Origin of the sequence: Pantoea sp. MBD-2R, assembly GCF_039134845.1 — a bacterium.
Taxonomy (GTDB): Bacteria; Pseudomonadota; Gammaproteobacteria; order Enterobacterales; family Enterobacteriaceae; genus Erwinia.
On sequence record NZ_CP152417.1, the window covers coordinates 4,424,851 to 4,655,536 of the forward strand.

The window sequence follows — 230,686 nt, forward strand, 5'->3', positions numbered from 1 at the left end:
AAGCATTTTTCTCACCGGGGGCGTCTGCTTCACGGCATCAGCACCATAACGATCGGCAAAGTATTCGCCCTGAAAAGCCATCCGGTGCTGCACGGCAATACCGCCGCCAAGCCGCTTCACCCGTTCAATATTGGCTTCGGTGATGGTCTCAGCGTGATCGAAGAACCAGTGCAAACCGTTGAAAGGAATGTCGCGGTTGACCTTCTCGAAGACGTCGAGCATGCGGCCGATCGATTCGTTGTAAGTGGCATGCAGGCGGAACGGCCAGCGATGCTCAACCAAATGGCGTACCACGCGTTCCAGTTCGTCTTCCATTCCCGGTGCCAGATCCGGACGCGGCTCCAGAAAATCTTCAAAGTCCGCCGCTGAAAACACCAGCATTTCACCCGCGCCGTTATGACGATAGAAATCGGTGCCCTGGCCAGGTTTAAGCATATCGGTCCATTTTTCAAAATCTTCCACTTCCTGGCCGGGGCGCTGGGTGAAGAGGTTATAAGCGATACGCACCGTGAGCTGCTTTTTAGCGTGCAGTTCGGCGATCACCTCATAATCGTCCGGGTAGTTCTGAAAACCGCCGCCCGCATCAATAGCGCTGGTCAGACCGAGCCGGTTCAGCTCGCGCATAAACTGACGCGTTGAATTTACCTGCTGCTCAAGCGGAAGCTTTGGCCCTTTTGCTAACGTGGCATACAGCAGCATGGCATTTGGTCGCGCAATCAGCATGCCGGTTGGATTGCCGTTGCTGTCGCGCTGGATTTCGCCACCTGGCGGATTTGGCGTATCACGCGTATAACCCACCACTCTTAATGCTGCCCGGTTTAGCAGTGCACGATCGTAGAGATGCAGAATGAATACGGGCGTATCCGGCGCGGCCTCATTGATTTCATCCAGCGTCGGCATGCGTTTTTCTGCGAACTGAAATTCAGTCCAGCCGCCAACCACGCGTACCCATTGCGGATTAGGCGTACGCAGCGCCTGCTCTTTCAGCATTCTTAATGCATCGGCCAGCGAAGGCACGCCTTCCCAGCGCAGTTCAAGATTGTAATTCAGGCCACCCCGGATCAGATGCAGGTGAGAATCGTTGAGGCCGGGAATTCCTGTCGAGCCTTGTAGATCGACGACCTGAGTCGCCTCGCCGGCGTAGTGCATCACCTCGGCTTCGCTGCCAACAGCCAGGAATTTACCGTCTTTTATTGCCACCGCCGTTGCCAGCGGTTTATCACCATCAACCGTATGAAAATTGCCATTCGTCAGAATCAATGAGGCTGTATTCATTTTTCTTCTCCGGGTGGGGTCTGAGGGCTAAGCCAGTTTTTTAGCAAACGCGTGATCGCAGGCATCCATAGCCAGACCACCAGCGCAACGACGCTGACATCATTTAAAAAATGTCCTGGCAGCGTACCTTTCAGATTGGGAAACAGCTCGCTCCAGAACCAGGGAACCAGATTGGTGGAAGGAAAAATAACCGCCAGCGTAACCAGAAACTGTTTCCAGCGCGCCGGAGAACGTTGACCGGGCGCGGGGGGCGTAAACCAGAATGCCGCACCAGGCCGCATTTCGATATGTTCTTTCCCGCTAAGTAACGTGGCTAATTCTGCTACGCGTGCTTTACGCTGATCTGACTGTAACCAGTGATAAAGATTATCGACATTATCAAATCTGATTAGCACGGTATAAGTCAGCTCGCCATGTACCGGGCGCAGCACGTTCACGCCAAGATGTCCGCTAAACAGCGCCGCTTCCGGCATGATCACCGCCAGCCAGCGTTCGTAGTCAGCCTGCTTTCCCGCCTGCACGCTGTGGGTTATCACTAAAGTGATATGTTCGGGTTGATGAGGCCAGTCCACATTATTCTCCTTCCGGTTTCCCCGGTCTTCACCGGGGGGAGCGATCAAGCTTTGCGGGCTGGCGCTTTGTGCACCATGGTGTAGGCATAATCTACGCCCATGCCGTATGCACCGCTGTGTTCACGAACCAGATCCATTACCGCGTCGTAGGTTTCCTTACGGGCCCAGTCGCGCTGGTACTCCAGCAGCACCTGCTGCCAGGTTACCGGTACTGCACCTGCCTGCACGATGCGGTCGATTGAACGCTCATGGGCATCCACGCTGGTGCCGCCTGACGTATCGGTCACCGCATAGACTTCGTAACCCGCTTTCAGCGCCATCAGCGCCGGGAAAGTCAGACACACTTCTGTCCACAGCGCAGAGATAATTAGCTTTTTACGGCCGGTCGCCTCCACCGCTTTAACAAATGCCGCATCTTCCCAGGAGTTCATTGAAGTACGCTCAATCGGCTGCACGTCAGGGTGTACCGCCAGCAGTTCCGGCCAGATATAGCCGCTAAAACTTTCCGTTTCCACCGAGGTATAAATCACCGGCACGTCAAAAATCTTGCCCGCTTTGGCTAATGCCACGGTGTTATTTTTAAGCTGCTGGCGATCGATGTTGGCAACGCCAAAGGACATCTGAGGCTGGTGGTCAATGAAAATCAGAGCAGAATTCTGTGGGTCGAGCAGGTCGAGTTTAGACATGATGATTTCCTCTTTACGTTAATTAATTGTTGCGTTGTGTGGTGAAACAATACGAAATAAGAACCGTTCTTGATAACGGAAAGATTTTGGGTTGTTGTTCAACAATTTTTGGGTTGGGGAAAACAATGCGATTAAACCTTGAAGCGCTGCTGATCCTGGATGCGCTGGAGCGTCACGGCACCTTTGCTGCGGCTGCGGCCAGACTTTTTAAAACAGCTTCGGCACTCAGCTACACGGTGCAGAAGATGGAAAGCGACCTGAATATCAAGCTGCTCGACCGGTCAGGGCATCGGGCAACCTTTACCCCGACAGGCCGTCTGATGCTGGAAAAAGGCCGGGTATTATTACGGGCGGTGGGCGAACTGGAGCAGCAGGCGCAATATGTCGAAAGTGGCTGGGAGAGTAAGCTGACTATCAGCGTGGACGCGGCGGTGCCTTTTGCGCTGCTAACGCCGCTCATTGACCGCTTCTACCAGCAGCATCAGCATACGCAACTGCTGTTTCGTCAGGATGTGCTGGCAGGATGCTGGGAAGCGTTGAGTTATGGTGATGCTGATATTGTATTTGGCGCTATACAGGAACCGGTAACACGCAGCGGGATCGGCTGGGTTCCCATCGGCTGGCTGGAATATGTCTTTGCTATCGCGCCGCATCATCCGCTGGCTTCGCTTCCTCAACCCTTATTGCGCGAACAGGTTCGGCAGTATCGTGCAATAGTGGTTCACGACTCTTCCCACCGCGGCGTCGGCGCTGATTTACGCGTGCTGGATGAGCAAAAAACGTTAAGCGTGCATGATTTTAATGCGAAATTGCAGGCGCATCTTGCCGGGCTGGGCTGCGGCTTTTTACCGCGTTATCTGGCGGCGCCCTGGCTGGAAACCGGTGAGCTGGTTGAACGCAGGCTGGATAGCGATGCCCGACGCGATCAGGCTTTTCTGGCATGGAATGAAAACGCGACGGGCAATGCAGCAAAATGGTGGCGAGATAACCTGCAATCTTTTGAAGGTCTGAAATCCCTCTATAACACGGCATAAAGTGTCTGGCGGCGCGCTTTTCTGACAGCGCCAGTGGTGCTGGCGAAAGGAACACGGGCCTGCCGGCCCAACCTGCGCTTTTAGTTTGTTATTTCTCCGACGGCTTTCTTAAGGCAGGTATTTTTATCGTACTGACAGAGAGTGATTCATCAGGATTTACCCGGCTGGCGCTTCACGCGCCGGTGAATGTTGAGCTGCTGGAAGTGACAATAAGAGAAGGAAAGGTTTACGGATAGCGGAAAGAATTTGGCGGGTCGTTCAGAAATTTTTGTTTTGTCAGTGGGATAGCTTACAGAGAATCTTTCAACAACTTGTTAAGAATTCTGATTTATCATTCTGCAGAAAGGAGCGCTATGTTTATTGTACCGAAAACAACCACGACCCAAGGAAATAAACATGAGCACATTCAACACACAAGATGGCACGCAAATTTATTTTAAAGATTGGGGTAAAGGAAAACCGGTATTGTTCAGTCACGGCTGGCCGTTAGACGCCGATATGTGGGACAGTCAACTAAATTTTCTCGCTGAGCGCGGCTACCGCGTGATTGCTTTTGACCGACGTGGCTTTGGCCGCTCGGATCAGCCCTGGGAAGGCTATAACTACGATACCTTCGCTTCAGATATCAACGATCTGATCCAGCATCTGGATTTGCATGACGTGACGCTGGTGGGCTTTTCAATGGGCGGCGGCGATGTGGCCCGTTACATCGGCCGTTATGGCAGCGATCGTGTCCGCGCGCTGGCTTTATTAGGTGCGGTAACGCCTTTCTTCATTAAAACCGATGACCATCCGGAAGGCGTGGAGAAATCAGTCTTTGATGGGATCAAAGAGGGATTACTGAAAGATCGTGCCCAGTTTATTAGCGATTTCGCTACGCCATTCTATGGCCTGAATAAAGGAATGACCGTTTCCGATGGGGTGCTGGCCCAGACGCTGAATATTGCCCTGCTGGCTTCGCTGAAAGGGACGCTGGACTGCGTTACTGCTTTCTCAGAGACGGATTTCCGTCCTGACATCGCTAAAGTCACAGTGCCAACGCTGGTTATTCATGGAGATGCCGACCAGGTGGTGCCTTTCGAAGCCACAGGTAAGCTGGCAGCGGCTTCTATTAAAGGTTCACAGCTCAAAGTCTATGAAGGTGCACCGCATGGCTTTGCCGTAACGCATCAGCAACAGCTGAATGAAGACCTGCTGACTTTTCTTGAATCACTCTGAGAGCGTTGAGGGGCCTGGCCCCTCTTATTAAGCGTGCTGGGGACGCAGCGAAATTTCGCCGCCGACCCAGGATTTACGAACGCCATCCTGTTCCAGAATCAATCCACCTTGCTGATCGATACCGCGTGCAATACCCAAAATTTCGCGGTCGCCAATCAGCAGTTTTACCGGCCGATTAATAAAATTATCCAGCTCGCTCCAGCGATCGATAAAAGGTGCCAGCCCTTCGCGTTCAAACAGCTGCAAAGATTCACGCATCTTGTTTACCAGGCTTGCGGCAAGCTTGTTGCGATCGATAGTCACTCCCGCTTCCTGCAAATTAATCCATCCCTGATTAACCACGGTAGTGTCGGGCGAATTCATTGCCAGATTGATCCCGGTTCCAATTACAATCTGTGCGGCATCGCCGGTTTTACCTGTTAATTCAACCAGGATACCGGCAAGTTTGCGATCTTTCAGATAAAGGTCATTTGGCCATTTAACCCTGACATCGCTTGCGCCAAGCGCCTGTAAAACTTCTGCTGTGACGATGCCAATTACCAGACTCAGCCCCATTGCAGCAAGCGGCCCCTGCTCCAGACGCCAGTACATGGAAAGATAAAGGTTAGATCCAAAAGGTGAAAACCACTGCCTGCCGCGACGCCCTCTTCCCGCCTGCTGATATTCCGCGACGCAGGCATCGCCAGACTGGAGTTCGTTCATTCTTTCCAGTAAATACTGGTTCGTCGAGTCGATCACTGGGATCACCGCGAGCCGGCCATGATCCAGATGAGAAGCAATGGTTTGCTCATTGAGCAGCTGGATGGGTAACGGCAGACTGTAGCCTTTGCCGGTAACGGTAAAAACGTCAATACCCCAGTCCTTCAGAGTTTGAATATGCTTATTGATGGCGGCACGGCTCATTCCTAACTGCTCGCCAAGCTGCTCACCAGAATGAAATTCACCATCAGCAAGGATGCCGATCAGGGTTAGCGGAACGGTATTGTCTTTCATGCGATAACTCCGACAGCCTCTTTTTCGCCCTGTGCACCGATAAAACGCACCTCGGGTTCAAGCCACACGTTAAATTTATTCCCTACACGCTGACGCACTTCATGCGCCAGCGCCACAATATCACTGCCGTTTGCACGATCTTTATTGATCAAAACCAGGGCCTGCTGGCGATGTACCGCCGCGCCACCTATGCTGTGTCCTTTGAGATCGCAGCGATCGATTAGCCATCCGGCCGCCAGTTTGACCCGGCCATCGGCTTGCGGATATACGGGGGCGGCAGGATATTCAGCAAGAATAGATTGAGCCTGTTCAGCAGATACAACCGGGTTCTTGAAAAAACTACCGGCATTACCGACGTCTGCGGGGTTGGGTAATTTACTGCTGCGCATGTGGCAAACCGCATCGTAAATCTGGCGTGGCGTGACGTTTTCAGGTGATAACTTAATCAAATCGCCATAAGTGACCACCGGATGCCATTGCTTTCTAAGCTGTAAGCCGACGGCAACAATCGCGTATCCAGTCTGATATTGATGTTTGAAGATGCTATCCCGATAGCCAAACCGGCATTCCTCTGCTGAAAGCCGCTGTGTGTCTCCTGAAGACAGATGCAGGATGTCGACATACTCGCAAACGTTCTTCAGTTCAACGCCATAAGCACCAATGTTCTGAATCGGTGCCGAACCCACACATCCCGGGATCATCGCCAGGTTTTCTAATCCTGGAAAATGATGTTCCAGAGTGTACTGGACCAACTGATGCCAGTTTTCGCCAGCCCCTACATGCAGATGCCATGCATTTTCGCTTTCCTGAGCGCTAATGCCTTTGAGACGATTGACGATAACCGTTCCCTGAAAGTCTTCTAAAAACAGGATATTACTACCTTCACCTAAGAGTAAAACAGGCTGTTGCTGTTGCTGACTTTTCTGCCAGGCAGCCCTTAATTCCTCCGCCGTTTCTGCGATGACAATACAGTGAGCAGTGGCATCAAGATTGAAGGTGTTGAAGGGTTTCAGGGAATGGATCGGGCTGGACATGAGGCGACCTTTACAATTTTAACTGCCCGTAGTTTACCCGATTCAGGGCTGTATCGCTGAATGATTTATTACCGGGTTTAATCAGCTGGCTGTCCCGCAGTAGTGAAAAACCGTGTTGAAACAGACGGCCAGCCCGATCGGCTGGTGCCGCTGAACGTACTGGTAGTACGAGCCGCAGCCGACCATAAGACTACTTATTTGCGGGAAGCGGGCATTTTTTCTGCCTTAACCTTTTCTGGCCCCAAACGCAAAAAACCCTGACCGTGAGGTCAGGGTTATCGCAATTTGATGCCTGGCAGTTCCCTACTCTCGCATGGGGAGACCCCACACTACCATCGGCGCTACGGCGTTTCACTTCTGAGTTCGGCATGGGGTCAGGTGGGACCACCGCGCTAAAGCCGCCAGGCAAATTCTGTTATTCACGCCGCCATAAAGGCCGCGCAAATTTATCCGGTTAACAAGCTGAAAATCTTTGCGTCTCTCAACGCTACCAGAACGCTTCTGGCGTTGTAAGGTTAAGCCTCACGGGTCATTAGTACCGGTTAGCTCAACGCATCGCTGCGCTTACACACCCGGCCTATCAACGTCGTAGTCTTCAACGTCCCTTCAGGTGGCTTAAAGCCACAGGGAGAACTCATCTCGAGGCAAGTTTCGCGCTTAGATGCTTTCAGCGCTTATCTTTTCCGCACTTAGCTACCGGGCAGTGCCATTGGCATGACAACCCGAACACCAGTGGTGCGTTCACTCCGGTCCTCTCGTACTAGGAGCAACCCCTCTCAATTCTCCAGCGCCCACGGCAGATAGGGACCGAACTGTCTCACGACGTTCTAAACCCAGCTCGCGTACCACTTTAAACGGCGAACAGCCGTACCCTTGGGACCTACTTCAGCCCCAGGATGTGATGAGCCGACATCGAGGTGCCAAACACCGCCGTCGATATGAACTCTTGGGCGGTATCAGCCTGTTATCCCCGGAGTACCTTTTATCCGTTGAGCGATGGCCCTTCCATTCAGAACCACCGGATCACTATGACCTGCTTTCGCACCTGCTCGAGCCGTCACTCTCGCAGTCAAGCCAGCTTATGCCATTGCACTAACCTCACGATGTCCGACCGTGATTAGCTGACCTTCGTGCTCCTCCGTTACTCTTTGGGAGGAGACCGCCCCAGTCAAACTACCCACCAGACACTGTCCCCACGCCGGATTACGGCGCCAGGTTAGAACATCAAACGTTAAAGGGTGGTATTTCAAGGTTGGCTCCACGCAGACTGGCGTCCACGCTTCAAAGCCTCCCACCTATCCTACACATCAAGGCTCAATGTTCAGTGTCAAGCTGTAGTAAAGGTTCACGGGGTCTTTCCGTCTTGCCGCGGGTACACTGCATCTTCACAGCGAGTTCAATTTCACTGAGTCTCGGGTGGAGACAGCCTGGCCATCATTACGCCATTCGTGCAGGTCGGAACTTACCCGACAAGGAATTTCGCTACCTTAGGACCGTTATAGTTACGGCCGCCGTTTACCGGGGCTTCGATCAAGAGCTTCTCCTTACGGATAACCCCATCAATTAACCTTCCGGCACCGGGCAGGCGTCACACCGTATACGTCCACTTTCGTGTTTGCACAGTGCTGTGTTTTTAATAAACAGTTGCAGCCAGCTGGTATCTTCGACTGGCTTCAGCTCCGGGAGCAAGTCCCTTCACCTACGCGCCAGCGTGCCTTCTCCCGAAGTTACGGCACCATTTTGCCTAGTTCCTTCACCCGAGTTCTCTCAAGCGCCTTGGTATTCTCTACCTGACCACCTGTGTCGGTTTGGGGTACGATTCTGTGTTACCTGATGCTTAGAGGCTTTTCCTGGAAGCAGGGCATTTGTTACTTCAGCACCGTAGTGCCTCGTCATCACGCCTCAGCCTTAAAGAGTTCCGGATTTGCCTGGAACTCAAGCCTACACGCTTAAACCGGGACAACCGTCGCCCGGCCAACATAGCCTTCTCCGTCCCCCCTTCGCAGTAACACCGAGTACAGGAATATTAACCTGTTTCCCATCGACTACGCCTTTCGGCCTCGCCTTAGGGGTCGACTCACCCTGCCCCGATTAACGTTGGACAGGAACCCTTGGTCTTCCGGCGAGCGGGCTTTTCACCCGCTTTATCGTTACTTATGTCAGCATTCGCACTTCTGATACCTCCAGCAGACCTCACAGTCCACCTTCAACGGCTTACAGAACGCTCCCCTACCCAACAACACATAGTGTCGCTGCCGCAGCTTCGGTGCATGGTTTAGCCCCGTTACATCTTCCGCGCAGGCCGACTCGACCAGTGAGCTATTACGCTTTCTTTAAATGATGGCTGCTTCTAAGCCAACATCCTGGCTGTCTGTGCCTTCCCACATCGTTTCCCACTTAACCATGACTTTGGGACCTTAGCTGGCGGTCTGGGTTGTTTCCCTCTTCACGACGGACGTTAGCACCCGCCGTGTGTCTCCCGTGATAACATTCTTCGGTATTCGCAGTTTGCATCGGGTTGGTAAGCCGGGATGGCCCCCTAGCCGAAACAGTGCTCTACCCCCGAAGATGAGTTCACGAGGCGCTACCTAAATAGCTTTCGGGGAGAACCAGCTATCTCCCGGTTTGATTGGCCTTTCACCCCCAGCCACAAGTCATCCGCTAATTTTTCAACATTAGTCGGTTCGGTCCTCCAGTTAGTGTTACCCAACCTTCAACCTGCCCATGGCTAGATCACCGGGTTTCGGGTCTATACCCTGCAACTTAACGCCCAGTTAAGACTCGGTTTCCCTGCGGCTCCCCTATACGGTTAACCTTGCTACAGAATATAAGTCGCTGACCCATTATACAAAAGGTACGCAGTCACCCTGATAAATCAAGGCTCCCACTGCTTGTACGTACACGGTTTCAGGTTCTGTTTCACTCCCCTCGCCGGGGTTCTTTTCGCCTTTCCCTCACGGTACTGGTTCACTATCGGTCAGTCAGGAGTATTTAGCCTTGGAGGATGGTCCCCCCATATTCAGACAGGATATCACGTGTCCCGCCCTACTCATCGAACTCACAGCAAGTGCATTTTTGTGTACGGGAGTATCACCCTGTACCCTGCGACTTTCCAGACGCTTCCACTAATGCACAAACTGATTCAGGTTCTGGGCTGTTCCCCGTTCGCTCGCCGCTACTGGGGGAATCTCGGTTGATTTCTTTTCCTCTGGGTACTTAGATGTTTCAGTTCCCCAGGTTCGCCTCGCAACACTATGTATTCATGTTGCGATGATGCACCGTAGTGCACCGGGTTTCCCCATTCGGGTATCGTCGGTTGTTGCGGTTCATATCACCTTACCGACGCTTATCGCAGATTAGCACGCCCTTCATCGCCTCTGACTGCCAGGGCATCCACCGTGTACGCTTAGTCACTTAACCTCACAACCCACAAGCGTCCCGAAAGACACTGCTGTTGTAAGCATTTGAGAGACTCGAACACATCGTTTTGTTTATCCTTATTACGGAGGATAAACACGACGTGTCGTTTCAATTTTCAGCTTGTTCCGGATTGTTAAAGAGCAAATATCTCAAACGTAGCTCGTAAGCCAGTTTTGAGATACTTTGTGGAGACACCTTTCACCTGTCACCAAGCAAGTGGCGTCCCCTAGGGGATTCGAACCCCTGTTGCCGCCGTGAAAGGGCGGAGTCCTAACCGCTAGACGAAGGGGACACGGATAGTGTCACGACTTCGCAGCCGTCTTGCTCTAACGTTTCTATCAGACAATCTGTGTGAGCACTGCGCGGGAAGGTATCTTCAGGTAAGGAGGTGATCCAACCGCAGGTTCCCCTACGGTTACCTTGTTACGACTTCACCCCAGTCATGAATCACAAAGTGGTAAGCGCCCTCCCGAAGGTTAAGCTACCTACTTCTTTTGCAACCCACTCCCATGGTGTGACGGGCGGTGTGTACAAGGCCCGGGAACGTATTCACCGTGGCATTCTGATCCACGATTACTAGCGATTCCGACTTCACGGAGTCGAGTTGCAGACTCCGATCCGGACTACGACGCACTTTATGAGGTCCGCTTGCTCTCGCGAGGTCGCTTCTCTTTGTATGCGCCATTGTAGCACGTGTGTAGCCCTACTCGTAAGGGCCATGATGACTTGACGTCATCCCCACCTTCCTCCGGTTTATCACCGGCAGTCTCCTTTGAGTTCCCACCATTACGTGCTGGCAACAAAGGATAAGGGTTGCGCTCGTTGCGGGACTTAACCCAACATTTCACAACACGAGCTGACGACAGCCATGCAGCACCTGTCTCAGAGTTCCCGAAGGCACCAATCCATCTCTGGAAAGTTCTCTGGATGTCAAGAGTAGGTAAGGTTCTTCGCGTTGCATCGAATTAAACCACATGCTCCACCGCTTGTGCGGGCCCCCGTCAATTCATTTGAGTTTTAACCTTGCGGCCGTACTCCCCAGGCGGTCGACTTAACGCGTTAGCTCCGGAAGCCACTCCTCAAGGGAACAACCTCCAAGTCGACATCGTTTACGGCGTGGACTACCAGGGTATCTAATCCTGTTTGCTCCCCACGCTTTCGCACCTGAGCGTCAGTCTTTGTCCAGGGGGCCGCCTTCGCCACCGGTATTCCTCCAGATCTCTACGCATTTCACCGCTACACCTGGAATTCTACCCCCCTCTACAAGACTCTAGCCTGCCAGTTTCAAATGCAGTTCCCAGGTTAAGCCCGGGGATTTCACATCTGACTTGACAGACCGCCTGCGTGCGCTTTACGCCCAGTAATTCCGATTAACGCTTGCACCCTCCGTATTACCGCGGCTGCTGGCACGGAGTTAGCCGGTGCTTCTTCTGCGGGTAACGTCAATTGCTGAGGTTATTAACCTCAACACCTTCCTCCCCGCTGAAAGTACTTTACAACCCGAAGGCCTTCTTCATACACGCGGCATGGCTGCATCAGGCTTGCGCCCATTGTGCAATATTCCCCACTGCTGCCTCCCGTAGGAGTCTGGACCGTGTCTCAGTTCCAGTGTGGCTGGTCATCCTCTCAGACCAGCTAGGGATCGTCGCCTAGGTGAGCCATTACCCCACCTACTAGCTAATCCCATCTGGGTTCATCTGACAGCGAGAGGCCCGAAGGTCCCCCTCTTTGCTCTTGCGAGGTTATGCGGTATTAGCTACCGTTTCCAGTAGTTATCCCCCTCTGTCAGGCAGATCCCCAGACATTACTCACCCGTCCGCCACTCGTCACCCAAGAGCAAGCTCTCTGTGCTACCGTTCGACTTGCATGTGTTAGGCCTGCCGCCAGCGTTCAATCTGAGCCATGATCAAACTCTTCAATTAAAAGTTCGATTTGCTGCAACAAGTGCAGCGATGCTCAAGTGTAAAACGTCATAATGAATTTTCATTATGTGTTCACTCTTAAGACTTGATATTTTTTTGACACCCGAAGGTGTCTGATATCAATCCTGCGAGTGCCCACACAGATTGTCTGATAAATTGTTAAAGAGCGTTGCGAACAGTGCCTTAGCTTCCTGTCGCGAGGTGGCGTATATTACGCTTTCCTCCTTCAGAGTCAACTTCTTTTTGAGAAGTTTTTCTCCGGCGATTCAGCTTCCTGAACCTCCTGAACCGGCGGGCTGTAAGCCGTTGTGCCGTCTCAGTGGTTGCGCATTATAGGGAGTTCTCGCCGGCTGACAAGCGTTTATTACAAATAAATGACTGACAGCCTCTTTTTTCAACAAAGCGGCTCTTTTGCCTACACTTTGCCTGATAATGCAGCAAATTCATGGGTAAAACGACCCACCTGTTCCCAATCCGTATACTCAACTTCTTTACTGGCATCGGTCTCGCCGCCGGTCATACGCATAATAAGCTGAATCATAATGCGATCGAAGAAGCCGTAACGTGGATAACGCAGCGCTCCGGCAAAGACAGCGCAGCATTCTGGCTGCCATGGCGAAGCCAGCAGGAACTTACGTGTATAGGCATTGGTCTGCGGCGTGCGTTTTTCTGGTTTTCGGGCAGTAAGGTTAACCGAGAAGAATCCCGAAGGTCGCTTACTGAGTTCATTAAGATGCTGTTTTACAAATTTCTCCACCTTTGGATGGAAGTGACCATAGCGAATTGAGGCGCCTATCAACACGCGATCGTACTTAGTCCAGTCAACAGCATCAGCATGCAGGATGTTCATTACATCGCACTCCTGCTGCTCTTTCAGCTTGTTCGCTATATAAGAGGCGATTTCGCGAGTTTGCCCATCGCGGCTGGAATAAAGGATTAACGCTTTCATATAACATTCAACCTAAGTTATTCGCGCCAGAAAGTTGGCGTAAACAGGACTAACAGCGTAAAGACCTCAAGGCGACCAAACAACATGGTCAGGATCAAAATCCATTTCGCCGTATCATTCATAGTAGTGAAGTTGTCCGCTACTACGCCCAGCCCTGGGCCCAAATTATTTAATGTCGCCGCCACTGCGGCAAAGGCAGAAAAGTCATCCACGCCCGTTGCAATGATTGCCAGCATGCTTAGCAGGAATACCAACGCATAAGCGGAGAAGAATCCCCATACGGCTTCGAGGATACGTTCCGGTAACGCTCGCTGCCCCAGCTTTATGGTATAGACGGCATTAGGATGCACCAGACGCTTCAATTCGCGCGAGCCCTGTTTGAACAGCAGCAAGATACGGATTACCTTCAGTCCGCCACCGGTCGATCCTGCACAACCCCCAATAAAAGCCGAACAAAGGAGCAGTACCGGCAGGAAGAGTGGCCAACGCGCAATGCTGTCCGTGGTAAAACCTGCGGTGGTCGCCATTGATACTACCTGGAAGAACGCCTGGTTAAGCGTCTGCATCCCACTTTGATAAACGTTGTGAAACCAAAGTACCAGCGTACAGATGACGACCAGCGTAAGCTGTACGCCGATAAACATCCTGAATTCCGGATCGCGCCAGTAAACGCGTAAATTACGGCCGCTTAGCAGCGTGAAATGCAGACCATAGTTACAACCGGAGATCAGCAGGAAGACAGCAATAATAGTATTGATTGTCGAGCTATGGAAAAAGCCGATGCTGGCATCGTGCGTAGAGAATCCGCCAATAGCGATAGTAGAAAAGCTATGACCAATGGCATCGAACAGTGGCATACCCGCCAGCCAGAGCGATATGGCGCATATGACCGTCAGCAGCACGTAGATGAGCCATAAGGTTTTCGCCGTTTCGGCGATACGTGGCCGCATCTTATTGTCTTTTAATGGACCCGGCATTTCCGCACGATAAAGCTGCATACCCCCAACGCCCAAAATCGGCAGGATAGCCACCGCCAGCACGATGATCCCCATCCCGCCCAACCATTGCAGCATTTGCCGGTAGAAAAGAATGGCTTTTGGTAAAGAGTCCAGCCCCACCAGCGTCGTGGCGCCCGTGGTCGTCAGGCCGGAGAAAGATTCAAAAAACGCGTCTGTCACCGAAAGATTGGGATGTTCAGCAAAGATAAACGGCATGGCCCCTACGCTGCCCAGAACGGTCCAGAACAGTACGACAATCAGAAAGCCTTCCCGGGGTTTCAGCTCGCTTTTTTGTTTGCGGTTAGGCCACCACAGCAATGAGCCAATCAGCAGCGCCATAAAGAAGGTCTGGGTAAAGGCACGCCCGGCGCCGTCACGGTAGATCAACGCCACCAGCCCCGGAACGATCATCGTTCCCGAGAACAAAATGACCAGTAAACCCACAATGCGGGTAATGGCACGAAAATGCATGCAGCCGTTCCTTTCCTGACAGTATGTATGTTTGACGGGGATCCTGATGCGTTCTCCCCGACGGGATAAATGTTGCCTGCGGCGAGTCACGCCTGGATTAACGCTGTTTAATCAGTAGCTACCTGACTGAGGTCAGATGCAGCGTCCCTCTGCTGAAATCCGTAAGATTTTGCGTAAAGCCAGCAACCTGGGCATGCGGTAAGGCCAGCGTCAGCGAAACGCACTGTAAGAACTCGCTGTTCAACATAACTCCCTGAAAACGCGCAACCATTCTTTCTATTTCAGCCAGCTGCGCATAGTCCACGGAGAGCGTAAACGTCAGCATTGGCACCTTCTGCTGGCGAGGCAAGCCTTTCAATGCCTGCTGCACGCCGCCGCCATAGGCTTTAACCAGCCCACCGGTCCCCAGCTGAATGCCGCCATAATAGCGTACGACTACGGCTGTAATTTCGCCGATGTTGTTTCCCATTAGCTGAGCAAGCATCGGTTTCCCTGCGGTCCCGGAAGGTTCGCCGTCATCCGAAAATCCAAGCTGTTGCGAATCCGCAGGTGCGCCTGCCACCCAGGCCCAGCAATGATGCCGGGCAGAAGGATGCTCACTTTTGATCTGCTGAACGAAAGCGCGTGCCGCCTCAACGCCATCAGTATGCGCTAACAGCGTAATAAAGCGGCTTTTTTTAATTTCCTCGCTGAAGCTGAAAAGCCCGGCGGGGATGTCGTAAGCGTCCATTAGTCCAGCTTCAGATCCCGGGTCATATTTTCCACGCCCTGCTCACGGATGATCACGTTGTCTTCAATACGAATCCCGCCATAAGGCTTCAACGCATCAATTCGTGCCCAGTCGAAATGCGGGCTGAACTTCCCTTCGCGCCATGGTGCAAGCAGGGATTCAATAAAGTAGATGCCCGGCTCGATAGTCACCACCATACGAGGTTCCAGGATCCGCGTGCAGCGCAGGTAAGGATATTGCTGTGGCGCAGCCAGATGTGTACCGCTGTCGTCCTGCATAAAGCCAGCGACATCATGTACCTGTAATCCCAGAGGATGGCCCACGCCATGCGGCATAAACGGCCCGGTCAGATTCTCCGCGACCATGGCCTCTTCACTGAGACCTTTCACCAGCTGATGTTTTAACAGCAGCTTCGCAATACGCTGATGCATTTGCTGATGATATTCGGTGTAACGTACGCCCGCCTTCAGCGTAGCTATCAGCGCCAGCTCCTCGTCATTCATATCGCGAATGAGCTGAGCATACTCACTGTCGCCATGCGCCGCATACGTTCGCGTTAAGTCTGCCGCGTAACCGTTATATTCGGTACCCGCATCAATCAGGAAGCTGCGTGACTGTTCAGGAGGCAAATGGTCGAGTTTAGTGTAGTGCAGGACAGCAGCATGCTCGTTCAGGGCAATGATATTGCCGTAAGGCACATCAATATCGCGGTGTCCGGTCGCGCTGAGATACGCAACGTTGATATCAAATTCGCTCATGCCAGAAAGGAAGGCTTCTTTCGCCGCCCGATGACCGATCACCGCCGTTTTTTGCGCTTCACGCATGCAGTACAGTTCGTAATCCGTCTTATATGAGCGATGATAATGCAGGAAATCAATGGCCCCTTTCGGGTTGATCTGGTCAGCTTTGATGCCAAGCTGCAAGGCACGTTCAGGCGTGGGCCCGATATAAGCAACATTCTGCCGTTGAGCAGGAAGCAGGTGTCCAATCTCGGCGGCGTTTTTCAACGCCACAATCTCGATCTCATCCGTCCAGAAACTTTGCGGCAGCGGTTCTACGTTATGCCAGTAATCGACAGGTGAATAAAACCAGAGTTTAGGCTTGTTGACGCCATCCACCCACAGCCAGCAGTTCGGCACGCTGGTCACCGGCACCCAGGCTTTAAACTGCGGGTTAACCTTAAACGGATAGTCATGGTCGTCCAGGAAAACCGTCAAGAGTTCCCCGGAGTGGATCAGCATCGCATCCAGTTCAAAGCGTGCCAGTACCTGTTGTGTCCGCGCCTGTAATGTCTTGATATGGTCCTGATAAAGGGCGCCCAACGATTCCATAATTCTGCCTCCACGTTATCACCAAAGTGAGCGCATCTTATCACGGCCTGCGGTTTTGCGACGCCTGTGATCTTGCCTGCAAATAAGCAAAGTCTGGTTTGCAAATAATTAACATAAATTCCACACTCTCGATCATCTGGTATGACCAGATTCCCTTAGCATGGCTTCAGGAGATGATTATGCTCTACCAAGGTGAGACCCTGACCTTGAACTGGCTGGACGATGGCATTGCGGAACTCGTTTTCGACGCGCCCGGCTCGGTCAACAAGCTGGATACCCGAACCGTCGCCAGTCTCGGTGAGGCGATTGCAGTGCTGGAGCAGCAACCATCGCTGAAAGCGCTGCTGCTGAGCTCCCGCAAACCTGCATTTATTGTCGGTGCTGATATCACAGAGTTTTTGTCACTGTTCGCGGCCCCTGCCGAAAAACTGACGCACTGGCTGGGCTTTGCAAACAGTATTTTTAACCGTCTTGAGGATTTACCGGTCCCCACGCTTTCCGCCATTCAGGGCTACGCACTGGGCGGCGGCTGCGAATGCGTGCTTGCTACGGATTTCCGCATTGCCACGCCGGATGCCCGCATTGGCCTGCCTGAAACCAAACTTGGCATTATGCCCGGTTTTGGCGGCTCTGTTCGCCTGCCGCGTCTGTTGGGTGCCGATAGCGCATTGGAAATCATCGCGGCGGGTAAAGATTTGGATGCGCAAAAAGCGCTGGCCGTAGGTCTGATCGATGCGGTCGTATCAGCCGATAAATTGCATAATGCGGCCATCGCCATTTTGCGTGAGGCAATTGCCGGTAAGCAGGCGTGGCGCGAACGTCGCCAGCCAAAGCTTGAACCGCTAAAACTGAGCAAAACAGAAGCCGCGATGTGTTTCACTATCGCCAAAGGCGTGGTGCTGCAAACGGCTGGAAAACATTATCCGGCACCGCTCAAGGCGGTAAATACGATCGCAGCCGCGGCGACAATGCATCGCGATGATGCACTGAAGCTGGAAACCGCGGCATTCGTGCCGCTGGCTCGTTCTGATGAAGCCCGTGCGCTGGTCGGCATTTTCCTTAACGATCAGGCAATTAAAGCCAAAGCCAAAAAACTGACGCGTGATGTGGAAACGCCAAAACAGGCTGCCGTTCTCGGCGCGGGTATTATGGGTGGCGGTATCGCCTATCAGTCAGCAAGTACAGGCGTGCCGGTGATCATGAAAGATATCAGCCCCGCCTCGCTGGAGCAGGGAATGAAAGAGGCCGCCAGGCTGCTGAACAAACAGCTTGAACGCGGAAAAATTGATGGAATAAAGCTGGCTGCCACTCTTGGCGCCATCCAGCCCACGCTGAGCTACGAGAGTTTTGACCGGGCCGATATCGTTATAGAAGCCGTGGTGGAAAATGCCAACGTGAAAGCCTCAGTGCTGGCTGAGACCGAACATCATCTGCAACCGGGCGCGATTCTGGCTTCCAATACGTCAACCATCCCAATTAGCCAGCTCGCTAAATCGCTGACGCATCCTGAAAACTTTTGTGGCATGCACTTCTTCAATCCGGTGCATCGGATGCCGCTGGTTGAAGTGGTTCGCGGCGAACAAACCTCAGACACGACGCTGGCAAAAGTGGTCGCCTGGGCCAGCAAAATGGGCAAAACGCCAATTATCGTCAACGACTGTCCGGGCTTCTTTGTTAACCGTGTGCTGTTCCCCTATTTTTCTGGCTTCAGCCTGCTGCTGAGGGATGGCGCGGATTTTCGACAAATCGATAACGTCATGGAAAAACGCTTTGGCTGGCCGATGGGTCCGGCCCGGCTGCTGGACGTGGTGGGTATGGATACTGCTCATCATGCTCAGAGCGTAATGGCCGAAGGCTTTCCGCAGCGCATGAAAAAAGAATACCGCGACGCCGTGGATGTGCTGTTCGACGCAAAACGCTTTGGGCAAAAAAACCAGCTCGGCTTTTACCGCTGGGAAACTGACAGCAAAGGCAAATCTTTGCCAAAAGCCGATCCGGTGGTCGATGAACTCTTGAAAAGCGTCTGCCAGCCGCAGCGCGAATTCCGTGATGAAGAGATCATTGCGCGCATGATGATCCCGATGATCAATGAAGTCGTGCGCTGCCTTGCAGAAAACATTATTGCATCACCCGCAGAAGCGGATATGGCACTGGTTTATGGATTAGGTTTTCCTCCTTTCCACGGTGGAGTATTCCGTTACCTGGACACGCTCGGTAACAGCCAGTTTGTGCATATGACAGAACCTTTCCAGTCGCTGGGCGCACTCTACCAGGTTCCTGCGTTGCTGGCTGCAAAAGCGCAGCATGATGAAAGCTGGTATCCACAGGCAGAACCGATCGGTGCTGCCATCCTGAAAACGGCGTGAGGGAAAGAAAATGGAAAGAGTTGTCATTGTTGATGCCGTTCGCACGCCAATGGGTCGCTCCAAAGGCGGCGCTTTTCGCCACGTTCGTGCGGAAGATCTTTCTGCGCATCTGATGCGTGCATTATTAAGCCGTAATCCGGCACTGCCGGAAGAAAGCCTTGACGATATTTACTGGGGCTGCGTCCAGCAAACGCTTGAGCAGGGATTCAACATTGCCCGTAATGCCGCTTTGTTGGCGGAAATTCCTCACCACGTTCCGGCCACCACCGTTAACCGTCTTTGCGGTTCGTCAATGCAGGCGCTGCACGACGCCGCACGTACCATTATGGTTGGCGATGCCGGCGCGTGTTTGATCGGCGGCGTTGAACACATGGGGCATGTACCCATGAATCACGGCGTGGATTTTCATCCTGGCTTAGGGAAAACCGTCGCCAGAGCAGCCGGCATGATGGGACTGACCGCAGAAATGCTGGCGCGCAAGTATCAGATTAGTCGGGAGATGCAGGACGAGTTTGCCGCTCGTTCGCACCAGCGAGCCTGGGCTGCAACTCTGGCCGGTCAGTTCACCAGCGAAATCGTACCGACCAGCGGCCATGATGCCGATGGCATACTTAAACGCTATGAGATAGATGAAGTAATCCGCGCGGAAACGTCAGTTTCTACACTTGCCGCCCTGCGGCCCGCTTTTGACCCGGTGAACGGTACGGTAACAGCGGGCAGTTCTTCGGCGCTGTCAGACGGCGCTGCGGCCATGTTGCTGATGAGCGAAACCCGCGCGCGTGAGCTGGGATTAAAGCCTCGAGCCTGGATTAAAGCCATGGCGGTGGTGGGCTGCGATCCTTCAACGATGGGGTTCGGCCCTGTTCCGGCGTCAAAACTGGCATTAAAGAAAGCCGGACTGGAGGTCAGTGATATTGACGTATTTGAATTTAACGAAGCTTTTGCTGCACAGGTTCTGCCCTGTATTCAGGAACTGGGCCTGATGGACGAGCTGGATAATAAAGTAAACCTGAACGGCGGCGCGATAGCGCTCGGCCACCCGCTGGGCTGCTCTGGCGCAAGGATCGCCACGACTTTATTAAATCTGATGGAGCGACGCGACAGCCAGTTTGGCCTGGCAACGATGTGCATTGGCCTGGGGCAGGGGATAGCGACAATATTGGAACGAGCCTGAGAGAAGTGTCCGAACACAAAGCGATAACTGGGGCAGCACTCTGCCCCAGTGATTGTCAGATGAAGGCAAAAGCATCGCCAAACATGTGATCTTCTTTCGCGCCACGCTCGGCACAGAAACGCTCGCGGGCGATTTTTGCCATCTCAAAGCGTCCGGCAATATAGATGTCGTGGTCACCCAGGCTGGCGTAATCATTCATGACGGCCGTCAATACCGTACCGTTGCGCCCTTCCCAACCCGGCTCCGGCTGCTCAACAACAGGAATAATTTTCAGGTTAGGATGCTTCACCGCCAGCGCTTCCAGCTCATCCATATCATAAAGGTGCTTCAGCTCGCGGCCGCCCCAATAGAGCGCAATATCGCGATCGGGCTGCTGTGACAGCGCGGTAAGCAGAATAGAGCGGGCATAGGAGAAGCCTGTTCCGCCCGCGATCAGTACCAGAGGACGATCGCTCTCTTCACGCAGCCACGCATCACCATGAGGAATATCCACGGTGATGGTACGCTGTTCCTGAATACGTTCCATTACCGCCATCGCATAGAGGTTCAGCTCCGAAGCCCCAATATGCAATTCGATAATGTCTTTTTCCATCGGCGTTGAGGCCAGCGAAAACGGGCGCTTGTCGCGCTCATCCATCACTACCATCAAATACTGACCGGCCCGGAAGCTGAAATCAGCTTCAGGCACCATGCGGACTCGGTAAACGGTATCGGTTATTGCCTCTACCGAGATCACTTTACAGCTTAACGTTGTCATGCGTTCCCTCTGTCGGGTCGGTTATTTGCCGGGCGCAGTTTTGCGCGTGGGCGTCTCACTGAAGATGCCTAGTTCATCCCAGATCGCATCGATCCGGGCCGTAACGGCAGGATCTTTACGAATCGGGCGGCCCCATTCACGGTGGGTTTCCCCCGGCCACTTATTGGTCGCATCCAGCCCCATTTTTGAACCCAGGCCAGAAACTGGCGACGCGAAGTCCAGATAATCGATCGGCGTGTTTTCCACCAGAACCGTGTCCCGGGCCGGATCCATTCGGGTGGTAATGGCCCAGATCACATCATTCCAGTCGCGCGCGTTAACGTCATCATCACAGACGATAACAAATTTGGTGTACATAAACTGCCGCAGAAAAGACCAGACGCCCATCATTACGCGTTTCGCGTGCCCGGCGTACTGTTTTTTTATGGTGACAACCGCAAGGCGATATGAACACCCTTCCGGCGGCAGATAAAAATCAACGATTTCCGGGAACTGTTTTTGCAGAATCGGGACAAAAACTTCGTTCAGCGCCACACCCAATACGGCAGGTTCGTCCGGCGGACGGCCCGTATAAGTTGAATGATAAATGGCATCGCGACGTTGCGTAATATGCGTCACGGTGAATACCGGGAAATTGTCTATTTCATTATAGTAACCGGTGTGGTCGCCATAGGGCCCTTCGGGCGCCATCTCGCCTGCCTCAATATAACCTTCAAGCACGATTTCGGCGCTGGCGGGAACTTCCAGATCGTTAGAAATACACTTTACGACTTCCGATTTCGTGCCGCGCAGCAGGCCAGCAAACGCGTATTCGGAAAGCGTATCAGGAACCGGCGTAACGGCACCAAGAATAGTCGCCGGGTCGGCACCAAGCGCAACAGAGACCGGGAAGCGTTCACCGGGATGCTGCTGTGTCCATTCCTGAAAATCCAGCGCGCCGCCGCGATGGGAAAGCCAGCGCATAATCAGCTTGTTCTTACCAATCACCTGCTGGCGATAGATACCCAGATTCTGCCGCTCTTTATGCGGGCCACGGGTGACGGTCAGGCCCCATGTGATGAGCGGCGCGGCATCTTCCGGCCAGCATTTCATCACCGGAATACGGGTCAGGTCGACCTCTTCCCCCTGCCAAACTTGTTGCTGACAGGGTGCATCCCGCAGGCGCTTCGTCGGCATATTTAATACCTGCTTCCACTGCGGCATCTTGTCGAAGAAGTCCCGGAATCCACGCGGCGGTTCGGGTTCTTTCAGGAAAGCAAGCAGCCGGCCTACGTCACGTAACGCGGTGACATCTTCCTGTCCCATGCCCAGTGCAACGCGGTCCGGCGTACCGAACAGATTGCACAGAACCGGCATGCTGTATCCCTTAGGATTTTCGAATAACAACGCCGGCCCGCCAGCCCGCAGGGTGCGGTCAGCGATTTCAGTCATTTCCAGATCGGGATCGATCTCTTGCGTAATGCGTTTTAATTCCCCGCGCTGCTCCAGCAGAGAAAGGAAGTCGCGTAAGTCGTGGTATTTCATGACTTCTCATCAATACGGTCAGTGAATCGGCCATTATAGGGAGGATTAAGGCATGTTGCTTAGTTTTTCGCGGCAGGATGCGGGACGCATCAGGAAAACAAAACAGATTCAGAAACGCATTCGGGAAGAAAGGCGCGATATCGATCCGATCATTACTACAGTAAATAAGCGCATCATCTTAATACTTCCTGTTACGGAAATGCATCATTAGCCCCTGACTGGCCCGCTTGTCGCTATAACTCTCCCGGCAATTTTGTTATTCTTAGCGCCCCTGTAATTGCAAAGTGACGTTATGGAATCCTGGTATTTACTTTATTGCAAACGTGGTCAGATGCTTCGCGCGAAAGAACACCTTGAGCGTCAGGCGGTGCATTGCCTCAGCCCCATGATTGCCTTAGAGAAATTGGTGCGCGGCAAGCGAACCCAGGTGAACGAACCGCTGTTTCCGAATTATCTGTTTATTGAATTCGATCCGGAAGCGATTCACACCACAACGATTAGCGCAACGCGCGGCGTCAGCCATTTCGTTCGCTTTGGCAGCCTGCCTGCTACTGTGCCGCAGGATGTGATCGTAGCGTTACAGACCCAACCCATTGAAACGCTGCCCGATCCCGAGCTTCCTCAGCCAGGCGACAGAGTATTGATCACCGCAGGCGCGTTTGAAGGGTTGAAAGCGATCTTTACCGAGCCGGATGGCGAAGCGCGCTCAATGCTGCTGCTGAATCTGCTGAATAAACAAATCGTTCGCAGTATGGACAACAAGCAATTTCAGAAGCTCTGACAGTTCCGCTTCGTCTGCTGGCATTGACCTTATCCAGCCTGATTAGCCAGGCGGAACAGCTCACGGGCGTTGCGGTCGCACTGCTGCCCTAATGCCGTCATCTCTTCACCGCGTAACACGGCTACCTGTTCAACAATGTGCGGTAAAAAGCATGGCTCGTTACGGCGCGTGGCCGGTCTGGGCCGCATATCACGCGGCAGCAGATAAGGCGCATCCGTTTCCAACAGCAAGCGGTTTTGTGGTATCAACGGCATCAGCTCACGCAGTTCTGTTCCGCGACGCTCATCGCATACCCAGCCTGTTATTCCAACGTAAAGCCCGGCCGCCAGGCAAGCTTCCAGTTCTGACCTGGTGCCGGTAAAGCAGTGTACGACCGCGCCGGGCAGTTTTGGCAGCCATGGCGTCAGGATGGCCATAAACCGTTCATGGGCATCGCGGCAATGAAGAAAGACCGGCAAATTCAGCTCAGCAGCCAGTTCAAGCTGTGCATTAAAGGCATAAGCCTGCTGCTCCGGTTCGCTGATGTTACGATTAAAGTCCAGGCCACACTCACCAATCGCCACCACTTCCGGGCTTGCAGCCAGTCGTTTCAGCGTTGATGCCGTTTCCCGGGACCATTCGCTGGCATGATGAGGATGGACGCCCGCGGTCGACCAGCAATAGCCGGGGCGACGCGCGGCCAGGCTGCGTGCCTGCTGGCTTTCCAGCGCGTTAGTGCCGGTAATCAGCAAGCCGGTCACGCCTGAGTCAATCGCACGTTTAACGACCTGGTCGCGATCTTTTGCGAACTGCGTGCTGGTCAGGTTAACCCCAATATCAAACATAGTGTTTTCCAAACAGTAACCGCCCTTTCGGGCGGTTATTTAAAAATCCAGGCAGAGCACAGATATCGCTATTCTGAGCCAGCATCTTCCGGTTCGTTGTCCTCACGACGTTTGCCGACGTAAAAGCGAGAGAAGTACATCCCCACTTCAAACAGGCAGTACATCGGGATTGCCAGAAGCGTCTGAGATAAGACGTCGGGTGGCGTCAGGAGCATGCCCACCACAAAAGCGCCTACCAACACATAGGGACGTTTCTTCTTCAGCTCTTCGGGTGTTGTCACACCGGTCCAGCACAGCAACACAATGGCAATCGGCACTTCAAAACAGACACCAAACGCCATAAACAACGCCATCACGAAATCAAGATAGTTGTTGATGTCAGTAGCGATCTGTACGCCCTGCGGTGCCGTCTTGGCAAAAAAGCCAAAGGCCAACGGAAAGACAACAAAGTAGGCGAAAGCCATCCCTACATAGAATAGGAATGAACTGGAAAAGAGCAGCGGCACCACCAGTCTGCGTTCATGACGGTACAGCGCAGGCGCAATAAAAGCCCACACCTGGTGAAGGATCACCGGCACGGCAAGGAACACCGAGACAATCATCGTCAGCTTAATGGGCGCGAAAAAGGGCGAGGCCACATCGGTCGCAATCATGCTGGCACCCGCAGGCATCTGTTTGATTAGCGGCGCTGAGACCAGCTGGTAGATGTCATTAGAGAAGTAAGCCAAACACAAAAAAATGGCGACGACAGCAATAATACAGTTCAGCAAACGCTTACGCAGTTCAATCAGATGACTGATAAGCGGTTGGGTATCTTCAACAGCCATGTTTAACGTTCATCGCTCGGTTGAGTAGTAGAAACAGGCGCTCGGCTGGACAGAACTGCCGCTTCGCCTCTCGTTGCCTCGTTCGCTTTAACCACAGCCGACGCCGCAGGTTTCTGAGCCGGCGCGCTGGCTGCCTCAGAGACATGTACCACCGGCTTGCTTGTAGCCTGCGGGCTCTGGTCTGACGCAGGAGTCGCTGCCTCAGGGGTCTGGGCCTGCTCAGAAGTTGTCGGCGCCTGCACAGGAGCACTGGCCTGATGGTCGGCCTCAGATGGCGTTACGCCTTCATGAGAGTCTTCAGGGTTTTTTACTATCGGATTATGAATGGTATTCGCTTCGTCATCGGCTTTCTCATGATCGCCCAGATAGGAGCGTTTCATCGATTCTGCCGACTGCCTGAGCTCTTCCATAGACGCTTTCAGCTCGGGAGAAAGGCTATTTTTGCTCGCCTCTTCCACTTTCTTCAGGCTGTCCTGCAGCTCCTGTAGCTTAAGTTCCTGAGCCAGTTCGTTTTGCACGTTACTGGCAAGCGCACGCAAAGCGCGGATCCAGCCGACTACGGTTCTTACCGCCACAGGTAAACGCTGAGGGCCCAGCACGACCAGTCCGATAACGAACACCAATATCAGTTCACTAAAGCCTATGTCGAACACGGTTTATACCTTGTCGTTCTTAACGTCTTCTTTTTTCGCTTCTGTCTGCTGTTTGTCCGCCACTCTGGCATTGAAATCAGCATCATTAGCATGATTTTTTTCTTTCTCGTCGTCATCGCTCATGGCCTTTTTAAAGCCTTTGATTGATGAGCCGAGGTCGGAACCCAGACCACGTAACTTATTGGTACCGAAGAGGAGAACAACGATTACGGCAATAATTAACAATTGCCAGATACTGATACCGCCCATGTTTTTGCCTCTGAATGTTAGTTGTAAGAGCACCGCAGTATATAACAGCTTAAACCACGCTGACGATGCTCAAGCCCTCGCCAGCGCCTGTTTACCTTTTATGACAATCAGCCCGTTTTTCGCCACCCGATCAGCCAGCCTACAATACCGCCAGCAATCATCGCCGCAGACAACAAATCCCATTCAGGTCTGGTCAACAAGATTGCCGTGCCGCTCAACAGCAGCGTGGCGCCAATACCAAACAGGTAACGCGACTGATGCTGCCGGACACGTTCGCCTTTCAGATCGTTAGCCAGCCTGTCGACACTGTGTTGCAGATGCTTGTGCTGCTTGAGACTGTCATAAAACAGCTCGGGCAGTTCCGGCAATTTCTCCGCCCAGTACGGCGCTTTTTCTTTCAGTGCACGCACGATAGCCGGAATACCAATCTGATCCTTAATCCAGTCTTCCAGGAACGGCTTAGCGGTTTTCCACAAATCCAGCTGCGGATAAAGCTGTCGTCCGACCCCTTCAACATACAGCAAGGTTTTCTGTAGCAAAACCAGCTGCGGCTGCACTTCCATATTGAAGCGACGAGCCGTATTGAAGAGATTCAGCAGCACATGACCAAAAGAGATCTCCGCCAGCGGTTTTTCGAAGATCGGTTCGCAAACGGTGCGAATCGCAAATTCAAAATCTTCGACGTTAGTATCCAGCGGCACCCAGCCTGAATCCACGTGCAGCTCGGCAACCTTACGATAGTCGCGGTTGAAGAAAGCAATAAAGTTTTCAGCAAGATAGCGCTTATCTTCTTTGTTCAGCGATCCCACAATACCGCAGTCGATACCGATATATTGCGGATCTTCCGGGTGGTCATAGCTGACGAAGATATTGCCGGGATGCATATCGGCATGGAAAAAGCTGTCGCGGAAGACCTGAGTGAAGAACACCTGCACGCCACGTTCAGCCAGCAGCTTCATGTTTACGCCATGCTGTTCCAGCTGAACAACGTCTGAAATGGGTATGCCGTAGATACGTTCCATGACCAGCATTGTTTCACTGCAATAGTCCGAGTAGATTTCCGGTACGTAAAGCATTTTGCTGCTGTCGAAATTGCGGCGCAGCTGAATGGCGTTCGCCGCTTCACGCAGCAGGTTCAGTTCATCAATCAGCGTTTTTTCATAATCGGCAACCACTTCCTGTGGACGCAGACGCCGCCCGTCAGGCAGCAAGCGAGGCACCCACCGCGCCATGCGATTAATCAGTTTCATATCCGCTTTGATGACCGGCAGGATATCCGGGCGGATAACCTTAATGACCACTTTTTTGCCCGTTTCTCTTAGCGTCGCGGTATGTACCTGCGCAATTGAGGCGGACGCCAACGGCGTGATCATAAAGTCGTCAAAGTGAGTTTCAACCGGGCAACCCAGCGACAGCTCAATTTGCTGTTTGGCCAGGACGCCATCAAACGGCGCGACTTTGTCCTGCAACATAGCCAGCTGATCGGCAATATGCGGCGGAAACAGATCGCGACGTGTGGACATCATCTGGCCAAATTTGATCCACACCGGGCCGAGCTGCTCCAGCGCCAGACGCAGACGTTCGCCCAGTGCCTGCGAAGTGTGCAGGTTTGGCATCCAGAACAGGCTCTTACGCCACAACCGCAACGGCAATGCCAGCCGGGTTTTAGGGATCAGTTCATCGAGACCGTAATTGAGGAAAATGCGGATAATAAAATAGAGACGACGTATTTCTCCGAGGGTCATTTGCCCTCCAGCTTGTTGAGGCGGGTTTCAAGTTCAGACAGCTCACGACAGGTCGCGTCCACTTCTTCAGCAAACCAGGCCAGTTCAAGGTTGCCGGGTGCCAGGCGCCACTCTTCCGTGAGCGCCTGGCTCAGATAGCTCTGCTTACGTTCAACATCACCGCGCACAAGCTGCAATCCCCGGCGGGCGAACTGGCTGATACCCTGAGCGGCAATATCGCCGATCCAGGGCGCGAGGTATTCAGCAGGATCGAGTTCAGCCAGATCGATCAGCGCAGAAAACTGCTGGACTACCTGCAAATCGCCTTCCACCTCCAGTTCACCGCTACGGATCAAGCTGGTCAGTTGCTGACGATCGCGTAGCTTGCGCAGCGTAGCTAAACGGGTTTTCACCGTACAATCCGGGGTATCGCTCCAGGTGCCCAACACGTCGACCTGTTTTTCGCTGAAGATAAACACCAGCGGCTGCTTTAGTTCAGACAGCTCAATCGCCAGGGTTTTACCATTCAGGCGCTGACGCGCCGCTTTCAGCCCGCGATCGCGATATAGAACCTGGTTGAGTGCTGTTTCCAGCCCCGCGGTTAACAGCGGCGTTAAAGTCATTCGCTATCCTGTTTAAAACTTGAATCCGCGGTGCAATGCGACGATGCCACCGGTAAGATTGTGATAGGTGGTGTTCTCGAAACCGACGTCATCCATCATCTGCTTAAGCGTATCCTGATCGGGATGCATGCGAATGGATTCAGCCAGGTAGCGATAACTTTCGGAATCTTTAGCAACCAGCTCGCCAATACGCGGCAGGATATGGAACGAGTAAGCGTCATAAGCTTTATTTAGCGGTTCCAGAAGCGGCCTGGAAAACTCCAGCACCAGCAGGCGTCCGCCTGGCTTCAGAACGCGGAACATTGAGGCCAGCGCCTTCTCTTTTTCGGTCACGTTACGCAGACCAAAAGCGATGGTGATACAGTCAAAATGATTGTCCGGGAACGGCAGCGCTTCAGCATTGGCCTGAACGTAGCTCACATTGCCAATAATGCCGTTATTGCGCAGCTTTTCGCGTCCGACTTTCAGCATAGAGCTGTTGATATCGGCCAGCACGACTTCACCGGTTTCACCAACGAGCCGGGAGAATTTAGCGGTGAGATCGCCGGTTCCGCCAGCCAGGTCCAGCACACGTTGTCCGCGACGTACGCCGCTGCAATCGATAGTAAAACGCTTCCAGATACGGTGGATGCCGAACGACATTAAATCGTTCATCAGGTCATACTTGGCCGCAACGGAATGGAAAACATCAGCGACCATCTCAGCCTTGTCGCTTTTCGCTACCGTACGAAAGCCGAAGTGGGTGGTGTCCTTTGATTCATCTGCCATTTGTTTTGCCTGCTCTGCAATCAATTATCTGCCAAGTGTATCAGAGTCCCGCAGGCCAGGCACTGCCTTGCGGGTTATTCGTTAACGCGCGCTGCGCTGTCATCTCTGTCTGAGCCAAAGAACGGCAAATCCTCGTTATCCTCAGAATCGGATGCTTCCGCTTCTTCCGGCATCGCCTGTTCAACCAGCCGGGGGTTAATCGGCCGCTTCACTTCCACCCCGAGCTGCCGGAAGCTTTCGGTCTGCGCAATCAGATTACCCCGCCCTTCCGCCAGCTTTTTCATTGCCTGGCGGTAGCTGTCCTGCGCTTTATCCAGGCTTTGCCCCATCGCCGACATATCATCGACAAACAGCCGCATTTTGTCGTACAGCTTTGCGGCTCGATCGGCAATGCGCTGAGCATGGCGGCTTTGATGCTCATAGCGCCAGAGATTGTTAATGGTTCGCAGTGCCACCAGCAGTGTGGTTGGGCTGACTAACATAATATTCTGGTTTAGCGCCTCGTTGATCAGCTCTGGCTGACGATCAATGGCGACCAAAAATGCGGGTTCGACGGGAATAAACATCAACACATAATCCAGCGAGCGTAAACCGGGCAATTGTTGATAATCTTTTCGGCTTAGCAGACGAAGATGGCCTCGCACTGCGGCAATGTGTTCGCTAACGGCGGCTTCCCGCGTCGCTTCATCTTCCGCATTGAAGTAGCGCTCGTAGGCTACCAACGTCATCTTGGCATCGATCACCACGTCTTTGCCCTGAGGCAGACGCACGATGACATCGGGCTGCATACGACCCTGTTGTTCCAGCTGAATATTGACCTGCGTTTCATATTCATGCCCTTCACGCAGGCCGGATGCTTCCAGTACGCGACTGAGAACAACTTCGCCCCAGTTACCCTGCATCTTGTTATCGCCCTTCAGCGCTTTGGTGAGGTTAATGGCCTCCTGCGCCATCTGCGCATTAAGCTGTTGCAGATTGCGGATTTCATGGGAAAGCGTATGCCGTTCACGTGCTTCCTGGCCGAAACCGTCCTGCACCTGCCGACGAAAACCGTCCAGCTGTTCACGCAGCGGTGCGATAAGTCCATGCAGGCTTTGACGATTTTGCTCATCAACGCGTCGGTTGCTGTTTTCAAAAATGCGGTTAGCAAGGTTTTCGAACTGCGTATTGAGCCGCTGCTCGCTGTTCACCAACAGACGCTGCTTCTCCTCCGCAGCCATCCGGGTCTCTTCAAGGCGGATAGTGACTTCTCGCAGCTCAGCTTCCTGGGCGCTGTTGATCTCCAGCTGATTACGGAGTTCACGCGTCAGCTGTTCCGTTTCGCTGCGCCAGTGGTCGAGGTGGTGAAGCTTTTCCTGCGCGGCTGAAAGCGCCCCATGCAGCTGTCGCAGCTCAAGCTCATTTTGCTTTTGTGACTGCTGCTCCGTGGCCAGCTGGTGGAGTAAGCGGTCTCGCTCCTGCTGGAGCTGTTCGGCCGACTGCATCAGCAGCTGGCGTGCCGTTTCCTGTCTGGCCAACTGCTGTTGGTTCATGAACCAGGCAATGATCCAGCCGGCCAGTAAACCCGCCAGACCAAGACAAACGCTGTAAGTGAGGGTCGCATCCACGCGGTTTCTCCTGCGCAATCTTAACTACGGCAAAAGGTAGAGGCGCACTGTATGAATGTCCAGACAAAAAGCAGGATGCAACGATGCGGAAAAGGATTTCATTGAAAACAGGAAGGCGTCTCGTAGAACTTAGACGACGGAGGCCGTGACACTTATCAGGCCTCCTTTGAGCGCAACCTGCAACAGACTGCGCTCGCTAAAACGTTTATATCAGACGGCGTGCGGCATCAACCACGATACGTACCGCATCGCTTTCGGTTTTCTTCATCGTCTCTGCATCCGGGATCTCTTTCTGAGTACGGTTAACGATGACGCCGGCCACCATACCGGCACGTAACCCCTGGCTGGCGCACATGGTCAGTAAGGTGGCAGATTCCATCTCATAATTCAGCACGCCCATTTGTTGCCACTCTTTCATGGAGTTTTGGAAACGACTGACTACACGTCCGGAGAAAGTGTCGTATCGCTCCTGTCCAGGATAAAAAGTGTCAGAAGAAGCGGTAATGCCGATATGCGTTGTCGCGCCAGCCTCTTTTGCGGCGGCAACCAGTGCGGTTGTGCAGGCAAAGTCAGCTACGGCGGGGAATTCCAGCGGCGCAAAGTGCAGGCTGGCACCATCAAGGCGGACGGAACCTGTCGTAATCAGCACATCACCGACACTAATTTCAGGCTGGATCGCCCCAGTCGTCCCCACGCGCAGGAATGTACGGATGCCAAGCTGCGCCAGTTCTTCAACAGCGATTGAGGTTGATGGGCCACCAATGCCGGTGGAGCAAACGATCACCGGTTTGCCTTCAATTTCAGCACGCCAGGTGGTGAATTCACGATGCGAGGCCAGATGAACGGCGTTGTCCATCAGCGCGGCAATTTTTTTCACCCTTTCCGGGTCGCCCGGCACAATGGCCAGTGTAGCGCCCTGTAAATCTGCTCGTGTTAAACCCAGGTGAAAAACGTCTGACTCTGCCATAGCAAGCTCCTGTACGGGAAAGGCGGCATATTAGAAACCGCTACATTAACGTAACGCAGCGCCAAATAGTGTGAGTAACTTCACCACAGATAATGAAAGTTACATTTTCTTAAAACGAATTAGTGACATACATCACATAAAAAGGCTTTTTTTGACTATTGTGCTTCAACCTGCCCTGTCAGAAAAGGCTGCCAATGGTAAAGATGAAGGGGGTAGCCAAAACGTAATCCTGGCTATAGTTAGCTGATTGCGCTAATGCATGCATGGAGAGGACAATGAAAACCGAAGAACATCCGACCCAAAAAACGCCTCACGACGGGTTTGCTCCCGCCGTATCGCCTGTCGCATCCACCACGCTTATTACCGACAGTGCCGATATTATTTCCGGAGAAACGTCTGTACCTACACAGGGCGAGAATATGCCCGCTTTCCACGCCAAACCTCGTCATGCCAGCGGCCCGTTACCGGTCATTTTGGTGGTACAGGAGATTTTTGGCGTACATGAACATATCCGTGATATTTGCCGCCGTCTGGCAGTAGAAGGATACCTGGCCGTTGCGCCAGAACTCTATTTCCGCCAGGGCGATCCGACTGACTACCATGATATTCCCACGCTGTTCAGCGAGCTGGTGAGTAAAGTGCCCGATACTCAGGTGCTTGCCGATTTGGATCATGTGGCAAACTGGGCATCACGTCACGGCGGTGACATGCGTAACATGGGCATTACCGGCTTCTGCTGGGGCGGACGCATCACCTGGCTTTATGCTGCACATAATCCGCAACTGAAAGCGGGTGTTGCCTGGTATGGCAAGCTGCTAGGGGATAAAACCATGCAGCAGCAGAAACATCCGGTCGATATCGCCGTCGATCTCAATGCGCCCGTGCTGGGATTATATGGCGGACTGGATGACAGCATTCCTCAGGAAAGCGTGGAAACCATGCGTCAGGCTCTGCGAGCGGCTAATTCAAATTCCGAAATCGTGGTCTATCCCAATGCCGGACACGCTTTTAATGCTGACTATCGTCCCAGCTACCATGAAGAGTCCGCCAAAGATGGCTGGCAACGCATGCTGATGTGGTTCAGGCAGTACGGTGTGAAGTAAGGAAAAAGGGGCGCCAGGCGCCCCAAAATCAGGCTTCGGTTTTACGCAGGTTCTGCGCGGCTTTTACCATGTTTGCCAGCGCCTGACGCGTTTCCGTCCAGCCACGCGTTTTCAGGCCGCAATCCGGATTAACCCAAAGACGCTCACGAGGAATGCGCTGCGCGGCTTTCAGCAGAAGTTCCTCAATATATTCCACGCTCGGCACATTCGGGGAATGAATGTCATACACGCCTGGCCCCATTTCGTTTGGATATTCGAACGCTTTAAACGACTCCAGCAGTTCCATATCAGAACGCGAGGTTTCAATGGTGATCACGTCGGCATCCAGCGCGGCGATTGAATCCATAATGTCGTTAAATTCGCAGTAACACATGTGAGTGTGGATCTGGGTTTCGTCACGAGCGACGGCAGCATTCAGGCGGAAGGCTTCTACACCCCATTTCAGGTAAGCAGCCCAGTCGGACTGACGCAGCGGCAGGCCTTCACGCAGCGCCGGTTCATCAATCTGGATGATGCCAATACCGGCTTTTTCCAGATCTTCGACTTCGTCACGCAGCGCCAGCGCGATTTGCTTAGCGATGGTTTCACGAGAAACGTCTTCGCGTGGGAAGGACCAGCACAGAATCGTTACCGGACCGGTTAGCATGCCTTTTACCGGCTTGTCCGTCAGTGACTGCGCATATTTAGCCCATTCAACGGTAATGGCTTCAGGACGGCTGACATCACCGATGATAACCGGCGGCTTCACGCAGCGTGAACCGTAGCTCTGTACCCAGCCGTTTTGAGTAAAGACAAAACCGTCCAGGTTTTCGCCGAAGTACTCCACCATGTCGTTACGCTCTGCTTCGCCATGAACCAGCACGTCCAGACCCAGACGCTCCTGCTCAACGATGGCCTGCTTGATATGTTCAGCAATGCCGGTCCGGTAATGGCTACCATCCAGACGCCCCTGTTTGAAGTCCAGACGCAGGCCGCGAATTTCAGTGGTTTGCGGGAATGAGCCGATAGTGGTGGTCGGCCATGCGGGCAGTTGGAAACGCTGACGCTGAACTTCAGCACGGACTTTATAGCTGCTGTCACGCTGGCTGTCTTGCGCGGTAATCGCAGCCAGACGTTTGCCGACGGCCGCGTTATGTACGCGGGTAGATGCGCGACGAGCACGGATTGGCGCACTCCAGGCTACAAGAGAGTGGGGATCGTTGTTGTTTAGCGCACGACTGAGCAGCGACAGCTCGGCACATTTTTGCAGGGCGAAGGCGAACCAGCTTTTAACTTCTTCATCCAGACGCGTTTCAGTGCTCAGATCAATCGGGCTATGTAGCAGCGAACAGGATGAACCAATCCACAGCTGTTGCCGCTTGCCGATCAGAGGTTGCAGGCGTTCGAACCAGCTGCTCAGATCGGCACGCCACACGTTACGGCCATTAATAACGCCCAGGGAGAGCAGCCAGTCAGCAGGAATGTTGCTGTTCAGTTCAGCGATATCATCTTTACCATGAACCAGATCGACGTGCAGTCCCTGCACCGGCAGCGCACGGATGGTATCCAGGTGCGTTCCCGCGCTTTCGAAATAGGTGGTTAGCAGCAGTTTGGTTTGTCCTTGCAGGGCGTCATAAGCCGGTTTGAAGGCGTTCAGCCATTCCTGCGGTAATTCCAGCACCAGCGCGGGCTCGTCGATTTGCACCCACTCGATATCGCGTTTCGCCAGCTCGGCCAACACCTGCTGATACACCGGCAGGATATCTTTCAACAGGCTCAGCCGGTCAAACTGTTCGCCTTTCACTTTGCCCAGCCACAGATAAGTGACCGGGCCAAGCAGGACAGGTTTCACTTTGTGGCCCAGCGCCAGCGCTTCGTCCACTTCTTCCAGAATCTGCGTCCAGCTCAGCCTGAACTGTCGGCCTTTGGTGAATTCCGGCACCATGTAGTGATAATTGGTGTTAAACCATTTGGTCATTTCAGCCGCAGCGGCTGGCTCACCGGTTGGCGCGCGGCCACGACCCAGACGAAATAAAGTATCCAGATCGACAGAACCGTCTTTGTTTTGATGGCGAGCCGGAACGTTACCCAGCAGCAGGCTGGTGGTCAGTACGTGATCGTACCAGGCGAAATCGCCAACCGGCAGCAAATCCACACCGGCCTGTTTCTGTTGTTCCCAGTGACGGGCGCGCAGTTCGCGGCCTACAGCCAGCAGCTCTTCCTGAGTGCTGTTACCTGCCCAGTAACTTTCCTGCGCTTTTTTCAATTCGCGACGCAGGCCGACACGTGGGAAGCCGAGCGTATGGTTAAGAATGGTCATCAGTTCTTTCCTCAGTTACCGCCCAATGTCGCTGCAATCGGGCTTTTAGACGTCCAGATGTTTACACATCTATATTCCGCAGGTACTGTAGTCACCACAAGCGCAATTTGTTCATTGTCGATGTGAAGGACTCTCATGATCGAACTCAAACACCTGCGGACGCTGCAAGCGCTGCGTCATACCGGTTCGCTGGCCGCCGCCGCCGCACAGCTTCACCAGACGCAATCGGCGTTATCTCACCAGTTCAGCGATTTGGAACAGCGTCTGGGCTTTCGTTTATTCGTGCGTAAAAGCCAGCCTCTGCGTTTTACCCCACAGGGCGAAATTCTGTTGCAGCTTGCCGAACAGATTTTGCCGCAAATTCAACATGCGCTGCAGGCCTGCCACGAACCGCATCAGACCACGCTGCGCATTGCTATTGAGTGCCACAGCTGCATTCAGTGGCTGACGCCAGCGCTGAATAATTTTCGCCAGAGCTGGCCTCAGGTGGTCATGGATTTCAAGTCTGGTGTAACCTTCGATCCTCAGCCCGCTTTGCAGCAGGGAGAGCTGGATGTCGTGCTTACCTCAGATATTTTGCCGCGCAGCGGGCTGTTCTATTCGCCCATGTTCGATTTTGAAGTGCGGCTGGTGCTGGCACCGGACCATCCGCTGGCAAACGTTGCCCATATTTCACCGGAAGATTTGGCTGGCGAAGTATTGATGATTTATCCGGTGCAGCGGCAGAGGCTGGATATCTGGCGCCATTTCCTTCAGCCTGCTGGCGTCAGCCCGGCCCTGAAAAGCGTGGACAATACGCTGCTGCTGATCCAGATGGTTTCTGCCGGGATGGGCATTGCCGCACTGCCGCACTGGGTGGTGGAAAGTTTTGAACATCAGGGACTGGTGGTCACTAAAACGCTGGGCGAAGGACTGTGGAGCCGCCTGTATGCGGCGGTGCGCGATGGCGAGCAGCGTCAGCCCGTCATTGAGGCTTTCATTCGTTCTGCCCGTCAGCACGCCTGTGAACATTTGCCTTTGGTCAGAGACGCTTCTGCGCCTGGCACACCGCTGCCCGCTTCGCTAACCCAAATCTGACCCTACCGCCAGCGTTTTGCTGGCGGTATTCCTGTATCCGAAGTCATTTGTCTCTATAATGCGCCATAATTCCCGTATTTCCTGATGAGATTTTTATGACTAATAACGACGTTTTGCGCAGCGTGCGCTACATGCTGAACCTGAGCGATGCTCAAATGGTTTCCGTTCTGGCGCTGGCAGAAACTATCGTCAGCGAAGCAGAAATGCAGCGCTTTTTGAAGAAGGATGACGAAGCCGGTTTCCAGGCCTGCCCGGATGTTATTATGGGTTACTTCCTGAACGGCCTGATTTATCAACGTCGTGGTAAGAGTGAAGACGCACCTGCACCGTCCATCGAACGCAAAATGACCAACAATATCATCATGAAAAAATTGCGTGTGGCGTTCGATTTGAAAACTACCGATATTCTCGACATTCTGAAACTTGCCGACTTTGCGGTAGGCCAGTCGGAAATCGGTGCTATTTTCCGCAAGCCTGGTCATAAAAATTACCGCGAGTGCGGCGATCAAATTCTACGAAATTTCCTGAAAGGCCTGACGTTAAAAATTCGTCCGTCCGCTGCTAAGCCAGCGTAATATAAAGGGCAGCTTTATGGCTGCCCTTTATTCATTGCGGGCCAGCGTAACAATTAACAGCATACTGACTTTCTAAATTATTCCCGATCATTCAAAATCCTTCCTTTTAATAGCATTGACATAATAAAACCACGACTTTACTCTCCTCCACGAAGTTACACTTCAACTTAATAAAAACTACCATGAAAAAGGAGATATCATGAGAGAGCTTAATACTATTGAGATTGCTGAAGTCAGTGGCGCAGGAAAAATTCAGGACAACGTAACGGATTTTTTCGGAACGGCATTCACTCATTTATATAACATTCTTACGCCGCTTGCTGGCCTGGGTTATACCGAAGAGCAAGCGACTACCGCCGGTAAAAACCTTGGTGAACGTATTGGCGGCGTGATTGAAACACAGCTTAATAAATTTATTACCGCACTCAGCTCATTAGTTAACTAAGTGTTCCAACCCTCAGGGCGCAATATGCTCCCTGAGGGAAAAGGCAATCTCTGTTTAACTCTTTTTTATTACCCAGTGGCGATGAACCCATAGCGAAGCAAATATCACCGCAGCACCAATAATAAAACTTGGCCAGTGTGGCTGCTGCTGCCAGATTGCCAGGTTAACCAACAGCCCCGCAGGCACGTGCATATTGTTCATAATACCCAGCGTACCCGCATCGACCTGCGTTGCGCCGTAGTTCCACATGAAATAGCCCAGTCCTGAAGCCACTACGCCAAGCCAGATGAGGATGCCCCACTGGAAGGTGGTCGTCGGCAGCTTGTTCGGATTCCCCCACAAAAACCAGGCAACAATCGCCACGCTGACCGCGCCAACGTAGAACCATGAAAATGCCGTGTGCTGCGGCATCGGGCGAGTCTCCTGTAGACGTTTGTACCCCACCATGCCAAGCGCAAAACAGAGGTTAGCCAACTGAACCAGCAGCAAACCAAACCAGAAATGATCGCTGACTTTGTCGTAACGGATAATTGCCGCGCCCGCGACCGCCAGTAGCGCACTGAGGACATAGCCAGGGCGAATGCCACGACCACTAATCAGATCGTAAATCAGCGTGACATACAGAGGCGTCATCACGGTAAACAGTAGCAGTTCCGACACGCTCAGATACAGATAAGCCTGGAAGCTGATCAGGTACATGATGCCCAGCTGCAATGCACCTACGCCCATGTACAACAGTAACGTAGAAGGCAGGTAGCCACGCCAGCGCAGGAAAGGAAGGAACGCCACGGCGGCCAGCGCTAAGCGAATTAACACCGAAAACCAACTGTCTACCTGTCCCGCCAGGTATTCGCCTATCAGGCTGAAGGAAAAAGCCCACAAGATTGTGGTGACAATCAATAACGTCACGATAAGAACTCTGCATTGAAATGGGAACCTAGTGTAGCGAACAAAAGCGAATAGCAGGGAAATATCTGGTTTACATTCGTACAAAAATAAATCAGATGAAGCGAGCCAGCACGCATAACTCGCTTATATTCAATAAAAATTTAACCTTTGCGCGGATCTTCACACTTCCCTGGCCTTATTTTCTCTACGCTTTTCGCTTTCATAAATCATACGGCATGGAAGCTGCGTTTTATTTCCCGCCACAGCGTCAACTAATAATATATTCTGCGCCATTGGAGGCACGCATGTTAAGTATTTTCAAACCTGTCGCGCATAAAAAACCTGTCGATGCGCTATACATCGATCCTCTTTATCGTCGATTACGCTGGCAAATATTTCTGGGAATATTTTTTGGCTATGCAGCCTATTATCTGGTGCGTAAAAATTTTGCTCTTGCTATTCCCTCTCTGGTTGAACAAGGTTTTTCGCGAGGCGACCTGGGGTTTGCCCTGTCGGGCATTTCAATTGCCTACGGCTTTTCAAAATTCATTATGGGGTCAGTTTCCGATCGCTCCAATCCACGCGTGTTTCTTCCTGCCGGACTGATTCTTGCCGCGGCGGTCATGCTGTTTATGGGATTTGTACCCTGGGCGACCTCCAGCATTATGGTGATGTTCGTCCTGCTATTTCTTTGCGGCTGGTTTCAGGGCATGGGCTGGCCACCCTGCGGCCGGACAATGGTTCACTGGTGGTCACAGAAAGAGCGCGGTAGCGTCGTATCTGTCTGGAACTGCGCGCACAACGTGGGCGGTGGTATTCCTCCGCTGCTGTTTCTGTTAGGTATGTACTGGTTTAACGACTGGAAAGCATCCTTTTATATGCCCGCTTTTGGCGCAATTATCGTGGCCGTCTTCGCGTTTGTCATGATGCGAGATACGCCTCAATCCTGCGGTCTGCCGCCCATCGAAGAGTATAAAAACGATTATCCGCCGGACTATGATGAAAAACAGGAAGAAGAGCTGACCGCAAAACAGATTTTCATGCAGTACGTGCTGCCAAACAAGCTGTTGTGGTACATCGCGCTGGCTAACGTTTTTGTTTACCTGCTGCGTTATGGCATTCTCGACTGGTCTCCCACCTATCTGAAAGAGGTGAAGCACTTTACGCTCGATAAATCGTCCTGGGCCTATTTTCTGTACGAATATGCCGGTATCCCTGGTACGCTACTTTGCGGCTGGATGTCTGATAAGGTGTTTAACGGCAACCGTGGCGCAACCGGCGTGTTCTTTATGACGCTGGTCACCATCGCCACCGTTGTTTACTGGCTGAATCCCGTGGGCAACCCGCAGGTCGATATCATTTGCATGATCGCCATTGGCTTTCTGATTTATGGGCCTGTGATGTTGATCGGCTTACATGCGCTGGAGCTTGCGCCGAAAAAGGCAGCGGGAACGGCGGCAGGCTTCACCGGTTTATTTGGTTATCTCGGTGGCTCGGTTGCCGCCAGCGCCATTGTTGGGTATACCGTGGATTTTTTTGGCTGGAACGGCGGCTTTATCATTATGGTCGGTGGCTGCGTGCTGGCAATCCTTCTGCTAATGATGACCATGCTGAGTGAAAACAAGCATAAACAACAGCTTGAAAAACTTCATAGTGGAGAATCGCAACGATGAAAACGCTGCTGGCGCTTCTGATAATGGCCTGCTCACTGTCCGTGCTGGCAGTCACCTCACCAAAAATCGTTATTGCCCATCGTGGCGCAAGCGGTTATTTACCCGAACATACGCTCCCCGCTAAAGCGATGGCTTATGCTCAGGGCGCCGATTACCTTGAGCAGGATTTGGTGATGACGAAGGATGATGAGCTGGTGGTTTTGCACGATCATTATCTCGATCGGGTGACGGATGTTGCCGAACGTTATCCCAACCGGGCCAGAAAAGATGGTCGCTTTTACGCGATCGATTTCACGCTGGCAGAGATAAAAGGCCTGAAATTTACCGAAGGTTTTACGCTGAAAGACGGTAAAAAAGAGCAGACTTTCCCGCAGCGCTTCCCAATGGGAAAATCTGATTTTCACGTGCACACGTTCAGCGAAGAGATCGAATTTATCCAGGGACTGAACCATTCGACCGGGAAAAACGTCGGTATTTATACGGAGATCAAAGCGCCGTGGTTTCACCGCCAGGAAGGAAAAGATATCTCGGCTAACGTGCTGGATGTGCTTAAACAGTACGGTTATACGAAAAAAAGCGACAACGTTTATCTGCAATGCTTTGACTACAACGAAGTGAAACGGATCAAAACGGAACTGGAACCGCAGCGTGGCATGGATGTGAAGCTGGTGCAGCTTATCACCACCAGCGATTCGAAAGAGACGCAGGAACAGCAAAACGGTAAGTGGGTAAATTACCGCTACGACTGGATGTTCAAACCCGGCGCGATGAAAACCATTGCACAGTATGCCGATGGCATCGGCCCGGATTATCATATGCTGATTGCCGAAGGCTCATTACGAGGTCATATCCAGCTGACCAATCTGGTGAATGAAGCGCATCAAAGCCATCTGCTTGTTCATCCGTATACCGTGCGGGCGGATCAGCTGCCAGACTGGGCAGGCAGTGTGGACGAACTCTATGACGTGCTCTACAACCAGGCGCAGGTCGACGGGTTATTTACTGATTTCCCCGACAAAGCCGTCCACTTTCTTCAACACTAATGCGGACAGCTTTCCCCCTGCCTGAACAGGGGGAAAGCCGGTCAGACGTTGTACAATTTGCGCAGGTAATTTGGCACTGCGTTATCGGCATTGGTGCCAATCACTTCCAGCTCGGGCAGAAAATCTTTCAGCCGCTGGTGTGAGTTGCTCATGATGCAGCCTTTTCCCGCCATGTTCAGCATCTCTTTATCATTCATCCCGTCACCGAAGGCGATACACTCTTTCAGCGAATAGCCCAACGATTTCGCCACGGCATCCAGCGCATGGCCTTTTGATACGCCACCGGCCATCACTTCCAGACAGGTTGGCAGCGAGAAGCTGACGTTCACGCGATCGCCCCAGCGGGCAATCAACGCTTCTTCCAGCGGGATCAACAGATCCGGATTGCCGCAGGTGAAGAACACCTTGCTGATGCCATCTGTCGGTAACGAACCCGGCTCATAGATCTGATAGTTAAAATCTGACTCGCGGAAAAAATCCATCTCTTCCGGGCGATGACGGTTCAGAAACCACTCTTCATCACGGTAAATATTGGTGTAGATATCCGGGTTGCTGTGATGCATGGCGAACAGCTCCAGCGCGATATCCTCTTCCAGATTATGACTGAAAACCAATTCTCCGGCAGTGTTATGCACGCGGGCACCGTTTGAGGTGATCATAAAGGCGTCAATGCCAAGGCTGTCTCGCATCTGCGCCACATCGATATAGTGACGGCCAGTGGCAAAGATAAAATGAACGCCTTTACGCGTTAACAGCTGTAGCGTTTCGCGAGCGAAAGGCGATAAACGGTGATCGGGAGATAACAGGGTGCCATCAAGATCGGAAGCAACAATAGGGTACATAAAACCTCTGGTTAATGGTTGTCGGGAGCCTTTGCTTCCCGCTGATGAGCCACATCTGAGTAAAATTACGGATGCCGGGCAAAAAAAGTCACGATGGCATCCAGCGCTTCGGCGCGCATACTGTCTTTTTCAAACAAGATCTCATGACGCGCGCCAGCAATAACATACGGCTTGCCGCCTTCGCAGTGATGGCCTGCGGCGGACATCGCCTGACAAAACAGATCGTGGGCGCGGTTATCCACGACTTTGTCTGCGCCAGCCTGCAACAGCAGCAGCGGCGTGACGATCTCTTTTGCTTTAGACAGAATATCTTGACCGGCCAGAATACCTTCCCGCACCCAATGATAAGTTGGGCCGCCGACGCGTAAACCCGGATCGTCGGCGTAAAAACGCAGATTGCGCCGGTAGCGTTCACGACTGTGGGTCAACTGATTGATACCAAACGACCGGGGTTGCCATCGCCCGGTGCCAATCGCATACCCATCGCGCAGCGTTGGCCGTTTTTCCGCCCAGTTAAGAATGCAGTTTGTCATCCACATTGGCATCGGCAGAAAGATACCGAACATGGGAGCAGCCAGCGCCACGGCGTCGAATGCTTTTGGCTGTCTTGCCAGCATCAGCGTCAGGATCGCCCCGCCCATCGAGTGGGCCAGCGCATAGCGATGACGATAGTGACGGCTGAGGATCTCTTTCAGATACAGCGTTTCTAAATCGTCGACATAATGCTCAAAAAGCTCAACGTGCCCACGGTGAGAGTCCTGCAACAGACGCTCCGAACGCCCCTGCCCGCGATGGTCGATAATGATGACGTCATAGCCACAGTGAAACAAATCGTAAGCGAGTTCAGGGTATTTCACATAGCTTTCTATCCGTCCTGGACAAAGCAAAATAACCCGATCGTGTTGCGCAGAGATGAAGCGGACATAGCGGATAGTCACGTTTTCAACGCCAGCAAATTCACCTTCTTCCCGACGTTGCCAGAAATCCAGCAGCGGGCCTGTAGCGAAAGCGGCAAACGCTTTTTCACGCGTTAGCCAGCTGGCGGCAAGGTTGTTCATCGGCCTCCCCTTTTCTGTCATCTGTTACGCCCCGATCGTACCGTAGCCTGAGCCTTAACAATGGCGTATTGTGTCATACTTCTGCGCTATCAGGGAGTATTACCCATGACCATCGAATGGTGGCTGGCCTATTTGTTGACGACCAGTATATTGAGTCTTTCACCCGGTTCCGGTGCGATTAACACCATGAGTACCGGCATCAGTCACGGCTATCGCGGCGCGGTGGCATCCATTGCAGGCCTGCAAGTCGGGCTGGCATCGCATATTGTACTGGTTGGCATCGGTCTTGGCGCACTGTTCTCACAGTCCGTGTTGGCGTTCGAAGTCTTGAAATGGGCAGGTGCGGCGTATCTGGTGTGGCTGGGTATTCAGCAATGGCGGTCGGCGGGCGCTATCGATCTGCAAGCCGTCGCGAAAGCGATGCCACGCCGTAAGCTGTTCAAACGTGCCGTACTGGTCAATCTGACCAACCCAAAAAGCATTGTCTTTCTGGCGGCGCTGTTCCCGCAGTTTATTATTCCGCATCAGCCGCAGGCGATGCAGTACCTGGTGCTGGGCGTAACAACGGTGGTAGTAGATATCATCGTAATGATTGGTTACGCCACGCTGGCAAAGCACATCGCCGCCTGGATTAAAGGGCCAAAACAGATGAAGCTGCTCAATCGCCTCTTTGGCGGGATGTTTATGGCAGTTGGTGCGTTGCTGGCCTGCGCCAGGCGGATTGCCTGAGAGAACAAAACGCGCTGAACGCGCCTTCAGATAACCTCAGGCGCCGCCTGAGGTTTAGTCACAGAACTACTCTTCGCCGTCGACGTGCTCTCTGATCATCACCATGAATGGCTTACCGAAACGCTCCAGCTTGCGCTGGCCAATGCCGTTTACGCTCAGCATTTCTGAAGCGGTCAAGGGCATCTGCTCCGCCATTTCAATCAATGTCGCATCGTTAAACACGACATACGGCGGAATATTTTCTTCGTCGGCAATCGCCTTACGCAATTTACGCAGCTTGGCGAACAGCTTGCGGTCGTAGTTGCCGCCAAACGCCTTCTGAGTACTGCTTTTCGGCTTGCTCACGATACGCGGTACGGCCAGCATTAGCGGTGCTTCACCGCGCAAAACAGGCCTGGCCGCTTCGGTCAGCTGTAGCGCCGAATGCATGGCAATATTTTGCGTCACCAGCCCAAGATGGATCAGCTGGCGCAGAACGCTAATCCAGTGCTCATGGCTCTGATCGCGGCCGATACCGTAGACCGGTAATTTGTCGTGCTGCATATCACGAATACGCTGATTGTTGGCACCACGCAGCACTTCGACAATATAACCCATGCCAAAGCGTTGACCGACGCGATAAATACCCGACAGGGCTTTCTGCGCCTCGACCAAACCGTCATAGCGGCGCGGCGGATCGAGACAAATATCACAGTTGTCGCACGGCTGCTGTCGACCTTCACCAAAGTAGTTCAGCAGCACCAGGCGGCGGCAGGTTTGCGCTTCCGCAAAGGCACCCATCGCGTTCAGCTTGTGGCGTTCAATATCCTGCAACGGACCCGGCGCTTTCTCTTCAAGGCAGCGACGCAGCCAGGCCATATCAGCCGGATCGTAAAGCATCAGCGCTTCGGCGGGGAGTCCGTCACGACCGGCGCGGCCGGTTTCCTGATAGTAGGATTCGATGTTACGCGGGATATCGAAATGCACCACAAAGCGCACGTTCGGTTTATTGATGCCCATGCCGAATGCCACGGTAGCGACCACAATTTGCAGATCGTCACGCTGGAACGCTTCCTGCACGTGAGCACGATGAGCATTGTCCATGCCCGCATGATAAGCGCCCACGCTCAAGCCACGGCTTTGCAGGCGGGCAGCGGTGTCTTCCACTTTTGCCCGGCTGTTACAGTAGATGATGCCGCATTTACCGCGCTGATCCTGCACGTAGCGAATCAGCTGGTCGGTAGGTTTGAATTTTTCGACCAGCGTGTAGCGGATATTCGGGCGATCGAAACTGCTGACCTGGATCAGCGGATCGTCAAGCTGGAGCAAGCGCGCAATATCGTTACGCGTGGTTTCATCAGCGGTCGCGGTCAGGGCCATGACCGGCACATCGGGAAGGCGCTGTCGCAGCTGGCCGAGCGCACCATATTCAGGTCGGAAATCGTGGCCCCACTGCGAAATACAGTGTGCTTCATCGACCGCCAGCATTGCCGGATGCCAGTGCAGCAGGTTGTCGAGGAAGTTGTCCATCATCAGGCGTTCTGGCGCGATGTACAGCAACCGCACGCGGCCGGTACGACAGCCCGCCATCACGTCCTGCTGCTCTTCACGGGTCTGCGTGGAGTTCAGACAGGCGGCAGCCACGCCGTTCGCCAGCAGCTGATCGACCTGATCTTTCATCAGTGAAATCAGCGGCGACACTACCAGCGTCAGCCCTTCGCGCACCAGCGCCGGAATTTGATAGCAAAGCGATTTGCCGCCGCCGGTCGGCATCACAACCAGACAGTCACGCCCTTTCAGCGAGGCCTGAATAATAGTTTGCTGTCCCGGACGAAATTGCTGGTAGCCAAAGGTTTCTTGTAAAACCTGTTCCGCCAGCGCTTCCTGATCGATCACTGCAGCCGTAGACACGTATTCCCCAAATCTGATGGCGGGCAGCCCCGATCGGACTGCCCGGAATGCATTAAAACAGGTCGTTCAGCATCACACCGACGCCGACTCGGGTCTGGCGATGGTTATAGTCAATCAGGGATTCACCATAGCCACTAAAGACTTGCGTATAGAAGCGAACGTGTTCGCTAATTGGATAGCTCCAGCCAACCTGTGCGCCGCCGTAGCCGCTGTTCCAGTTGTAGTTGCTCTGGACGCTGAAGATGCTCTCGCCCAGCTGATAACCTACCGTCAGGCGATAATACCCCATGTACTTAGTGATATCCGGGTTATCGTCATTATTTTCACTTTCTGGAAGACGGTACCAGGGTTTTGCCTCTACCATCCAGTTACCGTTCTGCGCCATCAGACGTGCATAAACACGGTTCCAGCTGCGAGAAGTCGGCTCCGAACGGCCATTTGACTGATGGTTCAGGCCCATTTCCACGTCACGCAGCGTCCAGCCAGCGAAACTGTAGTCGGTTGCCCAGCCCAGAAAGATCTGTGGCTGATAGTCGGTCTCACGAAACGGTGAAGAAGCGCCGCGGTTTGACAGCTGCCACCAGGACCCCTGAGTATACGAAGCGGCCAGTACCGAGTTATCACCTAAAATGCCACGCCAGAGCGGGAAGGCCAGGCTCAGCTGGAATTTTACTTCATCATGCTTAGCTTTATCCGCCCAGTTATAGGACTGGATGGCCTCTTTATTGATATTGCTGGTATCGGTGTACAGCACATAATTGCTTTCATAAGGGAAAAGCACAAAAGGGTTATCGTGTTTTTCCAATAAGTTAGCAATGATACTGCCACGTACGGCAGGCTGATCGTGCACTTCCGTTACCGTGGCCTCTTGTGCCATCGCTAACGTGGGGATCAGAAGCGCTGCGGCCAGCAGGCCCTTCAGCATAGACATAGTGTTCTCCAGAACAAAAAACAGGGGATGAGTAAAAAGCACGCCATTCTACACAGAAAAAGTGGAGGGCATTAGTGCTGTTTTTGTAAAGTGGAAAGCCATTTTTGCGCGGCATAAAATAGTCAGTAAGATGAAGCGCTTCCACCTGTTTTCCCTAAAGGAATCACCCGATGATGTCTGCTACGCCATTAGATCAGGACGCCGCTCGCCGGCTGATCGGTGAAATTTTTGTTTACGATATGCCTTTTAATCGAGCGCTCGGTTTAACACTGGACAGGCTTGAACCGGACTATGCCGAGCTTAGTTTTGTAAACCAGCTTCAACTGGTCGGTAACGTTGCGCAAAAAATTTTGCACGGTGGGGTGATTGCCTCAGTGCTGGATGTTGCCGCAGGTTTAGTGTGCGTCGGTAGCGCATTAACGCGTCAGCCGACAATTACCGAAGAAGAGCTGCGCCAGCGCCTGTCACGCATGGGGACAATCGATTTACGTGTCGATTACCTGCGCCCGGGACGCGGTGAGCGCTTTATCGCCACCAGCAGCCTGTTACGCGGAGGTAATAAAGTCGCGGTTGCCAGAGTGGAGCTGCACAATGACACCGGCCTTTATATCGCCAGCGCGACGGCAACCTATCTCGTTGGCTAGTCCCCGTTGGCCGATCGGTATTTCATACCGCCTGCGGCCGTTAACTATTGCAATATCGCTGTTACTGACAAGGAGCCAATCTGGATGGACGCACAGCAAACCCGACAGGGTATTTTTTATGCGTTGGGTGCCTATTTTATCTGGGGCATCGCCCCCGCTTATTTCAAACTGCTACAGCAGGTTGCGCCGGGCGAAATCATGACTCACCGCGTGATCTGGTCATTCTTTTTTATGCTGATTTTACTGAGCCTGAGCCGTAACTGGCATAAAGTGAAGGCCATCCTTAAACAGCCTAAAAAGGTGCTGCTGCTGGCTGTTTCTGCCATCCTGGTGTGCAGCAACTGGCTGATTTTTATCTGGGCGGTCAATAACCAACATCTGCTGGAAGCCAGCCTGGGCTATTTTATTAATCCCTTGCTAAATGTGCTGGTCGGCATGGTCTTTCTGGGCGAGCGGTTTCGCCGTTTGCAGTGGCTTGCCGTCGCGCTGGCCGCCTGCGGCGTGCTGGTGCAGCTCTGGAAATTTGGCTCGGTCCCGGTCATTGCGCTCGGCCTGGCAGTCACCTTCTCTTTATATGGTCTGCTGCGTAAAAAAATTGCCGTTGATGCCCAAACCGGCATGCTGCTGGAAACCAGCTGGCTGTTGCCCTTTGCTGCGCTTTATCTGTTTGGCTTTGCCGACAGCAGTACCAGTCATTTGAGCCACAATGCCTTATCGCTCAATCTGCTGTTAATTGCCGCCGGGATTGTCACCACTATTCCACTGATGTTGTTCACCGCAGCCTGTACCCGTTTACGGCTATCAACGGTAGGTTTCTTTCAATATCTTGGGCCAACGCTGATGTTCCTGCTGGCAGTGATCTTTTATGGCGAACACATGACGCCGGACAAGGCCGTCACCTTCAGCTTTATCTGGGCGGCGCTGGCGTTATTTATATTTGATGCGCTGTGGGCGTTGAAACGAGGGAAGAAGGAAGCCGTGTGATAACTGAACGAGTGACGCTCGGATAATCAAAGGAGCACGGCTGCGCGAAGGGCAGACACTCAGAAAAAAGAGCCTGTCTTACAACAGGCTCGATCAACGGAGCGTTTATCACTGACGCCCGTAATCCATCCGCGTTAAAGCCAGTTTTTTCGCTTAAAGTAAGCGTAAGGTGCCAGCCCAGCCAGGATCATCAGGCAAATCGCGCCAGGGTAGCCGAAGCTCCATTTCAATTCAGGCATAAATTCAAAGTTCATACCGTAGCTTGAAGCGACCAGCGTTGGCGGCAGGAACACCACAGAAACTACCGAGAAGATTTTGATGATGCGGTTCTGCTCGATGTTGATAAAGCCCATGGCCGCCTGCATCAGAAAGTTAACCTTCTGGAACAGCGATTCATTATGCGGCAGCAGCGATTCGATATCCCGCAGGATTTCACGCGCCTGCTCTAACTGGTTTGCCGGCAGACGCGCTTTGCGCACCAGGAAATTCAGCGCTCGCTGAGTATCCATCAGGCACAGGCGCACTTTCCAGCCAATATCTTCCAGTTCTGCCAGGGTAGAAAGCGCTGCATCAAACTCATCACCCTGCTGCCCTTCCATAATGACCCGGCTGAGCTTTTCCAGATCGCTGTAGATGTTTTCGATTTCGTCGGCCAGCTGTTCGATTTTGGTTTCGAACAGATCCAGCAGCAGCTCGTAAGCATTGCCATCGATCAATACCTGGTTACGCGCACGCATACGGTAAAGGCGGAAAGCAGGCAGCTCGCGCTCACGCAGGGTATAAAGGCGTCCTTCACGGATGGTAAAAGCAACGGTTGAGTTACCGGCATGGTCTTCCGCATCTTCATAGAAGAAAAAGGAGTGGATATGCAGGCCGTCTTCATCTTCAAAAAAACGTGCTGAAGCTTCAATATCTTCCAGTTCAGGACGCGTGGCCAGACTCTGACCTAATTCGCTCTGCACGCGATCGCGCTCGTTTTCCTCTGGCTCGATCAGATCAACCCAGACCGAACTGACCAGTTCATCATTGGCTTCATCCAACTCAAGACGAGACAGGCGGCTTTGATCCAGTTTAAATGCGCTCAGCATAGCTGTACTCCCAATTCGAAATAACAGGGACTGGCGCTTGAACACGGGAAACGTCGACGTTTCGGTCGATCTGACTCAGAGCGACTTAAATGCGGGTCGCCAACAACCACGAAGGCTATCGGCGGAAGAGGATAGCCTTAGGAGTTGTACCTGGTGTGCAGGTCAATGAGCCAGTATCTACTGGGTGTGTCCAAGGCGAATGTCCTCTCAGGATGATGGTGCGCGCATGTTACGCTGTGCTGAAAATGGCGTCAACATCAACCCCGGATAATAAAGATTCAGAATGAAACAGGGGGCCTCAGACGGTTTCCAGCTTCGCGTAGGCGGCAACCAGCCATTTGATCCCCTGGCCCTGAAAAGCCACCTGAAGACGACTGTGGTCGCCACTGCCTTCCAGATTCACAATGGTGCCTTCACCGAATTTCGCATGACGCACGCGCTGACCCAAAGCAAAGCCGCTGTCGTTCTGCGCCACTGGCGTACCCATACGCTGATGGCTGACCGGTCGGCTGATGCTGGCGCGCAGGCGCACCTCTTCCACACACTCTTCCGGCAGCTCCCCGACAAAACGCGACGGGCGGTGATAGACTTCTTTACCGTACAGACGACGCGTTTCCGCATAGGTTAGCGTCAGTTTCTGCATGGCGCGCGTGACGCCCACATAGGCCAGACGGCGCTCCTCCTCCAGCCTGCCGCCCTCTTCCAGCGACATCTGGCTTGGGAACATGCCCTCTTCCATCCCGACGATAAACACCTGGGTAAACTCCAGGCCTTTCGCTGCGTGCATGGTCATCAGCTGCACCGCATCCTGCCACTTATCGGCCTGACCTTCGCCCGCTTCCAGCGCCGCGTGGGACAAAAATGCCTGGAGCGGCATCAGGTCTTCATCTTCATCCTGATAGCTGTACTGCCGCGTGGCGTTGACCAGTTCCTCAAGGTTTTCAATACGCGCCTGGCCTTTTTCGCCTTTTTCCTGCTCGTACATCAGCCACAGGCCGGAATCTTTAATCACCCGGTCGGTCTGCACGTGCAGCGGCAGTTCGCTGGTTTCCTGCGCCAGAGAATCCACCAGCTCGGTGAAGCGTTGCAGTGCAGAAGCGGCGCGGCCAGCCAGCGCTTTTTCCTGCAATAGCGTGCGGGCCGTCTGCCAGAGCGTCAGCTGGCGCTCGCGGGCCGTCTGACGCACCACATCAAGTGTGCGATCGCCAATGCCACGGGTCGGCGTGTTCACCACGCGTTCGAAAGCAGCATCATCATTACGATTGGCAATAAGCCGCAGATAGGCCAGAGAATCTTTGATTTCCTGGCGCTCGAAGAAGCGCATGCCGCCATAGATGCGGTAAGGCATGCTGGTCTGCAACAGCGCTTCTTCCAGCACGCGCGACTGGGCGTTGCTGCGATAAAGAATGGCGCAGTCGTTCAGCGCGCCGCCGTTTTCCATCCACACCTTGATGCGGTTGACCACAAAGCGGGCTTCATCCAGCTCGTTGAAGGCGCAGTAGAGCGAGATAGGCTCGCCATCGCTACCGTCGGTCCACAGCTCTTTACCCAGACGCCCGGTATTATTGGCAATCAGGGCGTTCGCCGCTTTCAGAATATTGTTGGTTGAACGGTAGTTTTGCTCCAGACGAATCGTCTGCGCACCGTTAAAATCATTCAGGAAGCGCTGGATATTTTCAACCTGCGCACCACGCCAGCCGTAAATCGACTGATCGTCATCCCCAACGATAATCACTTTGCCACTGTCGCCAGCCAGCATGCGAATCCAGGCGTACTGGATGTTGTTAGTATCCTGGAACTCATCCACCAAAATATTGGTAAAACGCTCGCGATAATGATTCAGAATATGCGGCTTGTTGAGCCACAGCTCGTGGGCGCGCAGCAGCAGTTCGGCAAAATCGACCAGCCCGGCGCGATCGCAGGCTTCCTGATAGGCCTGATAAACCCGCAGCCAGGTTTGCTCTATCGGATTGCCGTAGCTTTCGATATGTTTTGGGCGCAGCCCTTCATCTTTCTTGCCGTTGATGTACCACATCGCCTGACGGGCAGGCCACTGTTTCTCATCCAGATTCATGGCTTTAATCAGGCGCTTAAGCAATCGCATCTGATCGTCGCTGTCCAGAATCTGGAAATCCTGCGGCAGATTCGCATCCAGATGGTGCGCGCGAAGCAGGCGGTGCGCCAGGCCATGGAAGGTACCAATCCACATACCGCCCTGACTGGTGCCAATCAGCTGCTCAATACGATGACGCATCTCAGCCGCAGCCTTGTTGGTAAAGGTCACGGCCATGATGGAGTAAGGCGAACAGTTTTCTACCGCCAGCAGCCAGGCAATCCGGTGAACCAGAACGCGAGTTTTACCACTGCCCGCACCCGCCAGCACCAGCAAATTGCTGCGCGGCGCGGCGACGGCCTCACGTTGTTTGTCATTCAAGCTGTCGAGCAGGTCAGAAACGTCCATAGGCACCGTCAGGTAAAGGGGAGCGTCATGCGCTCCACTGGATATTTAACCAGCGTATTATATCAGCGCGGTCAGCGATGCCAACTGCGAAATTTCCAGCGTCGGCAGCAGACGCCCGTCGTCGATGTGCATCAGGTTGCCGCCGCGCAGGTTAATCCAGCATGCCTGCATCCCGCAGCGCACCGCACCCGCTACGTCCGTGGTGAGATCGTCACCAACGTGCAGGATGTTTTCCAGCGGAAGATTGAGCTTTTCCGCCGCCAGGTGATACATATCGTGGTAAGGCTTAGCGCGACCATGCGGCCCGGCTCGCAGAATAAACTTGAAGTATTTATCCAGGCCGAAAAGATGAGGCTCCGCATTGCCGTTAGTGATCGCAACCAGCGGTATACGCTGGGCCAGCGCAGCCAGCGTGATATGCGTCTCTTCCGGCACTTCAATCTGGCTGCGCCAGTGGGCGAAGTGCGCCATCACCTCGCGCGAACCTTTATCCGCTTCTGTGGCGGTCAGGCCCACATTCAGCATTGCCAACTCTACCGCACGACGTCGCCACTCGCTGACATCGTGGTAAATTTCCGGCTCCTGCTCGCGCAGGCTGTCACGCAATTGCTGATATTGCTGGACGCTAAACTGGTTCAGCTGCGGGTGATAAGCCTGTAAAAAAGCGTGAGATTCTTTTGTGGTGCGGCTGATAACAGGATGGTTATCGTACAGCGTATCATCCAGATCAAAAGTCATGGCCGCAATCGGCCGGAGCGGGCGGTAAAAGTGCATCAGGATTTTCCTCGTTTAGCACGGGGATGGGCGGCATCGTAAACCGAAGCCAGATGTTGGAAGTCGAGATGGGTATAAATTTGCGTCGTAGTGAGATTAGCGTGGCCCAAGAGTTCCTGGACGGCTCGCAGATCGCCACTGGATTCCAACATATGAGTGGCAAATGAATGCCGCAGCTTATGCGGATGGATATGGCTGGAGACGCCTTGCTTAACGCCCCACTCAGCGAAACGCTTCTGCACGTTGCGAGCGGAAATTCTTTTTCCCTGCTTTGACAGAAATACCGCGTTATCTTCCGGCGCAAAAAGTTCGCGCAATGCCAGCCAGTTTTCCAGCCAGATCACCGCCGTCCGACCCACAGGTAAACGGCGCTCTTTGCTGCCTTTACCCACCACCCAGACCTCGCCGGAGGCCAAATCGAGATGGCCAATATCAATCCCAACCAGTTCCGACAGGCGCAGCCCGGCACCGTACATGACTTCAAGCATGGCACGGTCGCGAACCGCCAGCGGATCGTTCAGATCGATTTCCAGCAGCTGGTTAACGTCATCGACGTCGATATTTTTTGGCAGATGCCGTGACGCACGTGGAGTTGCAACGCCCTTTGCCGGATTTGCCTTTAACATGCCCTGACTGATTTGCCAGTCAAGGAAACTGCGCAGCGCAGAAAGGCGCAACGCCAGGCTGGCGGGTTTGAGGCCCGCGCGCCGGCTGCGTGCCGCCAGCGAACGCACCTGAGCCGCGTCCAGTTTATCCCAGCCGGTCAGTTTCATTTCATCAAGCAGCGTGATGCAGGCCGTAAGCTGGCGCTGATAGTTGCTTTGCGTCAGCGGGCTGAGCTGGCGCTCCACTTTCATATAGCGCAGAAAACCCTCTACCGCCGGCAGCAGAGGAGAGTCGTCACTCATGCGCGTTCCACCCAGCGCTGCAACAGTTCAGGCAGCATTTCCGCAAGATGCTGTAACAATACCGTTCCCATGCCCGACTGATAGTGTTGGGTATCGCGGCTGCTGAAAATCAACACGCCCAGATCGCCTTTCTCTCCCATCAACGACATTGCAACCGATCCAATCGCTTTCGCCTGCGGCAACAGCAGCAGCAGTTCAGGCCCGTTCAGGTTGCCCAAATAGTGATTTTGCTTACCTAAACGCTGAATACGGATCGCTTCAAAAGCCTGCCGGGAAAGCGACAGTTGGGTAAAGTCGGAGGGCGCGCCAATACGCCATTTTTCACTGAACAAACGCACGTTCGCGCCCGCCAGGCCGAGTTCCCGCGCCCAACGGTGCAGCCGGTTAAGCATATCGTGCAGGCTGGGCGCCGAGGCCAGCCGGGCCTGAAGCGCCAGCAGGCGATCGAACAGCTGATGGTTAGCATTGGCCTGTTCCATCAGCAGGGTAATTTCCTCTTCCAGCTGGCCAATCTGATTACGCTGGCGCGCCAGCTGCCATTCAACCAGAGAAACCGTCCCCCGCACCGGGTGAGGAACATGCATCTGTTCAACCTGACGCGCATTGCGGATAAAGAAATCTGGATTTTGTATCAGATAATCGCTGACCGCTCGATCGTCCAGCAAAAACTCGCTGGCGGTCTGGTGTTCACCGACGTTTTTCATAAGCTGGCGGCTGCTCCGTTGGGTTTCATAGATGAATAAATCCGTCATAGACATGAGTGGCAGGTCCGGTCATATACAGCGGATGACCCGGCCCTTTCCAGGCAATATTTAAGCTGCCGCCAGGCAGATCGACTCTGACTTTTTCTGCCAGTAGCCCCTGCTGAATGCCTACTGCTACTGCCGCACAGGCTCCGCTGCCGCAGGCCTGGGTTTCACCCGCGCCACGTTCATAGACGCGCAGCCGAATATGTTCGCGGCTGGCGACTTCCATAAAGCCGACGTTTACGCGTTCCGGGAAGCGTTCATGGCTTTCCAGCACCGGTCCCAGCGTTTCTACCAGCGCGGTTTTCACGCTATCAACCTGCAATACGCAGTGAGGATTGCCCATTGAAACCACGCCACACATGATGGTTTGTTCGGCTGCGCGCATCAGATAGAGGTTTTCGGCTTTATTGGCGCGGAAAGGAACCTGCTGCGGTTCAAAATTAGGCTCACCCATGTTGACGCAAACCAGCTCGTCCGGCGTGACGCTAAGCACCATACGGCCCGTCTGCGTACTGACGCGGATATCGCTTTTATTGGTTAAGCCTTTCAGCCGCACAAAACGGGCGAAACAGCGTGCGCCGTTACCACACTGAGCCACTTCGCTGCCGTCAGCGTTAAAAATGCGATAATGAAAATCCAGGTCAGGATCGTACGGCGGTTCAACGATCAGTAGCTGATCGAAGCCGATCCCCAGATGACGATCCGCCAGGCGACGGATCAGTTCCGGGGAGAAATAGACGTTTTGCGTCACGGCATCGACCACCATAAAGTCGTTGCCCAGACCGTGCATTTTGGAGAACTGCATTTTTGGCTCCAACGAGTGCGTCATATTTACTGAGCCGATTGCGAGTCCGAATCGGAGGTGGCTGACTGCTGCTGCGTCTTGCTGCCAGCGGGTTTACTCAGGGGAGCGACGGGCTTATGCGGCTGCTCCTGTGGCGGGAAATACAAAGGGCCTTTCAGTCCGCATCCCGCCAGGCTGACTACGGCCAGCGCCAGCGCCATCCGGCAAATCATTTTGTTCATGCTTCTTCTGCTCGTTATTGATGCCTGTTGGTTGTCTATCATCGCAGGTGAAGTGCTAAAAGCAACAGGAAAAGGTGAATGAATGTCGCAGAAAGGGAAGCGGTTGTCCGCGCCGGGACAACGCCAACTCAGTGGTCACCAGACGTCGGTTAATGCATCTGATAGCGCGGCGTATGCTCGCCATTAGGATCATTATCCGACGCGTTTGCGCACAGCTGTGCCAGCGTCTGGCTGCGGAAAGGGATCACCTGGAAGCGCTCGTCTACCTGCACAATTTGATAAAACTGCGGCAGATTGAAATTGATAAAGCTGGAGCCATAGGTAAAACGATCGTGCGAGGAGGAGTAGAAACGGCTGACATCACGCACCAGCTCTTCTTTGCTGCCTTCACAATGGTGATAGATTTCTACCCTGTTAGTCTCATCCAGAATGTAGATATTAAAGCCGTGATCGTCCCGGGTATCTTCAAAGAAGAACTGGATGATGCCTTCACTGGCGTAGCCGTTAACCACCGCAGGTAAACGGGACTGGTCAGTTTCTACCTTAATCGACAGGCCATGCAGTTTGTTATTGGAAATTGCACCATAAAACTCTACGGCATTTTCCAGTTTCTGCACCGAAACGCTCAGCCGTTCAAAGAACAACCCCCAGGTCTGGCCCGCTACGCGCACGGCTTTGAAGCGGCCCGGCTCCTGACGCGTACTGGAGAGGCGCAGCTCAATGCACTCAGAAACCAGCTGCTGCACGCGGGTACGAATCAAACCGCGTAAATGCTGGCTGTAGCAAAATACTTCCACGGCATCTGGCGGCGCGGCATCCTGGTGCATTTTGCCCAAAATGGTTTTCAGCCCTTCAATGACCGCCTGCTCGCCGTTGAAATGCAGCGTGCGCACCTCATTCCACGAGTTGCGATACAGCAGATCGATGCTGCCAATCAGACATTGCTGCTGCTGGCCAAAGCTGAAGACGTCCAGCTTACGGAAATCAAAGTGCACCACCTGGTTACGGAAAGCCGCAGTCGGATCGTGCTCAAGATTGACGATAATCGCCAGATGGCGAATTTCGCACGGGCTGTAAAGCGCCTTAGGCGTTGGCGCGGGCAACCGCAAAGGAAAATGGTGCGATACGTCCGCGACCAGCTCCTGCAAACGCGCCAGGTCGCAAATTTCATTGCCTTTAATATGCAGGCGGGTTTTGCTGGTTAACAGGCCATTAAACCAGGCCCATGCCACCAGCTTGTTCAGATAGCGGTTATATTCCAGCGGCTGATGGCTGATGATCGATTGCATATCCGGCGACTGATTGTACAGATACCAGCCGGCCCGATTGGCACGCCCATGCGGTACGTGAATAAAAGTCAGGTGAGGCTCGGAGAGATCGGGCGAAATCTGTGGGTTCAACAGCGTCACTTTACCCGGCAGCGCTTCAAACGCCGCGTACAGCTTACGCGTTAACACGCCGATATCCTGCGGGCTGGCGCTGACGCTCAGATTGTTGCGACGGGCGAAGCGGATCAGATTGCGATAGCTTTGCATCATCGCATCCAGCAGTTCGTTATGCGCTTCACGAACGCGGCCAATTTTCCAGTCCGCGCGGCTGTCGAGCATGGCTAAACGCTCTTCGTCCCAGCCCCATTCGCCGATCAGCTGGCTGAGGATCTCGCGTCGCCAGCCTGGCGTGTCATTGCCTTGCGACAGCTTTTCGCGGACTTTCAGATAGAAGCAGCGGCGCACCAGGTCGAGGCGGGCATGATCCTCAATGCTGGTAAGATAGTGCGTTACGCGCTCAAGCATCATGCAATAGGGATCGAGACCGTAGGATACGATTTCGCCATCATGCAGGCGCTGTTTAATATCCATCGCCAGCAGCCGCGTACTGGGATATTCCCAGGAATAGGCTTCAAGCAATAGGGTTTTCAGCACGGCCTTGTAGGGGGAGTCGATACTTTTATAGAGCTGCCACAGGCTGGCACCAAAGTATTCTTCCGCCGAAAGCGTGCCGAGCCCGCCCAGATCCAGCCACTCATTCGGCGTCAGTACGCCCTGCTGATATAACGACATCACGTAATCGTCGTAATGTTCTTCTTCTTCGCCCGGCACCATGTTCCACAAAATGCGCTTACCGGCCATGCGCACCGCCGTACGATAGAACTCGTCCAGCAGCAAAATATGTTGAGTTGAACCGCAGTCTTCACCACCGAGGCTCCCGCTTTCATTATGACGGAAGCGGTTTTCATCAATCAGGAAGAAGCTAACTTCCAGCCCCATTCCCGCGCACCATTTCTGGAGCTGCGTACATTTCTTTTGCAGCGCGAGGCGCTCTTCGTTATCCAGCCACGACTGATGACAAACCCAGATATCGAGGTCTGAGTTTGCGTTTTGACCCACCGAGGAGGTGCTACCCATGGAATAGACGCCGGTAATCGGCATTTCGCCACGCGGCGTCAGGGCAGCGCTGGCGCCAGATTCACCTTCTAAATCATTAAGATAGCTTATTTGACTTTCATCAGGCGTGTAGAAACTGATGCCATGGGGAACGTTACCCGCAAGGTAACCCGGCATCAATGGATGATGATAATGTAATAAGGTCGGCAGCAGACTGTATACCTGTTGAAAAGCAGGTCCCATGGCCGCCAGGGCGCGATCGACGCGCAGCTGGTTGATGGCATCCAGTCTCTGTTTCAGTGTCTCTATGTAGAGGTACAAGACGTCTCGCCTGATTATCCCAGTGCTTATAAAAAACCCGGTTTCCAAGCTCCGCCGCTTGCTTTAAAAATAGTCGTGCGAATTATTGCTGGAAACGTGATCAATCTAACACCTGGTCGGTTGACCGTAAAGAAAGTTGCGCTACTTAACAGTTTAGCACGTTTTACCATCGCCCGGACCGTAGCCCCAGGAATCCGCCCCTTCCGTGCCGTTTCAAAGCGCAGAAACTGACAGCCTTCCCGTATCAATGATAGGATAATCAATGAACGATAAAAACGGTAACAAGCATGTTAGACAAAATTTTAAGAATAGCCACCAGGCAAAGTCCGCTTGCGCTGTGGCAGGCACATTATGTTCAACAGCGTCTGATGGCCGCTCATCCGGGCCTGCGCGTTGAACTGGTCCCTATGGTCACTAAAGGTGACATCATCCTTGATACGCCACTGGCAAAGGTCGGCGGAAAAGGCCTGTTCGTCAAAGAGCTTGAGCAGGCCTTACTGGATGGACGTGCCGATCTTGCCGTGCACTCCATGAAAGATGTGCCCGTTGCCTTCCCGCAGGGGCTGGGGCTGGTCACGATCTGCGAGCGCGAAGATCCGCTTGATGCCTTTGTTTCTCATCGCTTCAATTGTGTGGACGATCTGCCTCAGGGTGCGGTTGTCGGCACTTCCAGCCTGCGTCGTCAGTGTCAGCTCAGCGCCCGTCGTCCCGATCTGATTATCCGCTCTTTGCGCGGTAACGTCGGCACGCGTCTGAGCAAGCTGGATGCCGGCGATTATGACGCCATTATTCTTGCTGTCGCGGGACTGAAGCGTTTGGGGCTGTCGGATCGGATCCGCCATGCTATGCCCGCTGAGGAGTCTCTGCCTGCGGTAGGCCAGGGCGCAGTGGGAATTGAGTGTCGGCTTGATGACGCACAGACTATCACTTTGCTATCCGTGTTAAATAATGACGACACTGCCATTCGTGTTAAAGCGGAACGCGCGATGAACACGCGTCTTGAAGGCGGTTGCCAGGTTCCAATCGGCAGTTTTGCGCTGCTCGAGGACGATGAACTGTGGCTGCGCGGGCTGGTGGGTTCTCCAGACGGAAAAACGATGATCCGTGGGGAGCGCCGTGGTCCGCGCGAAGATGCAGAAAAAATGGGGATTTCACTGGCCGAAGAGCTGCTGAACAACGGCGCTCGTGAAATCCTGGCCGAGGTCTACCAGGGAAACCCACCTGAATGACTATCCTGGTGACCCGCCCAGCGCCAGCGGCTGAAGAGCTGGTCAGCCGTTTACGCAAGGCTGGCAGGGTCGCCTGGTCAATGCCGTTAATTGAATTTACGCCAGGCACAGGGCTGGACGGACTTCCTGCCCAGCTTGCCTTGCAACAGGAAGGCGACCTGGTTTTCCTCCTCTCACAGCACGCCATTCATTATGCCCAGCCGGTTTTAACGCGAGCGGGCGTAACATGGCCCGCCAACCTGCACTATTATGCAATAGGTCGCACTACCGCGCTGGCGCTGCATACCGTCAGCGGGCTGGATGTCGTCTGGCCGCACGAGCGGGAAACCAGTGAAATACTGATACAGCTGCCTGCTTTACAGCAGGTCGCCGGAAAGCGCGCGCTCATCCTGCGCGGCAATGGCGGTCGTGAACTGCTTGCAGAAACCTTGCAACAGCGCGGTGCTGATGTACAGTTTGTTGAATGCTATCAACGCTGTGCAAAAATATATCAAGGTGCCGTCGAGGGTCGCCGCTGGCGAGATCGCGGCATCGATACGCTGGTTGTGACCAGCGGCGAAATGCTTCAGCAGCTTTTTTCGCTGTTCCCGGAGATTGATCGAGAGGAATGGCTTATGCATTGCCAGCTGCTGGTGGTCAGTGAACGTTTGGCTATCCGCGCCAGGGAACTGGGTTGGCGCAAAATCAGGGTAGCCGATGGTGCCGATAACGACGCCCTGTTACGCGCGTTACAATAAACTTAAATATGGGATGTGCCAAAATGACGGAACAAAAAGATTCCTCTGCCCTGGTTGAAGAGACACCCCCAGCGGTAGAGACTTCAACGCCAGAGAAAAAACCCGGCCGTAAGCCGCGCAATACCGCCACGGCACTGGCTGTGCTGGCTATTGCTATCGCAGTGGCCTCGGGCGTGGGACTTTATATTAATGCTCAGCATCAGGCTCGCCAGCAAACTGCGGCGAACCAGGCGCTGGCCGGTCAACTTGCCGAGCTACAACAATACTCCGCAGGCGAAAAGCAGAAACTGACCCGTCAGCTGGATGAGCAAACCAGTGCACTGGCCACCGCACGCGATCGCCAAACGGCCATGAGCCAGCAGCTGGACGAGCTGAAAGAAAAGGTTGCCACTATTTCCGGTAACGATGCTCACACCTGGCTTCTGGCGCAGGCTGATTACCTGGTAAAACTGGCGGGACGCAAGTTGTGGAGCGATCAGGATGTCACCACTGCCGCTGCGCTGTTAAAAAGTGCAGATGCCAGTCTGGCAGACATGAACGATCCCAGCCTGATCGATGCACGGCGTGCGCTGACCCAGGATATCAGTTCCCTTTCCGCGGTCAGCCAGGTCGACTATGACGGCATTATCCTCAAGCTGAATCAGCTTTCCAACGGGGTCGATAACCTTCGTCTTGCCGACAACGACAGCGACGATGCGCCGATGGATGCCGACAGCGGGGAACTTTCGTCTTCCCTGCGTGAATGGCGTCAGAACCTGGTAAAAAGCTGGCATAACTTTATGGATGATTTCATCACCATCCGTCGTCGCGATACCACCGCTGAACCGTTGTTAGCACCCAATCAGGATGTTTACCTGCGTGAAAATATCCGCTCGCGTCTGCTGATTGCCGCTCAGGCCGTGCCACGCCATCAGGATGAAATTTTCAAACAGTCTATCGACACGGTTTCTACCTGGGTGCGTGCCTGGTTTGATACCAACGATCCGGCGACCAAAGCCTTTCTCAGCCAGTTGGACGAACTGAGCCAGCAGAACGTCTCCATGGACGTACCGGATGCTCTGCAAAGCCAGCCGCTACTGGATAAGCTGATGCAAACACGCGTACGCAACCTGCTCGCCCAGCCCGGTGCCGGGCAACAGCAGCAGGGAGAATAAGCATGCTTAAAGTCCTGATACTGTTTCTGTTACTGATGGCCGGGATCGTGCTTGGCCCAATGATTGCGGGTCATCAAGGCTATGTCCTGATCCAGACCGACAGCTGGAATATCGAAACCAGCGTGACGGGCCTGGCGATCATCCTGATCCTGTCATTACTGGTGATCCTGTTTGTGGAATGGGTCCTGCGTCGCGTGTTCCGTACCGGTGTAAAAACCCGCGGCTGGTTCAGAGGACGCAAACGCAGCCGCGCGCGTAAGCAGACTAACGCTGCGCTAATCAAGCTGGCGGAAGGCGATTACCAGGAAGTGGAAAAACTGCTGTCGCGCAATGCCGATCATGCGGAGCAGCCGGTGGTTAACTATCTGCTGGCGGCAGAGGCGGCTCAGCAGCGCGGCGATGAAATCCGCGCTAATCAGCATCTTGAGCGTGCCGCTGAACTGGCTGGCAGCGATCAGTTGCCGGTAGAGATTACCCGTGTTCGTCTACAGCTGGCGCGTAACGAAGATCATGCTGCCCGTCACGGTATTGATCATCTGCTTGAGGTCGCACCTCGCCATCCTGAAGTTTTGCGCCTTGCTGAACAGGCCTACGTTCGCACGGGTGCCTGGAGCGCGCTGCTCGACATTCTGCCAGCGATGGAAAAAGCGAAAGTGGCGGATGATACGCATCGTCTGGCACGCCAGCAGGAAGCCTGGCTGGGATTAATGAGCCAGGCAATGGCCGATCAGGGCAGCGATGGGCTGAAACGCTGGTGGCACAATCAGAGCCGTAAAACGCGGCATGAGACAGCCTTGCAGGTTGCCATGGCCGACCATCTGATTGTCTGCGACGATCATCAAACCGCGCAGGAAATTGTGTTGGATGGTCTGAAGCGCGGCTACGATGAGCGTCTGGTGCTGCTGATGCCGCGACTAAAAACCGGTAATCCTGAGCAGCTTGAGAAAGCGCTCCGTCAGCAAATCAAACAGCATGGCGCAACGCCACTGCTGCACAGTACGCTGGGGCAGCTGCTGATGAAGCACGGTGAATGGGAACGGGCCAGTGAGGCCTTCCGGGCAGCATTACAACAGCGTCCTGATGCCTTTGACTATGCCTGGCTGGCCGACACGCTGGATAAACAGCACAAGCCCGAAGAAGCCGCGCAAATGCGACGTGACGGGCTGTTACTGACGCTAAAAAACAATCCGTAGCGTCTGCATTCCTCTCCACAAGCCGGGCATCCGCCCGGTTTTTTTTTAGCTATAACCGGCAAAAAAAAACACCTGCCGTAATGACAGGTGTAAAAAAACAGGTCGTAAGACAATTTGGCTGGTACCTGACTCAACGCAGTGCCCGGGTCGCCGTTAAGGTCAAATGACGATAGCGGCAGGTGGACAACAGGTACCGTAAAGGGCTCTGCATCATTCCCGGGTTTATGAAGCTTGCGCAAACATAAGAGGTGGAATGAGCATCTACGCTGCTTATGATGCACTAAGCGTGCCAGGTTGCCAATAAGTACCGTAATCGTTTTAATGTCATGATTAACAGCTGCATTCACTGCATCTTTGGTCGCAGATCCCTTTTCAGACAGCATTCCCTTACGCAATTTGATGCAGATTGTCGCTTACTGGCGACAGCCTAAGCATGGTTATGTAAAACCTTTACTTTACAATAATTTAATCGTCTCTGAACGGAGACAGCCTCAGGATAATAAACGACAAAAACAAAAAAACCCGCCGAAGCGGGTTTCTTGAAAGATGGTCGGCGAGAGAGGATTATTCCCCTGCGGGCCGTTGCTAAAGCAACGTTGTCTCGCTGCGCTCGGCTCAAACCTCCTTCGGAGGTTCTCATCCTCTGTGGGCTACAGAGACAAAAAAACCCGCCGAAGCGGGTTTCTTGAAAGATGGTCGGCGAGAGAGGATTCGAACCTCCGACCCACTGGTCCCAAACCAGTTGCGCTACCAAGCTGCGCTACTCGCCGAAAACTTTTTTAACTGCTGCTGCTCAAATCCACAGACTTGAAGCAAAAAACCCCGCCTTAGCGAGATTTCGAAAGATGGTCGGCGAGAGAGGATTCGAACCTCCGACCCACTGGTCCCAAACCAGTTGCGCTACCAAGCTGCGCTACTCGCCGAACGATACTGCTTTCTTTACTGCTTTCGATTTTGTGGTGCGAAGAGAGGGACTTGAACCCTCACGTCCGTTAAGACACTAACACCTGAAGCTAGCGCGTCTACCAATTCCGCCACCTTCGCATACCTGACAAAATCTGGGGTGGCTAATGGGACTCGAACCCACGACAACTGGAATCACAATCCAGGGCTCTACCAACTGAGCTATAGCCACCACCCCTACTGCTGTACTGCTTACTTCCTAACGCGGTAATACTACCACCGCAGCTCTTGCGCACAAACTTAATGGCGCGCCCGACAGGATTCGAACCTGAGACCTCTGCCTCCGGAGGGCAGCGCTCTATCCAGCTGAGCTACGGGCGCGTTGCGCCGTTGCGGATGGGCATATTACGGACTAGAGCCGATCCTGTCCAGGGCTTTTTTCACAAAAACCACTGTTTGCTTACGCTTTGTGCATTCTGTCTAAACTACGTACGTTTTAGGCTATTTTTGGCCGTTAATCCGTTGCTTTTGAATCACTGACGAGGTGGAAAAGGCAAAAATTAAAGATCGCCACGCCAGTGATAGCGCAGATATTTCAGCAGTTTTAGCTGACGACGTATCCGCGAAGGTTGCACAATCAGGCGGTAGAGCCATTCCAGCCCCATTTTTTGCCAGATGAGCGGCGCACGCCTGACATGGCCGGTAAAAACATCGTAGGTACCGCCTACGCCCATATAGAGCGCCTGCGGATACACCGCCTTACAATCACGCATCAATATCTCCTGACGCGGCGATCCCATCGCTACGGTGACAATCTTCGCGCCGCTGGCGGCGATGCGGGCAAACAGAGCGTCGCGATCGGCAGGCGCAAAATAACCATCCTGCGAACCAACAATGTTTACATTCCACTGCCGCCGCAGCTTATCTTCCGTTTGCGTGAGAATACCGGGCTTGCCGCCCACCAGGAAAACCGGCGTTCCTTCCCGCCCGGCGCGTTCCATCAGACCTTCCCACAGATCGGCTCCGGCAATACGCGAAACGTCGGCTTGCGGATACTTCTTGCGGATTGAGCGAACAATACTGATGCCGTCGGCATATTTGTATTCCGCCGCGTTAATCAGCTGGTGTATCTCCTGCTGGCTTTCAGCGGTCAGGACTTTCTCAGCATTGATTGCCACCAGAGTGCCTGTTTTCAGGCTATTTTCCTGCCACAGATAGTCAATAAAAGCCGACATATCGCGGAAACCCCACAGCGTAAAGCCACGGATTGCGTACTGAGGCACAGACGAAGGTGCGTCCATTATATAATCCTTAATCAGAGCAGCGGGCATTCAGTTCTGCGCCGGAAGAGAAACGGAGTTAGGGCGTGGACGAATCAGTCCAGCGCTATCCAGCAGCCAGTACAGCAATTTGGCGGCAATCACGGCCACCGCATAAACCAGGCAGAAGAACACCACGCGGGACACAAACGCATCCAGCCCTTCGCGGGCAAGCACGATCATATTGAACACCGCACCGAAGCAAAAACCTTGTAAAATCGCTGCTTTAAAGCGATTGGTCTCATTACGACCTTTCGCATAGAGCCAGTCGAACCATTTGATGATCATCCCCACCGCCACGGCACCCAACGGAATAAACCAGGCACCGCCCATTACCACCAGCGAACCTAACAGCGTCGGCGAGATAGCCAGCCCGGAATGGTTCTTCAGCACTTCCCAGGTAAAGTAGTTAGCGCTATTCAGCACGATGGAGGGGCGATCCGGCCACAACCAGCTGGGGATAAAGACGTAGAAATCACGCACGATGGGTGCCAGCCCCTGGAAATCAATTTTGTCGTAATTTTGCAGCAGCAGGCCAAGGTTTTCCCATGGCGAGAAGGTGTCGCGAGTCAGATAAAGGAAGGTGTAAAACGCTTCCGATCCGCTGACGTCAAGGTTATAGCGACGCAGCGCCAGCCAGAACATCCCGACCACACCCGCCACGCCTGCGGCTGCCAGCATCCACAGCGTTATCCAACCCCGAATAATGCCGATAAACAGGAACAGCGCAAAAGCGATAATGATATTGGCTCGGGTTCCGCCCACAATCGCGTAGGTCAGCAGGCCAAATGCTACGGTAGCGACCAAAAACAGCAGCCAGTTACGGAAAGTAGGCTGGAGAAAATAAACCACCAGCATCGCCGGGATGAAGAAGTAAAAGAAGCGCTTGAGCGCTACGCCCGAGACCTCCGCCGAGAAGATCTGGCTGTAGCTATGCAGCTTAAACAGCAGAAAACCGTTATGCAGGAAAAAGACCAGAACCGTGCCCAGCGCAATCAGCGCCAGAATGCCCCAGGTAAGATGTGCCTCCACCCGGTTAATGGTAAAAGCCTGACGATCCGGTCTGTTATCCACCGCCCGCAAACGGGTTTTATAGCTGACATAGTAAATGCCATAAAACCCGGTAGCGGCGAGCATTCCCTGTAACAAATACTCCGCAGGCACCACGGTTACGTTGAAACCGAACACCAGCAGGCTGGTCAGCGGGAAACCGAAATAGAAGGTCAGGAAAAACAGCAGCGAGAAAAAGACGTTAAAATTAAAACGTACGCGGCGAAACTCACGCCAGGTCAGCGTCAGGATCAATCCCAGCGAAAGCAGCCACACGACCAGCAGGCCAGCAAATTGCGAGAGCATCATGCCGCTTCTCCTTCTGCCAGAGCGAGCGCCTGTTTCCAGCCCGCCAGGTAAGCCGGCTCGAAGAACGCGATGGTCGATTTATCCAGCCCCATCATCTGTCGCCGGGCTTCTTCTATCACCTGGCGGTCAAGCGCATCACCCGCAAACAACACCGGTACCTGCTGTTCGGTTAAATCCTGCCAGAAAGGATTTTTTCGGTTAATAACAAAGGGGATATTGGCCTGAATCAACAGGCACAGCGTGCCAATCCCCTGCTGGCGTTCAAAAATGAAATAGCCCAGGTCGCATTCTGCCAGCAGTTGCAAATAGTCAGGGAAAGCGAGTTTTTCGCTCAGGATCGCCAGGCTTTCGGCAGGAAAGAGTGCTTCTCCCGCTTCGCGCACACGTTGAATATAAGCGCCGTTATTTTCCGGATAGCCCAGCGGCACGATCACTTTTACCTGCTGACCAAATTGCTGATGGATTTCCTGCAACGCCTGAATATGGCGGTTGCTGGCATCGCCAGAGTTGCCGACCAGGATCGTCAGGGTCTCGCTTTTAGCCGTCTGCGGCAGTTCGACCTGCGCCATACGCGTGGGGAAATAGAGCAGTGAGGCGGGTACCGAAGGGTGCCGCTGATGAAAATGCGCGATATCACCGCGCGTGGCAAACACGTGCCCCACCCTTTTTTGCGCCAGCCGACGCATGCTGTAAAACAGCCGGAATTTCAGCCCACCCGCCTGCTCATACAGATCGGCGCCCCAGATATGCCAGCAAAGCTGTGATGGCCGAATTTTGCCCAGCAGAATCGACAGCCACAGGCGAGGATTGAACTGACCATGCAGAAAGAATTTCGTCTGTCGGTCAGCCTGAGCGCGTTCCGTTACCGCCCGCGCAATCGCCTTCTTATTTGCAAACCAGCGAATCGCCAGCCGGTCAAATTCTGCCGAGGCAGGCGCTTCCCCGACAATCCAAAACTGCCGGGGGGCGGACGTGGGCAGCGTCCGGGCAATAACATCATTAAAAAATCGCAGCACGGTTTGGTTATGGTGTGCAATGGCCGAGCCGAGAACGTGAATCAGTGTTGTCATACTTGTCTACGATAAAGAAAGAATACGCCAGCGCAGAGCGCGAAATAGACGATATAGGTAGCCATATAGGCCTGTGCCGCGCCTGTCGCACCGTGCAAAGGGATCAGCCAGCGGGCAAATAGCGTCAGCAATATAAACTGCCCCAGCTCGGTCAACAGATAAAAACGCAGCGACGCTTTAGCAATCACCAGATAGCCAAAGACGTAGGAGCCAACTTTAAAGACATCGCCGGTGAGCTGCCAGATAAACAGGTCGCGCATGCCGGTAAACTTGCTGGAAAACAGCAGCCAGATAGCGACATCGCGCAGCAGCCAGACGGTTAAACTGACCGCCATTACTGCGGGCAGCACAAAGCGCAGCGAGCGAAATATTTCGCGCGAGATAGCCTGCCTGTCGGTCAGTTTCGACAGCGTGGGCAGCAAATAAACGCTAAACGATGCGGTGATGAACTGTAGATATGCATCTGAAATGCTGGTGACACCCTGCCATAATCCCACCTGCTCCCAGCCGTTGTGCTCCGCCAGCAGATTACGCATCATTATCCAGGCGACCGGTAGCGTGACGGACGTCATCAACGCCATCAGGGTAAATTTCCCCAGGTTGCGGGCGATATCGCTATGCCAGGCGGGCCTGAGGAAATGCAGCGGCAGATGCTCGCGTTTCGCCACTATTATTGCTGCCGGTATCACGACCAGTGCAGGCACCATCGCCATGCCAACCAGTGCGCCGCTGTAGCCGCCCAGCCAGAAACAAACAAACCACGCCGCCACGCCAGTCAGACTGCCGATAATCAGCGCCAGCGCATTGCCTCGCGCATCACGAAAGCCTTTGACGATCGCCAGCGCCAGGTTGGCCCAGGCAATACCCATCTGCAAAAAGGCAACTATGCGCACCACGTTTTGATAGTTGTCGTGGCCGAACAGGCCGATGCTGATGGGCTGCGCAAACAGCAGAAAAACGACGGCTAACAGGGTGGAAAACGCCAGCACCATCGCTGAAGCCGTCGCGGTAACAGCCTGTAGCCGCTCTGGTTGCTGCTGATATTCCGCCACATACTTGGTGACACCGTTAAAGATACCGGCACCGGCCAGTACGCCAAGGACGGTAATCAGCTGACGAAAATTGCCCGCCTGCCCCACGCCGCTCGGCCCAAACGAAACCGCCAGCATTTTGACCACCAGTAAACCGGCAGCGATTTTTACCAGTGTGGACGCTGCCGTCCACACCGAAGCTTTAGCCAGTGACATATCAGGAAAAGTAGCTCAGCAGAGAGTTAATGACCGTCTTCTGATTATTGTCAGAGAGGTTATAAAAAAGAGGCAGGCGCAGCAGACGCTCGCTTTCAAAACGGGTATAGCGGTCAGCGCCATGGAAGCGGCCAAAACGCTGCCCGGCTGGCGAAGAATGCAGAGGGATATAGTGGAAAACCGCCAGGATTTCCGCTTCCTTCAGCCAGTCGATCAGCGCCGAACGATCGTCGTTATCCCGCAGCTTGATGTAGAACATATGTGCATTGTGCTGGCAGGACGGCGGAATAGAAGGCAGCGTGATTCTGCCGCTGGCGGCAACCGGCTGCAATGCATCGTAGTAGTTTTGCCACAGCCGCAGGCGCTGCTCATTAATCCGGTTAGCCTCTTCCAGCTGCGCCCACAGGTACGCGGCCTGGAGATCCGCCATCAGATAGCTGGAGCCAATATCCCGCCAGGTGTATTTATCCACCTGCCCACGGAAAAACTGGCTGCGGTTGGTGCCTTTTTCACGAATGATTTCAGCGCGTTCAACCAGCGATGGATCGTTAATCAGCGTCGCGCCGCCTTCCCCGCCAGCGGTGTAGTTTTTGGTTTCGTGGAAGCTGAAACAGCCGATATGGCCGATGGTGCCCAGCGCTTTACCTTTATAAGTAGACATGACGCCCTGCGCCGCATCTTCAATGACAAACAGCTTATGCTTGTCTGCCAGCGCCATGATCGCGTCCATCTCACAGGCGACGCCCGCATAGTGAACCGGCACAATCGCCTTGGTTTTTTCGGTAATAGCGGCTTCGATCAGTGTTTCGTCCATATTCAGCGTATCGGGACGAATATCCACAAACACAATCGTCGCGCCGCGCAGCACAAAAGCATTGGCGGTCGACACGAAGGTGTAGCTTGGCATGATCACTTCATCGCCAGGCTGGATATCGATCAAAATGGCGGCCATTTCCAGCGAGGCGGTGCAGGATGGCGTTAGCAGGACTTTTTTACTGCCGAACTTATTTTCCATCCACTGCTGACAACGACGGGTAAACCCACCATCGCCGCACAGCTTGCCGCTTCCCATGGCCGACTGCATATATTCAAGCTCGGTTCCTACCACCGGCGGGGCATTAAACGGGATCATAGCGTTACCTGTAGAGCCAGTAAGCGGTGCGTTCGATTACGCCACCGCAACGAAGATAGAGCCGGAGCGCAGGCAGATTGCCCAGTTGTGTGGCAACGTGCAGGCGGCTCAGGCGGCGAGCGCGACACCAGTCAGAAGCCGCTTCAATCATGCGCTGTCCCACACCCAGGCCCTGGGCTTCCGGCAGCGTAGCCAGCAGGCCGATCCTGCCACTGCCGTCTGCCAGTTCACGCAGCGAGATAAACCCCTGAAGATCGCCCGTGTCGCTGACGGCGATCAGACACTGATGATCAAACGTCCCCAGCACGGCATTTTCAATCCACTGCGCGTAAAAGCGCGCGCTGTCGCCTGGCTGATACCAGGGTTCACGAAAACGGCTGTAAGCAAAAGCGCCGCTGGCAGCTTCACGCAGAGCGGGAATATGCTCTTTGCGGGCGATACGGATCCCTTCGGGCCTTCCGCCAGCGCCTGTTCCCAGCACAAAATCCGCTTCGCCTTCCACCAGTCGGAAGCCCAGCGAACTTAGCGCATCCAGCTCGGCCGTCTGCTGCGACAGCACTTTCACCTGCACAAGGTCATAGTCTTGTAACTGAGTCGTTTCAAGCGACACGCCGTTAGCAAGCGTCAGTAGCCCGCTGTTAAGGCCAAAGAAACTGTTTTCCCAGCTCAGCGGAGCGATTTGACCTTCAACGCCCAGCGGCGCTTTTTCCGCACTCACCGCCAGACACCTTTAGTATCCACCAGCCAGCGCGATTTCAAACGGGCAGTATCGACAGTTTTAAACTGCTGGTGATCCACCAGCATCACCAGCACATCAGCCTGCTCCAGTGCGGTCTCCAGTTCGACCAGCGTAGCGCGACCCGACAGTGCTTTTGGCAGTTGATGAATATTCGGTTCAACCAGCAGCGTTTCGCCCTGGTGCCAGTCGGCAATCATGCCAGCAACTTCCATCGCCGGGCTTTCGCGCAAATCGTCGATATTGGGCTTGAAGGCCAGCCCAAAACAGGCAATTTTCAGCTCACTGGCGCGTTTATCACTGGCGACCAGGCATTCGGCGAGTTTGTTTTTCACCTGTTCCAGCACCCAGTGTGGTTTGCCATCGTTAACTTCACGCGCGGTGCGGATCAGGCGAGCCTGAACCGGATTCTGCGCCACGATAAACCAGGGATCGACGGCGATGCAGTGACCGCCCACGCCCGGGCCCGGCTGCAAAATATTGACGCGAGGATGACGGTTCGCCAGGCTGATAAGCTCCCAGACGCTAATGCCCTGATCAGCACAAATCAGCGAAAGCTCGTTGGCAAAGGCAATGTTAACGTCGCGGAAACTGTTTTCCGTTAGCTTACACATCTCCGCAGTACGCGAGTTAGTGATTACACACTCTCCTTCAAGGAAGATGTTGTACAGCTCGCGGGCCATACGCGAGCAAAGCGGCGTCATGCCGCCGATCACCCGATCGTTTTTAATCAGCTCCACCATCACCTGCCCCGGCAAAACGCGTTCCGGGCAATAGGCGATGTGAATATCGGCTTCCTCACCGGCGTGCTGTGGGAAAGTCAGATCGGTACGCGCTATGGCCAGCCATTCGGCCATTTGCTCCGTTGCGCCAACTGGCGAGGTCGACTCCAGAATGACCAGGTCGCCCTTCTTTAATACGGGAGCAATAGATTCAGCCGCCGCTTTAACCCATGACAGATCGGGCTGGTGGTCATCTTTGAACGGCGTTGGCACCGCAATCAGAAAGGCATCTGCCGGTTCGGGCTGCGTGGTGGCACGCAGATAACCCTGCTCAACCGCCTTCTTTACCACAAGATCAAGATCCGGCTCGACAATGTGGATTTCGCCGCGGTTAATGGTGTCGACCGCCTGCGGGTTAATATCCACGCCAATCACAGATTTTTGCCGGGAGGCAAAAGCCGCAGCGGTAGGCAGGCCAATATAGCCCAGCCCGATAACAGAAATGGTATTGAAAATCATAGCGAAACCCGATTATTTTTAAGTGCCTGCACAATGCGTTCGCAGGCCAGGCCGTCCCCATAGGGGTTGTGGGCACGGCTCATGGATTGATAAGCGTCTTCATCGGTCAGCAGGCGAGTCACCTCACTGACGATTTTTTGGATGTCTGTGCCAACGAGTTTGACCGTTCCCGCTTCCACCGCTTCCGGGCGCTCAGTTGTTTCACGCATCACCAGCACCGGTTTGCCCAGTGAAGGCGCTTCTTCCTGAATGCCGCCAGAATCGGTGAGGATTAGCCAGGAGCGATCCATCAGCCAGACAAACGGCAGATATTCCTGAGGTTCAATCAGCACGACATTATCGATATCGCTGAGGATACGGTTTACCGGCTCGCTGACGTTAGGATTGAGATGAACCGGGTAAACAATCTGCGCTTCAGGATGCGTACGGGCGATTTCCGCCAGCGCGCTGCAAATGCGTTCAAACCCGTCACCAAAACTTTCCCGCCGATGCCCCGTCACCAGGATCAGTTTTTTCTGCGGATCGAGGAACGGGTAACGCGACGCAAGACCGTTGCGTAACGCATCATCACTCAACACGCGATCTCGTACCCAAAACAGCGCATCGATAACAGTATTGCCGGTGACGAACATGCGAACATCACGCAAATTCTCACGCAGCAGGTTTTGCCGCGCCGTCTCCGTCGGAGTGAAGTGCCACGAAGCCAGATGTCCCGTTAACGTGCGGTTAGCTTCTTCCGGCCATGGGGAATAGAGATCGCCGGTGCGCAGACCCGCCTCCACATGCCCGACAGGAATACGGTGATAAAAGGCCGCAAGACTGGCGGCGAAAGTGGTTGTCGTATCACCATGGACCAGCACGACATCCGGGGTGAACTCCGCAAAAACGGCTTTCAGCCCTTCAAGGATACGGCTGGTGATTTCGGTCAGTCCCTGGCCTGGGCGCATGATATTGAGATCGTAATCCGGAACAATAGCGAACAGTTGCAGTACCTGATCCAGCATCTCGCGATGCTGCGCGGTAACGCACAGGCGCGCTTCTATCTCGCTATCCTGAGCGAGTGCATGAACCAGCGGCGCCATCTTTATTGCTTCCGGGCGCGTGCCAAAAACAGTTAGTACTTTCACTGTTACTTTCTTTCCTTCGTCTGTTTGGTTACGGCCTGTGCGCTTACTGACGCGGTCGGCGTACCAGTGCAATCCCTGCGCCAGCTAATGCCCCCACAGCGCCCCACATGATCATTAAAAACAGGCGACGAGGACTGTCGCGCTTAACGGGTTCTTCTGGCGTGCGCAAATAGCGCCATGTCTGAAACGTTTTGCTCAGCTGCGGCCCAACGTTAAGGGTGTTGAGCATTGCTTTATTTTGATCATAGTCCAGATCAAAATTCGGCCCGGAAGCCTGCAAGTTCTCCAAACGCGCCTGGAGTAAAGCACGGCCAAGTAAGAACAGTTCTGAATCTGGCAGCTGTTCAGAAGGCGTGCTGGTTTTCGCCTGCTCAAACCCCTGCTGCTGAGCAATCTTCAGCGCCTGCTGCACGCTGTGAACCTGGCGGCCGTAAATCGCGCTGGCAACCGCCTCCTGACGTTTCACCTGTGCTTTAAGCTGCACGGTACGGGCCATCCATGCACCGCTTAACTCTGCGTTCAGATGGGAAGCTGCACGCTGGTTGGCAAACGCAACATACTGACGCAGCAGCGTGTTCGCTTCCGGCGCGGTTTCAGCAATCAGTTTTACGCTGTCGTTAAGATTTTTTGCCGCCTCGGCAGGTTGAAATTGAATATTGTTAATCAGCTCATCCAGCAACGCGGCGTCATCACGGGCACTGCCAGTCTGACGCGTTTTGTAATACCCCGTCCGTAGCCAGAATTCACGGCGGGTATCGTAGGAAGCAAGCTGCATAATAAATTCCTGATACGCCTCGTCCGCGACGGATGGCGGCGTCACCGCGACATTGCTGGCGCGTACGTCCAGGTTGTCCAGGAACTGCTGTTGAGAATAGTAACTTCCCAGCATATTCACTGCCGGGCGGTCAGTTACCGCTGTCGTACTCCATTTTGGCGTTATCAGCAGCGAACCGAGCCATGCCAGCACGGCAAAAAGCAGCGCGCTACCCACAATCCAGCCTTTCCCCCGCCATAAAGTGCAGCAAAGTCCGCGAATATCCAGTTCGTTATCTGCAACGTCAGGATGCGTCATACGTCATATTCCTTGTCATCAGGGTAAAATCAGAGAAAACGTCACGTTACTGTGCTTTACGCAGCCTTCTTTTTAATCGTTTTAACAACCGCGCCACGCGCCACGCGCGCTTAATGCAGTAGCCGTAAAGCATAAAGGCCAGCAGAAACAACACCAGCATCATCCAGTCCGGGACAAAGCTTAATGATTCGCCCAGTACGCCCACGCCAGCCAGCAGTGCGGCGGCCAGCGTAATCAGAAAACAGGCCTGCCGGGAGGTGAAGCCAGCCCGCATAATCAGATGATGGATATGCTGTCGGTCGGCAGAAAAAGGGCTCATTCCTTTACTGAGACGGCGATACATGATGGCGACCATGTCCATCAGCGGAATCGCGATCAGCCAAAGCGCGGTCACAGGCGTGATGGGATGAGAGGGCCCCTGCGTGGCTTCAAGCAGGATCCAGATAATGGTAAAACCTATCAGCGTACTACCAGCATCACCCATAAAGACTTTATAGCGACGGCCAAATACGCCAAGGTTCAGCAAAATATACGGCACGATAGCGGCGATCATCGCAAAACACCACATCGCCAGACTTTGCTGCCCGTCAATCAGCAGGATAATGCCCATTGCCATAAAGGTAACGCAGGAGAGACCGCCCAACAGGCCATCAATACCGTCTACCATGTTAAATGCGTTAATTGCAGCCCAGACGGCAAACAGCGTCAGCACATAACCAAACGGTCCAACAATCAGCTCCCATGGCCCAAAAATGTAACCAAGGCTGAGCAGATAGAGTTTGCCCATCGTCATCATAACGACAGCAATGCCGGCCTGAACGCAGGCGCGAATTTTGACACTGATATCAAAACGGTCGTCCAGCGCGCCCACCAGCACCAGTAAGCCGGCGCAGCTCAGGTAGAGCAGACTGTGAGGAATATAGTAATCGGTATAGGTAAAACCAAAGCAGATGCCAGCAAAAACGGAGATGCCGCCCACCAGGGGGATAACGCCCTGATGACGCTTACGGTAGTTAGGTTTATCCACTAAACCTACTCGTTTGGCTGCTTTACGGGCGAAAAAAAGAAAACCCAGTGAAAACACAAATATTAAAGCAAGCTCAGTACTCATATTGAGTAAATTCACATTAACCAGCTCTCTGCTAAGAATCACGGATTACTAGCAATTTCTATGCCATTAAGTACCGTCGATTCTGATGTCCATTGTGCTTCAGCGCAAAAATTGAGCGTTGTTACTGAATTTTAGCCTGAATTACACCTTTATTTAATTCTCCAGTGACCTCATCGTATAACCCATAAATAAAAAACGCCACGTCTGAGCGTGGCGTTCCCCGAGTTTTCTTACTTTTCCCGCCTCTGGCCCCTTTTTTGTTCAAAAGAAGCCAAAAGAAAAGGTTGATACGCTCAACCCTTCTCTTCTCAGCAGAAGAAACGACTTACGATCGTTTCATCATATCGAAGAACTCATCGTTCGTTTTGGTCATTGCCAGCTTATTGATGAGGAATTCCATGGCGTCGATTTCACCCATTGGATGGATAATTTTACGCAGGATCCACATCTTCTGTAGCTCTTCAGAGCTGGTAAGCAGCTCTTCTTTACGCGTACCAGAACGGTTGTAGTCGATAGCCGGGAACACACGCTTCTCGGCGATTTTACGCGCCAGATGCAGTTCCATGTTACCTGTACCTTTAAATTCTTCGTAGATCACTTCGTCCATCTTCGAACCGGTATCAACCAGCGCGGTCGCGATGATGGTCAGGCTTCCGCCCTCTTCCACGTTACGTGCAGCACCAAAGAAACGCTTTGGACGATGCAGGGCGTTGGCATCCACACCACCGGTCAACACTTTACCGGAAGCCGGAACGACGGTGTTATAAGCACGCGCCAGACGGGTAATGGAGTCCAGCAGGATGATAACGTCTTTTTTATGCTCAACCAGGCGCTTGGCTTTCTCGATCACCATTTCAGCAACCTGCACGTGGCGGGAAGCAGGCTCATCGAAGGTAGAAGCGATAACTTCGCCTTTCACCAGACGCTGCATCTCGGTCACTTCTTCCGGACGTTCGTCGATCAGCAGAACCATCAGGACGCAGTCAGGATGGTTGTAAGCGATGCTCTGCGCAATATTTTGCAGCAGCATGGTTTTACCGGCTTTTGGCGGCGCCACGATCAGTCCACGCTGGCCACGACCAATTGGGGAAGCCAGGTCCAAAACGCGCGCGGTCAAGTCTTCGGTAGAACCGTTACCACGTTCCATACGCAGACGAGAGTTTGCGTGCAGCGGGGTTAAGTTTTCGAACAGGATTTTGCTACGGGCGTTTTCCGGCTTGTCATAGTTAACTTCGTTAACTTTCAGCAGGGCGAAATAACGCTCACCTTCTTTCGGCGGACGGATCTTGCCGGAAATGGTGTCACCAGTGCGGAGGTTAAAACGGCGGATTTGGCTGGGAGAAACGTAGATATCATCGGGACCGGCGAGGTAGGAGCTGTCTCCAGAACGGAGGAAACCAAATCCGTCCTGCAATATCTCCAGCACGCCATCGCCGAAGATATCTTCGCCGCTTTTCGCATGTTGCTTGAGGATGGCGAAAATGATGTCCTGTTTGCGCATGCGCGCCAGGTTTTCCAGCCCCATATTTTCGCCGAGACTAATCAGGTCAGAAACCGGCGTATTTTTTAATTCGGTAAGATTCATAGTGGTGGGTTCTTAAACTCGGGGTAAATCTCGAAATGTTTGTCGTCAATGGTATGGCGAAAAATCCATGCCTGTTAATGGCTCTCTTGTCAGTGTCCGCTCGGTGATCACGTGCAGGAAAACGCAAATCTGAAACGGGGGGACGGTAAGGACAAGCGCCGGAAATTCTGGTGATACTAACCGTCAGATTGCTGAATGTCTGTAAAACTGAGAATGATACAGTGTTCAACAAGGAGTAAATCTTAGATTCAAACTACAGGTAAGTGCGTAGTGCAGTAAAAGTAAGTTAGCATGCTTAATGGCGGACGTCTAGCGGCGGGCTAAAAATTCGCCCACCGCCAGACGGGCTGTCAGCCCAGGTTCGCGTTCAGGAACTCTTTCAGCTGGCCTTTGGACAGGGCGCCCACTTTCGTTGCTGCCACTTCGCCGTCTTTGAACAGCAGCAAAGTAGGAATACCACGGATACCGTATTTCGGCGCAGTGCCTGGGTTATCGTCGATATTCAGTTTTGCGATTGTCAGCTTGCCGTCGTATTCTTCGGCGACTTCATCGAGGATCGGGGCGATCATTTTGCATGGACCACACCACTCTGCCCAGAAGTCGACCAGCGTCAAACCTTCTGCTTTCAGTACGTCGGTTTCGAAGCTGTCATCGGTCAGGTGAACAATTTTATCGCTGCTCATGTCTTACTCCAAAAGATTATGCCTGGCTGGTTGGCGTAAAATCTGCCAACTTAGGTTGACTTTATTTCACCGGATACGCTTTCGTAAAGCAATAGTAAGCTGATATTCTACCACACTATGAGCAAAACACACTTAACCGAACAGAAGTTTTCCGACTTCGCCCTGCACCCTCAGGTTATCGAAGCCCTTGAAACAAAAGGCTTTCATAACTGCACGCCTATTCAGGCGCTGGCATTGCCTTTCACGCTGACAGGGCGTGATGTTGCGGGACAGGCGCAAACCGGTACCGGGAAAACGATGGCGTTCTTAACGTCAACGTTCCATCATCTTCTTTCTCACCCTGCGCCGGAAGGCCGTCAGGTTAATCAGCCACGTGCGCTGATTCTGGCACCTACCCGCGAATTAGCCGTGCAAATTCATGCAGATGCAGAACCACTGGCAGCGGTGACCGGCCTTAAGCTCGGGCTGGCTTACGGGGGTGACGGCTACGACAAACAGCTTAAGGTGCTGGAGAGCGGCGTCGATATTCTGATCGGCACCACCGGCAGGCTGATTGATTATGCTAAACAGAATCACGTCAATTTAGGCGCAATCCAGGTTGTCGTGCTCGACGAAGCCGACCGGATGTTCGACCTCGGCTTTATCAAAGATATTCGCTGGCTGTTCCGCCGCATGCCTGCGGCAAACCAGCGTCTGAACATGCTGTTTTCCGCCACCCTCTCCTTCCGCGTTCGTGAACTAGCCTTTGAAAACATGAACAACGCTGAGTATGTGGAAGTTGAGCCAGAGCAAAAAACCGGCCACCGTATTAAGGAAGAGCTTTTTTATCCTTCTAATGAAGAAAAAATGCGTCTTCTGCAAACGCTGCTGGAAGAAGAGTGGCCCGATCGCGCCATCATCTTCGCCAATACCAAGCACCGCTGTGAAGATATCTGGGGCCACCTGGCCGCTGACGGACACCGCGTGGGTCTGCTGACCGGCGACGTGGCGCAGAAGAAGCGTCTGCGTATCCTTGATGACTTTACTAAAGGCGATGTGGATATCCTGGTTGCGACCGATGTCGCCGCTCGTGGTTTGCACATTCCAGCAGTAACCCACGTCTTCAACTACGATCTGCCTGACGATCGTGAAGATTACGTCCACCGTATTGGTCGTACCGGACGTGCTGGCGCTAACGGTCACTCAATCAGCCTGGCCTGTGAAGAATATGCGCTGAACCTGCCGGCGATCGAAGAGTATATCGGCCACAGCATCACCGTAAGCCGTTACAACAGTGACGCGCTAATGACCGATCTGCCGCCGCCGAAGCGCTTAACGCGTAATCGCGCCGGCAACGGTCCGCGTCGTGGCGGCACCAACAATCGCCGCAGCGGCGCACCGCGCAACAATAACCGCAAACGTTCAGGTTAAACGGCCTATGCTAAGCGCATCATCGCTCTATGCCGCGATAGATCTGGGATCTAACAGTTTTCATATGTTGGTGGTGCGCGAGGTAGCTGGCAACATCCAGACCGTTGCGCGCATCAAGCGTAAAGTGCGTCTGGCTGCTGGCCTCGACCATGACAGCCATCTTTCGGTGGATGCCATGGAGCGTGGCTGGCAATGCCTGCGTCTGTTCTCCGAACAGTTACAGGATATTCCGCCTGAGCAAATCCGCGTTGTCGCTACGGCCACATTGCGGATCGCTGCAAACGCTGGCGCTTTTCTTGAAAAAGCGCAGCAGATCCTCGGCTGTGCTATCAATGTTATCAGTGGTGAGGAAGAAGCGCGCCTGATTTACCAGGGCGTGGCGCATACGACTGGCGGTTCGGATAAACGTCTTGTGGTGGATATCGGCGGCGGCAGTACGGAACTGGTTACCGGCAGCGGTTCTGAAACCACCGCGTTATTGAGTCTTTCAATGGGCTGCGTGACCTGGCTGGAGCGCTTTTTTGGCGAACGACATTTAGGCAAGACCAATTTCGAGCAGGCTGAACAGGCCGCCAGCAATATTATTCGTCCGGTTGCAAAACAATTGCGCGAACAGGGCTGGCAAATTTGCGTAGGTGCTTCCGGCACCGTGCAGGCGTTGCAGGAAATTATGGTGGCGCAGGGAATGGATGAACGCATCACCCTGAGCAAGCTGCAGCAATTGAAACAGCGCGCTATTCAGTGCGGCAAGCTGGAAGAGCTGGAAATCGAAGGGTTAACCCTGGAACGTGCGCTGGTTTTCCCCAGCGGGCTGTCGATTCTGATCGCTATCTTTACTGAACTGAATATCAGCAGCATGACGCTTGCTGGCGGAGCGCTGCGTGAAGGCCTGGTCTATGGCATGCTGCAACTGCCGGTCGATCGGGATATCCGTGGTCGCACGCTGCACAACATCCAGCGCCGTTTCACGATTGATATCGATCAGGCTGAGCGGGTGCGCTTATTGGCAGAGAGCTTTGTGCGTCAGGTTAGTCACAGCTGGAAGCTGGACGACCGATGTCGGGAGCTTCTCGACAGCGCCTGTATGATCCACGAAATCGGCCTCAGCGTAGATTTCAAACAGGCTCCACAACACGCCGCCTATCTTGTCCGCAATCTCGATCTTCCTGGCTTTACTCCCGCACAGAAAAAACTGCTGGCAACCCTGCTACAGAATCAGGTTAACAGCATCGATCTGGCGCTGCTCAGCCAGCAAAATGCCGTACCGCCGCGCATGGCGGAAAGACTGTGTCGACTGCTGCGCCTGGCGATCATTTTTGCCAGCCGCCGTCGCGATGATACCTTGCCTGCTGTCCGGCTGCATGCTGAAGACGATAATTTGAGTCTTACCTTGCCACCCGGCTGGATGGACACGCATCCGCTTCGGGCCGAGCTGCTTGAGCAGGAATGTCACTGGCAGAGCTACGTACACTGGTCGCTGGTAATTAGCTAAGCCGTTCGCTCTGTCCCTTATAAAAAATGGCGGCCGCAAGGACGCCATTTTTTCTGCAAGGTCCCTCAGCTTTTGGATTTATCCAGCATCGCCCGCAAACTGGCAACCCGACTTTGCCCCGTTTGCATACGCTGTTCGGCACTGACAACTTTGCGTTCGGTTTCCCAGTTCAGATCGTCCTGTGGCAGCTCCAGTAAAAAGCGGCTGGGTTCGGGACGGATCAATTCACCATACTGGCGGCGCTCACGGCAAAGCGTAAACGTCAGCTCTCTCTGCGCACGGGTAATCCCCACGTAGGCCAGTCGCCGCTCTTCTTCAACATTGTTTTCATCAATGCTGCTTTGATGCGGCAGTAGTCCTTCTTCCATGCCAACCAGATAGACGTAGGGGAACTCGAGTCCTTTTGAAGCGTGCAGCGTCATCAGCTGGACCTGATCCGTTTCCTCATCGCTTTCACCGCGTTCCATCATGTCGCGCAGCGTAAAGCGCGTGACGACCTGAGTCAGCGTCATTGGCTCATCAATATCACTGCCTTCCAGCATTTCCGTCATCCACTGGAACAGCATATTGACGTTTTTCATGCGCATTTCGGCCGCTTTCGGACTGGCGGATGTTTCAAACAGCCAGCTTTCATAATCGATTCCACGAATCAAATCACGCACCGCCGCAACAGGTTCGCGTTCGGCCAGCACCGCAACTTCCTGTAACCAGAAAGTGAAACGCTGTAAGGATTCCAGCCCTCGCCCCGTTAACGTCTGACCCAGGCCCATATCGAAGCTGGCGGTAAACAGGCTTTTATTACGCTGATTCGCCCACTCACCCAGCTTTTGCAATGTTGCCGGGCCAATCTCTCGCTTCGGTGTGTTAACAATGCGCATAAAAGCGCTGTCATCGTTGGGGTTGGTCAGAATGCGTAAATATGCGAGCAAATCTTTGATTTCTGGCCGCGAGAAGAACGAGGTGCCGCCGGAAATACGATAGGGAATGCGGTTCTGCATCAGCATTTTTTCAAACACGCGTGACTGATGGTTGCCGCGATACAGGATTGCGTAGTCCTTGTATTGCGTTTTATTGATAAAATGGTGGGCGATCAGTTCACCGGTCACGCGCTCGGCCTCATGATCTTCATGGTTGGCCATCACCACCTTCAGCTCTGCGCCATAACCCAGTTCAGAAAAAAGACGCTTTTCAAAAACGTGTGGGTTATTGGCAATCAGGATATTGGCGGCTTTCAGAATACGTTCCGATGAGCGGTAGTTTTGTTCCAGTTTGATAACCTGTAAGGCCGGAAAATCTTCTTTTAGCAGCACAAGGTTTTGCGGCCGCGCGCCACGCCAGGAGTAGATTGACTGATCATCGTCACCCACCACCGTGAAACGTGCGCGTGCACCCACCAGCAACTTTACCAGCTCATACTGGCTGGTATTGGTGTCCTGATACTCGTCCACCAGCAGATAGCGGATACGCTGCTGCCAGCGTTCCCGGACGTCAAGGTTGCGCTGGAAAAGCAGCGTCGGCAGCAGGATCAGGTCATCGAAATCCAGCACGTTGCAGGATTTCAGGTGCTGGTCATAGAGCCCGTAGCAGTGTGCAAAAATCTTATCGCGTTCCGAGCTCACTGAAGCCGCTGCCCGGGAAGGATCCATCAGATCGTTTTTCCAGTTTGAGATCGTCGAGACCAGTTGCTGAAGCAGATTTTTGTCATTCTCCAGCCACTGCTCGGTCAGCTCTTTCAGCAGTGCCATCTGATCCTGATCGTCAAACAGCGAGAAGTTCGACTTCATTCCCAGCGCAGCGTATTCACGTTTAATAATTTCCAGACCCAGCGTATGGAAAGTGGAAATCATCAAGCCTCGCGCTTCTTTGCGTCCCAGCGTTTGCGCCACGCGCTCTTTCATTTCGCGCGAGGCTTTATTGGTAAAGGTCACGGCAGCGATGTGGCGAGCCTGGTAGCCGCATTCGCGGATAAGATGGGCAATTTTATTGGTAATGACTCGCGTTTTGCCCGAGCCTGCACCGGCCAGTACCAGACAAGGCCCGGTAACGAATTCGACAGCGTGTTGCTGCCCAGGATTAAGACGCATAAGGAAGTCGCTCGATGAAATGACAGAGGGAAAGAAATCACAGCGTGGTAGTATAGCCAGCAGCATCCATACGACTCAAGGTACGATCATGGCAAAAACCGCAGCAGCACTCCATATCCTTGTAAAGGAAGAAAAACAGGCGCAGGACATTCTGGCTCAGCTGGAACAGGGCGCTGATTTTGAAAAACTGGCCAAAAAGCATTCCATTTGTCCATCAGGGAAAAAAGGCGGCCATTTAGGTGAATTCAAACAGGGTGCAATGGTGCCAGCGTTTGATAAAGTGGTGTTTTCCTGCCCGCTTATCACCCCTTACGGACCCCTGCATACTCAGTTCGGTTACCACATCATTAAAGTGTTGTACCGCAACTGATTTACCGTTTTACCGGTAAAAAAAAAGCCCTCCGGGCTACGCGCCTGAGGGCCTGTTAAAGAGCGGGTCACCGCTCTTTTTTATTGAGGCTGAACGGCATCATCCGCCCCGGTCATTAACCGGCTACGGCAATGCGTTTCATATCGGTCATGTAGCCACGCAGTTTGCGGCCCACGGATTCGATAGGATGATGGCGAATGGCTTCATTCACGTCACGCAGCTGCGCATTATCAATGGTCGTGGAAGCCGACGCTGTTTTACCTAAGTCACCTGCCTGCAACGTCGTCATAAACTCTTTCAGCAGCGGAACCGCCGCGTAAGAGAACAGATAGTTGCCGTATTCAGCGGTATCAGAGATGACCACGTTCATTTCATACAGACGCTTACGGGCAATGGTGTTGGCGATCAGCGGCAGTTCGTGCAGCGACTCGTAGTAAGCAGACTCTTCGATAATGCCTGCATCGACCATGGTTTCGAACGCCAGCTCCACGCCCGCTTTGACCATCGCGATCATCACTACGCCTTCATCAAAGTAATCCTGCTCGGCAATTTTGCCTTCGAACTGCGGTGCCGTTTCAAACGCGGTTTTACCGGTTTCTTCACGCCAGCCCAGCAGTTTCTTATCATCGTTCGCCCAGTCAGCCATCATGCCGGAAGAGAATTCGCCAGAGATGATGTCGTCCATATGCTTCTGGAACAGCGGTGCCATAATGGTTTTCAGCTGTTCGGACAGTTCAAACGCACGTACCTTAGCGGGATTAGACAAACGATCCATCATCAGCGTGATGCCGCCCTGCTTCAGCGCTTCGGTCACGGTTTCCCAGCCGAACTGGATCAGTTTTTCTGCGTAAGCCGGATCGGTGCCTTCGGCCACCAGCTTGTCGAAGCACAGCAGAGAACCCGCCTGCAACATGCCGCACAGGATGGTCTGCTCACCCATCAGGTCAGATTTCACTTCGGCGACAAAGGAAGATTCCAGCACGCCTGCACGGTGGCCGCCCGTCGCGGCTGCCCAGGCTTTGGCAATCGCCATACCTTCGCCTTTCGGATCGTTTTCCGGGTGAACCGCAATCAGCGTCGGCACGCCGAAACCGCGTTTGTATTCTTCACGAACTTCAGTGCCAGGACATTTTGGCGCAACCATCACTACGGTGATGTCCTTACGAACCTGCTCGCCGACTTCAACAATATTGAAGCCATGTGAGTAACCCAGCGCCGCGCCATCTTTCATCAGCGGCTGAACGGCCTGCACCACAGAAGTATGCTGCTTGTCTGGCGTCAGGTTTACCACCAGATCCGCCTGCGGGATCAGTTCTTCATAAGTGCCGACTTTAAAACCGTTTTCGGTGGCTTTACGCCATGACGCACGTTTTTCCGCAATCGCTTCGGCACGCAGCGCATAAGCGATGTCCAGACCGGAATCGCGCATGTTAAGACCCTGATTCAGGCCCTGAGCACCACAACCAACGATGACGACTTTTTTGCCTTTCAGGTAGCTTGCTTCATCAGCAAATTCATCACGCGACATGAAGCGACATTTACCTAATTGCGCTAACTGGTTGCGCAGGTTCAAAGTATTGAAATAGTTAGCCATGGAGACTCCGTATAGGGTTGTGTTTGTCTTTTATTTGTTGGCGAGGCCTGAGGCTCACCCTGATTTATCCCCATCATATGACAGGAAATGCATTGCTTAAATTGATATATTAACAACGTGATATTGCAATAACTGCAACGCTAAAATGAGGCCTTAAGCGCATGGATTTACGCGATCTGAAACTGTTTTTGCATCTGGCGGAAAGCCGCCATTTTGGCCGCAGTGCCCGGGCGATGCACGTCAGCCCGTCGACCCTTTCCCGTCAGATCCAGCGGCTGGAAGAAGATCTCGGCCAGACGCTGTTCCTGCGTGATAATCGCACCGTCACGCTCACCGACGCGGGCGATCGGCTCCGGCAGTTTGCCCAGCAGACTCTTCTGCAATATCAGCAGCTTCGCCATGCTATCGGCCAGAGTGGCCCTTCGCTTAGCGGCGAACTACGGCTGTTCTGTTCGGTAACGGCCGCCTACAGTCATCTGCCGTCCATTCTCGATCGCTTCCGCGCCGAGCACCCGCTGGTTGAAATTAAACTGACGACCGGCGATCCCGCTGATGCGGTGGAAAAAGTGCAGAGCGCTGAAGCAGATATCGCGATTGCCGGGCGGCCTGAAACACTGCCAGCCAGTATTGATTTTATGCCGCTGTGCGAGATCCCACTGGTACTGATTGCCCCAGCGTTGCCCTGTCCAGTGCGAAGCCAGGCCACCCAGCCAGAACCGGACTGGTCGCAAATCCCTTTTATCCTTCCGGATCAAGGGCCGACAAGACAGCGTATCGATCTGTGGTTCCGCCGTCGTCGTATTCCAAACCCGCTGATTTATGCCACCGTTGCCGGTCATGAAGCGATTGTATCGATGGTCGCGCTGGGCTGCGGTATTGCTTTGCTGCCCGACGTGGTGTTGGAGAACAGCCCGGAACCGATACGTAATCGCATTCTCGAACTGGAAAATATTGAAATCGTCGCGCCGTTAGAGCTGGGCGTCTGCGTGCAGCGTAAGCGGCTGAACGAGCCGCTTATCAGTGCGTTCTGGAGCCTGTTGTAATCCGGTTTGCCGCTAACCCGCGAGGAAGAAACTGAATGCCGGGTTGTTGGTTTCATCATGGAAATCATAACCCAGCGCGGCAAGGTGCTCCTCGAACTGCGGCTCGTTTTCCGTCAGTTCAAATCCTGCTAACACGCGACCGTAATCGGTGCCGTGGCTACGGTAGTGGAACAGCGAGATATTCCAGTGCGTACCCAACGTTTGCAGGAAGCGCAGCAGCGCGCCAGGCGCTTCAGGGAATTCAAAGCTGAACAGCCGCTCACGCAGCGGTTTTGACGGCCTGCCACCCACCATGTAGCGAACGTGCAGCTTCGCCATTTCATCATCGGATAAGTCGACCACTTTATAGCCGCCCTGATCCAACAATTGCAGAATCTCACTGCGCTCTTCCAGACCCCTCGTCAGACGTACGCCGACAAAAATGCAGGCGTCGTCAGACTTGGCATAGCGGTAATTGAACTCGGTAACGGAACGTCCGCCCAGCAGCTGGCAAAACTTCAAAAAACTGCCCTTCTGCTCGGGAATGGTCACGGCCAGCAACGCTTCTCGCTGTTCACCCAGCTCACAGCGCTCGGAAACATAACGCAAGCCGTGGAAATTGACGTTGGCACCAGATAGTACATGCGCCAGACGTTCGCCTTTGATCTGATGCTGCTGGATATATTTTTTCATCCCAGCCAGCGCCAGTGCGCCAGAAGGTTCAGCGACCGCACGCACGTCTTCGAAGAGATCCTTCATCGCCGCACAGATCGCGTCACTGTCGACGGTGATAATGTCATCCAAATATTCCTGACACAGTCGGAAGGTCTCGCTACCGATTCGTTTTACCGCCACGCCTTCGGCAAATAAACCAACACGAGGCAGATCGACCGGATGACCCGCTTCTAACGCGGCTTTCAGGCAGGCAGAGTCTTCCGCCTCCACGGCGATCACTTTGATCTGTGGCATCAGCTGCTTGATCAGCACTGCAACGCCAGCCGCCAGGCCGCCGCCGCCAACCGGCACAAATACGCGATCGATATGCGCATCCTGCTGTAACAGTTCCATTGCCAGCGTACCCTGTCCGGCAATCACCATCGGATGATCGAACGGCGGAACAAAGGTGTAGCCTTTTTGCTCTGCCAGTTCAATAGCCTTCGCTTTTGCTTCATCAAAGTTAGCGCCAAACAGGTAGGCCTCACCGCCAAACGCCCGCACGGCATCCACTTTAATATCGGCCGTTGCTACTGGCATCACGATCAGGGATGTGATCCCCAGCCGTGTCGCTGACATCGCCACGCCCTGAGCATGATTGCCGGCCGAAGCAGTGATGACGCCGCGCGCTTTCTGTTCCTCATTCAGCGTGGCGATCATTGCGTAAGCCCCGCGCAGCTTAAAGCTGTGCACCGGCTGCCGATCTTCACGTTTGACCAGGATCGTATTGCCCAGACGGGAAGAGATTTTCTCCATCTTTTGCAACGGCGTTACCTGCGCCACTTCGTAAACCGGCGAGCGAAGTACCGCTCGCAGATACTCCGCGCCGCAAGGCTCGGCGGGTAACGGTTGGAACTCTGCCATGTCAGTTAGCCTCCCAGCTTACTCTTGTCACGCACGGCGCCTTTATCCGCGCTGGTTGCCAGTAATGCATAGGCACGCAGTGCGAAGGAGACCTGACGCTCGCGACCGTGAGGCGTATAAGCCGCAGCACCACGCGCCTCTTCTTCTTCACGACGCGCATGGAGTTCGTTATCCGGCACGTCCAGCTTGATGCCGCGATTAGGAATATCGATATCAATCATATCGCCATCTTTCACCAGCGCGATGGTGCCGCCGCTGGCCGCTTCTGGTGATGCGTGGCCGATAGACAGCCCAGAAGTCCCGCCCGAGAAACGACCATCGGTGATCAGCGCGCAGCTCTTGCCCAGTCCCATTGATTTCAGATAGGTGGTTGGATAGAGCATTTCCTGCATGCCCGGGCCGCCTTTTGGCCCTTCATAGCGAATAACCACCACGTCGCCAGCGACGACTTTGCCGCCCAGGATTGCCGCTACCGCATCATCCTGGCTCTCGTAGACTTTCGCCGGGCCACGGAAGGTGTGACTTTCTTTCTCTACGCCCGCCGTTTTAACGATACAGCCATCTTCAGCGATGTTGCCGTACAGCACGGCAAGGCCGCCATCCTGACTGAAGGCAAATTCACGGGAACGGATGCAGCCATTCTGGCGGTCGTCATCCAGCGTATCCCAACGGGTATCCTGCGAAAATGCCTGGGTAGTACGAATCCCGGCCGGACCGGCGCGGAACATTTTTTTCACCGCTTCGTCTTTGGTCAGCATGATATCGTATTGATCCAGCGTCTCTTGCAGACTCAGGCCCAGCACGTTGCGGACATCGTTATTCATCAGGCCTGCCCGGCTCAGCTCGCCAAGGATGCCTAATACGCCACCAGCACGGTGCACGTCTTCCATATGGTATTTCGGGGTGCTTGGTGCCACTTTGCACAAGTGCGGTACTTTGCGTGACAGGCGATCAATGTCAGACATATTAAAATCTATTTCGCCTTCCAGCGCCGCCGCCAACAAATGCAGAACGGTATTGGTAGAGCCGCCCATGGCGATATCCAGCGTCATTGCGTTCTCAAACGCTGCTTTGCTGGCAATGCTGCGTGGTAGCGCGCTTTCGTCGTCCTGCTCATAGTAGCGTTTGGCCAGGCTAACGATACGTTTACCGGCGTTCAGGAACAGCTCTTTACGATCGGCGTGCGTTGCCAGCAGCGAGCCGTTACCCGGCTGAGACAGACCCAGCGCTTCGGTCAGGCAGTTCATTGAGTTGGCGGTAAACATACCGGAACAGGAGCCACAGGTCGGGCAGGCAGAACGCTCGATTTGTTCGCTGTCAGCATCGCTAACGTTCGGGTTAGCCCCCTGGATCATCGCATCGACCAAATCCAGCTTGATAATTTTGTCGGAAAGCTTGGTTTTACCGGCTTCCATCGGGCCGCCGGAAACAAAGATCACCGGAATATTCAGCCGCAGAGATGCCATCAGCATGCCCGGGGTGATTTTGTCGCAGTTAGAGATACAGACCATGGCATCGGCGCAGTGGGCGTTCACCATGTACTCTACGGAATCGGCAATCAGTTCACGAGAAGGCAGGGAGTACAGCATGCCGCCATGTCCCATCGCAATACCATCATCAACGGCAATGGTGTTGAACTCTTTAGCGACGCCGCCAGAGGCTTCAATCTGCTCGGCAACCAGTTTCCCTAAATCACGCAGATGGACGTGACCCGGCACGAACTGCGTAAAGGAGTTAACTACGGCAATAATCGGCTTACCGAAATCATCATCGGTCATGCCGGTGGCGCGCCACAAGGCACGGGCACCGGCCATATTACGGCCATGAGTGGTGGTAGCGGAACGTAACTTAGGCATGCTCATACTCCAGAATCAGATAGTGCACGGGCGTCAAACGACGCCCGTGTAATGTCATTATTATGCGTTTACCGGATCTAACCAGCCCCACTTGTCTTCGGTCTCGCCAGTGAACAGGCCAAAGAATGCGGACTGGATGCGGGCGGTTACAGGACCGCGCTTACCTTCGCCGACCTGAATGCCGTCGACGCTACGCACCGGGGTGATTTCAGCGGCGGTGCCGGACATGAAGATCTCATCGGCCAGGTACAGGGATTCACGGGACAGTACCTGCTCGCGAACTTCAATACCCATATCTTTTGCCAGCTTGATGATGGCGTCACGCGTAATGCCAGGCAGTGCAGAAGAGGTAAACGGCGGCGTGAACAGAATGCCGTCTTTCACTTCGAACAGGTTTTCACCCGCGCCTTCAGAGATGTAGCCCTGAGTATCCAGCGCAATGCCTTCCTGATAGCCGTGACGGCGAGCTTCGCTGCCCACCAGCAGGGAAGAAAGGTAGTTACCACCGGCCTTCGCCGCAGTTGGCAGAGTGTTTGGCGCAACGCGGTTCCATGAAGAAACCATCGCGTCAATACCCTGCTCCAGCGCTTCAGCACCCAGATAAGCGCCCCATGGGAAGGCAGCAATAATCACGTCAGTGCTGTAGCCATCCGGTGGGTTCACGCCCAGACCGACATCGCCCACGAAGACCAGGGGACGAATGTAAGCGCTTTGCAGTTTGTTCACGCGCAGCACTTCACGGCAGGCTTCCATCAGTTCATCCACGCTCTGGCTGACCGGGAAACGATAGATTTTTGCGGAGTCGTGCAGACGCTGCATATGTTCACGATGGCGGAAGACTACCGGGCCTTTGTGCGAGTCGTAGCAGCGGACGCCTTCAAAGACAGACGTACCGTAATGCAGTGCGTGAGACATCACGCTAACCTTCGCGTCTTCCCACTTAACCATCTCGCCATTGAACCAGATAAAGTCAGCTTTCTTCGTCATTCTTGTTTCCTTTCGCGCTCAGGCGCGGATTTGTTGTGTTGTCTGGTGCTGGATGTTAACGCTGGCTACATCCATCAGCTTGCATAACTGTGTTGACAGTAAATCGACTGAACGCTGGCTGGCAACGGTCATTTCAATATTAATATTGTCGTTATTATCGCCCGTCGCCATATTCATGGCGCAGACCTGAAAACCACGGTGACGAACCACGCGCAGGATACGTTCCAGAATTTCAGGACGCAGACGCGCCTCAATAGACAGGTGGTGCTGCATCATGATGTTTTCTCCATCATATTTTCATTACTGGCACCTGGCGGTACCAGCGGCCAGACGTTTTCAAGTTCGTCGATAGCGACGTGAAGCATGTAGGGCCCTTCACTCTGTAGCAAAGCGTCTAATGCGGCGTCGACCTGGTCTTTACGGGTGATGCGCTGGCCGGGGATATCGAATGCCCTGGCAAGCATTAAAAAATCGGGGTTGTCGGAGAGATTGGTTTCACTATAGCGCTCAGAAAAGAACAGCTGCTGCCACTGGCGAACCATGCCTAAACGCTGGTTATCCAGCAGCACGATTTTAACCGGCAGCTGTTTACGTTTGATTGTTCCCAGCTCCTGCACGTTCATCATGAAAGAACCGTCGCCGGATACGCAGATAACGGTATCGTCAGGTCTGGCAACCTGAGCGCCAACGGCTGCTGGCAGACCGAATCCCATCGTTCCCAAACCGCTGGAGGTAATGAAATTTTCCGGGCGACTGAAGGCCATATGCTGTGCGGTCCACATCTGATGCTGGCCTACGTCGGTAGTGACAACCGCACTGTCAGGTTTTTTATCGGACAGCTGCTTCAAAAACAGCGGCGCATAAATTGCCTCACCCGGATGATCGTAACGCCAGCTATGCCCGGTTTTCAGCGCCTGCACATGCGCACGCCATTCACCAATCTCAACCGGTTGGTATAAATCAGGCAGCATTTTGTTAAGGTCGCCACGCAGCGCCACATGGGCCTGACGCAGTTTGTGCAGCTCTGCCGGATCGATGTCCATGTGGATAACGCTGGCGTTCGGCGCAAAAGTATCAAGTTTGCCGGTCACGCGGTCGTCAAAACGGGCGCCTACAGCAATCAGTAAGTCACATTGCTGGACAGCAAAGTTTGCTGCTTTAGTGCCGTGCATTCCCAGCATCCCCAGATAACAAGGATCCTGAGCGTCTGGCGTCCCCAGTCCTTTCAGGGTGGCTACCGTTGGAATACCGGTTTCTTTAGCAAAGGCGCGCAGGGCGGGAACGGCGTTCGCCATCCCTACACCGCCGCCGATGTACAATACGGGTTTCTGAGCCTTAGCCAGCATGGCGCGAGCCTGTTGTAGCGCCTCATGAGGATGATCGGCTTCATCCTCAACCGGTGTCAGATGTGCAGTGAACTCGCCGCTGGCTAACTGGATGTCTTTCGGAATATCAATCAATACTGGCCCCGGGCGACCAGAGCAGGCGATAGCAAAGGCTTCGGCCATCACCACGGGTAATTCTTCCAGCGAAGTGACCAGGAAACTATGTTTGGTGCAGGCCAGTGATAAGCCTAATACATCGATTTCCTGGAAAGCGTCAGTGCCGATCAATCCACCGGCAACCTGACCGGTAATAGCAACAACCGGCACAGAATCCATCATTGCATCAGCCAGTCCGGTAATCAGGTTAGTGGCGCCAGGCCCGGATGTGGCGATGCAAACGCCCACTTTCCCGGTCGCGCGGGCGTAACCAATGGCCGCCATTGCAGCGCCTTGTTCATGACGACACAGTAGGTGTTCTACGCCTCCGTCATAGAGAGCATCATAGACGGGCATTATCGCCCCTCCCGGATAGCCGAAAACTGTTTCGACACCCTGCCCACGCAACGCCTGAACCACCCACTGTGCACCATTCATAGTTATTTCCCCGCCTCTCGCTGGGAACAACAGCATTTTATTCTACTGTTCATCTTCTGTTCCTTTGTCGTTAATAGTTCGCCAAAAAAAAACCCCCGGACCTTTCGGTGCGGGGGTTCTTTCGAAATCAGGCTTGATTTTTAAGCCTTTCTTCCTCCGAGCGTAGCCCCGCACGGCGTGATAATAATCACGACGACGTTAATAATGACAAGGCGTAGGACTCGTAGAAGGGCTTTCATAATGATTCGGCAATTTCACTTGTTCGAAGTAATGCCTACAGAGTTATCACAGTTAGCTGGTAACGTTCAACTTTTTTCATCATTTAATTTTATGACGCAGCGCGAGATAATTAAAAAAACAGCGTGTATTCAGTCAGTAAGACAAATAATGAAATAAATTCATTACTCACGCGTCGCAATGAGTCTTAGCTGAATATTCCTTTTTTTCGGCGCAGCTTCCTCACCTTTTGCAACATTTTCATTACTGTAATATTTGCCTGGAGCGATCCCTCATAACGAAAATGAAAGCGTCGTATTGCCTGCCAGTGATATCCAGAATGTAGGGGTATAAGGAGAACGTATGTCGCTATCAGTCATATATACCCGCGCTGCCATAGGCGTTGAAGCCCCACTGGTGTCGGTAGAGGTCCATCTTAGCAACGGATTACCTGCGCTAACGCTGGTCGGGTTGCCTGAAACCACGGTAAAAGAGGCTCGTGAACGTGTACGTAGCGCAATGATCAATTGTGGATTCACGTTTCCGGCAAAGCGTATTACCGTGAATCTGGCTCCCGCCGACCTGCCTAAAGAGGGAGGCCGGTACGATTTACCGATTGCCATTGCCATTCTCGCCGCCTCAGAGCAGATATCAGCAGATAAATTAATGCAGTATGAGTTCCTGGGGGAGCTGGCCCTGACGGGTGCGCTACGGAGCGTACAGGGCGCCATTCCGGCAGCAATGGCCGCGATCGCTGACCAGCGGCAACTTATTCTTTCTACGGACAATCATCAGGATGCTGGATTAATTCATCATGGGCAAAGTCTTGTTGCGGCCAATCTGCTTGAGGTCTGCGCCTTTCTTAATGGCCAGTCGCCGTTGGAAGTTGCATATTGCCATCTGGATCAGCCTCCCGCTTCTTCAGGCGATCTTAATGAAATTATTGGACAACAGCAGGCGAAAAGAGCATTAGAAATCACTGCGGCTGGAGGCCATAATTTATTGTTGATCGGCCCGCCAGGTACGGGTAAAACAATGTTAGCTAATCGGCTAAATGGCTTGCTTCCGCCTCTTAACGATCGTGAAGCTCTGGAAAGCGCCGCTATAGCCAGCCTGGTCAGTTCCCCTCTGCTGCATCAGCAATGGCGCCAGCGCCCGTTCAGGGCACCTCACCACACCTCGTCGAGCTATGCTCTGGTCGGCGGGGGAGCCATACCAAAACCCGGTGAAATTTCGCTGGCTCATAATGGCGTGTTATTTCTGGATGAGCTTCCTGAATTTGCACGTAAAACCCTGGATGCGCTGAGAGAACCTATTGAATCAGGAAAAATCAGTCTGTCACGCGCACGGGCTAAAATCACTTATCCCGCCTGCTTTCAACTGGTTGCGGCGATGAATCCCAGCCCGACTGGACACCATAGCGGGTCGCATAGTCGTAGTACGCCTCAGCAGACACTACGCTACCTCAGCCGTCTCTCTGGCCCTTTCCTCGACCGCTTTGACCTGTCGCTTGAAGTGCCTCTTCTTCCCTCCGGTACGCTGAGCGGTAAGCGTAAGGAAAGTGAGTCCAGCGCAACCGTCCGGCAACGCGTTTTGGCAGCCCGCGAGGTTCAACTGAAACGAGCAGGCATGATTAACGGCGCTCTGGGACCAAAAGAGATCCGATGCTACTGTGAGATAGAGAGGGAAGATGCGCAATGGCTCGAAGATGTGCTCAACCATCTTGGACTCTCCGTACGCGCATGGCAACGTATCCTGAAAGTTGCCCGAACTATTGCTGATTTGGCGGGCGTGGAGAACGTACAACGCATCCATCTGAATGAAGCGCTAAGCTATAGAGGGATCGACAGATTGCTGATTAATTTACTGAAGAGTTTGGATTAGAAGCAGGAATAGTGCGTGAGGGACTTAAGGCATTTAAAATTAAAGGAAAAAGGGGCCTGAGCCCCTTTATTTTTAATCATCGCTATCCGAATAGTCTTCCACACCTTCCATCTGCGGCTTGCCGCCAGAAAGGGTATGAAAACGTTTAGGACGCTTGATACGTGTCATATACTTCGACCACACCCGCTCGGCTTCTGTCTGTGGCTCGCGCACACCGCGGCACACTTCAAGAAACAGACGCTCTTCTTCTGTCACAGGCTCACGCTTTGCCAAATCAAGCTCATTGAAAGCGTAACCATAACGCTCAAGAAGTTGAGCTTCTTTGATGGTGAAATCACCGTGACGGGAGAAACCGCGTGGGTAATGTTTGTTATCAAAAAAACGATTCGTTGTTGCGAAGCTTTCCGCCATTTTACACGCTCCTAACTCTTTTATGGCCGTGCTATTTATGGCGCGGAGTATTAGATAGGCTTGACAGAGTGTAAAACAAAACATTTAAATCATAACGACAAATGTTTTTTAGGAGATGGATGTGGATACGGAATTATTGAAGACCTTTCTGGAGGTGAGTAGAACGCGCCACTTCGGACGTGCTGCTGAAGCGCTCTATCTCACGCAATCAGCCGTCAGTTTTCGCATCAGGCAGCTCGAAAATCAGCTGGGCGTAAATTTGTTCACCCGACATCGTAATAACATCAGGCTAACGTCTGCAGGAGAACGGTTATTACCCTATGCTGAAAGCCTGATGAGTACATGGATGATGGCGAAAAAAGAGGTATCGCACACTCAGCAGCACCACGAACTGTCAATCGGAGCCAGTGCATCACTCTGGGAGGCTTACCTCACACCATGGCTACAGACGCTGTATGAAAGCCGTGAGAATCTCCATCTGGAGGCCCGTGTCGCTCAGCGTCATTTGCTGGTTAAACAGTTACATGAACGCCAGCTGGATCTCCTGATCACCACCGAAGCCCCTAAGATGGATGAGTTAACCAGCCAGCAAATTGGGCATATTTCATTAACGCTGTACCGTTCGCGAAAATCAGATAAACGCGAGAAATATGATTACATCAAACTGGAATGGGGAGCCGATTTTCATCAGCACGAAAGCTATCTTGCGGGGGCTGACGATGTACCTGTATTAACTACAACTTCGGCGCACCTTACCCGCCAGTTGCTGCATACCACGGGTGCCTGTGCCTTTTTGCCCGACATCTGGCACAGCGAATATCCTGATTTGCTGGTTATTCCTGATACGCCTGTCGCTATGCGTCCGTTATACGGTGTCTGGTTACAGAACAGCGATCAGCAAAATCATATACGCCAGCTGCTGAAATTCCCGGTTAATACGTCTTGATTGTGAGCATTTAAGATAAAAAATGGTCAGTCGGCTGGCCATTTTCTGGTCAGAACTGGAAAAAAGAGAGGAAAATCGAGGGAGAAAGGTATTTTAAGGACAAAAAAAATCCTTTGCCGAAGCAAAGGATTATTTTAAATGGCAGGGGCGGAGAGACTCGAACTCCCAACACCCGGTTTTGGAGACCGGTGCTCTACCAATTGAACTACGCCCCTAAAAGGGTGGCGGAACGGACGGGGCTCGAACCCGCGACCCCCTGCGTGACAGGCAGGTATTCTAACCAACTGAACTACCGCTCCACCGATTCGGTACTGAACTCAGAATGTTGCTTCTGATATCAGGTATTTCGCCCTTTCCACGTCACTGGAAGGTCATGACCACATAATTGGTCTAATTTGATGCCTGGCAGTTCCCTACTCTCGCATGGGGAGACCCCACACTACCATCGGCGCTACGGCGTTTCACTTCTGAGTTCGGCATGGGGTCAGGTGGGACCACCGCGCTAAAGCCGCCAGGCAAATTCTGTTATTCACGCCGCCATAAAGGCCGCGCAAATTTATCCGGTTAACAAGCTGAAAATCTTTGCGTCTCTCAACGCTACCAGAACGCTTCTGGCGTTGTAAGGTTAAGCCTCACGGGTCATTAGTACCGGTTAGCTCAACGCATCGCTGCGCTTACACACCCGGCCTATCAACGTCGTAGTCTTCAACGTCCCTTCAGGTGGCTTAAAGCCACAGGGAGAACTCATCTCGAGGCAAGTTTCGCGCTTAGATGCTTTCAGCGCTTATCTTTTCCGCACTTAGCTACCGGGCAGTGCCATTGGCATGACAACCCGAACACCAGTGGTGCGTTCACTCCGGTCCTCTCGTACTAGGAGCAACCCCTCTCAATTCTCCAGCGCCCACGGCAGATAGGGACCGAACTGTCTCACGACGTTCTAAACCCAGCTCGCGTACCACTTTAAACGGCGAACAGCCGTACCCTTGGGACCTACTTCAGCCCCAGGATGTGATGAGCCGACATCGAGGTGCCAAACACCGCCGTCGATATGAACTCTTGGGCGGTATCAGCCTGTTATCCCCGGAGTACCTTTTATCCGTTGAGCGATGGCCCTTCCATTCAGAACCACCGGATCACTATGACCTGCTTTCGCACCTGCTCGAGCCGTCACTCTCGCAGTCAAGCCAGCTTATGCCATTGCACTAACCTCACGATGTCCGACCGTGATTAGCTGACCTTCGTGCTCCTCCGTTACTCTTTGGGAGGAGACCGCCCCAGTCAAACTACCCACCAGACACTGTCCCCACGCCGGATTACGGCGCCAGGTTAGAACATCAAACGTTAAAGGGTGGTATTTCAAGGTTGGCTCCACGCAGACTGGCGTCCACGCTTCAAAGCCTCCCACCTATCCTACACATCAAGGCTCAATGTTCAGTGTCAAGCTGTAGTAAAGGTTCACGGGGTCTTTCCGTCTTGCCGCGGGTACACTGCATCTTCACAGCGAGTTCAATTTCACTGAGTCTCGGGTGGAGACAGCCTGGCCATCATTACGCCATTCGTGCAGGTCGGAACTTACCCGACAAGGAATTTCGCTACCTTAGGACCGTTATAGTTACGGCCGCCGTTTACCGGGGCTTCGATCAAGAGCTTCTCCTTACGGATAACCCCATCAATTAACCTTCCGGCACCGGGCAGGCGTCACACCGTATACGTCCACTTTCGTGTTTGCACAGTGCTGTGTTTTTAATAAACAGTTGCAGCCAGCTGGTATCTTCGACTGGCTTCAGCTCCGGGAGCAAGTCCCTTCACCTACGCGCCAGCGTGCCTTCTCCCGAAGTTACGGCACCATTTTGCCTAGTTCCTTCACCCGAGTTCTCTCAAGCGCCTTGGTATTCTCTACCTGACCACCTGTGTCGGTTTGGGGTACGATTCTGTGTTACCTGATGCTTAGAGGCTTTTCCTGGAAGCAGGGCATTTGTTACTTCAGCACCGTAGTGCCTCGTCATCACGCCTCAGCCTTAAAGAGTTCCGGATTTGCCTGGAACTCAAGCCTACACGCTTAAACCGGGACAACCGTCGCCCGGCCAACATAGCCTTCTCCGTCCCCCCTTCGCAGTAACACCGAGTACAGGAATATTAACCTGTTTCCCATCGACTACGCCTTTCGGCCTCGCCTTAGGGGTCGACTCACCCTGCCCCGATTAACGTTGGACAGGAACCCTTGGTCTTCCGGCGAGCGGGCTTTTCACCCGCTTTATCGTTACTTATGTCAGCATTCGCACTTCTGATACCTCCAGCAGACCTCACAGTCCACCTTCGACGGCTTACAGAACGCTCCCCTACCCAACAACGCATACGCGTCGCTGCCGCAGCTTCGGTGCATGGTTTAGCCCCGTTACATCTTCCGCGCAGGCCGACTCGACCAGTGAGCTATTACGCTTTCTTTAAATGATGGCTGCTTCTAAGCCAACATCCTGGCTGTCTGTGCCTTCCCACATCGTTTCCCACTTAACCATGACTTTGGGACCTTAGCTGGCGGTCTGGGTTGTTTCCCTCTTCACGACGGACGTTAGCACCCGCCGTGTGTCTCCCGTGATAACATTCTTCGGTATTCGCAGTTTGCATCGGGTTGGTAAGCCGGGATGGCCCCCTAGCCGAAACAGTGCTCTACCCCCGAAGATGAGTTCACGAGGCGCTACCTAAATAGCTTTCGGGGAGAACCAGCTATCTCCCGGTTTGATTGGCCTTTCACCCCCAGCCACAAGTCATCCGCTAATTTTTCAACATTAGTCGGTTCGGTCCTCCAGTTAGTGTTACCCAACCTTCAACCTGCCCATGGCTAGATCACCGGGTTTCGGGTCTATACCCTGCAACTTAACGCCCAGTTAAGACTCGGTTTCCCTGCGGCTCCCCTATACGGTTAACCTTGCTACAGAATATAAGTCGCTGACCCATTATACAAAAGGTACGCAGTCACCCTGATAAATCAAGGCTCCCACTGCTTGTACGTACACGGTTTCAGGTTCTGTTTCACTCCCCTCGCCGGGGTTCTTTTCGCCTTTCCCTCACGGTACTGGTTCACTATCGGTCAGTCAGGAGTATTTAGCCTTGGAGGATGGTCCCCCCATATTCAGACAGGATATCACGTGTCCCGCCCTACTCATCGAACTCACAGTAAGTGCATTTTTGTGTACGGGAGTATCACCCTGTACCCTGCGACTTTCCAGACGCTTCCACTAATGCACAAACTGATTCAGGTTCTGGGCTGTTCCCCGTTCGCTCGCCGCTACTGGGGGAATCTCGGTTGATTTCTTTTCCTCTGGGTACTTAGATGTTTCAGTTCCCCAGGTTCGCCTCGCAACACTATGTATTCATGTTGCGATGATGCACCGTAGTGCACCGGGTTTCCCCATTCGGGTATCGTCGGTTGTTGCGGTTCATATCACCTTACCGACGCTTATCGCAGATTAGCACGCCCTTCATCGCCTCTGACTGCCAGGGCATCCACCGTGTACGCTTAGTCACTTAACCTCACAACCCACAAGCGTCCCGAAAGACACTGCTGTTGTAAGCATTTGAGAGACTCGAACACATCGTTTTGTTTACCCTTATTACGGAGGATAAACACGACGTGTCGTTTCAATTTTCAGCTTGTTCCGGATTGTTAAAGAGCAAATATCTCAAACGTGACTCACCTTACGGTAAAATCAGTTTTGAGATAGTTCAGTAAACTGCATGGTGGAGCTAAGCGGGATCGAACCGCTGACCTCCTGCGTGCAAGGCAGGCGCTCTCCCAGCTGAGCTATAGCCCCATACAGTTACTGCAGAGACCGTCTACTACTACTCAACCTTTCTCTTTTAAGGGAGAAACGTAATTCGTGCTCAGGCAAGGCATGTTTTCGCGCCGCATAGTTCACTATGCAAGCCGGAAACATAACGCCGCATGAGTGCGAATTTGGTAGGCCTGAGTGGACTTGAACCACCGACCTCACCCTTATCAGGGGTGCGCTCTAACCACCTGAGCTACAAGCCTGTAGAGGTTTTTTCTGCTCGTTACTTTTCTATCAGACAATCTGTGTGAGCACTACGCGGGAAAGTATCTTCAGGTAAGGAGGTGATCCAACCGCAGGTTCCCCTACGGTTACCTTGTTACGACTTCACCCCAGTCATGAATCACAAAGTGGTAAGCGCCCTCCCGAAGGTTAAGCTACCTACTTCTTTTGCAACCCACTCCCATGGTGTGACGGGCGGTGTGTACAAGGCCCGGGAACGTATTCACCGTGGCATTCTGATCCACGATTACTAGCGATTCCGACTTCACGGAGTCGAGTTGCAGACTCCGATCCGGACTACGACGCACTTTATGAGGTCCGCTTGCTCTCGCGAGGTCGCTTCTCTTTGTATGCGCCATTGTAGCACGTGTGTAGCCCTACTCGTAAGGGCCATGATGACTTGACGTCATCCCCACCTTCCTCCGGTTTATCACCGGCAGTCTCCTTTGAGTTCCCACCATTACGTGCTGGCAACAAAGGATAAGGGTTGCGCTCGTTGCGGGACTTAACCCAACATTTCACAACACGAGCTGACGACAGCCATGCAGCACCTGTCTCACGGTTCCCGAAGGCACTAAGGCATCTCTGCCAAATTCCGTGGATGTCAAGAGTAGGTAAGGTTCTTCGCGTTGCATCGAATTAAACCACATGCTCCACCGCTTGTGCGGGCCCCCGTCAATTCATTTGAGTTTTAACCTTGCGGCCGTACTCCCCAGGCGGTCGACTTAACGCGTTAGCTCCGGAAGCCACTCCTCAAGGGAACAACCTCCAAGTCGACATCGTTTACGGCGTGGACTACCAGGGTATCTAATCCTGTTTGCTCCCCACGCTTTCGCACCTGAGCGTCAGTCTTTGTCCAGGGGGCCGCCTTCGCCACCGGTATTCCTCCAGATCTCTACGCATTTCACCGCTACACCTGGAATTCTACCCCCCTCTACAAGACTCTAGCCTGCCAGTTTCAAATGCAGTTCCCAGGTTAAGCCCGGGGATTTCACATCTGACTTGACAGACCGCCTGCGTGCGCTTTACGCCCAGTAATTCCGATTAACGCTTGCACCCTCCGTATTACCGCGGCTGCTGGCACGGAGTTAGCCGGTGCTTCTTCTGCGGGTAACGTCAATCGACAAGGTTATTAACCTTATCGCCTTCCTCCCCGCTGAAAGTACTTTACAACCCGAAGGCCTTCTTCATACACGCGGCATGGCTGCATCAGGCTTGCGCCCATTGTGCAATATTCCCCACTGCTGCCTCCCGTAGGAGTCTGGACCGTGTCTCAGTTCCAGTGTGGCTGGTCATCCTCTCAGACCAGCTAGGGATCGTCGCCTAGGTGAGCCATTACCCCACCTACTAGCTAATCCCATCTGGGTTCATCTGACAGCGAGAGGCCCGAAGGTCCCCCTCTTTGCTCTTGCGAGGTTATGCGGTATTAGCTACCGTTTCCAGTAGTTATCCCCCTCTGTCAGGCAGATCCCCAGACATTACTCACCCGTCCGCCACTCGTCACCCAAGAGCAAGCTCTCTGTGCTACCGTTCGACTTGCATGTGTTAGGCCTGCCGCCAGCGTTCAATCTGAGCCATGATCAAACTCTTCAATTAAAAGTTCGATTTGCTGCAACACGTGCAGCGATGCTCAAGTGTAAAACGTCATAATGAATTTTCATTATGTGTTCACTCTTAAGACTTGATATTTTTTGACACCCGAAGGTGTCTTGATATCAATCCTGCGAGTGCCCACACAGATTGTCTGATAAATTGTTAAAGAGCAGTGCCACATATTCTCTGTGGCGCGGGGTGCAGATATTACGCTTTCCCGCTGAAGAGTCAAGGATTTTCTCACTTTTCTCTTCCTGACCCGGCGACCTGTAAGTCGTTGTTCCGTGTCAGTGGAGGCGCAGTATAGGGATTTTCTGCAGGCTGACAACCCCTAATTGCAAAAAACTTTTCAACCGCTGTTTTTTTACTCAAAAACGACTCAAAGAGGCAATTTTTCCAGCCTTTCGAAGCCATAACGCTGTAAAACGGGCATTAATTGTACTGTTTGTTCAGTTCTTTCAAGACAAAAAGCGATATTACTTTCTGTAGAAGTGGCTACCGGAGACTCATGCTCCAGCAGCCAGGCCGTTCTTCGTGCAATTGCCGCCCCGGAATCCACCAAACGGGTGCCTTCTGGCAAGACCTGTTGCAGCTCTTCGTTTAACAAAGGAAAGTGGGTACAGCCGAGCACCACGGTATCAGGAGGCTCTTTCATGCGAAGCCAGGGCTGTAGAATCCGTTTCACCTCTTCCAGTGGAACAGGTTGGCCCTGTAATTTGGCTTCTGCCAGTTCTACCAGTTCAGCCGAGCCCAACATTTCTGTTTTACATTCGCGGGCGAATCTCGCCACCAGCTCATGAGTATAAGGACGCTTTACGGTGCCACGGGTCGCCAGTAGCCCGACAATACCGTTACGTGTCAAACGTGCGGCAGGTTTAATAGCAGGAACAACGCCGACAACGGGGAAGTTAAAACGCTCACGTAATGCAGGGAGAGTAACTGTACTGGCAGAGTTACAGGCAATAACGACCAGCGCCAACGGATAACGATGGCTTACCGCAGTCACAATCTCTACTACACGTTCAACAATGAATTCTTCTGTTTTCTCACCATAAGGAAAGGCGACATTATCGAAGGTGTAGATATAGTGCAGATCCGGCAGCAGCTGCCGGATTTCATCATAGACAGAAAGCCCACCAACGCCGGAGTCAAAAACCAGCACGGTGGGGCGTTCTTTAGAAGGTGTAGCTGCCGCTGAGGTAGTACTCTCGTCCTGGAGTTTGATAGCCATAAACTGTCTCGTAATCTTTATCGAACAGGTTGGCAATTCTACCACGAACAGTTAGCTGGGATGTGACCGGATACGAAACCGCGAGATCCCACAGGCTTACGCCGCCAAGCTTAACGGTGCGCGTAGTATAAGAAGAGTTGTAATCTTTATCGTAGCGCTCACCGAGATACTGATAGCTGAGCGACCAGTCAAGATCGTAGACCGTGTAATCCAACTGGTATTTGACCTGCTGCTTCGCGCGACGTACCAGAATTTCGTTAGTGTTAGCATTTCGCGGATCAAGGTAATCGTAAGAAACGGTATGGCTTACCGGCCCGGTTTCAAATGAGGCGGTTGCTTCAACGCCTTTAATACGCGCTTTACTGATATTGTAATAACGGTAAGTTGTTGGATCGCTGTCGATTAAATCATCAATGTCGTTACGGTAACCTGAAAGGCGCCAGTTAACCGGGCCGCTCAGCCCTTCAAAGCCCCCTTCCCACTGTTTACTTTTTTCCGGGTCGAGATCGCGGTTGCCATAAGTCGCACTATATACCTGGCTCAGGTTAGGCGCTTTAAAGGCTGTGCCGTAAGAAGCGAACACGCTGTAACCGTCAACGAATTCCCAGGATGCGCTGGTCTGCCAGGTATTGTGCCAGCCAAAAGTATTGTTATCGTCTCCACGCACCGCGCCTTCCAGCGTCACCTCACCCAGTTTCTGCTGCGCAGTGGCATAAATACCCGTATTGTGCTGCTGCTGGCCTTCACTGACGTAATTGGTATTCGGTTCAGAGGTCTGCTTTTGCCAGTCAACGCCAGCGCTGACCGTACCGTTACCCAGCGCAACAGTATTACCCCATTGCAGATTGTATTGTTCTACATCATCCAGCGTCGCCGGATCGGCATAGCGGCCCAGGCGGGGATCATAGTTATAATCTTTCGTATGGCTGTAGCTGGCAATCAGCTGAGTAGAGTAGATGTCACGATTGAAACGCAGGCCGGTATCCCAGGTCTGGCTGTAGAGCTGACGAGTGTCGACCAGCGCTCCGGGCACAGAGAAACTCGGCGTGCTGTCATAAGCAGTGCGGTTGTCGTAGCCATAACCGCGAACAAAACCGCTAAACTCATCATTAAACTGATGCTCAATCATGCCGTAGAGCGTCTTACTCATAAATCCGTCGCGATCTTTCTGAGCGGCATCACCGTAGACATCTGGCAGGTTAGCAACGGCGTCAAAGCCGTGCGTATAGGTATAGTTACCCGCCAGAGTGACGCGCGTATCTTTACCCAGCATCTGCTGAGTAGAACCGTCATAGCTTTGATAGCCATTAGATCCCATCCCTGCCGTTAGCGTCGTACCCGGCTTATCGCGTCCGGTAATAATGTTAACCACGCCACCAATCGCATCGGAACCATATACTGCCGAACGCGCACCACGGACGTACTCAATACGCTGTACCAGTGAAATCGGAATTTGGCTGAGATCGGAAGAGCCGCTGATACCGGCCTGGTTCAGACGGATACCATCAATCAGCACCAGCACATGGCTGGCATTGCTGCCGCGAATAAACAGTGAGGTTTGCTGACCCAGACCACCGGTCTGAGCGATATTCACACCCGGTAAACGACGCATCACGTCAGCCACGCTTTTTGACTGCCAGCGGTCGATCTCTTCGCGAGTGACAACAGTCGTGGGTGCCAGCACGGAAGAGACGGGTTGAGCGAAACGGTTAGCGGTGGTCACCAGCGTTTCACTATTTTGTGCAAAGCCGTTTTGCGCCCAGAGAGAGATTGCCGTTGCGCTAAATGCCAACAGCTTAGGTTTAGTTATCATTATGACTAGCATCCAAAAAGTCTTGCAGGATGCCGCAGCAGACGATCGATAGCACGCGATGATCGTAAGAAGTGCGACGTTACCCCGGCAGGTCTTCGGGCTCGGAATCATTAAATGGTGAAGACTTCCCATCAAAAGACAGTGTCTGACATCCACCACGACATTCCACACCGCTGCGCGTCAGCTCCAGCTTGGTACTGGATTCCCTTTTAACTTATTGCAAGGCCGGGTTCGCATCTTATGTTCAAAAATTATAGAAATCCAGGCATCTCAACAGGCAAAACCCGCCTGTCGAGCACAACGCTGGACATTGAGTGACGGATGCCTACAATCGCAGGGCTTTGAAGGCCCTTTAACCCAGGAAAGACCATGACCCCCGAACAGCTGCCGATCGAACAATATGATGCCCAACTGGAGGAGAAAGTCGTCCGTTTGCAAACGCTGATGACCCCTTTTACGACGATGGACGTCGAAGTGTTTCGCTCGCCAGTCAGCCACTATCGTATGCGGGCTGAGTTCCGGATCTGGCACGATGGCGACGACCTTTACCACATTATTTTTGACCAGCAGACTCGCCAGCGTATTCGCGTTGACAGCTTCCCCGCGGCCAGCGAGTTAATCAACAGCCTGATGCCAAAGCTGATGGACGCCATTCGCGACAATCGCGCCCTGCGTTTTAAGCTGTTCCAGATCGACTATCTTTCGACAATGAGCAATCAGATTGTGGTGTCGATGCTTTATCACCGTGCGCTGACAGACGAGTGGCAGCAGGCTGCCGTTGCGCTGCGTGATGAGCTACGCGCTCAGGGCTTTGACCTGCATTTGATTGGCCGCGCCACCAAAACGAAAATCTGTCTGGATCGCGACTACGTTGACGAATGCCTGCCGGTGGCGGGCAAAGAGATTGTTTACCGTCAGGTAGAAAATAGCTTTACCCAGCCAAATGCCGCCATGAATATTCAGATGCTGGAGTGGGCGCTGAACGTCACAAAAGGGTCCAGCGGGGATTTGCTGGAGCTGTACTGCGGTAACGGTAACTTTTCTTTAGCGCTGGCGCGCAATTTCAACCGCGTATTGGCGACAGAGATTGCCAAGCCGTCGGTGGCTTCGGCGCAATACAATATTGCGGTTAACAACATTGAGAACGTGCAAATTATCCGCATGGCGGCCGAAGAGTTTACTCAGGCGATGAACGGCACCCGAACGTTTAATCGTCTGGAAGGCATCGATCTCAGCAGCTATCAGTGCGAAACGATTTTTGTCGATCCACCGCGCAGCGGTCTGGATGAAGAGACGGTGAAGATGGTGCAGGCATATCCGCGCATTCTTTATATCTCCTGCAACCCGGAAACCCTGTGCGACAACCTGGCAACGCTGTCAGAAACGCATGATGTATCGCGTCTGGCGCTGTTTGACCAGTTCCCCTACACGCATCATATGGAATGCGGCGTTCTGCTTACGCGACGTTAACAGAATAAAGGGCGACATCAGGTCGCCCTTATTTTTACCCGCCTCTGCGTGAGCGCAGCTTCAGGCCAATCCAGAATACCAACGCAACCATCAATATAGTCTGCACAAAGTTCGAGCCGATATCAGGATATTCTGCCCGTACAATTGCGCTGTACACTAAAATTCCCAGCAGGAAAAATGCGGCGGCAATGGAAGGCATGCCGTCCGGCATCGCGCGGTTAAGATAGCGTTGATGCAAACACCAGGCAGAAAGACCCAGTGCAATAAGCGGGAAAACAGAAAACGGCACAAGAGAGCTGAATAATACCGTAAACGATCCGTTAATCGATAACCCGGTAAGAAATGCCAGCAGCAGCGTACCCTTGTCCCGGCCAGTCGCTAAACTCATGTCTAATCACCTTCAATCATGGGATTCCAGCGTGACCGCCAGCCTCTCCTGTTCACGTCGATACCAGTAATAAGCCCCTTTCGAAATCATCCGTAGCTGCAACACCAGCCGTTCTTCCAGCTGGCGGCGCTGTTCAAAATCAATATCCAGCGCTTCTGCTCCGGCGTTAAAGACGATGATCACCATCGCCTCCGCCTGCGCTTCAGTAAAACTGCGCGGCATCCGGTTTTCAATCTCAAGGTAATCCGCCAGTTCGGCGATAAAATGTTGGATTTCGCGGGCAACCGCAGCACGAAAAGCGGCTGAGGTGCCAGAACGCTCCCGCAGCAACAGGCGGAAAGCATTAGGGTTATTGCCGATAAACTCCATAAAGGTGGAAACGGAGGTACGGATGACGCTGCCGCCTTTGGCAATACGCTGACGCGCCTGGCGCATCAGCTGGCGCAGCATCAGACCACTTTCGTCCACCATTGTGAGCCCTAACTCATCTACATCACGAAAGTGACGATAAAATGATGTCGGCGCGATCCCCGCTTCCCGGGCAACTTCTCTCAGGCTCAGACTGGCAAAGCTTCGCTCAGCACTTAATTGACTAAATGCCGCTTCGATCAGCGAACGTCGCGTCCGTTCTTTTTGCTGTGCTCTGACGCCCATGTTTGTGCCTGTTTTACTTGCCAGGCTGGCACTATATCAAAAATTTCAGCGTACAGTGGCATCTAGTTTGTGACCGCCTGTTAACTCTGGATTTGACAAATAATGGCAAAAAAAGCGGTCTGAATTGGGAAGTGGCTCACAAGATGTTAGAATAAAGTTGAAAATTTGTATAAAAAAATGGGACGTATTGGTATGCAACAGTCTTATGATTACGACGCCATTGTGATTGGTTCCGGCCCGGGCGGCGAAGGCGCAGCGATGGGCCTGGTGAAACAAGGCGCCCGTATTGCGGTAATCGAGCGCTATCACAATATTGGCGGCGGTTGTACGCATTGGGGAACTATCCCCTCCAAAGCACTTCGCCATGCCGTCAGCCGCATTATCGAATTCAATCAGAATCCGCTTTACAGCGATCATACGCGCCTTCTGCGATCTTCCTTCGCCGATATTCTAAACCACACGGAAAATGTGATCAGCCAGCAAACGCGCATGCGTCAGGGCTTTTATGAGCGCAACCGCTGTGAACTGTTTCAGGGCGATGCACGCTTCGTTGATGCGAATACCATCGAAATTATCAGCCCCGATGGCACCACTGAGCGCCTGACGGCTGAAAAGTTTGTGATTGCCTGCGGATCAAGACCTTATCACCCTGCTGATGTTGATTTTACCCATCCCCGCGTTTATGACAGCGATTCTATTCTTAACCTGCACCACGAGCCGGGCCACGTCATTATTTATGGCGCAGGGGTCATTGGCTGTGAATACGCGTCTATTTTCCGTGGACTGAACGTAAAAGTTGACCTGATCAACACCCGCGACCACCTGCTGGCATTTCTCGATCAGGAGATCTCAGATTCGCTCTCTTATCACTTCTGGAACAGCGGCGTGGTTATTCGCCATAACGAAGAATTTGAGAAGATTGAAGGGGTCAGCGATGGCGTGATCATGCATCTCAAATCCGGTAAGAAAGTGAAGGCGGACTGCCTGCTCTACGCGAATGGCCGTACCGGTAACACTGATGCACTGGGGCTGGAAAACGTTGGGCTGGAAGCGGATGGTCGTGGCCTGTTGAAAGTCAACAGCATGTATCAGACCGCGCAGCCACACATCTATGCAGTAGGCGATGTCATCGGTTATCCAAGTCTGGCATCAGCTGCTTATGACCAGGGCCGTATTGCCGCCCAGGCGCTGATTAAAGGCGAAGCGAACGCGCATCTGATCGAGGATATTCCTACCGGCATTTATACCATTCCGGAAATCAGCTCCGTGGGCAAAACCGAACAGCAGCTGACCGCGTTGAAAGTGCCTTATGAAGTGGGTCGGGCGCAGTTTAAACATCTGGCAAGAGCGCAAATTGTCGGGATGAACGTGGGTAGCCTGAAGATCCTGTTCCACCGCGATACCAAAGAGATCCTGGGGATCCATTGCTTTGGTGAGCGTGCGGCGGAGATCATTCATATCGGTCAGGCCATCATGGAACAGAAAAACGGGGGCAACACGATCGAATACTTCGTAAATACCACCTTTAACTATCCAACGATGGCCGAAGCCTATCGTGTGGCGGCGCTAAATGGCTTAAACCGCCTGTTTTAACGTTGAGCCCATATAGTCCTGCATATGGACGCGGATTGCCTCTGCCAGCTGCTCATAGCGACCGCGCAGTGGCGATCCCGGTCGGTAAACCAGCGCGATAGTGCGCTGGGGTTCCGGCTTGTAGCACGGCAGATAGCAAACGCCATCACGGACGCGCTCTTTCGGCACGGCCAACGCAGGCAGTAAAGTGATCCCGCTGCCCGCCGCGACCATATTGCGCAGCGTTTCCAGACTGGTTGCGCGGAAGTGGGTATCTTCATCTGCACCGGCCTGGAAGCAGAAGCCCATCGCCTGGTCACGCAGGCAGTGTCCATCTTCCAGCATCAGCAGCTTCTCGCCGGCAAGATCGGACATCGGCACACGATCGCGGTCATGCCATGGGTGATCCTGATAGATCGCCAGCTTCATCGGCTCATCAAACAACGGCACCTCGATAAAAGCCTCAGACTCTTTAACCAGTGCAAGGATCGCGCAATCGAGCTTGCCGCTGTCCAGCTGGGCCAGCAGCTGTTGCGTCTGAGCTTCATGCAGGTACATCTCAAGCTTAGGGAAAGTCTGGTGCAGCGTAGGAATGATCTGCGGCAACAAATAGGGCCCGACTGTTGGGATCAGCCCAATGTGTAACGGCCCGGACATTGCCTCACCCTGCTGGCTGGCCATCTCTTTCAGCACTTTCACTTCACGCAGCACGGTGCGCGCCTGGTCCACCAGCAGCAGACCCGCCTGCGTGAACAGCACTTTACGGCTGGTGCGCTCCAACAGCATGACGCCCAGCTCATCTTCCAGCTTACGGATTTGGCCGCTCAGCGTTGGCTGGCTAACATGACAGGCATCGGCTGCACGTCGAAAATGACGGTGTTCAGCCAGCGCAACCAGGTATTCAAGATCACGAATATTCATCTCATTCCTCCGAACCACGATAGTTCGTGGCGATAGATAGAATAGCAATCAACGATTATCCCTATCAAGCTCGAATAGTAATAATGTCCCCCGTTCGAGAAACGAATCACTTTTTACCCCTAATCAAGAGGTAGTTTATGTTTGCAAGTCAGGAAGGTAAGTCAGTCCCGCAGGTCACTTTTCATACGCGTCAGGGCGACAGCTGGGTAGACGTCACGACTGATGAGCTGTTTAAAGACAAAACTGTCATCGTGTTTTCTTTGCCGGGCGCATTTACCCCAACGTGTTCGTCAAGCCACCTGCCTCGTTATAACGAGCTGTCTGACGTTTTCAAAAAACACGGTGTAGATAATATTCTTTGCGTGTCGGTCAACGACACCTTCGTGATGAACGCCTGGAAAGCCGATCAGCGCGCCGAAAACATCACCTTTATTCCAGATGGTAACGGCGATTTCAGCCGTGGTATGGAAATGCTGGTAGAGAAGGCCGATCTGGGCTTTGGTCCACGTTCATGGCGTTATTCCATGCTGGTACGTAACGGCGTGGTGGAAAAAATGTTTGTAGAACCGAACAAGCCGGGCGACCCGTTTGAAGTGTCCGATGCGGATACAATGCTGCGCTATCTGGCACCAGAATTTAAGGTGCAGGAATCCGTTTCGCTGTTCACCAAGCCTGGCTGTCCGTTCTGCGCTAAAGCCAAACAGCTGCTGCTGGATCGCGGTATTCAGTACGAAGAGATTGTGCTGGGTCAGGATGCGACGACCGTTAGCCTGCGTGCCGTAACCGGCCGCGCGACGGTGCCACAGGTCTTTATCGGTGGACGTCATATTGGCGGTAGTGATGATTTAGAGCAGTTCTTCGCGGCTTAACTTATTAAGCAGGCGGGCAGCGCCACGGCTGCCATCCTCTTATGTGCTAAAAAATCAATAATAAGTCGAAACTTGTTTGGCGGCCGGATGGCCGCCTTTTTTCGATCAAACCAAACGGTTTTTGGCGTCGGTAATCGCCAGAGCAACCTGATGAGGCGAAACGCCACCTTTGGCATTACGCTTGTCCAGGCAGGATTGCAGCGACAGAATCGGGTAGACATCGTCGCCAATTACGCTGCTGTATTGCTGGAGTTCGCTCAGTTTCAGCGCTTCCAGCGCCACGCCTTTCGCGATAGCCGCAACGACCACTTCGCCCACGATATGGTGCGCTTCACGGAAAGGCACGCCCTTCGCGACCAGATAATCAGCCAGTTCGGTGGCGTTAGCATAGCCCTGTTCCGCCGCTTCCTGACAGCGTGGACGTTTCACCTGAATACCATCCAGCACCAGCGCGGCCATATGCAGGCAGTCTGACCAGGTATCCAACGCGTCGAACAGGCCTTCTTTGTCTTCCTGCATGTCTTTGTTATAAGCCAGCGGCAGACCTTTCAGCGTCATCATCATGCCGGTTAACGCGCCCTGTACGCGGCCGCACTTACCACGGATCAGCTCCAGCGCATCCGGGTTTTTCTTCTGTGGCATCAGGGAAGAACCGGACGTCACGCGGTCTGAAAGCTCAACAAAACCCGACTCACCGGTATTGAAGAAGATGAGATCTTCGGCGAAACGGGAAAGATGCACCATACCGATAGACGCATCGGATAACAGCTCCAGCACGTGGTCACGGTCAGAAACCGTATCCAGACTGTTGCGCGTCGCGGAAGCAAAGCCTAACCAGCCTGCCAGCTGCTCACGATCGATTTCATAGGCTGTTCCCGCCAGTGCGCCGCAGCCCAGCGGGCTGACGTCCAGACGCTTCAATGAATCTTGTAAGCGACTTTCATCACGCGCCAGCATTTCAACGTAGGCCAGACACCAGTGGGCAAACGTCACCGGCTGAGCGCGTTGTAAATGGGTATAGCCCGGCATCACCGCATCCTGATTCGCTTCTGCGGTAGCGACCAGCGCCTGCTGTAGCTGACGGGTGGCGATAAGCAGTTCGCTAACCTGTGCTTTACACCACAGCTTCAGGTCGGTAGCAACCTGATCGTTACGGCTGCGGCCGGTGTGCAGCTTTTTGCCCAGCGCGCCGACTTTCTCAATCAGGCGGCCTTCCACGTAGCTGTGAATATCTTCAGCGTCGCTTTGCAGAATCTGCTCCGGGTTGGCGCGGACTTCTTCCAGCAGCACATTGAGTGCTTCTTCCAGCTGCTGCTGTTCATCTGCTGTCAGAACATTGACCGTCACCAGGGCTTTGGACCAGGCCACGGAGCCGACGATGTCCTGCTCTGCCAGACGATAGTCAAAGCGCAGCGAGTCATTAAATAGTTTGAAACGTTGATCTGCTGCCTGAGTAAACCGTCCACCCCAAAGTGCCATGTCAGTGCTCCATTAAATTCGTTGAGTCATTCTAATCAAGGGCGGAGCATCTCCGCCCTTACAAACTTACTTCTTCTCGTTCAGCGCGCGAATGCGTGAAGAAAGCGAGAACAGACGGATAAAGCCGCCCGCGTGGCTGTGGTCGTACACTTCATCTTCGCCGAAGGTGGCAAACTCTTCTGAATACAGGCTGTTAGCGGATTTCTTCTGAATCGCCGTTACCTGACCTTTGTAGAGTTGCAGCACCACTTCGCCATTCACCTCTTCAGCCAGTGACTCGGCAGCAGCCTGGATTGATTTACGCAGCGGTGCAAACCAGCGACCGTCGTAAACCACATAAGACATTTCGTGGCCCAGCTGCTCGCGCCATTTGAAGCTGTCACGATCCAGAACCAGCTGCTCAACGGCACGCAGCGCGTTAACCATGATGGTGCCGCCAGGGGTTTCGTAGCAGCCGCGAGATTTGATGCCAACCAGACGGTTTTCGACGATATCGATACGGCCCACGCCATGTTTGGCACCCAGCACGTTCAGTTTTTCCAGACACTGGAACGGACTTAATGCTTCGCCGTTAACGGCAACAACGCGGCCTTTCTCAACGGCCACAGTAACCTGCTCAGGCTGGTCCGGCGCTTCCAGCGGATCAACGGTCCATACCCAGCAATCTTTGTTCGGTGCATTCCACGGGCTTTCCAGCACGCCGCCTTCGGTAGAAATATGCCAGGCGTTTTCATCACGGCTGTAGATTTTTTCCAGAGAAGCGGTAGTCGGGATATTACGCTCTTTCAGGTAATCCAGCAGGGCTTCACGGGAACGCAGGTTCCACTCACGCCATGGCGCAACAACTTTCAGCTGTGGAGCCAATGCGGTGTAGGTTGTTTCGAAACGAACCTGGTCGTTACCTTTACCGGTTGCCCCGTGGCACAGCGCGTCTGCGCCGACCTTCAGCGCCAGCTCAACCTGCGCTTTAGCAATGATTGGACGCGCCATTGAGGTGCCCAGCAGGTAAGTGCCTTCATACAGCGCACCGGTTTGCAGCACGGGATAAACGTAGTCGCTGATAAACTCTTCACGCAGGTCAACAACGTGACATTCTGAAGCGCCAGACTGCAATGCTTTCTGCTCAACACCTTCCAGATCGCCACGCTCCTGACCGATATCCGCCACAAACGCGACCACTTCACAGCCGCCGTAGTTCTCTTTCAGCCACGGAATAATCGCGGAAGTATCCAGACCACCGGAGTAAGCCAGAACGATTTTTTTGATGCTTTTATCTTGCATTGTCTTTTCCTTGAATCTGTTAAGCGAGGATCCGGGTGCCAATCGACACGCCGTTAAAAAGGGTCGGCAGCTGTTCCGCATGGCGCCAGCTGGCAATATCAACCGGGCGACCCAGCGTGCGGGCAGCATCCAGGGCGGCATTGACCTTCACTATCATGCCGTCGGTAATAATGCCCTGCGCAATCAGCTGTTCGGCTTTAGCCGCCGTCATCTCTTCGATGCGCTGGCCTTTGCCGTCCAGAATCCCGCTAACGTCAGAAAGCAGGATCAGATCGGCACCCAGCGTGGCGGCCAGGGCCGTCGCAGCCTGATCGGCATTAACGTTCATTAGCTTGCCGTCCTGGGTGATACCGATTGAGCTGATAACCGGCAGGAAACCGGCGGTCAGCAACGTATTAATCAGTACCGGGGAACCTGGCGTGGCCAGGCCAACATGGCCGAGTTCTTCATCAAAAGCGTCTACATTGACGCTGTTACCGTCGCCCAGACAGAGGCCAACGGCGTTGATAGCGTGTTTTTTAGCCCATGCCAGCAGCGTTTTGTTGGCGGTTCCCGCCAGCGCACCGGTAATAATGTCAATCTGATCGGCTGGCGTCACACGCAGGCCATTCTTCTTTTTCACCGGCAGGCTGAGTTTGCTCATCAGCTCATCAACCAGGCAGCCGCCGCCATGCACAATCAGCAGCGGACGCTGGTGCGCTTCGCGCCAGGCAACCAGCGCGCTGAATAACTTTTCCAGCGCTTCTTCGCTGTCCAGCAACACGCCGCCGAGTTTAATAATTAAAGGATTAGTCATTGGCCTACCCACGGGTTAAATAAGTGACTGCGTTTCCGGGAAACCGAAACGAATATTCAAACACTGCACGGCCTGCGAGGAAGCGCCCTTCAGCAGGTTATCTTCTGCTGAAACCAGAATCGCATGTTCGCCCTGGACGGCAAAGCCGATGTCGCAGAAGGGCAGTCCAACCACGCCCTTAATGGACGGGACGCCGTTATCGTAGACCCGCACCAGCGGCTTATCGTGATAAGCGTTATGGAAAGCTTCCGCCACATCTTCACGCGTCACACCCGCTTTTAAACGACAGGTTGTCGTCGCCAGGATGCCGCGAGGGAAATTGCCCAGATGCGGTGTAAAAATGACTGGCGTGCCCAGATGCGCCGCGATTTCTGGCTGATGACGATGCGTGAAGATACCGTAAGGTTGCAGGCTGACTTCACAGAAGCTGGTATTAACCGACGCTTTACGTCCTGCCCCGCTAACGCCGCTGGTCGCGTTAATTACCGGCCACTGTGCGTCGTTCAGCAGATCGGCTTCAATCAGCGGCTTCAGTGCCAGTTGAGCCGCCGTTGGATAACAACCCGGTACGGCAATCAGCTGCGCTTCTTTAATTTTTTCATGCTGCCACTCGGCGAGGCCGTAAACGGCTTTATCCAGCCAGTCCAGATGCTGATGCGCAAAACCATAGTTCTCGGTGAAAAAGCTTTCTTTATTCACGCGAAATGCGGCGGAGAGATCGAACACCACGCAGCCTGCGGCAAGGAATTCTGGCGCCAGGTCATGGCTGACCTCATGTGCCGTAGCCAAAAAGACCACATCGACTTTATCTGCAAATTCTGCTGCACTGCTGAGCGGCTGCAACGGCATATCGATAATGCCTTTCAGCTGCGGATGAAGATCGGAGAGTAATTTTCCTGCGTCCGGGCTTTGCGCTGAAACCGCTAAAGCGGTTATGTTCACCTGAGGATGACGATTCAGGTAAGTCGCAAGCTCTACGCCAGCATAGCCACTGGCACCAACAATTAGCGTATTCAACATCGGACACCCTATGACGGTCTCAAGATTCGGGTTACTGCGTTTTAACGCGGCTTTCCCACGAGGCTGGCGGCGGGAGCTTGTGAAATAATCGGTTTCCATCCCTACGCCACTAATGTATTTTTATTCACTATTACTGCATGAATATTGATACTATCCTAACGCAAGGACTGTCAACAGTGAAGACAAAATTACCGCCTTTTATTGAGCTTTACCGTGAGTTGATTGCCACACCCTCTATCAGCGCAACCGACAGCGCCATCGATCAGAGTAATGAAGGTTTAATCAATTTGCTCTCCGGCTGGTTTCAGGACCTTGGCTTTACGGTAGAAGTCCAACCGGTTCCGGGTACGCGCCATAAATTTAATATGCTGGCTAAGACCGGAAGCGGTGCAGGCGGCCTGCTGCTAGCCGGTCATACCGATACCGTTCCCTTTGACGATGGCCGCTGGACGCGCGATCCCTTTACGCTGACTGAACACGACAACAAGCTGTACGGTCTGGGCACTGCTGATATGAAAGGTTTTTTCGCCTTCATCCTTGATAGCCTGCGTGATGTTGACGTTAGCAAGCTGGAAAAGCCGCTCTACATTCTGGCAACGGCAGATGAAGAAACGACGATGGCGGGCGCAAAATATTTTTCAGAAAGCACGGCGATCCGTCCTGATTGCGCAATTATTGGCGAACCGACCTCGCTAAAACCGGTGCGCGCGCACAAAGGCCATATGTCGAACGCTATCCGTATCCAGGGACAATCCGGGCACTCCAGCGATCCTTCCCGCGGCGTCAACGCCATTGAACTGATGCACGCTTCTATCACCCAGCTAATGGGCTTGCGCAAAACGTTGCAGGAACGCTATCACCACGACGGCTTCGCGATCCCTTACCCAACGATGAATTTTGGCCACATCCATGGCGGCGATGCGGCAAACCGTATTTGTGCCTGCTGTGAATTGCATATGGATATTCGCCCGCTGCCGGGGCTGGCGCTGAATGATCTCAATGGCCTGCTGAACGAAGCGCTGGCACCGGTAAGTGAACGCTGGCCGGGCCGTCTGACTATTGATGAGCTGCATCCGCCCATTCCTGGCTACGAATGTCCTGCCGACCATCAGCTGGTCAAAGTGGTAGAGAAACTGCTGGGAACGGAGACAGAAATCGTTAATTACTGCACGGAAGCGCCTTTTATTCAGCAGCTTTGTCCAACGCTGGTGTTAGGGCCGGGATCGATTAATCAGGCGCATCAGCCAGATGAATATATCGATACCGCCTTTATTAAACCGACTCGTGAGCTGATCGCTCAGGTAGTGAAGCATTTTTGCCATCACTAAAAGTGATGTGGGGCATTCAGCTGGAAAAACAGTGGTCTGCCCCGGCATTATTCCGTCTTTCACGATAAGTTTAACTTATCTCACTTCGCTACTGTTAAATTTCATAAATTCCCGTCAGTTAGCGACAGCTTTTTGCATAATTAAGGCAATTGACGAACGGTTGTGAACGTGGCTTGATAAAAGACAACGTTATGCCGGCGACGGCGACATACAGTGACAAAAACAAGAAGGGTGTCAGGGGTCATATGAACGAACAATATTCCGCAATGCGAAGTAATGTCAGTATGCTCGGCAAACTGCTCGGGGATACGATTAAGGATGCGCTTGGAGAGAACATCCTGGATCGGGTGGAAACTATCCGTAAGCTCTCGAAGTCATCACGTGCGGGAAACGACGCCCATCGTCAGGAACTGCTGTCAACACTGCAAAATCTGTCTAATGATGAGCTGCTGCCCGTGGCTCGCGCTTTCAGCCAGTTTTTGAATTTAACCAATGTCGCCGAGCAGTACCACACTATTTCACCGAAAGGCGAAGGCGCGAACCACCCGGAAATGCTGCGCGGCGTTTTTGAACGTCTTAAGCAGCAGCCTGACCTGACGGAAGCGAAAATCCGTGAGGCGATCGAGTCGCTGTCGCTTGAGCTGGTGCTGACTGCCCACCCAACTGAAATTACCCGCCGCACCCTGATTCATAAGCTGGTCGAGGTGAATAACTGCCTGAAGCAGTTAGATCACAACGATTTATCCGATTACGACCGCGGGTTGATTATGCGTCGTCTTCGCCAGCTGGTTGCACAAGCCTGGCATACCGATGAAATCCGCAAATACCGCCCTTCTCCTATCGATGAGGCTAAATGGGGCTTTGCCGTGGTGGAAAACAGCCTGTGGGAAGGCGTACCCAACTTTTTACGCGAGCTGAACGACCAGGTAGAGGCCTCGTTTGGCATGAAACTGCCGGTCGATTTTGTGCCGGTGCAGTTTACCTCCTGGATGGGCGGCGACCGCGACGGCAACCCGAACGTCACCGCCAAAATCACCCGTCATGCGCTACAACTGAGCCGCTGGAAAGCCACCGACCTCTTCCTGCGTGATATTGCGGTGCTGGTCTCCGAGCTGTCGATGTCGGAATGTACGCCAGAAGTGCGCGAGCTGTGCGGTAACCCGGAGGCGCTCGAGCCTTATCGCGAAATCATGAAAAAGCTGCGTGGCCAGCTGATAAGCACCCAAACGTACCTGGAGCAGCGTCTGAAAGGCGAGCGTCTGCCGCGCCCGGCGGATCTGCTTATCTCTAACGACCAGCTGTGGGATCCGCTGTACGCCTGCTATCAGTCTCTGCAAGCGTGCGGCATGGGCATCATTGCTAACGGCCAACTGCTGGATACGCTGCGCCGCGTGAAGTGCTTCGGCGTGCCGTTAGTGCGTATCGATATTCGTCAGGAGAGCACGCGTCATACCGATGCCATTGCTGAAGTAACGCGTTATCTGGGGCTGGGCGACTACGCCAGCTGGTCTGAAGCCGACAAACAGGCGTTCCTGATCAGTGAATTGAGCTCCAAGCGCCCATTACTGCCTCGTCAATGGGAACCGAGCGCCGACACGCAGGAAGTGCTGGATACCTGCCGCGTGGCGGCGGAAGCGCCAAAAGGATCGATTGCTGCTTACGTGATCTCTATGGCGAAAACCCCTTCCGACGTGCTGGCCGTGCATCTGCTGCTGAAAGAAGCGGGCATTCCTTTTGCAATGCCGGTCGCGCCGCTGTTTGAAACGCTGGATGATCTGAACAACGCTAACGATGTGATGCGTCAGCTGCTGGATATCGGCTGGTATCGCGGCTTTATTCAGGGCAAACAGATGGTGATGATTGGCTATTCCGATTCGGCGAAAGATGCCGGCGTGATGGCGGCCAGCTGGGCACAGTATCAGGCGCAGGATGCGCTAATCAAAACCTGCGAAAAAGCCGGTATCGCACTGACGCTCTTCCACGGGCGCGGCGGCACCATTGGTCGCGGCGGCGCACCCGCGCAGGCAGCGCTGCTTTCTCAACCGCCGGGAAGCCTGAAAGGCGGTCTGCGTGTTACCGAACAGGGCGAGATGATCCGCTTTAAATATGGTTTACCGGAAGTCACCATCAGCAGCCTCTCGCTCTATACCGGCGCGATCCTTGAAGCCAACCTGTTACCACCGCCGGAACCGAAGAAAGAATGGCAGAAGATCATGGACCAGTTATCGAAAGATTCCTGCGAAATGTATCGTGGCTACGTGCGTGAAAATGCCGATTTTGTTCCCTATTTCCGCTCGGCAACGCCCGAACAGGAGCTGGGCAAACTGCCATTGGGCTCACGCCCGGCCAAGCGTCGCCCTACTGGTGGCGTTGAGTCACTGCGCGCCATTCCGTGGATTTTTGCCTGGACGCAGAACCGTTTGATGTTGCCGGCCTGGCTGGGCGCGGGTGCGGCGCTGCAAAAAGCGATGCAGGCAGGCCATCAGGATCAGCTGGAAGCGATGTGCCGCGACTGGCCGTTCTTCTCAACCCGTCTTGGCATGCTGGAAATGGTCTTTGCCAAAGCTGACCTGTGGCTGGCGGAATACTACGACCAGCGTCTGGTTGATCAATCCTTATGGCCACTGGGCAAACAGCTGCGCGATCGGCTTGATTCGGATATTAAAGCGGTGCTGACCATCGCTAACGATGCGCATCTGATGGCTGACCAGCCGTGGATAGCAGAGTCCATTGCGCTACGTAATGTCTATACCGATCCGCTAAACGTATTGCAGGCCGAGCTGCTGCATCGTTCGCGCCAGCAGGAAACCAATGGCGAAGAGGTAGATCCTCGTGTCGAGCAGGCGTTGATGGTGACGATTGCCGGTGTCGCGGCGGGAATGCGTAATACGGGTTAACGTTATTAAGGCGTTTATGTCTGAAAAGGCATAAACGCTATAACCTTCGCTCTTTTTATCAGCTTTACAACCAGCATAGCCTGTCATTTCATTCGAAGAAGTAAAGAAGTAAAGAAGGAATTAACAAATTTAATTAGTGCTTTCAGACAGCTGGCGCTAAAGTTGCCGGACGCACACCCAGCGTATGGCAAATCGCGTAGCTCATTTCCGCACGGTTCAGCGTGTAGAAGTGGAAATCCTTTACGCCTTCACGGCTGAGAATTTTCACCATATCCATCGCCACGTTAGCGCCGACCATTTTACGGGTCTCAGGATCGTTATCCAGTCCGGCAAACATGCTGGTCATCCAACCGGGTACGCGGACATTGGTCATAGCCGCGAAACGCTGAAGCTGTTTAAAATTCGAAACGGGCAGAATACCCGGCACAATTTCCACATCAATACCGGCGCTCACGCAGCGGTCGCGGAAGCGCAGATAACTTTCCACATCAAAGAAGAACTGCGTAATGGCACGGTTAGCACCGGCATCAATTTTCCGCTTCAGGTTAATTAAGTCCGACTGGGCGCTTTTTGCTTCCGGATGCACTTCCGGGTAGGCAGCCACGGAAATATCGAAATCGCCCACCTCTTTCAGCAAAGCCACCAAATCCGCACCGTACATTTCAGGCTTGCCGCCACCCGGCGGTAAATCGCCGCGCAGTGCCACAATATGACGTATCCCGTTATCCCAGTAGTCCTGCGCGATGGCACGCAGCTCGTCGCGGGTGGCATCCACGCAGGTCAGATGAGGTGCGGCTTCCAGCCCGGTACGATCTTTAATGCCTTTGATAATGCTGTGCGTACGGTCACGCTCGCCTGAATTGGCGCCGTATGTCACCGAGACAAATTTAGGTTTCAGGCTGCTAAGGCGATCGATTGAGCTCCACAAGGTCTGTTCCATTTCGCTGGTGCGCGGCGGGAAGAACTCGAACGAAACGTTAATTTGCCCGTTTAGCTCGGCCAGGCTTTGGTTTAACGCTTCGCGCTGACTGGCGTGGAAAAAACTCATGGCTTACCTCATCGATCGCAGAATGGTTAATTTACCCGCAATAAACGTCCATACGTTTAGACGTCCAGACATTCAAAATGACCGATTGGCCTCATTGAGTCAACTGATAAATCATCAACTGACGTGACAAAATCTCAGCGAAGTTGAATAAAATTCATGCAATGGAGAAGATGAGAGAAAAATCAACGGGCCGGAGAATACCGGCCCGGAAAGCAATTACAGCAGCTGCGCCAGACGATTAATATCTGACTGAATCGCTCCGGCGGTCACGTCGCGTCCCGCGCCCGGCCCACGGATCACCAGTGGGTTATCACGATACCAGCGGCTTTCTATCGCAAACACGTTATCGCAAGGCAGCAGGGAAGCCAGAGGATGCTCGCTTCTCACGGCTTCTACGCCGACACGCGCTTTGCCATTAGCATCAAAGCGTGCAACATAACGCAGCACCAGCCCCATTTCCTGCGCGGCCTCAAAACGTTGCTGCATCTGGTCGTTCAGCGTTTCACCATTCTCAAAGAAGTGATCCACGGACTCGCCTTCGCAGTTTTTTGGCACCAGAGATTCAACGCGCACCTGATCCGGTTCAATGTCATAGCCAGCTTCACGCGCCAGGATCACCAGCTTACGCATCACATCCTGACCAGACAGATCGACGCGCGGATCCGGCTCGGTCAACCCCTGTTGCCAGGCCTGATCGACCAGTTCGGTAAACGGAACCGTGCCGTCATATTGCAGAAACAGCCATGACAGGGTGCCGGAGAAAATGCCGCTAATAGAGAGAATACTGTCGCCGCTTTCCCGCAGATCGCGCACCGTATGGTTAACCGGTAATCCAGCGCCGACCGTGGCATTGTAGAGCCAGCGACGCCCGGTTTTCGCAAAAGCGTCGCGGATTTGGCGGTAACGATCGCTGCTGGAAGCTCCGGCCACTTTATTAGCGCTAATAACGTGGAAACCATGACTGGCGAAATCGAGATACTGATCGGCCAGCTGTTCGCTGGCGGTGACGTCCAGTACTACCAGGTCGTCAAACGGGTGTGCGCGCATCCACAGGAACAGCGATTCTTCATCCTGCTCAACTGCTTCATCTTCAAAAAATGCCAGCGCACGACGGGCATCCAGCCCGTCATAGCTCAGCAAACTGCGCCGGCTGTCGACGACGCCAGCCAGCACATATTCAAAACCGGTACGGGCAGAAAGGCTCTCCTGCTCGCGGCCAAACAGCTCCAGCCAGCGGGAACCAATATTGCCTTTACCAAACAGTACCAGACCGATTTGTTTTTCAGCGCGGAACAGCGACTGGTGCAGACCGCGAATCAGATGCTCAGTAGGCCCAACACGCAGCACGGCGACCAGGCTGATGCCCTCTTCTGACTGCCAGATAAACTCGACCGGCTGGTCTTTTAACTGCTGCCAGAAACGGTGGCTGTGCAGCGGATTACGACATACGCCTGCACCAACCAGCGCAACCAACGCCATGCTTTCACGTAACTGTAAGCGACCCGGAATGCCCGCATCCTGCAACAACGTTAGTGCGCTGCTCACCACTTCCGAGGTGTAGCAAAGCTGGATGAGGTTGCGATCCGGATGGATACCCGTCGCCAACGGACGCAGCTGCGCGCGCTGCAACAGCCGTTCAATTTCTTTGTGCGTGGTGGAAAAATCATGCTGCGGCGGTACCTGGAACTCAATCAGGCAGACGTCATCATGACTGGTGACAATGCGCGCACCGGTGCCGGAGGCCAGCACGCGTTCAATACGGGTCGATCCCTGTTCGGGTTGATAGCTACAGCGCAGCTGCAAATCAATATCGCTGCCGGAAACCGGTTGCAGCGTGCGGGTATGCAAAACCGGCGCGGCCAGGCGAGCCAGCTCGCTGGCTTCGTCCAGACGCAGCAGAGGCAGCAGGCAGGCATCTTTCACCTTGCGCGGATCGGCACTGTATACCCCGGCGACATCACTCCAGATGGTGACGCGAGATACGCCAGCCAGCGCGCCGATTTGGGTAGCGGAGTAGTCACTACCGTTACGGCCTAGTAAAACGGTTTCGCCGTCATCATTACGACTGATAAAACCTGTTACCACCAGACGCTGCCCGGGATGCTGAGCAAGCAGCTGCTGTAACAGCGGCCAGGATTTTCCCTCATCCACCTGCGGCTGCGCAGCCCGCTCGGCGCGCAGGAAATCCCTTGCGTCCAGCCAGCTCGCAGCAATATCACGCTGGTGCAAAACAGCGGCCATCAGGCGGGCTGACCAAATTTCACCGTGCCCGACCACTTCGGCATAGGCCGCGTCGGTAATGGGGCCATCCAGCAGCGCAGCGAGTTTTTCCAGGTCATGAATAAACTCAGTTACCAGCGTCTCCGCCATAGGTGCCGGCAGCAGCGAGCTAATTAGCTCGCTCTGATAGCGACGAAGCGCCTGCTGCACCTGATGAGCAGACAACCGATCGCTCTGGCTCAGCTTAAGCCAGCTGATTAACTGATTGGTGGTGCTACCTGCCGCCGAGACGACCATCACATCGCCAGGATTGCTGTACTCCGCCATAATCCCCGCGACCCGCTGATAACATTTGGCATCGGCAAGACTGCTGCCACCAAACTTATGCAACTGACGCGTTCCTGCTGCCACTGCTGACTGACTCATGCTTACCTCTCGGCCGCTATCCGGAATGCATTATCCAGATCGGCGATTAAATCTTCGTGGTCTTCAATTCCTACTGATATCCGCAGTAGCGTTTCGGAAATACCCGCCGCTGCCCGTGCCTCTGCTGACATTCCTGCATGGGTCATGGTAGCCGTATGCGAGATAAGACTTTCCACGCCGCCTAACGACTCCGCCAGGGTAAACAATTCCAGCGCTTTCAGGAAACGACGCAGGGTCTGTTCGTCGCCATCCAGCTCAAAACTGAGCATGGCACCAAAGCCTTTTTGCTGACGTACGGCAAACTGGTGGCCCGCATTTTCGGGTAAAGAAGGATGATACAACTTTTTCACCAGCGGCTGTTGCTTCAGATAGTCAACAATGGCCAGCGCGTTACGCTGAGCCGCCGCCATACGTGGTGCCAGCGTACGCAGGCCACGAAGCAATAAATAGCTGTCGAAAGCTGCACCTGTCACACCGATATTATTTGCCCACCATGCCAGTTCGGTGACAAGCGCCGGATCTTTAGCAATGACCGCACCGGCAACCACATCGGAATGACCGTTAAGATATTTGGTGCAGGAATGGATGACCAGGTCTGCGCCCAGCGCCAGCGGATTTTGCAGCGCGGGACTGAGGAACGTGTTATCCACAACGCTGACAGCGCCCGCTTCGGCCGCCGCTTTACAGATCGATGCAATATCCACTACGCGCAGCAGAGGATTACTTGGGCTTTCTACCAACACCAGCTTAGGCTTTTCAGCCAGCGCCGCTTTTAAGGCCGCCTCATCACCCTGATCGACAAACTTCACGCGATAAGCGCCACGCTTGCTCAGGCTATCGAAAAGACGATAGCTGCCGCCGTAACAATCGTGTGGCGCAACCAGCAGGTCGCCAGGCTTCAGAAAGACGGTACAGACCAGATGAATCGCCGACATACCGGTATTGGTCATGACCGCACCAGCACCGCCTTCCAGTTCGGCCAGCGCACGTTGTACGACGTCACGCGTTGGATTACCGCGACGAGAGTAGTCGTGCGCGCGTGGCTCGTTAAAATCGGTAAAGTTATAGGTGCTGGAAAGGTGAATCGGGGGGACAACGCAGCCATATTGCTCGTCATCATTCAAACCGCTGCGAACTGCGATGGTTGCCTGTTTACGCGTCATGGTGCATAAATTCCTGCAGGAGAATTAAGAAGAGCGACCAGCATAACAGGGTGTCGATAGACGTCAATACATCTGGACATCTAAATGTCTTTGCGTATAGATTGAGCAATTCGGCAATAACCGTTAATATTATGCTTCTTGAGCCAGCAGAAAGTGGTTCTGTCGCGTGTGATGGGCTCCAACTTCGGGCATAATTAGCCGGATTTCGGCATTTTTCACTTTTAATTAATTTAAGGTAACCCATGGCTGAATGGAACGGCGAATATATCAGCCCTTACGCTGAGCACGGTAAGAAGAGCGAGCAAGTCAAAAAAATCACGGTATCCATTCCGTTAAAGGTGCTGAAGATTTTGACCGATGAGCGCACGCGCCGTCAGGTCAATAATTTACGCCATGCCACCAACAGCGAATTGCTGTGCGAAGCATTCCTGCATGCTTTCACTGGGCAACCGCTGCCGGATGATGTCGACCTGCGCAAAGAACGCAGCGACGAAATCCCGGAAGAGGCAAAAGCCATCATGCGGGAGATGGGCGTCGATCCGGATACCTGGGAATACTAACGTTCCCTGCGGAACTCGCACTGTCCGCTTTCTCTTCCTGGCAGCAAACTTTCCTGCGGAAATTTGCTGCCAGTACCTTTATTTTCTTAACCCCCCTGGCTGCTGCACTTTTTTATAACAAAACGTCCTATATCCAGTAAACCTCTTCCAACCTGCAATCGAAATGTAAATTACTATATAGAATTATCGCTATTGTACGAATTAAATAAAAACACTAAAATATGGCAATAATAATGGATTATTAAACCTGGATTTAATCATGGACAGATACGTCAACATCAAAATGATGTTGCTGCCTTTTCTTGCTGCTTTTTTTATTCATACTATGGAATCCCAGGCAGCAGAAACGGTACTCCCTCAACTAAAAAATGCTGAAAAAAATTTTAATACTCAGACAGCAAATCGTGTCGAACAGGATAAGAGCCGTAAAGAAAACCTGCAAAAAACGGCAAAAGAAATGCGCTCTTCTAAAAAAAACCTGGACAAATTCGCCATTAGTTTTCCTGAAGAATCACCCTGCTACCTGATTAATGACATTTATTATAAAAAAGATAATGATAAGTTAAACCTCAGCACATTGCATTACTTTACCGATCAGGCAAAGAAAAAATGCCTGGGCAGTAAAGGTATCAAATTACTGGCAGATGTTATGCAAAATGAGATTATTCGACTGGGTTACATTACAACCAGAATAAGCATGCCGCAGCAAAATCTTAACAGTCATGAATTACACTTTGATATTATATCAGGGAATATTGGTAAAATTAAACTCGTCGAAGGAGGAGCAAACTATATTAATTTGAAAAACACGCTCCCTTTCGCCGAAGGCGATCTTCTTAATCTCAGCGATCTGGAACAAGGCAGCTTTAACCTGCAACGCGTGCCTGGCTCTACGGTGAAAATTAATCTCATCCCAGGTACCGAAAAAGGGGAAAGCGATATCCTAATCCATCGTGAACAGGATAAATTTTGGCAGGTGGGCGCCTGGCTCAATGATGCAGGAAGCAAAGCAACGGGGCGTTACCAGGCGGGAACAGTATTTTATCTCAATAATATTACTTCACTGAGTGACACACTGTATCTCTCCCTGAGTCATGATATTGATACGCGAAATAAGCCTCAGGGTAGCAGCAACCAGTCTTTTGGCTACAGCATTCCATGGGAATATTGGTGGATGGATCTGTACGCCAGCCGCAGTCGCTACCAGCAGCATGTGCAAGGTAACTGGTCAGGCTGGATGCTGAATAACGATAACTTTTATTACAGCGCACAGCTTAACCGTCAGCTGTCGAACACCGTGCATCAGCGCACAACGATGGGCTTGCAGATTTTTAATGCCCGCTCACGCTACTACTATGAGGATGTCGAGCTAGCCAGCATGCGTAAACATAATGCTGGATGGAAAGCAGTCCTACAGCACCAGCACTACTTTGAGAAAGCAGTGGTAAATGGCAGCCTGAGTTATCAAAAAAAGATGCCCTGGTTTGGTAGTTCTTCCACCCAAGAACAACAAATGAATTTCATCGACAGTAAAGGGCGGGTTATCAGCTTTGATTTACAAGCCTCAATGAATATTGCTCTGCTTACACAGACGCTAAATTATTCTCCTCATTTTATGCTACAGCTTTCACCTGACACGCTTTCATCACTGGATGGATTCGCGCTGGGTAATCGCTGGACGGTTCGCGGTTTCGATGGGGAAGCTAACTTGCAGGAAAATCAGGGATGGTATTGGCGAAACGATATTACCTGGATTTTACCAGATAAAAGCTTTCAACCTTATTTAGGCCTGGATGTTGGAAGAGTCATTGGCAATAAAAATCAACAATACTATTCGGGAAAAATGCTTGCAGGCAGCGTTATCGGCTTACGTGGCAGAGCATGGAACACCGGCTATGATATTTATGCCGGAACACCTCTAAAAAAACCACAGGGGTTCCATACCGATCCGCTAAACTTAGGTTTTTCGCTTCAGTGGAAATATTAAAAGGAGACTACACACCCATTCACTATCATCTCAAGATTAAAAAACAGGAAAAACCAATCTTAAAGGACTAATAAATGAAACTTCATAAATTTAATGCACTATTTTTAATAACTACATTTGCTATTGCTTCACACTCTGCGTTTGCCAATCCAACCAGTTACACCCACCGGAATGGTTCAACCGTAGTTGATATCAATAAAGCTGATGCCAACGGGCTTTCCCATAACATGTGGACAGATTTTAACGTTAGTAAAAAAGGGATGGTGTTAAACAATAGTACAGAAAACTTAATACGTGATAGCGGTAATATTGCGAAAAATAATAATCTGGATACTGCCGCCAAAGTCATCCTGAATGAAGTTATTTCCAATAAGGCCAGTACATTGAGTGGGTTTATCGAAGTCGCCGGCCAGAAAGCCGATGTTATTATCGCTAACCCTAACGGTATTACCTGTTCTGGCTGTAGCTTTATTAACACCAGCCGCACCACGCTGACGACCGGCACACCGGTCATGGCGGACGGCGCGCTGACAGGTTTTAATGTTACTCAGGGCCGCGTCACTATCAACGGTAATGGCCTGAAGAACAAGCAAAGCTATACCGATATTCTGGCAGAAACTGTTCGCATCAACGGTTTGGTTGAAACTGACTCTTTAAACGCGGTTGCCGGAAAATATAGCTGGGATAGCGCAAGCAGCACGTCAACCTCTGCTGGCGGCCACACGTTGTTCACGACGGCTATCGATGTCAGCGCGCTGGGCGGCGTGACGGCAGGCGTTATTCAGCTGCAAACGACGAAAGCTGGCATCGGGGTCAATAACAACGGCACGCTCTCCGCAGACGCTATTCAGATCTTATCAAATGGCTCGCTGACGAATACTGGCACAATGAAGGCCAGCGGTAGCGCTGTGCTTTCCTCTGCTGCTTCAATGAACAATTCAGGTTCGATCACGGGTAAAAATGTGCAGCTGGTTTCCTCAAATGCGCTTAATAATAGTGGAACAGTGAAAGCAGATAATGTTCTGTACACGCTGGCGAACGGGAAGATTTCTAACTCGGCGAAAGGAACACTGAGCGGAACCAGCGCATATCAGATCGTCTCTTATACCGGTGATATTGAGAACAACGGTGTGATTGAGTCAGAGGGTGCAGTCTATGCGCGTACCGGCTATATGCCTAACGAAAGCTATGTTCTGGCTCCGATAGCGAACACCAGCATTATCAATACCGGCAGCATCACTGGCGCGACAGGTGTAACACTACAGGCAACTAAGGCGATTACATTGACGACCGGATCTGTCGCTACGCAGGCTGCTGCTTACCTGAGCGCAGAGACTGTAAATAATGCAACAAGCCTGAGCGGCAATAATATTACTGTTTATGCCAACACTTTTGAAAATACCGGAACGCTGCAGGCCTCAAACCAGCTGACGGTTACGGGTGTGAGCGGGATCAGCAACTACGGAACGCTGGAAGGCAAAACGTTAACGCTTAACACCGAAGGCAAAATCAGTAGTACTTCCTGCTCCTGGTTTGCACTGTGCAAAAAAGGCACAATTTCCGCAGAAAAATTAGCCATTAATGCGCCAAAAGTCAGTAAGATCAGTGATCTTGGTGGCAACATCATCGCCCAGGTCGTTGAACTCAATAAGCCTGAGACTACCGGCTTTTAATGACGGTTCGCTTCACATGATGTTCCGGACCTGCATCATAAATAACGATCGCATCCGGAACATAAAAAAACCCAGCCGAGGCTGGGTTTTTTATTACATCCGAAACGGGAACCGTTTCTGTCGGGCTGCTTATTTAGCGCCTGGGATGCTGAAACGCTTGTTGAAGCGGTCAACACGACCACCGCTGGCAACATCACGCTGCTTACCGGTATAGAACGGGTGGCATTTGCCGCACACGTCCAGGTTCAGGTCGTGACCCACGGTTGAGCGGGTTTTGATTTCGTTACCGCAAGAACATTTAGCAGTAACTTCAGCGTAATTTGGGTGAATACCTTTTTTCATGGGAAACCTCAGTTAAGGCCGTGTCGCTCTCCCGTGCCAGGATAACCCTGCACCGGCACCACACGAAGATTAAAAATTCAGGTGTTTTGATACCGAAAAGCCGTATCAACGGCGGCGAACTATACAGAAAATAACCGCTCGCTGCAATCGAATCCGCACAATCCGGAAGACACAGTGTACACTATCTCGCTCACTATTTCATCCGGATGATATATGCCCGTTGTTCAGGTCGCACTGCCCGTCCCTCTGGCCCGTAACTTTGACTACCTGTTACCGCCCCATCTGCCTGCGGCAGTGGTTGGCGCGCGCGTCAGCGTGCCTTTTGGCAAACGCAAAGCCATTGGCGTCGTGGTCGGGCTAAGCGAGACCAGCGATTTTCCTGTCGATCAGTTAAAATCGGTTCAGGAAGTATTGGACAGCGAGTCGATTTGGTCGCCGTCATTATGGCGTATTTTGCTGTGGGCAGCCGAGTATTATCATTATCCTCTGGGTGAAGTGCTGTTCCATGCTATGCCCGTGTTACTGCGTCAGGGGAAACCCGCGCAGGCAGCGCCGCTCTGGCAGTGGTTTATTACCGAGACCGGGCGAGAAACCGCGCCGGAGAGTCTGAAACGCGCGCCTAAACAACAGCAGGCACTTGCGGCGCTGCGCCAGCGTAATCTCTACCGCCACGAAATCAGCCAGCACGATATTACAGACGCAACGTTGCAGGCTCTGCGGGCGAAAGGATTGTGTGATTTGCAGGAACAGCGTCGTACGCAGCAGGACTGGCGCGCCAGCTATGCGGTTAAAGGCGAGCGTTTACGACTGAATACCGAGCAGGCCACCGCTGTCGGCGCTATGCGCAGCGAAGATGACCATTTTGCCGCATGGCTACTGGCTGGCATCACCGGCTCAGGCAAAACAGAAGTCTATCTCAGCGTGTTGGAAAACGTGTTGGCCAACGGTGGCCAGGCGTTAGTACTGGTCCCGGAGATTGGCCTGACGCCACAGACAATTTCTCGCTTTCGCGAACGCTTTAATGCACCCGTAGACGTTCTGCACTCCGCGCTAAACGATAGCGAACGGCTGGCGGTCTGGTTAAGAGCACGCAGCGGCGAAACGGCGATTGTGATCGGTACCCGCTCGGCGCTGTTCACTCCTTTCGCCCGCCTTGGCGTCATTATTATCGATGAAGAACACGACAGCTCCTATAAGCAACAGGAAGGCTGGCGCTATCAGGCCCGCGATCTTGCTGTGTTCCGCGCCCGCCAGGAAGATATTCCGATTGTTATGGGCACGGCCACGCCCGCGCTGGAAACCTTGCACAATGTCCAGATGGGAAAATACCGCCAGCTCAACCTGAATAAACGAGCCGGGAACGCGAGCCAGGCCACGCAGCAGTTGATTGACCTGAAAGGCGTTAAGCTTCAGGGCGGCCTCTCTCCCATGCTGATCAAAAAAATGGGTGAGCATCTTAAGGCAGATAATCAAGTCTTACTGTTTCTTAACCGCCGCGGCTTTTCGCCCGCAATGCTCTGCCATGAGTGCGGGTGGATTGCCGAATGCCAGCGCTGCGATCGTTATTACACGCTGCATCAGCATCATCGTCAGCTTCGCTGCCACCATTGCGACAGCCAGCGGCCTGTTCCCCATCAATGCCCACAATGCGGCTCAACAAATCTGGTGCCTGTCGGGTTAGGTACCGAACAGCTGGAACACAACTTAAGCGAACTGTTCCCGGATGTGCCGCTTTCCCGCATTGACCGTGACACCACCAGCCGTAAAGGCGCGCTGGAGCAACATCTGGCGGATGTTCATCGCGGCGGTGCCCGTATCCTGGTTGGCACGCAGATGCTGGCAAAAGGTCACCATTTTCCTGATGTCACGCTGGTGTCGCTTTTGGACGTTGACGGCGCACTCTTTTCTGCTGATTTCCGTTCAGCCGAACGTTTTGCTCAGCTCTATACCCAGGTAGCCGGGCGTGCTGGACGCGCAGGTAAACAGGGCGAAGTGCTACTGCAAACGCACCATCCTGACCATCCGCTCCTGCAAACGCTGCTGCACAAGGGCTACGATGCCTTTGCCCGACAGGCGCTGAATGAACGCCAGACCGTCTTTTTACCTCCTTTTACCAGCCACATTCTGTTTCGCTCAGACGATCATGATAACCAGCAGTCGGCGCTGTTTTTACAGCAGCTACGCAACTTGCTGGAATCCAGCCCGTTGAAAGATGACGCATTTTGGGTAATGGGACCGGTGCCGGCGCTCCAGCCGAAACGCGGTGGACGCTATCGCTGGCAGCTTCTGTTACAACACCCTTCCAGAGGCGTGCTGCAAAGACTGATTAAGGCCACTCTGCCGCTGATTGGTACACTTCCGCAGGCGCGCAAAGTTAAATGGACCCTCGATGTGGATCCAACGGAAGGTTGAAACAGCCCTGCTATGGTGACAATGCGCTGCGAGACGTTTCGAAAAAATTCGCACAAGTCAGCGTTTTTATGCAAATTAAGTAACTTCATTAATGGACATCGGTTAGTTTTGTAGAGGGCATTGAGCAGGCAAGAGCGCTGACGATGCCCTTTTTCAATATCCTGGACAGTCAGGTCAGCGCAAGCTGACGTGAGGAGAATAGCGTTGGAGCAGAATCAAGAGGCCACTGGCGCCACCATGAAAGACGTGGCGGAAAAAGCGGGCGTATCAACAGCAACCGTGTCACGTGCGCTAATGAATCCGGAAAAAGTCTCTGCCGCAACGCGACAAAAAGTTGAAGAGGCGGTGATTGCCGTTGGGTATTCTCCCCACGCAATGACCCGCAGCGCCAGGCGCAACGAATCCCGTACGATTCTGGTTATCGTGCCGGATATCTGCGATCCCTTTTTCAGCGAGATGATTCGTGGGATTGAAACGGTAGCCGCCGATCGGGGTTATCTGGTGTTGATTGGCGATTGCGCCCATCAGAACAGCCAGGAGAATGCTTTTCTCAACCTTATGATGACCCGTCAGATTGACGGTATGGTGTTACTGGGTTCACAAGTCCCGTTTGAAACCAGTTCTGAGGAACAACGCAACCTGCCGCCGATGGTGATGGCAAATGAATTTGCCCCAGAGCTTGATCTCCCCACGGTTCATATCGACAACCTGACAGCGGCATTTGAAGCCGTCAACCACCTGCTTAAACTGGGGCACAGCCGCATCGCCTGCATTGCAGGGCCACAGGATATGCCGCTCTGCCAGTATCGCCTGCAAGGGTATATTCAGGCACTCAGGCGGAATGGCATTACGCTGGATCCCCACTATATTGTGCGGGGAGATTTTACCTTTGATGCCGGTAGCCGGGCGTTAAAGCAGCTGATGGCGCTGCCTAAACCGCCGGACGCGCTTTTCTGCCACAGCGATATTATGGCGCTGGGTGCCATGGCTCAGGCAAAACTGATGGGGCTGCGGGTACCGAAGGATTTATCGCTGATTGGCTTTGATGATATTGAGCTGTCGCGCTATAGCGATCCTCAGTTAACTACCGTTGCCCAACCCCGGTTTAATATTGGTCGTGAAGCGATGAACCTGTTACTGGAGCAGTTACAGGGTAAACCGGTTAACAGTGGATCTCGCCTGTTGGATTTCGAATTAAAAATCCGTGGCAGCACGGCGCCAGCGCTGCATGCGAGGGACTGATCGCCGCGAAAATCGCTCCCGTGCGACCTTAAAAACGAGATTCAGCAGATTCTTACTCGTATCGCTGCTGGTCAAACTTCCGGCCCTTGAGTAACATGGCGAGCTGACAGCCGGGGCACCAGCGCTGGTCCGGGCTCACCTTTCATTGAATATTAGCGGAACGATAGTGGCACAAAAAGATTACGTAAGCCGCGGGCGTTCGACAGGGACGCGTCGCAAGAAGAGCAACAGCCGCAGTAAAAAGCGCAGCAGTGGTTCAGGTGTATCAAAAGTCATGGTGATGCTTGCCGTTGCGGTGCTGGTAGCATTCGTCGGCGGGCTGTGGTTTATCGCCCATCATAAAAAAGAAGAAGAAACGCCTGTCATTCCGGATCATAAAGCTGCGGGCAACGGTCTGCCGCCTAAACCAGAAGAACGTTGGCGCTATATCAAAGAGCTGGAAAATCGACAGATTACCGTGCCTGCGCCTACGGAACCTTCCGCAGGGGGAGAAGTGCATTCCCAAACGCAGTTGACCGATGAACAGCGTCAGCTGCTTGAGCAGATGCAGGCCGACATGCGCCAGCAGCCAACCCAGCTTAACGAAGTACCGTGGAACGAACAGACGCCAGCGCAGCGCCAGCAGACGCTTCAGCGTCAGCAGCAGCAAACGCAGTTGCAAAGCATGCAGCGTCAGCAGCAACAGCAACAGCAACAATTGCAGCAGCAGCAGCAGCAGCAGCAGCAGCAGCAGCAAAATATACAGCGCCAACAGCAGCAAACGCAGCTGCAACAGCAGTCGCGTATGCAGCAGACTCAACCTGCTCGTAGCCAGCCTGCGGTTACCCACGAGCCAGCTCGTCAGGTACAGGCCCCAGCGGTAACGACGCCGAAGGCAGAAAAACCGAAACCGGTAGAGAAACCGGCAGAAAAAGAGAAAAGTCAGCGCTGGATGGTGCAGTGCGGTTCGTTCAAAGGTACCGACCAGGCCGAGTCTGCTCGCGCTGCGCTGGCTTTTGAAGGTTTTGAAAGCCGTATTACCACCGGTGGCGGCTGGAATCGGGTCGTTGTGGGTCCCTACAACAACCGGGCAAGCGCCGACAGCACGCTAAAACGCCTGCGCGGTGCGGGCCACTCAAATTGTATTCCTCTCGCCATCGGGGGTTGAAACCCTTCAAACTCGCCCCATATCTGATTGCATCATTGCCCCGCGGTAACGCGGGGAAATCTTCCGACTGCAACAAGGGGTCTGCCCGTGACAACAATTGTAAGTGTACGACGCAACGGCCAGGTAGTAATTGGCGGTGATGGCCAGGCTACTCTCGGCAACACCGTAATGAAGGGCAACGTCAAAAAAGTGCGTCGTCTCTATAATGATAAAGTCATTGCTGGTTTTGCCGGTGGTACTGCAGATGCCTTCACGCTGTTTGAGCTGTTCGAACGCAAGCTGGAAATGCATCAGGGTCATCTGGTGAAAGCGGCCGTGGAATTAGCAAAAGACTGGCGTACTGACCGCATGCTACGCAAGCTGGAAGCTCTGCTGGCAGTAGCGGACGAAAACGCCTCGCTGATCATTACCGGTAACGGCGACGTCATTCAGCCTGAAAATGATTTAATCGCCATTGGTTCCGGTGGCCCTTACGCGCAGGCAGCAGCCCGTGCGTTACTGGAAAACACCGAGATCGGCGCGCGCGACATCGTGGAAAAAGCGCTGGGTATTGCAGGCGATATCTGCATCTATACCAACCACAATCTTACTATCGAAGAATTACCGTCTAAAGCGTAAGGATCCCAACTATGTCCGAAATGACGCCGCGCGAAATTGTCAGCGAACTGAACAGATTTATTATTGGCCAGGATGGCGCCAAGCGCGCTGTAGCGATTGCCCTGCGTAATCGCTGGCGCCGCATGCAGCTTGATGACGAGTTACGCCATGAAGTGACGCCAAAAAATATTTTAATGATCGGCCCGACCGGTGTTGGTAAAACGGAAATCGCCCGTCGTCTGGCCAAGCTGGCCAACGCACCGTTTATTAAAGTCGAAGCGACTAAGTTCACCGAAGTGGGCTATGTAGGTAAGGAAGTTGACTCCATTATCCGCGATCTTACCGACTCAGCGATTAAGATGGTGCGTTCTCAGGCGATTGAAAAAAACCGCTATCGCGCCGAAGAGATGGCTGAAGAACGGATTCTTGATGTGCTGATCCCACCGGCTAAAAACAACTGGGGCCAGGCAGAAGCCGCTGCGGAACCTTCCGCTGCCCGCCAGTCCTTCCGCAAAAAACTGCGTGAAGGTCAGCTTGACGATAAAGAGATTGAAATCGATCTGGCTGCTGCGCCAATGGGTGTGGAAATCATGGCGCCTCCGGGCATGGAAGAGATGAGCAGCCAGCTGCAATCAATGTTCCAGAATCTGGGCGGTCAGAAGCAAAAGCCGCGCAAGCTGAAAATCAAAGACGCAATGAAAATGCTGGTGGAAGAAGAAGCCGCCAAGCTGGTCAATCAGGAAGAGTTAAAACAGGAAGCCATTGAAGCCGTAGAGCAGCATGGCATCGTGTTTATTGATGAGATCGATAAAGTCTGTAAGCGTGGCGAAAGCTCCGGCCCGGACGTTTCTCGTGAAGGCGTACAGCGCGATCTGCTGCCGCTGGTTGAAGGCTGTACCGTTTCCACCAAACACGGCATGGTTAAAACTGACCATATCCTGTTTATTGCTTCCGGTGCGTTCCAGGTTGCCAGCCCGTCAGATTTGATCCCGGAACTTCAGGGTCGTCTGCCAATTCGCGTTGAGCTACAGGCGCTGACAACACACGACTTCGAGCGCATTCTGACTGAGCCAAGCGCTTCCGTTACCGTTCAGTACAAAGCGCTGATGAAAACTGAAGGCGTGGATATCAATTTCACTGAAGATGGTATCACCCGCATCGCCGCCGCCGCATGGCAGGTTAACGAAACCGCTGAAAACATCGGTGCCCGTCGCCTGCATACCGTGCTGGAACGTCTGATGGAAGAGATTTCCTACGACGCCAGCGATCTCAACGGTACCTCCATTACCATCGATGCTGACTATGTTGGTAAGCATCTGGATGAGCTGGTGGCCGATGAAGATCTCAGCCGCTTCATTCTGTAAGCGCACAACGATCGGGAGGCTTCGGCCTCCTTTTTTTTAACGCTTTCGTCATCAAAAACCCCGCCTGAACGCGCATCTCATCCGCTTTTAATCAGCACTGTGTTAACAGAACCCCCGACGTCGTAACTATCATTGATGTGGATTAATTCTTCCGGTTTGGCCAGACAGTAAACTGCTTATCATCCCCATTCCTTTTAAGCCAAATGCGAACCCCTATGACGGAAAACATCTGTGCCGTTCCAGCCCTGACCTCCTCTCAAGCCTGGCTGGAAAGCCTTCGTTTACGCACGCTTCCTCTCGCCTGCGCTTCGGTAATAACCGGTTCAGCGTTAGCCTGGTGGCAAGGCCAGTTTCATTTTTCTACTGCCGTGTTAGCGCTGCTCACCACGGCGCTGCTGCAAATCCTTTCTAACCTGGCTAACGATTATGGCGATGCGGTTAAAGGCAGTGACACGCCTGAACGTATCGGGCCGCTGCGTGGTATGCAAAAAGGTCTTATTAGCCAGAAACAGATGCGTGTCGCGCTGGTGCTTACCGTTGCGCTTACGCTTATCTCAGGGGTTTTTCTGGTGGTAAATTCGTGCCAGTCACTGAACGATATGCTGGGATTTCTGGCGTTAGGCGCGCTGGCAATCGTTGCTGCTATTGCCTATACGGTAGGTAAAAAGCCCTACGGCTATCTCGGCCTGGGCGATGTTTCGGTATTGATTTTCTTCGGCTGGCTTGGGGTTTTAGGCAGCTATTACCTTCAGGCACATCATTTAAACGCGGTCCTGTTATTGCCTGCCAGTGCCTGCGGCTTACTGGCGGTCGCGGTGCTGAACGTTAACAATATGCGGGATATTGAAAGCGATCGGAAAAATGGCAAATTTACGCTGGCCGTACGGCTGGGCACCAGAAATGCTCGCTGCTACCATGCTTTTTTACTTTTTGGCTCGCTGCTCTGTTTCGGTTTATTTGCCATCATGGCTTCGCTGAGCCTGACAGGCTGGCTGTTTATGCTGGCCGCGCCGCTGCTGTCGCATCAGGGCCATTTTATTCTGCGGCAAACTTCAGCCAGCGCAATGCGCCCAATGCTGGCGAAAACGGTCAAAAGCGCCCTGCTGGTTAATCTGCTTTTCGCCATCGGTCTGGTAATGAATTAACGAAGATGTGATTGACCCATCGCAAGTTTTAACCCGTGATGATTTTGCCAACAACCGGCAGATAGCGATATACTTACTCTCCCTGTGGCAAACAGATGAACCCTTATGAAATATGATACTTCCGAACTTTGCGACATCTATCAAGAAGATGTGAATGTCGTTGAACCGCTCTTCTCAAACTTCGGTGGCCGCACCTCGTTTGGCGGGCAAATTATTACGGTAAAATGTTTCGAAGATAACGGGCTTCTGTATGACCTGCTGGAAGAGAACGGACGCGGGCGCATTTTGCTGGTAGACGGCGGTGGCTCAGTACGGCGCGCGCTGGTTGACGCGGATCTGGCGCGGCTGGCGCTACAGAATGAATGGGAAGGCATTGTGGTCTATGGCTCGGTGCGCCAGGTAGACGACCTGGAAGAACTCGACATTGGTATTCAGGCCATTGCCGCTATTCCTGTTGGCGCGGCGGGTGAAGGCATTGGTGAAAGCGATATCCGGGTTAATTTCGGCGGCGTCACCTTCTTCTCCGGCGATCATCTGTATGCCGACAATACCGGTATTATCCTTTCCGAAGCGCCTCTCGATATCGAATAGCAAAAACGGGTGCACACAGGCACCCGTCTTTTTACTGTTAGCCTGACTGGGAAATCAGACTTCTTCCATTTTTCCCAGCAGTGCTCGCAGACGCTCCTGCCAGACAAGTTGCTCTTCTTTCAGGTGCTGGTTCTCACGCACCAGATTCTCGCTGTTGCCAGCGGCCTGTTGTACCTGCTGATTCAGATTATTATTCTGATCTTTCAGCTCTTCAATTTCCATTTGCAACAGGGTGATAGTATCAATCGCCTGCTGTACTTTTGATTCCAGTTTCTCGAACACTTCAAATGACATCGTAAATGACCTCTCCTAATCGCAAGGCGTTGATGTTGCTATTGCCGATCGTGAGGGTTTAGCCAGCAGACTGCGGATAGCAACGATGTTCCGATTGTAAGTAGACCAGCCCGCCAAGTCCAGCAGCGAACCGGTAGGGTAGCCGGATAGTGGGAATTTTCTGTAAAGTTCCGGTTTTGCAACATTTACGCCCCACGAAAGTAAGGTCATTGTTAACAGATTGCGAAACAGAAACTCAAACGAAAGCCTGAAACTGCCTAAAATCCGCCAGAAAGACGCGTAAACGCTCATTTCTTTGACACAGCACACAACTTTTGATTTCGCTATTTCTCGTTTATGCTCGTTAACGATAAATTCACAACAGCTCCGCAAAAGATCGGGGCGACTCACGGAATGAGAAAAAAAAACGCTGTAGAACATTAAACCTCGCCTTCAGGAAACACCATCATGAGTCAATCAACAAGTACGCTTAAAGGGCAATGCATCGCCGAGTTTCTGGGTGTCGGCACCATCATTTTCTTTGGCGCCGGCTGTGTCGCAGCGGCAAAAGTCGCCGGGGCAGTGTTAGGACTGTGGGAAATCAGCATTATCTGGGGGATTGCCGTTGCGATGGCGGTCTACCTCAGCGCCGCCGTTTCCGGCGCTCACCTGAATCCTGCCGTGACTATCGCCCTCTGCCTGTTTGCTAATTTTGAACGTCGTAAAGTTATTCCGTATATTCTGGCGCAGGTTGCGGGCGCTTTCTGCTCTGCCGCGCTGGTTTATGCCCTCTACTACAATCTGTTCCTGGACTACGAGCAGACCCACCATATGGTGCGAGGCAGCGTAGACAGCCTTGAGCTGGCGGGTATCTTCTCCACCTACCCGAATCCGCACATCAGCGTTGGTCAGGCCTTCCTGGTGGAAGCCGTGATTACCGCCGTGATGATGGGTCTGATTATGGCGCTGACCGACGACGGTAACGGGCTGCCGCGCGGTCCAATGGCTCCCCTGCTCATCGGCCTGCTGATCGCCGTTATCGGCGGCGCAATGGGCCCACTGACCGGCTTTGCGTTGAACCCGGCTCGTGATTTCGGTCCTAAGATTTTCGCCTGGCTGGCGGGCTGGGGCAATGTTGCCTTTACCGGTGGCCGTGACATCCCTTATTTCCTCGTGCCAATCTTTGGCCCGATCGTTGGCGCCTGCGTTGGGGCAGTTGGCTATCGTTCTCTGATCGGCCGTAATCTGCCAGGCGCAGTTGCGGTAAAGAAAGAAGAAAAGACGGTAGCTCGTGCTGAGCAGCGTAAAGCGTAAGTGCTAACCCTCTACACCATCAGGAAGGATTTATGACCACAGAAAAAAAATATATAGTCGCGTTAGATCAGGGTACCACCAGTTCCCGTGCCGTTATCCTGGATCATGACTCCAATATTGTGGCGGTCTCCCAGCGCGAGTTTCAGCAGATCTACCCTAAAACGGGCTGGGTTGAGCACGATCCGATGGACATTTGGGCATCGCAAAGCTCCACGCTGGTCGAAGTGCTGGCTCACGCCGACATTCGCTCGGATGAGATTGCCGCTATCGGCATCACCAACCAGCGTGAAACGGCTATCGTCTGGGACAAAGAAACCGGTAAGCCGATCTACAACGCCATTGTCTGGCAGGATCCGCGCACCGCTGACTACTGCGCCAAACTGAAAAAAGAAGGGCTGGAAGAGTACATTCAGCACACCACGGGCCTGGTCATTAACCCTTACTTCTCCGGGACGAAGGTGAAATGGATCCTTGACCACGTTGATGGCGCTCGCGAGCGTGCTAAACGCGGCGAGCTGCTATTCGGTACGGTGGATTCCTGGCTGGTATGGAAAATGACCCAGGGGCGGGTGCATATCACCGATTACACCAACGCCTCCCGTACCATGATGTTTAACATCCACAAGCTGGAATGGGATCAGCGCATGCTGGACATCCTGGATATCCCGCGTGAGATGCTGCCAGAAGTGAAGTCCTCTTCTGAAATTTACGGCCAGACCAATATCGGCGGTAAAGGCGGAACGCGTATTCCTATCGCGGGTATCGCGGGCGATCAGCAGGCAGCGCTGTATGGCCAGCTGTGCGTTCAGCCGGGTATGGCGAAAAACACCTACGGCACCGGCTGCTTTATGCTGATGAACACCGGCACCGAAGCCGTCACGTCCAACAACGGCCTGTTAACCACTATCGCCTGCGGCCCACGGGGCGAAGTGAACTATGCGCTGGAAGGTGCGGTATTCATCGGCGGCGCATCTATCCAGTGGCTGCGTGATGAGATGAAGCTAATCGGTGATGCGACCGACTCTGAATATTTCGCGATGAAAGTGAAAGACAGTAACGGCGTGTATATGGTGCCAGCCTTTACGGGCCTGGGCGCGCCGTACTGGGATCCGTATGCTCGCGGAGCCATCTTCGGCCTGACGCGCGGTGCCAATGCTAACCACATCATACGCGCCACGCTGGAATCTATCGCCTACCAGACCCGCGACGTGCTGGAAGCGATGCAGATTGATGCCAATACCCGCCTGCAATCACTGCGCGTGGATGGCGGCGCGGTCGCCAACAACTTCCTGATGCAGTTCCAGTCCGACATTCTGGGCGCGCGCGTTGAACGTCCTGAAGTCCTGGAAGTGACCGCGCTGGGTTCCGCTTATCTGGCTGGCCTGGCCGTTGGCTTCTGGAAAGATCTGGACGAAGTCCGTGCAAAAGCGGTTATCGAACGTGAATTCCGCCCAAGCATTGAGACCACCGAGCGTAATTACCGCTACGCAGGCTGGAAAAAAGCCGTTGCCCGCGCCCGCGCATGGGAAGAGCAGGACGACTCGTAAGCCTTACCTTCTACCCTCTGCCCGCGGTCGCCACGATCGCGGGCTTTTTCCGCGCCCGCCATGCTAAGCTTTCCGCCTCATCCTCTTTCCAGGGCTAATCATGAAACGAGAACTCGCCATTGAATTTTCACGCGTAACGGAAGCCGCAGCGCTGGCTGGCTATAAGTGGCTCGGACGCGGCGACAAAAATGCCGCTGACGGCGCGGCGGTCCATGCGATGCGTATTATGCTCAATAAAGTGAATATTGACGGGCAAATCGTCATTGGCGAAGGGGAGATCGATGAAGCTCCCATGCTCTACATCGGCGAAAAAGTCGGCAGCGGTGAAGGCGATGCGGTAGATATTGCCGTGGATCCTATTGAAGGCACGCGAATGACGGCGATGGGCCAGGCAAACGCGCTGACCGTATTGGCCGTTGGTGATAAAGGCACCTTTCTCAAGGCGCCTGATATGTATATGGAGAAGCTGGTTGTCGGCCCGGGCGCAAAAGGCGCAATCGATCTGGCGCAGCCGCTGGAAGAAAACCTGAAGCGCGTGGCGCAGGCATTGCAGAAACCGCTGTCAGAAGTGACCGTGACGATTCTTGCCAAACCCCGACACGATGACATCATCCGCTCATTGCAGCAGTTAGGCGTGCGCATCTTTGCTTTCCCTGACGGCGATGTAGCCGCGTCTATCCTGACCTGCATGCCAGACAGCGAAATCGATGTGCTGTACGGCATTGGCGGCGCGCCAGAAGGCGTGATTTCCGCCGCGGTCATCCGCGCGCTGGATGGCGATATGCAGGGGCGTCTGCTGGCGCGCCATAGGGTAAAAGGCGACACGCCGGAAAATCGCGCCATGGGCGAGCAGGAAGAAAAACGCTGTCTGGAAATGGGCATTAAAGCGGGAGAAATATTGCAGCTGGATGATATGGCCCATAACGATAATGTGATTTTTTCAGCCACCGGCATCACCAGCGGCGACTTGCTGAAAGGGATCACCCGTCAGGGCAACATCGCCACCAGCGAAACGTTATTGATACGCGGTAAATCACGCACCATTCGCCGTATACAGTCCATTCACTATCTGGATCGTAAAGACGAAAGCCTGCACCCGTACCTTCTGTAGATAAAAAATGGCGGGTCAGTTTGCTGCCCGCCATTCTGCCACTCCCGATGTCAGTCGACTGAACGACCTGGACTACCTGTTACCCCGCTATGCCGTCTGCGGCTCAGGCCGCTTCGATAAAGGCAACCAGCAGAGCAGAATAAGCAACGCCATGGCAAACATCAGCATGCCAAGGCTGAACTGGCCTTTCTGCGGCAGCAACGCCGACAGCCATGCCGCCAGACCCGATCCCAGATTTTGTAAGCCGCCCAGCAGCGCACCCGCCGTGCCAGCCATATAAGGCCAGGGCTCCATCGCGCCCGTTGTGGCTAACGGAAACAGCATTCCCGCACCAAAGAAGAACAGCGCGGCGGGAACAATCAGCGTCCAGATGGTCATTATGCCAAACCATGCCGGTATCCACATGAGTGCGCCAGCAAGCAAACAGCTGTTCACCGACCACCACATCAGCTGTGGGAAAGGTTTGTTATCGCGACCAGCAAACCATGCACCGAAGAAAGCGGCCGGAATTGGCAGGATAAACAGCAGGCTGACCGTAATACTGTTGAGGCCCAGCACGCCGCCCATCAGCACACCGCAGCTTGCTTCAAACACCGCTATGCCACCCAGTGCACCCATCAGCATCACCAGGTAGCGAATAAACGTGCCGTCTGCCAGCAAGGGCCGATAGCGTGAAAACAAAGCGCGTTTTTCCGGCTGCGGCGGACGAGTCTCCGGCAGCCAACGCAGCATAGCCACACCGACCGACAGGCAAAGCGCCAGCAGAAAGACAAAACAGGCATGCCAGCCAACCCAGTGCGTCAACACAGCGCCAATAACGGGCGCAACCAGTGGGCTAACCAGGATCCCCATATTCAGCAGGCTGTTAGCCTGCCTGAGCGCGCCACCCGCATACAGGTCTCGCGGCATCGTTCTGGCCATTACGCCCGCCACGCCCGTGCCTAAGCCCTGAATAGCGCTGCCCAGTACCAGCAGATCGAAAGTCGGTGCGCTGAGGGCGATCAGCGTCCCGATAAGGAATACGCCCAGCCCGGCAAGGATTACCGGCCGCCGGCCAATGTTGTCCGAGAGCGGACCATATAAAAGCTGTGAGCCGCCATAGGTCATCAGATAAGCCGCCATTACCCGCTGGACCACGCCGTCACGAACGTTAAAGGCTTCAGCAATGGTAGCCATGGCGGGCACATAAATGGTTTGCGCCATCTGCCCGACGGCCACCAGCGCGATCAGCATTACCAGCAGATGCCCGTTTGCTATTTTTTTCATTTTTTTCAACATTTATTGGCGCTATCGTCCCGATAAAGACGACCGGCCGGGAAAGGGAATTTTATGGCGAGGAAAATATCAGGAATAAATGACAAAGCGAGAGGGGCAGCAAAAAAAAGAGGCGGCCCGGCGTCAGCAAAAGCAGGCAATGCCGTAAATGAAACTGTACGTTATAGTCAAAAAGTGGGTTTAATTTGTCGATACGAGCTTTGTCCCCTGCCACCGACTGGAAAAATCGTCGTGTAGTGACGAAGATACGGTTATTAACCTGCTTTCCCCAACTAAGGAGTCAGTAATGGCCGAATGGGTCAACGCCAGGATCAAACAGGTACATGACTGGACGGACAGTCTTTTCAGCATCACCGTCAACGCCCCTATCGATCCGTTTATTGCGGGTCAGTTTGCCAAGCTGGCCTTGGAAATAGACGGGGAACGCGTACAGCGTGCCTATTCTTATGTTAATGCGCCGAGTGATGAGAATCTTGAGTTCTATCTGGTGACCGTGCCGGAAGGCAAGCTCAGCCCTCGCCTTCACGCATTGCAGCCCGGCCAGGAGCTAATGATCACCAAAGAAGCGGCAGGTTTCTTTGTGCTGGACGAAATCCCCGAGTGCAAAACCCTCTGGATGCTGGCGACCGGAACGGCCATCGGCCCTTACCTGTCTATTTTGCAGGAAGGCGTGGGGCTGGATCGTTTCGATCATATCGTTCTGGTCCATGCTGCACGTTACGCGCAGGATCTGAGCTATTTGCCGCTCATGCAGCAGCTACAGCAGCGTTATAACGGTAAGTTAAGGATTCAGACCGTGGTTAGCCGTGAAGAAGCCACGGGGTCGTTAACCGGCCGGGTTCCCGCACTGATAGAAAACGGCGAGCTGGAAGCGGCCGTAGGCTTACCGATGACGGCAGAAGAGAGCCACATCATGCTTTGTGGCAATCCACAAATGGTCAGGGATACGCAGCAGCTGCTAAAAGAGACCCGCGGAATGCGCAAGCATCTGAAGCGTAAACCGGGCCACATGACCAGCGAACACTACTGGTAATCCGGCGTTTTACGGTTGAAATAGTTAACCGGCCGCGCTTTTTTACCAAAGCGGTTCTCGCCTGGACTACCACGAAATACGCCGAGTTCCAGCGTCATCGTCACCATAATCAGCGCAGGAATAAAGCGGCCCAGCGCCCATTGCCAACTGGCGGGCAGCATGTCCCAGTTACCCGCCATCAGCATCCAGGCGACGATCAACAAGAGCGCCCAGTAAGCAGACTTATTACGATCGTGTAGCCGCTTCACCACTACCGCACTACAGGGCCATAACAGGCTGACCACGCAGAAAGCTGCCGTCTGGGTCGTCATCCAACCGCGAGCGGCCAGGGTAAAAAGCAGCGTCATCAGCACCAGCCACAGGGTCAGCCAGATCCAAAGATCGCGTCTACCCAGTCTGCCATGCCACGAAAAACACCATGCTTGTAAGGTCATAAATTCTCCCTCAGAACAGCGTCAGGCTTTGACTTTTTTAGTCATTGTCCGTTCTAATCTTCAACTGAATGTACTGGTTAGGGCAGACGATAATGAATAAAGCGATGTTGACGGGCATCACGTTACTGGTCTCGCTGGCAACAGCAGCAGCGCAGGCCAATGCCGATCCGCAGGATCGTACCGAACATATGCCAACGGCGCCTTATCTTCTGGCGGGATCGCCCACCTTCGATATGACTATCGGCCAGTTTCGCGAAAAGTATAATGCGGTGAACTCTGCGTTACCGATTCCTGAGTATCGCGCAACAGACAGCCGGGGTGACAAAAGTAATCTGACGCGTGCCGCCAGTAAGATCAATGAAAATCTCTATAGTTCTACCGCGCTGGAACAGGGAACAGGAAAGATCAAAACGTTGCAGATTACCTGGCTACCGGTTCCTGGCCCGGAGGAGAAAGCGGCACGCGACAAAGCGCTGGCCTACATGACCGCGCTGGAACGTTTTTTTGAGCCAACGCTTAGCGAAGAGCAGAGTCTTAAAAGGCTGGAGGATTTGTTAAGCAAGGGTAAAGGTTCACGCTATTTTGCTCAGACCGAAGGCGCCGTTCGCTACGTGATCGCGGATAACGGCGACAAGGGACTGACCTTTGCCATTGAGCCGATAAAACTGGCGATGGGAAATAACTGACCCGGCGCAAAGATGACGAAAAGCAAAGCCTTCGAAGGTTTTGATCTCTATACTGTCTGGCAGACAACGCTGCTAAGGCAGGGTAATTTAACCGTATCGCGCTAAGCGTGGAGGATAGAATGCGACATCCGTTAGTAATGGGTAACTGGAAACTGAACGGCAGCAAAACTATGGTCAACGAGCTGATTGCAGGTCTGCGCAATGAGCTGAGCAGCGTTGATGGCTGCGGCGTAGCCATTGCCCCACCGGTGATGTATCTGGATCTGGCGAAACATGCCGCTTCCGGTAGCCATATCGCGCTTGGCGCGCAGAACGTTGATGTTAACCTGAGCGGCGCTTTTACCGGTGAAGTCTCTGCCGACATGCTGAAAGATATTGGTGCGAAATACATCATTATCGGCCACTCAGAGCGTCGTACTTACCATAAAGAAAGCGACGAGCTGATTGCTAAAAAATTCGAAGTGCTGAAGGCCGCGGGCCTGATCCCCGTGCTGTGCATTGGCGAAACCGAAGCGGAAAACGAAGCGGGTAAAACCGAAGAAGTGTGTGCTCGCCAAATTGATGCCGTGCTGAAAACCCAGGGCGCGGAAGCGTTCAATGGCGTGGTTATCGCTTACGAACCTGTGTGGGCAATCGGCACCGGTAAATCAGCGACGCCTGCGCAGGCACAGGCAGTACACAAATTTATCCGCGACCACATTGCGAAACAAGATGCGAACGTGGCGGCTCAGGTCATCATTCAGTACGGTGGCTCAGTCAATGATAAAAATGCTGCTGAACTCTTTGCTCAGCCAGACATCGACGGCGCGCTGGTAGGCGGCGCATCACTGAAAGCCGATGCTTTTGCGGTGATCGTTAAAGCGGCTGCGGCGGCTAAAGCCTGATGTTTACCCCCTGTCCCGGAAACGGGGCAGGTTTTTCCTTTCTTCTTCTTTTTACCGGTTCTGCCACTCCAGGGCTTTGACGCTCACCCGACATCAAATTCACCTATATGTAACATTTACATAACAAATACCGTTCATTATTTCTACGCCTGAATTTTTTTAGCGGATCGATTCAGCTTCTCCTCTCCTCGCACCCAAATCCGACGTTTTTCAGTCGCTATCAGTAATCCGGAATAATAACCTTTTGATTTTCGGTGCAAAAACAACCGTATTTTGTGCATAAAAAAAGCCATTCTGTGCAGAGTATCAATGTTGCTAATTTCGTTGCACTCTTCATTCTCATTTTTAATCTTTAAACAATTTTTTAAATGCCACGTAACAATGGTATATTTCAGGTGATGTAAATCTGTGCTAACAGACCCTTTACTCTGTAGGCCTTTCTGATAAGAGCATCCCTGCATTCAGTGGAACAGAAAACGGCTCGAACAGAAACCGACTCTGTTTCACCCGCTAAACATGTTGATTATTCAACATACGGAGAAGTCGCCCCATGCCAAATCAACAAGTACGCCTGGCTGCCTCCCGCAACAAAACAGGCTTTGCGAAAACAGCCGAGATAACCGAAAACGCTGACGTCGATGTGTTGCTGATCGGCGGCGGAATTATGAGCGCCACGCTGGGTGCTTTTTTACAGGAGCTTGAGCCGGACTGGCGCATCAGTATGACTGAGCGTCTTGAGCACGTTGCACAAGAAAGCTCAAATGGCTGGAACAATGCAGGCACCGGCCATGCCGCGCTGGCGGAAATGAACTACACCCCGGAAAAAACAGACGGCAGCGTCGATATCAAAAAAGCCGTGGACATCAACGAAGCGTTCCAGCTCTCTCGCCAGTTTTGGGCTTATCAGGTGCAACGTGGCGGCCTGAAAAATCCGCACAGCTTTATTAACAGCGTGCCGCACATGAGTTTTGTCTGGGGCGACGACAATATCGCCTTCCTGAAGAAGCGCTTTGAAGCTTTACAGAAGAGTTCGCTGTTCCGTGGCATGGAGTATTCCGAAGATCCCGAGCAAATCAAAAAGTGGATCCCCTTAGTGATGGAAGGACGCGGCGAACAGGAACGCGTGGCCGCTACGCGCATCCCGACAGGAACCGATGTTAATTTTGGCGAAATCACGCGTCAGCTGGTCGCTTCGTTACAGAAAAATGAGAATTTCTCACTGCATACTCGTCACGAAGTTCGCCGGTTTAAACGTAACGACGATGGCAGCTGGAACGTGACGATTGCCGATCTGAAAAACGATGCCGAGCGAACCCTGCGCGCGCGCTACATCTTTATCGGCGCGGGCGGCGCAGCCCTGACGCTGTTGCAGAAGACCGGTATCCCGGAAGCGAAAGACTATGCTGGTTTTCCAGTGGGTGGCGAATTCCTGGTCAGCGAAAACGAAGACGTGGTGAAACGCCATCTGGCGAAAGTGTATGGCAAAGCCTCGGTCGGCGCGCCGCCGATGTCCGTTCCACACCTTGATACGCGCATGCTGGACGGCAAGCAGGTCATGCTGTTCGGGCCTTTTGCCACCTTCTCTACCAAGTTTCTGAAGCAGGGTTCGCTGTGGGATATGTTTGGCTCAATGACGCCGTCGAACTTTAAGCCGATGGTTCATGTCGGGCTGGATAATTTTAACCTGGTAAAATACCTGGTGGGTCAGGTCATGCTGACCGATGACGATCGCCACAAGGCGCTGCAAGAGTACTTCCCGGATGCGGAGAAAGCGGACTGGCGTCTGGTGAAAGCAGGCCAACGCGTGCAGATCATCAAGAAAGATGCTGAAAAAGGCGGCGTGCTGAAGCTGGGTACGGAAGTGGTGGCATCGCAGGATGGCACCATTTCTGCGCTGCTGGGCGCTTCGCCTGGCGCATCAACCGGTGCGCCAATCATGCTGGATCTGATGAATAAAGTCTTTTCTGACCGCTTCAACACGTCGGCGTGGCAGTCAAAGCTGAAAAAAATGCTGCCTTCATACGGTCAGAAGCTGAACGGTAACGTCGCGACGACGGAGCACATCATGGCGGAAACCAGCCGTATACTGCAGCTGAACTACTCGCCGTTTACCGCTGCTAATGATGAAGCAGCCATTGCCGGTGCTGCGGTTATTGGCAAGTAATCGCTATAGCCGGCTAAACTAGCCGGTAGAAAGGGCGGAGTCTGGCCTTCGCTCCGCCCTTCTGCCTGTTTCCCGGTACTCAATTTTTCGCCATTCTCTGAATTTACCCTGCCTGGCCGACCATTCCCTGCACAACTCACTCAGACGACTATGCTTTTATCTGACCTTAAACAGAGGAGCAGCTAAATGGATACGTCTTTGCCACAGCCAGTCACCGACGCTGAGCTTGAGCTTCTCGATCGCTATTGGCGTGCTGCCAACTATCTCTCGGTCGGGCAAATTTATTTAATGAGCAATCCCCTGCTGCGTGAGCCGTTACGGCCCGAGCATATAAAACCTCGCCTGCTGGGCCACTGGGGAACCACTCCTGGCCTGAACTTTATCTATGCTCATCTGAACCGTATTATTCGCCAGCGAGATGTGGATCTGCTTTATGTCTGCGGCCCGGGCCATGGTGGTCCGGGCATGGTGGCGAATACCTGGCTTGAAGGTACCTACAGCGAAGTTTATCCGGCCGTCAGTGCCGATGCTGAAGGTATGCAAAAGCTGTTTCGGCAATTCTCTTTCCCCGGCGGCATTCCCAGCCATGCCGCGCCGGAAACGCCAGGCTCAATTAATGAAGGCGGCGAACTGGGCTATTCACTGGTTCATGCTTTTGGTGCCGCTTTCGATCATCCGGATCTGATCGTCCCCTGCGTGATCGGCGATGGCGAAGCCGAAACCGGTCCGCTGGCCGCCAGCTGGCACGGTAACAAATTTCTTAATGCCGCTCGTGATGGCGCGGTGCTCCCTATTCTGCATCTGAATGGCTACAAAATTGCCAATCCCACGCTGCTGGGACGCAGTAGCGATGAAGATTTGCGGCAGCTTTTCCGCGGATATGGCTATGAGCCGCTATTCGTCTCGGGTGACGAACCGCTAAAAATGCACCGGCTGATGGCCGAAGCGCTGGATTGCGCTTTCGACAGCATTCGCCAGTATCAGCTGGAAGCCCGGCGGGGCGATGCACAGGAAAACATTCCGAGCTGGCCGATGATTATCCTGCGCAGCCCCAAAGGCTGGACCGGCCCCAAAACGGTGGACGGTAAAAAGGTCGAGGGTTTCTGGCGTGCCCATCAGGTTCCCGTTTCCGAATGTCGTGAAAACGACGACCACCGTCAGATTTTGCAGGAATGGATGCAGAGCTATCATCCTGCCGATCTCTTTGACGATGCAGGAAGATTAAAACCTGAGCTACAGGCGCTGGCTCCGCGAGGCGATAAACGTATGGGCGCCACGCCTTACGCAAACGGTGGTCGTCTGCGTAAAGAGCTTAAGACACCGGACATTCGTCAATTCGCTGTTGATGTCGGCAAGCCCGGCGAAACGCAGGCGCAGTCCACTGCGGTTCTCGCCAGTTATCTGAGCGCCATCTTCCAGCATAATCCAGATAATTTCCGGCTTTTTGGCCCGGATGAAACCGCCTCTAACCGGCTCAGCAAAGTCTTTGATGTGACTAATCGCACCTGGATGGAAAAAATCCAGGATTACGATGAGCAGCTGGCACCGGATGGCCGCGTGATGGAGATCCTGAGCGAGCACCAGTGTCAGGGCTGGCTGGAAGGCTATCTGCTCACCGGCAGGCATGGGCTGTTCAACTGCTATGAAGCCTTTATCCACATCGTCGACTCGATGTTTAACCAGCACGCCAAGTGGCTGAAAGTCTCTCGCAAGCTGCCATGGCGTGAACCGATCTCCTCCCTAAACTACCTGCTTTCTTCTCACGTCTGGCGGCAGGATCATAATGGCTATAGCCACCAGGATCCCGGCTTTATCGATCACGTTGTCAACAAGAAAGCCGATATTGTGCGTGTTTACCTGCCACCTGATGCCAACACGCTGCTCTGGGTTGGCGATCACTGTCTGAAAACCTGGGATCGCATCAACGTGATCATTGCCGGTAAACAGCCCGAACCGCAGTGGCTGAGCATGGACGAAGCGATTGCCCATTGTGAACAGGGGATGGGCATCTGGCCTTGGGCAGGCAATGAAAAAGCCGATACGCCGCCCGATGTGGTGATGGCCTGCGCAGGAGATGTCCCGACAATGGAAACCCTTGCCGCAGTCGACCTGCTGCGTCAGTACCTGCCTGACCTGGCGGTCCGGGTGGTTAACGTGGTGGATTTACTGGCACTGCAAACAAAAGATCAGCATCCACATGGCCTGGAAGACGAGGCCTTCGACGCCATCTTTACCGTCGATAAACCGGTCGTCTTTGCTTTCCACGGCTATCCGGCACTAATCCATCGACTGGCCTATCAGCGCAACAATCATCGTAATTTCCACGTCCGGGGATTTAATGAAGAAGGCACAACAACTACGCCGTTTGATATGACAGTGCTTAACGAAGTGGATCGCTACCATCTGGCTCAGGAGGCAATTTTACGTGTTCCGGGGCTGGCGGAAAAAGCGGGCGACGTGCTGGACGCCTTGCAGGAGAAGCTGGCCGCTCATCACGCTTACGTTCGTGAATATGGCGAAGACGTACCGGAAGTACAGAACTGGAAATGGCCATCGCAAGAAGGAAGCAGCGACGTGGGCGATTAACGGCATAAGTGGCCGTTAGCCCAGGGTTTACAGGCCGGAGCCATCGGTGCCGGCCTGTGACAGCGAAGGCTGCTTCAGGGATGAAGCAGTTCAACCAGCATCCACAGCGTGGTCAGAACCAGCGAAAACGCCATCAATGCGTTAAACAGACGTCGTTTCCAGGCCACCTGTAAATGTTGACCAAGCCGATCGCCCATCATTGCCCAGATAAGAATACAGGGCAGATTTAACAGCATAAACCCGCCTGCCACCACCATCAGGCTGCTGCTGGCCGTGTACATCAGCGCCACGTTGATCGCCATCAGCCATGCTTTCGGATTGACGGCCTGAAACATTGCGCCGCCCACCAGCGTCATCGGCCTGGCTTTCTCATGAAGTTCCGGCGCGCCCGCCCGAAAAATTTTCCACGAGAGCCACAGCAAATAGGCACAGCCCAACAGCGTGAGCGGCGTCCGAATCGCGCTCATCCATTGCAGTAAAAAGTCCAGCATCAGGGTGGCCATCACGATCTGTACTGCACAGCCAACCATAATCCCCAATACCATGGGAAGCGTACGGCGCAGGCCGAAATTAACGCCAGAAGTTGCCAGCAGCAGGTTATTCGGACCTGGCGTTATCGACATAACGGTAACGTAACTGAAAAAAGAGGGATCGATCATCGGCTGTATCCTGCGAGTCATTTGATAGCACCAAAATACAAGCAGACGGGCGATGGTAACAGATTCAGAAATACACTATTGTCATGAGTACAATCCTATCCAAATACCTGTTGTACCCATGCTCTGGAGGAACTACTGTGTCCATCATCGAACCGCAGGAGAGCACGCTGTATCATCAGCTTGCCGAAACGCTGGCAGACGCCATACATAATGGCACCTGGCTTCCCGGCAGCCGCCTGCCCGCCATTCGCCGCTGCGCCGCCACCCATCAGGTCAGCATTAATACGGTATTAACCGCCTACCGCTTATTGGAAGATCGTGGGCTGATTGAAGCGCGTCCGCAGTCCGGTTATTACGTTCGCGGCGTTTTACCTTCGGTTAAGGCCCAGGCCAGCCATCGGGCAAAAGTGAGCTCGCCCAGCAGCAGCAAGCTGGATTTGATTGAAGCCGTTTTTGCCGCCCAGAACCACCCGGATTACACCAATATCTCTCTTGCCTGTCCGCAAAACAGCGATTTTTTTCCGACGGCAAAAATCAGCCGTATTATGGCTTCGCTGCTGCGCCGTGAACCGAATTTGATTGGTCGCTATGCCCTTCCTCCCGGCAGTGAACGTTTACGTCGGGAGATAGCGCGTCGGGCAAGGGACTTGGGTATGACATTAACCACCGACGATATCACGCTAACACACGGCTGCATGGAGGCGTTGCAGCTGGCGCTTCGCGTCGTCACTAAGCCGGGCGACTGCGTTGGGCTGGAAACGCCAACCTACTTCTATCTCTTTCCGCTGCTTGCCAGTCTGGGGCTGAACGTCGTTGAAATCCCAACCGATCCGCAGCATGGTCTGTCGCTTGATGCATTGGAACTGGTATTGCAGGAGAAACGCATTCAGGCGCTGGTCGCCATGCCCACCGTACAAAATCCGCTGGGCTGTACCATGAAGCTGGAAGATAAAAAGCGGCTGGCGAAGCTGGTGAATCGTTACCAGATCCCGCTGATTGAGGATGGTCTGTATGATGAATTGCAGTTCTGCTGGCCATTGTCACCCGCGGTTAAAGCGTTCGACAGTGACGGCTGGGTACTGCATTGCGCCAGCTTCACTAAAACGGTGACGCCGGATTTCCATGTGGGCTGGATTGCCGCAGGCCGCTTCAGCGAAGATCTGGCGAGGCTGAAATCCGTTTCCTCTTTAACCGAATCACGCCTGCTCAGTGAAACGCTCGGACATTTTCTGGAATCCGGCGGCTACGATCATCATCTGCGCACCATGCGCCGCCGTTATGCCGCCCAGATGGATGAAGCGCGGGGATTGATTGCCCGGCATTTTCCTCAGGGAACCCGAGCTACCCAGCCCAGCGGCGGCTTTATTTTCTGGGTCGAGCTGCCCGGCGAGATCGACTGCATTGCACTGTTCCACCGCCTGCTACAGGAAAAAATCTGCCTGACCCCAGGCGCGCTCTATACCCTGAGCGACCGTTGCAACAGCGCATTGCGCCTTACCTGCTGTTATCCCTTTGATGAACGCTATACCTGGGCGCTGAAACGAACTGGCGCGCTGGCTTGCGAAATGAGCGGCATCCCAGCGGGCATGATCTGATTGCGATCAGGGCGTCCCGTTTCGGCCCCACTTCGCGTAGCCTTTACGCCCGGTAAGCCGTTCGTAATAGGCGCGAACGGCCGGAAAATCAGGGTGCTCCAGCGGGGTCTCATACCAGCGATTGACCGACAATCCAATGGGGATATCGGCCAGCGAAAAGGCGTTACCGGCAACGTACGCGCCGGTACGTTGCAGCTGCTGATTGAGAATGCTCATGGTGTATGACCAGCCTTTGCAGGCAGCAGCGAGCAACCGCGGATCCTGGTGTGCAGGCGAATGCCGTACCAGCGACATAAAAGCATAGCGCCAGGAGGTGTTCAACTCGGTAGCCTGCCAGTCGATCCACTGATCGATCGGCGCACGGGTGCGAGGATGGCGGGGATAGAGCCATTCGCCATCCCAAGCATTAGCCAGGTAACGAATGATGGCATGGGACTCCCATAGCGTGAAATCGTCCTCCTGGATCACCGGGATCAGCGCATTAGGATTCATCGCTTTAAACTCCGCTTCCTGAAGCGATTTAAAGCCATCTCCCCAGTCTTCACGGCGGAAAGGGATCTCCAGTTCTTCACAGATCCAAAGGACTTTTCTGACATTGATAGACGATGCACGTCCCAGTATTTTCAGCATAATTCCGTCACTTTTTGTTCAGGTTTTAACTATTAATACCCATTGCAGCCGGACTGACAATGGCCGTACTCTGTAAGCCAGCATGTTTCAACCGTTTTGCTTTGTGGCAAAAATTTCCTGATACCTTCAAAAAATTAAACGGTAACGTTAACTATGACGCAGTTACGCACTTTTAAACAGGTTGATGTCTTCACTTCTTCTCCTCTGAACGGCAATCCGCTGGCGGTGATCGTTGATGCCAGCGGCCTCAGCGATGAGCAAATGCAGAGCACCGCGCGCTGGACTAACCTGTCGGAAACCACGTTTGTTTTACCGCCAGACAACCCGGCTGCGGACTATCGCGTGCGCATCTTTACCCCGGATAGCGAGCTGCCTTTTGCCGGACATCCCACGCTGGGAACGGCTCATGCACTTCTGGAAAACGGGATTACCCTGAAAACGCCGGGACAGATTGTGCAGCAGTGCGAATTGGGACTGGTGACGATTAAAATCAGTGCAGATGGCGCACTGGCCTTTTCCGCGCCCGAAGCAACGCTTACAGAATTTAGTGATGCGCCTCTCGGCAGCGCGCTAAACAGCAACGCCATCGAAACCCGGCTGCCGGTGATGGTTGCCGATATGGGCATTCGCTGGCTGCTGGTCCCGATGATCTCAGCAGAAGACGTGCTGGCTATTAAGCCCAATGCGATTGAGTTTGAGCGCCTGCTTAAAAAAGCGCGCGTGACGGGCGTGATGCCTTTTGGCCCGCTGAAGGATCAGGAGGAACAGTATGAGGTGCGTGGCTTGCTGATTGAACAGGGATCGCTGAGTGAAGATCCCGTTACCGGCAGCGCCAATGCGTGTCTCGCCCGCTATCTTCAGGCGCAGGGCGTGGAGTTAGACTATCGGGTTCGTCAGGGTACGGCCATGCAGCGTGCAGGTCGGTTAAGCGTCACATGGGCTGCCGACGGCGTGTGGATTGGTGGCCATACGGTAACGGTAATCAACGGTACCATCAAACTCTGATGCCGCTCTTGCTTCCCCGGCGGCGCAGGCCAGCCGGGGAAAACCGCATCTGCCTGCTTAGAGAAACATACCACCTGACGCCTCAATACGCTGACCGTTTATCCAGCCACTCTCCTCGCTAAGGATCAGCGCAATGGCATTGCCAATATCATCCGGCAATCCAACCCTGCCTAATGCGGTAGCCGAGGAGATAAAGGCGTTAATTTGAGGATTATCACGCACTCTGCCGTCGCTGAAATCCGTTTCAATCGCGCCAGGCGCCAGTACGTTTACCGTAATACCCCGCGCACCCAGCTCTTTGGCCTGATAACGGGTCAGGACTTCTATCGCGCCCTTCACTGCGGCATAGGTTCCCGAACCGGGCTGGCTAAAGCGAGTCAGGCCACTGGAGATATTCAAAATCCTTCCGCCATTTACCATCAGTGGCAGCAGTTTTTGCGTGAGGAAAAAAGGCCCTTTGAAATGAATATTCACCATCTCATCAAACTGCGCTTCGGAAGTGGAAATAAAGGGTTCATGCAGCCCCGATCCGGCATTGTTTAATAAGTAGTCAAAACTATCACGCTGCCAAAGCGTTTTAAGCTGTTTCTGAACCTCACTGGCAAAATCAGAAAAGGCATCGCTGTCGCCTACATCCAGCTGAAGCGCCAGCCCACGGGCGCCGAGCGCCTCAATGGCCTTAACGACGTCCAGCGCTTCAGCCTCTTTATTACGCCAGGTCAAAATAATATCAACACCCTTTTCAGCCAGTTTTAGCGCCGCATTTCGGCCCAGGCCCCGACTTCCGCCGGTAATAATCGCGATTTTATGGCTCATTTGATCTCCCTCCAGTTTACTGTGGATAAAAAACAGCATATTGCCTGCAATCCGATCTATAAATACTCTCAGATACGCATCACTGTTTCATTTCAAACAACAAAAGGCGCACAAGTGGATAAAATTCATGCGATGCAAATCTTTGTCAGAGTAGCCGAATTAGCAAGTTTTACCCGTGCCGCAGAAAGCATGGGGTTGCCAAAAGGTAGCCTTTCGCGACAAATTCAGGCGCTGGAAAACACCATGGGTGCGCAGCTGCTTCATCGTACGACAAGGCGCGTGCAGCTGACGCAGGACGGACTGGTTTATTACGAGCGCTGTCGGGACGTGCTGGCAACGCTTGAAGAGATGGATTCACTTTTCCAGCAAGATCCTGCCACGCTCAGCGGCCGCCTGCGGGTCGATATGCCGGTTAGCCTGGCTTGTGATTATATTTTGCCGCTGCTGCCCGACTTTATGCAGCACTACCCCGGTATTGAACTGGAGTTAAGCAGCAGCGATCGCCGTGTTGATGTGATCCGCGAAGGTTTTGACTGCGTTGTTCGCGTTGGCACGCTGGAGAGTTCAGGACTTATTGCAAGACCGTTGGGGAAACTGACCCTTATTAACTGCGCCAGCCCCGATTACCTTTCACGTTTTGGTACACCGACCACGCTGGAAGACCTCTCAGCGCATGCCATGGTGCATTACGGTCAGCAGCTGGGTGCGCCACCGCCGGGTTTTGAATTTTACGATGGTAAAATCTGCCGTTACGTGAAGACCGGCGGCACGCTGACTGTTAACAGCACCGAAACCTATCGCAACGCCTGCATGGCGGGCCTTGGCATTATTCAGGCACCGGAAAGCGGCATGCGTAAAGCGCTAAAACAGAAAAAACTGGTCGAAATCCTGCCGCATTTTCGCGCCGAGCCGATGCCCGTTTCGCTAATTTATCCGCACCGACGTAACCTTGCTCGTCGCGTTCACGTTTTTATGGAATGGCTGACAAAAGCAATGAAAGCTTACGTAGCCTGACCACCTGGCTATAATTTGTCTTTAATCTAAACACTTAAAGGATATGAAGAAGGCTTCATGACGGAAAATAAACCAGCAGATAGCGCTAAAGGCGACGATAAGCCACTGATCAATATTAAAACCGGAAACAAAACCGTCGATAAATCGATTACCCGGGTTTCCAGACTGGTTAGCTGGTTTCAGGCCATTCCAACGGTGGCACATTTCATCCGTGCCGGGGAACGATTTAGCGATCGGCTGGGCAGCCAGTTTGGCGCGGCCATCACCTATTTCTCTTTTTTGTCACTGATCCCCATTCTGATGGTGTCGTTCGCCGCAGTGGGTTTTGTGCTGGCTTCCAACCAGGATTTGCTTACGGAGTTAATCAATAAGCTGGTAAACAGTATCAGCGATCCTACGCTGGCTACCACGCTAAAAAATACCGTTACCACGGCGGTTCAGCAGCGTACAACCGTAGGGATTACCGGATTGCTTGTGGCGCTTTATTCCGGCATCAGCTGGATGGGCAATTTGCGTGAAGCGGTTCGCGCTCAGTCACGCGATGTCTGGGAACGTAACGAGCAGGACGAGGAAAAAATTTATTTTAAATATACTCGCGATTTCATCTCGCTGATTGGGCTGGTGCTGGCGCTGATTATCACCATTTCACTCACCTCCGTGGCGGGTGCAGCACAGGATGCCATAGTCCGCGCGCTTGGCCTGGACGGTATTGAATGGCTGCGGCCGGTGATGACGCTTATCGCGCTGTCGATTTCAATTCTGGCCAACTATCTGCTGTTCTTGTGGATTTTCTGGAGATTACCGCGCCATAAACCTCGCAAAAAAGCGCTGTTCCGCGGCACGCTGCTGGCGGCAATTGGCTTTGAGGTGATTAAATTTATCATGACGCTGACGCTGCCAAAACTGGCTTCTTCGCCTTCTGGTGCCGCATTTGGTTCAGTACTGGGCCTGATGGCGTTTTTCTACTTCTTCGCCCGTTTGACGCTGTTCTGCGCGGCCTGGATAGCCACCGCAAAATATGCCGATGATAAACCTGAAGAGGAAGCCGAACAGGTTTAAAGGTTGGCGATCTAAAGGGGAGCCTTCGTGCTCCCTTTTCATTTCAATATTTTGCAGCTGTGATCCTGAAGTTCTTCTGCCGAACCCTGATTCAACAACAGCAAATTACGTTTAATCACCATCAGCGCACGCCGACCATTCGGCATCGCTGCCACCGCCACACCGTATTTCCCCATTTCTTCACGGGCATCAGGCAGTTCGTTAGCAATACGGATAAACGGACTGGTTCGCTTAAATTCATCTCTGGTAATGATTTTGACCTGATACTGATGCTCACCTAACTGCTCCAGCTGCCAGCGATTGGTCAGCGAAGCATCCAGGCTATCCAGCCGCTGGCGAATATCAGGACGCAGGCAGGAAATATGGATATGAAGCTGATTCTGCGTTCTGCCACGCTGTGAATTAATGCTCAGCGCCACAGCACTGTCATCGACCGGCGAGCCTCGTCGTTCTTCCATGAAATGACGTGAACGCCATGCCTCGGCAAAGAAATTAGGCGTGGACGGGTTAAGCAGCTCGGGACTTTCGATACCGCTAATTTTTTCCGTCGGCAGCAGTAAAAATTGCAGTGGACCATCGCGATCTTTCAGTACCACATAACCATTACGAATATCGACCTGTCGACAAGGTGTCGGATCGTTATTTTGTTGCTGATTAGGGATGCATTCCTGACTAACTATTTTCCATAGCGCATTGGAATTATGGTGGAAATTCATGGCTACGGAAGCACATCCTGCCGTCAGGATCAGGATAACTGTCGCCACAATCAGGACACGCTTTCGTCCCTGCATGATCAAAACCTCTGGTCTGTTACTGGGCATAATGTAAACGAACTGTTGGCTAAGGTCATGTTAAATAGTTAACAAGAGTGACTATTTCACGGAAGCGGTGAAAATTCAGTCACATAGGCAGGCGTTGGGGGAATGGATTGAAACGATGATAACAAAAAGGCCGATCTGAGATCGGCCTGTGAAACAGAGAATAGCGATTAGCGCTGCATGGCCTTGTCGTAGGTACCACCATCAGCAAAGTGCGTTTTCTGCGCCTTTGTCCAGCCACCGAACTTAGGATCGTCAATGGTGAACAGCTTAACTGGTGCAAATTTATCGGCGTATTTCTTCGCCACGGCGGGGTCGCGTGGACGATAGAAATTCTGCGCCGCAATATCCTGGCCTTCCGGAGAATAGAGATACTTCAGGTAGTCGTCGGCTACTTTACGGGTATCGCGCTCATCCACGACTTTATCAACCACGGAAACCGTTGGCTCCGCCAGGATAGATTCGCTCGGCGTCACGATTTCGAACTGATCTTTACCCAGTTTATTCACCGCCAGGTAAGCTTCGTTTTCCCATGCGATAAGCACGTCGCCAATGCCGCGCTCTACAAACGTATTGGTTGCACCACGCGCACCTGAATCCTGTACCTCAACGTTTTTGAACAGCGCTTTGATGTAGTCTTCTGCTTTCGAAGCATCGCCGTTGTTTTTATCCAGCGCCCATCCCCAGGCTGCGAGATAGTTCCAGCGCGCGCCACCGGATGTTTTCGGGTTAGGCGTAATCACGGAAACGCCCGGCTTGATCAAATCCTGCCAGTCATGAATCTGTTTGGGATTGCCTTTACGGACCAGGAAAACAATTGTTGAGGTATAAGGCGCGGAATTGTCCGGCAAACGCTTTATCCAATTTTTATCAATACGTCCGCGTTGTGCAATGGCGTCAACATCAGAAGCCAGTGCCAGCGTCACCACATCGGCACGGATGCCGTTGATCACCGAAGTTGCCTGCTTGCCCGAGCCGCCATGTGACTGACGAATCACCACGTTATCACCGGTTTCCTGCTTGTAATGCGCGCTGAAGGCTTTGTTGTACTGTTCGTACAGCTCACGAGTCGGATCGTAAGAGACGTTTAACAGCTGGATATCCTTCGCCAGAACACTTGTTGATGCCAGTAACAGGGTTAATCCGACACTCCACTTCTTCATCACGCATCTCCCAAAGGTTTTTTTGCTGTAAGAGAGCGTGACACAAAGTGATTCACGATTTAAAGAATTAAAAAATAGCTTTCATAACCGAATGGAATAACGTTTTGCATAAAAAAGGCGCTTCGGGATAGCGCCTTGATTTCTGTCAGTAAAGTTTCTTGGCGGTATCCAGCCAGTCGCCTTTAAACGGACGCTTCATGTTTTCGATAGCGTCAATGATGTCGTGATGCACCATTTTTTCGTTTTGGATGCCGACGCAGCGACCGCCATAGCCCTGTAGCAGCAGCTCAATCGAGTAAGCGCCCATGCGTGAAGCCAGGATTCGATCGTAAGCTACTGGCGCACCACCGCGCTGGATATGGCCTAAAACCGTTGAGCGCGTTTCCCGTTTGGTTTCCGATTCGATATATTTTGCCAGCTCATCGATATCGCAAATGTGCTCGGTAATCGCCACGATGGCATGCTTTTTACCCTTCGCAATACCCGCTTTGATTTCCTGCACCAGCTCTTCACGCGTGTAGGGGATTTCTGGCAGTACGATAAACTCACAGCCGCCCGCAATTGCAGCCGCCAGCGTCAAATCGCCACAGTAGCGGCCCATCACTTCGACAATAGAAATACGCTGGTGTGAGGAAGAGGTGTCGCGCAGGCGGTCAATTGCTTCTACTACCGTTTCCAGCGCGGTGAAGTAGCCAATCGTGTAGTCCGTCCCGGCCACATCGTTATCAATCGTGCCCGGAAGGCCAATACATGGGAACCCCATTTCGGTCAGGCGTTTCGCCCCCATGTAGGAGCCATCTCCGCCGATAACCACCAGTGCGTCGATACCGCGTTTTTTCATGTTATCGATAGCCATGGCACGAGTCGCTTCTTCACGGAACTCCGGGTAGCGCGCTGAGCCAAGGAACGTACCGCCACGGTTAATCATATCTGACACGCTGTAGCGGTCCAGATTGACCATCCGGTCCTCTACCAGTCCCTGATAACCATCATAAATGCCAAAAACTTCCAGATTTTCACTCAGCGCCGCACGGACAACGCCCCGGATAGCTGCGTTCATACCAGGCGCGTCACCGCCGCTTGTCAGTACACCGATTTTTTTGATCATGACAACCTCTGAACTTGTTAATGCAAAATTGTACATTCTGAACGCCATGGGGACCGGCGCACGCGAGCGATCTGTTATCTAATGTTGGCAATAGTATATCAAAGCCATTGGGCTGAATTGATTCAGGTCAGTGAACCCTGTGCTATTTTTTTAACGCAAAATAACATGGTGTGCTGCCTTTCAGCTAACGCATTTATTTGATTAAAAATCATAGCTCACCGGGCGGCTTTTCGGGAACCACCGAGCAGGGATCCTGGTGGATGGTCACATCAGAACCGGGAAATTTTTTCAGTAATTCACGCTCTACCTGCTCAGCAATCAGGTGCGCGTCGAAAAGCGTGAGATGGTCGTCCAGCTCAAGATGCAGCTGAATAAAGCGTGTCGGGCCTGACTGGCGGGTACGAATATCATGAACGCCTTCTACGCCAGGCCAGTTAACAACAATCGTTTCAATATGCTCTTTATCCGCTTCCGGCAACGCTCTGTCGAGCAGCAGCTGCACCGCCTCGTAGCCCATACGCAACGCGTTATATAAAATCCACACGCCGATCCCTAACGCAAATAAAGCATCAGCACGTTTAAAACCGTACCAGCTAAGCGCCAGCGCCACCAGAATGGCCCCGTTCATAATAACGTCAGACTGATAGTGAAGCATATCTGCACGGATGGCGAGACTGCGGGTTTTGCGCACCACCCAGCGCTGAAAAGTGACCAGAAGCAGTGTAGAAAATAGCGCAATCAGCGTTACGAATATCCCCACCAGCGGCGCTCGCATTTCAGCAGGCGTGGTCAGATGCTGTAAACCGGTGAGAAACAGAAACAGCGCCGAGCCGGAAATAAACATGCTTTGCGCCAGCGCCGCCAGTGATTCGGCTTTGCCATGACCAAAAGTGTGTTCTTCATCGGCGGGCTGAAGGGAATAGCGAACCACAAAAAGGTTGGTCAGGGAGGCGGCAATATCAACCAGAGAATCAACGAGCGCGGCAAGCAGGCTGACCGAGCCGGTGTACCACCAGGCAACAATTTTTACCAAAAGTAGCATCGAAGCCAGAACTGTTGCAGCAAGCGCGGCAGAGTTTACCAGGCGCGCATAGTGTTGTTCCATACCACACTCCGTTCAGGTCAATGACCTTAAGTATACCGGATTTGCGTTACTGCGGGAAAAGCGGCAGCCGTTCAATTTGTTTTAACGGGCTTTTTCCGAAGCGGATTGCAATTATGCGACGGAATTTAAGATAAAAAAAACCCCCGCATCATGCGGGGGGAAGACAGGGATGGTGTGCGCAATATCTGGCAGTAAGAAGCGGCCTGCATGTAACAAAGCGCCTGCCCGGTGCTATTTCCAGGGGTCAGAAGCATAAGCATTCAGATCGATACGAGGCATCACAGGTGTTTTACCGTCATAGTAAAAAGCCGAGTTAGAGAAGGAGTTCACCTTGCCTGTCAGTTTTACTAATACGTGATCGCCAACAGCCGTGACGGTCGCATTACCGACATCAGCCTGCAGAAACGGCGCGGATTTCTGCAGTACCGCCATCGGATCGCTGAGATATTTGTTAAGATAGTAACGATAAACGTCAGAGTCAGTCGCCCCGGCATCCTGATATTTTGTCACGTACAGCCAGACATTTTCTGATAGCTGTTTCTGACTGACCAGAAGGTCATTTCGAGAGGCGTTTCCGCAATATCCAAATAGCCCTCCTAAAATCACTATGAGCAACAGAACGGTTGTTAGTGCCCTGTGTCCCCACTTAATAGCGATGTTGATTGGCATAATCTATTCCCTGTTGGATCCAGTACTGGTCACGTGGGTCATCTCCATACGGGATGTTTTTATACCAGTATCCCCATCGGGGATCGGCAGTACCAGCTCTGCTCTGCGCCCAGCCAGCCAGCCCCACGCAACAATATCCCTTCAGGTATACCGGCAACAATACCCGTTGCACCGTAATTAAAATTGCCAAAATTCTGATATTTCGCCCCCTGCTGCTTGTAATCCCAAGGTCCCTTGTTACGTACTTGATGATAAAACCAGTAATATACAGTTGGTGAGGCCATATTACGCGGCATTCCACGATGGCGAGCTTCCAAAAGGTTTTTTGCTAAAAGAGAGAACTCACCTGAGGGCATAAGCGGGATAACAGCCATGATAATTTGTCTTCCTGACAGAGTTGATAAGTGAAATTCCTTCTAACTATATGGCTGATAAAATAGCATGCTTGTGCTGGCCAAAAGAAAATCACAATCATATCCTGAGAGATTAAGCACCGCCTTTAAGGTGGCTTTTTAAGAATGAGTTTTTCATGGGCCAGGATGTAATAATGGATAAAAAAAACCCCCGCATCATGCGGGGGGAAGACAGGGATGGTGTCTATGGCAAGGAAAAAAGGGATACTGAGTTACTGCTTACTCTCGGGACTACTCACTGCCTGCAGTGATACAGCCTGCTGCATCTGGGCCAGCTTGCGCATTTCACTCATGCGCTGCTGATGTTTCTGCTTCAAAACGTCCTGCTGAGCTGGCGTTAACAGGTGATACATTTGATTGCGTACACGGGCCATTTCGACCTGTCGCGTTACTTCTTCTTTTGCAATCCTGTCCAGCCGCGCTTTATAGTCCGTTTCGTTGAATTTATCTGCAATAATCATCTCGTGCAGCTGTTCTAAATCGTTAATACTTATGGAAGAACGCTCGTGGCGAGCCTGCTGCATCAAATCTCGCATCTGTTGACGCTGTTGTTCTGTGAGATTGATGCCATCAAACATGTGACTTTGCGGAATTTGCGTCATACTGCGTAGCGCCGCGCCGTCCTGATGCATCTCGTCATTCGTCGTCACTTCTGCAGCCCATGCGGCGGAGAAACTGAGTATCAGCGCCGGAACCACAACGACGGCGGTAACTTTGCGCATCGCTAACTCCCAGGTTGGTTTCCATATTTCGATTCAACGAAAGCCAGTCTACGGACCCCGCTGCAAACATGCGTCAGGGGGTGTAAAAGTACGTAAAGTCATGGATTGACAGCATTCGTTCACGGTATTTTGCCTACGGAGGGTAATAAAAATGAATAAGATCCTGTTGGTTGATGACGATCGCGAATTAACTTCGCTGTTGAAAGAATTGCTTGAAATGGAAGGGTTTGATGTCCTGGTTGCCGGTGACGGTGAACAGGCGCTGAGCCTGCTTGATAACTCTGTTGATCTGTTGTTACTTGATGTCATGATGCCGAAGAAAAACGGCATTGATACCCTGAAAGAACTGCGTCAGCAGCACCAGACACCGGTCATTATGTTAACTGCTCGCGGTAGCGAACTGGATCGGGTTCTGGGGCTGGAACTGGGCGCAGATGACTATTTGCCTAAGCCTTTTAACGACCGCGAGCTGGTGGCTCGGATACGCGCTATCCTGCGTCGTTCAAACTGGAGCGAGCAGCAACAGCATCACGACAACAGTTCTCCTACGCTTGAAGTGGATCACCTGCGCCTGAATCCAGGCCGCCAGGAAGCGAGTTTTGACGATTTGACGCTGGATCTGACAGGGACGGAGTTCACCCTGCTTTATCTTCTTGCTCAGCACCTGGGACAGGTCGTTTCCCGCGAGCATTTGAGTCAGGAAGTGCTTGGTAAACGCCTGACGCCTTTTGACCGCGCTATCGATATGCATATTTCCAATCTACGCCGCAAACTGCCCGATCGCAAAGATGGACATCCGTGGTTTAAAACGTTACGTGGCAGGGGCTATTTGATGGTTTCTGCAACATGATCTCCAGCCTGACCACCCGTATTTTCGCTATTTTTTGGCTGACGCTGGCACTGGTACTGATGCTGGTGTTGATGGTGCCTAAACTGGACACGCGCCAGATGACGCCGCTGCTCGATAATGAACAGCGGCAGGGTACGATGATCGAACAGCATGTTGAAGCGGAGCTGATGCAGGATCCGCCCAATGACCTGATGTGGTGGCGCAGGCTGTTTCGCGCAATAGATAAATGGGCGCCCCCTGGCCAACGTCTGCTGCTGGTCACCAGCGAAGGTCGGGTCATTGGCGCACAGCATAATGAAATGCAGGTGATCCGTAACTTTATCGGCCAGTCCGACAATGCCGATCACCCGCAAAAGAAAAAATATGGCCGGGTGGAAATGATTGGGCCTTTCTCCGTGCGTGATGGGGAAGATAACTATCAGCTCTATCTGATCAGGCCAGCGAGCAGCTCCCAGCTCGACTTTATCAATCTGCTGTTTGACCGCCCGTTGCTGTTACTGATTGTCACCATGCTGATCAGCTCACCGCTGCTGCTCTGGCTGGCATGGAGCCTGGCGAAACCGGCTCGTAAGCTCAAGCATGCTGCTGATGACGTGGCAGCCGGAAATCTGCGTCAGCGTCCGGAACTGGAGGCAGGCCCGCAGGAATTTCTGGCGGCAGGATCAAGCTTCAACCAGATGGTCAGTGCGTTGGAAAGAATGATGACGGCGCAGCAGCGGCTGCTCTCTGATATTTCCCACGAACTGCGTACGCCGTTGACGCGCTTACAGCTGGCGACAGCGTTAATGCGGCGACGTCAGGGCGAAGGCAAAGAGCTACAGCGTATTGAAATGGAAGCCCAGCGCCTGGACGGCATGATCAACGATTTGTTAGTCCTGTCCCGTACCCAGCATAAAAACGCACTGGTCAGCGAAGCGATGAAAGCGAATCATCTTTGGTCTGGTGTCCTGGATGATGCCAAATTTGAAGCCGAGCAGATGGGAAAAACGCTGGAAATCCCTTATCCGCCCGGCCCATGGCCGCTGTACGGTAATCCGAGCGCCCTGGATAGCGCGCTGGAAAATATCGTGCGCAACGCCTTACGCTATTCAAATTCGAAAATATCAGTCAGCTTTTCCGTCGATAAACAAGGCATTACCATTCATGTTGATGATGATGGTCCTGGCGTCAGCGCCGAAGATCGTGAGCAAATCTTCCGCCCGTTTTATCGCACTGATGAAGCGAGGGATCGTGAATCTGGCGGCACCGGGCTTGGGCTGGCAATTGTGGAAACCGCTATCCAACAGCATCGCGGCTGGGTAAAAGCGGATGACAGCCCGCTCGGTGGCCTGCGGCTGACGCTCTGGTTGCCGCTCTATACCAGCAACAACTGATCCGCTGCGGATAATTTGCTATGCTGCGGCCCTTCTGACTGAGGGCCGCTGTCGATGCTAAATATCGTATTATTTGAACCTGAAATTCCACCCAACACAGGCAATATCATACGCCTGTGCGCTAATACTGGCTTTCGCCTGCACTTAATCGAGCCGCTGGGCTTTACCTGGGATGATAAGCGATTGCGCCGTGCTGGCCTCGATTATCACGAGTTCACCGCTATTGCACGTCATGCTGATTATGCCGCTTTTCTCGCCGCAGAAGATCCGCAGCGCCTCTTTGCATTAACCACTAAAGGAACGCCTGCGCACAGCGCAGTAAGCTATCAGGCGGGAGATTATTTACTGTTTGGTCCGGAAACCAGAGGCCTGCCCGCAACGATTTTAGATGCGCTGCCAGCAGAGCAGAAGATCCGCATTCCAATGCAGCCAGACAGCCGCAGTATGAACCTGTCGAATGCGGTTTCAGTGGTGGTTTATGAGGCCTGGCGCCAGCTGGATTATGCTGGCGCGCTGATTAAATAAAACTCAGATCCCGTCGCCGAACTCGAAACCCGGCACCATACCATTGAAATGCTGATCCATTTCCATGGAAGGCTTATCGCTGGTGGGTTTGCCCACAATACGCGCGGGCACGCCAGCCGCAGTTGTATGCGGCGGCACGGGTTGTAACACGACAGATCCTGCACCGATTTTTGCACCGCGTCCGACCTCAATATTGCCAAGGATTTTAGCACCTGCGCCAATCATTACGCCTTCACGTATTTTAGGGTGGCGATCGCCGCTGGTTTTCCCGGTACCGCCCAGCGTCACGGATTGCAAAATAGAAACGTCGTCTTCAATGACGGCGGTTTCTCCCACCACAATGCCGGTCGCATGATCGAGCATAATGCCACGGCCGATTTTTGCCGCCGGGTGGATATCCACCGCGAAGGAGACGGAGATTTCATTTTGCAGGTAGATGGCAAGCGCACGGCGGCCCTCATTCCACAGCCAGTGACCAATGCGATAAGCCTGCAAAGCATGGAAACCTTTAAGGTACAGCAGAGGCGTGGAGTATTTGTCGATAGCAGGGTCACGTTGGCGCACAGCCTGAATATCGCAGGCAGCAGACACAATCATAGAGAAGTCCTGCTTGTAGGCTTCCTGAACAATCTCACGTATGGCAATGGCAGGCATGATGGGATTAGCGAGCTTGTTGGCCAGCATATAGCTGAGCGCGCTGCCAAGATCGTCATGTTTTAACAGCGTGGCGTGGTAAAAACTGGCCAACATTGGCTCGCACTCCGCCAGGGCTCGCGCTTCTTCTTTGATATAATCCCAGATCAATTCAGGCTCAACACACGGCATTACTCTCTCCCCATCAAATATAGCGTCCTGTGGACGCCAGAATGCTACGGCGCGATGCTTCCCTGACTTAGCTGCTGCTGTTTTCGTCTTTCCTTGTGCGTCCGAGCAGGCTCAATGCTGCCTCCCGGGCGTTTTTTTCGCAATACAACACCTGGTAAATTTGCTCGGTGATAGGCATCTCAACGCCGCAGCGCGCGGCCAGTGCCTTCACTTCTTTCGTGTTACGGAAACCTTCCACAACCTGACCAATATTGTTTTGCGCAGTTTCCACATCAATTCCCTGCCCCAGCATCATGCCGAAACGACGGTTGCGTGACTGGTTATCAGTACAGGTCAGCACCAGGTCGCCCAGCCCAGCCATGCCCATAAAGGTTGTAGGATCGGCACCCAGAGCGGCTCCCAGTCGGCTCATTTCTGCCAGACCACGGGTAATCAATGCGGTACGGGCATTTGCGCCAAAACCGATACCATCTGAAATCCCGGCACCAATCGCAATCACGTTCTTTACCGCGCCACCAAGCTGCACGCCAATAAAATCGGGATTGTTATAGACCCGAAAACTTTTGCCACAGTGCAGTAACTCTTGTATGTCGTCTGCAAACGCGGCATCTGTCGCGGCCAGCGCAATCGCAGTAGGCAAGCCCGCGGCCAGCTCTTTAGCAAATGTCGGGCCGGAGATCGCTGCCAGCGGTATGTCATCGCCCAGGATTTCGCGCGCGACTTCCTGCAGCAAACGGCCCGTCTCTTTTTCGAGGCCTTTTGTCGCCCAAACAATTCGCGAGTCCGCGCGCAGGAAGGGTTGGATTTGCTTTAATACATCGCCAAACACATGGCTGGGAACAACCACCAGCAGATCGCGGCTGGCAGCAATTGCCGTTGCCAGATCCTGCTCTAAATTTAGCGAGTCGGGAAAGGGAACATCGGGCAGGAAAGCCGCGTTGCAGCGGTCAGCCTGAAGCTGTGCCAGATGTTGGGGGTTATGTCCCCACAGCACCACGTCGTGGCCGTTACGGGCCAGCGTGATAGCCAAAGCGGTGCCGTAAGATCCGGCACCGATAACGCTCATTGCAGCATTAGCGTGAGGCATTATGCATCCTGTTGAGGTGCGGCGCCTTCGTTTGACTGCTGTAAATAATTCATGAACAGCGCGTCAAAGTTAACCGGTGCCAGGTTAAGCTGCGGGAAAGTACCGCGGGAAACCAGGCTGGTGATGCATTCGCGCGCATACGGGAACAGAATGTTAGGGCAGTATGCACCCAGGCAATGCGCCATCTGATTGCCGTCGATACCGGAGATAGAGAAGATACCTGCCTGCTGAACTTCACACAGGAATGCCGTATCTTCACCAACCGTTGCGGTCACGGTGACGCGTAAAACCACTTCGTACACGTCATCTGCCAGCTGGCTGGAAGCAGTATCCAGATCCAGCTTAACTTCCGGTTCCCACTCTTTCTGGAAAACCTGAGGCGCGTTAGGCGCTTCAAAAGAGATATCTTTAGTGTAGATGCGTTGGATCTGGAAAGACATCTCGGTATTGTTTTGTTCTGACATGTTACGTAATCCTATGGGTTAATAATCCGTTATTGCGCCACTCGCCCGGTTTATTTTAATAGCGGGTCGAGGCCCTGACGGCCGTCGAGCGCATACAGGTCGTCACAGCCGCCAACGTGCTGTGCATCGATAAAAATCTGCGGGACGGTGGTACGACCGCTTCGTTTGATCATCTCTTCGCGTTTATCGGCATCACCATCAATAGCGATTTCCTGATAGTTCACGCCCTTTTGACTCAGCAGCGCCTTGGCGCGATGGCAGAAGGGACAAGTTGCTTTGGTGTAGATCTCAACGTTAGCCATACCTTAATCTCCAGAGATTATTTGCCGCGTACCAGCGGAAGGTTTTCACCGCTCCAGCCAGAAACGCCATCTTTCAGGATGAAAACGTGCTCAAAGCCAGCCGCATTCAGCTGTGCAGCAGAGTCTGCCGCTGCTGTGCCGTTAGCATCAACAATGATGATCGGCTGAGCTTTATGTTTTTCCAGTTCGCTAACGCTGCCTTTTTTGATGTCGGCAGCCAGCAGGTTGATCGCATTTGAAATATGGCCCTTACGGAAGTCATCACGTCCACGCACATCGACTACCACGGCTTCTTCTTTATTAATTAAACGCGTCGCCTCAGAACGGCTAATCGTTTTTACTTTGGAGAACATGCCCTTAACGGTGGTCACGATCACCAAAACCAGCAGGACAACCCACGCCAGACTAAGGATGGTATGGCTGCCTGCGAACTGCATAATATCTTGCATGAGGGGTAACAACTCCCGAAAGGGTTAATAAGCGAAAACAAGGCTTCTGAGTATACCTGCCAGGACTGTCATGTACAGTCGTGTTGCGGCCAGAGTTGCGTTTTCTGGGGAAGATTCTCAAAAAAAATTGCCTTAAGTGCAAATCGTTCACCAGGGTCAGGATAGCGTCAATCTTGAGCGGTTATTTGTTGTTCAAATTATCACTGCGCTACAGGCCTGGGTTCAGGTTGTCGACCTCTTATCATCCCCGGTTTGTCACCGATGGAAACGCAAAACCCGCTATGGATACTGGTAAGCCGCTGTTCATCGTGGAATAATCCTCCTCCTATGAGGGAAAAAGCGACAGTTTCATTTCAACGAACCCGAGGTAACGGATTGGCCGCAGGCGTAACGTTACGATCTGGCATTTTCACCCTGCCCGCCAGCGTGCTGTATGCGGGTCTTTTGCTGCTGCCTTTTCACAGCCAGGCGGCTGACGATAATAAATCCGTGCTCTCCAGCCTTCAGCAGGATATCGCCGCCAAGGAAAAAAGCGTCCTGCAGCAAAAGCAACAGCGTGGAAAACTGCTGGATCAGCTGCAAAGTCAGGAAAAAATCATCGCTCAGGCCAGTCGGCAATTGCGTGACACTCAACTTACCCTCACCGCAACCAATCAGGATATCGCCTCGCTGACGGCCTCAATCGGCAAATTGCAAAGCCAGCAGGCTCGTCAGGAAAAGCTACTGGCTGAACAGCTTGATGCCGCTTTTCGTCAAGGTCAGCATAATGGCCTACAGCTGCTGCTGAGCAATGAAGAGAGTTTGCGTAGCGAACGTATGCTGGCTTATTTCGGCTATCTTAATGACGCGCGTCAGAAGTCGATTGACGATCTGAAACAAACCCGCAGCGATCTGGCCGACCAGAAAGCGGCCCTGGTTGATAAACAGGCTAAACAAAAAAACCTGTTAGCTCAGCAGGAAGCACAGCAGCAGAAACTGGAAGGCGCGCGCGTAGCGCGTAAGCAAACATTAACCACGCTGGAATCGTCGCTGGAAAAAGATCAGGCGCAGCTGGTTGAGATGCGTCAGAACGAAAGTCGCCTGCGCGATAAAATCGCCAAAGCCGAGCGGGAAGCGCGCGCCCGGGCAGAAAAGGAAGCACGCGAGGCGCAACGCGTTCGCGAACGTGAAGCCCAGGCGAAGAGTAAAGGTTCAACCTACAAACCAACCGAAGGTGAGCGCTCGCTAATGGCCCGTACTGGCGGTTTGGGCCGTCCTGGCGGCCAGCTGTTATGGCCAGTCCGCGGCAGTATTGAGCACCGGTTTGGCGAACAGCTCCAGGGCGAACTGCGCTGGAAAGGTCTGGTTATTGATGCACCGGAAGGCAGAGAAGTTAAAGCCATTGCCGATGGTCGTGTTCTGATGGCCGACTGGCTGCAAGGCTACGGGCTGGTTGTGGTCGTGGAACACGGTAAAGGTGATATGAGCCTGTATGGTTATAACCAGAGCGCATTAGTCACTGTCGGCACTCAGGTGAAGGCAGGACAACCTGTCGCGCTGGTTGGCACCAGCGGAGGTCGCGGTACGCCGTCACTCTATTTTGAAATCCGTCGTCAGGGACAGGCGGTTAATCCACTTCCATGGTTAGGGAAATAGCTTTTGTCATCACTGCATAAACTTAGCGGCGTGCTGGCAGGTCTGCTGATGGCCTGCTCGGCTCATGCTGGAAAACTGTCGATTGTTATTGACGACTTTGGTTATCGTCCTCAGCAGGAAAATCAGGTGCTGCAAATGCCTGCCGCCATTTCTGTGGCGGTATTGCCTGATGCGACCCATGCACATGAAATGGCCGTCAAAGCCCATCAGCGCGGCCATGAAGTGTTGATCCATCTGCCAATGGCGCCGCTCAGCAAGCAGCCACTTGAGAAAAATACCCTGCGGCCCGATATGTCTAGTGGCGAAATTGAGAGGATCATCCGCGAAGCCATAGCCAACGTGCCTTTCGCTGTCGGGCTGAATAATCATATGGGCAGCGCGATGACCTCCAGTTTGCCGGGCATGCAGAAAGTTATGCAGGTGCTGAACAACTATAACTTTTACTTTCTCGACAGCATGACTATCGGCAACAGCCAGTCCACTCGCGCCGCAGTGGGCACCCGTGTAAAAGTCATTAAACGTCGGGTATTCCTGGACGATACGCAAAACGAAGCGGATATTCGTAAACAATTTATGCGCGCGGTGCATCTGGCGCAGCGTGATGGTTCAGCCATCGCTATTGGCCATCCGCATCCGACTACGGTAAAAGTTCTAAAGGAAATGCTGCCCACGCTGCCTGCTGATATTACTCTTGTACGGCCGAGCCAGCTGCTGAACGAGCCGCAAAATATTAACCGCAAGCCGCTGCCGTCTGAGCGCCAGCCCGCGCGTAATCCGTTCCACGGTGTGACGACCTGCCCGGTAAAAGTGGTGCCCGTTCCAGCCAGCCGTGCAGTGGCCGTCATTACCGAAAGCGTCACCGACAGTGCTGGCGTACGCTACATCAATACTTATTTTTCCGGATTGACGCTCGATCTGGGGAAATAATTAATTTTCTGCTGCGTCCTGCGCCCTGTGCGACTGGCGCAGACTGAACGGAAGGGTAAGCTCGCCATGGAGCAACAGCGAAAGAAAATCCTGTTACTGGATACCGGTAATGAATGGGGCGGCGGCACGAACAGCATGCTGGAGTTGTTGAAACGCATCGATCGCAACCAGTTTGAGATCGGCTGTTGCTTCTATCAAAACTATACGCGAGGTAAAGGCGACTCTATTGCTCAGGTGCTGGCCTCGCTGGGCATCCCGGTTACGTTTATTGCTCAACGTAAACAGCCGCGATGGGCAAAAATCGCTAAAGAGCTACTGCGTTCGCTGGTGTTTTTTCATCGGCCTTTACGGTTGAAAGCCACACGCTACATCGACACGCTGTGGCGAATCCGGCCTAACGCCCAGAAAATTCGCCAGCTTCTTGTTCAGCAACAAAGCGATATGCTTTACATGAATAACCAGCCGGGCTCGAATGCTGAAGGCTATCTGGCCGCCGCCGATCTGCCTGTCGCCGTCGTTCAGCACTGCCGTATCGAACCGGTACTGAATCAGGCGCTGGTAAATATGGTCAATCAGCGTGCTGACGCGGTGATTGCCGTTTCCAACGGCGTCCGTGACGTATTGCTACAGCATGGCGTCGAGGCAAAAAAATGCTTCACCGTCTTTAATGCGATCGATATCTGGCAACCGCTACCGGAACGTGAGGCCATGCGCCGCCAGCTGCTGGACGTAAACGATGACACCTTTGTGTTCGGCAGCATTGGCTCACTCATTGCCAGAAAATCAAACCACCATATTCTTCAGGCGCTGGCTAAATTCGTCGCCGCTTTTCCCGATGCCAACTGGCGCATGGTTATCCTTGGCGAAGGCCCGGAACACGATGCTCTGCAACGTCAGGCGCAACAGGCGGGCTTGCAGGATCGCGTAATATTTACCGGATTTTGCAGCAACGCAATGGAATATCTTGCGGCTTTCGATGTCTTTATTCTGGCTTCGAAAAGTGAAGGCCTGCCTCGGGTCGTTCTTGAGGCAATGCTGCTGAAAACCGCCGTCATTGGCTCACGCGTGACCGGCACAGCGGAACTCATCGAACATGATAAAACAGGCCTGCTGTTTGACTATGGCGATGTGCAGGGTCTGTTCGAACAAATGAAAACGCTGTGGCTTGATGCCCAAAAGCGTAACCTGCTACTCCAGCAGGCCAATACTCACGTCAGAGAACACTATGCCATTGAACATTATGTGGCTGGCGTGGAAACCATTTTGAAAAATGCGCCTAATGGAAGCTCTTCGCATGTTTGAATTTTTGAATCCTCAGTTCCGTCATATTCGTGCCCGTCATAATCTCGCTTATCAGCAAAAAGAGGTACAGGGACAGGTGCCGGTCACTTCAATTGTGATCCCCTGCACGGGCGCAGACTTTGTCGAAGAAGCGAAGTTAAGCGCGCTGTTTGCTTCCCGCTTTGCGCCTGCGGCCGAAGAAATCGTCATTGTGAGCGACCAATCCGCAGAACAGTTTGGCGAATTGCCGGACAAAACGCGGGTCGTTACGCTGGACGTGCCTTTGCGGGAAGAAAGCTATCGCTATAAGCAGATTTATCGCAGCCGGCTGATCAAGCTACAAGCACCTTTGCAAGCTCGTACCGAAGGGGTTTTGATGATCGATTCCGATCTTAATCTGCTGCAAATGCCGGTCATTAATATGCTCGAAAGCCATCTCTATTCCAGCTTTCGTCAGGGGAGAATGATTGCCAAGCTGATGAATGCGCCTGAGAAAAATCGCCCCGCCTATTACCGCAACAGCATTCGCCCGTTTATGGTCGACCATGTTAATGGCGCTTTTCTGGCCGCTACACGGCAAACCTGGAAACGTATTTGTCCGCTTTGGCTAACGCTATTCCAGGATACCTGGGAGCTGATGGACGACTCTCAGCCCCCCACAGATCAGCTGCCACTGGCTGCACTGCTCGATTTGCTGGACTTAAAAACGGTGAATCTGGGTGACTGGATGAACTGGCCAGTTTCGAAAAAAATTGGCGGTACGACGGCAGTAATACCTGAAGAAGTGGTGGGCGCACACGGTGGTTTCCCGTTGGCCGAATGGCAGAAGTATTTGCAGTCATCCCGCAGCGAGCTCTCTTTTAAAGGCCAGGACTATACGCGCAAAGTACGTTATCTGACCGATGCGGAAAAGTTAAAATAATCTGACAGCCCGTCACATTCAGGCAGCACCGTATTTACCAATGCTTACGGAGTCATCCGGCTGCCTGAGGCGTAATGAGATGTTATGATAACAGGCATTAGCGCGTGAAACCTTCCGTTTCACCCACACTCTTTAAAGGTTAAAACTCATGATTATCGTTACTGGCGGCGCAGGATTTATCGGTAGCAACATTATCAAAGCGCTGAATGATAAAGGCCACACCGATATTCTGGTGGTCGACAACCTGAAAGACGGCACTAAGTTCGCCAACCTGGTTGATTTGAACATTGCCGACTACATGGACAAAGAAGATTTCCTGATCGCTATTCTTGCCGATGAAGATTTTGGCGACGTGGAAGCGGTTTTCCATGAAGGTGCCTGCTCATCCACCACCGAGTGGGACGGCAAGTACATGATGGATAACAATTATCAGTACTCAAAAGAGCTGCTGCATTACTGCCTTGAGCGCCAGATCCCGTTCCTGTATGCCTCTTCCGCAGCCACCTACGGCGGCCGTAATGATAACTTTATTGAAGAGCGCCAGTATGAAGAGCCGCTGAACGTTTACGGCTATTCGAAAATGCTGTTTGACCATTACGTCCGTGAGATCCTGCCAGAAGCGACCTCTCAGGTATGCGGTTTCCGTTACTTCAACGTTTACGGCCCGCGTGAAGGTCATAAAGGCAGCATGGCCAGCGTCGCTTTCCATCTGAACACCCAGCTGAACAACGGTGAAAACCCTAAGCTGTTCGAAGGTAGCGACACGTTCAAACGCGACTTCATCTACGTGGAAGATGTGGCTGCCGTTAATCTGTGGTTCTGGGAAAACGCCGTATCCGGTATTTTCAACTGCGGTACAGGCCGCGCCGAATCTTTCCAGGAAGTGGCTGATGCCGCGCTGAATTTCCATCAGAAAGGCGAAATTGAATACATTCCTTTCCCGGAAAAACTCAAGGGCCGTTATCAGGCTTATACGCTGGCGGACCAAACCAAACTGCGTGCAGCTGGCTACGACAAGCCTTTCAAAACCGTTGCAGAAGGCGTGGCTGACTATATGGCCTGGCTGAACCGCAACGCGTAACGGGACGGATCCGGCAATGAAAATTCTGGTTATCGGTCCTTCCTGGGTCGGCGATATGATGATGTCGCAAAGTCTCTATCGCACGCTGAAGGCAGAGAATCCTGATGCCGTGATCGATGTGATGGCGCCCGCCTGGTGCCGTCCATTGCTGTCGCGTATGCCTGAAGTCAATGAAGCGCTGGCGATGCCGTTAGGTCATGGCGCGCTGGAGCTTGGCGAACGTCGACGTCTGGGTAAAGCCCTGCGTGATAAAGGTTATGACCGGGCGTATGTCCTGCCAAACTCGTTTAAGTCGGCCCTGGTACCCTTTTTCGCCGATATCAAAACCCGCACAGGCTGGCGCGGCGAGATGCGTTACGGCTTGCTGAACGATGTTCGGGTACTGGATAAAACCGCCTTCCCACTGATGGTTCAACGCTATGTGGCGCTGGCCTACGACAAAGCGCGTATTCGTAGCGCAGCCGATCTTCCCCAGCCGCTCTTGTGGCCTGCTCTCTCCGTTCACGAGCCAGAGAAACAGGCTACTGCTGCACAATTTGGGCTTTCTGCGGCACGGCCAGTTATTGGCTTCTGTCCCGGCGCAGAATTTGGCCCGGCTAAGCGCTGGCCGCATTATCACTATGCCGCGCTGGCGCAAAAGCTGATTGATGACGGCTACCAGATTGCGCTGTTTGGCTCGGCGAAAGATAAAGAGACCGGCGAGCAAATCATGCAGAGCTTGCAGGCAGATTCCCGCCAGCACTGCCACAATCTGGCGGGGGAAACCCAGCTTGAGCAGGCGGTCATTTTGCTGGCACATTGCCGCGCCGTGGTCAGTAATGATTCCGGGTTAATGCATATTGCTGCCGCGCTGGATCGCCCGTTGGTCGCATTATATGGCCCCAGCAGCCCTGACTTCACGCCACCGCTGTCAGATAAGGCCCGCGTTATCCGGCTGATTACCGGTTATCACAAGGTGCGTAAAGGGGATGCTGCCGAGGGCTATCATCAAAGCCTGATTGATATTCAACCCGAGCGGGTCATCGCCGAACTGGCTACGTTGCTGGATAAAAGCCAGGAGAATACATGCACGTCCTGATTGTGAAAACTTCCTCAATGGGAGATGTGTTACACACGCTGCCTGCGCTGACCGACGCCATGCAGGCCATTCCAGGTATCCGTTTTGACTGGGTGGTGGAAGAAGGTTTTGCACAAATTCCGGGCTGGCATCCGGCCGTCGATCGCGTCATTCCCGTTGCGATTCGTCGCTGGCGCAAGCACTGGTTTGGCAGTGAAGTTCGTGAAGAACGTTTCCTGTTTAAGCGTGAAGTGCAGTCACGTCAGTATGATCTGGTGATCGATGCTCAGGGTCTGATCAAAAGCGCTGCGCTGGTGACGCGTATTGCCAAAGGCGTTAAACATGGGCAGGACAGTCGTAGCGCGCGCGAGCCTTTTGCCAGCTGGTGGTATGACAAGCGTCATGAGATCAACCGGCAGCAGCATGCCGTGCAGCGTACACGCGAACTCTTCGCGAAAAGTTTGGGCTACGCGCTGCCGGAGAGTACCGGCGACTATGCGATTGCCGGGCATTTTCTGGCAGAGCCGCCCGTCGATGCAGGACAATATCTGGTTTTCCTGCACGCCACCACGCGTGATGAAAAACACTGGCCTGAAGAAAACTGGCGGCAGCTGATTGAGCGGCTCGGCAGCGGCATGAAAATCAAACTGCCGTGGGGGGCCGAACATGAACATCAGCGGGCAAAACGCCTGGCAGAAGGCTTTGAGCACGTTGAAGTGCTGCCTAAGCTGACTCTGGAGCAGGTGGCCCGTACGCTGGCGGGTGCCAAAGCGGTCGTCTCAGTTGATACCGGCCTTAGCCATTTAACGGCCGCGCTGGACCGACCTAATATCACGCTTTATGGTCCAACCGATCCGGGTTTGATTGGCGGCTATGGTAAAAACCAGTTTGTACTGCGTCCGGCCCAGGGTAATAACATGGCTGATATCTCCCCGGAGAGCGTAGCAACCCAGCTTAATGCGCTTCTCATTCCGCCGGGCACCAATGAATAACGTTCAGCTAAGCATCCTGATTGCCGCACACAACTGCGGTAATTATCTGGCCGCCACGCTCGACAGCATCGTCGCGTCACTGGGCAATGCACTGGCAACCACCGAAATTATCGTCGTCAATGATGCCTCTACGGATAACACCCAGGCGATCGTTGATGATTACGCCAGACGTCTGCCCCAGCTCAAAAGCAGCCGCACCGATTTTCGTAATGTCGGTAAAGTGCGTAATCACGCCGTACAGCTGGCATCGGGTGACTATATTCTGATGGTCGATAGCGACGACGTGCTGCTTGCTGGCGCACTGGAAACCCAGCTCGCTACGGTTCAGGAAACCGCGCCGGATATTTTTCTGAGTCATATCATTGAAGTCCGTGACCCCGATGCCGATTTGAAATGGCAGGTTTCCGGGTATGAGGATCTGACGCAGCATCAGGCTATCGAGCGTTTTCTGATCCATAAAGACTACCAGGCCCATTTCATTGGGCAGTTTTTTGCGCGTCAGCTGTTGCAGCAACATGCCTTTCCGGACTTTATCTGTTATGAAGACACCTGGCTGTTTCCGCTATTACTGACCAAAAGTAAAAAAACGCTGTTTACCCGCGCCGGTTTTTATCTCTATCGTAAACATCAGCAAAGCCTGTCCTCCGCTATCGACGAGCGTAAAATTACCTGTCTGATCGACGCCACCGCGCATATGGATGATGTCTTGCCCGCGCAGTATGAACATCTGATTACCTGCCATTGGTTAGATATCGCTAATCGTTACCACGGGATGCTTCAGGGAACGCCACAGGGCAGACGGATTGGGGAACGGATCGCACGCGTTAGCCTGATGCGCTTCTTACTGAACGGAAAAATCAGGACGAGCTATAAAAGAAAGATGCTTAAGGTGCGTAAGCGGGGCTTGTAACCGCCCCGCCCGAAACCCGGATAAGCGGTTCTGGCTTGGGTTTTCGCAACCCAAAAACATGCTGTAAAAGCGATGGTCAGCTCACCGATGCGGCACTGCTGTGATGTTTTTCAGCCGCATACTCCGCTAACGTCATGCCCTGCGTTCTGCTTTGCAGCCAGCTGAACAGCTGTTCCAAATCGCTGTAAAGGCGATCGATATCCGCTTCATTCTTGAACGTCGGACTACCGTCGGGCATAAACTCGCTGGAATGCAGCATGAATTCGACATAATCCGCCCCTTCGGCCAGGGTTTTTTCCGCCACGGCAATCATCTGCTCAACATTACCGCCAACAGGCCGTAGCCAGTGTACGGAAGGACTACGCTGTTTCCCTCGCAGGCGATCGTAGCCCTGCTTAAGGCTGTTCATCAGGCCTGAATGCTTGTACTGGATGCTCATTGGTACTTCCAGCAGTGGCGATGAGCCTGGCCGCGCAATATTTTCCGCATCAAGGTAATAGGCTCCAGACGGGAAGTGAGTATAGTTCGTTCCGCCGTTCCCCTGAGGCGCGCCAGATGAAAACGCCCAGTTCACCTTAGGCGTGACGGAGCAATCCACCTGATAGCCAAACTCAATCAGTAGCTGTGCGTAATATTCGTTAAACGCCCAGCGACCAGCCCGGTGACTGAGCATTTTTACCCCAAACGTTTTTTCCAGCAGTTCAGTCATGAATATAACTTTTTTGCGGATCTCTTCACGTGGGTATTCGATCAGATATGGCTGATGCTGCCAGTCATTATCGGTGAGTTGATACGCGGGCGGGCTGTTCCAGGCATGCAGATGCATGCCAACTTCACCTTGCCCACGAGCAATGACGTCGCTGGCGAAATCGACATAAACCGGATCAATTGCCATCTCATAGTTGGTCAGCCAGGTGGGTTTAAAGGCGTATTTTTCGCACAGTTGCTGGAAGCGAGAGAGATAAGCTGCGTTATGAGTGGTTACAATGCCCGTGCGATTACGCCAGAGATTGTCACCTTCGGTATCTATGGTGATCAAAAATGCCGGTTTTTTCATGCCAGTTTCAGGCTCCGTATTATTCCTGCCGGTATGTTACGCAGCCGCTCCGACTGACGCAAAGAGATTTGCCGGTTAAGACGACACGTTACCGATTCGCTGTAGCGCTATCTTTTTTATTTTTCTAAGATACCCTCATTAGAGGAAGAGGGTAAATCCTTGTAGATTAGGCCGCGAAGCAAAACAGAACGAATTGGGTTCGGCAAAGGAACTGCCTGAAAAGATAAAAAAAGGTTTTCTACTTATGTGAATGCAAGCGAGGAACGGACTCTCGCCACATAATTGTTCTTTGCTTAAGGGTGAAAAATTGTCCAGGCGCATATTGATGATCATTGATGGTCTACCCGGTGGTGGCGCAGAAAAAGTCGTGCTGACGCTGTCGCGCGGGTTAATTGAGCGCGGCCACCGCGTATCGCTGTTTTCCCTTCGGGCCATATGTGATTACACGATCCCCGAAGGGATTGATTATCAGGTGATTCAAGACCAGTGCAAATCTCCCTGGAGAAAGCTAACCGAACTGCGGCGACGTGCCGCTCAACTTGATAAAGCCATAGTTAAAGCAGAGTCGCAGGATGATCCTTTTGATTTAATCGTTTCTCATCTGCATAAGACCGATCGCATTGTCAGCCGCTGCCGCTGTTTACAGCCGGATAAAACCTGGTTTTGTTTGCATGGCGTTTTTTCAGCCTCCTACCTTGCCCATCGCAAGGGTTTCTCCTTGTGGCAAAAAAAAGTCAAAACACACCGCGTTTATCAGAACCGAAACGTCCTTGGTGTGTCCCAGTACGTGGTTGATGATTTGAAACGGGCTTTTAATGTGCAGCCAAAGCAGGAGCGGATTGTTTTTAATCCCTTTGACTTTGACGCTATCCACCAGCAGTCACTCGAACCTTGCAAGATGGCAGGTGAGGATTACCTGATCCACGTTGGGCGCTTTCACAAAACCAAACGCCATGACCGTTTGTTACGTGCCTATGCAAAATCCGGGGTGAGTGCGCCGCTGGTACTTATTGGTCAGGGTAGCAGCGAAGCCACGGCGGCGGTCAGGCAGCTGGCCGTCGAGCTGGGAATTGAAGAGCGGGTTATTTTTAAAGGATTTATCAGTAATCCTTATCCGTGGATACGCCATGCAAAGCTGCTGGTGGTGAGCTCTGACAGCGAAGGATTTGGTAACGTCATTGTTGAAGCATTGATTTGCCAGACGCCGGTAGTCAGCACAAGCTGCCCTGGCGGACCCGTTTCAATTCTAACGGGCGATCTGGCTCGGGGGCTGGCAGCGTTAAATGATGAGTCGCTCGCCGCAACGATACGGGAAATTTATCTGAACCCGCCTGATGTTTCACAACTTCAGCTGGAAGCCTATAGCGTAGAAACCATATGCCAAAAATATTTGGAACTCAGCGCGCATTAAGGCACTGCACAGGCATATCACTGCGTAAGTTCAGGATAAACTAGCGCCTTTCAAAAATTGCCCGATTCAGATTCAGGTAAGTGTGTTTTTACTATTTAAGGTTTCAGCCCATGATAACGCTCATAACCCAGAACGGATATCAAAGCACGGTGCAGCATCCAGCCTTGCCCGTAGTGCCAACTGGTATACCGACGTCTTTGCTCAGGGAGAAAAGAGCTTGAATTACGTGCTGTTATTTTTACTTCTGCTGCCTGTAAAACTGCTGCTGAAACTGGGTCATAAAAAGCCAAAACGCAATCTGGTTATTCAGACGGCTAAGATCGGTGATTTTATCAACATCACGCCGTTACTTAGTCATCTTGAGCGCAGCGACGCGCTCCTTAGTCGTACCGTTGCGCCGCTGGCGCAGCATGATGCGACTCTGGACGAAATTTTCTATGTAGAAGATTTCAAAACCAGCACGTTCAGCAAGCTGAAACTGGCGTTCAAACTGATGAACCGTTATGAAAACGTCTACCTTCTGCACCCCAATAATATCAACCTGTTTTATGCAGCCTGCTGCAATGCCGACAACAAACAGTTCCTGTCGATGTATCGCAGAAAATGGTATCAGGGCATTTTCTATCTCACCGCGAGCGGTACGGTAGAGCATGAAAAAACCTCACTGACGCTGGAAAACTATCTCAAGCTGGCAGATCGTTCCCTTACTAAAGAGAGCTACCCTAAACATGCCACGCTGCCACTGTTCAAGCCGGACGATACGCCGCCAGAGGTTTTCCGCACCGATAAAATTAAAATCGGCCTGAGCATCTCCGCTGGCAATCAGGCGAAAACCATCCCGCCGGAAATTTGGAAGAAGTTTTTCGATCGCCTGAGCACGCTGCCCTGTCTGTTTTATGTTTTTGGTGCGCCGAATGAACTTACCCGCCTGAATGAGCTCAATAAAGTCGTTGGTGAGCGTGATAATATCGTTAACCTGATTGGTAAAGTCTCGCTGGAAGGACTGCCTTATGCTCTCAGCCAGATGGATTTTTACGTGGCGTCCGACTCCGGCAATGTGTACATCGCGGATTCACAAAATGTGCCGGTGATCCTGATTTATGGCCCTTGTTGCGTGGAAGAACAGCGTCCTTTAGGCGATGTCTTGCTGATCGGCCCTAACCATATTGCACCCTCGTCTTTTGTGTTCCATGCCCTGTATAAATTCAACCATCCTGTTGAACAACTTTTTGAGCTTGATCAGCGTAAGCTGGATGATATTTACGATTTTATTTGCGCGCGTACGCCGCAGTTTGCTGAGAAGAAGACCCTATCCTGAGTATGAAGCCGCATGATAAAACCTCAGCGCCTCAGCTGAGCATCATTGTTCCAATGTATAACGCCGGGAAGAGTTTCAAGGCATTCATTGAGTCAGCACTGGCGCAAACGCTCCAGTCAATTGAGATTATTATCGTTAACGACGGTTCTACCGATGAATCGGCGCTGATGGCTCACCGCTATGCCGATCAATATGAGCACGTGCAGGTCATCGATCAGCAGAACGGCGGCGTATCCCGTGCACGTAACGCTGGCCTGGCGGTTGCGCGTGGCAAGTACGTGACCTTTCCGGATGCGGACGATACGCTTAACCCGGAGATGTACAGCACGCTTATCGCGATGGCGGAAAAAGACGATCTTGATGTCGCACAGTGTAATGCTGAGCGCGTTTTTTGGGGATCTGGTAAGGCCAAAACGCTTATTCCAACCGACCGCCTGCAGTCGACTTCAGTGCTTAGCGGTGCAGAGTGGCTGAGCAAAGCGCTGGCCACCAATCGCTATCTTCACGTGGTCTGGCTGGGCATTTATCGCCGATCGCTGATCGCCGAGCTGAACCTGCTGTTTGAACCAGGTCTGCATCATCAGGACATTCCCTGGACAACGGAACTGATGTTAAACGCCCAGCGTGTACGCTATACCGACGAGGTGATGTATTGCTATTACGTTCACGACCAGTCAATCAGTAATCAAAAGCGCACGGGCCAGGCAAACGTTGCCTATCAGCGCCACTACCTGAAAATAGCCCGCATGCTGGATGAAATTAACCAGCGTTATCGGCACAAAGTAAAAATCGGCTCCGCGCTGTATCGTCAGGTCACGAAAGAAGCGTTAACGGTCTGCCACTCCATTCGTCGTGAGCCGGATGAAGCAGCGCGACAGGCAATGATCGCCGATCTGATTGCCAGCAAAACGCCAGGCCGAATGTTGCGCAATGCTCGCGGCCTTCGTCAGTGGTACCAACTGCTGCTCTGGCTGAGCCGCATTTATCGCTGGCGTAAGCAGTAATGTTGCAGTGCTGCGGCTTTTCCCTGCCAGGGGTTTCCCTTACAATCGGTCCACTTCACTTTGAGATGCAATGAGTATGGCTACTCCTCAATCGATGATCTCGTTTACGCCGCTGAATATCTTGCTGATTAAGCTACGCCATCATGGTGACATGCTGCTTACCACCCCGGTCATTGAGGCGCTCCGCCAGCAGTATCCGCAGGCGAATATCGACGTGCTGCTCTATAAAGAGACGCGCCCGATGCTGCAAGCCCATCCGTCAATCCGTCACATTCATTTTATCGATCGTAACTGGAAAAAAGAGGGAAGCTGGCAGCACATTCGGCATGAGGTCGCGTTAGTGCGGGCCATTCGCCAGCAGCACTATGATTTGGTGATTAATCTTGCCGATCAGTGGCGTAGCGCAATCATTACCGGTCTCTCGGGTGCGAAAGTCCGTATCGGATTCGATTACCATAAACGGCGCAATAAGCTGTGGGAATATGCCCACACGCATCGGGTGTCGACAGAAAATCACGCCCAGCTGCATACCGTTGAGCAAAATCTTTCCGCGCTCCAGCCGCTAAATATCCCTTTTAGCGGATTTCCAGCGGCTATGCACTACAGCGCCGCCGACTGGGAACATACTCAGGCCGCACTGGCCCAGCGTCAGCCTTCGCCCAGACCCTATATTGTGATTCAGCCGACCTCACGCTGGATATTTAAATGCTGGGAAGATGAGAAGGTTGCCGGGCTGATTACTGCGCTGGCATCGGATCAGAGGGATATCGTCCTGACTGCCGCACCCGACAAAAAAGAGCTGGCGATGATTGACCATATCCGCTCTCTTTGCCCGGAACAGCGGGTTATCTCGTTGGCGGGCAAGCTAACGCTGCCGCAGCTGGCTGCCCTGATCGATCACGCACGCTTGTTTATCGGCGTAGATTCAGCGCCAATGCATATGGCCGCCGCGCTGGATACTCACTGCATCGCCCTGTTCGGGCCAACGAAGCTGAAGCAGTGGCGTCCGTGGGGGGAGAATAACCAGGTGATTTGGGCTGGCGACTATGCTCCGCTTCCCGCACCGGACAGTATTGATACAAAAACTGAAACCCGTTATCTCTCGGCAATCCCGCTGGAAGAGGTGATCAAAGCCGCAAGGAAATCTCTGGATGAGTAAAGTTCGACTGGCAATAGTACGGCAGAAATATCGTCCAGATGGCGGCGCAGAGCGCTTTATTTCCCGTGCGCTGGAAGCGCTGGAAGATGGCAGTCTCGAACTGAATATTATCACGCGCAGCTGGCAGGGCGAACCTAAGCCAGACTGGCACCTGCATATCTGCAACCCGAAAAAGTGGGGCCGAATCTCACGCGAACGTGGCTTTGCACAAGCGGCCCGTGCCTGCTGGCAACGGGAGGAATTCGATATAGTGCAAAGCCATGAACGCATTGCAGGCTGTGATATTTTCCGTGCGGGCGACGGCGTGCATCGCGTATGGCTTGAGCAACGGGCACGTATCGTTTCGCCGCTGCAACGTATGCTGACCGGCCTGAGCGCCTATCACCGCTATGTTATGGCGGCAGAAGAGGAGATGTTCCGTTCGCCGTCGCTCAAGAAAATTATCTGCAACTCTGTGATGGTCAAAAACGACATCATCCGCTGTTTTCAGGTGCCGGAAGAGAAATTTGCGGTCATCTATAACGCTATCGATTGCCAGCGGTTTGAGCCAGCCACACCTGCCGAGCGCCAGCAATCACGCGCGCAGCTGAACCTTCCTGCCGAGACCAAGGTTTTTATCTATATTGGCTCGGGCTTTGAGCGCAAAGGCTTGCACGCCAGTATTACCGCGCTGGCCGCGACCGATGCCCATCTAATCGTCGTTGGGCAGGATAAACAGCAGTCACGCTATGTCAGCCTGGCACGCAGCCTGGGCTGTGAAACACGGGTTCATTTTGTGGGCGTACAGCATAACGTCATTCCTTATTATCATGCGGCTGACGGCCTGATGCTGCCGACGCTTTACGATCCTTTTCCTAATGTCATTCTGGAAGCGATGGCCTGCGGGTTGCCAGTCATTACCAGTTTTACCTGCGGTGGTGCCGAGTTTATCGTGGAAGGTGAACAGGGATTCGTTTGCGATGCGCTTGATGTCGCCGCCCTTACGGCAGCAGCACAAGCCATCCCGTTGAGAACTGTGGATGCGCGAATGGGCGATGCAGCGCGTCAACGCGTGCTACCCTGTTCGCCACAGCGGCTGGCAGACCAACTCCATGCGCTGTATCAACACGTGTTGCAGCAGCCCTGAGAAGAAGGTGTGAGCGGCAACGACTTATCTGCTAACATGCGGTAATATTTCTCTTTTCCAGCATTTTCTGGCGCGAGTTTCTCCGTACTTCGTAAACACTGTGATGACAACAATTTATACCGCCCTGCTGTACCTTATTCAGCCTCTCATCTGGCTTCGGCTCTGGCTGCGAGGCAGAAAAGCCCCTGCCTACCGTAAGCGGTGGGCGGAGCGCTACGGTTTTTGTAAAGGCAAAGTTAAGCCGGACGGTATTCTGCTGCATTCCGTTTCGGTAGGAGAAACGCTGGCGGCCGTGCCGTTGGTGCGGGCGCTACGTCATCGCTATCCCTCGATGCCCATCACCGTAACCACGATGACGCCGACAGGATCTGAACGGGCCGCCTCAGCTTTCGGCAAAGACGTTGACCACGTTTATCTGCCTTACGATTTACCAGGCTCCATGAATCGCTTTCTCAACAACGTGAATCCGCGGCTGGTTATCATCATGGAAACCGAGCTGTGGCCGAATATGATCGCCCAGCTGCACGCTCGCAACATCCCTCTGGTCATTGCCAATGCCCGTCTGTCGGAACGATCCGCGAAAGGTTACGGCAAGCTCGGCAAATTTATGCGCCGCCTGCTGCAACAAATTACGCTGATCGCAGCGCAAAATGCCGAAGATGGTGAACGTTTTATCACGCTTGGCCTGAAGCGATCTCAACTGACCGTGACCGGCAGCCTGAAATTTGATATTTCGGTAACGCCTGAGCTGGCCGCTCGCGCCATTACGCTGCGCCGCCAGTGGGCGCCACGCCGCCAGGTCTGGATTGCAACCAGTACTCATGAAGGTGAAGAGAGCGTGATTCTGGAAGCGCACCGTAAGCTGCTGGAACGTTTCCCGACGCTGCTGCTCATTCTGGTGCCGCGTCACCCGGAACGCTTTGCTACCGCCCGTGAAATGACGCAGAAAGCCGGCTTCAGCTACACCCTGCGCAGCAGCGGTGAAATCCCGTCAGGCGACACGCAGGTGGTGATTGGCGATACCATGGGCGAACTGATGCTGCTTTACGGCATTGCCGATTTGGCCTTCGTGGGTGGCAGCCTGGTTGAACGAGGCGGACATAACCCTCTGGAGGCGGCAGCACATGCCATTCCGGTCTTAATGGGGCCGCATATCTTCAACTTTAAAGATATCTGCGCCAAATTACAGCAGGCCGATGGCCTGATTACCGTCACCGATGCCGCTTCGCTGGATAAAGAAATTGGTACGCTGCTGACGGATGAAGACTACCGGCTCTACTACGGCCGCCATGCCGTTGAAGTGCTTCATCAGAATCAGGGCGCGTTGCAGCGTCTGCTACAGTTACTCGAACCTTATCTGCCACAGCGGAATCACTAAATGTCTTTAAGGCCTCTTTCCGTCGTACTCATTGCTAAAAACGCAGCTGAACTACTGCCGGAATGCCTGGAGTCTGTCAGTTGGGCGGATGAGATCGTCCTGCTGGACTCCGGGAGCAGCGACGGAACACCGCAAATCGCCGCCCGACACGGCGCGAAAGTTTTTCATTCCACCGAATGGCACGGCTACGGCAAACAGCGACAGCTGGCCCAACGCTATGCCACGCACCCGATGATATTGATGATCGATACCGACGAGCGGGTGACGCCACAGCTGAAGCAGGCTATCGAGCATGTTTTGCAGCAGCCCGCCTCAAACACGGTCTACAGCATCGGGCGCCGTAATCTGTTTCTTGGGCGTTTTATGCGGCACAGCGGCTGGTATCCGGATCGCGTTGTCCGTCTGTACCCTGCCGACTTCAGCTATAACGATCATCAGGTTCATGAATCACTTGAAACCCAGAACGCACCCGTTGTGGCGCTAAAGGGCGACCTCCTTCATCTGACCTGCCGTGATTTTTCCGCTTTTCAGTGGAAGCAGTTCGCCTATGCGGAAGCCTGGGCAAAGCAGCGCTATCATCAGGGCAAACGTTGCAGCATTCTGTCAGTGTTTACCCACACGCTTGGCGCCTTCTGTAAGACGTTGATACTGCGTGCCGGTTTTCTGGATGGAAAGCAGGGCTGGCTACTGGCCGTGGTCAACGCGCAGTATACTTTTAATAAGTACACGGCGCTCTGGGCGCTAAATCACTCTTCTCACGCTTCCAGCAAGGGCGGCTTATGAGCACGAAAGCGATCTATCCCGGCACCTTCGACCCGATGACCAATGGTCATCTTGATATCGTTACCCGCGCTGCGCTGATGTTCGACCACATCGTGTTAGCTATCGCTGCCAGTCCGAGCAAGAAGCCGCTTTTTTCACTGGAAGAGCGCGTGGGGCTGGCACAGCAGGTGGTGGCACATTTGCCGAATGTAGAAGTGGTGGGCTTCAGTGATTTGATGGCGAATTTTGCCCGCGGTCAGCAGGCAAACGTGCTGGTGCGTGGCCTGCGAGCAGTTTCTGATTTTGAATATGAGATGCAGCTGGCGCAGATGAACCGCCATCTGCTCTCAAGCCTCGAAAGCGTGTTTATGATGCCCTCTGAAGAGTATTCCTTCATCTCTTCAACGCTGGTCAAGGAAGTCGCGCGCCATAACGGCGACGTCAGCGCCTTCCTGCCTGAGCCGGTCTATACGGCGCTTTTGACAAAGCTGGCGCTGCCGAACGGATAGTCGCTCAGCCTTACTTCTGACAGACCGGGCAAAAGAAAGTGCTACGCTGAGCGTGTTTGGCGCTCATGATTGGCGTGGCGCAAACGCGGCAAGGTTCGCCAGCACGACCATAAACCTGGAGTTCCTGCGCAAAGTAGCCTGGCTTGCCGTCCGATTGTAAAAAATCCCGCAGCGTTGTGCCGCCCTGCTCAATCGACCGCAAAAGCACAGCTTTGATGGTAGCAACCAGCAGCTCCGCCTCTTCCTTTGTCAGCGCCATTGCCGGTCGATCGGGATGGATCCCGGCCGCAAACAGCGACTCGCTGGCGTAAATATTCCCCACGCCTACCACCAGCTTGTTATCCATCAGCCACGGCTTAACGGGCGTACGCTTGCCGCGCGATTTTTCAAACAGATAATCGGCGCTGAACGCTTCGCTCAGCGGCTCCGGGCCGAGATGAGCCAGAACGTTACTGGCAGCCAGATCGGTGCTCCACAGCCACGCTCCGAAGCGTCGCGGGTCGGTATAGCGCAGGACTTTGCCGTTGCTCATCACCAGATCGACGTGGTCATGCTTAGCGGGGGGTAAATCTTCCGGTAACACTCTCAGGCTGCCGGACATGCCAAGGTGGATAATTATCCAGCCGGCAGGCAGCTCCAGCAGCAGATATTTCGCCCGACGCTGTACGCTGAGTACGGGCTGATCGCTGAGGCTGTGAATTTCATGAGAGACCGGCCAGCGCAGGCGGCCATTGCGAACAATCGCATGCAGAATAGTGGCGCCAACAAGATGCGGCTCAATACCGCGTCGACTGGTTTCAACCTCTGGTAGTTCCGGCATTGATGACCTCCTGCTGATAAACTTTTCGTTTCCCACAAAAGAAAAAACCCCGCCGAAGCGAGGTTTTTCATCCACTAAATTCAATTACTTGATTTTAGCTTCTTTATAGATCACGTGCTGGCGGACAACAGGATCGAATTTCTTCAGTTCCAGTTTTTCCGGCTTAGTACGCTTGTTCTTCGTGGTGGTATAGAAGTGACCTGTACCAGCAGAAGAAACCAGCTTGATCTTCTCACGAATACCTTTAGCCATGTTTCAGTTCCTTACCTTAGTACTTCTCACCGCGGGTACGCAGATCGGACAGAACCGTCTCAATACCCTTTTTATCAATTACGCGCATGCCTTTGGCAGATACGCGCAGTGTAACGAAGCGCTTTTCGCTCTCAACCCAGAAACGGTGAGAGTGCAGGTTCGGCAGGAAACGGCGTTTCGTCGCGTTCATTGCGTGGGAACGGTTGTTACCCGTCACCGGGCGCTTTCCAGTTACCTGGCAGACTCGTGACATGTCAATTCTCCAAAAATCAAATAAGCTCGAGCTTTAAAAATAAGGTCTTGGCCGCCTCGTCAGGCTCTTAGCCCATCCAGGCGAGTTCTATGTGAACCCGCTGAGCAGGCCCAAATGCCAAACCCGAGATTCTCAAAGGTGGCGTAGTATACGCCCTGCAAGGCCGGTGCTCAAGTCCCGAACAGATAAAGATCCCTGTGGATCGTGCAAAATTGCTCCATTTGAACCGAAATCTGACGCCGACAAGGGGTGAAAAAGCGCAATTTGCCTCCTGGCCGCCCGCTAAATCCAGCCCAGTTCCGCAAAAGACGTATATTCTCCCCGCCCTACCACTATATGGTCAAGTACGCGAATGCTTAACAGCTGGCAGGCTTCGATAACGTGTTGAGTTACATCGCGATCGGCCACGCTGGGCGCGGATAACCCTGAGGGATGATTATGTGCAAGCACCAGAGCCGCAGCGTTATGTTTCAGCGCTTCACGTACGATTTCGCGTGGGTGAACTTCTACGCTGGCGATGGTGCCGGAAAACATTTCGCTGCAATGAATCACCTGGTGCTGATTATTGAAAAAGATCACCATAAAAATCTCGCGCTCGCGGTGTGCAAGCTTGCTGGACAGGAAATTCACCATATCAACCGGGCTTTGCATCACCTGTTTTTCAATCTTCTCATTGCAGGTAAAGAAGCGCCGTCCCAGCTCCGCAATCGCATTCAGCTGCGCATATTTAGCGATTCCCACGCCCTTAATCTGTTTGAACGCCTGCTCTCCGGCGCTCATCAAGCGGTAAAGCGAACCAAATTCATCAAGCAGCTGCTGCGCCAGCGTCATGACATGCACCCCGTTCGCGCCGGTTCGCAGAAAAATCGCCAGTAATTCTGTATCCGTCAGCGCCCCCGCCCCGCTCTGCATAAGTTTTTCACGCGGTGGCTGTGTTACCCATTGCTTTTCCATTTGCATCCCTCCTTCCTCAATCGACAAAAGCATGGCATTATATACAGTAGTTTTCCATGCATTTTTCGCGACTCTTCGTGAAGCGTCACAAAGGCATTACCGTGCCTGAAGGCGAAGACAGAGAGTGTGATAAAATGGCAGGATTCCGACGCACACGTCGCGTCAATCTGACTCAATGGGCGGATCAACATGGCAGGATTAACCGGTAAACACATTGTTCTGGGCGTCAGTGGCGGTATTGCCGCTTATAAAGCGCCTGAACTGGTCAGGCGCCTTCGCGATCGTGGCGCGGAAGTGCGGGTCGTTATGACCGACGCGGCAAAAGCGTTTATTACTCCGCTCAGCCTGCAGGCGGTTTCTGGCTATCCGGTCTCTGACGATCTGCTTGACCCCGCAGCCGAGGCGGCAATGGGCCACATCGAGCTGGGAAAATGGGCCGATTTAGTGATTCTGGCACCGGCGACGGCCGATCTTATCGCCCGCGTAACCGCAGGGATGGCAAACGATCTGGTCACCACGATTTGCCTTGCTACAGCCGCCCCCATCGCGGTGGTGCCCGCCATGAACCAGCAAATGTATCGGGCGCTGCCGACGCAGCATAATCTTCAGATGCTGGCTTCACGCGGCGTGATGATTTGGGGACCTGACAGCGGAAGTCAGGCCTGTGGCGACATTGGCCCTGGCAGAATGTTAGATCCACTGGCAATTGTAGATGAAGCCGTAAACTGGGCGCTGCCGGCTAAAGATTTACAGCACCTTAAAATCATGATTACCGCTGGCCCAACGCGCGAAGCGCTCGATCCGGTAAGGTTCATTAGCAATCACAGCTCGGGTAAGATGGGCTTCGCCATCGCGGCGGCAGCAGCTAAACGTGGTGCTGATGTGACGCTCGTTGCTGGCCCTGTTGCCTTAGAAACGCCACCAGGTGTTAAGCGAATCGATGTGCTGACCGCTTTAGAAATGGAACAGTCAGTTATGGCAGAGGCGGCTAATCAGCATATTTTCATTGCTACCGCAGCCGTTGCAGATTACCGCGCGGCCGAAGTCGCAGCGGAAAAAATCAAGAAACAAGGGGATGTCTTCACCCTGAGCATGGTGAAAAATCCTGACATTGTCGCTGGCGTAGGGGCGATGCAGCAAAGCCGGCCTTTTGTGGTGGGATTTGCAGCAGAAACCCAGAATGTGGAAGAATACGCCCGACAAAAAAGGGTACGGAAAAATCTTGATCTAATCTGTGCCAACGATGTATCTAAGGCCGGGCAAGGCTTTAACAGCGACAACAATGCCCTGCATCTTTTTTGGCAGGAAGGAGAGAAAGTCTTACCGCTCAGCGATAAGCAACTCCTTGGCCAACATTTACTAGACGAGATAGTCAGCCGTTATGATGAAAAAAATCGACGTTAAGATTTTAGACCCGCGCGTGGGTACGACTTTTCCACTACCCGCTTATGCCACCTCTGGTTCGGCGGGTCTTGACCTGCGTGCATGTCTGGATGAAGCCATCCAGCTCGCGCCTGGTGCCACTACGCTGGTGCCGACCGGACTGGCTATTCACATCGGCGATCCGCAGCTGGCGGCGGTCATCCTGCCTCGCTCGGGCTTAGGTCATAAACATGGCGTGGTGCTGGGTAATCTGGTTGGCCTGATTGATTCAGACTATCAGGGGCAGCTGATGGTTTCCGTCTGGAACCGCAGCCAGGACGCGTTCAGCATTGAACCCGGCGAGCGCATTGCCCAGATGGTATTTGTGCCGGTTGTGCAGGCTGAATTCAATCTGGTAAACGATTTTGATACCAGCGATCGCGGTGAAGGTGGATTCGGCCATTCTGGTCGCCAGTAGCCACCAGCCCGGCACGCCGAAGCAGTTAATTAATCCTTAATTCCGCCGTGAGCCTGCGCTCACGGACGTTGCGTGGGCGCTTGCCCGTACACGGTGATATTTCAGGGGTCTTTCAGGACATGGCAGAAAAAAAGAGTGCGAAACGGAATCGTCGCGAAGAAATACTGCAGGCGCTGGCGCAAATGCTGGAATCGAGTGACGGCAGCCAGCGGATTACAACCGCTAAGCTTGCGGCGAATGTTGGCGTTTCTGAAGCCGCGCTTTACCGGCATTTTCCCAGCAAGACTCGAATGTTCGACAGCCTGATCGAGTTTATTGAAGACAGCCTGATTACGCGCATCAATCTGATTTTGAAAGACGAAAAAGAGACGCAGCCGCGTCTGCGTTTGATTATTCAATTGTTGCTGGGCTTTGGTGAGCGTAATCCGGGTTTAACGCGTATTCTGACCGGCCACGCGCTGATGTTTGAACAGGATCGTTTGCAGGGACGGATCAATCAGCTGTTTGAACGCATAGAAGTCCAGCTACGCCAGGTGCTGCGTGAGCAAAAGATGCGTGATGGCGAAGGTTTTAAAACGGATGAGGCGCTGCTGGCCAGTCAGCTTCTGGCTTTTTGTGAGGGCTTGCTGTCGCGCTTTGTCCGCTCAGGATTCCGCTACCGCCCTACGGTAGAATTCGAGACGCGCTGGCCATTAATGGCATCCCAGCTGGTGTAGCCGGGAAAGCAAGCGGGCCACAACGGCTGGCCCGCATCGGATTCAGATACCGTACTCTCTGCGATAGGCACGAACCGCGGCAAGGTGGTCAGCCAGTTCGGGCTTTTCTTCGAGATAAGTAATGAGCTCATTCAGCGTAATGATTGCGATCACTTTACAGCCGTAATCACGCTCCACTTCCTGAATTGCTGACTCCTTCCCACGTCCGCGTTCCTGCCGATCGAGGGAGATAAGCACGCCTGCCAGCGTAGCCTGATTCGCCGCGATGATTTCCATCGATTCACGAATAGCCGTCCCGGCAGTAATCACATCATCTACCAGCATAATGCGTCCCTGAAGCGGACTGCCGACCAGCGTACCGCCTTCGCCGTGGTCTTTTGCCTCTTTGCGATTAAAGCAGTAAGGCACATCGCGGTCATGATGATCGGCCAGCGCGACGGCAGTGGTAGTCGCAATTGGAATGCCTTTGTAGGCCGGGCCAAAAACCAGATCGAAATCGATGCCGGAATCAACCAGCGCCTGAGCATAAAAACGGCCCAGAAGCGCCAGATCGCGACCAGTATTAAACAGGCCGGCATTAAAGAAATAAGGGCTTTTACGCCCTGATTTCAGCGTAAACTCACCAAACTTCAGCACCTGCTTGTTGATGGCGAACTCGATAAATTGGCGCTGCCAGGCTTTCATGTCTCAATCCTCAATCAGTTATAAAAAAGGCGGCTCGCCTGGAAAATCAGTCTTGTAGCGCTGCTTTCTGTGCCTGAATCAGGGTATCGATGCCGCCTCTTGCCAGCGACAACAGCGTCAGTAGCTCATCATGAGTGAAGGGCTCACCTTCTGCCGTGCCCTGCACTTCAATCATGCGGCCATCTTCGGTCATCACCACATTCATATCGGTCTCTGCGGCAGAATCTTCGACATATTCTAAATCGCAAAGCGCTTCGCCTTTCACGATCCCAACGGAAACAGCCGCAACCATGCCTTTCATCGGATTCGCTTTCAGCTTACCGATAGAGACCAGGTGGTTAAGCGCATCGGCCAGCGCCACGCAGGCACCGGTGATAGAAGCGGTACGGGTACCGCCATCCGCCTGGAGAACATCGCAATCCAGCGTAATAGTGAACTCACCTAACGCCTTTAAATCCAGTGCAGCACGCAAAGAGCGAGCAATCAGGCGCTGGATTTCCAGTGTACGACCGCCTTGTTTACCTTTAGCGGCTTCACGCGCGTTACGGCTGTGGGTGGCACGCGGCAACATACCGTATTCAGCCGTTACCCAGCCCTGTCCCTGACCTTTCAGGAAACGAGGCACACCTTCTTCAATGGTGGCAGTACACAGAACTTTAGTTTCACCGAATTCAACCAGAACTGAACCTTCTGCGTGTTTGGTGTAATGGCGGGTCAGTGTGACGGGACGCACCTGTTGTGCGCTACGGCCTGCTGGACGCATGGTTTCTCTCCGGCTTACGAATCATGTTTGGCTGCGCATTATACGGATTTCACTGCCGAATGCCTATGACAGCCGCCGCTTCTTATGCACGCCGGTACTTAACCCGGAACAAAATAACAAGATATCGCAAGGTTGAATGAAACAGGACAGAAAATATGGCTAAATGCAGCCTTCTTCCTTCTGTTGGACAGTGCTGATATGCCTGAGATACTTCATTTTATTCTGGCCGTTGCGGCTATTTTTTTGCTGGCGCTGCTGTTTAGTCATGACCGCAAAAAAATCCGCCCGCGCGTAATTTTTCAACTGCTTGTTATCGAAGGGGCACTGGCCTGGTTCTTTTTGCATGCCGCCAGCGGCCTCACGCTGGTTGCGGCAGTGTCCGACTTTTTCACCACCCTGCTAAAATTTGCCGCCAACGGTTCTGATTTTGTTTTTGGCGGGATGAGCAGTCAGGGGCTGGCGTTTATTTTCCTTGGCGTGCTGTGCCCAATTATTTTTATCTCTGCGCTTATTGGCATTTTGCAGCATCTCCGCATTTTACCCGTGCTGATCCGGGTAGTGGGTACCGTGCTCTCTAAAGTGAATGGCATGGGCAAGCTGGAGTCTTTTAATGCTGTGAGTACGCTGATCTTAGGGCAGTCAGAAAACTTCATTGCCTATAAAGGCATTCTGGCTGATATCTCTCCGCGCCGACTTTATTCGATGGCTGCCGCCGCGATGTCGACCGTTTCTCTCTCCATCGTGGGCGCTTATATGTCGATGATCGAGCCGCGTTATGTTGTTGCCGCGCTGGTGCTCAATATGTTCAGCACGTTTATTGTTCTGTCGATTATCAATCCGATTCCGCCAGGCGATGAGCCGGAAATCGTTCTTGAAAAGCTGCACGAAGATCAGAGCTTTTTTGAAATGCTGGGTGAATACATTCTTGCCGGTTTTAAGGTAGCCATGATCATCCTGGCGATGCTGATTGGTTTTATTGCCTTAATTTCTGCCGTAAACGCGCTGTTTTCGACGATTTTTGGCATCAGTTTTCAACAGGTGCTGGGCTATGTCTTCTGGCCATTCGCCTGGCTGATTGGCATTCCAGCGGCCGATGCCTTACAGGCAGCAAGCATCATGGCGACTAAGCTGGTCGCTAATGAGTTTGTGGCAATGATTGAGCTGAAAAAAGTGGCCGCAGGACTTTCCCCGCGCGGTTTGGGGATACTGTCCGTCTTTTTAGTTTCTTTTGCCAATTTCGCTTCAATCGGCATTGTAGCGGGTGCGATCAAAGGCCTGAACGAGCAACAGGGCAACGTTGTGTCACGTTATGGACTGAAACTTGTCTATGGCTCCACGCTGGTCAGCCTGCTTTCCGCCGCTTTTGCCGGGTTAGTGCTCTAACTCGCAGAAGGGATATGCTACCGGAACAGGCAGAGGCGATCGTGCCTGTTCCGGCTGGAGTTCCACATCGGGCGCGAGCGGTTCTTAGCGCTATTTAAGCATCAAAATGCTACGCAGACTGGCTCATCCACCCGCATAACTGACTCCTGCTGGAACTGTTGTTTATAACCGGTCCGTAATGCCTCAATATCCTTTTCGTTTTGCAGCGTATCCGGATGAATAAGCAGCAACGCCTTACTCTGTTCGCGCGCCACTTTGCCATCCTCACCCAGCCACTGACCATTTGCAGCAAAAACCGTTAAGCCGGCTTTAAAACGCGGCGTCACTTGCTTATCCATAAAAGATTGCCACTCGGTCGAGGAAATATCAGCGCCATGCGGCCTGCTCAGGCCAAAGTACAGTGTCGTCTGTGTCATCACATCGCCTGTTTTACAGTGAGTAGGCGTCAGATGCGCAGGTGTGTTACAACCAGCCAGCGTAAAAGCACAGAGAGCAATCATTAGAGACGTGGTTTTCATTAGCTTCCTTTCGATCCAGTTATTAAATGCTACGCATTTGCAGGCTAAAGCTTAATCCCCTGCTGATAAAAATTCACAGGTAACGGCTGATTTACAGCACTTTGAGCGAATGCCTGTTAAGCCAACGCCCGCGCCGCTATAATCCCCTTATCTTACTTCTAAAACGAGTACGCAAAATGATCCGCAGCATGACCGCCTACGCACGGCGTGAAACGAAAGGCGAATGGGGCAGCGCAGCCTGGGAGCTTCGTTCCGTCAACCAGCGTTACTTAGAAACCTATATCCGTCTTCCCGAGCAGTTTCGTGGCCTTGAGCCGGTAATCCGTGAACGTATTCGTAACCGCCTGACGCGCGGAAAAATCGAATGTAACCTTCGCTTTGAGGCTGACCCGAGCGCGCAGAGTTCGCTGGTGCTGAACGAGAAGCTGGCTATCCAGCTGGTTGAAGCGGCGAAATGGGTAAAAATGCAGAGTGATGAAGGGGAAATCAACCCGGTCGATATTCTGCGTTGGCCCGGCGTTATGTCGGCAGAAGAACAGGATCTGGATGCTATTTCTGCCGAGCTGCTAAAAGCGCTGGACGTGGCTCTGGATGACTTTATCACCTCGCGTGAAACCGAAGGCGCAGCGTTGAAATCACTGATTGAGCAGCGCCTGGAAGGCGTCAGCACCGAAGTCACCAAAGTGCGCGCGCAAATGCCCGACGTGCTGAAATGGCAACGCGAGCGCCTGGTTACCAAGCTGGAAGAAGCTCAGGTGCAGCTGGACGGTAATCGCGTGGAGCAGGAACTGATCATGATGGCTCAGCGTGTTGATGTGGCGGAAGAGTTAGATCGCCTCGAGGCACACGTTAAGGAAACCTATAACATCCTGAAGAAGAAAGAGGCCGTTGGCCGTCGCCTCGACTTCATGATGCAGGAGTTTAACCGTGAGTCGAATACGCTGGCGTCGAAGTCGATCAATGCTGAAGTCACTACCTCAGCCATTGAGCTGAAAGTATTGATTGAGCAGATGCGCGAACAGATCCAGAATATTGAGTAAGTTCGTGTCTCTTTAACGTACGGAATTTACGTCTGATAAAACCCGCGATTTGCGGGTTTTATTGTTTTGTCATTCACATCAAAGCCCCAGGTCGACAAGCCCAGCTATCAGCGTGAATGATATGACCATCCAGATAATGCCATGTTATTTTTTCATAGCGAAACTCAACAATCTCCATGTGATTAAATCTTTCTTTACTAATGTCTTTTATATCCAGCATTACTGGCATTATATTTACTACCCTCGGGTTCTCAAGCACAACGTTAAAATACTCCTCCTCCTGACCAGAATAATTAATTCGATAAAATCTTAGCTCTGCCGATTTTAATTTTTTCCCGGTAGCTAACGCTTTATAGAGGTATGCAGATGAAGAGTCTATTTCCTTTTCAATCATATATGCTATATGCTGACGTGCTCCATTCGCTCTGCCGCTGGAATCATTGGTAGGGAAACTAATGAGATGATGTAAGCCTAACACTTCAATACTGTTTTCCCTGCCAGCTATATCGACAGAACCTTTTATTACGCTGCCACCATCATCTTTTAAGAACAGATAAACAGGGATCGCCATTTCAATTATCCTCCTCAAATCCATTTGAAGCCCCAATCACATTAACCATTGTGTCGATGCATGCCTTACTTGATGGTACTTTATAAAGCGCCCGTATAGCGTCCACGATATATTGATTCAGCTGCAGTTCGGTGAGCCGATAAAATGGTAGCCCGCACACTTGTTTCAAACTAAGTGGATAGTATCGTTCCGTTATAATATTGAGCACGCCCGCAGGATTATGAGGAATTGCCGTTCCAACGGCTTCGCTTAGGGTTTCCGCAGAGTCGGCATCACTGCCTGGAACCAGTAAGCCGGCAACGGTAAGCCATTCGCTACTGCCTTTTCCAATCTCTGCGGTAACGTATTGCCATTCCTTTTCATTACTGGCATACAAATCGGATATGACAGCCTGTGAACCTTTCAGCTTAATTTTTTCTGTCAGTTGTTGCGCCGTTGGGTGAGAGGCAAAAGCAGATGCAGCCAGCATGCAAGAAACCAATACTATTTTCTTTATCATCTCACCACCAATATTGTATCGCCACTTTTTATAATCTGCTGCCTGCGAGCAACGCCATCAATAATTATGCATCCCTGAGAAGCAGTGTGCGCCCCAGATCTATTACCTCCATGAATGCGAAACTTATCGCGTCCGAATGTGTTAGTTCCTAAAATTGGCTGTAGGATAATAGTGACTTTTGTCACCGTATCATGTGACCCAGCAATTCTATAATGGCCTTTCGGAATTGGCCCTTTACTCCTTACTCGCTCCATTGCTGGGTTATTTTCCCCAGACCCTACACCGCTATACCCTTGCGCAAAAAAAACGCCATTATGAGTAAGCACCCCTGTGCTTTGTTTATATTCCCACGCCATAAATGCTCCTTTTCTTTGGCTAAACCCGATGACATTACATTGCATCCTCTGAAGATTTTTTAATCTGCATCAAAAATAGAAGGATGTTAACGGTAACTAATCGACGGATACGATTTACGGACCAGACGGAAAGCAAAGGGAGGGCAGACATACGCAACGTCAGACCGATGCTGATATGCGCTTTTTGGTGAAAGCAGGCGGCGCGCGCAGCGAAGTTTAATATTATGCAGACGGATTTTAATTATTTCACTAAAAGGATTCATCGAGATGGCTTACGACATTCAGGCAACATGCCCATGCTGCAGGAAAAAAGCAACGAATGACTTGTATAAGATTCAACAGTTTTTTGGCTTTAGAACCGTTGAGAGTGAGAGGCTTATTCCTCAATCGTATTACCGCAGGTGCCGGGTCTTGCGCTGTTCCCCGTTATAAAAAAATGCGGAGCTATCTAACTATAAACCGAAATTTTATTACTGCGTAATATATTCGGCCTGTAAAAACAACCGACAGGCCGAATTGCAGCTTTAAAAAATCCGATTCAAAAACTATCCGTTTTCATTTTAAGACTGCTACTTAAGTAGCTTTTTTGGATTATCAAAATCGTTTTACAGCGCTTATTACAAAGCACGCAGCAGATTGATCACAGTTCATTGATGATCTTTGCTTTGGTCGTTTCATATTCTGAATCGCTAATCAGACCTTCTTCGAGTAATTTCTTCGCTTTTTTGAGGCGTTCAACTGCGCTGCTTTCCTTATCTGGTTCAACGGCAGGCGAATGATTTCCGAAGTTACCAAAACCACCTGATTTAGCGCGCAGCTCTTCCAGTTCACGCAGACGTCTTTTTTCACGCCAGGACTGCTCATGCTCCTGGCCAATCTTGTAGATTTCCTGGGCTTCGTCTTTACGTAATCCGTTAAGTTGGTAACGAACGACTTTACCTTCTGTGGCCAGATCGGGCTGTTCCAGGGCACTTATATACAGGGTGCTACCAAAAATCCCTGCTTTGATTTGCATGTTTTTTAAATCCTGCCAACGGACGTCAACAGGTGTGAAGCCACCCAGTAAACCCCGGCTCATGCCAATAAAACGTCCTGATGTCGCACTGGCTATTATTCTGCGTTGGGTTAGCGCAAACAACCGGCGCTGAATGGCAACTTTTAATAATGATTCGCCCGGCACCAGCATAGAAGTGAGGTAGCTGAACGCTTTCTCTAATCCCTTTTCTGGAACAATGATTTGCTGTGTATCAGTACTACTCATAAAGGCTCCTGCTGTGTGATAGCAATCAAATGAGATCGCGATAAATAGACTTTTTTTACGATGATTTATTAAAAAATATTTACTATCTGCCCAGTTTTCTACCGAATTGTAAACTTTTTTGCCAGACAGCTTGAGGGTACGGGTAAGGCTCCGCTCATGGCAGTCTTAAAAGATTAAACGCCGAAGCGTTAAAGATGAATAGGCTAATCTACCTTACCAGGCTAAAATGCCCCCTATTTTTTTATGGATTAATTTGAGGCTGACTATGCAAACCCTTCCTCCCTGCCCTAAATGTCATTCTGAATATACCTGGCAGGATGGCGAGCTCAATAATTGTCCGGAATGCGGACATGTATGGACTGAGGGCGCAGACGCTTCCACAGAAGATACGCTGATAGTAAAAGACGCGAACGGCAATCTGCTGGCTGATGGCGATAGCGTAACCGTCATCAAAGACCTTAAGGTGAAAGGAAGTTCCACTCCCCTCAAGATCGGCACAAAAGTGAAAAGCATTCGCCTGGTTGAAGGCGATCATAATATCGATTGCAAAATCGATGGCTTTGGCCCAATGAAGCTGAAATCAGAGTTCGTGAAGAAAAACTAACCCTAAACCGTCTCTCTTCATAAGCCGTTACTGGTTTGTAAATTGATAGCAAAGCAGTAACGGTTGTTTAGCCACATTCTTCTACAGAGCGATATCGCCTCTCGTAAATTGTTCAAATCGAACAAAAACGGGTAAAGCTGAATTCTTCGGCCAGCAGGAACAATAATCTTATAGCCTCCGGGCTGTGAACTACCGCTCCCGGTGTAAGAGGTTCGCCTGTCTCAGGATGGATCCCTTTTGCCAGCAGCCTGAATCCTTCTCCAGCCATCATTGCGTTTTCTCCTTAAATGATGGAATGCTCTGTGAGCCCTGAGTAAAACCGCCATCATGATCATTTTTAGCTGACAGCACCCTGACAGGCTAATCTTTGGTGGCGCTTTATATATTTGTAAACTGCTAATAAATAATCATTATTATCAAATGTCCGCTTAAGAAATTCGGTGTTCGCATTAGTTAAAATAATCTGGAAATTGATCGTTAAAAAAATTCAATCGCCAGCCTGTGACAGATGCTTCAGGCTTGCCGCCGATTCCTCAGGAGCGAGCTATGTTACTTACTGTTTTCTATATTATTGGTATTACGGCAGAAGCTATGACTGGCGCACTGGCAGCGGGCCGCCGAAAAATGGATATGTTCGGCGTTATTATCATCGCTTCCGTTACCGCTATTGGCGGTGGCTCGGTTCGCGATATGCTGCTGGGTCACTATCCGCTCGGCTGGGTACAACATCCTGAATACATCATGATTGTTGCGGCGGCGGCGGTCATAACCACTCAGCTTGCGCCGCTGATGCCGCACCTGCGCAAAGTTTTCCTGGTATTGGACGCGCTGGGACTGGCGGTTTTCTCTATTATCGGCACGAAAGTTGCGCTGGATATGGGTCATGCTTCGATCATAGCCGCGATTTGCGCAGTCATTACCGGCGTGTTTGGCGGCGTGCTGCGCGATATGTTTTGCAACCGCATTCCGTTGGTCTTTCAAAAAGAGCTGTATGCAGGCATCGCTTTTGCTTCGGGCTGGCTTTATATCCTGCTGCTGAAAACCGCGCTTTCCCATGAGCTAATCGTCCTCATTACCTTACTGTTCGGTTTCACGGCTCGTCTGCTGGCCCTGCGGTTCCGGCTGGGTTTACCCATTTTTAATTATCCACATGGCGATCACTAAATTGTGCCCGTTGATTTTTTTCCAAAAACGTAATCAATGGTTGAACCTGAGGATGATGAAGAAACTGTACGACCTGTTGTGACAGGCGTTTACCGACGCCGGGCAATTGCTGCCACGCAGCCTCACTTCTTGCCAGCAGCATTTGCCAGTTGTCGTCAGGCATCGCATTAAGCGCGCCCGCAGGGAGAGGCACGCCCAACGCCTTTACCCAGCGTTTGAAGGGCTGCTGGCGGCTCAACGAAAACTGATGATAGAGCTGCTCCGCCCGGTTCGGCGTCAGCGCTTCAATAGCGTCGAGCTGTTGTCGCGAAAGCTCCAGCCAGGAAAAAAGATGCGTTAACAGTCCGCTTTGCATCAGCTGCTGCCAGCGACTGCGGCTCACGCCAGACAGTGCCAGGACATTTTTGTCACTTAGCCAAACTAACCTTGCCAGGAACTGTTCGCGGCAGGCAGGGGTATAAACCAGGCAACTTGTTGCATTGAACGCAGTAATATCGGGTATCGACGGAACGTCACGCTGCGCTACACGCCATGTAACACCATCCAGGCGCGGAATTCCCTGGCCCGCCAGACTGATAGCAACCTGATCGCCTGCGATAATATCAGCCTGCTGCCAGCGTCTGAATGAACCGAGACTGACCCGACTGACTTTTTTATCATCCAGCTGTACAGGTTCCAGATTGAGTACCGCGCTAATTTTTCCCGTGCGCCCCACAGGAAACTCGACGGAACGAACTTCCGTATTGGCCTTTGCCGGAGAATATTTCCAGGCTACGGACCAGGTATTATCCCCCGGACGCCAGTTTGCCCCGTCAGGCGGCGTGGCATGAATGACCACGCCATCGGTAACAAAAGGCAGCGGCTCATGCAACCAGCGCTCACGCCATATCGCTACGTCATCAGCGCTGGCGACGGGTTTACTCCAGTTAGCCGCGACGCCAAATCCGGCTTTGCTCAGCTGATCCAGCCGCTGTGGCATCGCTCTCGGCCCTTCAGGCCATGCCCAGATAAAAATGCCAAGCTTTTGCAGGACTGTTGATGCTTCGTTACGCCTCATTGCGCCTGCGACTAACGATCGGGCATTGATGCCGCCCTGTTCAGCCTGATGATGATCGGTCATCTGCAAGAATAGCTCTCCCTGCAAAACGACAGAAGGCGCAACCAGCGGAATTTGCTGAGGAATAGCCGTTATCGCTTTCGCCTTCTCCGTCCAGTCTTCGCCACGCAATCCATCTCCCCGACTGATCAGCCTGACCAGTTTCCCCCGCTGGTAATGCAAAGTAATGGCAACGCCATCTACCTTTGGCTGTACCCAAAGCGCGTTCTTTCCCGCCATCCAGCGCGCCACCGCCTGTTTGTCCGCCAGTTTTTTAACACCAACGTGCGCAACAGGATGCACAACTTTACCGCCTTGCATTAATTCAGGCAGGCGGAGTTCACTTAGCGGTCGAAAACAACGTTGCCAGTCATGGTATTTTTTTTCCAGCGCATCATAACGCTCGTCCTCAACCAGGCTGAGCCCCTGTCGATAATAGGCATCGTCCCATTTGCTCAGCTGTTCCTGCAACGCCCCCATTTCCATTTCAGCGCGTCCAGGTGCCCAAACCGGGCAGATAGCTTGCGCCGCGCTACAGCACAAGCCGATAATTAACATCAGGCTTCTTTGCATCTCTTTACTCCCTGTTACTCTGCAAGGCGGATTAAAAACCGGATCGCTGGAGCTTGCGAGGGGCGAGCTGTAATGACGGGAATCGCCTCGAAAAGTTTTCGCCCTAGCATGAAATGCTTCATCTTCGCCGCGAGACGCCTCGCATTTTCTGAGAAAAAACGTTCTGACCGGCCTGAAACGCTGCATGATGAGTGGCAGCCGTGTATACTGTGCAGGAAGTAGACTCCGACTGGCATATCAAGAAGAATCATGGCTCAAGGCACACTTTTTATTGTTTCAGCTCCCAGCGGCGCGGGTAAATCCAGCCTGATCCATGCACTGCTGAAGACACAACCGTTATACGACACCCAAGTTTCTATTTCCCATACCACACGGGGAATACGTCCGGGTGAAAATCATGGTGAACACTACTATTTCGTCAACCACGACGAATTCCGTGGCATGATCGAAGAAGAAGCTTTTCTGGAACATGCTGAAGTGTTTGGCAATTATTACGGTACTTCCCGTAAAGCGATTGAACAGGTGCTTTCTACCGGCGTGGATGTCTTTTTAGATATCGACTGGCAGGGTGCCCAGCAAATTCGCCAAAAGATGCCGCAGGCACGCACTATTTTTGTCCTGCCGCCATCAAAAGATGAGCTGGATCGCCGCCTGCGTGGCCGCGGCCAGGACAGCGAAGAGGTTATCACCAAACGAATGGCGCAAGCCGTCGCGGAAATGAGCCACTTTGCAGAATATGATTACCTCATTGTGAATGATGATTTCGATCTGGCGCTGTCCGATCTGAAAACCATTATTCGCGCCGAGCGTCTGCGAATGGGCCGTCAAAAGTCCCGTCATGATGCTTTAATCAGCAAACTGTTGGCAGACTGAGGACAACTCAGTATGATGCCCAGTCATTTCGTCAACCGTGGAGTATCACACTTATGGCACGCGTAACCGTACAGGACGCAGTAGAAAAAATTGGTAACCGTTTTGACCTGGTTCTGGTCGCCGCTCGTCGCGCTCGCCAGATGCAGGTTGGCGGTAAAGATCCGCTGGTTCCGGAAGAAAACGATAAATCTACCGTAATCGCACTGCGCGAGATCGAAGAAGGTTTGATCACCAACCAGATTCTGGATGTGCGTGATCGTCAGGAGCAGCAAGAGCAGGAAGCCGCTGAGTTACAGGCTGTTACCGCTATCGCTGAAGGTCGTCGTTAATTATTAGCCGGAAGGCTCGCCCTTGTATCTGTTTGAAAGTCTCAATCAACTGATTGAAAAATACTTGCCTGAGGACCAGATAAAGCGCCTCAAGCAAGCATACCTTGTCGCACGTGATGCTCACGAGGGACAGACGCGCTCCAGCGGTGAGCCTTACATTACCCACCCGGTTGCCGTTGCCTGCATCCTGGCGGAAATGAAGCTCGACCATGAAACGCTCATGGCCGCGCTTTTGCACGATGTTATCGAGGACACCCCCGCCACCTATCAGGATATGGAACAGCTTTTTGGCCGAACCGTAGCTGAACTGGTTGAAGGGGTTTCCAAACTCGATAAGCTGAAATTCCGCGATAAGAAAGAGGCGCAGGCCGAAAACTTCCGCAAAATGATCATGGCAATGGTGCAGGATATTCGCGTCATTCTGATCAAACTGGCCGACCGTACGCATAACATGCGGACTCTGGGCGCATTACGCCCGGATAAAAAGCGCCGTATTGCGCTGGAAACGCTGGAAATCTACAGTCCGCTGGCCCACAGGCTGGGTATTCATCACCTGAAAACCGAGCTGGAAGAGCTGGGCTTCGAAGCGCTCTACCCCAACCGCTACCGCGTCATCAAAGAAGTGGTGAAAGCGGCCCGTGGCAATCGTAAAGAGATGATTCAAAAGATCCTTTCTGAAATTGACGGTCGCCTTCAGGAAGCGGGGATCCCCTGCCGCGTCAGCGGAAGGGAAAAGCACCTCTACTCGATTTATTGCAAAATGCACCTGAAAGAGCAGCGCTTCCATTCAATTATGGATATCTACGCTTTCCGGGTCATCGTCAGCGATGTCGACACCTGTTATCGGGTGCTTGGACAGATGCACAGCCTCTACAAGCCTCGTCCTGGCAGAGTAAAAGATTATATCGCCATTCCCAAAGCTAACGGCTATCAGTCGCTGCATACCTCAATGATCGGGCCACATGGCGTGCCGGTTGAGGTGCAGATCCGCACAGAAGATATGGATCAGATGGCTGAAATGGGTGTGGCTGCGCACTGGGCTTATAAAGAACAGGGCGAAAGCAGCACCACGGCGCAAATCCGTGCCCAACGCTGGCTGCAAAGCCTGTTGGAACTGCAACAGAGTGCCGGTAGCTCCTTTGAGTTTATTGAGAGCGTTAAATCCGATCTGTTCCCGGATGAAATTTACGTCTTTACGCCAGAAGGCCGTATCGTTGAGCTACCCGCCGATGCCACACCGGTAGACTTTGCTTACGCCGTTCATACCGATATCGGCCATGCCTGCGTCGGCGCGCGCGTCGACCGTCAGCCTTATCCGCTGTCGCAGCCGTTGACCAGCGGGCAGACTGTCGAAATCATTACCGCACCCGGCGCGCGTCCTAACGCTGCCTGGCTTAACTTTGTGGTCAGTTCAAAAGCGCGTGCAAAAATTCGCCAGCTGTTGAAAAACCTCAAGCGGGAAGATTCGGTCAGCCTGGGACGCCGCCTGTTGAATCATGCGTTAGGCGGTAGCCGCAAGCTGGCTGAAATCGCGCCGGAAAGCGTTCAGCACGAGCTGGAACGTATGAAGCTGGCTACGCTGGACGATCTGCTGGCCGAAATTGGCCTTGGCAACGCCATGAGCGTGGTAGTGGCGAAAAATCTTCAGCAGAACGATCAGCCTGCCCCGGTGACTCAGATTTCCAACACGCCTTCGCGCAGCAAATTACCGATTAAGGGCGCTGATGGCGTGCTTATCACCTTTGCCAAGTGCTGCCGCCCAATTCCTGGCGATCCCATCGTGGCGCATGTCAGCCCCGGTAAAGGGCTGGTTGTGCACCATGAATCCTGCCGTAATATTCGTGGCTATCAGAAAGAGCCAGAGAAGTTTATGGCGGTGGAATGGGATAAAGACACCGAGCAGGAATTTGTCGCGGAGATCAAAGTGGATATGTTTAACCACCAGGGCGCGCTGGCGAACCTCACGGCAGCCATCAATACGGCAGGCTCCAATATTCAGAGCCTGAATACGGAAGAGAAAGATGGCCGTGTTTACTGCGCCTTTATCCGTCTGACAGCCCGCGATCGCGTCCATCTGGCGAACATTATGCGTAAAATCCGCGTAATGCCGGATGTGATTAAAGTTCACCGTAATCGAAATTAGTGCATGAATGCTCAACGCTTTGCCCGTATCCAGGAGATGCTGGCCGCTCGTCAGTACGATCTGACCGTTTGTATGGAACAGGTGCATAAACCGCATAACGTTTCCGCCGTTATTCGTACGGCGGATGCAGTTGGGGTACACGAAGTCCATGCGGTGTGGCCCGGCAGCCGAATGCGAACCATGGTTTCTTCTGCTGCGGGCAGCAACAGCTGGGTGCAGGTCAAAACGCACACCACCATCACCGACGCCGTCAGTCACCTGAAAGGCCAGGGAATGCAAATTCTGGCCACGCACCTCTCCGACGACGCGGTAGACTTTCGGGAAATCGACTATACCCGTCCGACCTGCATTTTGATGGGTCAGGAAAAAACCGGTATTACTCAGCAAGCGTTGGATCTCGCCGACCAGGACATCATTATTCCGATGATCGGGATGGTACAGTCGCTCAACGTTTCCGTTGCCTCTGCGCTTATCCTGTATGAAGCGCAGCGCCAGCGGCAGAATGCGGGCATGTATCAGCGTCAGGAAAGCGATCTGCCTTATGACGAGCAGCAGCGCCTGCTGTTTGAAGGCGGCTACCCGGTGCTGGCGCGAGTGGCGAAACATAAAGGTTTGCCTTACCCGGAAATCAGCGACACGGGTCAGGTGGTTGCCAGCCCGGAATGGTGGGCAACCATGCAAGCGTCGGTACGTAAAAAATGATGGGCCGCCTGCTGGATGCCATCCCACTCAGTACGCTTTCCGGCGTTGGCGCAAGCCAGACCGGCAAGCTGGCGAAGCTGGGCCTGGCAACCGTGCAGGATCTGCTGTTGCATCTGCCGCTTCGTTACGAAGACCGCACCCAGCTTTACGCTATCAACGATCTTTTGCCGAATATCTATGCCACGGTTGAAGGCGAAGTCCTGCAAAGCGACATCTCTTTTGGCCGTCGTCGCATGCTGACCTGTCAGATTAGCGATGGCACCGGCGTTCTCACCCTGCGTTTTTTCAATTTTAATGCTGGCATGAAAAACAGCCTTGCCGCAGGACGGCGCGTGACCGCCTATGGTGAAATTAAACGCGGCCAGCGCGGGGCGGAGATTATTCATCCTGAGTATCGCGTGCAGGGTGAAAACAGCGGTGTGGAATTGCAGGAAACGCTGACGCCAGTTTATTCCACAACGGAAGGCATTCGTCAGGCCACGTTGCGCAATCTTACCGATCAGGCGCTTGAGCTGCTGAAAACCTGCCCTATCGCCGAACTGCTCCCGCCTGAACTGAGCCGGGGCATGATCAGCCTGCCGGATGCGCTGCGTACGCTGCACCGCCCACCGCCGGATATGGCGCTGGCCGATCTGGATAGCGGTACGCATCCTGCACAACGCCGTCTGATTATGGAAGAATTACTGGCGCATAACCTCAGCATGCTGGCCGTACGTGCTGGCGCGCAGCGTTATCACGCACTGCCAATGCCGGCTCGCCGCGAGCTGTGCGATAAGCTGCTGGCCAGTTTGCCATTCAAGCCGACAGGCGCTCAGGCACGTGTAGTGCGAGAAATTGAACAGGACCTGGCGCAGGACTACCCAATGATGCGTCTTGTGCAGGGCGATGTCGGATCGGGCAAAACGCTGGTGGCCGCTTTGACCGCACTTGAAGTTATCGCCTGGGGCAAGCAGGTCGCGCTAATGGCACCGACTGAGCTGCTGGCCGAGCAGCATGCCAATAACTTCCGCCAGTGGTTTGAACCGCTGGGCATTGAGGTTGGCTGGCTGGCCGGTAAGCAGAAAGGAAAAGCACGCCTCGCGCAGCAGGAAGCTATCGCCAGCGGGCAGGTTTCGATGATTGTCGGCACCCATGCTATTTTCCAGGAACAGGTACAGTTTAACGGGCTGGCGCTGGTCATTATCGACGAACAGCACCGCTTCGGCGTCCACCAGCGGCTGGCGCTGTGGGAAAAAGGGGAAGAACAGGGTTTTCATCCTCATCAGTTGATCATGACCGCCACGCCCATTCCACGTACGCTGGCGATGACGGCCTATGCCGATCTGGAAACGTCGACCATTGATGAACTGCCGCCTGGCAGGACGCCGGTTACGACGGTTGCGATCCCCGATACCCGCCGTGCCGATATCATCGACCGGGTGAAGAGCGCCTGTAGCGGCGAAGGACGCCAGGCTTACTGGGTCTGTACATTGATTGAGGAATCGGAACAGCTGGAAGCTCAGGCGGCGGAAGCAACCTGGGAAGAACTGAAGCTGGCGCTGCCGGAATTGCAGGTTGGGCTGGTGCACGGCCGCATGAAGCCGGCTGAGAAACAGGCCGTCATGCAGGCGTTCAAACAGGGCGAGATCCACTTGCTTATCGCCACCACGGTTATTGAAGTTGGCGTGGATGTGCCTAACGCGAGCCTGATGATTATCGAGAATCCTGAGCGTCTTGGCCTGGCGCAGCTGCATCAGCTCAGAGGCCGCGTAGGCCGTGGTTCTGTCGCTTCACACTGTGTTCTGCTGTATAAAGCGCCCCTCAGCAAAACGGCGCAAAAACGTCTTCAGGTTCTGCGGGACAGCAACGACGGTTTTGTGATTGCCCAGTGCGATCTGGAAATTCGTGGGCCTGGCGAACTGCTGGGCACGCGACAGACCGGCAATGCTGAATTCAAAGTTGCCGATCTGCTGCGCGACGGCGCGATGATCCCTGAAGTCCAGCGTGTCGCCCGCCACATTCATCAACACTACCCCGAACAGGCACAGGCGCTGATTGAACGCTGGCTGCCGGAAACGCAGCGCTATACTAACGCCTGAGGCGGCTAACGCCCGCTGAAGGCTGCCATAGCGGCAACCGCTTCGCTGGCATCCTGCTCCCCGGCGGTCAGTTCAATAATCACCCTTTTTACTTCTGGCTGTTCAACAAGAGCGTGCAGCACGGCGGCAACGTCATCTCTGGGTACCGTACCGTAAGGGATGGCCAGCCCGGTACGTACTTTGCCGGTTCCGGCTTCGTTAACCAGCGTGCCCGGCCGCAAAATCACCCAGTCCAGCGGCGTGGCCGCCAGCATGACGTCAGCCTGCTTCTTCACCTGCATATAATGCTCAAACCCCGGCGACGGCGCTTTTCCGCGTCCGGCATCGGGAAAGGCTGAGACCAGCAGAAAACGGTTGATGCCAGCCAGCCGCGCCGCTTCTGCCGCAAAGCGTGCGCCGCGGCCATCAATACCGTCGGTCAGATCAACGCCTGCACCGCCTGCGCCCGCAGAGAATACCACTATGTCACTGCCCTGCATTGCCGCCGCCAGCCTTTCGCTACTGGTATTCATTAAATCGATATTCACCGGCGTTACGCCATCGGTTTCCAGCTGTTCTTTTTGACTGTCACGGCGGTGCGTTCCGGCAACCTGATGACCCGCGTTAACCAGGCGTCTTCTCAGACGGCGACCCACGCCTCCTGTCGCGCCAATAATAAATACCTGCATAGTGTTCCCCTTGTTGTTTTGGTCTGTACCGATCTTAGTGAATCCTGGCCAATTTTGCTGTGTATCCTCTACACGTGAGAACTTTCACTACTGGCAATCGTTTGCTTTTGGCGGTTATAAGATTAAAATCGCCTCTTTGCTCGCAAGGGTTCCGTCAGAATGTCCGTCAACACCTCCGATGCCGATGTCAACCGCAGCGCTATTCCCACTGCAAAAAGTGAACTGATTTATCGCCTTGAGGATCGCCCTCCGCTGCCGCAGACCCTGTTTGCCGCCTGTCAGCATCTGCTGGCGATGTTTGTGGCGGTTATTACGCCCGCGCTATTGATTTGCCAGGCGCTTGGCCTGCCAGCGCAGGATACGCAGCATATTATCAGCATGTCGCTGTTTGCTTCCGGCGTGGCATCCATTCTGCAAATCAAAACCTGGGGGCCGGTCGGTTCCGGTCTGCTGTCGATTCAGGGCACCAGTTTTAACTTTGTTACCCCGCTGATCATGGGCGGTATGGCGCTCAAAAATGGCGGCGCGGACGTAAAAACGATGATGGCCGCGCTCTTTGGCACCCTGATGCTGGCGTCCTGTACGGAGATGGTGCTGTCACGCGTGCTGCATCTTGCCCGGCGTATTATTACGCCGCTGGTTTCCGGCATTGTGGTGATGATCATCGGTCTGTCGCTGATTCAGGTCGGATTGACTTCCATTGGCGGTGGTTTTGCTGCAATGAGCGACCATACCTTCGGTGCGCCGAAAAATCTGTTGCTGGCGGGCAGCGTGTTGCTGGTGATTATTCTGCTTAATCGCCAGCGTAATCCTTATTTACGCGTGGCTTCGCTGGTGATCGCAATGGCCGTGGGTTATCTGCTGGCCTGGGCGATGGGCATGCTGCCGGAAAGCAGTACGCCAGCCGGTCAGCCGTTAATTACGGTCCCGATGCCGTTCTATTACGGACTGGGGATCGACTGGAATCTGTTGGTGCCGCTGATGCTGGTCTTTATGGTCACGTCACTGGAGACAATCGGTGACATCACTGCCACCTCTGATGTTTCTGAACAGCCGGTGAGTGGGCCTGTGTATATGAAGCGGCTGAAAGGCGGCGTGTTAGCTAACGGCCTGAACTCTTGTGTTTCCGCGCTGTTCAACACGTTCCCTAACTCCTGCTTCGGTCAAAACAATGGTGTGATCCAGCTGACCGGCGTAGCCAGTCGTTACGTGGGCTTTGTTGTCGCGCTCATGCTGATCGTACTGGGTTTGTTCCCGGCGGTAAGCGGATTTGTGCAGCATATTCCAGAGCCAGTACTCGGCGGTGCAACCATTGTGATGTTCGGCACTATCGCAGCATCCGGCGTGCGTATCGTCTCCCGCGAGCCGTTGAACCGCCGCGCTATCATGATTATTGCGCTGTCGCTGGCAGTTGGCCTTGGCGTGTCACAGCAGCCGTTGATTTTGCAGTTTGCGCCAGACTGGCTGAAAACCCTGCTCTCTTCCGGTATTGCGGCGGGCGGCATCACCGCCATCATTCTGAATCTGCTGTTTCCTCACGAGAAATAATCCCTTCTGCCGTCACTCTGCCCCATAAACCGCAGGCGATCTCCACTTCGCCTGCGGCTAACGGAAGGTTGAGCTTTGAGCCGGTTTAAGGCATAACACCCCTTTATCAGAAAGCTCATAGGGACAAGTGCAATGAAATCAATTGGGAAAATTTTGCTGTCGCTGCTGCTGCTCGTACTGCTGGCAATAGTGGTGATCTACCTGTTGCTACAAACCCGGCCTGGCGCACGCTGGATCAGCGACACGATCAGTGCAAACAGTGCCTGGCACCTGACTTTCAGCAAAATGGAGCACAACTTTTCCGATCCCGCGCATCTGATCCTCAATGACGTCTCGTTCGGTGAGCGAGATCGGCCCGCCACGCTAACAGCAAAAAAAGTCGATTTGGGCCTGAGCGTCGTACAGTTTACCGAGCCGTTCCATTTTGCCAGCATCTGGCTGGAACAGGGCTCGCTGACACTGGCAGAGCATTCCCGACCTGTGCCACTTTCTGCAAACCGGCTGCAACTTAACAAGATGGCGGTCAACAGGGCATATGGCGAATTTCCCATCACCGCGCAAGGCGTGGACGGCGGTGTGATGCCGTGGAAACCTGCCGCTAATGATTTCATTGGTAACGATGCTCGGTTCCAGCTGAGCGCCGCCTCGCTGAACGTTAAAGGTATTCCTGTCACTAATTTGCTGCTTCAAGGCCGTACCAGCAATAAACAGCTGGCGATTGATAATTTTGGCGCTGACGTGGCGTTAGGTTCTATCACCGCCAGCGCGCAACGCGACGCACAGAATAACTGGCAGGTAGCGTCTTTACGGTTGAACAGTATTCGTCTGCAAAGTCAGCTTTCGCTCAACGATTTCCTTGCACCGCTAATGACGCTCCCCTCCGTGCATTTTGATCGCGTGGATATCACCGATGCCCGCCTGGAAGGCAACGACTGGGCCATCACCGATTTGGATTTAGCGCTGAAAAACATCAGGCTACAGGATGGCGACTGGCAGAGCGATGACGGGGCGCTGTCGATGAATGCCAGCACCTTTGTTAACGGCAGCCTGCAACTGAACGATCCCATTGTGAACATGACCTTTTCACCGACCGGCATCGCTCTCACGCAGGCCAGTTCTCGCTGGGCGAATGGACTGATTCGTACTTCCGGTAACTGGACCCGCAGCGACAAAAAACTAACGCTGGATGAACTGGCAATCGCGGGCATGGAATATACGCTGCCGGGCAACTGGCGTCAGCGCTGGCAGGCTAACCTCCCCGCCTGGCTGAACAGCGTAGAACTGACAAAATTCTCCGCCAGCCACAATCTGATTATTGATATCGATCCGGCCTTCCCGCTGCAAATGACTTCGCTGGATGGTAACGGCAGCCATTTACTGCTGGCCCGCGATCGTCAATGGGGCATCTGGTCAGGACAGTTAAGTTTCAATGCCGCGGAAGCGACGTTCAATCGCGTCGATTTACGCCATCCTTCCGTGGCGCTCAATGCCGATGGCAACACGATCAACCTCACTGAACTGAGCGCTTTTGCCGGAGAAGGGATGGTTGAAGGGACAGCGACAATTTCACAGCAGCCACAGCGAGCGCTGTCGTTAACGCTGAATGGTCGCCAGGTGCCGGTGAACCTGCTGCATGACTGGGGATGGCCAGCGCTCTCTTTAGAAGGAAACGGTGATTTGCAGCTGAAGGCACAGGCCAGCCTGGCACAGGAGACGCCATTACGTCCAACCGTCAACGGCACGCTTTCCGTTTCCGCTGGCGACAAATCCTTGCAGCAAACCATGCAGGCGGGCCAGGTTGCCGGTTCGCAGTAAAATCAGCCACTCTTTCCGCCCAATCGCCGCAGCCGCGGCGATTTATCTGCACATAAGCAGGCTACCCCTGTTCGCAACACAACCCGGGTAAGGTATAGTCCGCTTTTTTACGGAGGAACCATGCTGACCAACTCATCTATTCGTCTTAACAAATACATTAGCGAGAGCGGTATCTGTTCTCGTCGTGACGCCGATCGCTATGTCGAACAGGGCAACGTTTTTATTAACGGCAAGCGAGCTGCCGTAGGCGATCAGGTATTCCCCGGCGATGTGGTGAAGGTAAACGGTCAGCTGATTGAGCCGCGTGATGAAGAAGATCTGGTGCTTATCGCCCTGAATAAGCCGGTTGGCATTATCACCACCATGGAAGAGGGCGAGCGGGATAACATCAGCGATTTTGTTAATCACAGCAAGCGCGTCTTTCCTATCGGCCGTCTCGATAAAGACTCTCAGGGGCTAATTTTCCTGACCAACCACGGCGATCTGGTGAATAAAATCCTGCGTGCCGGGAACAATCACGAAAAAGAGTATGTGGTCACGGTCAACAAAGCGGTCACCGATGAATTTATTCAGGGCATGAGCGCAGGCGTTCCGATGCTGGGCACCGTTACCAAAAAATGTAAAGTAACCCGCGAAGCGCCCTTTGTGTTCCGCATCACGCTGGTACAAGGTCTTAACCGTCAGATCCGCCGTATGTGTAAGCACTTTGGTTATGAAGTCACTAAGCTTGAACGTACGCGAATTATGAACGTCAACCTGAAAGGACTGCCGCTGGGTGAATGGCGCGATCTCACCGACGATGAACTGATTGAGCTTTTTAAGCTGCTGGAAAACTCGTCTTCAGAAGATAAACCCGCGAAGAAGGCACCGGCTAAAGCCAAAGCGCCCGCAGCCAGGAAACCGTCGGCAGGCGGCGTCAAAGGTGCGGAAAAACCGGCTGGCAACGCGGCATCTCGTAAACGCTTTGTCCAGCCAGGCCGTAAAAAGAAAGGGCGTTAAGGCTCCGGCCAGTGGTTAGAACCGGCTGGCTCCAGCGGGCCATCCGGATCGGCTGGCAGCACCAGATAGACGCCTTCAAATACCGCGCCACACTCTTCGTTGCCGTACAGCTCCACTTCGAGCTGTACGCGCGCTTTACGGCCGCGAGCGAGGCGATCCAGATCGCCGCTCAGCGAGCCAAGATCGGCAATCGCGCCAGGTTTTCCCGTAATCGGATGGCTGTAGCGAATATGCGCGTCCGCCAGGATAATCGTCCCGCCCAGATGACGTTCACGCAGCAATAGCCAGATCAGCCCCCAGCCGGTTAGCGTAGCCAGAGAAAACAGGCTGCCGGCGAAAAGTGTATGGTGCGGGTTCTGGTTGCCGTTTTCAGGCATGGTAGTGATAAATTTTTGGCCGGTGTACTGCAAAATGCGCACGCCCATTTTTTCACTCAGCGGGATGTGGTTATACCAGGCCTGTTGCAGCTGCCCACACCAGTCAGCGCGATGCAGAATGTCATCCAGCGTGATGACCGGTTTGATCATCAGAAAGTGGCGAACCGGGGTCGTTTGCGGCGCGGTAATTTCACCCTCATTGTGATACCCGAGCTTAGAGAAAAACTCGACGGCATCTTCACGAGCGCTACAGACTACCCGCTTTGCGCCTTCCTGACGCGCGACGGACTCCAGCGTCATGGCCACCAGCGTTCCCAGTCCTTTTCCCTGCACCGAGGGATGCACGGCAAGGAAGCGAATAGCCGCTTCGTTCTCGGCATTAATATAAAGCCGCCCTACCGCAACCGGCTCGCCCCGCTCATCCACAACCATTTGATGATGCGCCAGCGCATCCCATGCATCCCGTTCAGAGCCCATTGGCTGATGAAGCGGTTTGCGCAGCATTTCCCAGCGGAACTGATAGTAAGCATCCAGCTCTTCTGCGGTTTCAGGTACTCGAAGATGATACATATAATGGTTCTCTCGTTCCGGGCCGCTTCCCTGCCGTTCCGCCCGCTTCAAACCTGCAGCCAGAAGGTTACGGGCCCATCATTAACCAGCGCGACCTGCATATCGGCCGCAAAGCGACCGGTTTCGGTACTAATACCTTTATCACGGCAGCAGTCGACAAAAAACGTATACAGCTGTTCTGCTGCTGCGGGTTCTGCCCCGCCAGAGAAGCCAGGACGCATTCCTTTCTGCGTGTCGGCGGCCAGCGTAAACTGCGAAACGACCAGCACGCTGCCGCCAGCCTGCTGCACATTAAGATTCATTTTGCCGTGCTCATCGCTGAAAATACGGTAGCCCAGCACGCGATCGCAAAGCCGCTGCGCTTTTTGCCGATCGTCGCCTTTTTCCACACCTAATAAGATTAGCAATCCCGGGCCGATTTCACCGATGGTCTCACCAGAGACCGTGACGCTGGCGTTCAACGCGCGTTGAATTAAAGCAATCATTCTTCGTTTTCCCTTTCTTGTTCTTGTTGTTTGAGCTGGCGATAGTCGCCCAGCGTGGCGGTAATTTCAGCGCCAAGTAAGACAATACACCAGGTCCAGTAGACCCACAGGAACAGGATGGGGATCACGGCCAGCACGCCATAGATAAGCTGGTATGAGGGAAACATCGTCACGTAAAGCGCGAATCCTTTTTTCCCCAGTTCAAACAGCAACCCGGCCACCAGCGCGCCCACCAACGCATCTCTACCCGGCACCTGGCGAGTCGGGACAATACTGTAAAGCAGCCAGAAGGTCAGCCAGGAGAGCAGCAGCGGAAAAACCCGTAGCCCATAATCAACCAGCCAACTGACGCCGGTGACAGAAGCCCAACGCAGTGAAAGCAGATAGGAACTGATTGCCAGGCTTGCTCCGGCAAGCATTGGGCCAAGCGTCAGGATCATCCAATACACGGCGAAGGAGTAGACCACGGGCCGCTTACGCTTGCTGCGCCAGATGGTATTCAACGCGCTATCAATGGAATACATCAGTAGCAGCGCGGTCACGACCAGCCCGCAGGCGCCCACTGCCGTCATTTTATTGACGTTGGCGACAAACTGTTCAAGGTAACTCTGGATAACCGTCCCTGATGCCGGCACAAAGTTGCTGAAAATAAAAAGCTTTAACTGCCTGCTGACCTCGGAAAAAGCCGGGAATGCAGCGAACAGGGCGAAAACAACGGCAACTAACGGCACCAGGGATAGCAGCGACACATAGGCCAGATGACCGGCCAGAATGGTCATGCCATCTTCATCAATACGCTGCCACAGCAGTTTTATCCATTGCCAGAAAGCCCGCATGCGATGACGGTAATGATTAATCAGTGACATGTTCAGCTTTGGCAAAGAAAGTTGGGATTACGCCAGCATCAGTGACATGAATGCTCTGAATACCTGTCGCACGCGCCGCGTCAATGTTCTCCTGATTATCATCAAAGAAGATCGCCCGATCGGCCGTAACGCCTTCTTCCCGCAGCACCTGCTGGTAGATGCGCGCTTCAGGCTTACGCATACCCATATCCTGCGAAAGATAGAGTTTATCTGCGGCCTGCTGCACTTCCGGGTACTGCGTTGGCCAGAAGCTGCAATGCAGACGGTTAGTATTGGATAAAATCACCACGCGATCGCCGCGTTCACGCAGCTTTTTCATTAGCTGAATGACTTCCGGGCGAACGTCGACAAAGACGGCCTGCCAGCCCGCGACAAACTGTTCGTAGCTTAAAGCCAGATCCAGCTCATCGCACATTTGCTCAGCAAAAGCTTCATCACTGATTTCACCCCGTTCATGACGATGAAAGTTCTCTCCCATCGTAAAATGACTCTGTAGTGTGGAAAGCGGAACACGTCCCAGATCGCTCCACACGCCCAGCACCCGGTTAAAATCAATATCAACAATGACGTTACCTAAATCAAAGATATACAGCATGGTCATCTCCATTTGTTCCGGTGAGCTATTCACTCTAGCGGTAAAAAGGGTGACTGAACAGTGACACCTTACGCATCTGTACAAAAGCTCGCAGGTTATATAAATCTTTGTTACTGACAGAGCCTCGCGAACCTGACAATCATCTGACATAAAACATTTATAAAATTTCTCATATCATCTTATGATGCATTATCGTCAGAACAAGGAGCATTCATGATTGATGAACTGAAAATTGAGGGGTTTAAATCCCTTCACTCACTGAAGCTTAATGGTGTCAGGAAAAAATTGATCTTGATGCAACATCTGGACTTGCTGCACTTAAACTAATTGAGTTAACGCGTGATAATCCGGCCTGGATATTGATGGAAACACTGCAACAATTTGCAATTTGACTGGGTGAGTGATATTACGACGACTTCTCAACCCGGATCGCTATTATCACCTTCGGTAGGAAGAACGACAGAGAGTATTAAGTTTATTGATCGATTTATGAGTGCTTCGCTATAGATAATATTGATATGGCGCTTAATCTAAAGCTGGCTTCTCTGTTAATAAGAAAAATGTCAAAGTGGATTCTGAGCCAGAAAAGACAGCAAATCCTGTTTACCTCACATAATCCTGCTGTGCTGAATGGTCTGGACTTGAACAACCCTCAAATAAGATTATTTGCAGTTAAAAGGGTTTGCCAGCTGATATAAAAAACGCTCCCGGTTTCCCAGGGAGCGTTGCATATCAGATCACATCAAAGATTAAGATTCTTTGCTGCCGCGGCCTGCGCGCTTACGATCGTTTTCAGTCAGGTGACGTTTACGAATACGTACTGACTGTGGCGTAACTTCTACCAGCTCGTCATCATCGATGAACTCGATAGCCTGCTCAAGCGTCATCTTGATAGCTGGAACCAGCGTGGTTGCTTCGTCAGTACCGGAAGCACGCATGTTGGTCAGTTTTTTACCGGTCAGACAGTTAACTGTCAGGTCGTTAGAACGGCTGTGCAGACCAATGATCTGGCCTTCGTACACTTCCGCACCGTGACCCAGGAACAGCTTACCGCGGTCCTGCAGGCTGTACAGTGCAAACGCAACAGCTTTACCCTGACCGTTGGAGATCAGTACGCCGTTCTGACGCTGGCCCACTTCGCCTGGACGGATATCGTCGTAGTGGCTGAAGGTGGAGTACAGCAGACCGGTACCAGACGTCATGGTCATGAATTCGTTACGGAAGCCAATCAGACCACGGCTTGGGATAACGTAGTCAAGACGTACGCGACCTTTGCCATCTGGATCCATGTTTTTCATGTCGGCTTTACGTTCGCCCATCGCCTGCATCACAGAACCCTGATGCTGTTCTTCGATGTCCAGCGTTACGTTCTCGAACGGCTCTTGCTTACGGCCATCGATTTCGCGGAAGATAACTTTCGGACGGGATACCGCCAGCTCGAAACCTTCACGACGCATGTTTTCGATCAGAACGGACAGGTGAAGCTCACCACGACCAGAAACGCGGAATGCATCAGCATCTTCAGTTTCTTCAACGCGCAGTGCAACGTTGTGCACCAGTTCTTTACGCAGACGATCAAGGATCTGACGTGAGGTAACGAACTTGCCTTCTTTACCGCAGAACGGAGAAGTGTTGACGTTAAAGAACATGGTTACGGTTGGTTCATCAACGCTCAGTGCTGGCAGCGCGACCACATTCTGCGTATCGCAGATGGTGTCAGAGATGTTCAGCTCGCCCAGACCGGTAATAGCGATGATATCGCCCGCTTCAGCTTCGGTCGCTTCGATACGCTCCAGACCCATGTGAGTCAGTACTTTACCGACTTTACCGTTACGGGTTTTGCCTTCGCTGTCGATCAACGTAACCTGCTGGTTTGGCTTCACTTTACCGCGCTTGATGCGGCCGATGCCGATTACACCAACGTAGTTGTTGTAGTCCAGCTGGGAAATCTGCATCTGGAATGGCGCATCCATTTCAACCTGTGGAGGTGAAACGTGATCCACGATAGCCTGATACAGCGGCGTCATGTCGTCAGCCATATCGGCATGATCAAGACCGGCGATGCCGTTCAGTGCAGATGCATAGATAACCGGGAAGTCGAGCTGCTCATCGGTCGCATCCAGGTTAACGAACAGGTCGAATACCTGATCCACAACCCAGTCAGGACGTGCGCCCGGACGGTCAACTTTGTTAATTACCACGATCGGCTTCAGACCATTAGCGAAGGCTTTTTTGGTCACGAAGCGGGTTTGCGGCATAGGGCCATCCGTTGCATCCACAACCAGCAGCACCGAGTCGACCATTGACATCACACGCTCTACCTCACCGCCGAAGTCGGCGTGTCCTGGGGTATCAACGATGTTGATGCGGTAGTCTTTCCAATTAATGGCGGTGTTTTTTGCGAGGATGGTAATCCCACGCTCTTTCTCCAAATCGTTGGAGTCCATTACGCGTTCGGTTGCTTCAGTACGGGCATCAAAGGTACCGGACTGCTGCAGCAACTTATCAACCAGGGTAGTTTTACCATGGTCAACGTGGGCAATAATGGCGATGTTACGCAAATTTTCGATCACAGCTTTGCCTCAGGCATTAGAAATAGCGCGCTATTGTACACGGATTAATCGAAGGACTGAACAGGATCACAGTTTTCAATTAAAGATAACTGTCAGGATTGCTTTCAGAGCCATTTTCAGTGCAAGAATTGCACTTCATCGAAAAAATGCACCAGAATAGTGCTCTTCAGGCACTCAGAAGCACCAAAATGGTGCGCGACTTCCATCATGGTGCAGGTCTCGTTACACGAGAGGGCGCATCATAGCGCTTTTTTCGCTAATTGAGAAAGTTGGCATAGATTTCGCTTTATCTTACTAAGCGAAAACTACCCGTTTCCACAACGGTAGCCTGTCAGAGAACTTAATTATCGGTCGACTGCGTAAGATAAGCAAAGTCCATCGCAAAAGTTCTCTCACTACGATGACAATGGCAAAATCCAGGAGAGTTAAGTATGTCCGCTGAACACGTTCTGTCGATGATGAACGAGCACGAAGTCAAATTTGTTGACCTGCGCTTTACCGATACCAAAGGTAAAGAACAGCACGTTACTATTCCTGCTCATCAGGTTAACGCTGACTTCTTCGAAGAAGGCAAAATGTTTGACGGCTCCTCGATTGGTGGCTGGAAAGGCATCAACGAATCCGACATGGTGCTGATGCCTGACGCAACTACTGCTGTCATTGACCCCTTCTTCGCAGATTCTACGCTGATTATCCGTTGCGACATTCTTGAGCCAGGCACCATGCAGGGCTACGATCGTGATCCACGTTCTATCGCTAAACGCGCTGAAGATTTCCTGCGCTCTTCAGGTATTGCCGATACCGTCCTGTTTGGACCAGAGCCAGAATTCTTCCTGTTTGACGACGTGCGTTTTGGCGCAACCACTTCCGGTTCACACGTTGCTATCGATGATATCGAAGCGTGCTGGAACACCGGTAAAGAATACGAAGGCGGCAACAAAGGTCACCGTCCAGGTCTGAAAGGCGGTTACTTCCCGGTTCCACCAGTCGACTCCGCACAGGACATCCGTTCTGCAATGTGTCTGACCATGGAGCAGATGGGCCTGGTTGTTGAAGCTCACCACCATGAAGTGGCGACCGCAGGTCAGAACGAAGTGGCAACCCGCTTCAACACCATGACTAAAAAAGCGGACGAAATTCAGATCTACAAATATGTCGTTCACAACGTGGCTCATGCTTACGGCAAAACTGCGACCTTCATGCCAAAACCAATCTTTGGCGACAACGGTTCAGGTATGCACTGCCATATGTCTCTGTCTAAAGGCGGCACCAACCTGTTCGCTGGCGACAAATACGGCGGCCTGTCTGAAATGGCGCTGTTCTACATCGGCGGCGTCATCAAACACGCTAAAGCCATCAACGCCCTGGCAAACCCAACGACCAACTCCTACAAGCGTCTGGTCCCGGGTTATGAAGCGCCTGTTATGCTGGCTTACTCTGCACGTAACCGTTCTGCTTCTATCCGTATCCCCGTGGTTGCCAGCCCGAAAGCGCGTCGTATCGAAGCTCGCTTCCCAGATCCAGCAGCAAACCCATACCTGGCGTTCTCTGCGCTGCTGATGGCTGGCCTGGACGGCATCATCAACAAAATCCATCCTGGCGACGCGATGGACAAAAACCTGTATGACCTGCCGCCGGAAGAAGAAGCTGAGATTCCAAAAGTAGCGGGTTCACTGGAAGAAGCACTGAATGCGCTGAACGAAGACCGTGAGTTCCTGACTCGTGGCGGCGTATTCACTGACGACACCATCGATGCCTACATCGAACTGCGTAAATCCGAGATGGACCGCGTTCGTATGACGCCGCATCCGGTTGAGTTCGAACTGTACTACAGCGTGTAATAAAAGCTGTAAGTTCTCAGGGATTGTTGCCGTGGAAACTCTAGCCCATCTCAGGATGGGCTTTTTTCTCCACGAAATCATTGTTCAGGGAGACGGATCTCGGGTTCCATGACTATAATGCACTAAAATGGTGCAGGAGTGTGTGCATGGCAACTGGCATGCTGCCCGATGCCGGGCAGATTCTTAATTCTTTGATTAACAGTATATTGTTGGTAGATAGCGAGCTGGTTGTTCATTACGCCAACCCCGCGGCACAGCAATTGTTAGCGCAAAGTTCCCGCAAACTGTTTGGTACGCCACTGCCAGACCTGATGGGATATTTTTCTTTAAATATCGACGTAATGCGCGAGAGTCTGAATGCAGGACAGGGCTTTACCGACAGCGAAGTGACACTGGTTGTCGACAGTCGCGCACATATTATGTCGTTAACCGCGCAGCTTTTACCCGATGGCTTAATTTTGTTGGAAATGGCACCGATGGATAATCAACGCCGTCTCAGCCAGGAACAGATCCAACATGCTCAGCAGGTGGCCGCCCGTGATTTGGTTCGGGGGTTGGCGCATGAAATTAAAAATCCGCTGGGTGGTTTACGCGGTGCAGCACAGCTGCTGGCGAAAGCCCTGCCCGATCCTTCGTTAACTGAATACACCAAAGTGATCATTGAACAGGCCGATCGCCTGCGCAATTTGGTCGATCGTCTTCTTGGCCCGCAACAGCCAGGTATGCACGTAACGCAAAGTATCCATCAGGTGGCCGAACGCGTGGTTAACCTGGTATCGATGGAGCTTCCGGATAACGTAACGCTGGTGCGGGATTACGATCCCAGCCTGCCAGAGTTACCGCACGACCCGGATCAAATCGAACAAGTTCTGTTGAATGTGGTACGCAACGCGCTGCAAGCGTTGGGTGAGCGTGGCGGAACTATAACACTCCGTACCCGCACAGCGTTTCAACTCACGCTGCACGGCGTACGTTATCGCCTGGTGGCCCGCATTGATATTGAAGATGACGGCCCGGGTATTCCTGCTCAGCTGCAGGATACGCTGTTTTACCCGATGGTGAGCGGTCGTGAGGGCGGTACGGGGTTAGGTTTATCGATAGCCCGCAGCCTGATTGACCAGCATTCGGGAAAAATAGAGTTCAGCAGCTGGCCTGGTCACACTGAATTCTCGGTTTTTCTGCCTATTCGCCAGTGAGGTTTCTATGCAACGAGGGATAGTTTGGATCGTCGATGACGATAGCTCCATCCGCTGGGTGCTTGAACGCGCGCTCACTGGAGCCGGTTTAAGCTGTGCGACCTTTGACAGCGGTAACGAGGTGCTGGATGCCCTTGCCACCAAAACCCCAGACGTTTTACTTTCAGATATTCGTATGCCCGGCATGGACGGACTGGCATTACTGAAACAGATAAAACAGCGTCACCCGATGCTTCCGGTCATCATAATGACGGCGCATTCCGATCTGGATGCAGCAGTAAGCGCCTATCAACAAGGGGCATTTGATTATCTGCCGAAACCTTTTGATATTGATGAAGCGGTAGCGCTCGTCGAACGCGCTATCAGTCACTATCAGGAGCAGCAGCAGCCGCGCAATCAGCCTGTCAGTGGACCAACGACGGATATCATCGGTGAAGCCCCGGCGATGCAGGACGTTTTCCGCATTATCGGCCGTCTTTCACGCTCTTCGATCAGCGTACTGATTAATGGCGAATCCGGTACAGGTAAAGAGCTGGTGGCTCATGCACTCCACCGGCACAGTCCACGAGCAAAGGCCCCTTTTATTGCGCTGAATATGGCTGCGATCCCTAAAGATTTGATTGAGTCGGAGCTGTTCGGCCATGAAAAGGGGGCGTTTACCGGCGCAAATCAGATTCGTCAGGGGCGTTTTGAGCAAGCCGATGGCGGCACGTTGTTTCTGGATGAAATCGGCGATATGCCGCTGGATGTGCAGACTCGCCTGCTGCGCGTATTGGCTGATGGCCAGTTCTATCGCGTTGGCGGTTACGCGCCGGTTAAGGTGGACGTACGCATTATCGCCGCAACCCACCAAAACCTGGAGCTTCGGGTGCAGGAAGGCAAATTCCGTGAGGATTTGTTCCACCGCCTGAATGTGATCCGCGTGCATCTTCCCCCGCTTCGCGAGCGCCGTGAGGATATTCCACGGCTGGCACGCTATTTCCTGCAGGTTGCCGCTCGCGAACTGGGTGTGGAAGCGAAAATTCTGCATCCGGAAACAGAAACGGCGCTAACCCGTTTGCACTGGTCGGGTAACGTTCGCCAGCTTGAGAACACCTGCCGCTGGTTAACCGTTATGGCGGCGGGGCAGGAAGTATTGATTCAGGACCTGCCGCCTGAGCTGTTCGAAACCTCAACGCCTGATAATCCAGTACAGTCCCTGCCGGACAGCTGGGCAACGCTGCTGGCGCAATGGGCCGACCGTGCGCTGCGTTCCGGTCATCAAAATCTGCTGTCGGAAGCGCAGCCAGAGATGGAGCGAACGCTGCTGACCACGGCTCTGCGCCATACGCAGGGTCACAAGCAGGAGGCGGCCAGGCTGCTGGGCTGGGGACGAAACACCCTGACCCGAAAGCTGAAAGAGCTGGGAATGGAGTAGGTGTCAGCCGAAAATTTCCCTCCCCTGGAGGGAAACCCCTTTCAGCCTGTGGTATTCCGCTCGTAAAAGCGGATTCGCTGTAGGATTCTGACTAATAAAGCCGGCATCAAAAATGGATGCCGGTTTTTTTTGTTGAGCGCTTCAGATGACCCGCGAGAATTGCTGCCTGCGCGCCTTCTGACGCAGGTAAACGTCAAAGCACATGCAGATATTCCTGACCAGCATTCGCCCCTGAGGCGTGACCTGGAGGCCGTCTCTGTGGCATTCCACCAGCCCATCTTCAATAAAAGGCGCCAGCAGCGCCAAATCTTCCGCAAAATAGCGCTGAAATGGCCTTTCTGCCGTTTCAAAACGGGAAAATTCCAGAGAAAAATTACACATCAACGTTTTAATGACCTCTCGCCGCAGACAGTCATCTTCCGTTAGCTTTACGCCACGCCAGAGCGCGGTTTTCTGCGCTGCGACTGCGGCATACCAGCTTTTCAGCTCTTTTTGGTTCTGTGCATAGCTGTCGCCGATCATACTAATTGCTGAAACGCCCATCCCCAGTAAATCCGTGTCGCCCTGAGTGGTATATCCCTGGAAGTTGCGGTGCAGACGCCCTTCTCGTTGGGCTATCGCCAGTTCATCATCAGGACGCGCAAAGTGATCCATGCCGATAAACTGATAGCCTTCTTTCGTCAGAAAGGCGACGGACTGCTGCAAAATCGTCAGCTTTTGCTGAGTGTCAGGCAGGTCGGCCTCTTTGATTTTACGCTGGGCGGCGAAAAGCGTCGGCATATGCGCATAGTTAAATACGCTGAGCCGATCCGGCTTCAGGCTGACAACCTTCTGTAGCGTAAAAGCAAAGCTTTCCGGGGTTTGCTTTGGTAAGCCATAAATCAGATCCAGATTGGTCGAAGTGAACCCCAGCCGTTTCGCACGCTGAAGCAGAGCGACAATGGTCTCTTCATCCTGAATGCGATTAACCTTCTCCTGCACTTCTTTATTAAAATCCTGCACGCCCATGCTCAGGCGGGTAAAACCCGCGGCGTAAAGATGGTCCAGAACATCCAGCTCAATCTCGCGCGGATCCACTTCAATAGACAACTCAGCGTTATCACTGAAGGTAAAATGTTGCTTCAACAGATCGATTAACCGGGTTATCTGCGCTTTGCTCAAGTAAGTGGGCGTGCCGCCTCCCCAGTGCATTTGCGTGACGATACGGTGCCTGAACAACGTGGAACGCGCTTTAATTTCAACGGCCAGCGCCTGCAAGTAATCATCGACTTTATGCGGATGTCGGGTGATAACCTTATTGCAGCCGCAGAAATAGCAAAGCCGGTGACAAAAGGGAATATGAATATACAGTGAGAGCGGGCGATCGGGATAACGCTGGCTGGCATGTATGAAAGCGGACTCGTCATAGTCCTGATGAAATTCCAGCGCGGTAGGATAAGAAGTGTAGCGAGGTCCGGAGACGTTATACTTTTGGATCAGGTTCTGATCCCACTCAATCATCTGTGTCACGGTATTCACTCCTTCGCTGGCGCCGGGATGCAGACCGTCGGACGAATGGAGCCATTGAAGGCGGAGAGACGGTCGTTCTGCGCAGGCGTTTTTTCAGCCTGGACAGACGACGTAGTTTAACGAAGACCCAGCCGAGCCCGCAGAGCAGAATCAGCATGTAAATTGATCCAGGCCAATTCATTGCCAGAGAAACCTTTTGCAACGGGGGTACGCTTACAGGCGCCCCCCGGTTTAGCGTCTAAAAGCGTGCTCAGAGGATCAGTTGCCGCCTTTCAACAAGCGGTACATGTCTTCTTCTGCTTCTTCATCTTCAACATCATCATCCAGCGCGATGCCGAGCTGCTCCATCAGCACATCGATGCGATCGAGCGTTTGATCAAGCCATGCCTGATCTTCTGCTTTTAAGGTTTCGCCTTTTTCCAGACGATCCAGCAGCTCATCCAGGCGCTCGTCATTTTCCAGCATAGCCAGTTCTTCTTCCGGCGCCAGCTTCGGTTTTTTTTCTACCGCAGCTTTGGCTGGCTTGACGCTTTTTTTCGCTGGCTGAGCCTGTGCCGCCGCGGCACCCAACGCAACGGGCTTTTTGCTGCCGATACGGGGATCCTGATCTTTGTTTTTTCCGCCGTTTTTATTTTCAGCCGTCACTGGATTGGCACGACTTCCCGATGCGTTACCGCGATGTTTTTTATCACGTTTACGATCGCGTGCTTCCGTGTTGATTTCATCGCGCGTTTTGCGTTTGGCCGCCGGTTTTTTCTTCTGGGGCTCGCGTGCAGGTTGTTTCATGGTTTCTGCTCTCAGACTATTTATCTTCAGTATAGAATTGCGGCGGAATCTAGCAGAAAGCAGACAAAGAAAAAAGGCGCCAGGTCACCCTGTCGCCTTTTTTCACACCTTCCGCAGAAGGACTGACTTAGTCAGCATCCTTTTTAGCATACAACGTCCCGGTTTTCCTTTGCCAGGTCGTCCCTCCGGACGCTTCCTCTTCCTTTACAGACATGCATCCCTGATGCCTTTCCTTCCCTGCTCTACATCTTCCTGATGTTCCCTGAGCGCTTCATCCTGAAGTGAACCTTCATGGTTCTGTCAACTAATGTAGACCATATGGATAAACTAACAAGTTAGGTAGTGAAGTAATTTAATTTTTTATGCACTTAAGATTATTAATGTTTTGATATTAAAGTTATTTTTAATTTAAACCTGCTCAAAAAAGAGGAAACGGCTGGCACTGATAATAGCCGATCTCTCACAAAATCCTGGCCAGGCTGCGCTCGGCTGGGCGCTTTCAATCTATACAGGGTATACTCTGCGCAATTGTTCTTATTATCTGGAGTTTTTATCTTGTCTGGCTGGAATTATCACGTTACCCATTTTGTCACCAGCGCACCTGACATTCGTCACCTTCCACCCGATCTGGGTATTGAAGTTGCCTTTGCCGGACGTTCTAACGCGGGCAAGTCCAGCGCGCTGAATACGCTGACCAATCAGAAAAGCCTGGCCCGTACCAGTAAGACGCCAGGAAGGACGCAGCTAATCAATCTGTTCCAGGTTGCTGAAGGCTATCGTCTGGTTGATTTACCCGGTTACGGCTACGCCGAAGTCCCGGAAGAGATGAAGCTGAAATGGCAGCGCGCGCTGGCAGAATACCTGCAACAGCGTGAGTGTCTGAAAGGGTTAGTCGTACTGATGGACATTCGCCATCCGCTGAAAGATCTCGATCAGCAGATGATTCAGTGGGCAGTGCAGAGCGGCATTCAGGTGCTGGTACTCTTAACCAAGGCTGACAAACTCGCTTCCGGCGCCCGTAAAGCTCAGCTGAATCTGGTACGTGAAGCGGCAAAAGGCTTTGTCGGTGATGTGCAGGTTGAGATGTTCTCATCCCTGAAAAAGATTGGAGTGGATAAGCTGCGCTTTAAGCTGGATGACTGGTTCAGAGAAATCCCCCCTGCGACAGAAGCAGATTTTCCCGCGGAGTAATGGCTGGAAATCCTGAATAGCGCCCAATAAAAAACGCCCCAGTCATAACGACTGGGGCGGCTAAATATTCAGCCAAATCCGATTACGTGAAGTAAAAGGTCTGAAAGATAGAACATCTTACCTCTGTACCCTACGTCTTAAACTCTACATGATTTTGCGCACCCTCAAAAGGGTTTTTTGTAGTTAATTTTCATAAAAGTCCGTCTGTTATCTAATCCAGCTCACAGAAAAAAGTATTGCTTGTAGCTTAATTACAAGAAAAATGCTTGCATGATAACGGCTTAGGCGAATATCTGAGCACTAATGTACATCGTTTATCGGCTTTGGACGCCGATACGACGAGCTTTGCAGGCATGGCGGAAAAAACAGTCAGGGTAGGATGCTTACTGCCCAGCGCTTTATAGCGGAGCTGATTATGAGAGGTACTGCAATGGCGAAAAAAACTTTTACATCTCCGGCAATGCTTATTTTTTATAAGAAAATATCAATTTTGAATATTATTAAATTAAATTTAAAAATCATTTTTATAAATCGCAAAATAACGAGATGGCTTATATTATTTCCTGCACGTTCATAATTTTATTAAATACGCGCCAGGATTAACCATTGAGATAAAGAGTATGGATGAGGCTGATGTCATATCAGCCTCATTAGCCCTTTACCGGTAAGAATTAATGCGCTTCATCCCAGTTATTGCCCACTCCAACATCAACGCGAAGCGGTACATCCAGCAGCATACTCCCTTCCATTAACTGGCGAATTTTTGCCGTTGCGGCTTCCACTTCCGATGTTTTAACTTCAAACACCAGTTCATCGTGAACCTGCATGATCATTTTCACTTCAGGTTTCTTCTGTGGCGTCAGCCATTCATCAACGGCAATCATCGCCTTTTTGATAATATCGGCAGCCGTTCCCTGCATAGGTGCGTTAATTGCCGCACGCTCTGCCGCCTTACGACGCATCGCATTGCTGGCTTTAATATCTGGCAGATAGAGACGACGCCCATCGAGCGTGGAAACATAACCTTTTTCTGCCGCCTGCTGGCGGGTACTTTCCATATACTCCAGCACGCCAGGGTAGCGTTCAAAGTAGAGATCCATATACTTCTTCGCTTCGCCGGCACCAATATTTAACTGACGTGAAAGACCGAAGGCGCTCATGCCATAAATCAGACCGAAGTTGATTGCCTTAGCACTGCGTCGCTGTTCACCGGTAACTTTATCCAGTGCCATACCAAATACTTCTGCTGCGGTGGCGCGGTGGATATCCTGACCTTCAGAGAAGGCGCTCAGTAACCCTTTATCCTGAGAGAGATGAGCCATGATGCGCAGCTCAATCTGAGAATAGTCCGCAGCAACAATTTGATGATCTTTTGAGGCAATAAAAGCCTGACGAATGCGTCGTCCCTCATCATTACGAACCGGGATATTTTGCAGGTTAGGATCGGTAGAGGAAAGACGGCCCGTGGCCGTCACTGCCTGGTGGTAAGAAGTGTGAACGCGTCCTGTTAACGGATTAATCATCAGCGGCAGCTTATCGGTATAGGTCGATTTCAGCTTCGAAAGGCCACGATGCTCCAGGATCACTTTTGGCAGTGGATAATCCAGCGCCAGCTCGGCCAGAACTTCTTCTGAAGTGGAAGGCGCGCCGCCAGGCGTTTTTTTGGTCGCCTTAATACCTTGTTTTTCAAAGAGGATAGTTTGCAGCTGCTTTGTTGACGAGAGGTTGAACGGCTCGCCTGCCAGCTCATGCGCCTTTAACTCCAGCTCCGCCAGTCGCGTGGTTAGTTCCTGCGAATGTTTAGCCAGAATCCCCTGATCGATCAGCACCCCGTTGCGTTCAATACGCGAGATTACCGAAACCAGAGGCATTTCAATCTTTTCAAATACCTGCTTCGGACCCTGCTCTTTTTCCAGTTCAGGCCACATTTTCAGATGCAGCTGTAGCGTCACATCCGCATCTTCCGCCGCATAATGCGCTGCCTGCTCCAGCGCGATTTGATTGAACGTCAGCTGCTTTTTACCCTTCCCGGCGATCTCTTCGAAGGTCACCGTTTTATGATTAAGCCAGCGTGATGCCAATGTGTCCATATCATGTCGTCCTGCCACGCTATTCAGCGCGTAGGATTCCAGCATGGTATCGAATTTAATGCCTTGTAGTTCGATATCGTAATTTTTTAACACGCCGCGGTCATACTTCAGGTTTTGCCCGACTTTCAACAAATCGCTGTTTTCCAGTAAGGGTTTCAGACGTGCCAGCACGCTTTGGCGATCCAACTGCGCTGGCGCATCCAGATAATCATGCGCCACCGGCAGATAAGCAGCTTCGCCTGGCGCTACTGCAAAAGAAATGCCGACAATGTTGGCGCTCAGCGTATCAAGTGAGTCGGTTTCCAGGTCGAAGGCAAACAGCGCGCTGCTCTGTAACTTATCCAGCCAGCTGTCGAAAGTCGCTTCATCAAGAATGGTGACATACCCATCGGAGGAAAGCGTACTGGTCGCAATAGGTTGCTCTTCAACCTGTTCAACCAGCGCTTTCTGAGCGGCCGGATGACTCTTTTTGCCCTGAAGCCACTTACCTTCTTCAAGGTCAGCGATCCAGCGTTTAAATTCGTAATGGCGGAACAGACCAACAAGTTCCCCGACGGCAGGCTCACTGACCGTGAGTTCCTCGCAGGTGAGATCTAACTGTACATCGGTTTTGATGGTCGCTAGCTGATAAGAAAGGAAAGCGACCTCTTTGTTTTGCTCAAGCTTAGCGGCCATGGTTTTCGCACCGCGGAAAGAAAGCTCAGCGACCTTATCAAGGTTCTCATAGATATCTTTGATACCACCGAGTCCCTGTAGTAAGGCCTGGGCTGTTTTCTCTCCTACGCCGGGCACACCCGGGATGTTATCCGAGGAGTCACCCATTAATGCCAGAAAATCGATAATGAGCGAAGGCGGGATACCGTATTTGGTGATCACTTCTTCAGGGCCAAGGATGGCGTTATTCATGGTGTTGATCAGCGTGATATCTGGCGTCACCAGCTGCGCCATATCTTTATCACCCGTACTGATCAGAACCGGTATCCCTTTACGGCCAGCCTCCAGCGCCAGCGTCCCAATAACATCGTCTGCTTCTACACCCGATACCGCCAGCAAGGGCAGTCCCATCGCCCTGACCATATTATGCAGAGGCTCGATTTGAGCCCGCAAATCATCCGGCATCGGTGGACGGTGGGATTTATAATGCTCAAACAATTCGTCACGGAACGTTTTACCTTTGGCATCAAAAACCACAGCAACGTGGCTGGGCTTATATTGCAACAGCAGGCTGCGCAGCATATTCAGCACGCCGTACATCGCTCCAGTAGGCTCACCGGCGCTATTGGTCAGTGGAGGGAACGCGTGATAAGCGCGATAAAGGTAAGAAGATCCATCCACAAGAATAAGCGGGTTTTCTGCAATTTGTGCCATAAGTTGTCACGTTCTTCGTTGATTTAAACAATGCGGTAAGGATGCCACAGCTACACCTGAAAAATGAAATAACTCCGCGGGTTAACCGGTAAAATGTGACGGTTCTGCGGTCAGCCTCGCAATGAAAAGCTGTGGATAAGTTTGTGTGTAAAATTCATAACACATAAGTATAAATATATAATCGAAGATCGAGATCCTTTAAAATAGAGTATTTTCATAAAGTTATAGCGGACTTCTGTTTTTTCAACAGAACGAGGAAGGATCTTTTCAGATGTGGATATGAATTATTTACTTCTGCGATCGGACGGGATCTTTCACTGGAAATATTATCTTGAGCGCGTTTATATTTTACTTTCCCGAAACTGCCGGGTCAGGAACAACAACGCCGGCATTGCGCCGGCGTTCTGCTAAAACAGCAAATTACTTTTGCGTCAGCAGGTATTTCACAACGTTAGCATATTGCTGAACATAGTTGTCCATCGAGCTGGTATCCAGGCCACCATTGTTAACCATAAACTTACCATTAACGAACATGGCTGGTACGCCCTGCAACTCAACATCTGCCGCAGCTTTCTCCTGTTGTGCAACCAAAGATTTGACCACGAAGCTATTCCAGGCAGCGTCATACTCCTCAGGCTTAATACCTGCCGCTTTAACAAACGCGTCTTTCAGGGATGACGGATCGTTGATGGTCTGCGTTTTCTGGATGCCATCAAAAATTGGCGCGGTAACTTTGTCTTCCACACCCAGCGCCATCGCCACAGCCCACGCCTGCGTAACCGTTTTACCCATCTCGCCACCTAAGAATTCGACGTGGTATTTCGTCACTTTGGTGTTGGCTGGCAGGCTTTTCTTCACGGTATCACTGACATGCCAAACACGCTCGAATTCATAGCAGTGCGGACAATAGAATGAGAAAAACTCCAGAACCTGAGGCTCGCCGGTGACGGGTTTCTGGAGACTACGGTATTGCTGGCCCTCGTTGAACTGGGCAGCAGAGGCGCTGAAAGCCAGAACCATACCCATCAGTGCCATAAAAATCTTCTTCATCTGGAAACTCTCTCCTAACAGCAAAAGGACCTGACCGGGAAGACGATCAGCCCTGGAATGCGGGCATCAGCTGCAGCGGTGGCTCCTGCAACAGCCTGGCCTGCTCGTTAAAAAGGGAAATCTGCCTGCGCCAGAAATCCTCATCCGTCATCCACGGAAAACTTGCGGGAAATGCGGGATCCTGCCAGCGGCGAACAACCCACGCCAGATAATAAACCATCCTCATGGCGCGTAAAGGCTCAATCAGTGACAATTCGTGTGTATCGAACTCACTGAATTCACTATAGGCTTCAAGCAGAATATCCCACTGAATGCGTTGCTCCTGAACATCTCCGTTGATCAGCATCCAGAGATCCTGTACTGCCGGACCGTTGCGGGCATCATCAAGGTCGACGAAGAATGGCCCATCGCGCCAGAGAATATTCCCAGGATGACAGTCGCCATGCAGCCGCAATGGCTGCCACTG

200 protein-coding genes, 10 tRNA genes, 6 rRNA genes, 1 other RNA gene and 1 riboswitch (2 of these 218 running past the window's edge) are annotated in these 230,686 nt (G+C 52.9%); of the genes, 89 read left to right on the forward strand and 128 right to left on the reverse strand.

The features are described 5' to 3' along the window. The 3 genes in view from AAGQ96_RS20370 to AAGQ96_RS20380 are tightly spaced (at most 44 nt apart) and all read right to left on the reverse strand, a layout consistent with a single transcriptional unit that may run on beyond the window. Window positions 1-1,275 carry the 5' portion of an amidohydrolase gene (locus AAGQ96_RS20370; protein WP_147200222.1) on the reverse strand. 585 nt of this gene lie to the left of the window's left edge, so only the first 1,275 of its 1,860 coding nucleotides appear in the window; it begins with the start codon at window positions 1,273-1,275; the stop codon falls past the left edge of the window. After that, entirely contained in the window at window positions 1,272-1,847 is a 576-nt protein-coding gene (locus tag AAGQ96_RS20375; protein ID WP_342754435.1) for an antibiotic biosynthesis monooxygenase, read from the reverse strand. Before AAGQ96_RS20375 ends, AAGQ96_RS20370 begins: the two co-directional genes overlap by 4 nt. Window positions 1,848-1,891: 44 nt before the next feature. Then, window positions 1,892-2,533: a hydrolase gene (locus AAGQ96_RS20380; RefSeq protein ID WP_147200224.1), complete on the reverse strand. Its 642-nt coding sequence runs from the start codon at window positions 2,531-2,533 to the stop codon at window positions 1,892-1,894. A 125-nt stretch (window positions 2,534-2,658) separates the two neighbouring features. On the opposite strand from AAGQ96_RS20380, the gene AAGQ96_RS20385 reads away from it, so the two are divergent. Together AAGQ96_RS20385 and AAGQ96_RS20390 are read left to right on the forward strand one after the other, a co-directional pair. Next, on the forward strand, window positions 2,659-3,567 hold the full coding sequence (locus tag AAGQ96_RS20385) for a LysR family transcriptional regulator (protein WP_342754436.1): 909 nt from the start codon (window positions 2,659-2,661) through the stop codon (window positions 3,565-3,567). A 396-nt stretch (window positions 3,568-3,963) separates the two neighbouring features. Continuing rightward, complete coding sequence (locus tag AAGQ96_RS20390) at window positions 3,964-4,785, forward strand: alpha/beta hydrolase (RefSeq protein WP_147200226.1); 822 nt, start codon at window positions 3,964-3,966, stop codon at window positions 4,783-4,785. Between the two features lie 27 nt (window positions 4,786-4,812). Here the strand turns inward: AAGQ96_RS20390 and birA are convergent, their stop codons facing one another. The 10 genes from birA to pepQ form a co-directional block, all read right to left on the reverse strand. Continuing rightward, window positions 4,813-5,778 (reverse strand): bifunctional biotin--[acetyl-CoA-carboxylase] ligase/biotin operon repressor BirA, encoded by a 966-nt coding sequence (gene birA, locus AAGQ96_RS20395; RefSeq protein ID WP_342754437.1) that lies wholly within the window; start codon window positions 5,776-5,778, stop codon window positions 4,813-4,815. After that, window positions 5,775-6,812, reverse strand: coding sequence for a UDP-N-acetylmuramate dehydrogenase (murB, locus tag AAGQ96_RS20400; RefSeq protein WP_147200228.1), 1,038 nt, complete (start codon window positions 6,810-6,812; stop codon window positions 5,775-5,777). Before murB ends, birA begins: the two co-directional genes overlap by 4 nt. A 290-nt stretch (window positions 6,813-7,102) precedes the next feature. Next, window positions 7,103-7,218 (reverse strand): 5S ribosomal RNA (gene rrf / locus AAGQ96_RS20405). Window positions 7,219-7,323: 105 nt separating this feature from the next. Beyond that, window positions 7,324-10,232: ribosomal RNA gene (locus AAGQ96_RS20410) — 23S ribosomal RNA — on the reverse strand. A gap of 217 nt (window positions 10,233-10,449) precedes the next feature. After that, window positions 10,450-10,524, reverse strand: a tRNA-Glu gene (locus AAGQ96_RS20415). An 89-nt stretch (window positions 10,525-10,613) separates the two neighbouring features. Continuing rightward, a 16S ribosomal RNA gene (locus tag AAGQ96_RS20420) occupies window positions 10,614-12,154 on the reverse strand. The 16S, 23S and 5S rRNA genes sit together here with 1 tRNA gene alongside, the layout of an rRNA operon. Before the next feature lie 415 nt (window positions 12,155-12,569). Next, window positions 12,570-13,103, reverse strand: coding sequence for a menaquinone-dependent protoporphyrinogen IX dehydrogenase (hemG, locus tag AAGQ96_RS20425; RefSeq protein ID WP_147200229.1), 534 nt, complete (start codon window positions 13,101-13,103; stop codon window positions 12,570-12,572). Window positions 13,104-13,120: 17 nt separating this feature from the next. Next, on the reverse strand, window positions 13,121-14,572 hold the full coding sequence (gene trkH / locus AAGQ96_RS20430) for a Trk system potassium transporter TrkH (RefSeq protein ID WP_147200230.1): 1,452 nt from the start codon (window positions 14,570-14,572) through the stop codon (window positions 13,121-13,123). Window positions 14,573-14,690: 118 nt separating this feature from the next. After that, window positions 14,691-15,302, reverse strand: a complete 612-nt coding sequence (locus AAGQ96_RS20435) for an IMPACT family protein (protein ID WP_342754438.1) — start codon at window positions 15,300-15,302, stop codon at window positions 14,691-14,693. Then, on the reverse strand, window positions 15,302-16,633 hold the full coding sequence (gene pepQ, locus AAGQ96_RS20440) for a Xaa-Pro dipeptidase (RefSeq protein ID WP_147200232.1): 1,332 nt from the start codon (window positions 16,631-16,633) through the stop codon (window positions 15,302-15,304). Before pepQ ends, AAGQ96_RS20435 begins: the two co-directional genes overlap by 1 nt. A 179-nt stretch (window positions 16,634-16,812) precedes the next feature. On the opposite strand from pepQ, the gene fadB reads away from it, so the two are divergent. Beyond that, window positions 16,813-18,999 carry a fatty acid oxidation complex subunit alpha FadB gene (gene fadB / locus AAGQ96_RS20445; protein ID WP_342754439.1) on the forward strand — a complete coding sequence of 729 codons (2,187 nt, stop codon included), beginning with the start codon at window positions 16,813-16,815 and terminating at the stop codon, window positions 18,997-18,999. Between the two features lie 10 nt (window positions 19,000-19,009). Further along, window positions 19,010-20,173 (forward strand): acetyl-CoA C-acyltransferase FadA, encoded by a 1,164-nt coding sequence (gene fadA, locus AAGQ96_RS20450; RefSeq protein WP_342754440.1) that lies wholly within the window; start codon window positions 19,010-19,012, stop codon window positions 20,171-20,173. A gap of 55 nt (window positions 20,174-20,228) precedes the next feature. Here the strand turns inward: fadA and fre are convergent, their stop codons facing one another. Both fre and ubiD read right to left on the reverse strand, forming a co-directional pair. Continuing rightward, the gene (fre, locus tag AAGQ96_RS20455; RefSeq protein ID WP_147200235.1) at window positions 20,229-20,930 is read right to left on the reverse strand and encodes an NAD(P)H-flavin reductase; all 702 of its coding nucleotides are present in this window, start codon (window positions 20,928-20,930) and stop codon (window positions 20,229-20,231) included. Between the two features lie 21 nt (window positions 20,931-20,951). Next, window positions 20,952-22,454: a 4-hydroxy-3-polyprenylbenzoate decarboxylase gene (gene ubiD / locus AAGQ96_RS20460; RefSeq protein ID WP_147200236.1), complete on the reverse strand. Its 1,503-nt coding sequence runs from the start codon at window positions 22,452-22,454 to the stop codon at window positions 20,952-20,954. A gap of 292 nt (window positions 22,455-22,746) precedes the next feature. On the opposite strand from ubiD, the gene rfaH reads away from it, so the two are divergent. Further along, on the forward strand, window positions 22,747-23,235 hold the full coding sequence (rfaH, locus tag AAGQ96_RS20465) for a transcription/translation regulatory transformer protein RfaH (RefSeq protein WP_147200237.1): 489 nt from the start codon (window positions 22,747-22,749) through the stop codon (window positions 23,233-23,235). Between the two features lie 29 nt (window positions 23,236-23,264). Here the strand turns inward: rfaH and tatD are convergent, their stop codons facing one another. From tatD to udp, 9 genes are all read right to left on the reverse strand, one after another. Further along, on the reverse strand, window positions 23,265-24,059 hold the full coding sequence (gene tatD / locus AAGQ96_RS20470) for a 3'-5' ssDNA/RNA exonuclease TatD (protein WP_147200238.1): 795 nt from the start codon (window positions 24,057-24,059) through the stop codon (window positions 23,265-23,267). Window positions 24,060-24,127: 68 nt separating this feature from the next. After that, window positions 24,128-24,886 carry a Sec-independent protein translocase subunit TatC gene (gene tatC / locus AAGQ96_RS20475; protein WP_147200239.1) on the reverse strand — a complete coding sequence of 253 codons (759 nt, stop codon included), beginning with the start codon at window positions 24,884-24,886 and terminating at the stop codon, window positions 24,128-24,130. 2 nt (window positions 24,887-24,888) lie between these two features. Next, window positions 24,889-25,539 carry a Sec-independent protein translocase protein TatB gene (gene tatB / locus AAGQ96_RS20480; protein ID WP_342754441.1) on the reverse strand — a complete coding sequence of 217 codons (651 nt, stop codon included), beginning with the start codon at window positions 25,537-25,539 and terminating at the stop codon, window positions 24,889-24,891. 3 nt (window positions 25,540-25,542) lie between these two features. After that, complete coding sequence (tatA, locus tag AAGQ96_RS20485) at window positions 25,543-25,788, reverse strand: Sec-independent protein translocase subunit TatA (protein WP_147200241.1); 246 nt, start codon at window positions 25,786-25,788, stop codon at window positions 25,543-25,545. A 107-nt stretch (window positions 25,789-25,895) separates the two neighbouring features. Beyond that, the gene (ubiB, locus tag AAGQ96_RS20490) at window positions 25,896-27,533 is read right to left on the reverse strand and encodes a ubiquinone biosynthesis regulatory protein kinase UbiB (protein WP_147200242.1); all 1,638 of its coding nucleotides are present in this window, start codon (window positions 27,531-27,533) and stop codon (window positions 25,896-25,898) included. Beyond that, the gene (locus AAGQ96_RS20495) at window positions 27,530-28,135 is read right to left on the reverse strand and encodes an SCP2 domain-containing protein (protein WP_147200243.1); all 606 of its coding nucleotides are present in this window, start codon (window positions 28,133-28,135) and stop codon (window positions 27,530-27,532) included. The genes ubiB and AAGQ96_RS20495 overlap by 4 nt, the downstream gene beginning before the upstream one ends. A gap of 12 nt (window positions 28,136-28,147) precedes the next feature. Next, complete coding sequence (gene ubiE / locus AAGQ96_RS20500; protein ID WP_147200244.1) at window positions 28,148-28,903, reverse strand: bifunctional demethylmenaquinone methyltransferase/2-methoxy-6-polyprenyl-1,4-benzoquinol methylase UbiE; 756 nt, start codon at window positions 28,901-28,903, stop codon at window positions 28,148-28,150. Between the two features lie 74 nt (window positions 28,904-28,977). Continuing rightward, entirely contained in the window at window positions 28,978-30,435 is a 1,458-nt protein-coding gene (gene rmuC, locus AAGQ96_RS20505) for a DNA recombination protein RmuC (RefSeq protein WP_147200699.1), read from the reverse strand. Window positions 30,436-30,715: 280 nt separating this feature from the next. After that, a complete protein-coding gene (gene udp / locus AAGQ96_RS20510) occupies window positions 30,716-31,477 on the reverse strand; it encodes a uridine phosphorylase (RefSeq protein WP_147200245.1) in 762 nt (253 codons plus the stop codon). A 275-nt stretch (window positions 31,478-31,752) separates the two neighbouring features. On the opposite strand from udp, the gene AAGQ96_RS20515 reads away from it, so the two are divergent. After that, on the forward strand, window positions 31,753-32,580 hold the full coding sequence (locus AAGQ96_RS20515; RefSeq protein ID WP_147200246.1) for a dienelactone hydrolase family protein: 828 nt from the start codon (window positions 31,753-31,755) through the stop codon (window positions 32,578-32,580). 28 nt (window positions 32,581-32,608) lie between these two features. Here AAGQ96_RS20515 and metE read toward each other — a convergent pair whose 3' ends face one another. Beyond that, entirely contained in the window at window positions 32,609-34,879 is a 2,271-nt protein-coding gene (metE, locus tag AAGQ96_RS20520; RefSeq protein WP_342754442.1) for a 5-methyltetrahydropteroyltriglutamate--homocysteine S-methyltransferase, read from the reverse strand. A 135-nt stretch (window positions 34,880-35,014) separates the two neighbouring features. On the opposite strand from metE, the gene metR reads away from it, so the two are divergent. From metR to AAGQ96_RS20535, 3 genes are all read left to right on the forward strand, one after another. Then, window positions 35,015-35,956, forward strand: a complete 942-nt coding sequence (gene metR / locus AAGQ96_RS20525) for an HTH-type transcriptional regulator MetR (RefSeq protein WP_147200248.1) — start codon at window positions 35,015-35,017, stop codon at window positions 35,954-35,956. A gap of 95 nt (window positions 35,957-36,051) precedes the next feature. Continuing rightward, window positions 36,052-36,531 carry a DUF1456 family protein gene (locus tag AAGQ96_RS20530; protein WP_147200249.1) on the forward strand — a complete coding sequence of 160 codons (480 nt, stop codon included), beginning with the start codon at window positions 36,052-36,054 and terminating at the stop codon, window positions 36,529-36,531. A 199-nt stretch (window positions 36,532-36,730) separates the two neighbouring features. Next, window positions 36,731-36,976 carry a hypothetical protein gene (locus tag AAGQ96_RS20535; RefSeq protein WP_342754443.1) on the forward strand — a complete coding sequence of 82 codons (246 nt, stop codon included), beginning with the start codon at window positions 36,731-36,733 and terminating at the stop codon, window positions 36,974-36,976. A gap of 54 nt (window positions 36,977-37,030) precedes the next feature. On the opposite strand, the gene AAGQ96_RS20540 is transcribed toward AAGQ96_RS20535, so the two are convergent. After that, entirely contained in the window at window positions 37,031-37,885 is an 855-nt protein-coding gene (locus AAGQ96_RS20540) for a carboxylate/amino acid/amine transporter (RefSeq protein ID WP_342754444.1), read from the reverse strand. Between the two features lie 284 nt (window positions 37,886-38,169). Between AAGQ96_RS20540 and glpT the strand changes: the two genes are divergently transcribed. Together glpT and glpQ are read left to right on the forward strand one after the other, a co-directional pair. Continuing rightward, on the forward strand, window positions 38,170-39,537 hold the full coding sequence (glpT, locus tag AAGQ96_RS20545; RefSeq protein ID WP_147200252.1) for a glycerol-3-phosphate transporter: 1,368 nt from the start codon (window positions 38,170-38,172) through the stop codon (window positions 39,535-39,537). Then, window positions 39,534-40,580: a glycerophosphodiester phosphodiesterase gene (gene glpQ, locus AAGQ96_RS20550; protein ID WP_342754445.1), complete on the forward strand. Its 1,047-nt coding sequence runs from the start codon at window positions 39,534-39,536 to the stop codon at window positions 40,578-40,580. Before glpT ends, glpQ begins: the two co-directional genes overlap by 4 nt. A gap of 41 nt (window positions 40,581-40,621) precedes the next feature. On the opposite strand, the gene yigL is transcribed toward glpQ, so the two are convergent. Together yigL and pldB are read right to left on the reverse strand one after the other, a co-directional pair. Further along, window positions 40,622-41,422, reverse strand: a complete 801-nt coding sequence (yigL, locus tag AAGQ96_RS20555; protein WP_147200254.1) for a sugar/pyridoxal phosphate phosphatase YigL — start codon at window positions 41,420-41,422, stop codon at window positions 40,622-40,624. A gap of 65 nt (window positions 41,423-41,487) precedes the next feature. After that, window positions 41,488-42,480 carry a lysophospholipase L2 gene (gene pldB / locus AAGQ96_RS20560; protein WP_342754446.1) on the reverse strand — a complete coding sequence of 331 codons (993 nt, stop codon included), beginning with the start codon at window positions 42,478-42,480 and terminating at the stop codon, window positions 41,488-41,490. A 105-nt stretch (window positions 42,481-42,585) separates the two neighbouring features. On the opposite strand from pldB, the gene rhtB reads away from it, so the two are divergent. After that, window positions 42,586-43,209, forward strand: coding sequence for a homoserine/homoserine lactone efflux protein (rhtB, locus tag AAGQ96_RS20565; protein WP_147200256.1), 624 nt, complete (start codon window positions 42,586-42,588; stop codon window positions 43,207-43,209). 66 nt (window positions 43,210-43,275) lie between these two features. Here the strand turns inward: rhtB and recQ are convergent, their stop codons facing one another. Further along, window positions 43,276-45,099: an ATP-dependent DNA helicase RecQ gene (gene recQ / locus AAGQ96_RS20570; protein WP_147200257.1), complete on the reverse strand. Its 1,824-nt coding sequence runs from the start codon at window positions 45,097-45,099 to the stop codon at window positions 43,276-43,278. A gap of 52 nt (window positions 45,100-45,151) precedes the next feature. Continuing rightward, entirely contained in the window at window positions 45,152-46,030 is an 879-nt protein-coding gene (gene pldA, locus AAGQ96_RS20575) for a phospholipase A (RefSeq protein ID WP_147200258.1), read from the reverse strand. Window positions 46,031-46,203: 173 nt separating this feature from the next. Here pldA and AAGQ96_RS20580 point away from each other — a divergent pair, with 173 nt between their 5' ends. Together AAGQ96_RS20580 and rarD are read left to right on the forward strand one after the other, a co-directional pair. After that, complete coding sequence (locus AAGQ96_RS20580) at window positions 46,204-46,674, forward strand: thioesterase family protein (protein WP_147200700.1); 471 nt, start codon at window positions 46,204-46,206, stop codon at window positions 46,672-46,674. A gap of 84 nt (window positions 46,675-46,758) precedes the next feature. Beyond that, window positions 46,759-47,658: an EamA family transporter RarD gene (gene rarD / locus AAGQ96_RS20585; RefSeq protein WP_342754447.1), complete on the forward strand. Its 900-nt coding sequence runs from the start codon at window positions 46,759-46,761 to the stop codon at window positions 47,656-47,658. A 134-nt stretch (window positions 47,659-47,792) separates the two neighbouring features. On the opposite strand, the gene corA is transcribed toward rarD, so the two are convergent. The 8 genes from corA to AAGQ96_RS20625 all read right to left on the reverse strand — a co-directional run bounded on the left by corA (window position 47,793) and on the right by AAGQ96_RS20625 (window position 57,369). After that, entirely contained in the window at window positions 47,793-48,746 is a 954-nt protein-coding gene (corA, locus tag AAGQ96_RS20590) for a magnesium/cobalt transporter CorA (protein ID WP_147200260.1), read from the reverse strand. Window positions 48,747-49,044: 298 nt separating this feature from the next. Then, window positions 49,045-51,207, reverse strand: a complete 2,163-nt coding sequence (gene uvrD, locus AAGQ96_RS20595) for a DNA helicase II (RefSeq protein WP_147200261.1) — start codon at window positions 51,205-51,207, stop codon at window positions 49,045-49,047. A 57-nt stretch (window positions 51,208-51,264) separates the two neighbouring features. Next, window positions 51,265-51,981, reverse strand: coding sequence for a 5-amino-6-(5-phospho-D-ribitylamino)uracil phosphatase YigB (yigB, locus tag AAGQ96_RS20600; RefSeq protein WP_342754448.1), 717 nt, complete (start codon window positions 51,979-51,981; stop codon window positions 51,265-51,267). Next, window positions 51,981-52,889: a tyrosine recombinase XerC gene (gene xerC, locus AAGQ96_RS20605; protein ID WP_342754449.1), complete on the reverse strand. Its 909-nt coding sequence runs from the start codon at window positions 52,887-52,889 to the stop codon at window positions 51,981-51,983. Before xerC ends, yigB begins: the two co-directional genes overlap by 1 nt. Beyond that, on the reverse strand, window positions 52,886-53,593 hold the full coding sequence (locus AAGQ96_RS20610; protein WP_147200264.1) for a DUF484 domain-containing protein: 708 nt from the start codon (window positions 53,591-53,593) through the stop codon (window positions 52,886-52,888). Before AAGQ96_RS20610 ends, xerC begins: the two co-directional genes overlap by 4 nt. Before the next feature lie 25 nt (window positions 53,594-53,618). Continuing rightward, the gene (gene dapF, locus AAGQ96_RS20615; RefSeq protein ID WP_147200265.1) at window positions 53,619-54,443 is read right to left on the reverse strand and encodes a diaminopimelate epimerase; all 825 of its coding nucleotides are present in this window, start codon (window positions 54,441-54,443) and stop codon (window positions 53,619-53,621) included. A gap of 26 nt (window positions 54,444-54,469) precedes the next feature. After that, window positions 54,470-54,664 (reverse strand): lipoprotein, encoded by a 195-nt coding sequence (locus AAGQ96_RS20620; RefSeq protein ID WP_147200266.1) that lies wholly within the window; start codon window positions 54,662-54,664, stop codon window positions 54,470-54,472. A gap of 149 nt (window positions 54,665-54,813) precedes the next feature. Continuing rightward, window positions 54,814-57,369, reverse strand: coding sequence for a class I adenylate cyclase (locus AAGQ96_RS20625; RefSeq protein ID WP_147200267.1), 2,556 nt, complete (start codon window positions 57,367-57,369; stop codon window positions 54,814-54,816). Window positions 57,370-57,656: 287 nt separating this feature from the next. Here AAGQ96_RS20625 and hemC point away from each other — a divergent pair, with 287 nt between their 5' ends. From hemC to hemY, 4 genes are read left to right on the forward strand one after another with little or no spacing between them, the layout of a single operon-like run. Beyond that, window positions 57,657-58,598 carry a hydroxymethylbilane synthase gene (gene hemC, locus AAGQ96_RS20630; protein ID WP_147200268.1) on the forward strand — a complete coding sequence of 314 codons (942 nt, stop codon included), beginning with the start codon at window positions 57,657-57,659 and terminating at the stop codon, window positions 58,596-58,598. Continuing rightward, the gene (gene hemD / locus AAGQ96_RS20635) at window positions 58,595-59,335 is read left to right on the forward strand and encodes a uroporphyrinogen-III synthase (RefSeq protein ID WP_147200269.1); all 741 of its coding nucleotides are present in this window, start codon (window positions 58,595-58,597) and stop codon (window positions 59,333-59,335) included. Before hemC ends, hemD begins: the two co-directional genes overlap by 4 nt. 23 nt (window positions 59,336-59,358) lie before the next feature. Beyond that, a complete protein-coding gene (gene hemX, locus AAGQ96_RS20640; protein ID WP_342754450.1) occupies window positions 59,359-60,489 on the forward strand; it encodes a uroporphyrinogen-III C-methyltransferase in 1,131 nt (376 codons plus the stop codon). A 2-nt stretch (window positions 60,490-60,491) separates the two neighbouring features. Continuing rightward, on the forward strand, window positions 60,492-61,682 hold the full coding sequence (gene hemY / locus AAGQ96_RS20645) for a protoheme IX biogenesis protein HemY (protein WP_342754451.1): 1,191 nt from the start codon (window positions 60,492-60,494) through the stop codon (window positions 61,680-61,682). Window positions 61,683-62,229: 547 nt separating this feature from the next. On the opposite strand, the gene AAGQ96_RS20650 is transcribed toward hemY, so the two are convergent. The 18 genes from AAGQ96_RS20650 to trxA form a co-directional block, all read right to left on the reverse strand. Beyond that, window positions 62,230-62,343: non-coding RNA, RtT sRNA (locus AAGQ96_RS20650), on the reverse strand. 32 nt (window positions 62,344-62,375) lie between these two features. Beyond that, window positions 62,376-62,452: transfer RNA gene (locus AAGQ96_RS20655), tRNA-Pro, on the reverse strand. A 76-nt stretch (window positions 62,453-62,528) separates the two neighbouring features. Beyond that, window positions 62,529-62,605: transfer RNA gene (locus AAGQ96_RS20660), tRNA-Pro, on the reverse strand. A gap of 34 nt (window positions 62,606-62,639) precedes the next feature. Beyond that, window positions 62,640-62,726: transfer RNA gene (locus AAGQ96_RS20665), tRNA-Leu, on the reverse strand. Between the two features lie 15 nt (window positions 62,727-62,741). Next, a tRNA-His gene (locus AAGQ96_RS20670) sits at window positions 62,742-62,817 on the reverse strand. 72 nt (window positions 62,818-62,889) lie between these two features. Continuing rightward, a tRNA-Arg gene (locus AAGQ96_RS20675) sits at window positions 62,890-62,966 on the reverse strand. A gap of 179 nt (window positions 62,967-63,145) precedes the next feature. Beyond that, entirely contained in the window at window positions 63,146-63,886 is a 741-nt protein-coding gene (gene wecG / locus AAGQ96_RS20680) for a lipopolysaccharide N-acetylmannosaminouronosyltransferase (protein WP_342754452.1), read from the reverse strand. Between the two features lie 30 nt (window positions 63,887-63,916). Continuing rightward, window positions 63,917-65,263: an ECA oligosaccharide polymerase gene (wzyE, locus tag AAGQ96_RS20685; RefSeq protein ID WP_342754453.1), complete on the reverse strand. Its 1,347-nt coding sequence runs from the start codon at window positions 65,261-65,263 to the stop codon at window positions 63,917-63,919. Continuing rightward, window positions 65,260-66,333, reverse strand: a complete 1,074-nt coding sequence (locus AAGQ96_RS20690; RefSeq protein ID WP_147200274.1) for a TDP-N-acetylfucosamine:lipid II N-acetylfucosaminyltransferase — start codon at window positions 66,331-66,333, stop codon at window positions 65,260-65,262. Before AAGQ96_RS20690 ends, wzyE begins: the two co-directional genes overlap by 4 nt. Beyond that, window positions 66,330-67,580, reverse strand: a complete 1,251-nt coding sequence (gene wzxE, locus AAGQ96_RS20695; RefSeq protein WP_147200275.1) for a lipid III flippase WzxE — start codon at window positions 67,578-67,580, stop codon at window positions 66,330-66,332. Before wzxE ends, AAGQ96_RS20690 begins: the two co-directional genes overlap by 4 nt. A gap of 1 nt (window position 67,581) precedes the next feature. Next, window positions 67,582-68,712: a dTDP-4-amino-4,6-dideoxygalactose transaminase gene (rffA, locus tag AAGQ96_RS20700; RefSeq protein ID WP_342754454.1), complete on the reverse strand. Its 1,131-nt coding sequence runs from the start codon at window positions 68,710-68,712 to the stop codon at window positions 67,582-67,584. A 4-nt stretch (window positions 68,713-68,716) separates the two neighbouring features. After that, on the reverse strand, window positions 68,717-69,409 hold the full coding sequence (rffC, locus tag AAGQ96_RS20705) for a dTDP-4-amino-4,6-dideoxy-D-galactose acyltransferase (RefSeq protein WP_147200701.1): 693 nt from the start codon (window positions 69,407-69,409) through the stop codon (window positions 68,717-68,719). Window positions 69,410-69,426: 17 nt separating this feature from the next. Further along, window positions 69,427-70,689, reverse strand: coding sequence for a UDP-N-acetyl-D-mannosamine dehydrogenase (gene wecC / locus AAGQ96_RS20710; RefSeq protein WP_342754455.1), 1,263 nt, complete (start codon window positions 70,687-70,689; stop codon window positions 69,427-69,429). After that, window positions 70,686-71,816, reverse strand: coding sequence for a UDP-N-acetylglucosamine 2-epimerase (non-hydrolyzing) (gene wecB, locus AAGQ96_RS20715; protein WP_147200278.1), 1,131 nt, complete (start codon window positions 71,814-71,816; stop codon window positions 70,686-70,688). The genes wecC and wecB overlap by 4 nt, the downstream gene beginning before the upstream one ends. Window positions 71,817-71,859: 43 nt before the next feature. Beyond that, complete coding sequence (gene wzzE / locus AAGQ96_RS20720; protein ID WP_147200279.1) at window positions 71,860-72,888, reverse strand: ECA polysaccharide chain length modulation protein; 1,029 nt, start codon at window positions 72,886-72,888, stop codon at window positions 71,860-71,862. 46 nt (window positions 72,889-72,934) lie between these two features. Next, on the reverse strand, window positions 72,935-74,014 hold the full coding sequence (wecA, locus tag AAGQ96_RS20725; protein WP_147200280.1) for a UDP-N-acetylglucosamine--undecaprenyl-phosphate N-acetylglucosaminephosphotransferase: 1,080 nt from the start codon (window positions 74,012-74,014) through the stop codon (window positions 72,935-72,937). 310 nt (window positions 74,015-74,324) lie between these two features. Beyond that, a complete protein-coding gene (gene rho / locus AAGQ96_RS20730; RefSeq protein WP_147200281.1) occupies window positions 74,325-75,584 on the reverse strand; it encodes a transcription termination factor Rho in 1,260 nt (419 codons plus the stop codon). 350 nt (window positions 75,585-75,934) lie between these two features. Further along, window positions 75,935-76,267: a thioredoxin TrxA gene (gene trxA / locus AAGQ96_RS20735; protein ID WP_067709696.1), complete on the reverse strand. Its 333-nt coding sequence runs from the start codon at window positions 76,265-76,267 to the stop codon at window positions 75,935-75,937. 117 nt (window positions 76,268-76,384) lie between these two features. Between trxA and rhlB the strand changes: the two genes are divergently transcribed. Further along, on the forward strand, window positions 76,385-77,677 hold the full coding sequence (gene rhlB, locus AAGQ96_RS20740) for an ATP-dependent RNA helicase RhlB (protein ID WP_147200282.1): 1,293 nt from the start codon (window positions 76,385-76,387) through the stop codon (window positions 77,675-77,677). 7 nt (window positions 77,678-77,684) lie between these two features. Continuing rightward, the gene (gppA, locus tag AAGQ96_RS20745; protein WP_342754456.1) at window positions 77,685-79,169 is read left to right on the forward strand and encodes a guanosine-5'-triphosphate,3'-diphosphate diphosphatase; all 1,485 of its coding nucleotides are present in this window, start codon (window positions 77,685-77,687) and stop codon (window positions 79,167-79,169) included. Between the two features lie 65 nt (window positions 79,170-79,234). On the opposite strand, the gene rep is transcribed toward gppA, so the two are convergent. Continuing rightward, window positions 79,235-81,253, reverse strand: a complete 2,019-nt coding sequence (rep, locus tag AAGQ96_RS20750; RefSeq protein ID WP_342754457.1) for a DNA helicase Rep — start codon at window positions 81,251-81,253, stop codon at window positions 79,235-79,237. Window positions 81,254-81,341: 88 nt separating this feature from the next. Here rep and ppiC point away from each other — a divergent pair, with 88 nt between their 5' ends. Then, window positions 81,342-81,623, forward strand: coding sequence for a peptidylprolyl isomerase PpiC (gene ppiC / locus AAGQ96_RS20755; RefSeq protein WP_034938966.1), 282 nt, complete (start codon window positions 81,342-81,344; stop codon window positions 81,621-81,623). 115 nt (window positions 81,624-81,738) lie between these two features. Here ppiC and ilvC read toward each other — a convergent pair whose 3' ends face one another. Beyond that, complete coding sequence (gene ilvC / locus AAGQ96_RS20760) at window positions 81,739-83,217, reverse strand: ketol-acid reductoisomerase (RefSeq protein ID WP_147200285.1); 1,479 nt, start codon at window positions 83,215-83,217, stop codon at window positions 81,739-81,741. Window positions 83,218-83,378: 161 nt separating this feature from the next. Between ilvC and ilvY the strand changes: the two genes are divergently transcribed. Next, the gene (gene ilvY / locus AAGQ96_RS20765; protein ID WP_147200286.1) at window positions 83,379-84,260 is read left to right on the forward strand and encodes an HTH-type transcriptional activator IlvY; all 882 of its coding nucleotides are present in this window, start codon (window positions 83,379-83,381) and stop codon (window positions 84,258-84,260) included. A gap of 12 nt (window positions 84,261-84,272) precedes the next feature. On the opposite strand, the gene ilvA is transcribed toward ilvY, so the two are convergent. From ilvA to AAGQ96_RS20795, 6 genes are all read right to left on the reverse strand, one after another. Continuing rightward, entirely contained in the window at window positions 84,273-85,817 is a 1,545-nt protein-coding gene (gene ilvA, locus AAGQ96_RS20770) for a threonine ammonia-lyase, biosynthetic (protein ID WP_147200287.1), read from the reverse strand. A gap of 5 nt (window positions 85,818-85,822) precedes the next feature. Next, window positions 85,823-87,673 carry a dihydroxy-acid dehydratase gene (gene ilvD, locus AAGQ96_RS20775; RefSeq protein ID WP_342754458.1) on the reverse strand — a complete coding sequence of 617 codons (1,851 nt, stop codon included), beginning with the start codon at window positions 87,671-87,673 and terminating at the stop codon, window positions 85,823-85,825. Between the two features lie 60 nt (window positions 87,674-87,733). Then, window positions 87,734-88,660 carry a branched-chain amino acid transaminase gene (locus tag AAGQ96_RS20780; protein WP_147200289.1) on the reverse strand — a complete coding sequence of 309 codons (927 nt, stop codon included), beginning with the start codon at window positions 88,658-88,660 and terminating at the stop codon, window positions 87,734-87,736. Window positions 88,661-88,678: 18 nt separating this feature from the next. Next, the gene (ilvM, locus tag AAGQ96_RS20785; protein WP_147200290.1) at window positions 88,679-88,936 is read right to left on the reverse strand and encodes an acetolactate synthase 2 small subunit; all 258 of its coding nucleotides are present in this window, start codon (window positions 88,934-88,936) and stop codon (window positions 88,679-88,681) included. Continuing rightward, window positions 88,933-90,579, reverse strand: a complete 1,647-nt coding sequence (ilvG, locus tag AAGQ96_RS20790) for an acetolactate synthase 2 catalytic subunit (RefSeq protein WP_147200291.1) — start codon at window positions 90,577-90,579, stop codon at window positions 88,933-88,935. The genes ilvM and ilvG overlap by 4 nt, the downstream gene beginning before the upstream one ends. Window positions 90,580-90,719: 140 nt before the next feature. Continuing rightward, on the reverse strand, window positions 90,720-90,818 hold the full coding sequence (locus tag AAGQ96_RS20795; protein WP_147200292.1) for an IlvGEDA operon leader peptide: 99 nt from the start codon (window positions 90,816-90,818) through the stop codon (window positions 90,720-90,722). A gap of 340 nt (window positions 90,819-91,158) precedes the next feature. Here AAGQ96_RS20795 and AAGQ96_RS20800 point away from each other — a divergent pair, with 340 nt between their 5' ends. Next, window positions 91,159-92,679, forward strand: coding sequence for a YifB family Mg chelatase-like AAA ATPase (locus tag AAGQ96_RS20800; protein WP_147200293.1), 1,521 nt, complete (start codon window positions 91,159-91,161; stop codon window positions 92,677-92,679). Window positions 92,680-92,751: 72 nt separating this feature from the next. Here the strand turns inward: AAGQ96_RS20800 and AAGQ96_RS20805 are convergent, their stop codons facing one another. Then, a complete protein-coding gene (locus AAGQ96_RS20805; protein WP_147200294.1) occupies window positions 92,752-93,090 on the reverse strand; it encodes a DUF413 domain-containing protein in 339 nt (112 codons plus the stop codon). Window positions 93,091-93,211: 121 nt separating this feature from the next. Here AAGQ96_RS20805 and hdfR point away from each other — a divergent pair, with 121 nt between their 5' ends. Continuing rightward, complete coding sequence (gene hdfR / locus AAGQ96_RS20810; RefSeq protein WP_147200295.1) at window positions 93,212-94,036, forward strand: HTH-type transcriptional regulator HdfR; 825 nt, start codon at window positions 93,212-93,214, stop codon at window positions 94,034-94,036. A 139-nt stretch (window positions 94,037-94,175) separates the two neighbouring features. Here the strand turns inward: hdfR and AAGQ96_RS20815 are convergent. From AAGQ96_RS20815 to btuB, 9 genes are all read right to left on the reverse strand, one after another. Continuing rightward, a tRNA-Trp gene (locus AAGQ96_RS20815) sits at window positions 94,176-94,251 on the reverse strand. A 7-nt stretch (window positions 94,252-94,258) separates the two neighbouring features. Beyond that, window positions 94,259-94,335, reverse strand: a tRNA-Asp gene (locus AAGQ96_RS20820). A 101-nt stretch (window positions 94,336-94,436) separates the two neighbouring features. After that, window positions 94,437-94,552, reverse strand: a 5S ribosomal RNA gene (rrf, locus tag AAGQ96_RS20825). 105 nt (window positions 94,553-94,657) lie between these two features. Beyond that, window positions 94,658-97,567: ribosomal RNA gene (locus tag AAGQ96_RS20830) — 23S ribosomal RNA — on the reverse strand. 205 nt (window positions 97,568-97,772) lie between these two features. Beyond that, window positions 97,773-97,848 (reverse strand) — tRNA-Ala (locus tag AAGQ96_RS20835). Between the two features lie 144 nt (window positions 97,849-97,992). Continuing rightward, window positions 97,993-98,069: transfer RNA gene (locus AAGQ96_RS20840), tRNA-Ile, on the reverse strand. 74 nt (window positions 98,070-98,143) lie between these two features. Continuing rightward, window positions 98,144-99,684: ribosomal RNA gene (locus AAGQ96_RS20845) — 16S ribosomal RNA — on the reverse strand. A 376-nt stretch (window positions 99,685-100,060) separates the two neighbouring features. Then, window positions 100,061-100,912 carry a glutamate racemase gene (gene murI / locus AAGQ96_RS20850; protein WP_342754460.1) on the reverse strand — a complete coding sequence of 284 codons (852 nt, stop codon included), beginning with the start codon at window positions 100,910-100,912 and terminating at the stop codon, window positions 100,061-100,063. Then, window positions 100,857-102,725 (reverse strand): TonB-dependent vitamin B12 receptor BtuB, encoded by a 1,869-nt coding sequence (btuB, locus tag AAGQ96_RS20855; RefSeq protein WP_342754461.1) that lies wholly within the window; start codon window positions 102,723-102,725, stop codon window positions 100,857-100,859. Before btuB ends, murI begins: the two co-directional genes overlap by 56 nt. 68 nt (window positions 102,726-102,793) lie before the next feature. Then, window positions 102,794-102,970, reverse strand: a riboswitch (cobalamin riboswitch). A gap of 124 nt (window positions 102,971-103,094) precedes the next feature. Between btuB and trmA the strand changes: the two genes are divergently transcribed. Continuing rightward, a complete protein-coding gene (trmA, locus tag AAGQ96_RS20860) occupies window positions 103,095-104,195 on the forward strand; it encodes a tRNA (uridine(54)-C5)-methyltransferase TrmA (protein ID WP_342754462.1) in 1,101 nt (366 codons plus the stop codon). Between the two features lie 34 nt (window positions 104,196-104,229). On the opposite strand, the gene AAGQ96_RS20865 is transcribed toward trmA, so the two are convergent. Further along, window positions 104,230-104,583 (reverse strand): YijD family membrane protein, encoded by a 354-nt coding sequence (locus AAGQ96_RS20865; protein ID WP_147200299.1) that lies wholly within the window; start codon window positions 104,581-104,583, stop codon window positions 104,230-104,232. A gap of 12 nt (window positions 104,584-104,595) precedes the next feature. Further along, window positions 104,596-105,237, reverse strand: a complete 642-nt coding sequence (gene fabR, locus AAGQ96_RS20870; RefSeq protein WP_147200300.1) for an HTH-type transcriptional repressor FabR — start codon at window positions 105,235-105,237, stop codon at window positions 104,596-104,598. Window positions 105,238-105,429: 192 nt separating this feature from the next. Here fabR and sthA point away from each other — a divergent pair, with 192 nt between their 5' ends. Beyond that, window positions 105,430-106,830 (forward strand): Si-specific NAD(P)(+) transhydrogenase, encoded by a 1,401-nt coding sequence (gene sthA, locus AAGQ96_RS20875; protein ID WP_147200301.1) that lies wholly within the window; start codon window positions 105,430-105,432, stop codon window positions 106,828-106,830. Here sthA and oxyR read toward each other — a convergent pair. Continuing rightward, the gene (gene oxyR, locus AAGQ96_RS20880) at window positions 106,813-107,730 is read right to left on the reverse strand and encodes a DNA-binding transcriptional regulator OxyR (protein ID WP_342754463.1); all 918 of its coding nucleotides are present in this window, start codon (window positions 107,728-107,730) and stop codon (window positions 106,813-106,815) included. The genes sthA and oxyR overlap by 18 nt on opposite strands. A 137-nt stretch (window positions 107,731-107,867) precedes the next feature. Between oxyR and AAGQ96_RS20885 the strand changes: the two genes are divergently transcribed. Continuing rightward, complete coding sequence (locus tag AAGQ96_RS20885) at window positions 107,868-108,599, forward strand: glutathione peroxidase (protein ID WP_342754464.1); 732 nt, start codon at window positions 107,868-107,870, stop codon at window positions 108,597-108,599. Window positions 108,600-108,704: 105 nt separating this feature from the next. Here AAGQ96_RS20885 and argH read toward each other — a convergent pair whose 3' ends face one another. The 4 genes from argH to argC all read right to left on the reverse strand — a co-directional run bounded on the left by argH (window position 108,705) and on the right by argC (window position 113,175). Beyond that, window positions 108,705-110,078: an argininosuccinate lyase gene (gene argH, locus AAGQ96_RS20890; protein ID WP_342754465.1), complete on the reverse strand. Its 1,374-nt coding sequence runs from the start codon at window positions 110,076-110,078 to the stop codon at window positions 108,705-108,707. A 66-nt stretch (window positions 110,079-110,144) separates the two neighbouring features. Next, window positions 110,145-111,359, reverse strand: coding sequence for an argininosuccinate synthase (locus AAGQ96_RS20895; protein ID WP_147200305.1), 1,215 nt, complete (start codon window positions 111,357-111,359; stop codon window positions 110,145-110,147). A gap of 19 nt (window positions 111,360-111,378) precedes the next feature. Further along, the gene (argB, locus tag AAGQ96_RS20900; protein WP_147200306.1) at window positions 111,379-112,155 is read right to left on the reverse strand and encodes an acetylglutamate kinase; all 777 of its coding nucleotides are present in this window, start codon (window positions 112,153-112,155) and stop codon (window positions 111,379-111,381) included. 15 nt (window positions 112,156-112,170) lie between these two features. Further along, entirely contained in the window at window positions 112,171-113,175 is a 1,005-nt protein-coding gene (gene argC / locus AAGQ96_RS20905; RefSeq protein ID WP_147200307.1) for an N-acetyl-gamma-glutamyl-phosphate reductase, read from the reverse strand. 176 nt (window positions 113,176-113,351) lie between these two features. Here argC and argE point away from each other — a divergent pair, with 176 nt between their 5' ends. Both argE and ppc read left to right on the forward strand, forming a co-directional pair. Then, the gene (gene argE / locus AAGQ96_RS20910; protein ID WP_342754466.1) at window positions 113,352-114,503 is read left to right on the forward strand and encodes an acetylornithine deacetylase; all 1,152 of its coding nucleotides are present in this window, start codon (window positions 113,352-113,354) and stop codon (window positions 114,501-114,503) included. A 245-nt stretch (window positions 114,504-114,748) separates the two neighbouring features. After that, on the forward strand, window positions 114,749-117,400 hold the full coding sequence (gene ppc, locus AAGQ96_RS20915) for a phosphoenolpyruvate carboxylase (protein WP_147200309.1): 2,652 nt from the start codon (window positions 114,749-114,751) through the stop codon (window positions 117,398-117,400). 142 nt (window positions 117,401-117,542) lie between these two features. Here ppc and metF read toward each other — a convergent pair whose 3' ends face one another. From metF to metB, 3 genes are all read right to left on the reverse strand, one after another. After that, on the reverse strand, window positions 117,543-118,448 hold the full coding sequence (gene metF, locus AAGQ96_RS20920) for a methylenetetrahydrofolate reductase (protein ID WP_342754467.1): 906 nt from the start codon (window positions 118,446-118,448) through the stop codon (window positions 117,543-117,545). Window positions 118,449-118,664: 216 nt separating this feature from the next. Further along, on the reverse strand, window positions 118,665-121,094 hold the full coding sequence (locus tag AAGQ96_RS20925) for a bifunctional aspartate kinase/homoserine dehydrogenase II (RefSeq protein WP_147200311.1): 2,430 nt from the start codon (window positions 121,092-121,094) through the stop codon (window positions 118,665-118,667). Window positions 121,095-121,096: 2 nt separating this feature from the next. Continuing rightward, window positions 121,097-122,257, reverse strand: a complete 1,161-nt coding sequence (metB, locus tag AAGQ96_RS20930; RefSeq protein ID WP_147200312.1) for a cystathionine gamma-synthase — start codon at window positions 122,255-122,257, stop codon at window positions 121,097-121,099. Window positions 122,258-122,499: 242 nt separating this feature from the next. On the opposite strand from metB, the gene metJ reads away from it, so the two are divergent. The 3 genes from metJ to AAGQ96_RS20945 all read left to right on the forward strand — a co-directional run bounded on the left by metJ (window position 122,500) and on the right by AAGQ96_RS20945 (window position 126,477). Next, window positions 122,500-122,817, forward strand: a complete 318-nt coding sequence (gene metJ, locus AAGQ96_RS20935) for a met regulon transcriptional regulator MetJ (RefSeq protein WP_013200201.1) — start codon at window positions 122,500-122,502, stop codon at window positions 122,815-122,817. 259 nt (window positions 122,818-123,076) lie between these two features. Further along, window positions 123,077-124,804 (forward strand): ShlB/FhaC/HecB family hemolysin secretion/activation protein, encoded by a 1,728-nt coding sequence (locus AAGQ96_RS20940; RefSeq protein WP_342754468.1) that lies wholly within the window; start codon window positions 123,077-123,079, stop codon window positions 124,802-124,804. A gap of 74 nt (window positions 124,805-124,878) precedes the next feature. Beyond that, on the forward strand, window positions 124,879-126,477 hold the full coding sequence (locus tag AAGQ96_RS20945; RefSeq protein ID WP_342754469.1) for a filamentous hemagglutinin N-terminal domain-containing protein: 1,599 nt from the start codon (window positions 124,879-124,881) through the stop codon (window positions 126,475-126,477). A gap of 129 nt (window positions 126,478-126,606) precedes the next feature. Here AAGQ96_RS20945 and rpmE read toward each other — a convergent pair whose 3' ends face one another. Continuing rightward, a complete protein-coding gene (gene rpmE, locus AAGQ96_RS20950; protein ID WP_147200315.1) occupies window positions 126,607-126,819 on the reverse strand; it encodes a 50S ribosomal protein L31 in 213 nt (70 codons plus the stop codon). A gap of 213 nt (window positions 126,820-127,032) precedes the next feature. Here rpmE and priA point away from each other — a divergent pair, with 213 nt between their 5' ends. The 7 genes from priA (at window position 127,033) to rraA (ending at window position 135,317) form a co-directional block, all read left to right on the forward strand. Then, window positions 127,033-129,231 (forward strand): primosomal protein N', encoded by a 2,199-nt coding sequence (priA, locus tag AAGQ96_RS20955; protein WP_342754470.1) that lies wholly within the window; start codon window positions 127,033-127,035, stop codon window positions 129,229-129,231. Window positions 129,232-129,435: 204 nt separating this feature from the next. Then, window positions 129,436-130,473 (forward strand): DNA-binding transcriptional regulator CytR, encoded by a 1,038-nt coding sequence (gene cytR, locus AAGQ96_RS20960; protein ID WP_147200317.1) that lies wholly within the window; start codon window positions 129,436-129,438, stop codon window positions 130,471-130,473. A 166-nt stretch (window positions 130,474-130,639) separates the two neighbouring features. Then, window positions 130,640-131,620 carry a cell division protein FtsN gene (gene ftsN / locus AAGQ96_RS20965; protein ID WP_342754471.1) on the forward strand — a complete coding sequence of 327 codons (981 nt, stop codon included), beginning with the start codon at window positions 130,640-130,642 and terminating at the stop codon, window positions 131,618-131,620. Window positions 131,621-131,707: 87 nt separating this feature from the next. Further along, window positions 131,708-132,238, forward strand: coding sequence for an ATP-dependent protease subunit HslV (hslV, locus tag AAGQ96_RS20970; RefSeq protein ID WP_147200319.1), 531 nt, complete (start codon window positions 131,708-131,710; stop codon window positions 132,236-132,238). Window positions 132,239-132,249: 11 nt separating this feature from the next. Next, window positions 132,250-133,581, forward strand: a complete 1,332-nt coding sequence (hslU, locus tag AAGQ96_RS20975) for an HslU--HslV peptidase ATPase subunit (RefSeq protein ID WP_147200320.1) — start codon at window positions 132,250-132,252, stop codon at window positions 133,579-133,581. A 215-nt stretch (window positions 133,582-133,796) separates the two neighbouring features. After that, on the forward strand, window positions 133,797-134,726 hold the full coding sequence (locus AAGQ96_RS20980; protein ID WP_342754472.1) for a 1,4-dihydroxy-2-naphthoate polyprenyltransferase: 930 nt from the start codon (window positions 133,797-133,799) through the stop codon (window positions 134,724-134,726). 105 nt (window positions 134,727-134,831) lie between these two features. Further along, window positions 134,832-135,317, forward strand: coding sequence for a ribonuclease E activity regulator RraA (rraA, locus tag AAGQ96_RS20985; protein WP_147200322.1), 486 nt, complete (start codon window positions 134,832-134,834; stop codon window positions 135,315-135,317). A 54-nt stretch (window positions 135,318-135,371) separates the two neighbouring features. On the opposite strand, the gene zapB is transcribed toward rraA, so the two are convergent. Further along, a complete protein-coding gene (gene zapB, locus AAGQ96_RS20990; protein ID WP_147200323.1) occupies window positions 135,372-135,611 on the reverse strand; it encodes a cell division protein ZapB in 240 nt (79 codons plus the stop codon). Between the two features lie 447 nt (window positions 135,612-136,058). Here zapB and AAGQ96_RS20995 point away from each other — a divergent pair, with 447 nt between their 5' ends. From AAGQ96_RS20995 to glpX, 3 genes are all read left to right on the forward strand, one after another. Next, window positions 136,059-136,904, forward strand: coding sequence for an MIP/aquaporin family protein (locus AAGQ96_RS20995; RefSeq protein WP_147200325.1), 846 nt, complete (start codon window positions 136,059-136,061; stop codon window positions 136,902-136,904). Between the two features lie 32 nt (window positions 136,905-136,936). Next, a complete protein-coding gene (glpK, locus tag AAGQ96_RS21000; protein WP_147200326.1) occupies window positions 136,937-138,451 on the forward strand; it encodes a glycerol kinase GlpK in 1,515 nt (504 codons plus the stop codon). Between the two features lie 100 nt (window positions 138,452-138,551). Further along, window positions 138,552-139,562 (forward strand): class II fructose-bisphosphatase, encoded by a 1,011-nt coding sequence (gene glpX, locus AAGQ96_RS21005; protein WP_342754473.1) that lies wholly within the window; start codon window positions 138,552-138,554, stop codon window positions 139,560-139,562. Between the two features lie 87 nt (window positions 139,563-139,649). Here the strand turns inward: glpX and emrD are convergent, their stop codons facing one another. Further along, complete coding sequence (gene emrD / locus AAGQ96_RS21010) at window positions 139,650-140,828, reverse strand: multidrug efflux MFS transporter EmrD (RefSeq protein ID WP_342754474.1); 1,179 nt, start codon at window positions 140,826-140,828, stop codon at window positions 139,650-139,652. A 295-nt stretch (window positions 140,829-141,123) separates the two neighbouring features. On the opposite strand from emrD, the gene fpr reads away from it, so the two are divergent. Further along, window positions 141,124-141,870: a ferredoxin--NADP(+) reductase gene (fpr, locus tag AAGQ96_RS21015; RefSeq protein WP_147200329.1), complete on the forward strand. Its 747-nt coding sequence runs from the start codon at window positions 141,124-141,126 to the stop codon at window positions 141,868-141,870. Here fpr and AAGQ96_RS21020 read toward each other — a convergent pair. Beyond that, a complete protein-coding gene (locus tag AAGQ96_RS21020) occupies window positions 141,861-142,304 on the reverse strand; it encodes a DUF805 domain-containing protein (protein ID WP_147200330.1) in 444 nt (147 codons plus the stop codon). The genes fpr and AAGQ96_RS21020 overlap by 10 nt on opposite strands. A 92-nt stretch (window positions 142,305-142,396) precedes the next feature. Between AAGQ96_RS21020 and AAGQ96_RS21025 the strand changes: the two genes are divergently transcribed. The 4 genes from AAGQ96_RS21025 to AAGQ96_RS21040 all read left to right on the forward strand — a co-directional run bounded on the left by AAGQ96_RS21025 (window position 142,397) and on the right by AAGQ96_RS21040 (window position 148,624). Next, a complete protein-coding gene (locus tag AAGQ96_RS21025) occupies window positions 142,397-142,990 on the forward strand; it encodes a YiiQ family protein (protein ID WP_147200331.1) in 594 nt (197 codons plus the stop codon). A gap of 119 nt (window positions 142,991-143,109) precedes the next feature. Beyond that, window positions 143,110-143,874 (forward strand): triose-phosphate isomerase, encoded by a 765-nt coding sequence (tpiA, locus tag AAGQ96_RS21030; RefSeq protein ID WP_147200332.1) that lies wholly within the window; start codon window positions 143,110-143,112, stop codon window positions 143,872-143,874. 550 nt (window positions 143,875-144,424) lie between these two features. Beyond that, window positions 144,425-146,038: a malate dehydrogenase (quinone) gene (gene mqo, locus AAGQ96_RS21035; RefSeq protein WP_147200333.1), complete on the forward strand. Its 1,614-nt coding sequence runs from the start codon at window positions 144,425-144,427 to the stop codon at window positions 146,036-146,038. A gap of 186 nt (window positions 146,039-146,224) precedes the next feature. After that, window positions 146,225-148,624: a phosphoketolase family protein gene (locus tag AAGQ96_RS21040; protein WP_342754475.1), complete on the forward strand. Its 2,400-nt coding sequence runs from the start codon at window positions 146,225-146,227 to the stop codon at window positions 148,622-148,624. Between the two features lie 74 nt (window positions 148,625-148,698). Here the strand turns inward: AAGQ96_RS21040 and AAGQ96_RS21045 are convergent, their stop codons facing one another. After that, entirely contained in the window at window positions 148,699-149,283 is a 585-nt protein-coding gene (locus AAGQ96_RS21045) for a LysE family translocator (RefSeq protein ID WP_342754476.1), read from the reverse strand. 137 nt (window positions 149,284-149,420) lie between these two features. Here AAGQ96_RS21045 and AAGQ96_RS21050 point away from each other — a divergent pair, with 137 nt between their 5' ends. Continuing rightward, window positions 149,421-150,878, forward strand: coding sequence for a PLP-dependent aminotransferase family protein (locus tag AAGQ96_RS21050; RefSeq protein WP_342754477.1), 1,458 nt, complete (start codon window positions 149,421-149,423; stop codon window positions 150,876-150,878). A gap of 6 nt (window positions 150,879-150,884) precedes the next feature. Here the strand turns inward: AAGQ96_RS21050 and AAGQ96_RS21055 are convergent, their stop codons facing one another. Then, window positions 150,885-151,508 carry a glutathione S-transferase gene (locus tag AAGQ96_RS21055; protein ID WP_147200336.1) on the reverse strand — a complete coding sequence of 208 codons (624 nt, stop codon included), beginning with the start codon at window positions 151,506-151,508 and terminating at the stop codon, window positions 150,885-150,887. Window positions 151,509-151,661: 153 nt separating this feature from the next. Here AAGQ96_RS21055 and AAGQ96_RS21060 point away from each other — a divergent pair, with 153 nt between their 5' ends. After that, a complete protein-coding gene (locus AAGQ96_RS21060; protein WP_147200337.1) occupies window positions 151,662-152,513 on the forward strand; it encodes a PhzF family phenazine biosynthesis protein in 852 nt (283 codons plus the stop codon). 57 nt (window positions 152,514-152,570) lie between these two features. Here the strand turns inward: AAGQ96_RS21060 and AAGQ96_RS21065 are convergent, their stop codons facing one another. After that, the gene (locus AAGQ96_RS21065) at window positions 152,571-153,329 is read right to left on the reverse strand and encodes an SDR family oxidoreductase (RefSeq protein ID WP_147200338.1); all 759 of its coding nucleotides are present in this window, start codon (window positions 153,327-153,329) and stop codon (window positions 152,571-152,573) included. A 114-nt stretch (window positions 153,330-153,443) separates the two neighbouring features. On the opposite strand from AAGQ96_RS21065, the gene AAGQ96_RS21070 reads away from it, so the two are divergent. After that, window positions 153,444-154,343 carry a LysR substrate-binding domain-containing protein gene (locus tag AAGQ96_RS21070; RefSeq protein ID WP_342754478.1) on the forward strand — a complete coding sequence of 300 codons (900 nt, stop codon included), beginning with the start codon at window positions 153,444-153,446 and terminating at the stop codon, window positions 154,341-154,343. 57 nt (window positions 154,344-154,400) lie between these two features. Further along, complete coding sequence (gene yhjD, locus AAGQ96_RS21075) at window positions 154,401-155,402, forward strand: inner membrane protein YhjD (protein ID WP_147200340.1); 1,002 nt, start codon at window positions 154,401-154,403, stop codon at window positions 155,400-155,402. Between the two features lie 38 nt (window positions 155,403-155,440). Here yhjD and AAGQ96_RS21080 read toward each other — a convergent pair whose 3' ends face one another. The 7 genes from AAGQ96_RS21080 to cpxP all read right to left on the reverse strand — a co-directional run bounded on the left by AAGQ96_RS21080 (window position 155,441) and on the right by cpxP (window position 161,400). Next, a complete protein-coding gene (locus tag AAGQ96_RS21080) occupies window positions 155,441-156,193 on the reverse strand; it encodes a CDP-diacylglycerol diphosphatase (RefSeq protein WP_147200341.1) in 753 nt (250 codons plus the stop codon). Between the two features lie 197 nt (window positions 156,194-156,390). Further along, window positions 156,391-157,383 (reverse strand): sulfate ABC transporter substrate-binding protein, encoded by a 993-nt coding sequence (locus AAGQ96_RS21085; RefSeq protein ID WP_342754479.1) that lies wholly within the window; start codon window positions 157,381-157,383, stop codon window positions 156,391-156,393. 145 nt (window positions 157,384-157,528) lie between these two features. Beyond that, a complete protein-coding gene (gene pfkA / locus AAGQ96_RS21090) occupies window positions 157,529-158,491 on the reverse strand; it encodes a 6-phosphofructokinase (RefSeq protein WP_147200343.1) in 963 nt (320 codons plus the stop codon). Between the two features lie 208 nt (window positions 158,492-158,699). Beyond that, on the reverse strand, window positions 158,700-159,596 hold the full coding sequence (gene fieF / locus AAGQ96_RS21095) for a CDF family cation-efflux transporter FieF (protein WP_342754480.1): 897 nt from the start codon (window positions 159,594-159,596) through the stop codon (window positions 158,700-158,702). Between the two features lie 231 nt (window positions 159,597-159,827). Next, window positions 159,828-160,265, reverse strand: a complete 438-nt coding sequence (locus AAGQ96_RS21100; RefSeq protein WP_342754481.1) for a hypothetical protein — start codon at window positions 160,263-160,265, stop codon at window positions 159,828-159,830. Window positions 160,266-160,324: 59 nt separating this feature from the next. Next, on the reverse strand, window positions 160,325-160,639 hold the full coding sequence (locus AAGQ96_RS21105) for a polymorphic toxin type 44 domain-containing protein (protein WP_342754482.1): 315 nt from the start codon (window positions 160,637-160,639) through the stop codon (window positions 160,325-160,327). Window positions 160,640-160,890: 251 nt separating this feature from the next. Next, window positions 160,891-161,400 (reverse strand): cell-envelope stress modulator CpxP, encoded by a 510-nt coding sequence (gene cpxP, locus AAGQ96_RS21110; RefSeq protein ID WP_147200347.1) that lies wholly within the window; start codon window positions 161,398-161,400, stop codon window positions 160,891-160,893. 151 nt (window positions 161,401-161,551) lie between these two features. Here cpxP and cpxR point away from each other — a divergent pair, with 151 nt between their 5' ends. From cpxR to trmL, 3 genes are read left to right on the forward strand one after another with little or no spacing between them, the layout of a single operon-like run. Then, entirely contained in the window at window positions 161,552-162,250 is a 699-nt protein-coding gene (gene cpxR, locus AAGQ96_RS21115) for an envelope stress response regulator transcription factor CpxR (RefSeq protein ID WP_147200348.1), read from the forward strand. Further along, a complete protein-coding gene (cpxA, locus tag AAGQ96_RS21120; RefSeq protein WP_147200349.1) occupies window positions 162,247-163,623 on the forward strand; it encodes an envelope stress sensor histidine kinase CpxA in 1,377 nt (458 codons plus the stop codon). Before cpxR ends, cpxA begins: the two co-directional genes overlap by 4 nt. Window positions 163,624-163,677: 54 nt before the next feature. After that, on the forward strand, window positions 163,678-164,148 hold the full coding sequence (trmL, locus tag AAGQ96_RS21125) for a tRNA (uridine(34)/cytosine(34)/5-carboxymethylaminomethyluridine(34)-2'-O)-methyltransferase TrmL (RefSeq protein WP_342754483.1): 471 nt from the start codon (window positions 163,678-163,680) through the stop codon (window positions 164,146-164,148). Between the two features lie 3 nt (window positions 164,149-164,151). On the opposite strand, the gene cysE is transcribed toward trmL, so the two are convergent. The 5 genes from cysE to AAGQ96_RS21150 form a co-directional block, all read right to left on the reverse strand. Next, window positions 164,152-164,973 carry a serine O-acetyltransferase gene (gene cysE / locus AAGQ96_RS21130; RefSeq protein ID WP_147200351.1) on the reverse strand — a complete coding sequence of 274 codons (822 nt, stop codon included), beginning with the start codon at window positions 164,971-164,973 and terminating at the stop codon, window positions 164,152-164,154. A gap of 67 nt (window positions 164,974-165,040) precedes the next feature. After that, window positions 165,041-166,060: an NAD(P)H-dependent glycerol-3-phosphate dehydrogenase gene (gene gpsA / locus AAGQ96_RS21135; RefSeq protein ID WP_342754484.1), complete on the reverse strand. Its 1,020-nt coding sequence runs from the start codon at window positions 166,058-166,060 to the stop codon at window positions 165,041-165,043. After that, window positions 166,060-166,524, reverse strand: coding sequence for a protein-export chaperone SecB (gene secB, locus AAGQ96_RS21140; protein ID WP_147200353.1), 465 nt, complete (start codon window positions 166,522-166,524; stop codon window positions 166,060-166,062). The genes gpsA and secB overlap by 1 nt, the downstream gene beginning before the upstream one ends. Before the next feature lie 50 nt (window positions 166,525-166,574). Then, window positions 166,575-166,826, reverse strand: coding sequence for a glutaredoxin 3 (grxC, locus tag AAGQ96_RS21145; protein ID WP_147200354.1), 252 nt, complete (start codon window positions 166,824-166,826; stop codon window positions 166,575-166,577). Window positions 166,827-166,843: 17 nt separating this feature from the next. Then, window positions 166,844-167,275, reverse strand: a complete 432-nt coding sequence (locus AAGQ96_RS21150; RefSeq protein ID WP_147200355.1) for a rhodanese-like domain-containing protein — start codon at window positions 167,273-167,275, stop codon at window positions 166,844-166,846. 327 nt (window positions 167,276-167,602) lie between these two features. Here AAGQ96_RS21150 and envC point away from each other — a divergent pair, with 327 nt between their 5' ends. From envC to AAGQ96_RS21190, 8 genes are all read left to right on the forward strand, one after another. Continuing rightward, window positions 167,603-168,910 carry a murein hydrolase activator EnvC gene (gene envC / locus AAGQ96_RS21155; protein ID WP_147200704.1) on the forward strand — a complete coding sequence of 436 codons (1,308 nt, stop codon included), beginning with the start codon at window positions 167,603-167,605 and terminating at the stop codon, window positions 168,908-168,910. Window positions 168,911-168,913: 3 nt separating this feature from the next. Beyond that, a complete protein-coding gene (locus tag AAGQ96_RS21160) occupies window positions 168,914-169,837 on the forward strand; it encodes a divergent polysaccharide deacetylase family protein (protein ID WP_342754485.1) in 924 nt (307 codons plus the stop codon). Window positions 169,838-169,903: 66 nt separating this feature from the next. Continuing rightward, window positions 169,904-171,139: a glycosyltransferase gene (locus AAGQ96_RS21165; protein ID WP_342754486.1), complete on the forward strand. Its 1,236-nt coding sequence runs from the start codon at window positions 169,904-169,906 to the stop codon at window positions 171,137-171,139. Continuing rightward, the gene (locus AAGQ96_RS21170) at window positions 171,132-172,040 is read left to right on the forward strand and encodes a hypothetical protein (RefSeq protein ID WP_147200358.1); all 909 of its coding nucleotides are present in this window, start codon (window positions 171,132-171,134) and stop codon (window positions 172,038-172,040) included. Before AAGQ96_RS21165 ends, AAGQ96_RS21170 begins: the two co-directional genes overlap by 8 nt. Before the next feature lie 148 nt (window positions 172,041-172,188). Next, window positions 172,189-173,121, forward strand: coding sequence for an ADP-glyceromanno-heptose 6-epimerase (gene rfaD / locus AAGQ96_RS21175; protein ID WP_147200359.1), 933 nt, complete (start codon window positions 172,189-172,191; stop codon window positions 173,119-173,121). A 16-nt stretch (window positions 173,122-173,137) separates the two neighbouring features. Then, entirely contained in the window at window positions 173,138-174,199 is a 1,062-nt protein-coding gene (rfaF, locus tag AAGQ96_RS21180) for an ADP-heptose--LPS heptosyltransferase RfaF (RefSeq protein WP_147200360.1), read from the forward strand. Next, window positions 174,187-175,170: a lipopolysaccharide heptosyltransferase RfaC gene (gene rfaC, locus AAGQ96_RS21185; protein WP_147200361.1), complete on the forward strand. Its 984-nt coding sequence runs from the start codon at window positions 174,187-174,189 to the stop codon at window positions 175,168-175,170. The genes rfaF and rfaC overlap by 13 nt, the downstream gene beginning before the upstream one ends. Beyond that, entirely contained in the window at window positions 175,163-176,080 is a 918-nt protein-coding gene (locus tag AAGQ96_RS21190; RefSeq protein ID WP_342754488.1) for a glycosyltransferase family 2 protein, read from the forward strand. The genes rfaC and AAGQ96_RS21190 overlap by 8 nt, the downstream gene beginning before the upstream one ends. 76 nt (window positions 176,081-176,156) lie before the next feature. On the opposite strand, the gene AAGQ96_RS21195 is transcribed toward AAGQ96_RS21190, so the two are convergent. After that, a complete protein-coding gene (locus AAGQ96_RS21195) occupies window positions 176,157-177,137 on the reverse strand; it encodes a polysaccharide deacetylase family protein (RefSeq protein WP_342754490.1) in 981 nt (326 codons plus the stop codon). 325 nt (window positions 177,138-177,462) lie between these two features. Here AAGQ96_RS21195 and AAGQ96_RS21200 point away from each other — a divergent pair, with 325 nt between their 5' ends. The 8 genes from AAGQ96_RS21200 (at window position 177,463) to coaD (ending at window position 185,804) form a co-directional block, all read left to right on the forward strand. Further along, window positions 177,463-178,548 carry a glycosyltransferase gene (locus AAGQ96_RS21200; RefSeq protein WP_147200364.1) on the forward strand — a complete coding sequence of 362 codons (1,086 nt, stop codon included), beginning with the start codon at window positions 177,463-177,465 and terminating at the stop codon, window positions 178,546-178,548. A gap of 217 nt (window positions 178,549-178,765) precedes the next feature. Next, window positions 178,766-179,866, forward strand: coding sequence for a glycosyltransferase family 9 protein (locus AAGQ96_RS21205; protein WP_147200365.1), 1,101 nt, complete (start codon window positions 178,766-178,768; stop codon window positions 179,864-179,866). A 53-nt stretch (window positions 179,867-179,919) separates the two neighbouring features. Further along, entirely contained in the window at window positions 179,920-180,870 is a 951-nt protein-coding gene (locus AAGQ96_RS21210; protein WP_254446372.1) for a glycosyltransferase, read from the forward strand. 70 nt (window positions 180,871-180,940) lie between these two features. After that, window positions 180,941-182,029, forward strand: a complete 1,089-nt coding sequence (gene rfaQ, locus AAGQ96_RS21215) for a putative lipopolysaccharide heptosyltransferase III (protein WP_342754491.1) — start codon at window positions 180,941-180,943, stop codon at window positions 182,027-182,029. After that, window positions 182,022-183,155, forward strand: a complete 1,134-nt coding sequence (locus tag AAGQ96_RS21220; RefSeq protein WP_342754492.1) for a glycosyltransferase family 4 protein — start codon at window positions 182,022-182,024, stop codon at window positions 183,153-183,155. Before rfaQ ends, AAGQ96_RS21220 begins: the two co-directional genes overlap by 8 nt. Before the next feature lie 103 nt (window positions 183,156-183,258). Continuing rightward, a complete protein-coding gene (gene waaA, locus AAGQ96_RS21225; protein ID WP_147200369.1) occupies window positions 183,259-184,533 on the forward strand; it encodes a lipid IV(A) 3-deoxy-D-manno-octulosonic acid transferase in 1,275 nt (424 codons plus the stop codon). Continuing rightward, window positions 184,534-185,316 (forward strand): glycosyltransferase family 2 protein, encoded by a 783-nt coding sequence (locus tag AAGQ96_RS21230; protein ID WP_342754493.1) that lies wholly within the window; start codon window positions 184,534-184,536, stop codon window positions 185,314-185,316. Next, window positions 185,313-185,804, forward strand: a complete 492-nt coding sequence (gene coaD, locus AAGQ96_RS21235) for a pantetheine-phosphate adenylyltransferase (protein WP_342754494.1) — start codon at window positions 185,313-185,315, stop codon at window positions 185,802-185,804. Before AAGQ96_RS21230 ends, coaD begins: the two co-directional genes overlap by 4 nt. 10 nt (window positions 185,805-185,814) lie before the next feature. Here the strand turns inward: coaD and mutM are convergent, their stop codons facing one another. From mutM to radC, 4 genes are all read right to left on the reverse strand, one after another. Continuing rightward, entirely contained in the window at window positions 185,815-186,624 is an 810-nt protein-coding gene (mutM, locus tag AAGQ96_RS21240) for a bifunctional DNA-formamidopyrimidine glycosylase/DNA-(apurinic or apyrimidinic site) lyase (protein WP_342754495.1), read from the reverse strand. An 84-nt stretch (window positions 186,625-186,708) separates the two neighbouring features. After that, on the reverse strand, window positions 186,709-186,876 hold the full coding sequence (gene rpmG, locus AAGQ96_RS21245; RefSeq protein WP_001051798.1) for a 50S ribosomal protein L33: 168 nt from the start codon (window positions 186,874-186,876) through the stop codon (window positions 186,709-186,711). Between the two features lie 16 nt (window positions 186,877-186,892). Further along, window positions 186,893-187,129 (reverse strand): 50S ribosomal protein L28, encoded by a 237-nt coding sequence (rpmB, locus tag AAGQ96_RS21250; protein WP_147200373.1) that lies wholly within the window; start codon window positions 187,127-187,129, stop codon window positions 186,893-186,895. Between the two features lie 282 nt (window positions 187,130-187,411). Next, window positions 187,412-188,083 carry a DNA repair protein RadC gene (gene radC, locus AAGQ96_RS21255; RefSeq protein ID WP_147200374.1) on the reverse strand — a complete coding sequence of 224 codons (672 nt, stop codon included), beginning with the start codon at window positions 188,081-188,083 and terminating at the stop codon, window positions 187,412-187,414. A gap of 189 nt (window positions 188,084-188,272) precedes the next feature. Between radC and coaBC the strand changes: the two genes are divergently transcribed. The 3 genes from coaBC to slmA all read left to right on the forward strand — a co-directional run bounded on the left by coaBC (window position 188,273) and on the right by slmA (window position 190,639). Beyond that, the gene (gene coaBC, locus AAGQ96_RS21260; RefSeq protein ID WP_342754496.1) at window positions 188,273-189,487 is read left to right on the forward strand and encodes a bifunctional phosphopantothenoylcysteine decarboxylase/phosphopantothenate--cysteine ligase CoaBC; all 1,215 of its coding nucleotides are present in this window, start codon (window positions 188,273-188,275) and stop codon (window positions 189,485-189,487) included. Beyond that, a complete protein-coding gene (gene dut, locus AAGQ96_RS21265; protein WP_168199660.1) occupies window positions 189,465-189,923 on the forward strand; it encodes a dUTP diphosphatase in 459 nt (152 codons plus the stop codon). The genes coaBC and dut overlap by 23 nt, the downstream gene beginning before the upstream one ends. A gap of 119 nt (window positions 189,924-190,042) precedes the next feature. Further along, window positions 190,043-190,639 carry a nucleoid occlusion factor SlmA gene (slmA, locus tag AAGQ96_RS21270; protein WP_147200376.1) on the forward strand — a complete coding sequence of 199 codons (597 nt, stop codon included), beginning with the start codon at window positions 190,043-190,045 and terminating at the stop codon, window positions 190,637-190,639. A 42-nt stretch (window positions 190,640-190,681) separates the two neighbouring features. On the opposite strand, the gene pyrE is transcribed toward slmA, so the two are convergent. Together pyrE and rph are read right to left on the reverse strand one after the other, a co-directional pair. Continuing rightward, window positions 190,682-191,323 (reverse strand): orotate phosphoribosyltransferase, encoded by a 642-nt coding sequence (gene pyrE, locus AAGQ96_RS21275; RefSeq protein WP_342754497.1) that lies wholly within the window; start codon window positions 191,321-191,323, stop codon window positions 190,682-190,684. 46 nt (window positions 191,324-191,369) lie between these two features. After that, entirely contained in the window at window positions 191,370-192,086 is a 717-nt protein-coding gene (rph, locus tag AAGQ96_RS21280) for a ribonuclease PH (protein WP_147200378.1), read from the reverse strand. Between the two features lie 198 nt (window positions 192,087-192,284). Here rph and AAGQ96_RS21285 point away from each other — a divergent pair, with 198 nt between their 5' ends. Continuing rightward, the gene (locus AAGQ96_RS21285; protein ID WP_147200379.1) at window positions 192,285-193,469 is read left to right on the forward strand and encodes a nucleoside transporter C-terminal domain-containing protein; all 1,185 of its coding nucleotides are present in this window, start codon (window positions 192,285-192,287) and stop codon (window positions 193,467-193,469) included. 101 nt (window positions 193,470-193,570) lie between these two features. Here AAGQ96_RS21285 and AAGQ96_RS21290 read toward each other — a convergent pair whose 3' ends face one another. Next, on the reverse strand, window positions 193,571-193,987 hold the full coding sequence (locus tag AAGQ96_RS21290; protein ID WP_342754498.1) for a DUF3574 domain-containing protein: 417 nt from the start codon (window positions 193,985-193,987) through the stop codon (window positions 193,571-193,573). Between the two features lie 176 nt (window positions 193,988-194,163). Between AAGQ96_RS21290 and AAGQ96_RS21295 the strand changes: the two genes are divergently transcribed. After that, complete coding sequence (locus AAGQ96_RS21295) at window positions 194,164-195,027, forward strand: YicC/YloC family endoribonuclease (protein WP_147200381.1); 864 nt, start codon at window positions 194,164-194,166, stop codon at window positions 195,025-195,027. Window positions 195,028-195,100: 73 nt separating this feature from the next. Here AAGQ96_RS21295 and tssD read toward each other — a convergent pair whose 3' ends face one another. From tssD to AAGQ96_RS21315, 4 genes are all read right to left on the reverse strand, one after another. After that, window positions 195,101-195,598: a type VI secretion system tube protein TssD gene (gene tssD, locus AAGQ96_RS21300; protein WP_342754499.1), complete on the reverse strand. Its 498-nt coding sequence runs from the start codon at window positions 195,596-195,598 to the stop codon at window positions 195,101-195,103. Between the two features lies 1 nt (window position 195,599). Continuing rightward, a complete protein-coding gene (locus AAGQ96_RS21305) occupies window positions 195,600-196,097 on the reverse strand; it encodes a hypothetical protein (RefSeq protein ID WP_342754500.1) in 498 nt (165 codons plus the stop codon). Further along, a complete protein-coding gene (locus AAGQ96_RS21310; RefSeq protein WP_342754501.1) occupies window positions 196,094-196,453 on the reverse strand; it encodes a tlde1 domain-containing protein in 360 nt (119 codons plus the stop codon). Before AAGQ96_RS21310 ends, AAGQ96_RS21305 begins: the two co-directional genes overlap by 4 nt. A gap of 640 nt (window positions 196,454-197,093) precedes the next feature. Next, complete coding sequence (locus tag AAGQ96_RS21315; RefSeq protein WP_342754502.1) at window positions 197,094-197,714, reverse strand: SHOCT domain-containing protein; 621 nt, start codon at window positions 197,712-197,714, stop codon at window positions 197,094-197,096. A 265-nt stretch (window positions 197,715-197,979) separates the two neighbouring features. Here AAGQ96_RS21315 and AAGQ96_RS21320 point away from each other — a divergent pair, with 265 nt between their 5' ends. Next, window positions 197,980-198,318 (forward strand): zinc ribbon domain-containing protein YjdM, encoded by a 339-nt coding sequence (locus tag AAGQ96_RS21320; RefSeq protein WP_147200392.1) that lies wholly within the window; start codon window positions 197,980-197,982, stop codon window positions 198,316-198,318. Window positions 198,319-198,430: 112 nt separating this feature from the next. Here the strand turns inward: AAGQ96_RS21320 and AAGQ96_RS21325 are convergent, their stop codons facing one another. Continuing rightward, window positions 198,431-198,589 carry a hypothetical protein gene (locus AAGQ96_RS21325; RefSeq protein WP_342754503.1) on the reverse strand — a complete coding sequence of 53 codons (159 nt, stop codon included), beginning with the start codon at window positions 198,587-198,589 and terminating at the stop codon, window positions 198,431-198,433. A 275-nt stretch (window positions 198,590-198,864) separates the two neighbouring features. On the opposite strand from AAGQ96_RS21325, the gene AAGQ96_RS21330 reads away from it, so the two are divergent. Continuing rightward, window positions 198,865-199,482 carry a trimeric intracellular cation channel family protein gene (locus AAGQ96_RS21330; protein WP_342754504.1) on the forward strand — a complete coding sequence of 206 codons (618 nt, stop codon included), beginning with the start codon at window positions 198,865-198,867 and terminating at the stop codon, window positions 199,480-199,482. Here the strand turns inward: AAGQ96_RS21330 and ligB are convergent. Then, the gene (gene ligB / locus AAGQ96_RS21335) at window positions 199,457-201,151 is read right to left on the reverse strand and encodes an NAD-dependent DNA ligase LigB (RefSeq protein ID WP_342754505.1); all 1,695 of its coding nucleotides are present in this window, start codon (window positions 201,149-201,151) and stop codon (window positions 199,457-199,459) included. The genes AAGQ96_RS21330 and ligB overlap by 26 nt on opposite strands. 249 nt (window positions 201,152-201,400) lie before the next feature. Here ligB and gmk point away from each other — a divergent pair, with 249 nt between their 5' ends. Genes gmk through recG form a run of 5 tightly spaced genes read left to right on the forward strand, consistent with a single transcriptional unit; the run spans window position 201,401 to window position 207,276 of the window. Beyond that, window positions 201,401-202,024 carry a guanylate kinase gene (gene gmk, locus AAGQ96_RS21340; protein WP_147200395.1) on the forward strand — a complete coding sequence of 208 codons (624 nt, stop codon included), beginning with the start codon at window positions 201,401-201,403 and terminating at the stop codon, window positions 202,022-202,024. A 53-nt stretch (window positions 202,025-202,077) separates the two neighbouring features. Next, complete coding sequence (gene rpoZ / locus AAGQ96_RS21345; RefSeq protein ID WP_016191359.1) at window positions 202,078-202,353, forward strand: DNA-directed RNA polymerase subunit omega; 276 nt, start codon at window positions 202,078-202,080, stop codon at window positions 202,351-202,353. A 22-nt stretch (window positions 202,354-202,375) separates the two neighbouring features. Continuing rightward, window positions 202,376-204,496 carry a bifunctional GTP diphosphokinase/guanosine-3',5'-bis pyrophosphate 3'-pyrophosphohydrolase gene (spoT, locus tag AAGQ96_RS21350; protein ID WP_342754506.1) on the forward strand — a complete coding sequence of 707 codons (2,121 nt, stop codon included), beginning with the start codon at window positions 202,376-202,378 and terminating at the stop codon, window positions 204,494-204,496. Between the two features lie 3 nt (window positions 204,497-204,499). Next, window positions 204,500-205,198, forward strand: coding sequence for a tRNA (guanosine(18)-2'-O)-methyltransferase TrmH (trmH, locus tag AAGQ96_RS21355; protein WP_342754508.1), 699 nt, complete (start codon window positions 204,500-204,502; stop codon window positions 205,196-205,198). Further along, window positions 205,195-207,276, forward strand: a complete 2,082-nt coding sequence (gene recG / locus AAGQ96_RS21360) for an ATP-dependent DNA helicase RecG (RefSeq protein WP_147200398.1) — start codon at window positions 205,195-205,197, stop codon at window positions 207,274-207,276. Before trmH ends, recG begins: the two co-directional genes overlap by 4 nt. A gap of 5 nt (window positions 207,277-207,281) precedes the next feature. On the opposite strand, the gene AAGQ96_RS21365 is transcribed toward recG, so the two are convergent. Beyond that, entirely contained in the window at window positions 207,282-207,944 is a 663-nt protein-coding gene (locus tag AAGQ96_RS21365) for an NAD(P)H-binding protein (RefSeq protein ID WP_342754509.1), read from the reverse strand. Between the two features lie 159 nt (window positions 207,945-208,103). Here AAGQ96_RS21365 and AAGQ96_RS21370 point away from each other — a divergent pair, with 159 nt between their 5' ends. The 3 genes from AAGQ96_RS21370 to rluF all read left to right on the forward strand — a co-directional run bounded on the left by AAGQ96_RS21370 (window position 208,104) and on the right by rluF (window position 212,306). Beyond that, on the forward strand, window positions 208,104-209,492 hold the full coding sequence (locus AAGQ96_RS21370; protein WP_342754510.1) for a uracil-xanthine permease family protein: 1,389 nt from the start codon (window positions 208,104-208,106) through the stop codon (window positions 209,490-209,492). Window positions 209,493-209,624: 132 nt separating this feature from the next. Continuing rightward, window positions 209,625-211,307 carry an AsmA family protein gene (locus AAGQ96_RS21375; protein ID WP_342754511.1) on the forward strand — a complete coding sequence of 561 codons (1,683 nt, stop codon included), beginning with the start codon at window positions 209,625-209,627 and terminating at the stop codon, window positions 211,305-211,307. A gap of 120 nt (window positions 211,308-211,427) precedes the next feature. Then, the gene (gene rluF / locus AAGQ96_RS21380; protein WP_147200402.1) at window positions 211,428-212,306 is read left to right on the forward strand and encodes a 23S rRNA pseudouridine(2604) synthase RluF; all 879 of its coding nucleotides are present in this window, start codon (window positions 211,428-211,430) and stop codon (window positions 212,304-212,306) included. Here the strand turns inward: rluF and fabY are convergent. The 5 genes from fabY to typA form a co-directional block, all read right to left on the reverse strand. Then, the gene (gene fabY / locus AAGQ96_RS21385) at window positions 212,303-213,253 is read right to left on the reverse strand and encodes a fatty acid biosynthesis protein FabY (protein WP_147200403.1); all 951 of its coding nucleotides are present in this window, start codon (window positions 213,251-213,253) and stop codon (window positions 212,303-212,305) included. The two genes, rluF and fabY, sit on opposite strands and share 4 nt — an antisense overlap. Window positions 213,254-213,300: 47 nt before the next feature. Beyond that, on the reverse strand, window positions 213,301-213,738 hold the full coding sequence (gene dtd, locus AAGQ96_RS21390) for a D-aminoacyl-tRNA deacylase (protein ID WP_147200404.1): 438 nt from the start codon (window positions 213,736-213,738) through the stop codon (window positions 213,301-213,303). Beyond that, a complete protein-coding gene (locus AAGQ96_RS21395) occupies window positions 213,735-214,604 on the reverse strand; it encodes a virulence factor BrkB family protein (RefSeq protein WP_342754512.1) in 870 nt (289 codons plus the stop codon). Before AAGQ96_RS21395 ends, dtd begins: the two co-directional genes overlap by 4 nt. Then, the gene (gene yihX / locus AAGQ96_RS21400; RefSeq protein WP_342754513.1) at window positions 214,591-215,199 is read right to left on the reverse strand and encodes a glucose-1-phosphatase; all 609 of its coding nucleotides are present in this window, start codon (window positions 215,197-215,199) and stop codon (window positions 214,591-214,593) included. The genes AAGQ96_RS21395 and yihX overlap by 14 nt, the downstream gene beginning before the upstream one ends. Window positions 215,200-215,948: 749 nt before the next feature. Then, window positions 215,949-217,772: a ribosome-dependent GTPase TypA gene (typA, locus tag AAGQ96_RS21405; protein WP_147200407.1), complete on the reverse strand. Its 1,824-nt coding sequence runs from the start codon at window positions 217,770-217,772 to the stop codon at window positions 215,949-215,951. 431 nt (window positions 217,773-218,203) lie between these two features. Between typA and glnA the strand changes: the two genes are divergently transcribed. From glnA to glnG, 3 genes are all read left to right on the forward strand, one after another. Then, window positions 218,204-219,613: a glutamate--ammonia ligase gene (glnA, locus tag AAGQ96_RS21410; RefSeq protein WP_147200408.1), complete on the forward strand. Its 1,410-nt coding sequence runs from the start codon at window positions 218,204-218,206 to the stop codon at window positions 219,611-219,613. A gap of 146 nt (window positions 219,614-219,759) precedes the next feature. Then, on the forward strand, window positions 219,760-220,809 hold the full coding sequence (gene glnL / locus AAGQ96_RS21415) for a nitrogen regulation protein NR(II) (RefSeq protein ID WP_147200409.1): 1,050 nt from the start codon (window positions 219,760-219,762) through the stop codon (window positions 220,807-220,809). Window positions 220,810-220,816: 7 nt separating this feature from the next. Next, window positions 220,817-222,226 carry a nitrogen regulation protein NR(I) gene (gene glnG / locus AAGQ96_RS21420; RefSeq protein WP_147200410.1) on the forward strand — a complete coding sequence of 470 codons (1,410 nt, stop codon included), beginning with the start codon at window positions 220,817-220,819 and terminating at the stop codon, window positions 222,224-222,226. Window positions 222,227-222,367: 141 nt separating this feature from the next. Here glnG and hemN read toward each other — a convergent pair whose 3' ends face one another. Together hemN and yihI are read right to left on the reverse strand one after the other, a co-directional pair. Continuing rightward, window positions 222,368-223,726, reverse strand: a complete 1,359-nt coding sequence (gene hemN / locus AAGQ96_RS21425) for an oxygen-independent coproporphyrinogen III oxidase (RefSeq protein WP_342755597.1) — start codon at window positions 223,724-223,726, stop codon at window positions 222,368-222,370. A gap of 267 nt (window positions 223,727-223,993) precedes the next feature. Continuing rightward, window positions 223,994-224,521: a Der GTPase-activating protein YihI gene (yihI, locus tag AAGQ96_RS21430; RefSeq protein ID WP_147200412.1), complete on the reverse strand. Its 528-nt coding sequence runs from the start codon at window positions 224,519-224,521 to the stop codon at window positions 223,994-223,996. A gap of 555 nt (window positions 224,522-225,076) precedes the next feature. Here yihI and yihA point away from each other — a divergent pair. Next, entirely contained in the window at window positions 225,077-225,712 is a 636-nt protein-coding gene (yihA, locus tag AAGQ96_RS21435; protein ID WP_147200414.1) for a ribosome biogenesis GTP-binding protein YihA/YsxC, read from the forward strand. Window positions 225,713-226,383: 671 nt separating this feature from the next. On the opposite strand, the gene polA is transcribed toward yihA, so the two are convergent. The 3 genes from polA to AAGQ96_RS21450 form a co-directional block, all read right to left on the reverse strand. Further along, a complete protein-coding gene (polA, locus tag AAGQ96_RS21440) occupies window positions 226,384-229,170 on the reverse strand; it encodes a DNA polymerase I (RefSeq protein ID WP_342754514.1) in 2,787 nt (928 codons plus the stop codon). Window positions 229,171-229,590: 420 nt separating this feature from the next. Then, window positions 229,591-230,220 carry a thiol:disulfide interchange protein DsbA gene (gene dsbA / locus AAGQ96_RS21445; RefSeq protein ID WP_342754515.1) on the reverse strand — a complete coding sequence of 210 codons (630 nt, stop codon included), beginning with the start codon at window positions 230,218-230,220 and terminating at the stop codon, window positions 229,591-229,593. Between the two features lie 46 nt (window positions 230,221-230,266). After that, window positions 230,267-230,686: the 3' end of a serine/threonine protein kinase gene (locus AAGQ96_RS21450; RefSeq protein ID WP_147200417.1), read on the reverse strand. 573 nt of this gene lie beyond the right edge of the window; 420 of the gene's 993 nt are visible here — the last part of the coding sequence; its start codon lies beyond the right edge, outside the window; its stop codon occupies window positions 230,267-230,269.

Excerpts from the sequence above, each read along its gene's own strand:
- rfaH (WP_147200237.1), top strand. The coding sequence starts at position 22,747 with ATGGAATCCTGGTATTTACTTTATTGCAAACGTGGTCAGATGCTTCGC.
- rluF (WP_147200402.1), top strand. The coding sequence starts at position 211,428 with ATGCTGACCAACTCATCTATTCGTCTTAACAAATACATTAGCGAGAGC.
- hemY (WP_342754451.1), top strand. The coding sequence starts at position 60,492 with ATGCTTAAAGTCCTGATACTGTTTCTGTTACTGATGGCCGGGATCGTG.
- ubiB (WP_147200242.1), bottom strand. The coding sequence starts at position 27,533 with ATGACCCTCGGAGAAATACGTCGTCTCTATTTTATTATCCGCATTTTC.
- cpxR (WP_147200348.1), top strand. The coding sequence starts at position 161,552 with ATGAATAAGATCCTGTTGGTTGATGACGATCGCGAATTAACTTCGCTG.
- emrD (WP_342754474.1), bottom strand. The coding sequence starts at position 140,828 with ATGAAAAAAATAGCAAACGGGCATCTGCTGGTAATGCTGATCGCGCTG.
- wzyE (WP_342754453.1), bottom strand. The coding sequence starts at position 65,263 with ATGATGCTCTCGCAATTTGCTGGCCTGCTGGTCGTGTGGCTGCTTTCG.
- wzzE (WP_147200279.1), bottom strand. The coding sequence starts at position 72,888 with ATGACGCATCCTGACGTTGCAGATAACGAACTGGATATTCGCGGACTT.
- coaBC (WP_342754496.1), top strand. The coding sequence starts at position 188,273 with ATGGCAGGATTAACCGGTAAACACATTGTTCTGGGCGTCAGTGGCGGT.
- AAGQ96_RS21045 (WP_342754476.1), bottom strand. The coding sequence starts at position 149,283 with ATGATCGATCCCTCTTTTTTCAGTTACGTTACCGTTATGTCGATAACG.
- fabY (WP_147200403.1), bottom strand. The coding sequence starts at position 213,253 with ATGTATCATCTTCGAGTACCTGAAACCGCAGAAGAGCTGGATGCTTAC.
- dut (WP_168199660.1), top strand. The coding sequence starts at position 189,465 with ATGATGAAAAAAATCGACGTTAAGATTTTAGACCCGCGCGTGGGTACG.
- cysE (WP_147200351.1), bottom strand. The coding sequence starts at position 164,973 with ATGCCGTGTGTTGAGCCTGAATTGATCTGGGATTATATCAAAGAAGAA.
- AAGQ96_RS20530 (WP_147200249.1), top strand. The coding sequence starts at position 36,052 with ATGACTAATAACGACGTTTTGCGCAGCGTGCGCTACATGCTGAACCTG.
- ubiE (WP_147200244.1), bottom strand. The coding sequence starts at position 28,903 with ATGGCAGATGAATCAAAGGACACCACCCACTTCGGCTTTCGTACGGTA.
- ilvC (WP_147200285.1), bottom strand. The coding sequence starts at position 83,217 with ATGGCTAACTATTTCAATACTTTGAACCTGCGCAACCAGTTAGCGCAA.
- glpK (WP_147200326.1), top strand. The coding sequence starts at position 136,937 with ATGACCACAGAAAAAAAATATATAGTCGCGTTAGATCAGGGTACCACC.
- rhtB (WP_147200256.1), top strand. The coding sequence starts at position 42,586 with ATGACCATCGAATGGTGGCTGGCCTATTTGTTGACGACCAGTATATTG.
- gppA (WP_342754456.1), top strand. The coding sequence starts at position 77,685 with ATGCTAAGCGCATCATCGCTCTATGCCGCGATAGATCTGGGATCTAAC.
- ilvD (WP_342754458.1), bottom strand. The coding sequence starts at position 87,673 with ATGCCTAAGTTACGTTCCGCTACCACCACTCATGGCCGTAATATGGCC.
- ligB (WP_342754505.1), bottom strand. The coding sequence starts at position 201,151 with ATGCAAAGAAGCCTGATGTTAATTATCGGCTTGTGCTGTAGCGCGGCG.
- AAGQ96_RS21195 (WP_342754490.1), bottom strand. The coding sequence starts at position 177,137 with ATGAAAAAACCGGCATTTTTGATCACCATAGATACCGAAGGTGACAAT.
- glnA (WP_147200408.1), top strand. The coding sequence starts at position 218,204 with ATGTCCGCTGAACACGTTCTGTCGATGATGAACGAGCACGAAGTCAAA.
- oxyR (WP_342754463.1), bottom strand. The coding sequence starts at position 107,730 with ATGAATATTCGTGATCTTGAATACCTGGTTGCGCTGGCTGAACACCGT.
- pepQ (WP_147200232.1), bottom strand. The coding sequence starts at position 16,633 with ATGGAATCGTTGGGCGCCCTTTATCAGGACCATATCAAGACATTACAG.
- glpX (WP_342754473.1), top strand. The coding sequence starts at position 138,552 with ATGAAACGAGAACTCGCCATTGAATTTTCACGCGTAACGGAAGCCGCA.
- AAGQ96_RS20610 (WP_147200264.1), bottom strand. The coding sequence starts at position 53,593 with ATGAAAAACGTCGGTGAACACCAGACCGCCAGCGAGTTTTTGCTGGAC.
- AAGQ96_RS20435 (WP_342754438.1), bottom strand. The coding sequence starts at position 15,302 with ATGGACGCTTACGACATCCCCGCCGGGCTTTTCAGCTTCAGCGAGGAA.
- AAGQ96_RS21170 (WP_147200358.1), top strand. The coding sequence starts at position 171,132 with ATGTTTGAATTTTTGAATCCTCAGTTCCGTCATATTCGTGCCCGTCAT.
- argC (WP_147200307.1), bottom strand. The coding sequence starts at position 113,175 with ATGTTGAATACGCTAATTGTTGGTGCCAGTGGCTATGCTGGCGTAGAG.
- yigB (WP_342754448.1), bottom strand. The coding sequence starts at position 51,981 with ATGCACTTTTACCGCCCGCTCCGGCCGATTGCGGCCATGACTTTTGAT.
- ilvA (WP_147200287.1), bottom strand. The coding sequence starts at position 85,817 with ATGGCAGAGTTCCAACCGTTACCCGCCGAGCCTTGCGGCGCGGAGTAT.
- ilvY (WP_147200286.1), top strand. The coding sequence starts at position 83,379 with ATGGATTTACGCGATCTGAAACTGTTTTTGCATCTGGCGGAAAGCCGC.
- AAGQ96_RS20535 (WP_342754443.1), top strand. The coding sequence starts at position 36,731 with ATGAGAGAGCTTAATACTATTGAGATTGCTGAAGTCAGTGGCGCAGGA.
- yihI (WP_147200412.1), bottom strand. The coding sequence starts at position 224,521 with ATGAAACAACCTGCACGCGAGCCCCAGAAGAAAAAACCGGCGGCCAAA.
- AAGQ96_RS20865 (WP_147200299.1), bottom strand. The coding sequence starts at position 104,583 with ATGAGTTTAGCGACTGGCCGGGACAAGGGTACGCTGCTGCTGGCATTT.
- trmA (WP_342754462.1), top strand. The coding sequence starts at position 103,095 with ATGACCCCCGAACAGCTGCCGATCGAACAATATGATGCCCAACTGGAG.
- pldA (WP_147200258.1), bottom strand. The coding sequence starts at position 46,030 with ATGTCTATGCTGAAGGGCCTGCTGGCCGCAGCGCTTCTGATCCCCACG.
- pldB (WP_342754446.1), bottom strand. The coding sequence starts at position 42,480 with ATGAACAACCTTGCCGCCAGCTGGCTAACGCGTGAAAAAGCGTTTGCC.
- gmk (WP_147200395.1), top strand. The coding sequence starts at position 201,401 with ATGGCTCAAGGCACACTTTTTATTGTTTCAGCTCCCAGCGGCGCGGGT.
- rfaD (WP_147200359.1), top strand. The coding sequence starts at position 172,189 with ATGATTATCGTTACTGGCGGCGCAGGATTTATCGGTAGCAACATTATC.
- fadB (WP_342754439.1), top strand. The coding sequence starts at position 16,813 with ATGCTCTACCAAGGTGAGACCCTGACCTTGAACTGGCTGGACGATGGC.
- btuB (WP_342754461.1), bottom strand. The coding sequence starts at position 102,725 with ATGATAACTAAACCTAAGCTGTTGGCATTTAGCGCAACGGCAATCTCT.
- trmL (WP_342754483.1), top strand. The coding sequence starts at position 163,678 with ATGCTAAATATCGTATTATTTGAACCTGAAATTCCACCCAACACAGGC.
- AAGQ96_RS20780 (WP_147200289.1), bottom strand. The coding sequence starts at position 88,660 with ATGACGAAGAAAGCTGACTTTATCTGGTTCAATGGCGAGATGGTTAAG.
- hemX (WP_342754450.1), top strand. The coding sequence starts at position 59,359 with ATGACGGAACAAAAAGATTCCTCTGCCCTGGTTGAAGAGACACCCCCA.
- AAGQ96_RS21310 (WP_342754501.1), bottom strand. The coding sequence starts at position 196,453 with ATGGCGTGGGAATATAAACAAAGCACAGGGGTGCTTACTCATAATGGC.
- coaD (WP_342754494.1), top strand. The coding sequence starts at position 185,313 with ATGAGCACGAAAGCGATCTATCCCGGCACCTTCGACCCGATGACCAAT.
- recG (WP_147200398.1), top strand. The coding sequence starts at position 205,195 with ATGATGGGCCGCCTGCTGGATGCCATCCCACTCAGTACGCTTTCCGGC.
- AAGQ96_RS21055 (WP_147200336.1), bottom strand. The coding sequence starts at position 151,508 with ATGCTGAAAATACTGGGACGTGCATCGTCTATCAATGTCAGAAAAGTC.
- rffA (WP_342754454.1), bottom strand. The coding sequence starts at position 68,712 with ATGATCCCGTTTAATGCCCCGCCGGTGGTAGGAACCGAGCTTGAATAT.
- rph (WP_147200378.1), bottom strand. The coding sequence starts at position 192,086 with ATGCGTCCAGCAGGCCGTAGCGCACAACAGGTGCGTCCCGTCACACTG.
- fieF (WP_342754480.1), bottom strand. The coding sequence starts at position 159,596 with ATGGAACAACACTATGCGCGCCTGGTAAACTCTGCCGCGCTTGCTGCA.
- hemN (WP_342755597.1), bottom strand. The coding sequence starts at position 223,726 with ATGATTGAGTGGGATCAGAACCTGATCCAAAAGTATAACGTCTCCGGA.
- secB (WP_147200353.1), bottom strand. The coding sequence starts at position 166,524 with ATGTCAGAACAAAACAATACCGAGATGTCTTTCCAGATCCAACGCATC.
- hemG (WP_147200229.1), bottom strand. The coding sequence starts at position 13,103 with ATGAAAGCGTTAATCCTTTATTCCAGCCGCGATGGGCAAACTCGCGAA.
- slmA (WP_147200376.1), top strand. The coding sequence starts at position 190,043 with ATGGCAGAAAAAAAGAGTGCGAAACGGAATCGTCGCGAAGAAATACTG.
- AAGQ96_RS20800 (WP_147200293.1), top strand. The coding sequence starts at position 91,159 with ATGTCGCTATCAGTCATATATACCCGCGCTGCCATAGGCGTTGAAGCC.
- polA (WP_342754514.1), bottom strand. The coding sequence starts at position 229,170 with ATGGCACAAATTGCAGAAAACCCGCTTATTCTTGTGGATGGATCTTCT.
- murB (WP_147200228.1), bottom strand. The coding sequence starts at position 6,812 with ATGTCCAGCCCGATCCATTCCCTGAAACCCTTCAACACCTTCAATCTT.
- zapB (WP_147200323.1), bottom strand. The coding sequence starts at position 135,611 with ATGTCATTTGAAGTGTTCGAGAAACTGGAATCAAAAGTACAGCAGGCG.
- rarD (WP_342754447.1), top strand. The coding sequence starts at position 46,759 with ATGGACGCACAGCAAACCCGACAGGGTATTTTTTATGCGTTGGGTGCC.
- dsbA (WP_342754515.1), bottom strand. The coding sequence starts at position 230,220 with ATGAAGAAGATTTTTATGGCACTGATGGGTATGGTTCTGGCTTTCAGC.
- AAGQ96_RS21165 (WP_342754486.1), top strand. The coding sequence starts at position 169,904 with ATGGAGCAACAGCGAAAGAAAATCCTGTTACTGGATACCGGTAATGAA.
- rhlB (WP_147200282.1), top strand. The coding sequence starts at position 76,385 with ATGAGCAAAACACACTTAACCGAACAGAAGTTTTCCGACTTCGCCCTG.
- AAGQ96_RS21040 (WP_342754475.1), top strand. The coding sequence starts at position 146,225 with ATGGATACGTCTTTGCCACAGCCAGTCACCGACGCTGAGCTTGAGCTT.
- murI (WP_342754460.1), bottom strand. The coding sequence starts at position 100,912 with ATGGCTATCAAACTCCAGGACGAGAGTACTACCTCAGCGGCAGCTACA.
- radC (WP_147200374.1), bottom strand. The coding sequence starts at position 188,083 with ATGGAAAAGCAATGGGTAACACAGCCACCGCGTGAAAAACTTATGCAG.
- tssD (WP_342754499.1), bottom strand. The coding sequence starts at position 195,598 with ATGGCGATCCCTGTTTATCTGTTCTTAAAAGATGATGGTGGCAGCGTA.
- AAGQ96_RS21150 (WP_147200355.1), bottom strand. The coding sequence starts at position 167,275 with ATGCAAGATATTATGCAGTTCGCAGGCAGCCATACCATCCTTAGTCTG.
- ilvG (WP_147200291.1), bottom strand. The coding sequence starts at position 90,579 with ATGAATGGTGCACAGTGGGTGGTTCAGGCGTTGCGTGGGCAGGGTGTC.
- AAGQ96_RS21305 (WP_342754500.1), bottom strand. The coding sequence starts at position 196,097 with ATGATAAAGAAAATAGTATTGGTTTCTTGCATGCTGGCTGCATCTGCT.
- cpxP (WP_147200347.1), bottom strand. The coding sequence starts at position 161,400 with ATGCGCAAAGTTACCGCCGTCGTTGTGGTTCCGGCGCTGATACTCAGT.
- AAGQ96_RS21330 (WP_342754504.1), top strand. The coding sequence starts at position 198,865 with ATGTTACTTACTGTTTTCTATATTATTGGTATTACGGCAGAAGCTATG.
- fre (WP_147200235.1), bottom strand. The coding sequence starts at position 20,930 with ATGACAACGTTAAGCTGTAAAGTGATCTCGGTAGAGGCAATAACCGAT.
- yhjD (WP_147200340.1), top strand. The coding sequence starts at position 154,401 with ATGACGGAAAATAAACCAGCAGATAGCGCTAAAGGCGACGATAAGCCA.
- AAGQ96_RS21025 (WP_147200331.1), top strand. The coding sequence starts at position 142,397 with ATGAATAAAGCGATGTTGACGGGCATCACGTTACTGGTCTCGCTGGCA.
- AAGQ96_RS21375 (WP_342754511.1), top strand. The coding sequence starts at position 209,625 with ATGAAATCAATTGGGAAAATTTTGCTGTCGCTGCTGCTGCTCGTACTG.
- ilvM (WP_147200290.1), bottom strand. The coding sequence starts at position 88,936 with ATGATGCAGCACCACCTGTCTATTGAGGCGCGTCTGCGTCCTGAAATT.
- rfaF (WP_147200360.1), top strand. The coding sequence starts at position 173,138 with ATGAAAATTCTGGTTATCGGTCCTTCCTGGGTCGGCGATATGATGATG.
- ubiD (WP_147200236.1), bottom strand. The coding sequence starts at position 22,454 with ATGAAATACCACGACTTACGCGACTTCCTTTCTCTGCTGGAGCAGCGC.
- dapF (WP_147200265.1), bottom strand. The coding sequence starts at position 54,443 with ATGCAGTTCTCCAAAATGCACGGTCTGGGCAACGACTTTATGGTGGTC.
- AAGQ96_RS21370 (WP_342754510.1), top strand. The coding sequence starts at position 208,104 with ATGTCCGTCAACACCTCCGATGCCGATGTCAACCGCAGCGCTATTCCC.
- tpiA (WP_147200332.1), top strand. The coding sequence starts at position 143,110 with ATGCGACATCCGTTAGTAATGGGTAACTGGAAACTGAACGGCAGCAAA.
- udp (WP_147200245.1), bottom strand. The coding sequence starts at position 31,477 with ATGGCAGAGTCAGACGTTTTTCACCTGGGTTTAACACGAGCAGATTTA.
- tatA (WP_147200241.1), bottom strand. The coding sequence starts at position 25,788 with ATGGGCGGTATCAGTATCTGGCAATTGTTAATTATTGCCGTAATCGTT.
- hslU (WP_147200320.1), top strand. The coding sequence starts at position 132,250 with ATGTCCGAAATGACGCCGCGCGAAATTGTCAGCGAACTGAACAGATTT.
- AAGQ96_RS20885 (WP_342754464.1), top strand. The coding sequence starts at position 107,868 with ATGTTTGCAAGTCAGGAAGGTAAGTCAGTCCCGCAGGTCACTTTTCAT.
- AAGQ96_RS20380 (WP_147200224.1), bottom strand. The coding sequence starts at position 2,533 with ATGTCTAAACTCGACCTGCTCGACCCACAGAATTCTGCTCTGATTTTC.
- fpr (WP_147200329.1), top strand. The coding sequence starts at position 141,124 with ATGGCCGAATGGGTCAACGCCAGGATCAAACAGGTACATGACTGGACG.
- AAGQ96_RS21210 (WP_254446372.1), top strand. The coding sequence starts at position 179,920 with ATGTATAACGCCGGGAAGAGTTTCAAGGCATTCATTGAGTCAGCACTG.
- glpQ (WP_342754445.1), top strand. The coding sequence starts at position 39,534 with ATGAAAACGCTGCTGGCGCTTCTGATAATGGCCTGCTCACTGTCCGTG.
- AAGQ96_RS21080 (WP_147200341.1), bottom strand. The coding sequence starts at position 156,193 with ATGCAGGGACGAAAGCGTGTCCTGATTGTGGCGACAGTTATCCTGATC.
- argH (WP_342754465.1), bottom strand. The coding sequence starts at position 110,078 with ATGGCACTTTGGGGTGGACGGTTTACTCAGGCAGCAGATCAACGTTTC.
- AAGQ96_RS20495 (WP_147200243.1), bottom strand. The coding sequence starts at position 28,135 with ATGACTTTAACGCCGCTGTTAACCGCGGGGCTGGAAACAGCACTCAAC.
- glpT (WP_147200252.1), top strand. The coding sequence starts at position 38,170 with ATGTTAAGTATTTTCAAACCTGTCGCGCATAAAAAACCTGTCGATGCG.
- AAGQ96_RS20940 (WP_342754468.1), top strand. The coding sequence starts at position 123,077 with ATGGACAGATACGTCAACATCAAAATGATGTTGCTGCCTTTTCTTGCT.
- gpsA (WP_342754484.1), bottom strand. The coding sequence starts at position 166,060 with ATGCCTCACGCTAATGCTGCAATGAGCGTTATCGGTGCCGGATCTTAC.
- trkH (WP_147200230.1), bottom strand. The coding sequence starts at position 14,572 with ATGCATTTTCGTGCCATTACCCGCATTGTGGGTTTACTGGTCATTTTG.
- AAGQ96_RS20995 (WP_147200325.1), top strand. The coding sequence starts at position 136,059 with ATGAGTCAATCAACAAGTACGCTTAAAGGGCAATGCATCGCCGAGTTT.
- AAGQ96_RS20390 (WP_147200226.1), top strand. The coding sequence starts at position 3,964 with ATGAGCACATTCAACACACAAGATGGCACGCAAATTTATTTTAAAGAT.
- uvrD (WP_147200261.1), bottom strand. The coding sequence starts at position 51,207 with ATGGACGTTTCTGACCTGCTCGACAGCTTGAATGACAAACAACGTGAG.
- argB (WP_147200306.1), bottom strand. The coding sequence starts at position 112,155 with ATGACTAATCCTTTAATTATTAAACTCGGCGGCGTGTTGCTGGACAGC.
- AAGQ96_RS21285 (WP_147200379.1), top strand. The coding sequence starts at position 192,285 with ATGCCTGAGATACTTCATTTTATTCTGGCCGTTGCGGCTATTTTTTTG.
- metB (WP_147200312.1), bottom strand. The coding sequence starts at position 122,257 with ATGACGCGTAAACAGGCAACCATCGCAGTTCGCAGCGGTTTGAATGAT.
- AAGQ96_RS21060 (WP_147200337.1), top strand. The coding sequence starts at position 151,662 with ATGACGCAGTTACGCACTTTTAAACAGGTTGATGTCTTCACTTCTTCT.
- cpxA (WP_147200349.1), top strand. The coding sequence starts at position 162,247 with ATGATCTCCAGCCTGACCACCCGTATTTTCGCTATTTTTTGGCTGACG.
- metF (WP_342754467.1), bottom strand. The coding sequence starts at position 118,448 with ATGAGTTTTTTCCACGCCAGTCAGCGCGAAGCGTTAAACCAAAGCCTG.
- AAGQ96_RS21315 (WP_342754502.1), bottom strand. The coding sequence starts at position 197,714 with ATGAGTAGTACTGATACACAGCAAATCATTGTTCCAGAAAAGGGATTA.
- yihX (WP_342754513.1), bottom strand. The coding sequence starts at position 215,199 with ATGCTGTATATCTTTGATTTAGGTAACGTCATTGTTGATATTGATTTT.
- tatD (WP_147200238.1), bottom strand. The coding sequence starts at position 24,059 with ATGTTTGATATTGGGGTTAACCTGACCAGCACGCAGTTCGCAAAAGAT.
- rmuC (WP_147200699.1), bottom strand. The coding sequence starts at position 30,435 with ATGAACCAACAGCAGTTGGCCAGACAGGAAACGGCACGCCAGCTGCTG.
- AAGQ96_RS21100 (WP_342754481.1), bottom strand. The coding sequence starts at position 160,265 with ATGCCAATCAACATCGCTATTAAGTGGGGACACAGGGCACTAACAACC.
- AAGQ96_RS21190 (WP_342754488.1), top strand. The coding sequence starts at position 175,163 with ATGAATAACGTTCAGCTAAGCATCCTGATTGCCGCACACAACTGCGGT.
- rho (WP_147200281.1), bottom strand. The coding sequence starts at position 75,584 with ATGAATCTTACCGAATTAAAAAATACGCCGGTTTCTGACCTGATTAGT.
- AAGQ96_RS20690 (WP_147200274.1), bottom strand. The coding sequence starts at position 66,333 with ATGACAACACTGATTCACGTTCTCGGCTCGGCCATTGCACACCATAAC.
- AAGQ96_RS21020 (WP_147200330.1), bottom strand. The coding sequence starts at position 142,304 with ATGACCTTACAAGCATGGTGTTTTTCGTGGCATGGCAGACTGGGTAGA.
- rpoZ (WP_016191359.1), top strand. The coding sequence starts at position 202,078 with ATGGCACGCGTAACCGTACAGGACGCAGTAGAAAAAATTGGTAACCGT.
- AAGQ96_RS20795 (WP_147200292.1), bottom strand. The coding sequence starts at position 90,818 with ATGAAAGCCCTTCTACGAGTCCTACGCCTTGTCATTATTAACGTCGTC.
- AAGQ96_RS21220 (WP_342754492.1), top strand. The coding sequence starts at position 182,022 with ATGAGTAAAGTTCGACTGGCAATAGTACGGCAGAAATATCGTCCAGAT.
- ppiC (WP_034938966.1), top strand. The coding sequence starts at position 81,342 with ATGGCAAAAACCGCAGCAGCACTCCATATCCTTGTAAAGGAAGAAAAA.
- rpmG (WP_001051798.1), bottom strand. The coding sequence starts at position 186,876 with ATGGCTAAAGGTATTCGTGAGAAGATCAAGCTGGTTTCTTCTGCTGGT.
- AAGQ96_RS21105 (WP_342754482.1), bottom strand. The coding sequence starts at position 160,639 with ATGGCTGTTATCCCGCTTATGCCCTCAGGTGAGTTCTCTCTTTTAGCA.
- ppc (WP_147200309.1), top strand. The coding sequence starts at position 114,749 with ATGAACGAACAATATTCCGCAATGCGAAGTAATGTCAGTATGCTCGGC.
- AAGQ96_RS21295 (WP_147200381.1), top strand. The coding sequence starts at position 194,164 with ATGATCCGCAGCATGACCGCCTACGCACGGCGTGAAACGAAAGGCGAA.
- AAGQ96_RS20945 (WP_342754469.1), top strand. The coding sequence starts at position 124,879 with ATGAAACTTCATAAATTTAATGCACTATTTTTAATAACTACATTTGCT.
- yigL (WP_147200254.1), bottom strand. The coding sequence starts at position 41,422 with ATGTACCCTATTGTTGCTTCCGATCTTGATGGCACCCTGTTATCTCCC.
- AAGQ96_RS20620 (WP_147200266.1), bottom strand. The coding sequence starts at position 54,664 with ATGAACAAAATGATTTGCCGGATGGCGCTGGCGCTGGCCGTAGTCAGC.
- AAGQ96_RS20805 (WP_147200294.1), bottom strand. The coding sequence starts at position 93,090 with ATGGCGGAAAGCTTCGCAACAACGAATCGTTTTTTTGATAACAAACAT.
- AAGQ96_RS20925 (WP_147200311.1), bottom strand. The coding sequence starts at position 121,094 with ATGAGTCAGTCAGCAGTGGCAGCAGGAACGCGTCAGTTGCATAAGTTT.
- wecC (WP_342754455.1), bottom strand. The coding sequence starts at position 70,689 with ATGATTTTCAATACCATTTCTGTTATCGGGCTGGGCTATATTGGCCTG.
- rraA (WP_147200322.1), top strand. The coding sequence starts at position 134,832 with ATGAAATATGATACTTCCGAACTTTGCGACATCTATCAAGAAGATGTG.
- rfaQ (WP_342754491.1), top strand. The coding sequence starts at position 180,941 with ATGAGTATGGCTACTCCTCAATCGATGATCTCGTTTACGCCGCTGAAT.
- dtd (WP_147200404.1), bottom strand. The coding sequence starts at position 213,738 with ATGATTGCTTTAATTCAACGCGCGTTGAACGCCAGCGTCACGGTCTCT.
- envC (WP_147200704.1), top strand. The coding sequence starts at position 167,603 with ATGAGGGAAAAAGCGACAGTTTCATTTCAACGAACCCGAGGTAACGGA.
- grxC (WP_147200354.1), bottom strand. The coding sequence starts at position 166,826 with ATGGCTAACGTTGAGATCTACACCAAAGCAACTTGTCCCTTCTGCCAT.
- hemC (WP_147200268.1), top strand. The coding sequence starts at position 57,657 with ATGTTAGACAAAATTTTAAGAATAGCCACCAGGCAAAGTCCGCTTGCG.
- priA (WP_342754470.1), top strand. The coding sequence starts at position 127,033 with ATGCCCGTTGTTCAGGTCGCACTGCCCGTCCCTCTGGCCCGTAACTTT.
- AAGQ96_RS20385 (WP_342754436.1), top strand. The coding sequence starts at position 2,659 with ATGCGATTAAACCTTGAAGCGCTGCTGATCCTGGATGCGCTGGAGCGT.
- fadA (WP_342754440.1), top strand. The coding sequence starts at position 19,010 with ATGGAAAGAGTTGTCATTGTTGATGCCGTTCGCACGCCAATGGGTCGC.
- xerC (WP_342754449.1), bottom strand. The coding sequence starts at position 52,889 with ATGAGTGACGACTCTCCTCTGCTGCCGGCGGTAGAGGGTTTTCTGCGC.
- sthA (WP_147200301.1), top strand. The coding sequence starts at position 105,430 with ATGCAACAGTCTTATGATTACGACGCCATTGTGATTGGTTCCGGCCCG.
- metR (WP_147200248.1), top strand. The coding sequence starts at position 35,015 with ATGATCGAACTCAAACACCTGCGGACGCTGCAAGCGCTGCGTCATACC.
- birA (WP_342754437.1), bottom strand. The coding sequence starts at position 5,778 with ATGAAAGACAATACCGTTCCGCTAACCCTGATCGGCATCCTTGCTGAT.
- hemD (WP_147200269.1), top strand. The coding sequence starts at position 58,595 with ATGACTATCCTGGTGACCCGCCCAGCGCCAGCGGCTGAAGAGCTGGTC.
- fabR (WP_147200300.1), bottom strand. The coding sequence starts at position 105,237 with ATGGGCGTCAGAGCACAGCAAAAAGAACGGACGCGACGTTCGCTGATC.
- wzxE (WP_147200275.1), bottom strand. The coding sequence starts at position 67,580 with ATGTCACTGGCTAAAGCTTCGGTGTGGACGGCAGCGTCCACACTGGTA.
- AAGQ96_RS21200 (WP_147200364.1), top strand. The coding sequence starts at position 177,463 with ATGATCATTGATGGTCTACCCGGTGGTGGCGCAGAAAAAGTCGTGCTG.
- rpmB (WP_147200373.1), bottom strand. The coding sequence starts at position 187,129 with ATGTCACGAGTCTGCCAGGTAACTGGAAAGCGCCCGGTGACGGGTAAC.
- trmH (WP_342754508.1), top strand. The coding sequence starts at position 204,500 with ATGAATGCTCAACGCTTTGCCCGTATCCAGGAGATGCTGGCCGCTCGT.
- AAGQ96_RS21325 (WP_342754503.1), bottom strand. The coding sequence starts at position 198,589 with ATGATGGCTGGAGAAGGATTCAGGCTGCTGGCAAAAGGGATCCATCCT.
- mqo (WP_147200333.1), top strand. The coding sequence starts at position 144,425 with ATGCCAAATCAACAAGTACGCCTGGCTGCCTCCCGCAACAAAACAGGC.
- metJ (WP_013200201.1), top strand. The coding sequence starts at position 122,500 with ATGGCTGAATGGAACGGCGAATATATCAGCCCTTACGCTGAGCACGGT.
- AAGQ96_RS21395 (WP_342754512.1), bottom strand. The coding sequence starts at position 214,604 with ATGTCACTGATTAATCATTACCGTCATCGCATGCGGGCTTTCTGGCAA.
- AAGQ96_RS21365 (WP_342754509.1), bottom strand. The coding sequence starts at position 207,944 with ATGCAGGTATTTATTATTGGCGCGACAGGAGGCGTGGGTCGCCGTCTG.
- rfaC (WP_147200361.1), top strand. The coding sequence starts at position 174,187 with ATGCACGTCCTGATTGTGAAAACTTCCTCAATGGGAGATGTGTTACAC.
- pyrE (WP_342754497.1), bottom strand. The coding sequence starts at position 191,323 with ATGAAAGCCTGGCAGCGCCAATTTATCGAGTTCGCCATCAACAAGCAG.
- pfkA (WP_147200343.1), bottom strand. The coding sequence starts at position 158,491 with ATGATCAAAAAAATCGGTGTACTGACAAGCGGCGGTGACGCGCCTGGT.
- waaA (WP_147200369.1), top strand. The coding sequence starts at position 183,259 with ATGACAACAATTTATACCGCCCTGCTGTACCTTATTCAGCCTCTCATC.
- corA (WP_147200260.1), bottom strand. The coding sequence starts at position 48,746 with ATGCTGAGCGCATTTAAACTGGATCAAAGCCGCCTGTCTCGTCTTGAG.
- AAGQ96_RS21290 (WP_342754498.1), bottom strand. The coding sequence starts at position 193,987 with ATGAAAACCACGTCTCTAATGATTGCTCTCTGTGCTTTTACGCTGGCT.
- AAGQ96_RS20580 (WP_147200700.1), top strand. The coding sequence starts at position 46,204 with ATGTCTGCTACGCCATTAGATCAGGACGCCGCTCGCCGGCTGATCGGT.
- AAGQ96_RS21320 (WP_147200392.1), top strand. The coding sequence starts at position 197,980 with ATGCAAACCCTTCCTCCCTGCCCTAAATGTCATTCTGAATATACCTGG.
- AAGQ96_RS20515 (WP_147200246.1), top strand. The coding sequence starts at position 31,753 with ATGAAAACCGAAGAACATCCGACCCAAAAAACGCCTCACGACGGGTTT.
- AAGQ96_RS20895 (WP_147200305.1), bottom strand. The coding sequence starts at position 111,359 with ATGCAAGATAAAAGCATCAAAAAAATCGTTCTGGCTTACTCCGGTGGT.
- rep (WP_342754457.1), bottom strand. The coding sequence starts at position 81,253 with ATGCGTCTTAATCCTGGGCAGCAACACGCTGTCGAATTCGTTACCGGG.
- metE (WP_342754442.1), bottom strand. The coding sequence starts at position 34,879 with ATGACCATTCTTAACCATACGCTCGGCTTCCCACGTGTCGGCCTGCGT.
- AAGQ96_RS20980 (WP_342754472.1), top strand. The coding sequence starts at position 133,797 with ATGACGGAAAACATCTGTGCCGTTCCAGCCCTGACCTCCTCTCAAGCC.
- glnL (WP_147200409.1), top strand. The coding sequence starts at position 219,760 with ATGGCAACTGGCATGCTGCCCGATGCCGGGCAGATTCTTAATTCTTTG.
- glnG (WP_147200410.1), top strand. The coding sequence starts at position 220,817 with ATGCAACGAGGGATAGTTTGGATCGTCGATGACGATAGCTCCATCCGC.
- mutM (WP_342754495.1), bottom strand. The coding sequence starts at position 186,624 with ATGCCGGAACTACCAGAGGTTGAAACCAGTCGACGCGGTATTGAGCCG.
- trxA (WP_067709696.1), bottom strand. The coding sequence starts at position 76,267 with ATGAGCAGCGATAAAATTGTTCACCTGACCGATGACAGCTTCGAAACC.
- AAGQ96_RS21230 (WP_342754493.1), top strand. The coding sequence starts at position 184,534 with ATGTCTTTAAGGCCTCTTTCCGTCGTACTCATTGCTAAAAACGCAGCT.
- rpmE (WP_147200315.1), bottom strand. The coding sequence starts at position 126,819 with ATGAAAAAAGGTATTCACCCAAATTACGCTGAAGTTACTGCTAAATGT.
- wecG (WP_342754452.1), bottom strand. The coding sequence starts at position 63,886 with ATGGACGCACCTTCGTCTGTGCCTCAGTACGCAATCCGTGGCTTTACG.
- AAGQ96_RS21065 (WP_147200338.1), bottom strand. The coding sequence starts at position 153,329 with ATGAGCCATAAAATCGCGATTATTACCGGCGGAAGTCGGGGCCTGGGC.
- AAGQ96_RS21085 (WP_342754479.1), bottom strand. The coding sequence starts at position 157,383 with ATGAAGAAGTGGAGTGTCGGATTAACCCTGTTACTGGCATCAACAAGT.
- tatC (WP_147200239.1), bottom strand. The coding sequence starts at position 24,886 with ATGGCTGTTGAAGATACCCAACCGCTTATCAGTCATCTGATTGAACTG.